The sequence below is a fragment of the Streptomyces sp. OZ13 genome (assembly GCF_052068155.1).
Lineage (GTDB): Bacteria > Actinomycetota > Actinomycetes > Streptomycetales > Streptomycetaceae > Streptomyces.
In genome coordinates this window covers 1-228039 of record NZ_JBQHCZ010000001.1, presented here as the reverse complement: position 1 = coordinate 228039, position 228039 = coordinate 1, and the positions used below count along the sequence as shown (strand labels likewise).

The 228039-nt window shown below is 71.7% G+C and carries 198 protein-coding genes and 5 pseudogenes (1 of these 203 only partly in view); 95 read left to right on the top strand and 108 right to left on the bottom strand.

Going from position 1 to position 228039, the window contains the following annotated elements; all coding sequences use genetic code 11:
- The 3 genes from ACTMTU_RS01015 to ACTMTU_RS01005 all read left to right on the top strand — a co-directional run.
- Window positions 1-417, top strand: partial view of a carboxylesterase/lipase family protein gene (locus ACTMTU_RS01015; protein ID WP_441261480.1) — the final stretch only. 1095 nt of this gene lie to the left of the window's left edge; only the last 417 of its 1512 coding nucleotides appear in the window; its start codon lies beyond the left edge, outside the window; it ends in the stop codon at window positions 415-417.
- A gap of 326 nt (window positions 418-743) precedes the next feature.
- Entirely contained in the window at window positions 744-3326 is a 2583-nt protein-coding gene (locus tag ACTMTU_RS01010) for a DNA translocase FtsK (protein ID WP_441261479.1), read from the top strand.
- Window positions 3327-3545: 219 nt separating this feature from the next.
- Window positions 3546-4142, top strand: coding sequence for an NAD(P)H-dependent oxidoreductase (locus ACTMTU_RS01005; RefSeq protein ID WP_441261478.1), 597 nt, complete (start codon window positions 3546-3548; stop codon window positions 4140-4142).
- Window positions 4143-4211: 69 nt separating this feature from the next.
- Here the strand turns inward: ACTMTU_RS01005 and ACTMTU_RS01000 are convergent, their stop codons facing one another.
- On the bottom strand, window positions 4212-5063 hold the full coding sequence (locus ACTMTU_RS01000; RefSeq protein WP_441261477.1) for a hypothetical protein: 852 nt from the start codon (window positions 5061-5063) through the stop codon (window positions 4212-4214).
- A 67-nt stretch (window positions 5064-5130) separates the two neighbouring features.
- Complete coding sequence (locus ACTMTU_RS00995; RefSeq protein ID WP_441261476.1) at window positions 5131-7278, bottom strand: hypothetical protein; 2148 nt, start codon at window positions 7276-7278, stop codon at window positions 5131-5133.
- 139 nt (window positions 7279-7417) lie between these two features.
- Here ACTMTU_RS00995 and ACTMTU_RS00990 point away from each other — a divergent pair, with 139 nt between their 5' ends.
- The 3 genes from ACTMTU_RS00990 to ACTMTU_RS00980 all read left to right on the top strand — a co-directional run bounded on the left by ACTMTU_RS00990 (window position 7418) and on the right by ACTMTU_RS00980 (window position 10609).
- Window positions 7418-8020, top strand: coding sequence for a TIGR03086 family metal-binding protein (locus tag ACTMTU_RS00990; RefSeq protein WP_441261475.1), 603 nt, complete (start codon window positions 7418-7420; stop codon window positions 8018-8020).
- Between the two features lie 456 nt (window positions 8021-8476).
- Complete coding sequence (locus ACTMTU_RS00985; RefSeq protein WP_441261474.1) at window positions 8477-8884, top strand: BlaI/MecI/CopY family transcriptional regulator; 408 nt, start codon at window positions 8477-8479, stop codon at window positions 8882-8884.
- A gap of 150 nt (window positions 8885-9034) precedes the next feature.
- The gene (locus ACTMTU_RS00980; RefSeq protein WP_441261473.1) at window positions 9035-10609 is read left to right on the top strand and encodes an adenosine deaminase family protein; all 1575 of its coding nucleotides are present in this window, start codon (window positions 9035-9037) and stop codon (window positions 10607-10609) included.
- A gap of 248 nt (window positions 10610-10857) precedes the next feature.
- On the opposite strand, the gene ACTMTU_RS00975 is transcribed toward ACTMTU_RS00980, so the two are convergent.
- On the bottom strand, window positions 10858-11244 hold the full coding sequence (locus tag ACTMTU_RS00975; RefSeq protein ID WP_441261957.1) for a DoxX family protein: 387 nt from the start codon (window positions 11242-11244) through the stop codon (window positions 10858-10860).
- A 173-nt stretch (window positions 11245-11417) separates the two neighbouring features.
- Between ACTMTU_RS00975 and ACTMTU_RS00970 the strand changes: the two genes are divergently transcribed.
- The 5 genes from ACTMTU_RS00970 to ACTMTU_RS00950 all read left to right on the top strand — a co-directional run bounded on the left by ACTMTU_RS00970 (window position 11418) and on the right by ACTMTU_RS00950 (window position 17186).
- Window positions 11418-11891: a carboxymuconolactone decarboxylase family protein gene (locus tag ACTMTU_RS00970; RefSeq protein ID WP_441261472.1), complete on the top strand. Its 474-nt coding sequence runs from the start codon at window positions 11418-11420 to the stop codon at window positions 11889-11891.
- A 141-nt stretch (window positions 11892-12032) separates the two neighbouring features.
- Window positions 12033-12956, top strand: coding sequence for an RNA polymerase sigma-70 factor (locus tag ACTMTU_RS00965; RefSeq protein WP_441261471.1), 924 nt, complete (start codon window positions 12033-12035; stop codon window positions 12954-12956).
- 480 nt (window positions 12957-13436) lie between these two features.
- Window positions 13437-14864: a family 2B encapsulin nanocompartment shell protein gene (locus tag ACTMTU_RS00960; protein ID WP_441261470.1), complete on the top strand. Its 1428-nt coding sequence runs from the start codon at window positions 13437-13439 to the stop codon at window positions 14862-14864.
- Between the two features lie 90 nt (window positions 14865-14954).
- A complete protein-coding gene (locus tag ACTMTU_RS00955; protein WP_441261469.1) occupies window positions 14955-16295 on the top strand; it encodes a family 2 encapsulin nanocompartment cargo protein terpene cyclase in 1341 nt (446 codons plus the stop codon).
- A gap of 15 nt (window positions 16296-16310) precedes the next feature.
- On the top strand, window positions 16311-17186 hold the full coding sequence (locus ACTMTU_RS00950; protein WP_441261468.1) for a geranyl diphosphate 2-C-methyltransferase: 876 nt from the start codon (window positions 16311-16313) through the stop codon (window positions 17184-17186).
- A 304-nt stretch (window positions 17187-17490) separates the two neighbouring features.
- On the opposite strand, the gene ACTMTU_RS00945 is transcribed toward ACTMTU_RS00950, so the two are convergent.
- The 4 genes from ACTMTU_RS00945 to ACTMTU_RS00930 all read right to left on the bottom strand — a co-directional run bounded on the left by ACTMTU_RS00945 (window position 17491) and on the right by ACTMTU_RS00930 (window position 19737).
- Window positions 17491-17979 carry a nucleotidyltransferase domain-containing protein gene (locus ACTMTU_RS00945; protein WP_441261467.1) on the bottom strand — a complete coding sequence of 163 codons (489 nt, stop codon included), beginning with the start codon at window positions 17977-17979 and terminating at the stop codon, window positions 17491-17493.
- Window positions 17980-18166: 187 nt separating this feature from the next.
- Window positions 18167-18685, bottom strand: coding sequence for a GNAT family N-acetyltransferase (locus ACTMTU_RS00940; protein ID WP_441261466.1), 519 nt, complete (start codon window positions 18683-18685; stop codon window positions 18167-18169).
- Entirely contained in the window at window positions 18682-18825 is a 144-nt protein-coding gene (locus tag ACTMTU_RS00935) for a hypothetical protein (protein ID WP_441261465.1), read from the bottom strand. Before ACTMTU_RS00935 ends, ACTMTU_RS00940 begins: the two co-directional genes overlap by 4 nt.
- Window positions 18826-19011: 186 nt before the next feature.
- Entirely contained in the window at window positions 19012-19737 is a 726-nt protein-coding gene (locus ACTMTU_RS00930; RefSeq protein ID WP_441261464.1) for a class I SAM-dependent methyltransferase, read from the bottom strand.
- A 259-nt stretch (window positions 19738-19996) separates the two neighbouring features.
- Between ACTMTU_RS00930 and ACTMTU_RS00925 the strand changes: the two genes are divergently transcribed.
- Complete coding sequence (locus ACTMTU_RS00925; protein WP_441261463.1) at window positions 19997-21019, top strand: DUF11 domain-containing protein; 1023 nt, start codon at window positions 19997-19999, stop codon at window positions 21017-21019.
- A 195-nt stretch (window positions 21020-21214) separates the two neighbouring features.
- Window positions 21215-22255, top strand: a complete 1041-nt coding sequence (locus ACTMTU_RS00920) for a vWA domain-containing protein (protein ID WP_441261462.1) — start codon at window positions 21215-21217, stop codon at window positions 22253-22255.
- Between the two features lie 289 nt (window positions 22256-22544).
- Here ACTMTU_RS00920 and ACTMTU_RS00915 read toward each other — a convergent pair whose 3' ends face one another.
- The 3 genes from ACTMTU_RS00915 to ACTMTU_RS00905 form a co-directional block, all read right to left on the bottom strand.
- On the bottom strand, window positions 22545-23264 hold the full coding sequence (locus ACTMTU_RS00915; protein ID WP_441261461.1) for an SGNH/GDSL hydrolase family protein: 720 nt from the start codon (window positions 23262-23264) through the stop codon (window positions 22545-22547).
- Window positions 23261-23728 (bottom strand): cupin domain-containing protein, encoded by a 468-nt coding sequence (locus ACTMTU_RS00910; protein WP_441261460.1) that lies wholly within the window; start codon window positions 23726-23728, stop codon window positions 23261-23263. The genes ACTMTU_RS00915 and ACTMTU_RS00910 overlap by 4 nt, the downstream gene beginning before the upstream one ends.
- An 83-nt stretch (window positions 23729-23811) precedes the next feature.
- Window positions 23812-24639, bottom strand: a complete 828-nt coding sequence (locus ACTMTU_RS00905) for a helix-turn-helix domain-containing protein (protein ID WP_441261459.1) — start codon at window positions 24637-24639, stop codon at window positions 23812-23814.
- Window positions 24640-24875: 236 nt separating this feature from the next.
- Here ACTMTU_RS00905 and ACTMTU_RS00900 point away from each other — a divergent pair.
- Window positions 24876-24983: pseudogene (locus ACTMTU_RS00900) on the top strand (IS5/IS1182 family transposase); the annotation flags it as partial.
- A 284-nt stretch (window positions 24984-25267) separates the two neighbouring features.
- Here the strand turns inward: ACTMTU_RS00900 and ACTMTU_RS00895 are convergent.
- The 3 genes from ACTMTU_RS00895 to ACTMTU_RS00885 form a co-directional block, all read right to left on the bottom strand.
- Window positions 25268-27544, bottom strand: coding sequence for an FG-GAP repeat domain-containing protein (locus ACTMTU_RS00895; protein ID WP_441261458.1), 2277 nt, complete (start codon window positions 27542-27544; stop codon window positions 25268-25270).
- A gap of 600 nt (window positions 27545-28144) precedes the next feature.
- The gene (locus tag ACTMTU_RS00890) at window positions 28145-28873 is read right to left on the bottom strand and encodes a response regulator (protein WP_441261457.1); all 729 of its coding nucleotides are present in this window, start codon (window positions 28871-28873) and stop codon (window positions 28145-28147) included.
- A gap of 3 nt (window positions 28874-28876) precedes the next feature.
- Window positions 28877-30109, bottom strand: a complete 1233-nt coding sequence (locus ACTMTU_RS00885; protein WP_441261456.1) for a sensor histidine kinase — start codon at window positions 30107-30109, stop codon at window positions 28877-28879.
- Window positions 30110-30371: 262 nt separating this feature from the next.
- On the opposite strand from ACTMTU_RS00885, the gene ACTMTU_RS00880 reads away from it, so the two are divergent.
- The 6 genes from ACTMTU_RS00880 (at window position 30372) to ACTMTU_RS00855 (ending at window position 39923) form a co-directional block, all read left to right on the top strand.
- Window positions 30372-32609, top strand: a complete 2238-nt coding sequence (locus ACTMTU_RS00880) for an MMPL family transporter (protein WP_441261455.1) — start codon at window positions 30372-30374, stop codon at window positions 32607-32609.
- A 429-nt stretch (window positions 32610-33038) separates the two neighbouring features.
- Entirely contained in the window at window positions 33039-34400 is a 1362-nt protein-coding gene (locus tag ACTMTU_RS00875) for an erythromycin esterase family protein (RefSeq protein ID WP_441261454.1), read from the top strand.
- A gap of 594 nt (window positions 34401-34994) precedes the next feature.
- Window positions 34995-36329, top strand: coding sequence for a hemolysin family protein (locus ACTMTU_RS00870; RefSeq protein ID WP_441261453.1), 1335 nt, complete (start codon window positions 34995-34997; stop codon window positions 36327-36329).
- Complete coding sequence (locus ACTMTU_RS00865) at window positions 36326-37345, top strand: hemolysin family protein (RefSeq protein ID WP_441261452.1); 1020 nt, start codon at window positions 36326-36328, stop codon at window positions 37343-37345. The genes ACTMTU_RS00870 and ACTMTU_RS00865 overlap by 4 nt, the downstream gene beginning before the upstream one ends.
- Before the next feature lie 236 nt (window positions 37346-37581).
- A complete protein-coding gene (locus tag ACTMTU_RS00860; RefSeq protein WP_441261451.1) occupies window positions 37582-38904 on the top strand; it encodes a hemolysin family protein in 1323 nt (440 codons plus the stop codon).
- On the top strand, window positions 38901-39923 hold the full coding sequence (locus ACTMTU_RS00855; RefSeq protein ID WP_441261450.1) for a hemolysin family protein: 1023 nt from the start codon (window positions 38901-38903) through the stop codon (window positions 39921-39923). Before ACTMTU_RS00860 ends, ACTMTU_RS00855 begins: the two co-directional genes overlap by 4 nt.
- Before the next feature lie 12 nt (window positions 39924-39935).
- Here ACTMTU_RS00855 and ACTMTU_RS00850 read toward each other — a convergent pair whose 3' ends face one another.
- A complete protein-coding gene (locus ACTMTU_RS00850) occupies window positions 39936-40112 on the bottom strand; it encodes a hypothetical protein (RefSeq protein WP_441261449.1) in 177 nt (58 codons plus the stop codon).
- A 96-nt stretch (window positions 40113-40208) separates the two neighbouring features.
- Here ACTMTU_RS00850 and ACTMTU_RS00845 point away from each other — a divergent pair, with 96 nt between their 5' ends.
- The 4 genes from ACTMTU_RS00845 (at window position 40209) to ACTMTU_RS00830 (ending at window position 44003) form a co-directional block, all read left to right on the top strand.
- The gene (locus ACTMTU_RS00845; RefSeq protein WP_441261448.1) at window positions 40209-40805 is read left to right on the top strand and encodes an exonuclease; all 597 of its coding nucleotides are present in this window, start codon (window positions 40209-40211) and stop codon (window positions 40803-40805) included.
- A gap of 19 nt (window positions 40806-40824) precedes the next feature.
- Window positions 40825-41652, top strand: coding sequence for a chitosanase (locus ACTMTU_RS00840; RefSeq protein WP_441261447.1), 828 nt, complete (start codon window positions 40825-40827; stop codon window positions 41650-41652).
- Between the two features lie 170 nt (window positions 41653-41822).
- Complete coding sequence (locus ACTMTU_RS00835; protein ID WP_441261446.1) at window positions 41823-42923, top strand: catalase family protein; 1101 nt, start codon at window positions 41823-41825, stop codon at window positions 42921-42923.
- Window positions 42924-43166: 243 nt separating this feature from the next.
- Entirely contained in the window at window positions 43167-44003 is an 837-nt protein-coding gene (locus tag ACTMTU_RS00830) for an endonuclease I family protein (protein ID WP_441261445.1), read from the top strand.
- 230 nt (window positions 44004-44233) lie between these two features.
- On the opposite strand, the gene ACTMTU_RS00825 is transcribed toward ACTMTU_RS00830, so the two are convergent.
- A complete protein-coding gene (locus tag ACTMTU_RS00825) occupies window positions 44234-44776 on the bottom strand; it encodes a GNAT family N-acetyltransferase (RefSeq protein WP_441261444.1) in 543 nt (180 codons plus the stop codon).
- A 459-nt stretch (window positions 44777-45235) separates the two neighbouring features.
- On the opposite strand from ACTMTU_RS00825, the gene ACTMTU_RS00820 reads away from it, so the two are divergent.
- Window positions 45236-46117, top strand: coding sequence for a lysozyme (locus ACTMTU_RS00820; RefSeq protein WP_441261443.1), 882 nt, complete (start codon window positions 45236-45238; stop codon window positions 46115-46117).
- Window positions 46118-46195: 78 nt separating this feature from the next.
- Here ACTMTU_RS00820 and ACTMTU_RS00815 read toward each other — a convergent pair whose 3' ends face one another.
- From ACTMTU_RS00815 to uraD, 6 genes are all read right to left on the bottom strand, one after another.
- Window positions 46196-47602, bottom strand: coding sequence for a nucleobase:cation symporter-2 family protein (locus ACTMTU_RS00815; RefSeq protein WP_441261442.1), 1407 nt, complete (start codon window positions 47600-47602; stop codon window positions 46196-46198).
- A gap of 258 nt (window positions 47603-47860) precedes the next feature.
- Window positions 47861-49261, bottom strand: a complete 1401-nt coding sequence (locus ACTMTU_RS00810; RefSeq protein WP_441261441.1) for an 8-oxoguanine deaminase — start codon at window positions 49259-49261, stop codon at window positions 47861-47863.
- Between the two features lie 45 nt (window positions 49262-49306).
- Complete coding sequence (locus ACTMTU_RS00805) at window positions 49307-50698, bottom strand: nucleobase:cation symporter-2 family protein (RefSeq protein ID WP_441261440.1); 1392 nt, start codon at window positions 50696-50698, stop codon at window positions 49307-49309.
- A gap of 67 nt (window positions 50699-50765) precedes the next feature.
- Window positions 50766-51689, bottom strand: a complete 924-nt coding sequence (gene pucL, locus ACTMTU_RS00800; RefSeq protein ID WP_307709070.1) for a factor-independent urate hydroxylase — start codon at window positions 51687-51689, stop codon at window positions 50766-50768.
- A 5-nt stretch (window positions 51690-51694) separates the two neighbouring features.
- A complete protein-coding gene (uraH, locus tag ACTMTU_RS00795; RefSeq protein ID WP_441261439.1) occupies window positions 51695-52093 on the bottom strand; it encodes a hydroxyisourate hydrolase in 399 nt (132 codons plus the stop codon).
- Entirely contained in the window at window positions 52090-52602 is a 513-nt protein-coding gene (uraD, locus tag ACTMTU_RS00790) for a 2-oxo-4-hydroxy-4-carboxy-5-ureidoimidazoline decarboxylase (RefSeq protein WP_441261438.1), read from the bottom strand. The genes uraH and uraD overlap by 4 nt, the downstream gene beginning before the upstream one ends.
- 321 nt (window positions 52603-52923) lie before the next feature.
- Here uraD and ACTMTU_RS00785 point away from each other — a divergent pair, with 321 nt between their 5' ends.
- The gene (locus ACTMTU_RS00785) at window positions 52924-53577 is read left to right on the top strand and encodes a hypothetical protein (protein WP_441261437.1); all 654 of its coding nucleotides are present in this window, start codon (window positions 52924-52926) and stop codon (window positions 53575-53577) included.
- A 102-nt stretch (window positions 53578-53679) separates the two neighbouring features.
- Here the strand turns inward: ACTMTU_RS00785 and ACTMTU_RS00780 are convergent, their stop codons facing one another.
- Together ACTMTU_RS00780 and ACTMTU_RS00775 are read right to left on the bottom strand one after the other, a co-directional pair.
- Complete coding sequence (locus ACTMTU_RS00780) at window positions 53680-54054, bottom strand: helix-turn-helix domain-containing protein (protein ID WP_441261436.1); 375 nt, start codon at window positions 54052-54054, stop codon at window positions 53680-53682.
- On the bottom strand, window positions 54051-54299 hold the full coding sequence (locus ACTMTU_RS00775) for a hypothetical protein (RefSeq protein WP_159694908.1): 249 nt from the start codon (window positions 54297-54299) through the stop codon (window positions 54051-54053). The genes ACTMTU_RS00780 and ACTMTU_RS00775 overlap by 4 nt, the downstream gene beginning before the upstream one ends.
- 178 nt (window positions 54300-54477) lie before the next feature.
- Here ACTMTU_RS00775 and ACTMTU_RS00770 point away from each other — a divergent pair, with 178 nt between their 5' ends.
- The 16 genes from ACTMTU_RS00770 to ACTMTU_RS00695 all read left to right on the top strand — a co-directional run bounded on the left by ACTMTU_RS00770 (window position 54478) and on the right by ACTMTU_RS00695 (window position 72192).
- Complete coding sequence (locus ACTMTU_RS00770) at window positions 54478-55563, top strand: lytic transglycosylase domain-containing protein (protein ID WP_441261435.1); 1086 nt, start codon at window positions 54478-54480, stop codon at window positions 55561-55563.
- A gap of 54 nt (window positions 55564-55617) precedes the next feature.
- A complete protein-coding gene (locus tag ACTMTU_RS00765; RefSeq protein ID WP_441261434.1) occupies window positions 55618-56682 on the top strand; it encodes a sigma-70 family RNA polymerase sigma factor in 1065 nt (354 codons plus the stop codon).
- A 501-nt stretch (window positions 56683-57183) separates the two neighbouring features.
- Window positions 57184-58143, top strand: a complete 960-nt coding sequence (locus tag ACTMTU_RS00760) for an ABC transporter ATP-binding protein (RefSeq protein ID WP_441261433.1) — start codon at window positions 57184-57186, stop codon at window positions 58141-58143.
- Window positions 58140-58910 (top strand): MlaE family ABC transporter permease, encoded by a 771-nt coding sequence (locus ACTMTU_RS00755; protein ID WP_159685103.1) that lies wholly within the window; start codon window positions 58140-58142, stop codon window positions 58908-58910. The genes ACTMTU_RS00760 and ACTMTU_RS00755 overlap by 4 nt, the downstream gene beginning before the upstream one ends.
- A 3-nt stretch (window positions 58911-58913) precedes the next feature.
- Entirely contained in the window at window positions 58914-59732 is an 819-nt protein-coding gene (locus ACTMTU_RS00750; protein ID WP_307709063.1) for an MlaE family ABC transporter permease, read from the top strand.
- Window positions 59733-59738: 6 nt separating this feature from the next.
- Window positions 59739-61007, top strand: a complete 1269-nt coding sequence (locus ACTMTU_RS00745) for an MCE family protein (protein WP_441261432.1) — start codon at window positions 59739-59741, stop codon at window positions 61005-61007.
- Window positions 61004-62041 carry an MCE family protein gene (locus ACTMTU_RS00740; RefSeq protein WP_441261431.1) on the top strand — a complete coding sequence of 346 codons (1038 nt, stop codon included), beginning with the start codon at window positions 61004-61006 and terminating at the stop codon, window positions 62039-62041. The genes ACTMTU_RS00745 and ACTMTU_RS00740 overlap by 4 nt, the downstream gene beginning before the upstream one ends.
- Complete coding sequence (locus ACTMTU_RS00735) at window positions 62038-63039, top strand: MCE family protein (protein ID WP_441261430.1); 1002 nt, start codon at window positions 62038-62040, stop codon at window positions 63037-63039. Before ACTMTU_RS00740 ends, ACTMTU_RS00735 begins: the two co-directional genes overlap by 4 nt.
- Window positions 63036-64193, top strand: a complete 1158-nt coding sequence (locus tag ACTMTU_RS00730) for an MCE family protein (protein ID WP_441261429.1) — start codon at window positions 63036-63038, stop codon at window positions 64191-64193. The genes ACTMTU_RS00735 and ACTMTU_RS00730 overlap by 4 nt, the downstream gene beginning before the upstream one ends.
- Window positions 64190-65485: an MCE family protein gene (locus ACTMTU_RS00725; protein WP_441261428.1), complete on the top strand. Its 1296-nt coding sequence runs from the start codon at window positions 64190-64192 to the stop codon at window positions 65483-65485. Before ACTMTU_RS00730 ends, ACTMTU_RS00725 begins: the two co-directional genes overlap by 4 nt.
- Complete coding sequence (locus ACTMTU_RS00720; protein WP_441261427.1) at window positions 65482-66753, top strand: MCE family protein; 1272 nt, start codon at window positions 65482-65484, stop codon at window positions 66751-66753. The genes ACTMTU_RS00725 and ACTMTU_RS00720 overlap by 4 nt, the downstream gene beginning before the upstream one ends.
- Window positions 66750-67469 (top strand): hypothetical protein, encoded by a 720-nt coding sequence (locus tag ACTMTU_RS00715; protein WP_441261426.1) that lies wholly within the window; start codon window positions 66750-66752, stop codon window positions 67467-67469. Before ACTMTU_RS00720 ends, ACTMTU_RS00715 begins: the two co-directional genes overlap by 4 nt.
- A 58-nt stretch (window positions 67470-67527) precedes the next feature.
- Entirely contained in the window at window positions 67528-68298 is a 771-nt protein-coding gene (locus tag ACTMTU_RS00710; protein ID WP_441261425.1) for a hypothetical protein, read from the top strand.
- Window positions 68299-68500: 202 nt separating this feature from the next.
- Entirely contained in the window at window positions 68501-69340 is an 840-nt protein-coding gene (locus tag ACTMTU_RS00705; RefSeq protein WP_441261424.1) for a TIM barrel protein, read from the top strand.
- Between the two features lie 36 nt (window positions 69341-69376).
- Entirely contained in the window at window positions 69377-70291 is a 915-nt protein-coding gene (locus ACTMTU_RS00700; protein WP_441261423.1) for a 2-hydroxy-3-oxopropionate reductase, read from the top strand.
- Window positions 70292-70734: 443 nt separating this feature from the next.
- The gene (locus ACTMTU_RS00695) at window positions 70735-72192 is read left to right on the top strand and encodes a catalase (protein ID WP_441261422.1); all 1458 of its coding nucleotides are present in this window, start codon (window positions 70735-70737) and stop codon (window positions 72190-72192) included.
- Between the two features lie 461 nt (window positions 72193-72653).
- On the opposite strand, the gene ACTMTU_RS00690 is transcribed toward ACTMTU_RS00695, so the two are convergent.
- From ACTMTU_RS00690 to pqqA, 6 genes are read right to left on the bottom strand one after another with little or no spacing between them, the layout of a single operon-like run.
- Window positions 72654-73232 carry a YdeI/OmpD-associated family protein gene (locus ACTMTU_RS00690; RefSeq protein WP_441261421.1) on the bottom strand — a complete coding sequence of 193 codons (579 nt, stop codon included), beginning with the start codon at window positions 73230-73232 and terminating at the stop codon, window positions 72654-72656.
- A gap of 56 nt (window positions 73233-73288) precedes the next feature.
- A complete protein-coding gene (gene pqqE / locus ACTMTU_RS00685) occupies window positions 73289-74413 on the bottom strand; it encodes a pyrroloquinoline quinone biosynthesis protein PqqE (RefSeq protein ID WP_441261420.1) in 1125 nt (374 codons plus the stop codon).
- Window positions 74410-74694: a pyrroloquinoline quinone biosynthesis peptide chaperone PqqD gene (gene pqqD, locus ACTMTU_RS00680; protein WP_441261419.1), complete on the bottom strand. Its 285-nt coding sequence runs from the start codon at window positions 74692-74694 to the stop codon at window positions 74410-74412. Before pqqD ends, pqqE begins: the two co-directional genes overlap by 4 nt.
- Entirely contained in the window at window positions 74691-75407 is a 717-nt protein-coding gene (pqqC, locus tag ACTMTU_RS00675; RefSeq protein WP_441261418.1) for a pyrroloquinoline-quinone synthase PqqC, read from the bottom strand. Before pqqC ends, pqqD begins: the two co-directional genes overlap by 4 nt.
- Complete coding sequence (gene pqqB, locus ACTMTU_RS00670) at window positions 75404-76315, bottom strand: pyrroloquinoline quinone biosynthesis protein PqqB (protein ID WP_441261417.1); 912 nt, start codon at window positions 76313-76315, stop codon at window positions 75404-75406. The genes pqqC and pqqB overlap by 4 nt, the downstream gene beginning before the upstream one ends.
- 13 nt (window positions 76316-76328) lie before the next feature.
- Window positions 76329-76481 carry a pyrroloquinoline quinone precursor peptide PqqA gene (gene pqqA / locus ACTMTU_RS00665; RefSeq protein WP_441261416.1) on the bottom strand — a complete coding sequence of 51 codons (153 nt, stop codon included), beginning with the start codon at window positions 76479-76481 and terminating at the stop codon, window positions 76329-76331.
- A gap of 249 nt (window positions 76482-76730) precedes the next feature.
- Here pqqA and ACTMTU_RS00660 point away from each other — a divergent pair, with 249 nt between their 5' ends.
- A complete protein-coding gene (locus tag ACTMTU_RS00660; RefSeq protein WP_441261956.1) occupies window positions 76731-77786 on the top strand; it encodes a PQQ-dependent sugar dehydrogenase in 1056 nt (351 codons plus the stop codon).
- A 69-nt stretch (window positions 77787-77855) separates the two neighbouring features.
- Here ACTMTU_RS00660 and gcl read toward each other — a convergent pair whose 3' ends face one another.
- Complete coding sequence (gene gcl, locus ACTMTU_RS00655; protein WP_441261415.1) at window positions 77856-79643, bottom strand: glyoxylate carboligase; 1788 nt, start codon at window positions 79641-79643, stop codon at window positions 77856-77858.
- A 263-nt stretch (window positions 79644-79906) separates the two neighbouring features.
- Between gcl and ACTMTU_RS00650 the strand changes: the two genes are divergently transcribed.
- Window positions 79907-80638, top strand: coding sequence for a hypothetical protein (locus ACTMTU_RS00650; protein ID WP_441261414.1), 732 nt, complete (start codon window positions 79907-79909; stop codon window positions 80636-80638).
- Between the two features lie 79 nt (window positions 80639-80717).
- Here the strand turns inward: ACTMTU_RS00650 and ACTMTU_RS00645 are convergent, their stop codons facing one another.
- From ACTMTU_RS00645 to ACTMTU_RS00635, 3 genes are all read right to left on the bottom strand, one after another.
- Window positions 80718-81341 carry an NADPH-dependent F420 reductase gene (locus ACTMTU_RS00645; protein WP_441261413.1) on the bottom strand — a complete coding sequence of 208 codons (624 nt, stop codon included), beginning with the start codon at window positions 81339-81341 and terminating at the stop codon, window positions 80718-80720.
- A gap of 143 nt (window positions 81342-81484) precedes the next feature.
- Entirely contained in the window at window positions 81485-83092 is a 1608-nt protein-coding gene (locus tag ACTMTU_RS00640) for an AMP-binding protein (protein WP_441261412.1), read from the bottom strand.
- Window positions 83089-84765 carry an AMP-binding protein gene (locus ACTMTU_RS00635; protein ID WP_441261411.1) on the bottom strand — a complete coding sequence of 559 codons (1677 nt, stop codon included), beginning with the start codon at window positions 84763-84765 and terminating at the stop codon, window positions 83089-83091. Before ACTMTU_RS00635 ends, ACTMTU_RS00640 begins: the two co-directional genes overlap by 4 nt.
- A gap of 142 nt (window positions 84766-84907) precedes the next feature.
- Between ACTMTU_RS00635 and ACTMTU_RS00630 the strand changes: the two genes are divergently transcribed.
- Window positions 84908-85729, top strand: coding sequence for a response regulator transcription factor (locus ACTMTU_RS00630; protein WP_441261955.1), 822 nt, complete (start codon window positions 84908-84910; stop codon window positions 85727-85729).
- Window positions 85730-86140: 411 nt separating this feature from the next.
- Here ACTMTU_RS00630 and ACTMTU_RS00625 read toward each other — a convergent pair whose 3' ends face one another.
- On the bottom strand, window positions 86141-87268 hold the full coding sequence (locus ACTMTU_RS00625) for a winged helix DNA-binding domain-containing protein (protein ID WP_441261410.1): 1128 nt from the start codon (window positions 87266-87268) through the stop codon (window positions 86141-86143).
- 109 nt (window positions 87269-87377) lie between these two features.
- On the opposite strand from ACTMTU_RS00625, the gene ppk2 reads away from it, so the two are divergent.
- Window positions 87378-88358 (top strand): polyphosphate kinase 2, encoded by a 981-nt coding sequence (gene ppk2, locus ACTMTU_RS00620; RefSeq protein ID WP_441261409.1) that lies wholly within the window; start codon window positions 87378-87380, stop codon window positions 88356-88358.
- Between the two features lie 27 nt (window positions 88359-88385).
- On the opposite strand, the gene ACTMTU_RS00615 is transcribed toward ppk2, so the two are convergent.
- The 15 genes from ACTMTU_RS00615 to ACTMTU_RS00545 all read right to left on the bottom strand — a co-directional run bounded on the left by ACTMTU_RS00615 (window position 88386) and on the right by ACTMTU_RS00545 (window position 105966).
- Window positions 88386-89651 (bottom strand): arginine deiminase, encoded by a 1266-nt coding sequence (locus ACTMTU_RS00615; RefSeq protein WP_441261408.1) that lies wholly within the window; start codon window positions 89649-89651, stop codon window positions 88386-88388.
- Window positions 89652-89673: 22 nt separating this feature from the next.
- A complete protein-coding gene (locus ACTMTU_RS00610; protein ID WP_441261407.1) occupies window positions 89674-91122 on the bottom strand; it encodes a basic amino acid/polyamine antiporter in 1449 nt (482 codons plus the stop codon).
- A 131-nt stretch (window positions 91123-91253) separates the two neighbouring features.
- The gene (locus tag ACTMTU_RS00605; protein WP_441261406.1) at window positions 91254-92795 is read right to left on the bottom strand and encodes a pyridoxal phosphate-dependent aminotransferase; all 1542 of its coding nucleotides are present in this window, start codon (window positions 92793-92795) and stop codon (window positions 91254-91256) included.
- A gap of 175 nt (window positions 92796-92970) precedes the next feature.
- Window positions 92971-93432, bottom strand: coding sequence for a hypothetical protein (locus ACTMTU_RS00600; protein ID WP_441261405.1), 462 nt, complete (start codon window positions 93430-93432; stop codon window positions 92971-92973).
- A 311-nt stretch (window positions 93433-93743) separates the two neighbouring features.
- A complete protein-coding gene (locus ACTMTU_RS00595; RefSeq protein WP_441261404.1) occupies window positions 93744-94019 on the bottom strand; it encodes a hypothetical protein in 276 nt (91 codons plus the stop codon).
- Between the two features lie 125 nt (window positions 94020-94144).
- Window positions 94145-94981 (bottom strand): hypothetical protein, encoded by an 837-nt coding sequence (locus ACTMTU_RS00590; protein ID WP_441261403.1) that lies wholly within the window; start codon window positions 94979-94981, stop codon window positions 94145-94147.
- Window positions 94978-95604 (bottom strand): RNA polymerase sigma factor, encoded by a 627-nt coding sequence (locus tag ACTMTU_RS00585; protein WP_441261402.1) that lies wholly within the window; start codon window positions 95602-95604, stop codon window positions 94978-94980. The genes ACTMTU_RS00590 and ACTMTU_RS00585 overlap by 4 nt, the downstream gene beginning before the upstream one ends.
- 119 nt (window positions 95605-95723) lie before the next feature.
- Window positions 95724-97718, bottom strand: a complete 1995-nt coding sequence (locus ACTMTU_RS00580) for an ABC transporter permease (protein ID WP_441261401.1) — start codon at window positions 97716-97718, stop codon at window positions 95724-95726.
- Window positions 97719-97774: 56 nt separating this feature from the next.
- On the bottom strand, window positions 97775-98524 hold the full coding sequence (modA, locus tag ACTMTU_RS00575; protein WP_441261954.1) for a molybdate ABC transporter substrate-binding protein: 750 nt from the start codon (window positions 98522-98524) through the stop codon (window positions 97775-97777).
- 137 nt (window positions 98525-98661) lie between these two features.
- Window positions 98662-99057, bottom strand: a complete 396-nt coding sequence (locus ACTMTU_RS00570) for a TOBE domain-containing protein (RefSeq protein ID WP_053556799.1) — start codon at window positions 99055-99057, stop codon at window positions 98662-98664.
- Window positions 99058-99181: 124 nt separating this feature from the next.
- Entirely contained in the window at window positions 99182-100333 is a 1152-nt protein-coding gene (locus ACTMTU_RS00565; protein WP_441261400.1) for an XdhC family protein, read from the bottom strand.
- Between the two features lie 36 nt (window positions 100334-100369).
- On the bottom strand, window positions 100370-101851 hold the full coding sequence (locus ACTMTU_RS00560; protein WP_441261399.1) for an NCS2 family permease: 1482 nt from the start codon (window positions 101849-101851) through the stop codon (window positions 100370-100372).
- Window positions 101852-102095: 244 nt separating this feature from the next.
- Entirely contained in the window at window positions 102096-104471 is a 2376-nt protein-coding gene (locus ACTMTU_RS00555) for a xanthine dehydrogenase family protein molybdopterin-binding subunit (RefSeq protein WP_441261398.1), read from the bottom strand.
- Between the two features lie 2 nt (window positions 104472-104473).
- The gene (locus ACTMTU_RS00550; RefSeq protein WP_441261953.1) at window positions 104474-105073 is read right to left on the bottom strand and encodes a (2Fe-2S)-binding protein; all 600 of its coding nucleotides are present in this window, start codon (window positions 105071-105073) and stop codon (window positions 104474-104476) included.
- A gap of 2 nt (window positions 105074-105075) precedes the next feature.
- Window positions 105076-105966, bottom strand: a complete 891-nt coding sequence (locus ACTMTU_RS00545; RefSeq protein WP_441261397.1) for an FAD binding domain-containing protein — start codon at window positions 105964-105966, stop codon at window positions 105076-105078.
- Between the two features lie 294 nt (window positions 105967-106260).
- Between ACTMTU_RS00545 and ACTMTU_RS00540 the strand changes: the two genes are divergently transcribed.
- Window positions 106261-107949: a PucR family transcriptional regulator gene (locus ACTMTU_RS00540; RefSeq protein WP_441261396.1), complete on the top strand. Its 1689-nt coding sequence runs from the start codon at window positions 106261-106263 to the stop codon at window positions 107947-107949.
- Window positions 107950-108252: 303 nt separating this feature from the next.
- Here the strand turns inward: ACTMTU_RS00540 and ACTMTU_RS00535 are convergent, their stop codons facing one another.
- The 11 genes from ACTMTU_RS00535 to ACTMTU_RS00485 all read right to left on the bottom strand — a co-directional run bounded on the left by ACTMTU_RS00535 (window position 108253) and on the right by ACTMTU_RS00485 (window position 121223).
- On the bottom strand, window positions 108253-110022 hold the full coding sequence (locus tag ACTMTU_RS00535; RefSeq protein WP_441261395.1) for an ABC transporter ATP-binding protein: 1770 nt from the start codon (window positions 110020-110022) through the stop codon (window positions 108253-108255).
- Window positions 110019-111755 (bottom strand): ABC transporter ATP-binding protein/permease, encoded by a 1737-nt coding sequence (locus ACTMTU_RS00530; RefSeq protein WP_441261394.1) that lies wholly within the window; start codon window positions 111753-111755, stop codon window positions 110019-110021. The genes ACTMTU_RS00535 and ACTMTU_RS00530 overlap by 4 nt, the downstream gene beginning before the upstream one ends.
- Window positions 111752-113158 (bottom strand): nitroreductase, encoded by a 1407-nt coding sequence (locus ACTMTU_RS00525; RefSeq protein ID WP_441261393.1) that lies wholly within the window; start codon window positions 113156-113158, stop codon window positions 111752-111754. The genes ACTMTU_RS00530 and ACTMTU_RS00525 overlap by 4 nt, the downstream gene beginning before the upstream one ends.
- Before the next feature lie 28 nt (window positions 113159-113186).
- Window positions 113187-114554: a YcaO-like family protein gene (locus tag ACTMTU_RS00520; protein WP_441261392.1), complete on the bottom strand. Its 1368-nt coding sequence runs from the start codon at window positions 114552-114554 to the stop codon at window positions 113187-113189.
- Entirely contained in the window at window positions 114551-116110 is a 1560-nt protein-coding gene (locus ACTMTU_RS00515; RefSeq protein ID WP_441261391.1) for a CocE/NonD family hydrolase, read from the bottom strand. The genes ACTMTU_RS00520 and ACTMTU_RS00515 overlap by 4 nt, the downstream gene beginning before the upstream one ends.
- On the bottom strand, window positions 116107-116979 hold the full coding sequence (locus ACTMTU_RS00510) for a hypothetical protein (RefSeq protein ID WP_441261390.1): 873 nt from the start codon (window positions 116977-116979) through the stop codon (window positions 116107-116109). The genes ACTMTU_RS00515 and ACTMTU_RS00510 overlap by 4 nt, the downstream gene beginning before the upstream one ends.
- Window positions 116980-117064: 85 nt before the next feature.
- Window positions 117065-117202: a streptamidine family RiPP gene (gene amiA, locus ACTMTU_RS00505; protein ID WP_364597084.1), complete on the bottom strand. Its 138-nt coding sequence runs from the start codon at window positions 117200-117202 to the stop codon at window positions 117065-117067.
- An 83-nt stretch (window positions 117203-117285) separates the two neighbouring features.
- Entirely contained in the window at window positions 117286-118146 is an 861-nt protein-coding gene (locus ACTMTU_RS00500) for an ABC transporter ATP-binding protein (protein WP_441261389.1), read from the bottom strand.
- A 100-nt stretch (window positions 118147-118246) separates the two neighbouring features.
- Entirely contained in the window at window positions 118247-119278 is a 1032-nt protein-coding gene (locus ACTMTU_RS00495; RefSeq protein WP_441261388.1) for a FecCD family ABC transporter permease, read from the bottom strand.
- Window positions 119275-120246, bottom strand: a complete 972-nt coding sequence (locus ACTMTU_RS00490; RefSeq protein WP_441261387.1) for a FecCD family ABC transporter permease — start codon at window positions 120244-120246, stop codon at window positions 119275-119277. The genes ACTMTU_RS00495 and ACTMTU_RS00490 overlap by 4 nt, the downstream gene beginning before the upstream one ends.
- Entirely contained in the window at window positions 120243-121223 is a 981-nt protein-coding gene (locus ACTMTU_RS00485) for an ABC transporter substrate-binding protein (protein ID WP_441261386.1), read from the bottom strand. The genes ACTMTU_RS00490 and ACTMTU_RS00485 overlap by 4 nt, the downstream gene beginning before the upstream one ends.
- 53 nt (window positions 121224-121276) lie before the next feature.
- Between ACTMTU_RS00485 and ACTMTU_RS00480 the strand changes: the two genes are divergently transcribed.
- The 3 genes from ACTMTU_RS00480 to ACTMTU_RS00470 all read left to right on the top strand — a co-directional run bounded on the left by ACTMTU_RS00480 (window position 121277) and on the right by ACTMTU_RS00470 (window position 124025).
- Complete coding sequence (locus tag ACTMTU_RS00480; RefSeq protein WP_441261385.1) at window positions 121277-122596, top strand: hypothetical protein; 1320 nt, start codon at window positions 121277-121279, stop codon at window positions 122594-122596.
- Window positions 122597-122712: 116 nt separating this feature from the next.
- Window positions 122713-123510: a hypothetical protein gene (locus tag ACTMTU_RS00475; RefSeq protein WP_441261384.1), complete on the top strand. Its 798-nt coding sequence runs from the start codon at window positions 122713-122715 to the stop codon at window positions 123508-123510.
- Window positions 123507-124025, top strand: a complete 519-nt coding sequence (locus ACTMTU_RS00470; protein ID WP_441261383.1) for a protein-tyrosine phosphatase family protein — start codon at window positions 123507-123509, stop codon at window positions 124023-124025. Before ACTMTU_RS00475 ends, ACTMTU_RS00470 begins: the two co-directional genes overlap by 4 nt.
- Here the strand turns inward: ACTMTU_RS00470 and ACTMTU_RS00465 are convergent, their stop codons facing one another.
- The 5 genes from ACTMTU_RS00465 to ACTMTU_RS00445 all read right to left on the bottom strand — a co-directional run bounded on the left by ACTMTU_RS00465 (window position 124026) and on the right by ACTMTU_RS00445 (window position 129029).
- Window positions 124026-124394 carry a hypothetical protein gene (locus ACTMTU_RS00465; RefSeq protein ID WP_441261382.1) on the bottom strand — a complete coding sequence of 123 codons (369 nt, stop codon included), beginning with the start codon at window positions 124392-124394 and terminating at the stop codon, window positions 124026-124028. It lies immediately after the preceding gene.
- 205 nt (window positions 124395-124599) lie between these two features.
- Window positions 124600-125520: an RNA polymerase sigma-70 factor gene (locus tag ACTMTU_RS00460; RefSeq protein WP_441261381.1), complete on the bottom strand. Its 921-nt coding sequence runs from the start codon at window positions 125518-125520 to the stop codon at window positions 124600-124602.
- Window positions 125517-126722 (bottom strand): NAD(P)/FAD-dependent oxidoreductase, encoded by a 1206-nt coding sequence (locus ACTMTU_RS00455; protein ID WP_441261380.1) that lies wholly within the window; start codon window positions 126720-126722, stop codon window positions 125517-125519. Before ACTMTU_RS00455 ends, ACTMTU_RS00460 begins: the two co-directional genes overlap by 4 nt.
- Before the next feature lie 325 nt (window positions 126723-127047).
- Window positions 127048-128238, bottom strand: a complete 1191-nt coding sequence (locus tag ACTMTU_RS00450; protein ID WP_441261379.1) for a hypothetical protein — start codon at window positions 128236-128238, stop codon at window positions 127048-127050.
- Between the two features lie 29 nt (window positions 128239-128267).
- Window positions 128268-129029 (bottom strand): GntR family transcriptional regulator, encoded by a 762-nt coding sequence (locus tag ACTMTU_RS00445; RefSeq protein ID WP_441261378.1) that lies wholly within the window; start codon window positions 129027-129029, stop codon window positions 128268-128270.
- 150 nt (window positions 129030-129179) lie between these two features.
- Here ACTMTU_RS00445 and ACTMTU_RS00440 point away from each other — a divergent pair, with 150 nt between their 5' ends.
- Both ACTMTU_RS00440 and ACTMTU_RS00435 read left to right on the top strand, forming a co-directional pair.
- Window positions 129180-130025 (top strand): (2Fe-2S)-binding protein, encoded by an 846-nt coding sequence (locus ACTMTU_RS00440; RefSeq protein ID WP_441261377.1) that lies wholly within the window; start codon window positions 129180-129182, stop codon window positions 130023-130025.
- A 196-nt stretch (window positions 130026-130221) separates the two neighbouring features.
- Window positions 130222-131292, top strand: coding sequence for a DUF2637 domain-containing protein (locus tag ACTMTU_RS00435; protein ID WP_441261376.1), 1071 nt, complete (start codon window positions 130222-130224; stop codon window positions 131290-131292).
- A 127-nt stretch (window positions 131293-131419) separates the two neighbouring features.
- Here ACTMTU_RS00435 and ACTMTU_RS00430 read toward each other — a convergent pair whose 3' ends face one another.
- The 4 genes and pseudogenes from ACTMTU_RS00430 to ACTMTU_RS00415 all read right to left on the bottom strand — a co-directional run bounded on the left by ACTMTU_RS00430 (window position 131420) and on the right by ACTMTU_RS00415 (window position 140109).
- Window positions 131420-131851, bottom strand: coding sequence for an ATP-binding protein (locus ACTMTU_RS00430; protein ID WP_441261375.1), 432 nt, complete (start codon window positions 131849-131851; stop codon window positions 131420-131422).
- A 311-nt stretch (window positions 131852-132162) separates the two neighbouring features.
- Window positions 132163-133905 (bottom strand): pyruvate dehydrogenase, encoded by a 1743-nt coding sequence (locus tag ACTMTU_RS00425; protein ID WP_441261374.1) that lies wholly within the window; start codon window positions 133903-133905, stop codon window positions 132163-132165.
- 135 nt (window positions 133906-134040) lie between these two features.
- Window positions 134041-135030, bottom strand: a pseudogene (locus ACTMTU_RS00420) (protein phosphatase 2C domain-containing protein); the annotation flags it as partial.
- Window positions 135031-136365: 1335 nt separating this feature from the next.
- Entirely contained in the window at window positions 136366-140109 is a 3744-nt protein-coding gene (locus tag ACTMTU_RS00415) for a S8 family peptidase (protein ID WP_441261373.1), read from the bottom strand.
- A 186-nt stretch (window positions 140110-140295) separates the two neighbouring features.
- Here ACTMTU_RS00415 and ACTMTU_RS00410 point away from each other — a divergent pair, with 186 nt between their 5' ends.
- The gene (locus ACTMTU_RS00410; protein WP_441261372.1) at window positions 140296-141288 is read left to right on the top strand and encodes a helix-turn-helix domain-containing protein; all 993 of its coding nucleotides are present in this window, start codon (window positions 140296-140298) and stop codon (window positions 141286-141288) included.
- Window positions 141289-141305: 17 nt separating this feature from the next.
- A complete protein-coding gene (locus ACTMTU_RS00405) occupies window positions 141306-141791 on the top strand; it encodes a DUF456 domain-containing protein (RefSeq protein WP_441261371.1) in 486 nt (161 codons plus the stop codon).
- A gap of 980 nt (window positions 141792-142771) precedes the next feature.
- Here ACTMTU_RS00405 and rsgA read toward each other — a convergent pair.
- Window positions 142772-143890, bottom strand: coding sequence for a ribosome small subunit-dependent GTPase A (gene rsgA / locus ACTMTU_RS00400; RefSeq protein WP_441261370.1), 1119 nt, complete (start codon window positions 143888-143890; stop codon window positions 142772-142774).
- A 418-nt stretch (window positions 143891-144308) separates the two neighbouring features.
- On the opposite strand from rsgA, the gene ACTMTU_RS00395 reads away from it, so the two are divergent.
- Window positions 144309-144929: a LysE family transporter gene (locus tag ACTMTU_RS00395; protein WP_441261369.1), complete on the top strand. Its 621-nt coding sequence runs from the start codon at window positions 144309-144311 to the stop codon at window positions 144927-144929.
- Here ACTMTU_RS00395 and ACTMTU_RS00390 read toward each other — a convergent pair.
- Window positions 144919-145965, bottom strand: a complete 1047-nt coding sequence (locus tag ACTMTU_RS00390) for a PHP domain-containing protein (RefSeq protein ID WP_441261368.1) — start codon at window positions 145963-145965, stop codon at window positions 144919-144921. The two genes, ACTMTU_RS00395 and ACTMTU_RS00390, sit on opposite strands and share 11 nt — an antisense overlap.
- A gap of 334 nt (window positions 145966-146299) precedes the next feature.
- Here ACTMTU_RS00390 and ACTMTU_RS00385 point away from each other — a divergent pair, with 334 nt between their 5' ends.
- A complete protein-coding gene (locus ACTMTU_RS00385; protein WP_441261367.1) occupies window positions 146300-146737 on the top strand; it encodes a subtilase-type protease inhibitor in 438 nt (145 codons plus the stop codon).
- Window positions 146738-146781: 44 nt separating this feature from the next.
- Here the strand turns inward: ACTMTU_RS00385 and ACTMTU_RS00380 are convergent, their stop codons facing one another.
- The 3 genes from ACTMTU_RS00380 to ACTMTU_RS00370 all read right to left on the bottom strand — a co-directional run bounded on the left by ACTMTU_RS00380 (window position 146782) and on the right by ACTMTU_RS00370 (window position 150014).
- On the bottom strand, window positions 146782-147567 hold the full coding sequence (locus ACTMTU_RS00380) for a hypothetical protein (protein ID WP_441261366.1): 786 nt from the start codon (window positions 147565-147567) through the stop codon (window positions 146782-146784).
- Window positions 147567-148841: a VWA domain-containing protein gene (locus ACTMTU_RS00375; RefSeq protein WP_441261365.1), complete on the bottom strand. Its 1275-nt coding sequence runs from the start codon at window positions 148839-148841 to the stop codon at window positions 147567-147569. The genes ACTMTU_RS00380 and ACTMTU_RS00375 overlap by 1 nt, the downstream gene beginning before the upstream one ends.
- Window positions 148842-148997: 156 nt before the next feature.
- The gene (locus ACTMTU_RS00370) at window positions 148998-150014 is read right to left on the bottom strand and encodes a zinc-dependent alcohol dehydrogenase family protein (RefSeq protein WP_441261364.1); all 1017 of its coding nucleotides are present in this window, start codon (window positions 150012-150014) and stop codon (window positions 148998-149000) included.
- A gap of 263 nt (window positions 150015-150277) precedes the next feature.
- Between ACTMTU_RS00370 and ACTMTU_RS00365 the strand changes: the two genes are divergently transcribed.
- Window positions 150278-151168: a helix-turn-helix transcriptional regulator gene (locus ACTMTU_RS00365; RefSeq protein WP_441261363.1), complete on the top strand. Its 891-nt coding sequence runs from the start codon at window positions 150278-150280 to the stop codon at window positions 151166-151168.
- 119 nt (window positions 151169-151287) lie between these two features.
- Window positions 151288-152013 carry an SDR family NAD(P)-dependent oxidoreductase gene (locus ACTMTU_RS00360; RefSeq protein WP_441261362.1) on the top strand — a complete coding sequence of 242 codons (726 nt, stop codon included), beginning with the start codon at window positions 151288-151290 and terminating at the stop codon, window positions 152011-152013.
- Between the two features lie 184 nt (window positions 152014-152197).
- Here ACTMTU_RS00360 and ACTMTU_RS00355 read toward each other — a convergent pair whose 3' ends face one another.
- The 9 genes from ACTMTU_RS00355 to ACTMTU_RS00315 form a co-directional block, all read right to left on the bottom strand.
- Window positions 152198-153415 carry a cation:proton antiporter gene (locus ACTMTU_RS00355; RefSeq protein WP_441261361.1) on the bottom strand — a complete coding sequence of 406 codons (1218 nt, stop codon included), beginning with the start codon at window positions 153413-153415 and terminating at the stop codon, window positions 152198-152200.
- 6 nt (window positions 153416-153421) lie between these two features.
- Entirely contained in the window at window positions 153422-153907 is a 486-nt protein-coding gene (locus tag ACTMTU_RS00350; RefSeq protein ID WP_441261360.1) for a cation:proton antiporter regulatory subunit, read from the bottom strand.
- Window positions 153908-154504: 597 nt separating this feature from the next.
- Window positions 154505-156436 carry an NAD-binding protein gene (locus ACTMTU_RS00345; RefSeq protein WP_441261952.1) on the bottom strand — a complete coding sequence of 644 codons (1932 nt, stop codon included), beginning with the start codon at window positions 156434-156436 and terminating at the stop codon, window positions 154505-154507.
- Window positions 156437-156544: 108 nt separating this feature from the next.
- The gene (locus tag ACTMTU_RS00340) at window positions 156545-157534 is read right to left on the bottom strand and encodes a hypothetical protein (protein WP_441261359.1); all 990 of its coding nucleotides are present in this window, start codon (window positions 157532-157534) and stop codon (window positions 156545-156547) included.
- A gap of 191 nt (window positions 157535-157725) precedes the next feature.
- The gene (locus tag ACTMTU_RS00335; RefSeq protein WP_441261358.1) at window positions 157726-158778 is read right to left on the bottom strand and encodes a zinc-binding dehydrogenase; all 1053 of its coding nucleotides are present in this window, start codon (window positions 158776-158778) and stop codon (window positions 157726-157728) included.
- Window positions 158775-159824, bottom strand: coding sequence for an NADP-dependent oxidoreductase (locus ACTMTU_RS00330; RefSeq protein ID WP_441261357.1), 1050 nt, complete (start codon window positions 159822-159824; stop codon window positions 158775-158777). The genes ACTMTU_RS00335 and ACTMTU_RS00330 overlap by 4 nt, the downstream gene beginning before the upstream one ends.
- Before the next feature lie 234 nt (window positions 159825-160058).
- Window positions 160059-160928 (bottom strand): ABC transporter substrate-binding protein, encoded by an 870-nt coding sequence (locus ACTMTU_RS00325; RefSeq protein WP_441261356.1) that lies wholly within the window; start codon window positions 160926-160928, stop codon window positions 160059-160061.
- A 130-nt stretch (window positions 160929-161058) separates the two neighbouring features.
- Window positions 161059-162174: a sensor histidine kinase gene (locus ACTMTU_RS00320; protein ID WP_441261355.1), complete on the bottom strand. Its 1116-nt coding sequence runs from the start codon at window positions 162172-162174 to the stop codon at window positions 161059-161061.
- A 5-nt stretch (window positions 162175-162179) separates the two neighbouring features.
- Window positions 162180-162881 (bottom strand): response regulator transcription factor, encoded by a 702-nt coding sequence (locus tag ACTMTU_RS00315; RefSeq protein ID WP_441261354.1) that lies wholly within the window; start codon window positions 162879-162881, stop codon window positions 162180-162182.
- 111 nt (window positions 162882-162992) lie between these two features.
- Here ACTMTU_RS00315 and ACTMTU_RS00310 point away from each other — a divergent pair, with 111 nt between their 5' ends.
- On the top strand, window positions 162993-163385 hold the full coding sequence (locus tag ACTMTU_RS00310; protein ID WP_441261353.1) for a VOC family protein: 393 nt from the start codon (window positions 162993-162995) through the stop codon (window positions 163383-163385).
- On the opposite strand, the gene ACTMTU_RS00305 is transcribed toward ACTMTU_RS00310, so the two are convergent.
- Together ACTMTU_RS00305 and ACTMTU_RS00300 are read right to left on the bottom strand one after the other, a co-directional pair.
- Window positions 163325-164038 carry a helix-turn-helix domain-containing protein gene (locus ACTMTU_RS00305; protein ID WP_441261352.1) on the bottom strand — a complete coding sequence of 238 codons (714 nt, stop codon included), beginning with the start codon at window positions 164036-164038 and terminating at the stop codon, window positions 163325-163327. The two genes, ACTMTU_RS00310 and ACTMTU_RS00305, sit on opposite strands and share 61 nt — an antisense overlap.
- A gap of 376 nt (window positions 164039-164414) precedes the next feature.
- Window positions 164415-165563, bottom strand: a complete 1149-nt coding sequence (locus ACTMTU_RS00300) for a YihY/virulence factor BrkB family protein (protein WP_441261351.1) — start codon at window positions 165561-165563, stop codon at window positions 164415-164417.
- Window positions 165564-165580: 17 nt separating this feature from the next.
- Between ACTMTU_RS00300 and ACTMTU_RS00295 the strand changes: the two genes are divergently transcribed.
- The 16 genes from ACTMTU_RS00295 to ACTMTU_RS00220 all read left to right on the top strand — a co-directional run bounded on the left by ACTMTU_RS00295 (window position 165581) and on the right by ACTMTU_RS00220 (window position 180929).
- A complete protein-coding gene (locus ACTMTU_RS00295) occupies window positions 165581-167230 on the top strand; it encodes an acyl-CoA dehydrogenase family protein (protein ID WP_441261350.1) in 1650 nt (549 codons plus the stop codon).
- 294 nt (window positions 167231-167524) lie between these two features.
- Window positions 167525-168805: a GAF domain-containing protein gene (locus tag ACTMTU_RS00290; protein ID WP_441261349.1), complete on the top strand. Its 1281-nt coding sequence runs from the start codon at window positions 167525-167527 to the stop codon at window positions 168803-168805.
- A 13-nt stretch (window positions 168806-168818) separates the two neighbouring features.
- A complete protein-coding gene (locus ACTMTU_RS00285; RefSeq protein ID WP_441261348.1) occupies window positions 168819-169388 on the top strand; it encodes a GNAT family N-acetyltransferase in 570 nt (189 codons plus the stop codon).
- A 139-nt stretch (window positions 169389-169527) separates the two neighbouring features.
- Window positions 169528-169611, top strand: coding sequence for a putative leader peptide (locus tag ACTMTU_RS00280; RefSeq protein ID WP_310650533.1), 84 nt, complete (start codon window positions 169528-169530; stop codon window positions 169609-169611).
- A gap of 114 nt (window positions 169612-169725) precedes the next feature.
- Complete coding sequence (locus ACTMTU_RS00275) at window positions 169726-171423, top strand: nitrite/sulfite reductase (protein ID WP_441261347.1); 1698 nt, start codon at window positions 169726-169728, stop codon at window positions 171421-171423.
- Entirely contained in the window at window positions 171420-171599 is a 180-nt protein-coding gene (locus ACTMTU_RS00270; protein WP_078951228.1) for a hypothetical protein, read from the top strand. The genes ACTMTU_RS00275 and ACTMTU_RS00270 overlap by 4 nt, the downstream gene beginning before the upstream one ends.
- A complete protein-coding gene (locus ACTMTU_RS00265) occupies window positions 171596-172297 on the top strand; it encodes a phosphoadenylyl-sulfate reductase (RefSeq protein ID WP_441261346.1) in 702 nt (233 codons plus the stop codon). The genes ACTMTU_RS00270 and ACTMTU_RS00265 overlap by 4 nt, the downstream gene beginning before the upstream one ends.
- Window positions 172297-172863 carry an adenylyl-sulfate kinase gene (gene cysC / locus ACTMTU_RS00260; RefSeq protein ID WP_441261345.1) on the top strand — a complete coding sequence of 189 codons (567 nt, stop codon included), beginning with the start codon at window positions 172297-172299 and terminating at the stop codon, window positions 172861-172863. The genes ACTMTU_RS00265 and cysC overlap by 1 nt, the downstream gene beginning before the upstream one ends.
- Window positions 172864-172985: 122 nt before the next feature.
- Entirely contained in the window at window positions 172986-173921 is a 936-nt protein-coding gene (cysD, locus tag ACTMTU_RS00255; RefSeq protein ID WP_441261344.1) for a sulfate adenylyltransferase subunit CysD, read from the top strand.
- Between the two features lie 2 nt (window positions 173922-173923).
- On the top strand, window positions 173924-175264 hold the full coding sequence (locus ACTMTU_RS00250; protein WP_441261343.1) for a sulfate adenylyltransferase subunit 1: 1341 nt from the start codon (window positions 173924-173926) through the stop codon (window positions 175262-175264).
- A 218-nt stretch (window positions 175265-175482) separates the two neighbouring features.
- Window positions 175483-176589 carry an ABC transporter substrate-binding protein gene (locus ACTMTU_RS00245; RefSeq protein WP_441261342.1) on the top strand — a complete coding sequence of 369 codons (1107 nt, stop codon included), beginning with the start codon at window positions 175483-175485 and terminating at the stop codon, window positions 176587-176589.
- A gap of 37 nt (window positions 176590-176626) precedes the next feature.
- Window positions 176627-177421 (top strand): ABC transporter ATP-binding protein, encoded by a 795-nt coding sequence (locus tag ACTMTU_RS00240; RefSeq protein ID WP_441261341.1) that lies wholly within the window; start codon window positions 176627-176629, stop codon window positions 177419-177421.
- On the top strand, window positions 177408-178316 hold the full coding sequence (locus ACTMTU_RS00235; protein WP_441261340.1) for an ABC transporter permease: 909 nt from the start codon (window positions 177408-177410) through the stop codon (window positions 178314-178316). Before ACTMTU_RS00240 ends, ACTMTU_RS00235 begins: the two co-directional genes overlap by 14 nt.
- 6 nt (window positions 178317-178322) lie before the next feature.
- Window positions 178323-179060, top strand: coding sequence for a sirohydrochlorin chelatase (locus tag ACTMTU_RS00230; protein ID WP_441261339.1), 738 nt, complete (start codon window positions 178323-178325; stop codon window positions 179058-179060).
- A 91-nt stretch (window positions 179061-179151) separates the two neighbouring features.
- The gene (locus ACTMTU_RS00225; RefSeq protein WP_441261338.1) at window positions 179152-179640 is read left to right on the top strand and encodes a MarR family winged helix-turn-helix transcriptional regulator; all 489 of its coding nucleotides are present in this window, start codon (window positions 179152-179154) and stop codon (window positions 179638-179640) included.
- Entirely contained in the window at window positions 179637-180929 is a 1293-nt protein-coding gene (locus ACTMTU_RS00220) for an MFS transporter (RefSeq protein ID WP_441261337.1), read from the top strand. Before ACTMTU_RS00225 ends, ACTMTU_RS00220 begins: the two co-directional genes overlap by 4 nt.
- Window positions 180930-180978: 49 nt before the next feature.
- Here the strand turns inward: ACTMTU_RS00220 and ACTMTU_RS00215 are convergent, their stop codons facing one another.
- The 4 genes from ACTMTU_RS00215 to ACTMTU_RS00200 form a co-directional block, all read right to left on the bottom strand.
- The gene (locus tag ACTMTU_RS00215) at window positions 180979-182892 is read right to left on the bottom strand and encodes a multicopper oxidase family protein (RefSeq protein WP_441261336.1); all 1914 of its coding nucleotides are present in this window, start codon (window positions 182890-182892) and stop codon (window positions 180979-180981) included.
- 220 nt (window positions 182893-183112) lie between these two features.
- Window positions 183113-183898, bottom strand: coding sequence for a gamma-glutamylcyclotransferase family protein (locus tag ACTMTU_RS00210; protein WP_441261335.1), 786 nt, complete (start codon window positions 183896-183898; stop codon window positions 183113-183115).
- Between the two features lie 72 nt (window positions 183899-183970).
- Window positions 183971-184519: a DUF1697 domain-containing protein gene (locus ACTMTU_RS00205; protein ID WP_441261334.1), complete on the bottom strand. Its 549-nt coding sequence runs from the start codon at window positions 184517-184519 to the stop codon at window positions 183971-183973.
- Between the two features lie 77 nt (window positions 184520-184596).
- Window positions 184597-185796, bottom strand: a complete 1200-nt coding sequence (locus ACTMTU_RS00200; protein ID WP_441261333.1) for a S8 family peptidase — start codon at window positions 185794-185796, stop codon at window positions 184597-184599.
- Between the two features lie 462 nt (window positions 185797-186258).
- On the opposite strand from ACTMTU_RS00200, the gene ACTMTU_RS00195 reads away from it, so the two are divergent.
- The gene (locus tag ACTMTU_RS00195; protein ID WP_441261332.1) at window positions 186259-188517 is read left to right on the top strand and encodes an MMPL family transporter; all 2259 of its coding nucleotides are present in this window, start codon (window positions 186259-186261) and stop codon (window positions 188515-188517) included.
- Between the two features lie 244 nt (window positions 188518-188761).
- On the opposite strand, the pseudogene mgt reads toward ACTMTU_RS00195, so the two are convergent.
- A pseudogene (mgt, locus tag ACTMTU_RS00190) lies at window positions 188762-190037 on the bottom strand (macrolide-inactivating glycosyltransferase).
- A gap of 306 nt (window positions 190038-190343) precedes the next feature.
- Here mgt and ACTMTU_RS00185 point away from each other — a divergent pair.
- Window positions 190344-191702 (top strand): endo-1,4-beta-xylanase, encoded by a 1359-nt coding sequence (locus ACTMTU_RS00185; RefSeq protein WP_441261951.1) that lies wholly within the window; start codon window positions 190344-190346, stop codon window positions 191700-191702.
- A gap of 207 nt (window positions 191703-191909) precedes the next feature.
- Here the strand turns inward: ACTMTU_RS00185 and ACTMTU_RS00180 are convergent, their stop codons facing one another.
- The 3 genes from ACTMTU_RS00180 to ACTMTU_RS00170 are packed head-to-tail and all read right to left on the bottom strand — an operon-like array spanning window position 191910 to window position 194982.
- Window positions 191910-193214: an extracellular solute-binding protein gene (locus tag ACTMTU_RS00180; protein WP_441261331.1), complete on the bottom strand. Its 1305-nt coding sequence runs from the start codon at window positions 193212-193214 to the stop codon at window positions 191910-191912.
- Window positions 193214-194047, bottom strand: coding sequence for a carbohydrate ABC transporter permease (locus ACTMTU_RS00175; RefSeq protein WP_441261950.1), 834 nt, complete (start codon window positions 194045-194047; stop codon window positions 193214-193216). Before ACTMTU_RS00175 ends, ACTMTU_RS00180 begins: the two co-directional genes overlap by 1 nt.
- A gap of 5 nt (window positions 194048-194052) precedes the next feature.
- Window positions 194053-194982, bottom strand: a complete 930-nt coding sequence (locus ACTMTU_RS00170) for a carbohydrate ABC transporter permease (RefSeq protein ID WP_441261330.1) — start codon at window positions 194980-194982, stop codon at window positions 194053-194055.
- A gap of 146 nt (window positions 194983-195128) precedes the next feature.
- Here ACTMTU_RS00170 and ACTMTU_RS00165 point away from each other — a divergent pair, with 146 nt between their 5' ends.
- Window positions 195129-195980: a phosphotransferase enzyme family protein gene (locus tag ACTMTU_RS00165; RefSeq protein WP_441261329.1), complete on the top strand. Its 852-nt coding sequence runs from the start codon at window positions 195129-195131 to the stop codon at window positions 195978-195980.
- Here the strand turns inward: ACTMTU_RS00165 and ACTMTU_RS00160 are convergent.
- From ACTMTU_RS00160 to ACTMTU_RS00150, 3 genes are all read right to left on the bottom strand, one after another.
- The gene (locus ACTMTU_RS00160) at window positions 195977-196699 is read right to left on the bottom strand and encodes a 3'-5' exonuclease (protein WP_441261328.1); all 723 of its coding nucleotides are present in this window, start codon (window positions 196697-196699) and stop codon (window positions 195977-195979) included. The genes ACTMTU_RS00165 and ACTMTU_RS00160 overlap by 4 nt on opposite strands.
- A gap of 91 nt (window positions 196700-196790) precedes the next feature.
- A complete protein-coding gene (locus tag ACTMTU_RS00155; protein ID WP_441261327.1) occupies window positions 196791-198026 on the bottom strand; it encodes an SAV2148 family HEPN domain-containing protein in 1236 nt (411 codons plus the stop codon).
- A 190-nt stretch (window positions 198027-198216) separates the two neighbouring features.
- On the bottom strand, window positions 198217-198939 hold the full coding sequence (locus ACTMTU_RS00150; protein ID WP_441261326.1) for a transporter substrate-binding domain-containing protein: 723 nt from the start codon (window positions 198937-198939) through the stop codon (window positions 198217-198219).
- A 196-nt stretch (window positions 198940-199135) separates the two neighbouring features.
- Between ACTMTU_RS00150 and glgX the strand changes: the two genes are divergently transcribed.
- Together glgX and treY are read left to right on the top strand one after the other, a co-directional pair.
- Complete coding sequence (glgX, locus tag ACTMTU_RS00145) at window positions 199136-201259, top strand: glycogen debranching protein GlgX (protein ID WP_441261325.1); 2124 nt, start codon at window positions 199136-199138, stop codon at window positions 201257-201259.
- Window positions 201260-201472: 213 nt separating this feature from the next.
- The gene (gene treY, locus ACTMTU_RS00140; protein ID WP_441261324.1) at window positions 201473-203830 is read left to right on the top strand and encodes a malto-oligosyltrehalose synthase; all 2358 of its coding nucleotides are present in this window, start codon (window positions 201473-201475) and stop codon (window positions 203828-203830) included.
- Here treY and ACTMTU_RS00135 read toward each other — a convergent pair.
- Window positions 203781-204734, bottom strand: coding sequence for a LysR family transcriptional regulator (locus ACTMTU_RS00135; RefSeq protein WP_441261323.1), 954 nt, complete (start codon window positions 204732-204734; stop codon window positions 203781-203783). The genes treY and ACTMTU_RS00135 overlap by 50 nt on opposite strands.
- 130 nt (window positions 204735-204864) lie before the next feature.
- Here ACTMTU_RS00135 and lpdA point away from each other — a divergent pair, with 130 nt between their 5' ends.
- The gene (gene lpdA, locus ACTMTU_RS00130; RefSeq protein WP_441261322.1) at window positions 204865-206274 is read left to right on the top strand and encodes a dihydrolipoyl dehydrogenase; all 1410 of its coding nucleotides are present in this window, start codon (window positions 204865-204867) and stop codon (window positions 206272-206274) included.
- A gap of 22 nt (window positions 206275-206296) precedes the next feature.
- On the opposite strand, the gene ACTMTU_RS00125 is transcribed toward lpdA, so the two are convergent.
- Window positions 206297-206845: an FHA domain-containing protein gene (locus tag ACTMTU_RS00125; protein WP_441261321.1), complete on the bottom strand. Its 549-nt coding sequence runs from the start codon at window positions 206843-206845 to the stop codon at window positions 206297-206299.
- Window positions 206846-207141: 296 nt separating this feature from the next.
- On the opposite strand from ACTMTU_RS00125, the gene ACTMTU_RS00120 reads away from it, so the two are divergent.
- Window positions 207142-208038 (top strand): GNAT family N-acetyltransferase, encoded by an 897-nt coding sequence (locus tag ACTMTU_RS00120; protein ID WP_441261320.1) that lies wholly within the window; start codon window positions 207142-207144, stop codon window positions 208036-208038.
- Between the two features lie 48 nt (window positions 208039-208086).
- Here the strand turns inward: ACTMTU_RS00120 and ACTMTU_RS00115 are convergent, their stop codons facing one another.
- Window positions 208087-209472, bottom strand: coding sequence for a GH1 family beta-glucosidase (locus ACTMTU_RS00115; protein ID WP_441261319.1), 1386 nt, complete (start codon window positions 209470-209472; stop codon window positions 208087-208089).
- A gap of 108 nt (window positions 209473-209580) precedes the next feature.
- Here ACTMTU_RS00115 and treZ point away from each other — a divergent pair, with 108 nt between their 5' ends.
- On the top strand, window positions 209581-211326 hold the full coding sequence (treZ, locus tag ACTMTU_RS00110) for a malto-oligosyltrehalose trehalohydrolase (RefSeq protein WP_441261949.1): 1746 nt from the start codon (window positions 209581-209583) through the stop codon (window positions 211324-211326).
- A gap of 66 nt (window positions 211327-211392) precedes the next feature.
- Here treZ and ACTMTU_RS00105 read toward each other — a convergent pair whose 3' ends face one another.
- The 3 genes from ACTMTU_RS00105 to ACTMTU_RS00095 form a co-directional block, all read right to left on the bottom strand.
- A complete protein-coding gene (locus ACTMTU_RS00105; RefSeq protein WP_441261318.1) occupies window positions 211393-211905 on the bottom strand; it encodes a hypothetical protein in 513 nt (170 codons plus the stop codon).
- Window positions 211906-212000: 95 nt separating this feature from the next.
- Window positions 212001-212972 (bottom strand): hypothetical protein, encoded by a 972-nt coding sequence (locus tag ACTMTU_RS00100; protein ID WP_441261317.1) that lies wholly within the window; start codon window positions 212970-212972, stop codon window positions 212001-212003.
- Between the two features lie 76 nt (window positions 212973-213048).
- The gene (locus ACTMTU_RS00095; protein ID WP_441261316.1) at window positions 213049-213681 is read right to left on the bottom strand and encodes a nucleoside/nucleotide kinase family protein; all 633 of its coding nucleotides are present in this window, start codon (window positions 213679-213681) and stop codon (window positions 213049-213051) included.
- A gap of 30 nt (window positions 213682-213711) precedes the next feature.
- On the opposite strand from ACTMTU_RS00095, the gene ACTMTU_RS00090 reads away from it, so the two are divergent.
- A complete protein-coding gene (locus ACTMTU_RS00090; protein ID WP_441261315.1) occupies window positions 213712-214101 on the top strand; it encodes a VOC family protein in 390 nt (129 codons plus the stop codon).
- Between the two features lie 78 nt (window positions 214102-214179).
- On the opposite strand, the gene ACTMTU_RS00085 is transcribed toward ACTMTU_RS00090, so the two are convergent.
- From ACTMTU_RS00085 to ACTMTU_RS00075, 3 genes are read right to left on the bottom strand one after another with little or no spacing between them, the layout of a single operon-like run.
- Window positions 214180-215406, bottom strand: a complete 1227-nt coding sequence (locus ACTMTU_RS00085; protein ID WP_441261314.1) for a lactonase family protein — start codon at window positions 215404-215406, stop codon at window positions 214180-214182.
- A 28-nt stretch (window positions 215407-215434) separates the two neighbouring features.
- Window positions 215435-216529 (bottom strand): SRPBCC family protein, encoded by a 1095-nt coding sequence (locus ACTMTU_RS00080; protein WP_441261313.1) that lies wholly within the window; start codon window positions 216527-216529, stop codon window positions 215435-215437.
- Between the two features lie 4 nt (window positions 216530-216533).
- Complete coding sequence (locus tag ACTMTU_RS00075) at window positions 216534-217145, bottom strand: histone protein (RefSeq protein WP_441261312.1); 612 nt, start codon at window positions 217143-217145, stop codon at window positions 216534-216536.
- 197 nt (window positions 217146-217342) lie between these two features.
- Between ACTMTU_RS00075 and ACTMTU_RS00070 the strand changes: the two genes are divergently transcribed.
- The 8 genes and pseudogenes from ACTMTU_RS00070 to ACTMTU_RS00035 all read left to right on the top strand — a co-directional run bounded on the left by ACTMTU_RS00070 (window position 217343) and on the right by ACTMTU_RS00035 (window position 221707).
- Window positions 217343-217636 carry a gas vesicle protein GvpO gene (locus tag ACTMTU_RS00070; RefSeq protein ID WP_159685333.1) on the top strand — a complete coding sequence of 98 codons (294 nt, stop codon included), beginning with the start codon at window positions 217343-217345 and terminating at the stop codon, window positions 217634-217636.
- A gap of 47 nt (window positions 217637-217683) precedes the next feature.
- Window positions 217684-218166, top strand: coding sequence for a gas vesicle protein GvpJ (gene gvpJ, locus ACTMTU_RS00065; protein WP_441261311.1), 483 nt, complete (start codon window positions 217684-217686; stop codon window positions 218164-218166).
- A gap of 35 nt (window positions 218167-218201) precedes the next feature.
- Window positions 218202-218915 carry a GvpL/GvpF family gas vesicle protein gene (locus tag ACTMTU_RS00060; protein ID WP_441261310.1) on the top strand — a complete coding sequence of 238 codons (714 nt, stop codon included), beginning with the start codon at window positions 218202-218204 and terminating at the stop codon, window positions 218913-218915.
- Window positions 218916-218929: 14 nt separating this feature from the next.
- Window positions 218930-219181 (top strand): gas vesicle protein GvpG, encoded by a 252-nt coding sequence (locus ACTMTU_RS00055; protein WP_159685338.1) that lies wholly within the window; start codon window positions 218930-218932, stop codon window positions 219179-219181.
- 98 nt (window positions 219182-219279) lie between these two features.
- Window positions 219280-219630: pseudogene (locus tag ACTMTU_RS00050) on the top strand (gas vesicle protein); the annotation flags it as partial.
- Window positions 219631-219961: 331 nt separating this feature from the next.
- Window positions 219962-220957 carry a GvpL/GvpF family gas vesicle protein gene (locus ACTMTU_RS00045; protein ID WP_441261309.1) on the top strand — a complete coding sequence of 332 codons (996 nt, stop codon included), beginning with the start codon at window positions 219962-219964 and terminating at the stop codon, window positions 220955-220957.
- Complete coding sequence (locus ACTMTU_RS00040; RefSeq protein WP_441261308.1) at window positions 220954-221196, top strand: gas vesicle protein; 243 nt, start codon at window positions 220954-220956, stop codon at window positions 221194-221196. Before ACTMTU_RS00045 ends, ACTMTU_RS00040 begins: the two co-directional genes overlap by 4 nt.
- Entirely contained in the window at window positions 221186-221707 is a 522-nt protein-coding gene (locus tag ACTMTU_RS00035) for a gas vesicle protein K (RefSeq protein ID WP_441261307.1), read from the top strand. The genes ACTMTU_RS00040 and ACTMTU_RS00035 overlap by 11 nt, the downstream gene beginning before the upstream one ends.
- A 20-nt stretch (window positions 221708-221727) precedes the next feature.
- Here the strand turns inward: ACTMTU_RS00035 and ACTMTU_RS00030 are convergent, their stop codons facing one another.
- Window positions 221728-222183: an ATP-binding protein gene (locus ACTMTU_RS00030; protein WP_441261306.1), complete on the bottom strand. Its 456-nt coding sequence runs from the start codon at window positions 222181-222183 to the stop codon at window positions 221728-221730.
- 162 nt (window positions 222184-222345) lie between these two features.
- Here ACTMTU_RS00030 and ACTMTU_RS00025 point away from each other — a divergent pair.
- From ACTMTU_RS00025 to ACTMTU_RS00015, 3 genes and pseudogenes are all read left to right on the top strand, one after another.
- A pseudogene (locus ACTMTU_RS00025) lies at window positions 222346-223178 on the top strand (helix-turn-helix domain-containing protein).
- A complete protein-coding gene (locus ACTMTU_RS00020) occupies window positions 223175-223420 on the top strand; it encodes a DUF397 domain-containing protein (RefSeq protein WP_441261305.1) in 246 nt (81 codons plus the stop codon). Before ACTMTU_RS00025 ends, ACTMTU_RS00020 begins: the two are co-directional and overlap by 4 nt.
- A gap of 146 nt (window positions 223421-223566) precedes the next feature.
- Entirely contained in the window at window positions 223567-224811 is a 1245-nt protein-coding gene (locus tag ACTMTU_RS00015; RefSeq protein ID WP_441261304.1) for an SUKH-4 family immunity protein, read from the top strand.
- Between the two features lie 147 nt (window positions 224812-224958).
- Here the strand turns inward: ACTMTU_RS00015 and ACTMTU_RS00010 are convergent, their stop codons facing one another.
- Together ACTMTU_RS00010 and ACTMTU_RS00005 are read right to left on the bottom strand one after the other, a co-directional pair.
- On the bottom strand, window positions 224959-226785 hold the full coding sequence (locus tag ACTMTU_RS00010; RefSeq protein WP_441261303.1) for a vWA domain-containing protein: 1827 nt from the start codon (window positions 226783-226785) through the stop codon (window positions 224959-224961).
- Window positions 226782-227843 (bottom strand): ATP-binding protein, encoded by a 1062-nt coding sequence (locus ACTMTU_RS00005; protein ID WP_441261302.1) that lies wholly within the window; start codon window positions 227841-227843, stop codon window positions 226782-226784. Before ACTMTU_RS00005 ends, ACTMTU_RS00010 begins: the two co-directional genes overlap by 4 nt.
- Between the last annotated feature and the right edge of the window lie 196 nt (window positions 227844-228039).

The window sequence follows — 228039 nt, the reverse complement described above, 5'->3', positions numbered from 1 at the left end:
TCGGTCTTCGGCGACCTGCTGTTCGCCGAGTACAGCAGCAGGCTGGGCGAGGCGCACGCACGGGCGGGCGGCCGGGCGTTCGTGTCCCGCTTCGACCGGCGGCGCAGCGGCCCGCAGGGCGAGGTGCTCGCCTGGCACTGCGCCGATGTGCCCTTGGTGTTCGGCAACCACGGCCTGGCGGCGGTGGAGTTCCTCATCGGGGGCCCGCCCTCCCCGGCGGACGACCGCCTGTCGCGGCGCATGCTCTCGGCGTGGGCGGCGTTCGCGTCGACCGGCGATCCCGGGTGGCAGCCGCTCGATTCGTCAGGGTCCGGCCCGGCCCGGATCTGGGCGCCGGACGACGGCGAGGCCCGCACCCCGCTGCCCGATACCCGGCCGCTGTGGGGGGACTTCGAGTACCGGCCGCTGGAGCCGTGACCGGACGGTGGCGCATACCGCCCGTGAACCGCAGCCAATGGTGCAAAGAGCTACGCGCAGCCGTGACCACGTTGGCCCGGTCCCGGAAGGCAGGCATGGCCTCCGCCTACGTTCGCATCTGTACCCCGAACCGCATCGCCGCGACGGCATCGGACGTCGCGGCACTCGCGGGCGTAGCGCGACTTGACGACGCTTCTCCCTCTGTTCCACCACGGCCGGGGCCGTAGGATCGCCGAGGCGACCGGGCGCCGCGAGGGCATCACCAGAAGCGTGAGCGTGCGCGCCGCGTCCATGGTCACTTCGCTGCTGATGTCGGGGAGGGGACAATGCGGGCGACACGGATTGATGGCCGCTATCAGCTGATCGATCTCATTGGCACGGGCGGCATGGGCCAGGTCTGGCGTGCCTACGACGAGCGACTGGGCCGCGAGGTCGCGGTCAAGACGCTGACAGCTGGAGAGAGTGGGCCGGACCCCCGCGCCATGGCACGGTTCGATCGCGAGGCCCGAGTCGTCGCGCGCCTCGACAGCCAGCACGTCGTGACCGTGCACGACATCGGTGCGGCTGCGGTAGAGGGCCGTTCTCTGCTTTTCATCGTCATGGAGCTGCTCGGTGGGCAGCCCCTCGACCGCATCGTCCAGGAGGGGCCGCCACCCCTTGCCGATGTGGCCGGTTGGGGCAGCCAGGTGTGCGACGGTCTCGCAACGGCGCACGCCGCAGGGGTACTCCATCGCGACATCAAGCCCGCCAACATCATGGTCACGCCCCGCGGCGTCGCCAAGATCCTCGACTTCGGCATCGCCGCGTACCTGGACAACGCGTCTCCCGACACGAACCTGACAGCGACAGGGACGCTGTTGGGGACTCCCGCGTACATGTCTCCGGAACAGGCACAGGCGGTCCCGGTGGACCACCGGAGCGACCTGTACTCACTCGGTTGTGTTCTCTACACCCTCGTTACCGGTCAGCCCCCGTTCACCGCGGCCAGCGGGGTTGCCCTGCTCGTCAAGCACGTGGCCGAGGCTCCCACCCCTCCGAGTCGCCGTCGCCCGGGTCTGCCGAGCGGTTGGGATGAGCTGATTCTCGCGCTGCTGGAGAAGCGCACATCGCATCGGCCGCAGAGCGCAGTGGAGGTCCGGGAGCGCCTCCGTAGCATGGGTACCGCCCATCAGGGGCTGTTCGAGGGAACGGCGGTCAGGAGACTTACGCGACGCTTCCGCAGATCAGCTCCGACGATGAGTGTCCCCCCGTATCCCCCGTCACCTCCAGCACCCCCGCAACAGCAGTCGCCGGCCCACCGGCCGAGGGATGCCGTGAACCTGAACGACCTGCCGCACCAGTCGATCACCCTGCCCGTGCCTCCCCCGCCGCCCACGAAGATTCTGTCGGACGTGCAGCCGACGACGCTGCCCGGCGCAGAACACCTGCCGTCGGCCCGGGAGATCTTGTACACCCTGCCGCCGATGGATCTGCTGGAGCGTGGTGCTCCGGCAAAGTCACGCACCGCGGCCAACGACGCGATCGTCGCCTCTCTGACCAACGTCTTCGCCGAGTTCGAAGTCGACACTGCTGTCACCGGCTTCACCCGAGGACCGACGGTCACCCGCTACGAGCTCGAGCTCGGCCGGGCCGTGAAGGTCGAGCGGATCACCGCGCTGACCAAGAACATCGCGTATGCCGTGGCCAGCCCGGATGTGCGGATCATCCCGATCCCCGGCACGTCCGCGGTCGGCATCGAGATCCCGAACACCGACCGTGAGAAGGTCCACCTCGGTGACTGGCTGCGCTCGGTGGACGCGACGCGCGACGACCATCCGATGCTGGTGGCGCTCGGCAAGGATGTCGAGGGTGCCTGCGTGATGGCCAACCTGGCCAAAATGCCGCACATCCTCGTCGCCGGCGCCACCGGGTCCGGCAAGTCGTCCTGCATCAACTGCCTGATCACCTCGATCATGATGCGGGCCACCCCCGAGGACGTCCGTATGGTCCTCGTCGACACCGAGCGCGTCGAACTGACCGCCTACGAAGGCATTCCGCACCTCATCACGCCGGTCATCACCGACCCCGAGCGGGCCGCAGAGGCGCTCCAGTGGGTCGTACGCGAGATGGACCTGCGCTACGACGACCTCGCGGCGTACGGCTACCGGCACATCGACGACTTCAACGAGGCCGTGCGCAGCGGAAAGCTGCGTGCCCATGAGGGCAGCGAACGCGAGCTCCAGCCGCACCCCTACCTGCTGGTCGTCGTCGATGAGCTGGCCGACCTGATGACGGTCGCGCCGCGCGACGTCGAGGACGCCATCGTGCGGCTCGCTCAGCTCGCCCGAGCGGCCGGCATCCACCTCGTCCTCGCTACTCGGCGGCCCTCGACAGACGTCGTCACCCATCTGATCAGGGCCAACGTGCCCTCCAGGCTCGCTTTCGCCGCCTCCTCGCTCGCCGACAGCCGCGCCATCCTTGATCAGCCCGGTGCCGAGAAGCTGATCGGCAAGGGCGACGGGCTCTTGTTGCCGATGGGCACCAACAAGCCCATCCGCTTCCAAGGAGCCTTCGTCACCGCACAGGAGGTCGCCGGCATCGTCCGGCACTGCAAGCACCAGATGGCACCCGTCTTCCGCGACGACGTCACCCCCGACACCAGGCAGAACGAGGACATCGATCAAGTCATCGGTGACGACCTCGACCTGCTGTGTCGAGCCGCCGAACTGGTCGTCTCGACCCAGTTCGGCTCGACCTCGATGCTCCAGCGCAAGTTCCGGGTCGACTCCGCGAAGGCCAGTCGGCTCATGGACCTGATGGAGTCACGGAACATCGTCGGACCGAGAGAGGGCTCGAAGGCCCGGGACGTGCTCGTCAGGCCCGAGGACCTGAACCGAGTGCTCACCATGCTTCGTAGGACGGGCGCATGATGTGGCCGTGGCCCCGGCTCAGCCTCTGAGGCAACACCGCGTTCGCTACCCCCGGTTCAAGTGACGCGTCCATCTTGGGGCGACAACCGCATTCTGTCCGCTCCTCTATGACCGTCCGCCCAGCGGTGAACGCAGGACGAGGCCTAGGATCCGATTCCAAGGCAGGAACACGGCCGAGTGGCAGGCACCGGCCCGCTTCGATCCGGGGGGATCACGCACATGCGTATCGGGGTCTATCTCGCACATCCGCGACCGGGCAGCTTCAACCACGCCCTCTTCGACGCGGTCGTCGCCGAACTGCGGGCCCACGGGGCCGAAGTGCTCGCCCACGACCTGTGTGCCGAGGGCTTCCCGCCGGTGCTGAGCGCCGGCGAGACGGAGACGGTCCGGGCGTCGGACGAGGCACCCGATCCCCAAGTGGCCCTGCACCGAGCGGAAGTGGCCTCGCTCGACGCGCTGGTCTTCGTCCATCCCAACTGGTGGGGCATGCCGCCGGCCGTCCTCACCGGCTGGGTGCAGCGCGTGCTGGTGCCCGGTGTCGCGTACAAGCTCGGCAGCGCCGACGGCGAGCCCGTCGGCCTGCTGAGCGCGGGCAGGGCGCTCGTGCTGAACACCTCGGACACCCCGGCCGACCGGGAGGAGGGCGAGTTCGGGGACCCGTTGCAGCGCGTCTGGGCCGCGTGCGTGCTGCCGTACGTCGGTGTCGACGACGTACGGCGGGTGGTCTTCCGTACGGTCACCGACTCGACGGAGCGGCAGCGTGCGGACTGGCTGCGGCGTGCACGGCGCGAGGCCGCGGCGCTGGTGTCCGGCTGACCCTCCGGCTGCGTGCGTGCCGCCGGGCGGCCGGGAGCCCACAGCGCCCTCGACGGCGGATGGCCGGCGTCAGCGTGGCGGCGGCGCCGGCCGGTCCAGGAAGCGGTGCAGGGACTCCTTCATCGCGGTGACGAACGCGTCCCGCTCAGCCTCGGGCAGGAGATCGAGGGACAGGTACGGGTTGAGGTCCTCCAGCTCGACCAGGAGCAGTTCGCCCGTCCTCGTGCGGCAGGCGTCGACGCGCTGTATGCCGTGGTCGAGGGTGTTCCAGTCGACGAACCGCTTCGCGAAGCGCAGATCCGCCTCGGTGGGCGCGTACGGCTCGAGGACCCACCGCTGCCCGGGATCGGGGGCGTACAGCGCGTACTGGAAGGCGTCGTCGACGAAGTAGAAGGACACCTCGTACCGGAAGTCCACCCGGGGCTGGACGAGCAGGTCACCGCGTGCGGCGAGTTTGGCGAGGTCCTGGCGCGGGACGAAGTCGAGGCCTATGGAGTCGGCCCCAGCCTTCGGCTTCACCGCGTACTCGTCGGCCTCCGGTAGCCGCGCGAGGTGCTGCGGCCGGTCGACGGTGGGGATCACGGGGTGACCGGCCACCGTGAGGTCCAGCAGATACTGCTTGCCCGCCATGTCGCCCCGGCCGTCGAGCGGGTTGTACACGCGGATGCCCGTCGCAGTGGCCCGCTCGCGGAACGCCTCGTACTCCTTCTGGTAGTGGAGCACGGGGCCGCTGTTGCGGACGACGACCGCGTCGAAGGCGTCCATCAACTCCGCCGCGTCCAGCGGATGGCACAGCGCCGGACGGAAGTCCTCGCGCAGGCGGGACGTGAGAAAGATGTCCTCGTCGCAGTAGCGCCGTCCCCTTGCCGGATAGGCGAGGTCGGTCACGAACAGCAGGCGGGGGCGGGTGGACACGGGCATCTCCTCGGACGGTGGGCCTCCGGCCAACCTATCCACCGCGTCCGGGGCGTCCGCAGCCGGCCGGGAGTCAGCGCCGGCCGGACAGCGCGCGCTGCGCGGACTTCCGCGCACGGCCCGCCGCGGCCGCCACCGCACGTTCCGGGTGGTGGGTGTGCAGGCTGTCGAGGACGCGCAGCGAGGTGGCGGGATCGACGGCGGCCAGGGCCTCCACCAGGGCGGTGGCGCCGCCCGGCCAGGCGGCGGCCGCCGCGTCGAAGGCGGGGAGCAGGGTCGTGGGCGGGATGTCGGCCGGTCCCGGGATACCGCTGTCGCCGGAGTCGTCACGGCGCTTCACGTGGACGAGCATGTCGTCGATCCAGCGCTGGTCCAGCTCCTCGACGAGCACTGTGGCGCGTGCGTCGAGCGGGACCGCTTCCTCCGGGACGCTCTCGCCACGGGCCAGCAGCAGCCGTCGGGCGGCGGCGCCGGTCACCGGGTCGCCGAGCGCGGCGCGCAGGGCGGTGGTGGGGACGCCCGCGCGGTCGAGCTGCGCGAAGTACTCGGCCGTGCGCGCGGCGTTGGCGTCCTCGGACCTGGCCGCGGCGACCGCGTCGAGGAGTTCGCCCCAGGGCTGGTCCGTGCCCCCGTGCCGGTCCGCGAAAGCGGCGAGGGCGGAGGCGGCGAGTTGGGTGGGCCAGTGCCGGACCGCCGCGACGGTCTGTGCCGCGTCCCAGCCGGCGACGGTCTCCTGATCGGGGGCGGCCACATGGCCGACCGTGATCACGTGGCGCATGGCGGCCGCGCCGAGGGGGGTGAGCCCGTAGGTGTCGCCCGTGCGGAAGACGCAGCCGGTCAGGGCCAGTTGGTCGACCACGGCCGCCAGTCCCTTCGCGGGGGCGTCGATCTCGGCCCGGTCCTCCTCGGTGCGGCCGGGCATCCCGAGCAGCGCGGAGAGTTCCTCGGGCGACGGCGTCTCGTACGCGGCCGGGGCGCTGCCCGGGACGGGGGCGGGCGCGTCCTCCAGTTCGGGTGCCACACCGTCGTCCTTGGCGTCGCAGATCTTGCGGGCCACCGAGTCGGGGGTGCTGCCGCGTTCGTAGAGCGAGTAGAGGATGTGTGCGGCGTCGAACGAGTACGCGTCGTCGGGGCCCGTGACCGGCGGCAGTCGTTCGGCCTGCGCGGCCAGGATGTCGGCGGCGAGTTCGAGCAGTTCCTGAGGAGTGCCGCCGGTCCATACGTCGGAGGCGGGACCGGGGAGCCCGCAGCGCTCCGAGACCTCGCGCAGTTCCTCGTCGAAGTCTCCCGAGGCCAGGGCGGCGGGCAGGGCCGCGGCGTGCAGCAGGCCCTGGATCTCGTCCGGTGCGGGGACGGCGGCCGGGGGTGGCAGCGGGACGGCGGAGTCGCCGTAGTAGTCGAGGTGTTCGTCGAGCATGTGGTCGGCGAGGGACGCGTGCGGCACGGCCTCCGGGCCGGGCGCGAGGGAGGCGTGCGGCCCGGTCAGTGCCCCTTCCAGCCCGGCCGCGGTCCACCGGTCGGTCAACTCGGCCGCGATGTGGTCCAGTTCGCCGGTGAGCGCGTCGTCGGGACGTTCGGCATCGAGTGGAGGCGCGGGCAGCAGCGGGCCGGCCGGTGACGCCGCGCGGGTGTCGCGGGCGAAGGCCTCGAGCAGCGCCTCGGTGAGCCGGGCGCGTACGGAGAAGGTCCGGTCGGCGAGGTCCGAGCGGTGCAGCGGCTCGGGGAGGGCGGGCCGGTCCGCGTGTGGCGTGCTCTCGTGCGCGTCGAGCCAGGCCCGTACGGCGTCGGCGTCGTCGCGGTCCACGCCGTCGGCGGTCAGGAGCGACGCGTACCAGCGGGGCCAGGTCAGGTTCAGCGGGTCGGCCATGGCGCGGCGGAACTCGGGGACGGCCTCCTCGACGGCGGCGACCAGCTTCGCGTGGCGTTTGGCGTTGAGGCGGCCCGCGGCCCGTACGCGGTCGGCCAGGGCGGTGAGGACGACCGGCACGGCGTCCAGTTCCTCGTCGCCCGCGTAGAGCAGCTGCGGCAGATCCTCGTGCAGGACCTGCCGGACCAGCTGCGGCGTGGGCTCGGGCACGCCCGCCCTGCGTTCCGCGCCGCGCAGCGCGAGCATCGTCAGCACCGCGTCGGTGGTGCGCACGGGCAGCGCCGCGCCTCTTTCCCGGGACACCCAGGTGAGGAAGTCGTCGCGGCCGGTGTTCAAGGCGTTCGTACGAGTCACTTGTGGAGCGTATGAGGGCGGGCGGCGCCGGAGATCCTTCCGGGCCGGGTGTTAGCCCGATCGGGCGAGCGATCACCTCCGCAGGCGCGGGCTCCGCGGCCGGGCGATGAGTTCCGGCCGCGCGGACAGTCACCCCTGTATGAACACCTCAGACGCGACACCCATGCCCGACCTCACCCCCGCCGCCCGCGCCGTGGCCCGATTGCTCGACGCGATCGGTGACGAAGAGCTGGGCGCTCCGACGCCCTGCCCCGACTACTCGGTGCGCGAGCTGCTGGCCCACCTCGACGGCCTGTCGCTCGCGTTCCGCGACGCGGCGCGCAAGGACTTCGGCCCGACGACGGGCACCGATCCCGGCAGCTCGCTCCCGGTACTCGACGAGAAGTGGCGCACCGTGCTGCCCCAGCGGCTGGACGAGCTGGCGGAGGCCTGGCGGCAGCCGTCGGCGTGGGAGGGCATGACCCAGGCCGGCGGGGTGGACCTGCCGGGGGAGGTCGCCGGGCGCGTCGCCCTGAACGAGCTGGTGCTCCACGGCTGGGACCTCGCGCGGGCGACGGGTCAGGGGTACGACCCCGGTGAGGCGAGTGCGGCAGTCTCCTACGAGATGGTGAAGCCGTCGGGCGACGACTCCCTGCGCGACGGGATCTTCGGCCCGCCGGTCACTGTGCCGGACGACGCGCCGCTGCTGGACCGGGCCGTCGGCATGAGCGGGCGGCGACCGGACTGGCGGCCGGGCGACTGACGCCGAGGGGGCCGGCGGCCCTCCGCGACGGAACCGAACGGGGCGAGCAGCGAACTTCCGCCGATCCGCAGCCGCAGCCGCAGCCGAGGGCGCTGGAGTGACCGGTCGCGCTTTGCTCACGCCCCGTCGTGGGCGGTTGTCCGGTTCCGGTCGTGGGCGGTTGTCCGGGTGCGGATCGTTCATCAGCGGTCGGCTCCCCGGTTCTTGAGGTACGACTCGTCGTCCCTGCCAGGTACATGGACGGGTGCTCGGGCGGCTGGTTCGGGCGGCGCCATGTCGGCCTCTCGCAGAAGGGCGGATTCGCACCTGGGAGCATGAACGTGTGCCCGAGGAACCGAACCTGATGCCGAGCCTGTGGCCGCAGGGGAACGGCGGCCGACGGCGGATGTCCCTCGCTCAGTACGATGCCCGCTCCAGCGTCAGCTGCGCGGGCCGGACGGACGGGAGGGAGACGGCATGACGGGCCAGAACCGGAGCGGCACTCCTCGACAGCCGCCCCGCCGGCGGGGCCAGGGCAAGTTGGAGGCCCAGGTGCTGGCGGCGCTGCGCGAGGCGCCGGGGCCGGTGAACACCGCCTGGGTGCGGGAGCGGCTCGGGGGCGATCTCGCCTACACGACCGTCATCACCATCCTGACCCGGCTGCATGCGAAGGGCGCGGTCTCACGCGAGCGGGCGGGCCGGTCCTTCGAGTGGACGTCGACCGCCGACGAGGCGGGTCTCGCCGCCCTGCGCATGCGGAAGCTGCTGGACGCGGAAGCCGACAGGGAGGCAGTCCTCGCCAGTTTCGTGACGGCGCTCGCACCGGGCGACGAGCAGCTGCTGCGCGACCTGCTGGCCCGGGCCACGGACGAAGGAAAAGACTGACCGCTGGGGGAACTTCGTCCTTCTGCCGCTGGTACTGCCCTTGAGCGCAGAGTTCTCACCCGCGTCTGAGCCGGGCCATGTCGCTCGGACGGATGGTTTACGGGGCACAGTCCACGCTGTGCGAGGTGTCGAGAGCCGCTTCTCGTGATCATGCGTGACGTGATCGTGAAATCCGTACACAGCTCATCGCGCACCCGCTGGTTGTTGACGGCCGCAGGGCTCGCCGCGACCGCCCTCGCCACCTCGCTGCCCGCCACGCCGGCCGGCGCCGCCTCGGGCGTGCCGCCCACTCCCCGGCCGACGACCGGCGCCGAGAGCCGCACCGCCGCCTGGCTGGACGCACACCCGGACGCGGCCGAACGCTTCTTCCGGGATCTGCCCAAGGGAGGGGACCTGCACAATCACCTCTCCGGTGCGGTACGGACCGAGTACCTCATCCAGCTCGCCGCCGAAGACGGACTGTGCATCGACGCCACGATGACGGCCGTCGCGCCTCCGTGCGCCGCAGGCACACGGCCGGCCGCCGACGCCCTGACGGACACCGGCTTCCGGCAGGAGATCGTCAGAGCCTGGTCGATGCAGGACTTCCCGCAGGGCGAGTCGGGACACGACCACTTCTTCGCGACGTTCGGGAAGTTCGGCGCCGCGACGTCGCATCGCGGCAAGATGCTGGCCGACGTGGCGGGCACCGCGGCGGCGCAGAATCAGTCGTACCTGGAGACGATGGTCAGCCCCGCGTCCGCGGGGGCCAGGAAGCTGGCGGCCGAAGTCGGCTGGGACGCGGACCTGGCCGCCATGCACCGCAAGCTGCTCGCCGGTGGCCGGCTGGATCAGCTGATCACCGACGCCGAGCGGGAGGCGGACACGGCGGACGCGGAGTTCCGCGAGACCGCGCGCTGCGGGAGTGCACGGCCGGGCCCCGCCTGCCGCGTCACCGTCCGCTGGATCTCCCAGGTCTCACGCAACAGCGCCCCGGAACGGGTCTTCACCCAGATCGCGCTCGGGCTGCGCCTCGCCGAGCGGGACGAGCGCTTCGTCGCGGTGAACCTGGTCCAGCCGGAGGACGGCGAGATCTCCCTGCGGGACTACCGCCTGCACATGCGGATGCTGAACTACCTGCACGGTGTCTACCCGCGCGCCCACATCACCCTCCACGCCGGCGAGCTCGTCCCCGGCCTGGTGAAGCCGGAGGATCTCACCTTCCACATCGACGACGCCGTACGCACCGGACAGGCCGAACGCATCGGCCACGGCGTCGACCTCGTCCACGAGGACGACTGGCGACGTCTGGCCCGCGACATGGCACGCCGCCGGATCGCCGTCGAGGTGCCGCTCACCAGCAACGCGCAGATCCTCCAGGTCGAGGGGGACGAGCACCCGTTCCCGGTCTACCGGAAGTACGGCGTCCCGGTGGTGCTGTCCACCGACGACCCCGGGGTCTCGCGCGGTGACATCGGCCAGGAGTACAGCCGCGCGGCCCGCACCTACGGACTCGGCTACCCCGAGCTGAAGGACCTGGCCCGGGCCTCCCTGGAATACGCCTTCCTGCCGGGCCGCAGCCTGTGGCGTCCCGACCCTGCGCGAAAGGGTTTCCGACCGGTCGAGGAGTGCCGCGCCGCGTATTCGGCCCGCTGCGCCCGCCTGCTGGCAGCCAACCCGAAGGCCCGTCTGGAATGGCAGCAGGAACAGTCCTTCCGTGTCTTCGAGGCCCGGTACGCCGGCTGACCCCGCCCCGAGCAGCGGCGCGGTGCGCTTCACCGGTCGCCCCTGCCGGGCCGACCGGTGCAGCCGCGTTCGCCCGTGAAGTCCGGCTCGGCGTGGAACACGGTGATCCCCGGTGACCGCCGGGTACAGCCGGCGGGCCGGGTTCCCGGCCGGGTAGGCCCCGGCACGGCCGGGACGCCGACGACGACGCGGTGCTTCATGCGTCGCTCCTGCCGGTTCGCCCGCCCGGGTCGTGGACCGCTTCACGATCAGCCGGTGAAGGACTCGGGGCCGAAGCGGCCCCAGGCGACGAAGGCTGCCAGCACGAGGTAGACCAGATCGCCCGCGATCGTCGCTCTCTCGCCCCGGCGGAGCCGCACGGTGAGCGCGCCGATGAAGAGCAGGACGAGCCCGGTGGCGGCCAGCGGCACCAGGACCGGCGCGATGTCGAGCACCGCGGGCAGGATCAGCCCGATCGCGGCGAGGAGCTCGACGGCGCCGATGGCCTTGAGGGCGGTGGGGCTGACATCGTGGGCCCATTGAGTGGCTGCGCCGCCCAGGGCGGCCAGCTTCTCCTGTGCCACAAACATTTTGGCGCTGCCGGCCAGGCAGACAGCGGCCAGCAGACCGGCGGTGATCCACAGCGCGACGTTCATCATCGACTCCCTGATCGAGGTCCTTCCGCACCCGAGACGAGGCAGCAGCACGCCCTGTGACATCCCCGAGTGCGGCCGGTGGAGAGACGCGGGTCACATCCCGTCGTGTCACAGGGACGGGCACTGCCTCGTCTCGGGGGACGAAGCCACTGACGAGCACGGAGGAGCACACGATGGACGCGCGACTGAACTACTTCGCCGCCCCGGCCGCCGGCAAGGCCCTCAAGCACTTCATGGCGGCGGGCAAGGCGCTCAAGGAATCGCCGCTGCCCGCCGCCCTCCAGGAACTGGTGGCCCTGCGGGTGAGCCAGATCAACGGCTGCGCGGTCTGCCTCGACATGCACACCAAGGAGGCCGCGGCCGCCGGCGAGTCGGCGGTGCGGCTCGCCCTGGTCGCGGCCTGGCGCGAGGCGACGGTCTTCACCGGAGCCGAGCGAGCGGCGCTGGAGCTGGCCGAGCAAGCGACGCGGGTCGCGGACGGGGCCGGCGGGGTCAGCGACGAGGTGTGGGGGCGGGTCGCCGAACACTACGACGAGGAACAGCTCACCGCCCTTGTTCTCCTCGTCTCGTTCATGAACACGGTGAACCGGCTGAACATCATCACCCAGCAGCCCGCCGGCGACTACCGGGTCGGCCAGTTCCACTGAGCGCGCCCGTTCCAGGGACAGGGGCGGCCACAAGGCGCGGAGCGGGGGTTGCCCCGGTTCCGCGACCGACCCGATGATCACGACACGTTCCCCGCGTCGGCGACTCCGGCTCGGGGCGGGAAAGCACGAAAGGGACAACACGTGACCAAGGTCGAGGAGTTCGAGGAGCTCAGGCCGCTGCTGTTCTCGATCGCCTACCGGATCCTGGGCAGCGTCGCCGAGGCCGAGGACGCGGTGCAGGAGACCTGGCTGCGCTTCGACGCCTCGACAACCCGGCCGGTGTCGGTCAAGTCGTTCCTTTCGGCCACCGTGACCCGGATCGCGATCGACGTACTCCGCTCCGCCCGCGTACGACGGGAGAAGTACGTCGGACCGTGGCTGCCCGAGCCCCTGCTCCACGATCCGTACCAGGATCCGGCCCGGGCCGCGGAGCTGGCCGACTCCGTGTCGATGGCGGCGCTGCTGCTCCTTGAGCGGCTCAGCCCGCTGGAACGTTCGGTGTTCGTACTGCGCGAGGTGTTCGCCTTCGGCTTCGACGAGGTCGCCTCGGCGGTGGGACGCTCGGAGGCTGCCTGCCGGCAGCTGCTCGTACGGGCCCGGCGGCACATGGAGGCCGGCCGGCCTCGGTTCGAGGCCGGCCGGCAGGAGCGGCAGGCTCTGGCGGAGCGGTTCTTCGAAGCACTGTCGCAGGGCGACGTCGACGGGCTGCAGCGTCTGCTGTCCGCCGACGTCCAACTCGTCGGCGACGGCGGCGGCAAGGCCCCGCAGCTGGCCAAGGTTCTCGTCGGCGCAGAGAGCGTGGCCAGGCTCCTCGCCGGTGTCCACCCGCTCATGGCCCGGATCGACATCACCTTCGAACCGCACGAGGTCAACGGGCAGCCGGGCGCGGTCTTCCGCGACCGGGACGGCAGGATCCTCCACGCCCTGGCCCTCGACGTCCTCGACGGACAGATCCAGACCATCCGGTCCGTCATCAACCCCGACAAGCTCGGCCACCTCGGCCCGGTCGCCGACGCCTGGGCCGTCGACCGGGAAGTGAAGCGGACCCGCAGGCAGACGCGGTAACCCCGCGGCCGGCCCGACAGCAGTCGTGGACGTGCCGGAGCAGGTGCAGGCCGGCGGCCCCGGGGGGCGCCGGCCTGCACTGCCGTGTCACTACGCATCGGGTCAGGGCAGGAAGCCTCCCGCCGACCTGGTGAGCGACGCCGGGGATCCCGGCGGGGAGCCTCGCCGGCGGCAAGTTGGCCGGATCCCGTGCGACCCGACGGGTCGCGGGGCGTCACGAAACGGTGATCGGCCCTGCGCACCCCGCCGCGCTCCGGGCGAAGTGGCGCAATGTCGCTGATTGCACAGATAAACCGCTTTCAAATGATCATCACTGCTTCGAGGTAATGCGTCTGGGTTCTCCGGGCGACGCGGCCCGAGCGGTCGTTACGGTCCTCCGGGACCTGCACGGATCCCAGTGACTCTCTCCACTCCTCCTGTTCGCGGTCGGCGCACCGGTGTGCGCCGACCGCCACCCCTCACGAAGGAGAACCCGCCTCGATGACCGTCGACAGCACCCCGCAGACCCAGGCCGCACCAGCGGTGCCCCAGCAGTCCCTGAGCACCGCCGCCGCCCGCAACCTCGCCACCACCACCAAGTCCGCCCCGCAGATGCAGGAGATCACCTCCCGCTGGCTGCTGCGGATGCTCCCCTGGGTCGAGACGAAGGGCGGCGCCTACCGGGTCAACCGTCGGTTGCGCTACACCGTCGGCGACGGGCGCATCGACTTCGTCCAGGACGGCGCCACGGTCCGGGTCATCCCCGACGAACTCGGCGAACTCGCCCTGCTTCGAGGCTTCCCGGACTCCGAAGTCCTCAGCGCCCTCGCCGGGCGTTGTACGCAACGCGACTTCGCGGCGGGGGACGTCCTCGTCGAGCGCGGCGCCGAGGCCGACCGGATCCACATGATCGCCCACGGCCGTGTCCGGCAGACCTCCGAAGGCAAATACGGCGGGGAGCTCGCCATCGCGGTGCTCGCGGACGGCGACCACTTCGGAGAGAACGCCCTGCTGGACAGCGACGCCCGCTACGACTACACGGCCACCGCCGAGACGTCCGGCACTCTCCTCACCCTCTCCCGCGCCGACTTCGCCGCCGTACAGGCGTCCGCGCCGAGCCTCCAGTCCCACATCGAGGAGTTCAGCTCTCTCGGACAGCAACGGCAGAACAAGCACGGTGAGGCCGAGATCCGCATGTCGGCCGGCCATGTGGGCGAGGCCGAACTGCCGGGCGCGTTCGTCGACTACGAGTCGAAGCCACGCGAGTACGAACTCTCCGTCGCGCAGACCGTCCTGAGGGTCCACACCCGGGTCGCCGACCTCTACAACGGCCCGATGAACCAGACGGAGGAACAGCTCCGCCTCACCATCGAGGCGCTGCGCGAGCGCCAGGAACACGAACTCATCAACAACCGCGAGTTCGGCCTGCTGCACAACGCCGACTTCAAGCAGCGGATCCAGCCCCACTCCGGCCCGCCGACCCCGGACGACATGGACGAGCTGCTCTGCCGCCGCCGCGGCACCAAGCTGTTCCTCGCCCACCCGAGGACGATCGCCGCGATCGGGCGCGGCTTCAACGCCTGCGGTCTCTATCCGGACCATGTCGACCTCGGTGGCCAGTCCGTGCCGGCCTGGCGCGGGGTTCCGATCCTGCCCTGCAACAAGATCCCGATCAGCAAGGAGCAGACCAGCTCCATCATCGCCATGCGTCTGGGCGAGGAGAACCAGGGTGTCATCGGGCTGCGGCAGACCGGCCTGCCGGACGAGTACGAGCCGGGACTCTCCGTGCGGTTCATGGGCATCAGCGAGCAGGCGATCATCTCCTACCTCGTCACCACGTACTACTCCGCCGCGGTGCTCGTACCCGATGCGCTGGGCGTGATGGAGAACGTGCAGATCGCCCGCAGGGGCGACCGGGGAACCGGCTGACGCCCCGGCGCCGGCCGGGAACCGCCTTGTCCGGCGGACCCCTGCCCCAGGTCCGGAACGATCCCACCCACCGCAGCAAGGAGCCACGGAATGCCCGACCCTGGACCCTTCCCGCAGCAGTCGAGGCCGCACGACGCCGTGGCCCGCTCCGTCCCCGCTCTCGCGCACGCCCTCACCCGCTCCGGAGCACCCGTCCCGAAGGCCGAGCCTGTGGAGCCACCCGCGGCGACGGTTGCGGACATGCCCGCGCCGGTGGCCCCCGGCCGGCCGGCCGCGCAGCCTGCGCCGATCACCCCGTCGGAACCGGCGGCCGACTCCTCCGTTGCGGCCGTGCCTGTCGCGGACTCCGCCGTGCAGCGGGCCCTGCGCGGGCCGAGTGGTCTGGGTACGGCTTCGCTCTCCCTGGCCCGCCGCCCGGACCCGGCGCTCCCGGAACCCGAGCCGCCGGCCGAAGGCCGGGCCGTGCCGGGCCTCTACCACCACCCCGTACCGGAGCCCGATCCCGTACGGGTGGAGGAGGTCAGCCGTCGGATCAAGCGGTGGGCCGAGGACGAGGTCCAGCTCTACCCCGAGGACTGGGAAGGCGAGTTCGACGGGTTCTCCGTCGGGCGCTACATGGTCGCCTGCCACCCGGACGCCCCCCTCGTCGACCATCTGATGCTCGCCACCCGGCTGATGGTCGCGGAGAACGCCGTCGACGACTGCTACTGCGAGGACCACGGAGGCTCACCCGTCGGTCTCGGCGGACGCCTCCTCCTCGCGCACACCGCGCTCGACCGCCTCCACACCACCGCGGAGTACGAGCCGGCGTGGGAGGAGTCCCTCGGCACGGACGCCCCGCGGCGCGCGTACCGCAGCGCCATGGACTACTTCGTACGGGCCGCCACGCCCTCCCAGGCCGACCGCTACCGGCACGACATGGCCCGGCTGCACATGGGATACCTGGCCGAGGCCGCCTGGGCCGAGACCGATCACGTCCCACAGGTGTGGGAGTACCTGGCCATGCGCCAGTTCAACAACTTCCGCCCCTGTCCCACCATCACCGACACCGTGGGCGGTTACGAACTGCCGGCGGACCTGCATGCCCGGCCGGAGATGCAGCGGGTCATCGCACTCGCCGGGAATGCGACCACCATCGTCAACGACCTCTACTCCTACACCAAGGAGCTCGACAGCCCCGGCCGGCATCTGAACCTGCCGGTGGTGATCGCGGAGCGCGAGCAGCTTTCCGAGCGCGACGCGTACCTGAAGGCGGTCGAGGTCCACAACGAGCTCATGTACGCCTTCGAGGCAGCCGCGGCCGACCTGGCCGCCGCCTGCCCCCTGCCCGCCGTGCTGCGCTTCCTCAAGGGCGTGGCCGCGTGGGTCGACGGCAACCACTACTGGCACCGCACCAACACGTACCGATACAGCCTGCCCGACTTCTGGTAAGGAACGGACATCTCTGTGACCACCGAACTGAACCCCACCGCCTCCGCGATGATCCCGGCCCCGGCGACGCCCTACCAGCGGGACATCGCCCGTTACTGGAACAGCGAGGCGAGGCCGGTGAACCTGCGCCTCGGTGACGTGGACGGGCTCTACCACCACCACTACGGCATCGGCGCCGTCGACCACGACGCGCTCGGCGACCCCGAGGACAGCGAGTACGAGAAGAGGCTGATCGCCGAACTGCACCGCCTCGAGTCCGCGCAGACCGAGGTCCTCCTGGACCACCTCGGTCCCATCGGGGTCGACGACACACTCGTCGACGCCGGCTGCGGGCGCGGCGGGTCCATGGTCATGGCCCACCAGCGCTTCGGCTGCAAGGTCGAGGGTGTCACCCTCTCCACCTCACAGGCCGACTTCGGCAACGGGCGCGCGAGGGAGCTACGCATCCAGGACCGCGTCCGCGCACGCGTCTGCAACATGCTCGACACGCCGTTCGAGAACGGCAGCATCGCCGCCTCGTGGAACAACGAGTCGTCCATGTACGTCGACCTGCACGACCTTCTCGCCGAACATTCTCGCTTCCTCAAGGTCGGCGGCCGGTACGTGACGATCACCGGCTGCTGGAACCCCCGCTACGGCCAGCCGTCGAAGTGGGTCTCCCAGATCAACGCCCACTTCGAGTGCAACATCCACTCCCGCCGCGAATACCTGCGTGCCATGGCCGACAACCGGCTCGTGCCGCAGGCCGTCATCGACCTCACCCCCGACACGCTGCCCTACTGGGAGCTGCGGGCCACGTCCTCCCTGGTCACCGGGATCGAGGAAGCGTTCATCAAGGCGTACGGGGACGGTTCCTTCCAGTACGTCCTGATCGCGGCCGACCGCGTCTGACCTCGGTCACGCAGGCCGCGTCCGTCCGTGGCGGACCCGGCCTGCGCGTCTGTTGAGGGTCTTCCACCGCTTCTCCTGCCGGCCCGCTGCCCCGGTTGGAGCCGGCCGCGTGGCAGTGCCGATCCGCCTGCCGCATCCCCTCGCGGAGCACGAACCCTCGGTCCCGCCAAGGCTGTTCACCCTCCGAGCTCGGCCTGACACGGCTACGGGAGGCGGCGACATGGTGCCCGGGTGCCCAGCTCGGAGCCGGGACTCCGCCCTGGTCGACGGTTGGCGGAGCTTTCCACGTGTACGCCGGCGCCGATCACCCCATCGTCCAGCAGGCGGCGAGAAGGCCGGCGAGGATGCCTGCCGGGTCGTGCAGCAAACGAGCGCCATCAGTTACCACGCGACGGGTTCCAGGATCGACGGGATCAGTCCTTGCCCAGGCCGGAGAGCCGATGCCCATCTCGACTTCCAGGCCGGAGGCCGTGGAACAGCGTCGCTCCGTGATCGCTCCCCACGACTGAGCTCGGATCGGTTCTCCCAGCCCGAGCTCCATGGCCCACGCATCGTCGAGGAGATATCGGGGCTCGTCCGTCGTGAGCAGGACGAGGTCGATGTCGGAGTCGGGTCGCGCAGCGTTGCGAGCGCATGATCCGACGAGAAGCAGACCGACGACGTCTTCGCGACCCCTCGCCCAGCGGGTGACGCGACCGACGACCTCGTCGATCTCGGCGCTCCGCTCCGGCGACAGTGCGGCTCGAAAGCTTCTCTCCTGATCGTCACGAACCACCTTGCTGCCCCTGGCCATGGTCGGTGCCTGACTCCCCACCATGCCAGGGCGCTTGAGGACCTGGGGAATGCGGCGTGCCGGCACGCCGCCGGGTGTCGCGGCCGCGGTGACGTACCCTGCCCGCGCCGCGCCGTCTTCATCACCAGTGTGATCCTGCCCCTCGACGGTGGCCGCGAGGCATCAGCCGGCTATCCGGCCTGCGAAGTCATCGCGGGATGCTCAGGCGCCATCGGATCTCGCCTTCGTGCCATTCGTCGGTGCGCGTGAGCCCGGCGGCGGTGGCGACGGCGGCGGATGCCCGATGTCGGGGGTGGATGTGGGCGATGACGGTGTGCACCGGCTGCCGGCTGAGCCAGGCGACGAGTGCTCGGGCTGCTTCGCCGGCGATGCCCCGCCCCTGCCACGGGGTTCCCACCACCCAGGCGATCTCGGCGATGGGACCATGGCCGGAAGGGCTGACCGTCGCCTGGACGGTGCCCGTCAGGCAGGCCTCGTCACGGAGCCGGATCACCCAGTTCAGCCAGGAAACGTCCGGATCGGGAGAGCCCGCGGTCATGCGCCGGTAGCGCGAGCGCAGGGTCTGCGGGGTGTCCGGAGTGCCGCCGATGAAGGTGTGCAGGGCTGGATCGGACAGCACCGCGGCCATCTCCTCGGCGTGCTCGACGTGCAGCGGCAGCAGGTCCAGCCGCCCGGTGCCGATGGCCTGGGCCTCGAGGATGTTCACGCCACCACCGCCTCGGGGCGTTCGGCGAGGTGTCCGCGTTCGCAGCGGGCTTCGGCGCGGACCAGGACGTCGGTGGTCATCAGCCGGCCGAACCGCCCAACCGCGTCGGAGTGCCACAGGCAGACATTGACAGTCGGCACCGATACACACGAGTCCTTGGCATGCATGAGGACATCGTGGCAGGTCACGGGGTGTAGCCGGTCGAGACCCAGGGACGCGCTACCGCGTGCTCCTCACGAATGCGCACCCGCCAAGGTTCGGCGGCACACGCTCAACGCCCCCAGGTCCGGTGCCTTCGAAGTCTGAGTGGCGTGGACCGCTGAGCATCATGGACGTCGTGCCAGGAAGACGAACTCTCTTCCTGGTCGGTCAGGGGCATCGCGCATGCCTTCCACCACGTAGCCGTGAGCGACCAGGTCCCTCTCGATTTCCTCCCGCTCTCGGAAACGCAACGTCGAATCCGACGTCAGCACCTGTCCGTCCGCCGCGAAAACGTAGGTCCAGCGGAACGTCACCAGAGGCCGCCCCACCTCGATCAGCTGGACCCAGCTCTCGACGGAACCGACGCCCGGGATCTCCGTGACACGGTAGGAGTTCTCGCGGGTCCACTCTTCCCAGGCTCGTTTGGCCGGATCGCGGGTCTCGAAGACCAGGTGACCTCCGGGCCGCAGTGCTTCGTAGGCTCCCTGTAGCGTCTTTTGCCACGTGTGCGGATCAACGATGGCCTGGGCAACGTTCGCTGTCATCGTCGCGAGGTCGGCCTGCAGCGGCGGGAGGTCGGTCGCATCACCGCAGATCCAGCGCACTCGCTCACTGCCCGGTTTGGCCCGGGCGACGTTGATGGACGCCAGTGCGGGATCGACACCGACGACCTCGATCCCACGATCAGCCAGGAGAAGTGCGAACACCCCTGTGCCGCAGCCGATGTCCAGCACTCGGCATGCCCCGACCTCTTCTGCGATCCGGAGGTACGCGTCAAGATCACTGCGGTCGGGGTCGAGCGGATCGTAGATCGCGGCGAGCCGTGGATGCGCGAAGCAGTCGTCAGCCATGCGGCCGAACGTAGGCGGAGTCGGGCCCGAACGGCCAGTAGGTAACGCAGGCGAAGCGGCCCGGCTCCGTCCGGTCCCACAGCGCATCAGTGATCGCCCGACAGGCAGAGACGTCCGATCAACTGACCAGCCCACCAAAGCGACACGCTCTACGCGGTTCGAATGAAGTCGGCGGGTCGCATTGCGCTGCGCGCGTCCGCTCGAAGATCGCTGTGGTGCCATCCGGTTGCTCTCATCCATCACCGGACAGGAAGATCAAATGTCTCTTCGCAGACTGGCACGCTCCTTGGGCAGCCTGGCAGTGGCCCTGGGTGTCGCCTTCTCGCTGCCCGCGACCGCCGACGCGGCTTCCACGGTCCGCCAGGAGCCGCCACTGGTCATCGAGAAAACCGTCAACACGCCGACCCCGTTCTCCCAGGGACAGATCGTCACGTACACCCTCGTTGCGTCGAACTCCGAGTTCGCGACCCCATCGGGATCAGTGATCGTCGGCGACTCGCCGGCCGGCCCCGGGCTGTTCATCCTCGACTTGGAGGGAACGAACTGGGATTGCGGGGGCAGTTGCACCTACACGGGCCCCGCTCTGGAGGCGGGGGCCGACTACCCGCCGATCACCGTCACCGCCGAGGTGGCCGAGAGCGCGCCGAGCGAGGTGTGCAACACCGGCTTCGTCGGGACCGCCGGCGGTGGCGTCACCGACGAGGACACCGTCTGCAGCCCGGTCACGCAAGGTCCCCCGGCCGACCCGGCCGAGCTGTCCATCACCAAGGCCCACTCGGGCGGCTTCTCGCAGGGCGGCACCGGCACCTACACGCTCACGGTCTCCAACGCCTCCGGCGCCGGACCGACCGAGGGGACGGTGACCGTGACGGACACCCTGCCCGCTGGCGTCACCTACAGCAACGCCACCGGGAACGGGTGGTCGTGCAGCCAGGCCTCGGGCACCGTCACCTGCACCCGCAGTGACGAGCTGGAGCCCGGGGCGAGCTACCCGCCGATCACGCTGACGGTCAACGTCACGCCGAGCGCCGCGTGCAGCTTCACCAACTCCGCAACCGTCTCGGGCGGCGGCAGCCAGTCGGACACCGCGAGCGACGCGACGACGGTCAGCGGCGGCACCTGCAACGGCGGGAACGGCGGAAACGGCGGCGGGGGATCGATCCTGCCGATCAACCTCAACGGCATCTTCACCATGTTCAACAACATCAGCACCAGCAACAACATCAACAGCCCCGGAGCCGGCAACACCACCACCCAGAACTTCACGAACACCACCAACTGAGACAACACTCCGAACCGGGCCACCCCATTCCATGGCGGTGGCCCGGTCGGCTTCTCGTCCAGCAGGTTGAGCAGGCTCGTGATGGCCCGGGCCTCACCGGGTGGGCTCTTCAACCGGTCCGGGAGCCAAGATCGATTGTCAGTGGTGGATGAGACGGTAGGAGCATCGAGTCGGTCGGAATGAGGGGGAGCTGTCATGTCCGGAGCCCAGAACTACATCAACCACGTTGCTCTTGTGCTGGATGCCAGTTCGTCCATGTCGCACCTGCGCAGCAAGGTCGTCGAAGTCGCCGACCAGCAGATCGCGTATCTTGCCCGCCGGTCAAGGGAACTGGACCAGGAGACCCGCGTCACGGTGTACGTCTTCGCGGACAAGGTGGAGTGCGTCATCTACGACAAGGACGTGCTGCGGATGCCGTCGCTGAAGCAGCTGTACCGGGTCGGCGGTATGACGGCTCTGCTGGCGGCCGCACTGAAGTCCCAGCGGGAGCTGGCGCAGACAGCTCAACTGTACGGCGACCACAGCTTCCTGACGTTCGTACTCACCGACGGCCAGGAGAACGCAAGTCATCGCTGCCCGGACGCCCCTGCCAGGGATCCCCGCGAACTGGTGAACGCCGTGGCCGGGATGATCGAGACGCAGGAGGACAACTGGACGCTGGCCGTCCTTGTGCCGGACCAGATGGGCAGGCGCGAGGCCATGCAGTGCGGTTTCCCGAAGGAAAACATAGCCATCTGGGACGCCACGAGCACACAGGGTCTCGAGGAGGCCGGGCAGGTCATCCAGCAGGCCACCGAGAAGTTCATGGTGGGCCGTACCAAGGGCATCCGGGGATCGCGTGCGGTGTTCTCCACGGGTGCGGAGGCAGTCAACAAGGACACCATCAAGGCGGCCGGCCTCACCCCGGTGAAGCCGTCGGAGTACCAGCTGATCCCGGTGGCTCGTGACGCGGCGATTCGGGAGTGGGTCGTCGAAAGCGGGCACACCTACCGAACCGGTGGCGCGTTCTACCAGCTGAGCAAGTCGGAGAAGATCCAGGCGCGGAAGCAGATCGCCGTGCTGGAGAAGAAGACCGACCGGGTGTACGCGGGGCCCGAGGCCCGAGCCCTGCTCGGCCTGCCGGACAGCGAAGTTCGCATCAAGCCGGACCACAACGACGACTTCACGATCTTCGTGCAGAGCACCAGCGTGAACCGGAAGCTCGTACCGAACACGCGGCTCCTGCTCATGAACTGACACCTTGGCGCCCCGCTGCGCCCCGGACGACTTCCGACCGGCCGCGCACTGCCGTTGAACGTAGAGCCGATGCCGGTGGCCCGGTACCGAGCACCCGCCCACCGGTGAGGTCACCGGCGGGCGCGACCTCGCCCTGGCACCGAGCCGGGAACGCTCCTCGCGGCATTGGAGTCCCCGCCCGGGCGGGCGCGCCGGTGTCGGCGTGCTCGCCGCCGACACCCTCGTCCGGCTGGTACGCCATCTCCGCGTGCGGTGGATGGCATCCAACTGGCCGCAGCGGCGGAACCAGCTACGCGCTGCGGGTCAGCAGACCGGTGTCGATGACCTCAGCGATCAGGGTGGCGCCGCGGCTGTTCTGGTGGATGTGGTCGGTCGTGAGCACGAGACTTCGGCGCCGCGAGATCGTGTCGAGGCTGCGACGCAGCACGGCCTGCTGGACGAGGACGCCGACGCCCGCTGCGAGCGTCACCTCCCGGTACGGAATGGGCGGCGGGTCCGCTTGGCGCAGTTCCTCGATCTGGCGTTCGTGGAGCGGAAGGTAGGTCACCTCGTTGCCGGCGGCGACCTCGGCGATCATCCGGCTGTACGCCTGCGATGCCTGCGCCGCTGCACCGTCAAGTTGTTGGCCGAGAACCGGGAGCGACAGCAGACCGATCGTCGCGTCGGTCTCCGCTCGCAGCCGTTCGACTACGGCTCCCAGGCACTGTTGGAACCAGCCGGCTGACGGGCGCTCGGGGAGCTGTTTGCGCTTCATGGCCTGCTCGACGGGGTAGCCGGCAAGGCTCGCTCGGGCGTCGTTGCTCCCGATCAGTACGGTGATCACGTCGGGCGGGTCCGCGACGACAGCATCGAGGCGCTGCAAGAGGTTGTAGGCGAAGTCACCGTTGGCGCCGAAGCGGGCAAGCTGCACGTCACCGGGAGGGTGGCGTCGCCCGAGAAGGTCCAGGTAGTCGACGCTGAGCTGCGCGCGGGTGAGACTGTCGCCGAGGCAGGCGATGCGTGTCGTCACGGCGATTCCGGGCCGGGCGTGCCGACGCGTTCGGTCGGGCGGGTGTCGGTCCGAGGACGGTGTTCGGTGTCGAGGCCGGCGGTGACGGTCAGGATGGACGCCGGCCCCGCCATGTCGACCGCGTGCCATACCCCGGCGGGATTGATGGTGGCTTCGCCCGGCCCGAGCAGAACGCGGTCGGGCACCCCGTCGACGTCGCGGGTGACCGTCACTGATCCGCTGAGGCAAACGACGAGTTCGTCGCCGGCAGGGTGGTTCTCCCAATGGTCGCCGAGGCCGTCGCCGTCGAAGATCATCACCATCCGGCCCTCGGCGCCGTCTGCCGCGACAGCGGCGCTGTATGCCTTGAGCACCTCCGGGTCCCAGGCGAAGCCCTCGACGGGTCTCGCTCTTGATCCCAGCCCGAGGTGTACGGGGGTGGTCCGCAGGTCGATGGCGTTGGGTTCGTGGTTGACGAGTCTCATGCTGACGATCGTCACGCGACAGCGATCGGCTGGTCTTGAAGGAATGGGAACAGAAGCCGACGCGACGGGCAGTCGGTTGGCGACTACCCGGCCCCGAGGAGGACTTCGCTGCGACGCCAGGCCGTCGGCGATCGGCCCGTGAACTCGCGCCAGTCCCGGACGAGATGGGCCTGGTCGGCGTAGCCGGAGATGGTCGCCACATCGGCCCACGGGGGCGGGTGCTGCGCCGTCGCCAGTTCGTGCGCGTGCTCGAAGCGAAGAACTCGGGCGAGGGTCTTCGGCGACAGGCCCAGTTCACCGCGAAACCGCTCGGTGAGGTGCCGACGGCTCCAGCCGAGTTCCGCGGCGACCGCACCGACCTGGACGCAGCCCCGCGCGGCGACGAGGCGGCGCCAGGCCTCGGCCACCTCGGGGCGCACAGGGTCGCCTCCGGCGCCACGGCCGACAGCTCGGAGGAGCAATTCGTCCAGCGCGGTGAAGCGCGCCGTCCATGTCGTTGCCGCTCGGAGCCGGTCGACCAGCTCGACGCCGAGCGCTCCGAGAAGCTCGTCAAGCGGGACCAGTCGGTGGGCGAGCACAGCGGCGGGCATGCCGTAGACGGCCCGAGCCCCGAGCGGTGTCAGCGATACCTGCACACCTTGCTGGCGTCCGTCGTGGTGGATCGCGACGGACCGGCACATCAGACCGCCGGCCACGCTGCTGAATCGGGTGACCGGTGACCCGTCGTCAACGCCCGCCGCCATCTCGATGGGGTCTGACAGGCTGATCACCGCAGTGAGCACGCGGCTCGGCGGGCCGCAGTGCACCCCCGTCGGGAGCCCGCGGAGGTCGAAACCGACATACGAGTCGACGTACTGCCGCAAGGCGGGCGCCGGACGTGCACCGATCCCGGTGACCGTGTGATCCTCCACTCTTCTCAGTGTACGGAGCCGGCGAGCCGGGCAAGTCCGCCCGAGGCGTCAGTATCGGCGGGGTGGCCGTGGCGGCTCGCGGGGCAGATCCCGAAGCCGGGGTTCAGGCAGCGCCGTACGATCCGGCCGACTCGGCAATGGCGCGAGTCATCTCCGCCCGGGCCTCGGGCGGCTGAGACCTGGACGTCGGTGCCGAACTGCAGCGGGTGGCGGACCGCCGGCGTCGCCGGGACCGCAACCCATGGCTACGGCACCTCGCACCACAGTTCGGCGTCTCAAAGACCGCAGCCGACCGCATCATCGGCCACCTCGGCCCCCTTGAAGGGCGACGGCGTCCATCACGCGCACATCAAGCACTCATGCCCCCACAGGCGCGTGCCCGGGTCCGGCTTCGAGGTGCGGACAGAGCGGGGCGAGGACGGCCTCGTCCGGACGGGGTCTCGGACACGCGGGGCGACCGGGAGCCGATGCCCGTCCCTCACGGAACCCGGAGAGGGCGGATGCGGGCTGCTGCTCGTATCCGCCCTCACCGGCGCCTGGGCGCCAAGACCGCCGCGTCGAAAGGACCGTCCGGGCGACCGTGCCGACGTCCCGTCAGAACAGGGTCACCGGATGGAGGCCGACGTCGTCAGAAAACCGAGTTGACGGGTGCCGAATCCCAGAGCAGGTTGCCCGGGGCAGCGGGCTTGAACGGGGCCGCCGTGTCGCCGGTGCCCGCGTAGAACTTGGCGCCCGAGGTTCCGACCGCGTAGAGATCGGCCCGCCCGTCGCGGTCGGCGTCGCCGATGCCGACGAGGTGGGTGAAGACGCCCCAGCCCGCGCCGATCCTCGTGCGCGGGCCGTAGGTGCCGTCACCCTTGCCCTCGTACAGCCACAGGACACCGGCCTTGTCGCGGGCGACGAGGTCTCCGGCGGAGGTGCCGGTGATGTTGCCGGTGGCGGTGATCTGGTTGTAGATCCCCCAGCCCCAGCCGATCTTCCTGCGGGGTGCGAACGGCGCGCTCGTGCTGCCCGTGCCCTTGTAGAACCACAGGTCGCCGGCGGCGTCGGTGGCGAGGAGGTCGGACTTCCTGTCGTCGTCGAGGTCGCTGCCGCCGGTTATGTTGTTGTAGATCTGCCAGCCGCCGCCGATCTTCGTACGGCCGGCGAAGTTGCCGTTTCCGTTGCCCTGGTAGAGCCAGAGCACGCCGGCCTTGTCACGGGCGACAAGGTCGCCGGCCGGGCTGCCGGCGATGTTCCCGACGGCCTCCAACTGGTTGTAGATCTCCCAGCCGCCGCCGACCTTCACCCGACCCGTCGAGTACGGCTGCGGCGCGGACGCCACCTTGGCCGAGTCGTCGCGCCACAGCACGCCCGCGGCGTCACGGGAGAGCAGGTCCGGTGTGCTGTTGTCCGTGTAGTCGTGCAGGCCGGTCGTACGGTTGACCTTGAAGGTGCCGGTCTGCACGACGTCCGGACCGATGCCGTTGAGCGGGGAGGCGGTGAAGTCCCAGGCGTAGTCGCCGCTGGGCGCGAACTCCTTCATGCCGTCGGCGTTGGGGAGCATCCCGTCCCAGCGGAAGTCGACGGATCCCTTGTCCTCGTAGGTGGCCGCCTGCGCGAAGTCGTAGCGCACACTGCGGCCCGTGCCGACATGGCGCACCGTCACGGAGCCCTGGGCGTTGGTCCGGGAGAGCACCCAGCGGAGCAGGGCCTGACCGTTGTTCTTGTCGAGGTCGACGACAGGGGGAATGGCCGCGGTGTGCAGCGTGAGCACGGTCGGCTCGCCGGTGCTCGCGATGAGCGTGGCGGTGGGCTTGCCGTCCGCCCCGAGTGCGATCCGGTAGACCCCCTCGCCGTGGGCGACCGTACCGCCGCGCACCAGGAGCGCGCCGTCGGCGGTGGGCACGGTGGACGAGGCGTGGTCGAGGAGCTTGACCGTGGATCCGTCGACGAGGTTGACGGCACTGAGAGCGAAGCGCGGGGACGCTGCGGTCGCGGCGGCGCCGCCCGGAGCCGCGTACGTGACCCAGTCGCCCAGGACGCCGATGTGCGGGCGGACGGAGTTGCCCAGGTCGGCCGCTTCCACGGCCGGCGTGCTCCCCGAACCGTCGCGGGTGGCGTGCATGAGCTTGGCGTGCGCGGACGTCGGGGCGTCGACCCAGACCCAGCGGTCCCCGGAAAGGGCTGTGTCGGTGTCGTACGCGGACACGCCCACCTCACGCTTCTCGACGACGGAGGCGGTGGCGACGTCCACGACGGCGAGGTAGGAGCGGTCGGTGTCGGCATCCGCCGAGACGTACCGGACGAGCGCCGAGCTGTCCGACAGGGCCTCGACGCTCTGGACCCTCGAGTTCGGCGTGAGGCCGGTCACCTGCCGGTCGCTGCCCGCCTGGTTCCCCTCGCCGATCAGACGGAGCTGGCCCACGTTGCTCTGGCTGTCCCAGGACGAGAAGACGAGAGTCCTGCCGACCACGCCCTTCCAGTAGAGCCGGGTGTCGGTCTGGTTGACGACCGCGGGGTCGCTGCCCGGCGATGACATGTCATGGAGCAGGTACCGGGTCGTGCCGTCCTCCTTGGCGACGACGGTGTCGGAACCGCCGCCGCGGTACCCGCTGTACCACTCCGGGAGGCTTGTGGTGGTGCCGTCGACGGTGCTGGTCCAGCGGTAGTACGTGTGGTCCCATCGACGCTCCACCGACAGAAACCCGGTCGGGCCGACGCTGAGGATCTGGTCGGTGCGGGGGATGGAGATGACGCCGTCGACGGTCGCCTGCGCATCGGCGGGTCCGGCGTCCGCGGCGACGGCAGCGGTGGGCGTCGCGGCGATCGCGGGCGCCGTCGCGAGGCTCGCACCGACGGTCACGGCCAGAACGGTGGTGACGGCCGCGGCGAGCTGATGTCGGGCGGGACGAACATGGATCAAAGCGGGTTCCTCTCAAGCGACCGGGCGCGCACCCTGGGGCTGCGCGCCCGGTCAGACTCTTGATCGCGACAGAAGGTTGTGCTGGGTGGCGATGTCGTCAGGCCGACGGAGCCTTCGCTCAGGCGAAGTGGTCGTACCGGCGCTTTGTGCCGTCGAAGTACGCACCGACCTGCTCACGCGGGCGGAAGGGTATGCGCCGGTCGCCCGTGCCCTTGGAGAGGTACGCGTCGTGGGGGTTGGCAGCGTTTGACGGCGTACAGGTCGGGGCGCCCGTCGCGGTTGGCGTCGCCGACGCGGTGGGTGTACGTGTACCAGCCGCCCACCCGGATACGGGACGCGAGCGGGACATTCTCGCGCCGTTCGTCAACTGCCGAGCATGACCCGTCTCGCGCCAGACGCTCACGGCAACTGGCCGGACCTTCACCCCCGGCGACGGGGACACCCGAACCCGTACCGGTGAATGCGCTGACGGCAGGCAGGCGGGCCGTCATAAGTTCGGCTGCCGGATCGCGGTGCCGGGCTGACTCCGGCACCGTCGAATCCGGCCTGGGACGAGGCGATGACACGGCAGGTCGTCGTCCCGGTTCGGAATGGCTCGGTTCAGTCCGGGTCAGCGGCCTGTCGGGCTGCCACCAGGCCCGACTCGTAGGCCGCGATCACAGCCTGCGCCCGGTCACGGACGCCGAGTTTGTCAAAGATGCTGGTGATGTAGTTCTTGACGGTGGAGACGCTGATCTCCATGGTTCGTGCGATCTGGTTGTTGTCCAGGCCGGTAGCCACCAGGCGCCAGACCTCGACCTCGCGCGGGGTGAGACCGGGGGTGCTTTGTGCGGCGGGCCGTCGGCGGTTCGGGGGCGCCACCTGTTCGTTCCTGACATAGGCGGAGATCAGTCGGGTCAGCAGACGGGGCGCGACAGCGGCTTCGCCCGCACGGACGGTGCGGATCGCGGCCACGAGGTCCTCGGGCGAGCTGTCCTTGGGCAGGAAGCCGTATGCGCCGGCGCGCAGGGCGGCGACCACGTACTCGTCCATGTCGAAGGTGCTGAGGGCGAGCACCCGGCACTCGGGAAGGTCTCGAGCCAGTCGCTCGGTGGCGGCCACCCCGTCGAGGACGGGCATCCGGATGTCCATCACGACGACGTCGGGATGGTGCTCCCGGGCGAGCACAAGGGCCTGCTCGCCGTTCTCGGCCTCGGCAACCACGGTGATGGCCGGAGAGGGGCCGAGGATCAGGGCCAGTCCGCGCCGCACAAGCGGCTGGTCGTCCGCGATCAGTACCCGTATCACCCGCTCGCCCACGGCCTCGTTTTCGGCGCCTGTCCCGCTCACCGGTCAGTCCTCCTTTTCCTGGCCCGTCGGAGCTTCCAGCGGCAGGCTCGCCACGACCCGGAAGCCGGCCTCGGGCAGCGGACCGGCCTCCAGCGCGCCGCCGTGCAGGGCAACCCGTTCACGCATGCCGACCAGACCGTATCCAGCGCCGTATCTGATGCCGAGGGCTGGAGACTCTGCCGCGTTCATCGCGCCCTGGTCGGTGACGGACACACGGACGCGCTCGGGCAGACACGTGAGGCGGACCTTCACCGGGACGTTGGGCCCTGCATGCTTGCGGGCATTGGTCAGTGCCTCCTGGACGATCCGGTAGACAGTGAGACCGACCACCGGGGGCAGTCGTCCGGTCTCGCCATCCATGGTCAGCTCGGTGGGCTGTCCAGCCTGCCGAGATTCCTTGATCAGACGGTCGAGGTCGGCCAGGCCGGGCTGCGGCGCCTCTGGGGCGCCGTGCCGGTCGGTCGCCGTGTCCTCGTCGGTCCGCAAGACGTTGAGGAGCTGCCGCATCTCGCGCAGGGCCAGCCGCCCAGACTCCTCCAAGGTGACCAGGGCCTCGCGGGCGACACCGCGGTCGTGGTCGAGGTTGGCGCGGGCGCCGCCCGCCATCAGCTGCATGGTGGTGATGCGGTGGGCGACGACGTCATGCAGCTCCCTAGCGATGCGGCGGCGTTCCTCGGCCACCGCCCGGTCGGCGAGGAGTCGTCGGTTGGCCTCCGTCTCCTGCTGCCACCGGTTGACGGCGAGGCCGGTGGCGGCGATGAGGCAGGCGGCGAGGCAGGCACTGGTCACGTTCAGGTATCCGCGCGGGGCGGCGAGATCCGGGGTGAGCAGGGTGACGCCGATCGCCCCGGTCGTCAGGGCGGCCGTCGCCCACGGACGGCCGGTCCGGGCGGCCGAGTAGAGGGCGACCGCGAGGGTGGCGCCGAAGTGATGGCTTATGTACGTCGTCAGATTCAGCAGCGCGACGAGCACCAGGCTGACGGTCATGACGGTGAGCGGGAAACGGCGCCTCATGACCAGCGGCAGCGCGGAGACGGTCACCAGCAGGATGCCGGCAGTTGACACGGAGGCACTCTTGACCTGCGAAAACGCGGTATATCCGATGAGGTCCACGACGGCAGCGCCGACGGCCAGCAGGGCGTCGTTGCGGGTCCACGGCAACGTGTCGGCCTCCGGCGGGAAGAGGCGGCCGCGCAGTTCCCGGCGCGATGGCGGAACGCTGCGACGCGTCGCCATGTTGGCCCCCTTCCTCTCTGTTCTCCGCTGTGATGCCGGACGTCCCGCCCGGCATCGGTACCTGGCCCATGCCATTGTCCCTGCCTGCCGCGGCCCCGGCTCCGCCCCAGGGCCGAGATCGGACCAGGACCAGGGTCCCGGTCCGGTGGACGGACAGGTCCAGGGCCCCGTGCGGCTTCTCGTCCCGCACTCCGACGATCCACACGAATTCCGGTGATGTGCTGGAGGCACTGTCCGACATCGCCTACGAACGGAAATTCCCGTGATTCGCGCCCTGACCGGATTCTCCACGAGAAATCCATGGAAAGTCATCGCCTTCTGGGTACTGCTGGGAATTGGCCTGAGCATGGTGGGTCAGGCACTGATGCACAGGGTCACCGAGAGCCAGCTCGGTGACTTCCTGCCGGAGAAGTACGACTCGGCGGCGGCGCTGAAGGTCGCCGAGGACAAGTTCGGGATCAAGCCGGACGCCAATACGGTGACCATGCTGGTGAAACGGGCCGACGGAAAGCCGCTCGGCGCGACTGACCAGCAACGTGCGGAGGCAGCCGCAGCGGCTCTCGGCAGGCAGCGGGTGACCATGCCGAAGTCCGAGGACACTCCCGACTTCCTGGCCAAGAACCATTCCCAGACGCCGAAGGTGACGCCCGGCACTGTCGCACCCCACCGCACTTTCATTCTCTTTTCCGTCAGCCTTTCCGGTAATTCGACCGACCCCGGCCTGCAGAATGTATTCAAGGAATTCCGCAATTCCGCTTCCGGCAGGTACGCGGAGGACGGACTGCGCACCGGATTCACCGGCGGTCTGGCCGACCTCGCCGACAGCCACGATGCGGAGAAGACCACGAGCACAGTGGCCGGGGCACTCACCATCGGCCTGATCGTGCTGCTGAACGTGCTGGTGTTCCGCAGTGCCCTGGCGGCTCTCCTGCCGCTGCTGGCGGTCAGCCTCGTCGGCGGGACCGCCGCGGGTGCGGTGGTCGGCACGGCGCTGCTCACCGGGATCAAACTGGACCCGAGCACACCGCAGCTGATCAGCGTGGTGCTGCTGGGCATCGGGATCGACTACTTCCTTTTCCTCCTGTTCCGCTTCCGTGAGCGGCTGCGCGCACAGTCCGAGCGCGGCGCCCGCGAGATCGCAGGTGAGGTGACGGGGCGGGTGGGCTCCGCGATCACCTCGGCGGCACTCACCATCGTCGCCGCCTTCGCCACCCTCGGGCTCGCCAGCTTCGGGCAGTTCCGGGTGCTCGGCCCGGCCGTGGCGATCTCCGTCATGGTGATGCTGCTGGCCAGCCTGACCTTCATGCCCGCCCTGCTTGCGGTCAGCGGCCGCAGGATGTTCTGGCCCTCCCGCACCCTGAAGCACGCGCCGCGCGAGGGTTCGGCCGGACGCTTCGGCGACACCGTCGCCCGGCGACCGCTCGCCGTCACGGTCGGCGCGATCGTACTGCTCGGTGCGCTGGCCGCCGGGATGGCCGGCATGAAGATGGACTACAGCACCGGCAGCGGCGGCTCAGGCACATCGGCCGCGGCCACCGCCGCCGAAATCTCCCGCACCCTGCCCGCAGGGGTGTCCGACCCCACCGAGGTCTACGTCACCAGCGGCGACGGCGGCGCCCTCGACCGGCACGGCGCCGACGTCCTGGCCAAGGCGCTCGGCCGCACGCAAGGCGTGGGCCAGGTGACTCCGGTCGAATACAACAAGGCGGGCGATGCCGCCCGGATCGGCCTTTACCTGACCGCCGACCCACAGAGCCAGAAGGCACGTGACCTGGTTTCCGGGCCGGTGCGGGCGACCGTCGCACGGCACATGCCCACGGGCGCCGAGGTACACGTCGGCGGCACGGCGGCGATCTTCGCGGACATCTCCACCGCTGTCTCCGAGGACCTGGAGCTGGTCTTTCCCGTGGCCGCCGCGCTCATCGCGCTGATCCTGCTCGTCCTGCTGCGCAGCGTCCTGGCACCGGTGGTGCTCATGGTCTCCGTCGGGCTCGGCTTCGCCGCCACGCTCGGCGCCTCCGCCCTGGTGTTCCAGCATGTGCGCGGCGAAGCCGGCGTCAACTTCACCCTGCCGCTGGTGCTCTTCCTGTTCGTCGTCGCCCTGGGCACTGACTACAACATTCTGATGAGCGACCGCATCAGGGAGGAGATGGAGCGCCCAGGCCCGGCCCGCGCGGCGGTGGCCCGCGCCGTACGGCACACGGCACCGGCCGTGGCCACCGCCGGACTGGTGCTGGCCGGTTCCTTCGGCAGCCTCGCGGTGAACCCTGCTCCGTCCACCCAGCAGATCGGCTTCGCGACCGCCCTCGGCATCCTGCTGTCGGCGTTCGTTCTGTCCGTCGCGCTGGTCCCGGCGCTCGCCGCGCTGCTCGGCCGCTCGTTGTGGTGGCCCGTCCGGCCGCGCCGCACCGAGAGGCAGCCCCTGCCGTACGAGCCCGGGCGGCGGGCCGACGAGACGGGTCCCGCTGCGGTCCCGTACGACCGCGTCAGCACGAACTGATCGCCGCGCGCCGCCGCCTTCGCACTCCCGCACGACCACCACCGCAAGGAAGGCGCGGGCGAGCACCGCGAACGTGGCTGTCGGTACAAGCCCCACCATCGCCGCCTGCGGAGACCTCGGCTCCGAACGTGAATGCCACATCACTCAGGCGGCACTGCCCCGCGTGTGCGGGGTCGCGGCCTCGGCGTTGGACGCCGGTTCGACGAGGTCACCGCTGATGAACACCTCTGGGGAGGGCGTCCAACACCAGACCCCTTCTCTATCCATGCCCGATCAGGCGCTCGGACGGCCACGCGCAGCACCGGGTCTCTCGTCCGCCTTCTGGGCCGGCCCCGGAAGAGTGCGGCGGCTGCCCTCAGCGCGCGGCAACGGGACCCGGGCCTTCATTTCTCAGAAACCAAACGCAAGTTGATCGAAAGGTACAACCAGATGGCTACTCACAAGAAGCGGATCAGCCGCCCGCGGCTCCTCGTGGCGGTGGCGATCGCGGCGGGGGCGGTCCTTGCTCCCGTGGCGGTCAAGGCGGCCACCGTCGACGAGGCCCCCACGGCCGGCAGGAAGCAGAGCCTCGTCCACGTACTGGAGCGGGCCGCTCATCCGCTGCGTGCGACCGAGCCCGGCGGAGACTCGGCCGACCTGCGAGCCCTGTCCGCGATGATCGGTGACGCCAAGGTGGTCGGCCTCGGAGAGGCCACCCATGGCTCCCACGAGTTCTTCACCATGAAGGAGCGGGTCTTCCGCCACCTCGTCGAAAAGAAGGGCTTCACCACCTTCGCCCTGGAGCTGAGCTGGTCCGCGGGACTCCAGATCGACGACTACCTCCAAACCGGCAAGGGTGATGCCCGCAAAATCGCCGCACAGACGCTGGCCAATTCCCCCTGGGAACGCGAAGAATTCGTGAGTCTCATCGAGTGGATGCGCGACTACAACCGCAGCCACCCCGACCGCCCCGTGCACTTCATGGGCGACGACATCGGCGCCCCATCGTTGAATGACGCGTTCTTCGAACGAGTGACCGGCTATGTGGAGAGGAACCACCCCGAGGCGCTGCCGCGGCTCAACGAGCTCTACACCGGTCTGCGGCCCATCGACGACGCCTTCGCCTACCTGGCCAAGCCGCTCGCGGAGCGGCAGCAGCTCGCCGCCAAGGCGCAGCAGGCACTAGAACTGGTCAGCAGTCACAGGGGCTCCGGCGGAGACGCCTTCGACTGGGCCGAGCAGAACGCCCGCTCAATCGCCCAGACCGCCAAGTTCTTCACCTTGAACCCCGCCGACCGGGATTCTCTGAACAGCCTTCAACGCTTCCGCGACGAGGTGATGGCCCAGAACGTCACCTGGTGGCAGAAGCACACCGGCGACAAGATCCTGGTGTCGGCGCACAACAACCACGTCGGCTACGTCTCCGACAATCCCGAGCTGTACTCCAAGACGCAGGGCTCGTTCCTGCGCGACACCATGGGCAAGAATTACCTGCCTGTGGGCTTCACCTTCAACCAGGGTTCGTTCCTGTCGAAGGACGCCGCCCTCGGCGGCGACTGGAAGAAGTTCACCGTAGGCACCGCCGAGCCCGGCAGGAATGAGCACACCCTCGACCAGGTCGGCTACCGGGACTTCTACCTCGATGTCCGCAAGGCGCCGGCCGCCGCGCGCGCCTGGCTGAACGTCGCCCGGCCCACGCTCAATATCGGCACGCAGTTCCCCGAGAAGCCCCGTGACATCGCGATCGCCAAGTCCTTCGACATTCTCATCCACCTCCACGAAATCCGGGAGGCCGAAAAGCTGAAGCCGTGACGACCGCGCCGCGCCTGAAGGAGCCGCGAGAGCGGCCCGGCCGGCCGGCGCATTGGACGACTCCCGCGGCCCCAGCGCCGCAGCGCATCCGAAGGCCGGTTCGAAGGCCGACGCACCGTAGCGGGAGAGACCGGCACCGGCCCGGCGGGCGCTGACACGCCCGCCGGGCCGGTGCCCATCCTTGCTTCCGGGCATACCGCAAGTCCGGCCGGAGAAGGAGCCATCAGCCGCTCTCCGGCCCTCTCCGTGAGCCACGACCCCACATCGGAGGAGGTGCGCCACACTCTCTGTCGGCCCGGAGCAGGCCCTGGCACCGCGCAGCACGAGGGTGCCGTGCGTGGCCTCGGTGATGCGGAGGTTGCCCGTCATGGTGTCGGCGGCCCGCTCCGTTGCAGGCATGGCGGGGCTGTGGCGAAAAGTCGTGGCCCGCGCCGTGCCACGTTGTTTGCCATTCCTTTACAGTGGATGCAGAAGCGGCGCTTCTCCCTCCCCTGCACAAGAAGGAGCAACGGACCCCCCGATGGGTGAACCTCCCAGTACGAGCCGTGTCACCGCCTGCCGACGCCTGATGGGCCAGGGAGCGGAGGTGGCACGGTGATCGAGATACTGCTGCTCCTGCTGGCCCTGGCACTGACGCTGGCCTGTGCGCTGTTCGTCGCGGCCGAGTTCTCCCTGACCACCGTCGAGCGCGGCGAGCTGCAGCGTGCCGTCGACGCCGGCGAGCGCGGTGCCGACAGCGCCCTCAAGGCCGCGCGCAAGCTGACTTTCCAGCTTTCCGGTGCTCAGCTCGGCATCACCGTCACGTCGCTGGTGATCGGCATGCTGGCCGAGCCGTCGCTCGCCGCACTGCTGCGCGGCCCGCTCGAGGCCATCGGACTCGGAGCGGCGGCCTCCTCCGTCGCCACCGTGCTCGGTGTGGTCGTCTCGACCGTGGTGCTGATGGTGATCGGTGAGCTGGTGCCGAAGAACTGGGCCATCTCACGGCCGCTGGCCGTGGCCAAGGTGGTCGCCGCCCCGCAGCGGGGCTTCACCGCCGCCTTCGGGCCGTTCATCCGACATCTGAACAGCACGGCGAACCGGTTCGTGCGCCGCTTCGGCCTGGAGCCGGCCGAGGAGCTCGCCACCGCCCGCACCCCCGAGGAGCTCGTGGCACTGGCCCAGCACTCGGCGCTCGCGGGAGCGATCGAGCAGGACTCCGCGGAGCTGTTCGTCCGGACGCTCCACCTCGGCGAGCTGACCGCCGAGAACGTGATGACCCCGCGCGTGGACGTCATCGCCCTCGAAGCGCACGCCACGGCGGCCGACGCGGCCAACCTGACCCTCGCCACCGGTCTGTCCCGCTTCCCCGTCTACCGCGACAGCCTCGACGAGGTCGTCGGCACCGTCCACATCCGGGACGTCCTCGCGCTGCCTCCCGAGCAGCGTGCGACGGCCCCGGTGCTGTCACTGGCTACCGCGCCGCTGGTGGTGCCGGACAGTCTGCCGGCCGACCGGCTCCTGGAGAGGATGCGTGCCGAGCGCACGATGGCCGTGGTCATCGACGAATACGGCGGCACGGCCGGCATCGCGACGGTGGAGGACATCGTCGAGGAGGTCGTGGGCGAGGTGCGCGACGAGCACGACCCCCTGGAGACCCGCGACCTGCTGCCCGCGCCGCCGACCGACGACGGCTGCTCCTCCTGGGAGGCGGACGGCAGCGTCCGCACGGATCAGCTCCTCGGCATAGGGCTGCTCGCACCGGAGGGCCCGTACGAGACCGTGGCCGGTCTGATCGCCACGCGCCTGGCCCGGATCCCGGTCGAGGGCGATTCGCTCGAGGTGGCCGGCTGGCGTCTCGACGTCCTGGACGTCGAGCACCATCGGGCGGACCGGGTCCGGATCACCGCACCGGCCCGGCTCACGCGGCAGGACCTTCAGGAGACGCGATGACCACGTTGCAACTGTTCATCGGCGCCCTGACCCTGCTGACCAACGCCTTCTTCGTCGCCGCCGAGTTCTCCCTGATCTCCGTACGCAGGAGCCAGATCGAACCCGCCGCCCGCCAGGGCGACAAGCGGGCCCGGATCACGCTGTGGGGTCTGGAGCACATCTCCCAGATGATGGCCACCGCCCAGCTCGGCATCACCGCGTCGTCCCTGGTGCTCGGCGCGGTCGCCGAGCCTGCCATCGCTCATCTGCTGGAGCCGGCGTTCGAAGCCGTCCACATCCCGCACGTCCTGGTGCACCCGATCGCCTTCGTCATCGCGCTCACCGCGGCCACGTACGCGCACATGCTGATCGGCGAGATGGTCCCGAAGAACATCGCCGTGGCCGCACCGGCGAAGACGGCTCTGCTGCTCGGGCCGGTGCTGGTCGCTCTGACCCGCGCCCTGCGGCCGTTCGTGTTCTCCATCAACGCCTTCGCCAACGTCCTGCTACGCCTGATGAAGGTCGAGACGAAGGACGAGGTCGCGTCGGTGTTCACCGACGGTGAGCTGGCGCGCATGGTCGACGACTCCAGCGAGGCCGGGCTGCTCTCGCCCGCCGACGGCGAGCGGCTGCGGGACGCCCTGGAGCTGGGCACCCGGCCGGTCGGCGAGATCCTCGTGCCCGCCCGGCGCATGCACACCGTCGACCACACCATTACGCCCGCCGGCCTGGAACGCGTCGCGGCCGCGGCCAAGTTCTCCCGCTTCCCGGTCAAGGGCCCGAGCGGCGCCGTCCTCGGCTACCTGCACATCAAGGACACCCTCGGTGTCACCGACCGCGACAGGCCCTTCCCGCGCACCGCCCTGCACCCCGTCACCCGGGTCCGCATCGACACCCCGCTGGACGACACCCTGACCGCACTGCGCACGGACGGCGGCCACTTGGCCGCCGTCACCGGCGCGACGGGCGCGATCCTGGGTTACGTCACCATGGAGGACGTCCTCGGAGAGCTCGTCGGCCCTGCCGCCGCGGTGTGACCGTCGTGCCCCGAGCGGGTACACCGCCTCGGCGCACGGGTGCCCCGCCTGTGCCCGCCCCGGCCCGGGAGCCGGGCCGCACATCCCGCCCGGACCTGCCGATCCGTCCAGTACGCGCGATTCACTGATCCAAACCTTTCGAAGGAGCACTCCTTGTCCGCCAGACCGACGGACCCCGAGGGCCACAGTCCCCGACGTCTCGGCCCTGACCACGGCACGCGCCCGGGTGGTGCCCGGTGAACGCCGTTCTCGGCCTGCTGGCCGTACTCGTCCTGACCGCGGGCACCGGCTACTTCGTCGCCCAGGAGTTCGCCTACGTCGCCGCCGACCGCCTCGCACTCGCCCACGAGGCCGAGGCCGGGGACAAGCGCGCCGCGCGGGCCCTGAAGGTGCTGGAACGGCTCTCGTTCATGCTCTCGGGGGCGCAACTCGGCATCACCGTCACCGGCCTGGTCGTCGGCTTCCTCGCCGAGCCTTCCGTCTCCGCCCTGCTGAGGCCCGTGCTGGAAGGTATCGGCCTGTCCGGCGGGGCGGTCACCGCGGTCTCCGTCACGCTTGCCTTCGTCCTCGCCACCGTCGTGCAGATGGTGCTGGGCGAGCTGGCACCGAAGAACCTCGCGCTGGCCGTGCCCGAGCGGCTCGCCAAGTCACTCGCCCCGTCGACCCTCGTCTACCTGAAGATCGTCGGACCGCTCGTGCACGTCTTCGACGGTGCGGCGAACAGACTGCTGCGCAAGGTCGGCATCGAGCCGGTCGAGGAACTGCACCACGGAGCCACCCTCGAAGAGCTCAGCCACCTGATCGGCGAGTCCCACGAGCAGGGCCACCTCCCGGCCGACACGGCCGAGCTGCTCGACCATGCGGTCGAGTTCTCCGAGCGCACTCTCGGCGAGGTCATGGTGCCGCGCGCGGACGCCGTGTTCGTCCACAAGGACGCCACGGCGGCCGCGGCGGTGGAGCTCATCGCGAAGCACGGCCATTCCAACTACCCCGTGTTCGGCGACCACCCCGACGACGTCGCGGGGGTTCTCGGCGTGCGGGACCTGATGAGCCTGCCCGCAGACCGCTTCGACAGCACGTCGGCGGGCAGCGCGTCCCGCAGTCCGCTGCTGCTCCCGGACACGCTGCCACTGCCGGACGCGGTGGAGCGGATGCGTGAGCGGGACGACGAGTTCGCGGTCGTCCTGGACGAACACGGCGGAGTCGCCGGCGTCGTCACCTACGAGGACATCGCCGAGGAACTCGTCGGTGACATCGCCGACGAGAGCGACACGGTGGTCGAGCTCGCCGTCGCCGACGGGGACGGCTGGCTGGTCGACGCCGGGCGCCGCCTGGACGAGATCGAGGACGCGACAGGCGTCGACCTGCCCGAGGAGGAGGACTACGACACCGTTGCCGGCCTGATCATCGACCGCCTCGGCCGCTTCCCGGCCATCGGCGACAGGCTCACCGTCGACGGCGTGGACATCCACGTCCTCACCCTGGACCGGCACGTTCCCGACCGCGTACGCATCGAGCGCATCCAGCACGCCGAGACCGCCGAGGAGGCGCAGTCATGAGCTTCCCGATGGCCCTGTTCGTCACCGTCCTGCTGCTGATCGGCAGCGGCTTCTTCGTCGCCGCCGAATTCGCCCTCGTCGCCGCCAAACGCCACCGCATGGAGAAGGCCGCAGCCGACGGGCAGCGCGGCGCCAAGGCCGCCCTCGCCGGCATGCGCGAACTGTCGCTCATGCTCGCCGGCGCCCAGCTCGGCATCACGATCTGCACCCTGGGCCTGGGCTCGATCTCCAAGCCCGCCATCTCCCACCAGGTCGATCCGCTGCTGCACGGCCTGGGTCTGCCCAGCGGCCTCAGCTACGGCATCGCCTTCGCGTTCGCCATGATCGTCGTCGTCTTCCTGCACATGGTCCTCGGCGAAATGGCCCCCAAGTCCTGGGCCATCGCCCACCCCGAGCGCTCCGCCATGCTGCTGACCCCGCCTTTCCGTGCCGTGGTCACGGCGGTGCGGCCGCTGATCTGGCTGCTGAACAAGGTCAGCAACGCCCTGGTGCGCCTGTGCCGGGTCCAGCCGCGCGACGCACTGGCAGCCGTCCACAACCGCGAGCAGCTCACCCACCTCGTGGCGGAGTCGGAGCGCCTGGGTCTGATCAACAAGGTCGACTCCGAGCTGATCACCCGGTCGCTGACTGAACCGCAGACCGCGGTCTCGGAGCTCCTGACCCCGGCGGCCGCCATCGCGACCGTCCCCGCCGAGGCCGGCCTGGACGCGCTCCTCGCCCGGGCCACCGAGGCCGACCGCTCCCGGCTCGTCGTCGTGGACGGTGACACCGTTCTGGGCTCCGTCCATGCCCGTGACGGGCTCGTCGCCCGCACCCGCGGCCGGGTGGTCACCGCCCGCGAACTGGTCCGGCCCGTTCCGGAGCTGAGGGAGACCGACAGTGTCTCCTACGCGCTGGATCTGCTGCGCAGGAACCGGGCGTCGCTGGCCGTCGTCAGGGCGGACGACGGCCGGCTCACCGGACTGATCAGCCTGGACGATCTGATCGCCCGGCTGATGGGACTCCGGTCGGCGCAGTAGGGAGACGCTTCTTCACGCCGGCCGCGCGGGGCCGCTGTAACGAGACGGGTGCCGTCCCAGCGGCCGGCATTCGTCGGGGGCCGGAACGACGTGGCAGAGCGCTCCGCCGGACGCGATGGCGCCCAGGACCGGGTCGAGCAGGTCGAGGCGGTTCCCGCCGATCGTCGCCGCGGTGGTCGCGGCGGTCACGATGGCCGGTGCGGCGGTCGCCGATGGCCGGTGCGGCGGCCCGCCCCCGCCGGAAAGGTGATGAGCCGCGAGGGCCGCTGATGCGATGCTCCTGGCATGACACGCCGAGTGAAGCCCAGCCTCTACTTCTCCGTCGACGTCGAGGCCGACGGGCCGATCCCGGGTCCGTACTCGATGCTCAGCTTCGGCGCCGCAGTGGCCGGCCGCCAGGACGTCGACGGGTACGAGCCGGCCGATCCCGAGAAGGACACGTTCTACCGCGAACTCCAGCCCATCAGCGAGGACTTCGTGCCGGAGGCACTGGCCGTGAGCGGCCTGGACCGGGAGCGGCTGAGGGCCGAGGGCAGCGAACCGGCGGCGGCCATGGCCGCGTTCGGCGTCTGGGTGGGTGACGTGTGCAAGGCGTACGGCGGGGCGCAACCGGTGATGTGCGGCTATCCGGCCTCCTACGACTGGACGTTCCTGTACTGGTACCTGCTGCGGTTCACCGGGGCGAGCCCGTTCGGGCACTCCGGGTGCCTCGACATGAAGACGCTGTACGCGGTGAAGGCGCGGCTGCCGCTGCGGGCGGTGACGAAGTCTGCGATGCCGCGTGAGCTGCTGTCAGGGCGGCGGCACACCCACCATGCGCTGGACGACGCGATCGAGCAGGCGGAGCTGTTCAGTAATCTGATGGTATGGCCGGGGGTGTGACCCCGGGAGGGGGTCCACCGTGAAGTCCGTACTGCGCGCACTGCTCGCGTTCCTGATCGCGGTGGGGGCGTGCACCGCCTGCACCGGCGACGGCTCCGGGGACGGGGGCGGGCTGGAGGACCCGGCGAAGAAGGACATCGCGATGCGGATCGTCTCCAGCGCGGAGAACTCCACGCTGGACTGGAAGGCGCAGTACAAGTACATCGAGGACATCGGCGACGGCCGCGGCTACACCGCCGGCATCATCGGCTTCTGCTCGGGAACCGGCGACATGCTCGCGGTGGTCGAGCGCTACACGAAGGCGAGGCCGGGCAACGCCCTGGAGCGTTTCCTGCCCGCCCTGCGAGCGGTCGAGGGCAGCGACTCGCACAAGGGGCTGGGCAAGCCGTTCACCCGGGCGTGGGAGCGGGCCGCGACGTCCGACGAGGCGTTCCGGGCGGCCCAGGACGCCGAGCGGGACGAGACGTACCTGCTGCCCGCCGTGCGCCGGGCCGAGGACGACGGTCTCGGCGCGCTGGGGCAGTTGATCTACTTCGACGCGTACGTCATGCACGGTTCCGACGCCTCCGAGAGCTCCACGGGCTTTCGCGCACTGCGCGAGAAGGCCCTGGCCGGCGCGGAGTCGCCCGCCGAGGGCGGCGACGAGGAGGAGTACCTGAACGCCTTCCTGGACGCCCGCGTCGAGGCGATCCGCAAGGAGCCGTCGCACACCGACACGAGCCGGGTGGAGACGGCACAGCGGGTGTTCGTGCGGGAGCGGAACTTCGACCTCGAGCCGCCGCTGAACTGGCGGGTCTACGGCGACAGTTACCACATCGGCGCGATGGCGGCCCCGCCCGCGCGGTGAACAGCGTCCGCCCGGCACCGGGCGGGGCCGGATCCCTTTGACGGACGACGTGGGCACCATCACAAGCAGTTACATTGTGCACAACTGAATTGAGCACTACATTGAACGCATCGAGGCAGTGACGCGGCGAGCGGCGCGGCGCACCGCTTCGCGCGAGGAGGAGAATCTCCATGGAATTCGTCCGGTTCGAGACGTACCGGCCCGTCGAACGACCCAATTACCAACAGGATCTGGACGAAGTCGTCCAGCAGGTCGCGGACCGCACCCGGGAGTCCGTCGAGCGACAGAAGGCCGGCCGCGCCGTCAGGACGGCGCACGGCAAGACCTATGGACTGGTGCAGGCCACGGTCACGGTGAGTGAACTGGAGGCCCCGTACGCTCAAGGAATCTTCACCGAGCCGGTGACGTACGACGCCGTGGTCCGCTACTCCAACGGGCTCGGGCACCTGCGGGCCGACTCGCTGCTTGGCGCGGCGTGCGGCATGGGGATCAAGATGTTCGGCGTGCCCGGCACGTCACTGCTGAGCGACGAGTCCGAGGCGACCACGTTCGACCTCAACCTGATCAACAACAACGTCTTCTTCGCGAACACCGCGTACGACTACATGGTGATCGAGGAGCTGTTCTCCGAACTGCCGGACGCCCTGGTGAACCCGGCGCGGCGGAAGTCCTGGATGGGCGAGTTCCTCACCCGGCGCGGCACGCTGGACACGGCGGACGAGTGGCTGTGGGACGAGCTGTTCGCAATGTTGTCCTTCACCAGGGTCCAGCGGCAGAACCTGCTCTCGTACACCTACAACAGCATGGGCGCCTTCCGTTACGGCGACCACATCGCGAAGCTGCGCACGGTGCCCGTCACGCCGGTCGGCCATCTCGAGGTCGACGTCCGGGCGGACGGCGAGGCCTTCCGCAACACGCTGGTCGCGGAGGCGGCCGAGCGTGACCACGCCTTCGAGCTCCAGGTGCAGCTGAACACCGACCTGACCCGGATGCCGGTCGACAACACCTCGGTGGAGTGGCCCGAGCAGCTCTCCCCGTGGGTGAGCGTTGCCAGGATCGACATTCCGCGCCAGGACATCGGCGGCGCGGACAATCTCACCGCCGCGGACGGCACCTCGATCACCCCCTGGCGTGTACGCGAGGACCATCGGCCGATCGGTGAGATCCAGCGGGTGCGCGAGGAGGTCTACCGCCGCTCCTCTCTCGAGCGCCACCGCATCAACGGGCAGCCGCGGGTGGAGCCGCGGAGCAGCGCCGAGTTGCTGGGCTGAACCGAGGCAGGGATGCCGGCAAGGCCCGACCGAGGACGCTTCCGAGGGCGCTGAGCGCTGCGCACACAACAGGCGCTGACGGTATATCAGCTTTCACGCTCCCTTCGCGCAACCACTGCGCCTTCTTCATGCCTCGTTGCCCGACCACGGGCAGACTCTTCGCAACCGAATGAAGGTTCGGTCGTGCCGCCCGTGTTCTACGCGCGTTGCCGTGGGCGGTACAGGCCCGAGAAGAGGACGTACATGCCCCCCACACCAGTCACCCGCTGGAAGCATCTCGCCCTGGTCATAGGCGGCTTGTCGCTGGCGATCGCCGCGACCGGCCCGGCGACGGCGATCACCGCGCCCGCAGCCGACGGGACCGCCGACTCGGCCGCGTCCACGTCGGCGTACGACGACACCTACTACCAGGACGCGATCGGCAGGACGGGACAGGACCTCAAGGACTCCCTCCACACCATCATCAGCGACCAGACCAAGCTGTCCTACTCCCAGGTCTGGGACGCGCTCAAGGCCACCGACGAGGATCCGGCCAACTCCGCCAACGTGATCCTGCTCTACACCGGCCGTTCCCAGAGCAAGTCCTCCAACGGCGGCGACCCCGACCAGTGGAACCGTGAGCACACCTGGGCCAAGTCGCACGGCGACTTCGGCACCGCCACCGGCCCGGGTACGGACATCCACCACCTGCGGCCCACCGACGTGTCGGTGAACAGCACCCGCGGCAACAAGGACTTCGACGAGGGAGGCTCCGAGGTCGGTGAGGCCCCGGGCAACTACACCGACAGCGACTCGTTCGAGCCGCGCGACGCGGTCAAGGGCGATGTGGCCCGCATGATCTTCTACATGGCGGTGCGCTACGAGGGCGACGACGCCTTCGCCGACCTGGAGGTCAACGACCAAGTGAACAACGGGTCCATGCCGTACCACGGCCGGCTGTCCGTGCTGAAGCAGTGGAACGAGCAGGACCCGCCGGACGCCTTCGAGAAGAGGCGCAACCAGGTGATCTACGACGACTTCCAGCACAACCGGAACCCGTTCGTCGACCACCCCGAGTGGGTCACCGCGATCTGGGGCTGAAACGTTCCCCCTGCGGGGCCGGGGCGCCTGGCGTGACACCCCAGGCGCCTCGGCGCAGGCGTCACGCGGGCCCTGCGGATCAGTGCTGCCACTGCGATCGTGGGGAAGTGCCCGACGCCAGCAGGCCGTTCGCTCCTGTGCCCCGCGGTCACAGCGTGATCGTTTGTCTTCACGCGCCGATGATCAACGGTGGCCGCACCCTTGCCCGAACAGGCCCCCGAGCAGCAAGATCACAATCTGCCGCTGGGGCTCGGCCGCCATTCCGCTTCGAGGATGCTGAACATCTCGGAGTCCCGCCAGCCGTCCCGGATCAACGCGGTGTGCCGATGCCGCCCCTCGTACGTCATGCCGAGCTTGCCCAGCAACCGGGACGACGCGAGATTGCGGGGGTCACAGGTCGCGTAGATCCGGTGTAGTCCCAATTCCCCGAACGCGCGCGACAGAAGCTCTTGTCCGATCGCCGTGCCCACGCCACGCCCCCAGGCCCTCGGGTGCACGATGCAGGCGATTTCGCCCTGACGATGGCGACGGCTACGAATGCGCAGCTCACCCATGCCGACGAGTTCGTCCTCGAAGCGAGCAATGTAGACGAATCTCTGCTGGTGGGCCTGTGACCAGGCTTCGACGGCGGTTTGCACGAACGCGCGCGTCTGGTCCTCGGTGTTCGGCCCCCAAGGCTGGTAGCGACAAGCCTCCTCGAGGCCGGCCCAGGAGTGCACTACTTGCCAGTCGTTGAGCGCGAGCTTGCGCAAGGTCACCAGGGATTGGCTCACAAGCGGATCTTGCCAGATCTCGTCCGGGGCACGAGCCGGGTGCCGGCTGGACCGCATGATGGCCTTCTGGCGCGATTTCGACCGCACATTCCTCGCGCTGGGCCCGAAGGAACGGGAACGCTCTCGCAACGGCTTCCGCGGCCACAGCGCGGAGCTGCTCCCGCCCATGGGGGTGACCCCATGGGCTGCCCAGCCCAACGTGAAACGAAAGCCGCCGCCCAGCCGTCTTCCCCATGGCGACACCGCCCCCGCCGCTGAAACTTCCCACGCCGGAACGGGTGTTGCCCCAGGTCGGCCGAAGCGCCACAGGTCTGGGCCATAGGGACTTCGGACCGCCTCTTTACGCACGGGCGCCACAGTGACTTACTCGTGTGACGTGTCCATGACTTCCCGAAGGGCCCCGGGAAGTCATGCGCCTGACGCTCGTCCGCCGATCCCCCACCCTGCCAGGAGGCAGTCATGCCTGTGTCACGAGTTGGATTCGCGCGTCGCGGAAGATCGAGGACCGCCACCGTCATCGGCACCCTCGTCTCGGCCGGTGCCTTGCTCATGACCACCACCGGTACGGCAGCCGCCGCCCCGCCGCCCCCCGACAAGCCCGTCAAGCCCGGCGAGGCCTGGATGGGCTCGGGAACCCGTATCGAGCAGCCGCGCGCCGCCGAGGCGGGCAGCCCCGTCACGCCGATGGACACCAGCGGCGTCCAGGGGATCGACGTCTCCCACTGGCAGGGCGCGATCAACTGGGGCTCGGTCAAGAGCGCCGGAATCGACTTCGCCTACATGAAGGCCACCGAGGGCACCAGCTTCAAGGACTCGCGCTTCGGCGCGAACTACACCGGCTCCTACAACGCCGGCCTGGTCCGCGGGGCTTACCACTTCGCCCGGCCGAACTACTCGAACGGGGCGACCCAGGCGAACTTCTTCGCCTCCAACGGCGGCGCCTGGTCCCGCGACAACAGGACGCTGCCCGGTGTCCTCGACATCGAGCACAACCCGTCGGGCGCCATGTGCTACGGCCTGTCGACGACCCAGATGCGCACCTGGATCAACGACTTCTACAACACGTACAAGGCGCGCACGACACGCGACGTCGTCATCTACACGACCGCGAGCTGGTGGAACACCTGCACCGGGAACTGGACCGGCATGTCCACCAAGGCTCCCCTGTGGGTCGCCCACTGGGGCGTCAGCAGCCCCAACATCCCGAGCGGCTTCCCCACCTGGACCTTCTGGCAGTACACCGCGACCGGTCGGGTCAGCGGCGTCGCGGGGGACGTGGACCGCAACAAGTTCAACGGCTCGATGACGCGGCTGATCGCGCTCGCCAACAACACCGCCTGACCCGAGCCGTCCCCCGGCGCGGCGGAACGCCGCCGGGTTGAGCCGTGACGGTACGGCTCCACCCGGCGGCGACGCGGCTCAGTGCACGGCGGCCGGCTCCGCGACCGCGGTCCCCTGCTCCACCGACGAGGGGTCCTCCTCGGTCGCACTCCCCCGCTTGCCGAGGTGGTTGAACGCCAGGTTCAACACGATCGCCACGATGCAGCCCGTGGAGATGCCCGAGTCGAGCACCACGAGGGCGTCCTCGGGGAAGGCGTGGTAGAACTCCGGCGCGGCGATCGGGATCAGCCCGATGCCGACGGCCGCCGCGACGATCAGCGCGTTCTCGCCCTTCTCCAGTGCCGCCGTGGCCAGCGTCTGGATACCGCTCGCCGCGACGGAGCCGAAGAGCACGATGCCGGCGCCGCCGAGGACGGGCAGCGGCACGAGCGCGATGACGGACGCGGCGACCGGACAGAGTCCGAGCAGGATCAGGATGCCGCCGCCGGCGGCGACGACGAACCGGCTGCGGACCTTCGTCATGGCGACCAGGCCGATGTTCTGGGCGAAGGCGCTGCACATGAAGCCGTTGAACAGCGGGCTGATCGCGGAACCCAGAGTGTCGGCGCGCAGGCCGCCCTCGATGGTCCGCTCGTCCGCCGGGCGGTCCACGATCCGGCCCAGCGCGAGCATGTCGGCGGTGGACTCGGTCATGCAGACCAGCATCACGATGCACATGGACACGATCGCGGCGATCTCGAACTGCGGTGCGCCGAAGTGGAACGGGGTGGGGAAGCCGACGATCCCGGCGTCCTTGATGGCGTCGAGGTTGGTCATGTTCAGCGGTACGGCGATGACCGTGCCGGCGACGAGGCCCAGCAGGATGGCGATCTGCTGCATGAAGCCGCGCAGCAGTTTGCGCAGCGCCAGCACGATCACGAAGGTGAGCGCCGCCATGCCGATGTTCTTCATGGAGCCGTAGTCGTCCGCCGTGGAGTTGCCGCCCTGGGACCAGTTGAAGGCGACGGGCAGCAGCGACACACCGATCAGGGTGATGACCGTGCCGGTGACGACGGGCGGGAAGAAACGGACCAGTTTGGAGAAGTACGGGGTGAGCACGAAGCCCAGCACGCTGGCGACGATGATCGCGCCGAAGATGACGGCGATACCGTCGTAGCCCCGGTCCCTGCCGATGGCGACCATCGGCGTCACACCGGCGAAGGAGACACCGTTGACGAACGGCAGCCGGGCGCCGATGCGCCAGAAGCCGAGGGTCTGGAGCAGGGTGGCTATACCGGCGGTGAACAGGCTCGCGCCCATCAGGAACGCGGTGTCCTTGGCGCTGAGGCCCACTGCGGGCCCCACGATCATCGGCGGGGCGACGACTCCCGCGTACATGGCGGCCACATGCTGCAGGCCGCTGGTGAACATCTTGAAGGGGGGCAGAGTTTCGTCGACCGGATGCTTCCGGTCCTCTACTTCGGCGGTCGAGTTGTGCACGGCCACGGCGGTGCCTCCGGTCCGGGTTACACGTCGTCGGTGGACGTGTGGTGTCAAGGAGGTGGTGCAGGTGGTGCGGTTGTGCACGTACCGGGTCGCCCGAGCCGGTGTGCGGGCGGCGTCCCCGTGCCGGGTGGCAGGGGGCGCCACCACCGGGAGGCACGCACCTTTGTCGTACGCGCCTCCCGGCGACGGCCGCCGTGGACCCCGCTCGGGTCCACGGCCGCCGGTCGAGGGCCGTCCCCCTCGACCGGACTACCGGGTTCAGCCCTGTGCGGCGATCCGCGCCAGGCGCTGTGCCTCGTCCCGCGTGGAGCGGGCGATGGCGTCTTCGTCCACCGTGGTGAGGTGGTTGCCCTCGACGACGGTCCTGCCGTCGACGAGGGAGAGGGTGACCGGCGCGGCCGCGCCGAAGACGAGCGCGACGACCGGGTCGGCGATGGAGGAGTGGGCGAAGGTGTCCAGCTTCCACATCACCAGGTCGGCGAGCTTGCCGGGTTCGAGGGATCCGATCGCGTCCGCCCGGCCGAGGACCTGCGCGCCGCCGTAGGTGCCGAGGCGCAGTGCCTGGCGCGCGTTCAGTGCGGCCTCGCGGTGGGCGCCGAGCCGGTTGATCAGCAGCGCGTTGCGCAGTTCGGTGTGCAGCTCGCCGGACTCGTTGGAGGCGGTGCCGTCCACGCCGAGTCCCACCGGCACACCGGCCCGCAGCATTTCGGGGACGCGGGCGATGCCGGCCGCCAGACGCGCGTTGGAGGAGGGGCAGTGCGCGACGCCGGTGCCCGTGCGGGCGAAGGCCGCGATGTCGGAGTCGTTCATGTGGACGCAGTGCGCCATCCACACGTCGGAGCCCAGCCAGCCCGTCGACTCGAAGTAGTCGGTGGGGCCCATGCCGAAGAGCTCCTTGCAGAACTCCTCCTCCTCGACCGTCTCGGACCCGTGGGTGTGCAGCCTCACTCCCTTGCGCCGGGCCAGCTCGGCGCCCTGCCGGAGCAGTTCGGTGCTGACGGAGAACGGCGAGCAGGGCGCCACGGCGATCTGCGTCATCGCGTCGAACGAGGCGTCGTGGTGCTTGTCGACGGTCTCCTCGGTGCCGGCCAGCGCGCCTTCGAGGGACTCGACCGCGAAGTCCGGCGGCAGGCCGCCGTCCGACGTCCCGCGGTCCATGGAGCCGCGGGCGAGGGTGAACCGTACGCCCATCTCCCGGGCGGAGCCGATGATCGCACCGGACAGGTCGCCGGAGCCCCGCGGGTAGACGTAGTGGTGGTCCATGGCGGTGGTGACGCCGCCGCGGGCCATCATCGCGAGCGAGCCCTGCGCCGCGGCACGGACCATCGGCTCGTCGATGCGCGCCCAGGTCGGGTAGAGCGCCACCAGCCAGTTGAAGAGGTTGTGGTCGGTGGCGAGACCGCGCGTGATCCACTGGTAGAAGTGGTGGTGGGTGTTGACCAGGCCGGGGGTGACGAGGTGGCCGGTTCCGTCGATGCGGCGTACCACGTTCGCGAGGCCCTCGGGTGCCTTCCCTGCTCCGACGGACTCGATCCTGTTGCCCGCGACGACGACATGGCCGGAGGCGTACTCGCTGTCGTCGGCGTCCACGGTGGCGATCGCACAGTTCTCGATGACGATGCGCTCGACCGTTTCGGTCGGGGCTGCCGAAGGTGCCATGGTGCTTCCTTCTTCTGTGGGCGGCGAGGTGGGCACGGCAGGACCCTAGGATGATTTGAGTGCCACAGCCGGGCGGCTGCGGGTGCCGAGATGGTGGAAGAACAGGTTGAGCAGGACCGCGACGAGCGCTCCGGCGCTGATGCCGGAGCCGAGCACGGTCTGTGCCCAGGCCGGGAAGTCCGCGTAGAAAGTGGGCGCGGCCAGCGGGATGATGCCGGCGCCGAGCGCGACGGCCACCAGGATGATGTTGGAGCTGTCGTCGAGTCCGGCCTCGGAGAGGGTGCGGATGCCGCTGACGGCGATCGAGCCGAACAGAACGATTCCGGCGCCGCCGAGGACGGGCATCGGGACGAGTGAGACGACGGCGCCGAGGACGGGGAAGGCGCCGAGGACCAGCAGGGCGCCGCCGGCGACGGCGACGACGTAGCGGCTGCGGACCCGGGTGAGGGTCACCACGCCCACGTTCTGGGCGAACGCGGAGGTGGGGAAGCCGCCGAAGACGGGTCCGAGGAGCGTCGCGATGCCGTCGGTGCGCAGTCCGCGGGTGATCGTCCCGCCGTCGCTGCGGCGGTCGCAGATCTCACCGAGGGCGAGCATCCCGGCGCTGGACTCGGTCATGAGGACCAGCATCACGATGCACAGGGACAGGATCGCGGCGGGCTGGAAGTCGGGGGCGCCGAAGGCGAAGGGGCTCGGCAGCGCGGCGACAGGTGCCTCCCGCAGGGCGGAGAAGTCGGCCATGCCGAAGGGGATCGCGGCCAGCGTGCCGATGAACAGGCCGAGCAGCAGCGCCACTTGCTTGAGGAAGCCGTGGCCGAAGCGCTGGAAGAGCAGGATGACGGCGAGGGTGAACGCGGCCAGCGCCAGGTACTTCATGGCGCCGAAGTCGGCGGCGCCGGTGTCCCCTCCCTGTGCCCAGGTGACGGGCACGGGCATCAGAGTGACGCCGATGAGGGTGATGACCACGCCGGTGACGAGCGGCGGGAAGAAGCGCAGCAGCCGTCCGAAGAAGGGCCCGACGGCGAGGCAGAAGACTCCGGCGACCATCACCGCGCCGTAGATGGCGGGGAGTTGGCGGCCGGGGGCGCTGGTCTCCGCGATGGCGAGCATGGGCGCGATGCCGGCGGAGGAGGCGGCGTTGACGAACGGGAGCCGGTTCCCGACGAAGTTCGCGACACCGATGGTCTGCAGGAGGGTGGCGAGGCCGGCGATCAGCAGGCTCGCCGCGATCAGCCGGGTCAGGCCGACGGCGTCGAGGCCGACCGCCTGGCCGATGATCAGCGGAGGGGTGACCACGCCCGCGTACATGGCGGCGATGTGCTGGAGCGCGGCGGGAACGAGCCGCGCGAGGGGGAGCTTCTCGTCCACGGGATGGACGGGCGGTGCGGTGCCGGGGCCTTGTGCGGCTTGCGCCGGCTCCGTTGCAGGCTGTGCCATGGTTCTTCCCTCCGGTCCGGCCCGCCCCCGCCCGGCTGCGGGCGGGCGGGGGCGGGTCGGTCCCGCGTCAGAGGTTGGTCATGTCGACCGGGATCTTCGGCTCGACGCCGTCCCGCAGGATGGTGGCTTCGATCAGGCCGTACGGGCGGTCGGCCGCGAAGTACACCTCGTTGTCGTTCTTGAGGCCGAACGGCTCGAGGTCCACCAGGAAGTGGTGCTTGTTCGGGAGCGAGAAGCGGATCTCGTCTATCTCGCTGCGGCTGTTGATGATGCGCGAACCCATCTGGTACAGGGTCTGCTGCAGCGACAGCGAGTACGTCTCCGCGAAGGCCTCGAGCATGTGCTTCTTGGCCTGGTCGTAGGACTTGTCCCAGTTGGGCATCCGGTCCTCGTCCGAGGTCCAGTTGTAGCGCCACTGGGCGGCGACCTGGGTGGCCAGGATGCGGTCGTACGCCTCTTTGAGGGTCGTGTACCGGTCCTTGACGTAGCCCCAGAACTCGGAGTTGGTCGAGTTCATCACGGTCAGGTCCTTGAGGCCGGAGACGACCTCCCACTGCTCACCGTCGTAGGTGATCTGGGTGGTGCGGGTCTCCTGGCCCTTGCGGACGAAGGAGTGCTTGACCTCGTCGGCGCCGATGAACTTCGAGTTGCCGTCGGAGGTCGCGATGCGCTCCCAGGCGTACTCCTCGATGCGGATGCGTGCCCGGTGGATCGGTTCCTGGCTCGACACGAAGTGCCGGGCGAGGTGGATGCCGAACTGCTCCGCCGACTCGATGCCGTACTCCTTGGCGAACGCGTACACCGTGTTCTTGGTGGTGTCGGTCGGCAGGACGTTGGCGTTCGAGCCGGAGTAGTGGACGTCGTCCATGTCGCCGGAGAGGGCGACGGAGACGTTCAGGTCCTTGATGTGGTGGGTGTCGCCGTCCCGCGTGATCTTGACGACTCGGTTCTCTGCTTTGCCGTACTGGTTCTGGCCGAGAATCGTGGGCATGTCTGCTAGCTCCCTCGGTAAACGGAGTAGCCGAACGGGTTGAGCAGCAGCGGTACGTGGTAGTGCTCGCCCGGCACGACGGCGAACGTGATCGCCACCTCGGGGAAGAACACACCGGTGGCACCGCTGTCCCGATTCGCGGGGGCGTCCTGCTGCGCATCGGCTTGCTTGTTCTCGAAGTACGCCTCGGTCTCGAAGTCGAGACGTACGTGTGTCGTTCCTTCCGGCAGCGCCGGCAGGTCCTTGCAGCGCCCGTCCGCGTCGGTCTTCGATGCGCCGAGCGCCACCCACCGCGCTCCCGCGCCGCTACGGGACGACAGCGAGATGGCGACGCCCTCTGCGGGTCGTCCCACGCTGGTGTCCAGGATGTGCGTGGACACCGATGCGGTGGTTTCCGTGCTCATGCTTCTTCCTGCTCTACGAGACGGGTCAGGCGGATGCGGTTGATCTTGCCCAGCTCGGCGCGGACGATCTCCCGCTCCTGCTCGGGCGAGTTCTCGATCCGGTCGCGTACGGCGTCCCGCATCTGCTCGCCGGTGCGGCCGGTGGCACAGATCAGGAAGACATGACCGAACTTGTCCTGGTAGGCCAGGTTCAGTTCGAGCATCTCCGCCTTGAGCGCTTCGGACGCGCCTGCCATCCCGCTCTGTTCGCGGGACGACGTGGGGTCGCCCGGCTTGGGCCGGCCGATCGGTGGGTGGCCGGCCATCGCCTCGGCCAGATCCTCCGCGGTCAGTTCCGCCATGGCGGCGTCGCTGGCCTCGAAAAGAGCCTGGGTGGTGGCGTACGGTCGCTGGGCGAGCAGTTTGCTCCCCCACGCCGAACTGGCGCACACCTCGTGCAGTGCGGCCAGGGCCGCACTGTCCTCGGAGGCGTTGAACCGGGCAAGGCCCGGGTTCGGAAGTGAAGTCACGGGAGCCTCCGTGGCTTGTTCATCGCGGTGCGTCGGACGGGCTGCGGATAGCTAACGCCCTTCGGCAACGCGACGTCAACACTTTGTTGAAAACTTGGGGGTACAAATACGGCGCCCCGGCGGCGACCCCGCTCCGGCGCCCACCCGCGGCCGGACCGACCGCCCCGGGGCCTCGTATCGAGCCTTACACCGTTGCAGCAGCACACCGGGGCAGGCGCGCCCGACACGACCTAATGTCGGAAATGTCCTCAGTCGATCGGAGTACCGCCTCCGGTCGCACATAACGCCGACAACGATGTCGGAATCGCCAGGAGCATGCACATGAAAAGCGTTCGCCGCTTCGCCGCCTGTACGGCAGCAAGCGCCCTCCTCGGCCTGGGCGCGGTCGCCCTCGCCACCCCCGCGCAGGCCGGCACCGTACCGGCACGAACCGTGGCGGCCGACCCCGCCGGCGACATCGCGACGGCCGTCGACGACCTCCTCGGGAGTCTGCTCGGCACGGTCAGCGGCACCCTCGGCTCAGTGACCGGCCTCCTGAACGGCCTCCTGGGCGGCCTGCCGGGGCTCGGCGACGTCCCTGCGGCGGGCCTGCCCACGGAGAACCTCCCCGCGACCGGTGAGCTGCCCGCCACCAGTGAGCTGCCCGCGACCGGCCAGACTCCTGCCACCAGTGAGCTTCCGGCGACCGGCGAGGCTCCTGCGGCCGGCGAGGCTCCTGCGGCCGGTGAGCTGCCGGCGAGCGGGGAGCAGCCCACGGCCCAGCTTCCGGCCGGCGAGCTCCCGGCCATCGGCGCCCTCCCCGGCCTGGCCGACATCCCCGGGCTCGCGGACCTGCCCGCGCTCGGGGAAATGCCGGCGACCGGTGACGTCCCGGCGGCGGAGCCGCCCACGACCGACCCGGCCGCCGCGCAGCCGCCGGCCACCGACGAACTCCCCGTGGCCGCCGATGCCGCGGGCACGGCCGGCGACTCCTGACGGAGTGACCCCGGCACACCGCGGCGCCGCCCTCGACCAGCAGGCGAGGGCGGCGCCGTGGTCTGCCGGGCCTGGCCTTCCCCCGAGGCCGACGGAGCGGCGTCAACCGTCCGAAGGGCTCTTCTCGCGGTTCAGGTAGTTGTAGACGGTGAAGCGGCTGACGCCGAGCGCGCCGGCCACCGTCTCCACGCCGTGGCGCACCGAGAACGCGCCGCGCGCCTCCAGCGTCCTGACGATCGACTGCTTGCTCCTGCGGTCGAGTTCGGCGAGCGGCCGGCCGTGCTGCCGCTCCAGGGCCGCGAGGATGTGGTCCAGCGAGTCCGCGAGCTGCGGAAGCCGCACCGCGAGGACCTCCTCGCCCTCCCAGCTGAGGACGACGTCGTCCTCGGCTGCCTCGCCGGGCTCGATCAACACCCCGCCCATGGCGTCGACGAGAGGCTTCACCGCTTGGGCGAGCGCGTGGTCGAGCGCCGTCATCCCTGGCCCTCCACCACGTTGACCTGGAGGGAGACCCGGGTCGCGCCGTTCTCCAGCGCCTTGCGCAGCAACGCGTCGACGGCGCCGAGCACCTGCTCCGCGCCGCCCTCCGCGGTGTTGCCGAACGGTCCGACGTCCACCGCGTCCAGGTCCGCGCCCTGCACGACCTCGCGCACCGCCACGGCGTGCGGCGGTGGCTCGTCCAGGTCGAACGGCTCCGTCGTGAACTCCACTCTCAGTCGCACCATGCCTCCACGTTAGGGCCTGTCCCGTAGGCCTTGACCCGCTCCCCCTTCACCGGCGCCGGACGAGAACGCGCGCCACGACGCGACGGACCGGCGGCGGTCCCGCGTAGAGCAGACGACGAGAGCCACGCCGGTCCCGGTTCCGTCCGGACCGGTGGCACAGGGAGGGGTCTGCATCATGACAGGACGCGTAGGCAGAGGTGTCAAGGCGACGGCGGCCGCCGCCATGGCGGTCGCGGCGCTCACCGCCTCGCAAGGGCCCGGGACCGCCGTCCCGGCCGGGCAGCGGCAGCCGCTGCCGACGGGAGGGACCGTCTCCGGCGACAGCGTGTACCGCACCGAGCTGCCGCCGCTGCGGACGCCGGGGCCGGCGGACGTCCGGGCGCCGGGGGTCCACGCCGCACCGGCGGCCGGGGCGCTCCCCGCGACGGTGTTCGCCGCGTACCGGGCCGCCGAGGCCGCACTCGCGCGCAGCGCTCCGGGCTGCGGCCTGCGGCTGCAGCTCCTCGCGGCGATCGGCCAGGTCGAGTCCGGGCAGGCCCGAGGCGGACGTGTCCTCCCCGACGGCACCTCGCTCTCCCCGATCCTCGGCCCGCGGCTGGACGGCAACGGCTTCGCGCTCATCCGGGACAGCGACGGCGGGGCGTACGACGGGGACACGGTGTACGACCGTGCCGTGGGGCCCATGCAGTTCATCCCCTCCACCTGGGCGCACTGGGGCGCCGACGGCAACGGCGACGGCCGTGCCGACCCGGGGAACATCTTCGACGCGGCACTCGCGGCCGGGCGGTACCTGTGCGCGGGAGGGCGGGACCTGTCGGAGCGGGCGGGCCTCGAGCGCGCGGTCCTCGGCTACAACCACTCCGTGGCGTACCTGCGGACGGTGCTGGCCTGGTACGCGTACTACCTCGGCGGCCACCGGGTGGTGCCGGACGACCGCGGCCCGTCCACCGGGCCCGCCCGGTCCGTCCCGGCCGCTCCGGAGCCGCGGCGCACCGGTGGGCCGCGTCCCGCGGCGACACCGTCGCCCACGGAGGCGCCCGCCTCGCCCCGGCCGGCCGCCCGGCCCTCCTCCTCGCCCTCCCCACGCCCGAGCGGCACCGCGCCGGCCGGCGGCCAGGAACCGGCGGAGCCGTTGCTGCCCCTCCCCGACGTGCGACCGCCCGGCGACGGCCTGCTGCCGGACGGGCCCGGCGGACTGACCAGCAACGGAACGGACTCGATGGACGCAGGCCCCTCCACAATCCCGGATACCGGGCGGTAATGTCGCCACCCGCCGGACAGGGACGCGACCGGCGGTGCGAGCGAAGGGGCCCTCATGGCTACGGACATGCAGCCTGCCCAGCCCGACGGGCCGGGTCGGGAGTCCAAGGAACGCTGGCAGCGCGCCTGGAGCCACCGCGAGGACCTGCTCAAGGTGGCCCGCCGCCGGTCGGTCAGCGCAGAGGACGCCGAGGACGCCGTGCACGAGGCGATGCTGCGTGCCGCCGAGCACCCGGACCTCGACGACGAGCGGCTGGGCGCCTGGCTGACGACGGTGACGATGCGGCTGTGCGTGGACCGCCACCGTCAGGTCCACCGGGAGGCGCAGGTACGCAGCAGCCCGAGGCTGCATCCCCCGGGCCCGGTCCCCGTCGAGGAGGCGGTCTGCGACCGCGCGGAGGCGCGCTGGCTCGCGGTCCGAAGCTCGGAACTGCCCGCCCGGCAGGCGGAGGCGCTCTGGCTGAAGGCGGAGGACCTCGACGTCGGGCAGGTCGCCACCAAGATGGGCCTGAGCTACCGCACCGTCGAGTCCCTGCTGGCACGCGCCCGCCGCACCCTGCGCAACTCGCTGGCGGCGACGCTCGGGCTGGCGCTGTGGTTGTGCGGCCGGGGCAGGCCGGGCAGCGGGGGCAACGCCCAAGCGGTGGCGCTCGCCTCGACGGCGGTCACGCTCGCGGTGGCCGGCCTGGTCCTGCCGCACGTCCATGACGGCGACGCCCCCTCGCCGCGGCCGGCGACGCAGCCGGCGGCGACGGAGGCGGCCGGGTCCGGGGCGCCGGAACCCGACCGCACGGGTGCGCCGGGGAACGCCTCCCCGTCGCCCGCCCCCACCCCGGGGGCGTCGGGCGGGGCCCGCCCCGCCGGCGAGCGGGGCCTGCCGCTGCCGGAACTGCCCGGCGTGCCGCTGCCGGCGCTGCCGCTGTCGACGCCGCCGGTGTCGGGGCTGCCCGTGCCGGAGGCGGAGGATCTGGTGTCGTTGCTGCCAACGGTGCCGTCGGCGTCGGTCCCGACCGTGCGGCCGTCGGTTCCGGCCGTGCCGTCCTCGGTTCCGGCCTTGCCGGCCCCGTCGGCGTCGGTCCCGACCGTGCCGGTCCCGCCGGCGCTTCCGGCACAGCCGTAGCCGCTGCGCGGGGCGTTTTCCCCACCCCTCCCCCTTCGGCCTGGCGGCCGTGGGGGGACCCCCACTTCCCGAACCCGGGCTCCGCCCGGACCCGGCACCGCGCTGCGCGCGGTATTTCGGGGGCTCCTCCCCCTACGCCTGGCGGCGTGGGGGGACCCCCACCGCACCCCCGCGCCTCGAACGCCGGCGAGGCTGAAGTTGTCAGGCAACTCGAGCCCGCCCGGGGGCACCTCCCACGGCCGCCAGGCCGTAGGGGGAGCTTGAGGGCACCGCGCGAAGCGCGGTGCGGGGTCCGGGGCCTGCCCCGCCACGCGGCGGAGCCGCACATCGGTACAGCGGGAAGGGGCGGGTAGGGGACACGCACGCCGCATGCGGCACCCGCCCCCGTCCCGACACCCCCGCGAAACCCCGTCGAAAAAATCTTCGCCCCGTCGCGACGGACGCCCCTCCCCTCCCCGTAGAGCAGTTGTCGGACCGCTCCACGGCTGAAGGGTGTACCGGATGGGTGTCGAGATCTGCGTGGAAGGGCTCACCAAGTCCTTCGGGCGCCAGGTCATCTGGCAGGACGTCTCCCTGACCCTGCCCGCCGGGGAGGTCTCCGTCATGCTGGGGCCCTCCGGGACCGGCAAGTCCGTGTTCCTGAAGACGCTCGTGGGGCTGCTGAAACCCGAGCGCGGGTCCATCCGGATCGCCGGGCAGGACATCACGACGCTGCGGGAGCACGAGCTCTACGAGGTGCGGAAGCTGTTCGGCGTGCTGTTCCAGGACGGCGCGCTGTTCGGTTCGATGAACCTCTACGACAACATCGCCTTCCCGCTGCGCGAGCACACCCGCAAGCCGGAGGGCGAGATCCGCCGGATCGTGCTCGAGAAGATGGACATGGTCGGCCTGATCGGCGCCGAGGACAAACTGCCCGGCGAGATATCCGGCGGTATGCGCAAGCGGGCCGGACTGGCGCGGGCCCTGGTGCTCGACCCGGAGATCATCCTGTTCGACGAGCCGGACTCGGGTCTCGATCCGGTGCGCGTGGCGTATCTCAACCAGCTGATCGTCGATCTCAACGCGCAGATCGACGCCACGTTCCTCATTGTCACCCACGACATCGCCTCGGCCCGCCAGGTCCCCGACAACATCGGGCTGTTGTTCCGCCGCGAGCTGGTGATGTTCGGACCGCGGGAGCAGTTGCTGACCAGCGAAGAGCCCGTGGTTCGGCAGTTCCTCAACGGGCGGATGCAGGGACCGATCGGCATGGCGGAGGAGAAGGACGCCGCCCAGGTCGAGCAGGAGCTCGCGCAGCTCGGTGAGGCGGCGGACGCCGCCGTACCGGGCGTGCTCGAGCTGACACCGCGGCTGCTGCCGACCGAGGGCATCGAACGGCCGCCCCGCTGGGCGGAGATCGCGGACCGTGAGGCGCTGCGGCGGCTGCGGGCGTCGGTGCGCGGAAGGGCGGGCGAGGCATGAGCCTGTCGCCCGTCGGGGCGCTGCGGCAGTCGGGCAGCCTGTTCGCCATGGGGCTGGACGTGCTGCGCACGATCCCCAAGCGGCCCTTCCAGGTCAGGGAGTTCATCCAGCAGGCGTGGTTCGTCGCGAGTGTGACGATCCTGCCGACGGCGCTGGTGTCGATCCCGTTCGGAGCGGTGATCGCGTTGCAGATCGGCTCTCTGACGAGGCAGCTGGGCGCGCAGTCGTTCTCGGGCGCCGCGTCGGTCCTCGCGGTGCTGCGGGAGGCGTCGCCGATCGTGACCGCGCTGCTGATCGCGGGCGCGGGCGGCACGGCGATCTGCGCGGATCTCGGGGCGCGGAAGATCCGCGAGGAGATCGACGCGATGCAGGTGCTGGGCATCGACCCGATCCACCGGCTGGTCGTGCCGCGGGTGCTGGCCACGATGCTGGTGGCGGTGCTGCTCAACGGCCTCGTGTCGGTGGTCGGGGTGGCGGGCGGCTACTTCTTCAACGTGGTGCTGCAGAACGGCACCCCTGGCGCCTATCTGGCCTCGTTCACCACGCTCGCCCAGCTTTCCGACCTGTGGGCGGCCGAACTCAAGGCCCTGGTGTTCGGGGCGATCGCGGCGATCGTCGCCTCGTACAAGGGGCTGACCGCGAAGGGCGGCCCCAAGGGCGTCGGCGACGCGGTGAACCAGTCGGTGGTGATCACCTTCATGTTGCTGTTCGTGACGAACTTCGTGATGACCGCCGTGTACTTCCAGATCGTTCCGCAGAGGGGCTGAGCGATGCCGCTGATGAATCGTCTGCTGCCGCCGCAGCTCGAGGAGCTGGGCAGGCAGCTGGTCTTCTACGGCCGTTCGCTGGCCTGGACCGGCCGGACACTGCGCCGCTACAAGAAGGAGATCCTCCGGCTGCTCGCGGAGGTGAGTTTCGGGCGCGGGGCGCTCGCCGTCGTCGGCGGGACCGTCGGGGTGATCGCGTTCCTGTCGTTCTTCACCGGCACCGAGGTCGGCCTCCAGGGCTACGCGGCGCTCAACCAGCTCGGCACGTCGAACTTCGTGGCGTTCCTCTCCGCGTACTTCAACACCCGGGAGATCGCGCCGCTGGTGGCGGGCCTGGCGCTGTCCGCGACGGTCGGCGCCGGGTTCACCGCGCAGCTGGGCGCGATGCGGATCAGCGAGGAGACCGACGCGCTGGAGGTGATGGGCGTCCCGTCGCTGCCGTTCCTGGTGACGACGCGAATGATCGCCGGTTTCGTCGCGGTGATCCCGCTGTACGTGGTGGGGCTGCTGTCCTCGTACTTCGCGGCCCGCACGATCACCACCGGCTACTACGGGCAGTCGGCCGGCACCTACGACCACTACTTCCAGCAGTACCTGCCGCCGGTCGACGTCCTGTGGTCCTTCGGAAAGGTGATCGTCTTCGCCGTCGTGATCATCCTGGTGCACTGCTACTACGGCTACTACGCGAGCGGCGGCCCGGCCGGTGTCGGGGTCGCCGTGGGCCGCGCCGTGCGCACCTCGATCGTGGCGATCAACATTCTCGACTTCTTCCTCAGCCTGGCGATCTGGGGCGCCAACACGACCGTACGGATAGCGGGGTAAGGGCCGATGAGCAGAGAGGGAAGCGCCGCGGCGCACGCCGGCCGACTGCGGCTGTACGGGCTGGTGTTCGTCGCCGTCATCGCGCTGCTGCTGTCGCTGGCGGTGGCCACGTACCAGCAGGTGTTCACCTCGGTCGTGCGCGTCACGCTGGAGGCGGACACGCTGGGGAACCAGCTCGACCCGAGGGCCGACGTCAAGCTGCGCGGACTGCTCGTCGGTGAGGTGCGCGAGGTGCGGGCCGACGGGGAGAAGGCGACGCTCGACATCGCGCTGAAGCCGGAGCACGTGTCGCGCATCCCGGCCGATGTGCACGCCCGGCTGCTGCCGAAGACGCTGTTCGGCGAGAAGTTCGTCGACCTGGTGGTGCCGGGCGGCTCCTCGGGCCGGCACATCCGGGCCGGCGACGTCATCACCCAGGACCGCACCCGGGCGGGCATCGAGGTGCAGCATCTGATGAACGACCTGCTGCCGCTGCTGCGCACCGTGCGGCCCGCGGATCTCAACGCCACGCTGCACGCGTTCTCCACCGCGCTGGAGGGGCGTGGCGACCGCATCGGCGACAACCTCGTACGGCTGGAGCGCTATCTGCGTGAGCTCAACCCCCATATGCCCTCCCTCCAGGAGGACATCTCCCGCTTCGCCGATGTCGCCGAGGTCTACGGCGACGCGGCGCCGGACCTGATGAACATCCTGCGCGACTCCGTCACCACGAGCCGCACGATCGTGGAGAAGCGCGAGCAGCTGGCCGCAGCCCTGACGGGAACGGCGAAGGTCGCCGGCACGGCGGAGAAGTTCTTCGACGACAACGGCGAGCGGCTGATCACCCTGGGCCGTGTCTCCCGCCCGACGCTCGACCTGTTCGCCCGCTACTCACCCGAGTACCCGTGCCTGCTGGAAGGCCTCGAGCGCCAGAGCAGGGAGTCGGAGAAGGCGTTCGCGGGCGGCGAGATGCGCATCACCCTCGAATTCGTCCATCCGCGACCCGCGTACCGACCCGGTGAGGAACCGCGCTATGCCGAGCGCTCCGGCCCGAACTGCCGAGGCATCCCTGGCCCTTCCGTGCCGGCGGGGCACACCAAGCTCGACGACGGTACGAAGGACGTCGCTGCCGGCGGCCCGCCAGGAGCCGGCCCGGTCTCCGCGACGGCGGCCGAGCAGCGGGCCGTGGGCTCGCTGGTCGCGCCGGTCCTGGGGGTGCCCGCCGACCGGGTTCCCGCGGTGGCGACGCTGCTGTTCGGGCCCATGGCACGCGGGACGGCGGTGAGTGTGGCATGAAGGCGTCACGAGCGACCGCGACCGCGGCACCGCTGGTCAAGTTCCTTCTCTTCGCCGCGGTGACGGTCCTGGCGACGACGCTGCTCGCGGCGACGATCGTCAACATCTCCTTCACCCCGGAGCACACCTACCGTGCCGTGTTCAGCGATGTCACCAGCCTCGAGGAGGGCGACGACATCCGCGTCGCCGGAGTGCGCGTCGGCGAGGTCGAGGCCATCCGCATCAAGGACCGCACGCTGGCGGAGGTGACGTTCACCGTCACCCGCGACCGGCCGCTGCTGACCAGCACCGGAGCGGTCATCCGCTACCGGAGCCTGGTCGGACAGCGCTACGTCGCCCTGACGGAGGGCGCGGGCGACGGCACCCGGATGAAGCCCGGCGACACGATCCCGCTGGCCCGGACCCAGCCGGCGCTCGACCTGAACGCCCTGCTCGGCGGCTTCAAGCCGCTGTTCGCCGCGCTCAGTCCGAAGGACGTCAACCAGCTCGCCACCGAGATCATCAAGACGTTGCAGGGCGAGGGCGGAACGGTCGACAGCCTCCTCGCGCACACCGCGTCCCTGACCACGACCCTCGCCGACCGGGACGAGCTGATCGGGTCGGTGATCGACAACCTCAACACCACGCTCCAGACCCTCGACAAGCGAGGCGCCCGGTTCTCCGGACTGCTCAAGCAGCTCCAGCGGCTGATCTCCGGCCTGTCCGCCGACCGCAAGCCGATCGGCTCCTCGCTGGAGAACATCGGCGCGCTGACCGAGGCGACCTCCGGTCTGCTCGAGGACGCACGGCCGCCGCTGCGGGGCGACATCGCCGAGCTGAGGGACCTGACCAAGACGCTGAACGACAACGAGAAGACCGTGGAGGGCGTGCTGAAGCGGCTGCCGAACAAGCTCGACAAGCTGACGGGGACCGCCTCGTACGGTTCCTGGTTCAACTTCTACCTCTGTGACTTCGACGGCCGGATCGTGCTGCCGAAGACCCGAGAGGTGATCACTCCGGAGCTGCACGTGGCGCGGGCGAGGTGCGGCGGATGAAGATACGTCTCCTTCCCCGCACACCGTTCCGTGACCGCAACCCGGTCGTGATCGGCGCGGTCGGCATCACCACGCTCGCGCTGCTGACGACCGCCGCGTTCAACGCCGACAGCCTGCCGGTGATCGGCAACGGCGAGACGTACAGCGCGGCCTTCTCGGAGGCCGGCGGCCTCAAGCCGGGTGACGAGGTGCGCATCGCCGGGGTCAAGGTCGGCAAGGTCGACGCGGTCGACCTCGACGGCGACCATGTGAAGGTCACCTTCAAGATCAAGGGCGAGCCGGAGTTCGGCACGAGGACCGGCGCCGCCATCCGGATCAAGACGATCCTGGGCGCGAAGTACCTTGCCCTGCAGCCGAAAGGGTCGGGACAGCTGCGGCCCGGCAGCGAGATCCCGCTGGAGCGCACCACCCCGGCCTACGACGTCGTCCAGGCCTTCAGCGATCTGACGACGACCAGCGAAAAGGTCGACACGGAGCAGTTGGCGAAGGCTCTGGACACCATCTCGACGACCTTCGAGGACTCGCCCGAAGAGGTACGCGCCTCCATCAAGGGCCTGTCGAGGATCTCGAAGACGGTGGCCTCGCGTGACGAGGACCTGCGCGAGCTGCTGAAGCACGCCGACTCGGTCACCAAGATCCTCTCCGAACGGTCCGGTGAGTTCACCACCCTGGTCAAGGACGGCGACGCGCTGTTCAAGGAGATCACACGGCGCCGGGCGGCGATCCACGCGCTGCTCAAGAGCTCCGCCGCACTCGGCATCCAGCTCTCCGGCCTGGTCGCGGACAACGAGAAGGAGATCGGCCCGGCGCTGAGCGGGCTGAACCAGGTGGTGCGGATGCTGGAGCGCAACCAGGCGAGCCTCGACCGCAGCGTCGCGCTGCTCGCCCCGTACGTGCGGGTCTTCACCAACACCCTCGGCAACGGCCGCTGGTTCGACAGCTACATCCAGAACATGGTCGCCGCTCCGGTGGTCCCCCGGACAGGAGGCTCGCGATGAAGGGCCGTATCCGCTTCGATCCGAAGGGCCGTACGGCCCGGCTGACGGCCGCCGCCGCCGTCGCGGCGCTGCTGGTCTGCGCCGCGGTCGTGCTGTGGCCGCGCGAGGAACCGGTCCGCGTCACCGCGTACTTCCCGCGCACCGTGGGCATCTACCCGGGCTCCGACGTGCGGGTGCTCGGCGTACGCGTCGGTGAGGTCACCGAGATCGTTCCCGAGGGCGGCCGGGTGCGCGTGCAGCTCGAGTACGAGCCCGGGCGCAAGATCCCCGCCGACGCCCAGGCCGCCATCATCAACTCCTCGGTGGTCAGCGACCGTTACGTGCAGATGCTGCCGGTGTACCGGGGCGGGCCCGTGATGCGCGACGGCGCGGTGATCCCTCAGAGCCGCACGGCCGTGCCGGTGGAGCTGGACCGGGTCTTCGACAGCCTGCACACGACGGCCGAGGCGCTCGGTCCGAAGGGCGCCAACGAGGACGGCTCGCTCGCGCGGCTGCTGGGGGTGAGCGCCGCCAATCTCGACGGCCAGGGCGAACAGATGCACCGGACGGTGGAGGACCTGTCCCTCGCCGTCACCACGCTGTCGGACGGCCGGGACGACCTGTTCGGGACCGTACGCAATCTTCAGGTGTTCACCGCGGCGCTCGCCGCCGACGACAAGAGCGTGCGGTCGTTCAACGACAGTCTCGCCGCGGTCGCCGATCAGCTCGCCGGGGAGCGCAAGGACCTCGCGGCGGCCCTCAGGCATCTGGGGGCGGCGCTCGGCGACGTGTCCAGGTTCGTGAAGAACAACAAGAAGGCGCTGACCGAGGACGTGAAGGGACTCAGCAAGGTCACCAAGGTGCTGGTGACCCAACGGGCGGCGCTGGCGGAGCTGCTGGAGGTCGCGCCCACCGGCCTGTCCAACCTCCAGAACGCCTACAACCCGTCGTCAGGCACCCTCGACACCCGCAACAACCCCGACCATCCGCAGGATCCGGCGGCGCTGTTGTGCTCGCTGCTGAGGACGATGGGCGATGCCGGGGGCAAGAACCCCGACTGCGCGGAGCTGGACGAGCTGTTCGACTCGCTGCCCGAGGTGCCGCACGCCGGCGCGGTGCCGGGCTCCGGCCAGGTCGACCGGACGCTCGGCGGAATCCTGGAGGCACGCGCATGAGTGCACCCCGCAGGCACCGGGCCGTGGCCCTGGCCACCGCCATGGGCTCCGTACTGCTCACCGGCTGCGACTTCAACGGCCTGTACGACGTGGACCTGCCCGGCGGCGCCGCCGCCGACGGCAACGCCTACCACGTGACGGCCGACTTCAGGGACGTCCTGGACCTGGTCCCGCAGTCGGCGGTGAAGGTCAACAACGTCACCGTGGGCGCGGTCGAGAAGGTGGAACTGGTCGGCTGGCACGCCCGGGTACGCCTGCGTATCGCGGACGACGTGAAGCTGCCCGGCAACGCCTTCGCCGAGCTGCGGCAGACCAGCATGCTCGGCGAGAAGTACGTGGCCCTGTCCCCGCCGGTCGGCATCGAGGCCAGTGGGCGGCTCACCGACGGTGCGCGCATCCCGCTGTCGCGCACCGGACGCAACCCCGAGATCGAGGAGGTGCTCTCCGCCCTTTCCGCGCTGCTGAACGGCGGCGGCGTGGCGCAACTCAAAACGATCACCGTGGAGTTGAACAAGGCGCTGGAGGGCCGGGAGAACCGGGTCAAGGACCTGCTCGGCGAGCTGGACACGTTCATCGGCGGGCTCGACAAGCAGCGCAAGGAGATCGTCCGGGCGCTCAAGGGCATCGACCGGCTGGCGAAGCGGCTGGCCGCCGAGAAGAAGACGATCGCGCAGGCCGTGGACACGGTGCCCGGCGCGCTGAAGGTCCTGGCCGACCAGCGCAGCGACCTGACGGCGATGCTGACCTCGCTCTCCGAGCTGGGGAAGACGGGCACCAAGGTGATCAACACCTCCCGCGCGGACACGGTGGCCAACCTCAGGAGCCTCCAGCCGATCCTGCAGCAGCTGAACAAGGCCGGCAGCGATCTCCCCAACTCGCTGGAACTCCTGACGACCTATCCGTTCCCCCGGAACGTGACCGGCGCCATCAAGGGCGACTACGTCAACCTCAAGATCACCGCGGATCTGGACCTCGCGAGCGTCTACGGCAACCTCGCGGAGGAACCGCCGGGCCCGGGCGGTCCGGGGACACCGGAGCCGCCGCAGGTTCCCGGGACGCCCGACCTGCCCGAGGTGCCCGGCCTGCCGCAAGCGCCCCTGCCGACCGCGCCCCCCGAGGTTCCCGGCGCACCGACGCCGGGCGCACCGCCGCCCCCCGGCGGCGACGGGCCGCTGTGTCCGCCGGTGTGCACCGGCAGCCAGGTCGCCCACCGGGACGGCGACGGACGGCGGCTGCCCGCGGGGATCGACCTGGCGCTGGCCGAACTGATGCTGAAGGGGATGCAGCCGTGATCACACGTACGGTCAGGGCCCAGCTGATCGCCTTCGCCGCGGTCACCGCGGTGGGGTGCTCGTACGTCGGCGCCCGCTACACCGGCCTGGTGGACAGCGTGCTGGACCGCGGCTACACCGTGCGGGCCGACTTCGCCGACTCCGGTGGCATCTTCCAGGGCGCCGAGGTCACCTACCGGGGCGTTCCGGTGGGCCGGGTCGGGGAGCTGCGGCTCGCCGGCACGGACGGTGTCTCCGTGGCGCTGGACATCGAGGACGGGACCCGGATACCGGCGGACACGCTGGCCGTGGTGGCGAACCGTTCCGCGGTCGGCGAGCAGTACGTCGACCTCCAGCCGCGCCGCTCCGGCGGCCCGTATCTGGACGAGGGCAGCAAGATCCCGCGCGCCGACACCAGGGTCCCGCTGCCCACGACGGCGCTCGTCCTCAGCCTGGACCGGCTGGTCAACTCGGTCGGCAAGGACGATCTGCGGGTCACGGTCGACGAACTCGGCAAGGCGTTCGCCGGCACCGGGCCGCATCTGAGCAGGCTGGTCGACTCCGGGAACCTGCTGGTGGAGTCGGCCTCCGAGAACCTTCCGGAGACGACTTCGCTCATCGAGGACTCACGGGTGGTGCTGAAGACCCAGAGCGACAAGGGGTCGGCCATCAAGTCGTTCTCCCGCGACCTGGCCGCGCTGACCGCGGAACTCAAGGCACGCGACGGCGATCTGCGGCGGCTGGTCGGCAACACCGCCCCGGCGGCGCAGGAGGTCGACTCACTGCTGAAGTCCAACGAGACGCATCTGCCGGTGCTGCTCTCCAACCTGATCAGCGGCGGCCAGGTCACGGTGGCGCGCCTGCCCGGTGTGGAGCAGGCGCTGGTGACGTTCCCGGTGATCGTCGCCGGCAGCTACACCGTGATCCCCGGCGACGGCACCACCCACTTCGGCATGGTCGTGAACGCCGACGACCCGCCGCCGTGCCGCCAGGGGTACGGCACTCAGCGGCGCGACCCGGCGGACACCTCTCAGCGGCCCGCCGACACCGGGGCGCGCTGCACCGAGCCGCGCGGCAGCGGCACGTCCGTGCGCGGCGCGCAGAACGCGCCGGGCCCTTCGCGGTCCGGCGGCGCGCGGCAGGCGGCGCACGTCACCCCGTACGACCCGGAGACCGGCACCCTCGCCGGGCCGGGCGGCACGCTCCTCGAGATCGGCTCGACGGGCGGAGAACAGAGCACGTTCGGAAAGGACTCGTGGCAATGGCTGCTCGTGGGACCGATGGCATGAGCGCGGACGACGCACGCGAGGACACCGCGCCCGTGGACGCGGCACGCGACGACGGCGCGGCGGAGGAAGCCGCCGGCGAGGGCAGCGCGCCGAAGGGCGCGGCGTCCGAGGGCACGCCCGAGGAGAGCGCCCCCGGGGACATCGCGGGCGAGGACGACACCCCCGAAGGGGGGACGCGGCGGCCCGGGCTCGTGGCGGCGCTGCGGCGGATCGGCGGCAGGACGGCCGCGGCCGCGCGGCGCGGCAGGGCACTGCCGGCCGCGCTCGCCGTGGCGACCGTAGCGGTCACGGCCCTCAGCGGCCGGCTGTGCGTCGAGGTGTACGAGCAGCGCGCGCAGGCGCAGCGGCACCAGGACATCCTGGCCGCCGCCCGCCAGTCGGCGCTGAACTTCACGTCGCTGGACTACCGGCACTACGAGCGGGACAGCGCGAACGTCCTGAAGGGCGCGACGGGCGACTTCAAGGAGCAGTTCGCCGCGCAGACAGGCGAGTTGACCAAGCTGGTCGCCGCCAACAGGTCCGTCTCGGAGGGGCAGGTGCTCGAGGCGGGCATAGCGCGGGCCGACGAGCGCTCGGCGCGGGTGCTGGTCGTCGCCGACAGCAAGGTGACGAACAAGGCCGCGCCGGAGGGGCAGTCCCGTACCTACCGGCTGCAACTCGATCTCGTGCTCGAGAAGGGCCGCTGGCTGACGTCCGATGTCGAGTTCGTCGGCTGACCCGGCGGGCGGCACACCCGAGCGCACACCCGTACCACCAGCAGTGAGGAGCAAGACCGTGGCGAACCCGACCATCCGGGGCCGTGGCTCCACCTCTCCCGGCCGTCGTGCCATGTCGGCGGCCGCGCGTGCGGCCGCCAAGCGGTCGGACCGGGTCCGGCCGGGCCCGGGCGGTTCCACCGTGCTCGATACGCCGCGCGCCCCGGCTCCCCGGCGGCTCGAGGCCCCCGACGACGCGTCGCAGGCCCGCCGGGACGAGAACCAGCATGTGGGGCCTGTCGTACTGGCGGAGGAGGCCGCGCTCCTGCCCGAGCGTCGCCGACGCCGGCGGCGGGCGCGGCTCTGCGCCCTGCTGGCCGTCCTGGTGGTCCTCGGGCTGACCGCGGTGGGCGTGCTGGGGTGGGAGTACGCCGAGGGGCGGCGTACCGACGCGGCCCGGACCGAGGCGGTCGCGGCGGCCCGGAAGGCGGCGCCGGTGGTGCTGTCGTACGACCACCGCAGGCTGGAGGCGGACTTCGCCGCGGCGCGCGGCCATCTGACCGGCGCCTTCGAGGAGGAGTACGGCAGGACAACGAGCAAGGTGGTGGGGCCCACCGCGAAGAAGTACCGCGGGGTCGTCAAGGCGAGTGTGGCCGCGCCCCCGGACGGCGGCGCGCCCGCCGCTTCGGTGGTGTCCGTGTCGCCCGACCGGGCCGTGGTGCTGCTGTTCGTCAACCAGGTCACCACCAGCACGCAGGTCACCGGTTCGCGGGTCGACCTGAACCGGGTCCGGATGACCATGACCCGTACGTCCGGCGGCTGGAAGGTGAGTGCCGTCGACGCGCTCTGAGGACCATCCCCAGGACGCGGGGGGACGCCCCCGACCCCCCGCACGCCTCCCGAGCAGGAACTGAAGAAGGCCTGACCCGCCTTCCGACGGCCCGCTCGGGAGGCGCTTTTTTGTGGTCGCTCTTGACAGCCGTCACCCCGCCCGGAGATTATTCCGTCAGACAGAAAGAGACTTCCGCAATACGGAAGGGGCGCACAACCCCATGGGATACAGCGACCACCGCTACGACGTGAACCTCTCGATCCTCTTCACGGAACTCCCGCTGCTGGAGCGCCCGGCGGCCGCCGCCGCGGCCGGCTTCACCGCGGTCGAGCTGTGGTGGCCGTGGATCGAGACCCCCACCCCGCCGCAGGCCGAACTCGACGCCTTGAAGAAGGCACTCGACGACGCCGGCACCCAGCTGGTGGGACTGAACTTCTACGCCGGGCAGCTGCCCGGCCCCGACCGCGGCGCGCTCTCCGTGCCCGGCGACGAGTCCGACCGCTTCCGCGCCAACATCGAGGTGGCGGCCGACTTCGCGGCGTCCGTGGGCTGCAAGGCCCTCAACGCCCTCTACGGCAACCGCGTCGACGGCGCCGACCCGCAGGTCCAGGACGCCCTCGCCCTGGAGAACCTGGTGCTCGCCGCCCGCGCCGCCGACCGCGTCGGGGCGATCCTGCTGGTCGAGACGCTCAACAAGCCCGAGTCGCCGCTGTACCCGCTGGTCAGCGCCCCGGCGGCGATCGATGTGATCGACAAGGTCAACGCCGCGACCGGTCTCGGCAACGCCAAGTTCCTCCTGGACATCTACCACCTGTCCATGAACGGCGAGGACGTCGCCCGGGTCATCGACGACTACGCCGAGAAGACCGGCCACGTCCAGATCGCCGACAACCCGGGTCGCGGCGCCCCCGGCACCGGCTCGCTCCCGCTGGAGCAGCTCCTCGACGGCCTCAAGAAGGCCGGTTACGAGGGCTGGGTCGGCCTGGAGTACAAGGCCGGCGACCGCCCGAGCGCCGAGTCCTTCGACTGGCTGCCGGCCGGGGCGCGCGCCGCCCGCTGACTTCCCTTGCACGCTTTTTTCAGAGAGGTACCCCCGATGAGCACCCTCACAGATTCCTCCCGACCCACCCGCCCGGCGATTGCGTGGATCGGACTCGGCATCATGGGCTCCCCCATGTCCGAGAACCTGCTGAAGGCGGGCTACTCCGTCACCGGCTACACCCTCGAGCAGGACAAGCTGGACCGCCTCGCGGCGGCGGGCGGCACGGCCGCCGGCTCGATCGCCGAGGCCGTCAAGGACGCCGACGTCGTCATCACGATGGTCCCGGCCTCCCCGCAGGTCGAGGCCATCGCCTACGGCCCCGACGGCATCCTCGAGAACGCGCGCCAGGGCGCGCTGCTGATCGACATGTCCTCGATCACCCCGCAGACCTCCGTCGACCTGGCGAAGAACGCGGCCGACAAGGGCATCCGCGTCCTCGACGCCCCCGTCTCCGGCGGCGAGGCCGGCGCGATCGAGGCCGTACTCTCGATCATGGTCGGCGGCGAGCAGGCCGACTTCGACACCGCCAGGCCGATCCTGGAAGCGCTCGGCAAGACCATCGTGCTCTGCGGTCCGCACGGCTCCGGCCAGACGGTGAAGGCCGCCAACCAGCTGATCGTCGCCGTCAACATCCAGGCGTGCGCGGAGGCCGTGGTCTTCCTGGAGAAGTCCGGCGTCAACCTCTCGGCGGCGCTCGACGTCCTGGGCGGCGGCCTGGCCGGCTCGACCGTCCTGACCCGCAAGAAGGACAACTTCCTGAACCGGGACTTCAAGCCGGGCTTCCGGATCGACCTGCACCACAAGGACATGGGCATCGTCACCGACGCCGCCCGCAACGTCGGCGCGGCGCTGCCCGTCGGCGCGGTCGTGGCCCAGCTGGTCGCGTCGCTGCGCGCCCAGGGCGACGGCGGCCTGGACCACTCGGCCCTGCTGCGCGCGGTGGAGCGCCTCTCGGGCTCGCAGGCCTGACCCCGCCCGCGCCCGGCCGACCCCGGGGGTGACGGCCGGCCGATGACGGGCCGGCCCACCCCGGGCGGCGGCCCACGCCATGGCCGTCCCCCACCGGGCCGTGACCGGCCCACACAGAGCGGCCCCCGTGCTCGGCCGCATCCGGCCTACCCGGCCGACCCCTGGCGGCGGCCCACCCCGTGATCAGCCCCCACCGGACAGCGACCATCCAGGGCCCCTGCCCAGGCTGAGCACGACCGGGTTCACAGGAGGCCCCCCTCAGGCCAATCACGGCCCCACAAACTTCCGGTCGGTGTCGGCGCTGACACCTGTCCTGTCGCGCCCAGGCGTCGGCACCGACCGGAACCTCTCCCTTCGTTTTCAACAAACTGTTGACGTTTCGTTCGGCTCGTATTTACGCTCCTCGAACCGTCCCCAGTGCAGCTCCCGTACGGAAGGTCACGATGTCGAAGCGCGTGCTTACGACCGAGTCCGGCGCCCCCGTCGCCGACAACCAGAACTCCGCCACCGCCGGCGTCGGTGGCCCCGTCCTCCTTCAGGACCAGCACCTGCTGGAGAAGCTCGCGCGCTTCAACCGTGAGCGCATCCCGGAGCGCGTGGTGCACGCCCGCGGCTCCGGCGCGTACGGGTACTTCGAGGTGACCGACGACGTCACCGGCTACACGAAGGCGGACTTCCTCTCCCAGGCCGGCAAGCGCACGGAGACGTTCCTGCGCTTCTCCACCGTCGCCGACTCCCTCGGCGGTGCGGACGCGGTCCGTGACCCCCGCGGCTTCGCCGTGAAGTTCTACACCGAAGAGGGCAACTACGACCTCGTCGGCAACAACACCCCGGTGTTCTTCATCAAGGACCCGATCAAGTTCCCCGACTTCATCCACTCCCAGAAGCGTGACCCGTTCACGGGCCGTCAGGAGCCGGACAACGTATGGGACTTCTGGGCGCACGCCCCCGAGGCGACGCACCAGGTGACCTGGCTGATGGGCGACCGTGGCATCCCCGCCTCGTACCGCCACATGAACGGCTACGGCTCCCACACCTACCAGTGGACCAACGAGGCGGGCGAGGCCTTCTTCGTGAAGTACCACTTCAAGACCAACCAGGGCGTGCGCTCGCTCTCCTCCGAGCAGGCCGCGGAACTGGTCGGCAAGGACGCCAACTCGCACCAGACGGACCTGCTCCAGGCCATCGAGCGCGGGGTGAACCCGTCCTGGACGCTGTACGTCCAGGTCATGCCGGCGGCGGAGGCGGCCGACTACCGCTTCAACCCGTTCGACCTCACCAAGGTGTGGCCGCACGCCGACTACCCGTTGCAGCGGGTCGGCCGTCTGGTCCTCGACCGCAACCCGGACAACGTCTTCGCGGAGGTCGAGCAGGCAGCCTTCTCCCCGAACAACTTCGTTCCCGGTATCGGCCCTTCGCCGGACAAGATGCTCCAGGGCCGGCTGTTCGCCTACGCCGACGCCCACCGCTACCGCCTCGGTGTCAACCACACCCAGCTGCCGGTGAACGCGCCGAAGGCGACGGTCGCGGACAACTACGGCCGTGACGGCCTCATGGCGACCCGCAACGGCTCGCGCCACGACAAGAACTACGAGCCCAACTCCTACTCCGGGCCCGCCCAGACGGACGCGGCGCTCTCCGCCCCGCTCGCCGTCCACGGCTGGACGGGCACCCACGAGGCGCCCGCGCACACCAAGGACGACGACTTCTTCCAGGCGGGCGAGCTGTACCGGCTGATGTCCGAGGAGGAGAAGGGCCGGCTCGTGGCCAACATCGCGGGCGGCCTCTCCCAGGTCACGCGCGACGACGTCATCGAGAAGAACCTGGCCCACTTCCACGCCGCCGACCCCGAGTACGGCAAGCGCGTGGAGGAGGCGGTCCGCGCCCTGCGCGAGGACTGACAGCGAGACCCGCGCCCAGGGACCGACGGGAGGTCGGCCCCCGGGCGTGAGCCCGCGGCACGGACCCGGATGAGGGGTGGTGCGTGCAGCGGGCTGAAGCGAGGACCGCGGCGGCGTGCGATGCCAGTGCGGTGGTGAAGGCTCCCGGACCCGTTCTGACCTGAAGAACGTTCTCCGCGGCAGCCGATCGCCCCGCCGCGGTCCCCTCTTCACCCTCCAGCAGGACCCCGCCGCGGCGCGAACGACCGATCCTTCACGCCGCATCGCGGCTTCGCCGCTTCGGGCGGCGACCCCACCAAGACCCCGCCCGGCGGCGCGAACGTCCTGTCGCGCCAGCCTCGCACCGTCGGGCGGCATCAACTTCACAGACAGGGTGCACGGTCCGGTACGGTCCCGTGCCGCGCGCCCGAGATCAGGGTCCGGCCATCGCACAGCGGCCGGGCCCTGGTCCGCGTTCCGGTTCAGCGCACTTTCTCGCCGGAGGCGAGCGTGGCGATCATCCGGTCCAGGCGGGCCGCCCGTGTCCGGGGGGTCGTGGCCTTCAGCAGGTTCAGGATCACCAGGTACTGGTCCGACCTGCCGAGGCCCTCGAAGGTCTTTCGCGCCGGGGTGTTCGCCTCGAGCGCGGCAGCCAGGTCCGCGGGCACCGTGGCGTCGCGCTGCGACGCGTAGGCGGCCTCCCAGCGGCCGTCCGCCTTGGCCGCCGCCACCTCCGCGAGGCCCGGCTCGCGCATCCGGCCGGCGGCCGTCAGCGACTCGACCCTGTTGATGTTCACCTGCGACCAGGTGCTCCGAGGCCGACGGCGGGTGATCTTCTGAAGGTAGTGCACGTCGTCGTACGAGCGCCGCAGACCGGTGATCCAGCCGAAGCAGAGCGCCGCGTCGTTGACCTCGTCGGCGGTCGGTGAGGGGACACCCGAGCCCTTCTTCGCGAGCTTCAGCCAGGCGCCCGGTGCCGTCCCGTGATGCTCGTCCAGCCAGGCCTCCAGCCCCTTCAGCTCGGCGAAGCCGAGCAGTGGCAGACCGTCCAGCGTTTCCATCGCCACCTCCTGACGGCCACGCTAAAGCACCGGAACACCGCACGTCCGGCGCTTGTTCAGGGCGCGTCAGGGATCCCCGATACGCGAAGACGGGTGAGGGCCGAAGCTCCCGGCGTCCGGTGGACCAGGTCGGGGGCTTCCTCCTCGGCCAGGGCAGCGGCCCTGATGAGGCCGTGGTCGGGTGACAGCCGGCACGCGGGGTCGGTACGGGCCGCGTCGCCGGTGATCGCGTAGGCCTGGCAGCGGCAGCCGCCGAAGTCCTCGTCGCGGCGCGGGCAGCTGCGGCAGGGGTCGCCCATCCAGTCGGTGCCCCGGTACCGGTTGAACGCGGCGGAATGCTCCCAGATCCAGGCGAGTGTCCGGTCGCCGACACGCGGCGGGTCCAGGCCGGGCAGCGTCGCGGCCGCCGGGCAGGGCAGCACGGTTCCGTCGGGTGCCACGGTGAGGGAGACGGCGCCCCAGCCGCCCATGCACGGTTTCGCGACGCCCTCGACGTGGTCCGGGACGACCCAGACCAGCTCGGTGCGCCCGGCCAGTCGCTCCCGCCACCGCCGGACCGCGTCCGACGCGCGGTCCAGCTGGGCGCGAGTGGGCATGAGGGCCACCCTGTTGTGCAGGGCCCAGCCGTAGAACTGGGTGTTCGCCAGTTCGATCCGGTCCGCGCCCCAGGCCACTCCCAGCTCCACGACGGCGTCGATGGCGTCGAGGTTCTCGCGGTGCAGAACGACGTTGACACCGAGCGGCAGTCCCGCGGCACGCACCAGCGCCGCGGCACGCTCCTTCGCCTCGAACGACCTGCGCCCGGCGATGCGTTCGGAGACCGAAGGGTCGGCGTGCTGGACCGACAGCTGGACGCTCCGCAGGCCGGCCTCCACGAGCCCCGCGAGCCGGGCCTCGTCGAGACCCAGCCCGCTGGTGACCAGCTGGGTGTGGACGCCCGCCGACTCCGCGGCGCGGACGACGGCCTCCAGGTCGGGCCGCAACAGCGGTTCTCCGCCGGACAGATGGGTCTGCACCACTCCCAGGTCCCCGGCCTGCCGCATGACGTCCTGCCACTGGGCCGTCGAAAGCTCGCGGGAGCGGCGGGTCAGCTCCATAGGGTTGGAGCAGTACGGGCAGCGCAGCGGGCAGGCGTGGGTCAGCTCGGCGAGGAGCGCCCACGGGGGCGGCACCGCACTCACCGCAGCCAGCCCTCGGCGCGCAGCCGCCGCAGGAACGCGGGAACGTCGGTGGCCACCGGACCGCCCGGGAAACGGGCCGCCAGGTCGTCGACGATCCGGCGGACCTCGCGCTCGCCGTCGCACAGTCGCAGGATCTCGCCGGCGTGACCGCGCAGGACGACGACGCGTTCCGGCATCACCAGCAGGTGGGTGGCACGTACCCGGTCGTACCGCAGCACGACGGCCGGGACGAGCGCCGGGCGCCATGTCGGCTCGATCTCCTGGTCCGGGGCCGCGGTCATCGGGGGTCCGCCGTCCCCGCGTGGTCCACCGCGTCGAGCAGCGACCAGAGCACGTCGCACTTGAACGCGAGTGCCGCGACCGCCCGCTCCTGTTCCGCCCTGCCCCGTGCCCGGCTCAGCACAAGGTCCATCGCCTCGCCACTGTCCCGTCGGCCCTGGCCGACACGTGCCCGGAAGTAGGCCAGCCCTTCGGCGTCGATCCACGGGTAGTGCCGTTCGAAGGCTTCGATCCGCCGCCTCATGAGGTCGGGGGCGGAGAGCTCGGTGAGCGACGCCGCGACCGCCTCGAGCGTCGACCGCAGCCGGCAGAAGTTGACGTAGCCCTCGACCGCCAGGCGGACACCCGGCAGCACGCCGCTGCCGGACAGGAGCCCGGCCCGGTCCAGGCCGGCCGCCTCACCCAGCCGCAGCCACCGCTCGATCCCGCCTTCGTCGCCCTCGCGTCCGTCGTGGTCCTGGATGCGGCGGATCCACATGCGCCGCAGTTCCGGTGTCCCGAGCTTGGCGGTGATCAAGGCGTCCTTGACGGGGATGTGCTGCTGGTAGTGGAAGCGGTTGGTGATCCAGCGCCGCACCTCCGCGGGGGTCAGTGTGCCCTCGTGCATCCGCACGTTGAAGGGATGGCGGTCGTGGTAGCGCTGCTCGGCCACTGCCCGCAGCTGGTCCTCGAACTCCTGCCGCCCCCAAGGCCGTTCCGTCTCCACGAGGGTCACAGCACGATCTCCATTCCGTCGGCGGCCACCTCGATGCCCAGCCGGGCCAGCACCTTGTGCTGCGGCGCGTCCGGGTCCACAAGTGGGTTGGTGTTGTTGAGGTGCGTGTACAGCCGGCGCGCGGTCAGGGCGGCGAGCCGTCGTGCGGTGCCGTCCGGCCCGTCGATCGGGAGATGGCCCATGGCCTTCGCGCCGCGGGTCGAGAAGGCGGCGCGCCGGGGCTCGTCGTCGTCCCAGAAGGTGCCGTCGAGGATGACGCAGTCGGCCTCGGCAACGGCGTCATCCAGCGCCTGCGGCCACGCGCCCAGCGCGGGTGCGTAGACGGCGGTGCGTCCGGTGGTGCGATCGGTGAGCCGGAGGGCAGTCACCCAGTCGCCGGCGTCGTCTGCTTCCGCGGGGTCCGCGGCCGCGTAGCGGGGCCGTTTCGTGGAGACGGGGACGGCGCCGATGTGGATCGCGGAGTCCGTGGCGAGCGGCTCGGCCCGGCCCGTGGAGGGGAGCTCCCGCCAGGTCAGTGAGGTGTAGGGGGCGAGCAGGGCACCGAGGTGCTGCCGGTCTCGTACCGCCTCGCGTACGGCGGCCGTGGCGATGACTTCGAGTTGTTCGGCTTCCCTGAGCCGGGCGATGCCGAGGGTGTGGTCGAGCTCGGCGTCGGTCAGCACGACTCCGACCACCGGTGTGTGGCGCTCCCTGGGGCCCGGATGCAGTTCGGGACAGTCCTCGATCTGGTCGCCGATGTCGGGGGTGGCGTTGACCAGGTACCAGCGGCCCTCTGCCGCCTTCACGGCGAGTGCGGCGTGGCGGCGGCGTCGCCGCGGATGTGTCCGTGCTCCGGCGCATTCCCGGCAGGCACAGTTCCATTGTGGTACGCCGCCGCCTGCCGCGGTGCCCAGCACCTTGAGCAGCATGTCCGGTGGGGCGTCAGCGGGTGGCGAGGGCGTAGGCGGTGACCTCGAGCGCGGTCTCCACGACCACGTATTCGGGCCGCTGCCAGGCCGGTTCCGGTACGTACGGCGCTGCTTCGCGGCCCGCCCGCTCGGGTCCGGTGGTCGCCTTCATGGGTGTGTCCGTCATGAGTCGTCCTGCCTTTCGGATGACGTTACGTCCCCCACCGCAGCATCGTCAGCCACCGGAGCTCGGGCAACCGGGGGCGGGCCGACCGGGTGACCCGCCGGAGCAGTCTGACGTGCCGTCAGCCGTGGCCGACCTACGCTCCCGGTGATCAGCCCCGAGCCTTCCTGGAGGATGCCCGTGTCCGCTCTTACGACGCGCAGAAGAACTTCGAGGGGACCGTCGCTCCGTTCGGGGAGCGTGGTCGCAATCATGGTCGGGGGCCTGCTGGTGGGGGTCGCCGGCACCGGCGCGCCGGCGCGCCCGGCCGAGAGCCATGCGCAGACGGAACCCGGCGAGGTCCGGACCGTCTCGACCGAGTGGACCACACCTTGGGGCCTGAGCTGGCTGCCGGACGGCTCCGCGCTGGTCGGCGAGCGCGAGACGTTCAAGATCTTCAAGCTCACCCAGGACGGAGAGAAGACACTCCTGGGCAGCGTCCCCGAATCGGTGACCACCGGGGCCGAGGACGGTGTGCTGGGCATCGCGGTGTCGCCCACCTGGGAGGAGGACCACTACCTCTACATCCTGCACACGACCGCGACGGACAACCGGGTCGCCCGGATGACGTACGACGGTTCGACGCTGGGCGCCTACACAACGCTGCTCACCGGGATCAGGAAGGACCGGATCCACAACGGCGGGCGCCTGAAGTTCGGCCCGGACGGCTACCTGTACGTCGCGGTGGGGGACGGCAACAAGAAGGCCCTGGCGCAGGACAAGGACTCCCTCAACGGGAAGATCCTTCGGATGACCTCCGAGGGCAGGCCGGCGCCCGGCAATCCGTTCGGCACCTACGTCTACTCCATGGGCCACCGCAATCCCGAGGGCCTGGCGTGGGATGCGGAGGGCCGGCTGTGGGCGTCCGAGCTCGGCTGGGACACGAGCGACGAGCTGAATCTCATCGAACCCGGCAAGAACTACGGCTGGCCGACGTGCGAAGGCCCCTGCGCCACCGAGGGGATGATCGGTCCCAAGGCCCACTGGCCGGTCAGGGAGGCCTCCCCCAGCGGCCTCGCCTACGCCGACGGCAACCTGTACATGGCCGCGATGCGCGGCAAGCGGCTGTGGCGCATTCCCGTCGACGGCACGGAGGCGGGCACCCCGGTGGCGTACTTCAAGGACACGTACGGCCGGCTGCGAACCGTCGAGAAGGTTCCCGGCAGGAACGCCCTGTGGGTGTCCACCACGAACACCGACCGCAACGGCGGGAAGCCCGACGGCACGGACCAGGTGCTCGAGGTGGAGCTGACGGTACCGGCCGGCTGAGCCCACGGCGCGGGTGCCGGGACACGACGGACGCCCGGTCCGGGGATGCGGACCGGGCGTCCGGCGCGGTCAGACCTTCAGCGGCCTGATCGCGGTCGGGGCGTGGCCCGGCTCGGTGGCGATCTCCTCGAACTCGGTGACGTCACTGATGTCCGCGGTCTTGCTCATCGCGATGTTGGTGACGCGCTCCAGGATCGCCTCGACGACGACCGGGACCCGGTACTCGGCGGCGATCTTCTTCGCCTCCTCGAAGGCCGGCAGCAGCTGGTCCGGCTCGGTGACGCGGATCGCCTTGCAGCCGAGACCTTCGACGACCTTGACGTGGTCGACGCCGTAGACGCCGATCTCCGGGGAGTTGATGTTCTCGAACTCCAGGTTGACCTGGAAGTTGATGTCGAGGCCGGCCTGCGCCTGACGGATCAGGCCCAGGTAGGAGTTGTTCACCAGGACATGGACGTACGGGATGCGGTGCTGCGCGCCGACGGCCAGTTCCTCCAGCATGAACTGGAAGTCGTAGTCACCGGACAGGGCGACGACGGAGGCCTCCGGGTCGGCCTTGGCCACACCGAGCGCGGCGGGGATCGTCCAGCCGAGCGGGCCGGCCTGGCCGCAGTTGATCCAGTGGCGCGGCCGGTAGACGTGCAGCATCTGGGCGCCCGCGATCTGCGAGAGACCGATGGTGGTGACGTACCGGGTCTCGGGCCCGAACGCGCGGTTCATCTCCTCGTACACGCGCTGCGGCTTGAGCGGCACGTTGTCGAAGTGCGTACGCCGCTGGAGCGTCGCCTTGCGCTCGTTGGTGGCGTCGACCCACTCCCTGCGGTCGGGCAGCCGGCCGGCGGCCTTCAGTCCCTTCGCGACCTCGACGAAGAGCTCCAGGGCGGCCTTCGCGTCGGAGGCGATGCCGTAGTCGGGGGCGAAGATCTTGCCGATCTGGGTGGGCTCGATGTCGACGTGGACGAACTTGCGGCCCTTGGTGTAGACGTCGAGCTTGTAGCCGGTGTGGCGGTTGGCCCAGCGGTTGCCGATGCCGAGGACGAAGTCCGACTCGAGGAAGTTCGCGTTGCCGTAGCGGTGCGCGGTCTGCACACCGACCATGCCGGCGTTCAGCTCGTGGTCGTCGGGGATGGTGCCCCAGCCCATGAGGGTCGGGACGACGGGGGTTCCGGTGAGCTCGGCGAACTCGACGAGCAGCTCGGAGGCGTCGGCGTTGATGATGCCGCCGCCGGCGACGATCAGCGGGCGCTCGGACTCCAGCAGGAAGCCGATCGCCTTCTCGATCTGGGCGCGGGTCGCGGCCGGCTTGTAGACCGGCAGCGGCTCGTACGTCTCCGGGTCGAATTCGATCTCGGTCTGCTGGACGTCGATGGGCAGGTCGATCAGGACCGGGCCCGGACGGCCGGAGCGCATCAGGTGGAAGGCCTGCTGGAAGACGCCGGGAACCTGCGCCGCCTCGAGGACCGTGGTCGCGGCCTTGGTGACCGGCGCGGCGATCGAAGCGATGTCGACGGCCTGGAAGTCCTCCGTGTGCAGCTTGGCGACCGGTGCCTGGCCGGTGATGCACAGGATCGGGATCGAGTCGGCGATCGCCGAGTAGAGGCCGGTGATCATGTCCGTGCCCGCGGGGCCGGAGGTGCCGATGCAGACGCCGATGTTGCCCGGGGCGGTCCGGGTGTAGCCCTCGGCCATGTGGGACGCGCCCTCGACGTGGCGGGCGAGCGTGTGGTCGATGCCGCCGCCGGCCTGGAGGGCCTTGTAGAAGGGGTTGATCGCTGCGCCCGGCACACCGAACGCGTGGGTGACGCCTTCACGCTTGAGGATCTCAACTGCCGCACGGGCGGCGGTCATTCGAGGCATGGGGTGCTCCTGCTTCGGCCTGTCGGATCTGGTCGGAACGGTCGGAACGGTCGGAACAGGCTCTGTCGCGCCACCTGAGAGCTGCTATTCCGTATTGTGGAAGTTCAGTTTTGCTATACGGAAGCAATGTAGGGCGCGCTCCGGGCCACGTCAAGGGACGCCCACCACGGCGGCCGACGGCCCGCGGAGTCGGCGAAGTGCCTCGCCAACGGGGCGCGGTTGATGGACGATGGGGGCAACCGAGGAGAGGGAGAGAGGCCGCGATGACCGAGAGCGTGCCGGTGCGCTGCCCGGTCTGCCGCCGCGACCACCTCTTCGCGGCACCCGTCTACCCGTGCCCGTGCGGCGCCCCGCTCGCGGCGCCCCTGCTGCGTGCCGCCCGGCCGGAGCCGATAACGCACCGCACCTGGACGGACGACTGGGTAACGGTCCGCTGCCCCGAGTGCGACCGCCAGGACCAGTGGCCCCAGCCCGAGCTGGGCTGCCCCTGCGGCACGGTCCTGCGGGTCCCGGTCCGGCCCGTCGGGACCCGGCCGGTGCCGGCCCCCGCCGAGGGGCCGAGCCGTCTCCGGCGCCCCTGGCACATACCGCTGCCGCGCACGGCCGTCGCCTCCCGGCCCTCATTCCGGCCGGTGACGATCCGCACCGCGCGCGACGCGGTCACCGCGGCGGCCCTCTACCTCAAGTGGCTGGGCTTCCGCGACGTGATCCAGTCCGAGGTCCGCCCCGTGTCCGGCATCGACCTCAGAGGCCCCGGCATCGTCGCCCAGGTCGACCCCACGACCAGGCCGGCGACCTTGCGCGCCGTCGAATGCCTGTGGCTGAACGGCCTCAGCTCGTCCTCCGCGAGCGTCTTCTTCTCCCTCGCGGGCTACGCGTACGACGCCCGCGCCCGCGCCGACCAGCTCGGCGTCCCCCTGTTCGTCATGGACCTCACCGGCTGCCCCCAGCCGGTCAACGCCCCTGCGGACGAGCTGATCTCCACGGGCGTGTGACGCCCTCGCCGGCGCTTCTCCCCCCGGCCCCCGCTCCCCCCTCGCCTCCCCCGTTCCGGTCAGCGACCGGAGCGCCTCACTACCGGGACGGCGTGACGACGTTGACGTTGAACGTGTGGCCGCCCACGCCGGCGGCGATCCCCATGAAGAGCAGCGCGAAGTGCTCCTGTCCCCGTGCGGTGGTGATGCCGCCGATGTCCATCAGCGACGAGGGCGGCCATCCGAGGTCGCCGAGGAGCCGACCGGTGAGCTCCTTGGCGGCGGTGCTCTCACCGGACAGGAAGACCGTGCTCGGACCGTCCAGGCCGTCGGGGTGCGCCATCACGGTGGAGTCCATGGTGCACAGCGTCTTGACCACCGCCGTCCCCGGGAAGGCGGCCTGGATCTGCTCGCCGAGACTGCTGTTGGGGTGGGAGAGTTCCGTGTAGTCGTCGGACAGTCCGACGCCGACGTCGATCAGCGTCCTGCCGGTCAGGGCCGGCTCCCCGATCGCGGCGAGCAGTTCCAGGGACACGGTCCCCGGTGTCGCGTTGACCACGACCTCCGCGTCGGCGACCGCCTCGCCGAGACCCACGACGGTGAAGCCCGGTTCGTTCCTGTCCTGTGGCCGGCGCGACCCGAGGACCACCTCGTGTCCCGCGCCGGACCAGCCGGCCGCCAGTGCTCGGGCAACGTTTCCTGTGCCAAGAATTCCGATTCGCATGGTGCGACGCTAACGGCGCCGCCGACCCGGCCGGATCGGGCTCAAGGCCCGGGCGTCGTGGGCCTCATGACGTAGGTCCGCCGCCCCGCCCGGCCGGGCCGTGCGCGCACCGGACCCGGCCGGGTCCGGTGCGCGACGCTGTCTCAGCCGTCCCCGAAGCGCCGCCGCAGTTCCACCTTGCGGACCTTGCCGCTCACCGTCATGGGGAAGTCCGTGAGGATCTCCAGGCGGCGCGGGATCTTGTAGTGGGCCAGCTGCTCGCGGCAGAACTCGGCGATCTCCTCCAGCGTCGGGGCGTCCGCCGGGTCGCGCGGGATCACGCAGGCGAGGATCTCCTCGCCGTAGCGCTCGTCCGGCACGCCGACCACCTGCACGTCGGCGATCTTCGGGTGCGCGTAGAGGAACTCCTCGATCTCCCGGGGGTACACGTTCTCGCCGCCCCTGATGATCATGTCCTTGATGCGGCCGACGATCTGGACGTAGCCGTCCTCGCGCATGACGGCGAGGTCGCCGGTGTGCATCCAGCGGCCCGCGTCGACCGACTCCGCGGTCTTCTCCGGCTCGTCCCAGTAGCCGAGCATCACGCTGTAGCCACGGGTGCACAGCTCGCCCGCCTCACCGCGCGGCAGGGTCACGCCGCTGACCGGGTCGACGACCTTGACCTCGACGTGCGGCATGACGCGGCCGACGGTGCCCGTGCGGCGCTCCAGGTCGTCGTCCCGCCGGGTCTGCGTGGAGACGGGGGACGTCTCCGTCATGCCGTAACAGATCGACACCTCGGCCATGTTCATCTCGGCGACGACCCGCTTCATCACCTCCACCGGGCACGGCGAGCCCGCCATGATGCCGGTGCGCAGGGTGGAGAGGTCGTAGGAGTCGAAGCCGGGCAGGTTCAGCTCGGCGATGAACATCGTCGGCACCCCGTACAGCGAGGTGCAGCGCTCCTGCTGCACGGCGCTCAGGGTGGCCGCCGGGTCGAAGGAGGGCGCCGGGATCACCATGCACGCGCCGTGGGAGGTGGCGGCGAGATTGCCCATGACCATGCCGAAGCAGTGGTAGAAGGGCACGGGGATGCAGACCCGGTCCTGCTCGGTGTAGGCGATCATCTCGCCGACGAAGTAACCGTTGTTGAGGATGTTGTGGTGCGAGAGGGTGGCGCCCTTGGGGAAACCGGTCGTGCCCGACGTGTACTGGATGTTGACCGGGTCGTCGCACGACAACTGCGCCTCCCGGGACCGCAGTTGCTCGTCGGTGACTCCTGAGGCCGCCTCCTGCAGCACGTCCCAGGAGCGGTCGCCGATGTAGTGGACGGCGCGCAGCCCGGGGCACTTGGGGCGCACCGCGTCGACCATGGCGCGGTAGTCGCTGGTCTTGTGCGTCTGCGAGGCGACCAGCAGCGTGACCCCGGCCTGGTTCAGTACGAACTCGAGCTCATGCGCCCGGTACGCCGGGTTGATGTTCACCATGATGGCGCCGATCCGGGCGGTGGCGTACTGGATCAGCACCCACTCCGCGCAGTTCACCGCCCAGATCCCGACCCGGTCGCCCTTGCCGATGCCCGAGCCGAGGAGTCCGCGCGCCAGCAGGGCGACGGCGGCGTCGAGTTCGGCGTAGGTCCAGCGGGCGCCGGCCGCCACGTCGACCAGCGCCTCCCGGTCGGGGTGCGCGGCGGCGGTACGCGCCAGGTTTCCGCCGATCGTCTCGCCGAGCAGCGGGGTACTGCTGACGCCGTGTGCGTACGAGAGTGTCATCGCAGGTCGCCTTCCGTGTACTCGGCGGCGGAGCCCTGCGCCGTGCGCTCCCTCAGCTCGATCCGGCGGATCTTCCCGGACACGGTCTTCGGCAGCTCGGCGAACTCCAGCCGGCGGATGCGCTTGTACGGGGCGAGCACCGCGCGCGAGTGCTCGAAGATCAGCTTGGCCGTGTCGGGCCCGGGCTCCCAGCCCTCCGCGAGGACGACGTACGCCTTGGGGACGGCGAGGCGGACCGGGTCGGGGGCGGGCACCACCGCGGCCTCCGCCACCGCCTCGTGCTCCAGCAGCGCGCTCTCCAGCTCGAACGGGCTGATCTTGTAGTCGGAGGCCTTGAAGACGTCGTCCGACCGGCCCACATAGGTGATGTAGCCGTCGGCGTCGCGGGAGCCGATGTCACCCGTGCGGTAGTGGCCGCCGGCCATCGCCTCAGCGGTGCGTTCCTCGTCGCCGTGGTACCCGGTCATCAGGCCCACCGGCCGGCCGGACAGGTCCAGGGCGATCTCGCCCTCCGTCGCGCCCGGTTCACCGGTGACCGGGTCGAGGAGGTCGACCTTGTAACCGGGGCTGGGCCGGCCCATCGAGCCTGTCTTGAGGACCTGGCCGGGGCTGTTGGAGACCTGCACGGCCGTCTCGGTCTGCCCGAACCCGTCGCGGATGGTCACGCCCCAGGCGCGCCGCACCGTCTCGATGACCTCGGGGTTGAGCGGCTCACCGGCCGCGACGACCTCCCGCGGCGGCTTCCGCAGCCGGCTCAGGTCCGCCTGGATGAGCATCCGCCAGACCGTCGGCGGGGCGCAGAAGCTGGTGATCCCCTCCCGGTCCATCTCGGCCATCAGCCGGCCCGGGTCGAAGCGCGTGTAGTTGTGGATGAAGACCGTCGCCTCCGCGTTCCACGGCGCGAACAGGTTGGACCAGGCGTGCTTGGCCCATCCGGGCGAGGAGATGTTCAGGTGCACGTCGCCGGGCTTCAGACCGATCCAGTACATGGTCGCGAGATGACCGACCGGGTACGACACATGGGTGTGCTCGACGAGCTTCGGGCGCGCGGTGGTGCCGGAGGTGAAGTACAGCATCAGCGTCTCGTCCGCGCGGGTGGGCCCGTCGGGCTCGAACTCCCGCGGGCTCTCGTAGGCGGCGCTGTAGGACAGCCAGCCGGGGCGCTCGCCGCCGACGACGATCCGGCTGTAGTCGCCGGGGACCTCGTCGAACTTGGCGGTGTCCTCCGGCCGCACCACGACATGCCGCACCCGGCCGCGCTCGATCCGGTCACGCAGGTCCGCAGGGCCGAGCAGCGGCGTCGCCGGGATCATCACGGCGCGCAGCTTCATCGCGGCGAGCGCGGTCTCCCACAGCTCGACCTGATTGCCGAGCATGACGAGGATCCGGTCACCGGCCCCGACGCCCTGGGCCCGCATCCAGTTCGCCGCCCGGTCGGACCGGTCGGACATCTCGGCGAACGAGAACCGGCTGCTCGTCCCGTCCTCCTCGACGATCCGCAGGGCGGGCGCGTCGTTGCCCTCCGCGATGACGTCGAACCAGTCCAGCGCCCAGTTGAAGTGCTCGAGGCGGGGCCACTCGAAGCCCTCGTACGCGCGTACGTAGTCCTCCCGGTGCTCCAGCAGGAAGTCCCGTGCGGCCCGGAACCTCTCCGTCGCGCTGCCAGACGTCATGTGTCCTCCTCGTTGCGGGACCGGCCGTCCACATCGTGTAATCGGTGACCCAGGTCTCACTACCCCCGTACGGGGGTGACGTCCCCGCCCGGGGGCCCGGAGGGAGGAAGCACGCGTGTCAGGAACCGGCGAAGCGGCCGAGATGCGGGCGGCGCTGCTCCGGCTGCGGCGGACGACAGGGCTCCCCGTCGCCTTCGGCGGGCTCCTCACCGACGGGCGGCAGCAGCAGCTGCGCATCGGGGAGCTGAACGGCGCGGCGACCGGGGCGCTGCGCGGGCTCGCCATCTGCGCCGGCAACGGCCTGGGCGGCAAGTCGATGGCCCTGTCCAGGCCCTGCGCGGTGACCGACTACCCCGCGGCGCGGCACATCAGCCACGAGTACGACGCGGCGGTGGCCTCCGAGGGGTTGCGGTCGGTGGTCGCCGTCCCCGTCGTGGTGCACCGCCGGGTGCGGGGCCTTCTGTACGGGGCGCTGCGCCGGCCGCTCGTGCTCGGCGACCGCGTCCTCGACGCGGCGGTGGCCGCGGCACGGGACGTCGAGCAGGCGCTGGTCGTCCGCGACGAGATGCAGCGGCTGCTCGCGCTGGCCCGCCCGCCGGCCACGGACGACGCCGTGGGTCCGCGCGACTGGGAGACCGTACGCGAGGTCCACGGCGAACTCCGCGCCCTTGCCCCCCGGATCACGGACCGGGCCCTGCGCGAGGAACTGCTCGCCGTCTGCGCGCGACTGGCCCCGGGCCCGCGTGCGCCGGCCGCCGCGACCGGCGAGGTGTCGCTGACGCCACGCGAACTGGACGTGCTCGGCTGCGTCGCCTCCGGCGCGACGAACGCGGCGGCGGCGGGGCGGTTGGGGCTGCGGCCGGAGACGGTGAAGGCGTATCTGCGGTCGGCGATGCGGAAGCTGGGGGCGCGGACGCGGCTGGAGGCGGTGGTGGCGGCCCGCCGGGCCGGCCTCCTCCCATGACGGGCGCCACCGGCTGCGCGGGGCCGTTCCCCTACCGTTCCTTCCCGCTGTACCGATGTGCGGCGCCCGCCGCGTGGCGGGGCGCCCCGGACCCCGTACCGCCCTGCGGACCCTGTACCGCCCTGCGGGCGGCGTACCGCGCGGAGCGCGGTGCCCTCAAACTCCCCCCTACGGCCTGGCGGCCGTGGGAGGTGCCCCCAGGCGGGCTGGATCTCGCTCCGCGAAATCAGCTCCGCCAGCGGCGGGGCAACTTCAGCCTCGCCGGCGTTTGAGGCGCGGGGGTCCGGGGGCAGAGCCCCCGAAACACCGCGCGGAGCGCGGTGACGGGTCCGGGCGGAGCCCCCACGCGGCGGAGCCGCACATCGGTACAGCGGGAAGGGGCGGGGAGGGGAAAACGCCCCGCCGCAGGCGCTACGCCCCCCGCACCGGCCCGAACCGCACCTCGTGCGCCGCCCCCGCCCGCATCCCCCGCAGCATCCGCTCCGCCTCCCCCGCCAGCTCCTCCCGCTGCGCCCTCGTCGGCGCGTCGAACGGCTCGAGCGTCACCGTCGCCGTGTCTGCCGTCTCCTCCAGCCGCCATGTCCCGGCGAGGAAGCCGTCGAGGAGGAACGTGCAGTACGCCTGGTTCCCCCGCCACGTGAGGCCCTTGTGCCCCGCGGACACCAGCCGTCGCCGGTCCGCGTGCGAGAGCAGGAGGTTGTCGAACTCGGGCAGCAGACGGGCCGGCGCCGGGGTGTCGGCGTCGGGCCGGGGCGCGTCGGGGAGGTCGAAGAGCTCCACGCCGTGTTCGTCCTGGAACACGGCGAGCCCCGGCCGCAGCCGTTCGAAGACCTCTCGGGTACGGGTCAGCCCGGACCAGGTCTGGAAGTCCTTGACGGAGGCGGGCCCGAAGGCGGCGAGATAACGCCGTACGGCGTCCTCGGCGTCCGGCGCGGACTCCGACGGCCGGCCGAACCACCGCTCCGCGGTGGTGAGCCGGACCTGGCCGCTCCTGCCCCACAGTCCCCGCGGGGTGACCTGCACCAGCGGCAGGGAGCACCGGGCGGCGACGGACAGCGCGAACGGATCGGCGTCCGGCCAGTGCGCGAGGAGCGCTTCCCGCAGCTCCTTCATGGTCCGCGGCTCCTCCTCGACGAGTTCGCGCGCGAGGGCGGCGAGCCGCTGGAGGTCGACGCCGACGAGCCCGGCGCGGAACTGCGCCAGCTCGCGGTCCCTGGCCGGCTGGACGAGGGGCCGCAGCCGCAGGCAGTCGTCGGCGGTGTGCGTGTGGATGGTGGACCGCATGGTCACCAGCCGCCCCACCTCGCGGGCCTCCATCAGCGTGGAGAGCTCCTGCGGATCGAACGCCTCCAGCCGGGCGTCGAGCGCGTAGTAGGGCGGCTTCACGTTCTGCGCCTGGAGCCCGACGAGGTGCGCGACGGCCGCCGCGACGGGCATCTCGGCCCGTGGCGCGCGCCGCAGCAGGAGCTGCCGGGCGAGGGTGGCGCGGTTGAGCGCGCGGGTGCCGAGCACGGGGTGGGTCGCGGTTTTCGAAGCCATGCCCGAACGCTACCGAGACTTGCGGACAGGTTCTGTCCGCAATGGCGAGAGCTGTCGGATGGGATCATGATGGATACGTGACGGCGTCGGGACCGGGCAGGTGACAGCCATGAGCAACGCGACGGAGCGGGACCCGGACGGGCAGGCGCTGCTCGACGGTATGACCGTGGACCAGAGCCAGCCGGAGCGCCCGGTGCTCCTGGACGGGGACGGCCGCCCGATCAAGACATGGCGGCAGAACTACCCGTACGACCGCAAGATCCGCAGAGCCCAGTACGAGCAGCAGAAGCGTGTGCTGCAGATCGAACTGCTGAAGCTGCAGCGCTGGGTCAAGGATTCCGGTCAGCGCCTCATCGTGATCTGCGAGGGACGCGACGCGGCCGGAAAGGGCGGCACGATCCAGCGGTTCACCGAGCGGCTGAATCCTCGCGGCGCCCGCGTGGTGGCGCTGGAGAAGCCGACGGAACGCGAGGCGACGCAGTGGTACTTCCAGCGTTACGCGGCCCATCTGCCGTCCGCCGGCGAGATCGTGTTCTTCGACCGCTCCTGGTACAACCGGGCCGGTGTGGAACGGGTCATGGGGTTCTGCACCAAGCCGCAGTACGACCTGTTCCTGCACCAGTGCCCGCAGTTCGAGCGGATGCTGGTCGAGGACGGGATCATTCTGGTCAAGTTCTGGTTCTCGGTCTCGCGTGCGGAACAGCGCACCCGCTTCGCGATCCGGCAGGTGGACCCGGTGCGCCAGTGGAAACTGTCCCCCACGGACGTGGCGTCGCTGGATCTGTGGGACGAGTACACGGCCGCCAAGGTGGACATGTTCCGGGCCACCGACACCGACCACGCCCCGTGGACGGTGGTCAAGAGCAATGACAAGCGCCGCGGTCGCCTGGAGGCCATGCGCAGTCTGCTGTGGCGCGTGGACTACGACAGCAAGGACCCTGAGGCCATCGGACGGCCGGATCCGCTGATCGTCGGGGCGGCCGACACGCTCCTGGAGCCGGGTGAGGAGAACGCCTCCCTGTCCCCGACCCCGCTCGCCGGTCATGCCGAGGGGCCGGGCGCGCACCCGGGCGGTGGGCCGGGCGCCTGAGCGGCCCGGCCGTCGCGGACCGGCGGCTCAGAAGTCGACCGGGTCACGGGCGATCGGACACGTCATGCAGTGGCCGCCGCCACGGCCCCGGCCCAGTTCCGCGCCGACGATGGTGATGACCTCCACGCCCGACTTGCGCAGCAGGGCGTTGGTCTGGGTGTTGCGGTCGTAGGTGAACACCACGCCCGGCTCGAGCGCGACGGCGTTGTTCCCGCTGTCCCACTGCTGACGTTCGGAGGCGTAGACGTCACCCGCGGTCTCGATGATCCGCAGCCCGGACAGGCCGAGGGCCCGGGCGACGACGTCGGTGAAGGCCGCCGACCCCTCGTCGGTGATCTCGACGCCGGGCGCGTTGTCGGACGGGCGGAGCGAGAAGGTGTGCACCGCGTCCATGATCTTCGGGTAGAGGGTGACGATGTCACGGTCGGCGAAGGTGAAGACGGTGTCGAGGTGCATCGCGGAGCGCAGTTTGGGCATGCCGGCGACGATGACGTGCCGGGCGGCGCCGTTCGCGAAGAGCGCTGCGGCGACCTGCGTGATGGCGTGGCGGGAGGTGCGTTCGCTCATGCCCATGAGGACGACGCCGCCGCCGACGGGCATGATGTCGCCGCCCTCGAACGTGGCCTGGCCCCAGTCGAGTTCCGGGTCGCCCCACCACACCCTCGAGCCGGCGAAGTCGGGGTGGAACTCGTAGATCGCCTTCATCAGCAGCGTCTCGCCGTGGCGGGCGGGCCAGTAGAGGGGGTTGAGGGTCAGGCCGCCGTAGAGCCAGCAGGTCGTGTCGCGGGTGTAGAGGGTGTTGGGCAGCGGTGGCATGAGGTACTCGCGTACGCCGGTCGATTCGCGGGCGAGGGCGACGTACCCGGGGCGGAATTCGTCGGGCAGGTCGGCGGTCGCCAGGCCGCCGATCAGGTACTCGGCGAGCTTGCGGGGCTCGAGCGTCTCGAGGAAGGCGCGGGTGGACTCGATGAGACCGATGCCGACCTCGTTGGCCGTGATCTTCCGGTCCAGGAGCCACGACCGGGCCTCGCCGATCGCCATGGTCTGCATGAGCAGGTCGTGCAACTCGACGACCTCGACGTCCCGTTCACGGAGCTTGTCGACGAAGTCGGCGTGGTCGCGCTGGGCGTTGTCCACCCACATCACGTCGTCGAAGAGCAGATCGTCCGAGTTGGTCGGGGTGAGCCGGCGGTGCGCGAGACCGGGGGCGCAGACCAGGACCTTGCGGAGTCTGCCGACCTCCGAGTGGACGCCGTGCGACGGGCGGGCGCTGCTGGTCGTGTCGGTCGTCATGAAAGCCTTCCTGGTCTCCGGGTCAAAGGGTGATCCAGCCGGCGGCCAGGGCGACGACGCCCAGCACGGCGCCGGCCACCGAGACGGCGCAGATGACGCTCTCGGCGGGCGAGAACAGCTTCTTGCCCTGCTCCCTGCGGGCCTTCGCGAAGAGGAACGTGGCGGGCGCGTAGACGATGAAGGAGACGAGGACGAATTTCGGCCCGGCCGCGTAGAGCAGGAACGCCGTGTAGAGGGTGGCGACGGCGGCGATCGTCAGCTCCCGGCCGGAACCGCGGCCGCCGACGGTCCGGTCGTCGGGCCTGAACCCGATCTTGAGCGCGAAGGCGGCGGCGAGGAGGAACGGGATGAGAGTGAGGGCGCTCGTCAGGTCGAGCGCGAAGTTGAAGGCGTCGTCGGAGAAGAGCGTGACGATCAGGACGACCTGGCTGAGGAGCGTCGTCATCACCAGCGCCGGTTCCGGCACGTCGGCGGCGGTCGACCGCTTCAGGAAGCGCGGCATGTCGTCGTCCTTCGCGGCGACGAACAGCACTTCCGCGGCCATCAGCGTCCAGGCCAGATAGGCGCCGAGGACGGAGACGATCAGGCCGACGCTGATGAACACCTGGCCCCAGGTGCCGACCGCCTCCTCCAGGACGCCGGCCATCGACGGCTGGCGGAGCTCGGCGATCTCGGCCATCGGCATGATCCCGTACGACACGATGGTGACGGAGGCGAAGACCGCGAAGACGCTGAGGAAGCCGAGCACGGTGGCACGCCCCACGTCGGCCCGGCGCCTGGCGTGCCGCGAGTACACGCTCGCGCCCTCGACACCGAGGAAGACGAACACCGTGGCGAGCATGGTCCCGCGGACCTGGTCGAAGAGGGAGCCCGCGTAGTCGGCGCCGCCGAAGTTGTCGGCGAAGACGTCCGCCTCGAAGTAGAACAGCGCGATGACGACGAAGACCAGGATCGGGACGACCTTGGCGACGGTGACGATCCGGTTGATCGCGGCGGCCTCCTTCACGCCGCGCCGGATGAGGAGGAAGAACCCCCACAGCCCGATCGAGGACAGCACGGCCGCGAGCAGGGTGTCGCCGTCGCCGAGCGCCGGCCAGACGGCTCCGATCGTCGACATGATGAGCACCCAGTACGTCACGTTGCCGACGCAGGCGCTGGCCCAGTAGCCGAAGGCGGCGAAGAAGCCGAGGTATTCGCCGAAGCCAGCCTTGGCGTAGGCGTAGACGCCTGAGTCGAGGTCGGGCCGGCGCACGGCCAGCGACTGGAAGACGAACGCGAGCATCAGCATGCCGGTGCCGGCGATGGTCCACGCGATGAGCGCGCCGGCGACGCCGGTCTCGTCGGCGAAGCGCCGCGGGAGGGAGAACACTCCGGCGCCCACCATGGATCCGACGACCATGGCGGTGAGCGTCATCAAGGACAGCTTGACGGCCGGCCGGGTCTCCGCGGTGGTTTCCCCCTGGGTCGTCATGTCTCCCCACTCCGTACGGCCGGCCGTCACCGATAGGGGAATCTATCGCCTGTCCGCCGGTTTTGTGACGAATGCCCGGTGCGGAGTGTCCGGGGCCCGGCCGCCCGCCGTCCGCACGCCCCCGGCGGCGCTCAGGCCTGGGAGATGAGGCGGTCCACCGCCGCCGTGCCCGACGTGTAGCCCGCGGCTGCCGCCACGCCGGGCCGGGCGGCCTGAGCGGGCGCCAGGCCCCGGGCGGCGAGCGGCTGCTGGGCAGGCTGAGTCCGCGTGAGGGCGAGCGGCGGGGCGTGCTGCGGCAACGGCTGGGGCCCGGGCGGCTGGGTCTGGGCGGGCGCCTGCGCCAGCATGGGGGCGGGGACCGGCTGCGGGGCCTGCGCCTGGGCAGGCATCGACGCCACGGCCGGCTGCTGGGCCTGCGCCTGTACCGCCTGCGCCTGCGTGTCGACCCGCGGCAACGGCTGGGACCGCGCGGGTATCTGCGCGAGCATCGGCTGCGGTGGCTCCGGCGCGGGCGGCGGGGCGGGCGCGGCCCGGATGTGCTCGCCGTACAGCACGAGCTCCATCGCGGAGACCAGCCGTGCCACGTCCGGCTCGGGGCGCACCACCAGCCGGACGAACCGGCTGGAGCTGCCGATCTTGTTACCGCACTCCCGCACCAGGACGCCGTGCTCCGCGAGCAGCCGGTCCCGGAGGATCGCGCCGTCGGCTCCTTCCGGCAGCCTCACGTACACGAAGTTGCCCTGCGAGGGATAGACGGTGAGACCGGGCAGCTGGGACAGCCGCCAGATCATGTCCTGCCGGTCGCGGCCCACCTGCGCGAGGCTCTCCGCGTACTCCTGGCGGTGCTGCTTGAGCATGAACACCACGGTCTCCGCGAAGGAGTTGATGTTCCACTTCGGCAGCGCGGCACGCACCTTCCCGGCGAGACCCGGGTTGGCGACGAGATAACCGAAACGCACCCCGTGCAGGCCGAAGTTCTTCCCGAGACTGCGCAGCACGATCACGTTCGTCCGCAGCACGGCCTCCGCCGCGACGCTGGTCTCCTGCCCGGCGTCGGCGAATTCGAGGAACGACTCGTCGACGACGACCAGGTCCAGGTCCTGGAGCTGGTCGAGCAGGGACAGCACCTGCTGCTTGGGGAGCAGCCCGCCGTCCGGGTTGTTGGGGTTGCAGACGACGGCGACGCGCGAGCCTCTGCTCCGTACGAACTGCACGAAGGACGCCGGGTCGAGGACGAAACCGCGCGCCTCGGGCAGCAGCAGCATGTCCACCCGCTTGCCGGTCTCCATCGGCTGGTCCGTCCAGCGGCCGAAGGTGGGCACGGGAACCGCCAGCGACTCGCGGACGAGCAGATGGTCGATCCAGGTGATCAGCTCGGTGGAGCCGTTGCCCATGGCGACCGTCTGGGGATTGAGGCCGAGCAGCTGGCAGAGCTCGGCGGTGATCGTCTCGGAGCCGCTCGGGTAGTAGGTCAGGATCTCCCTGAGCCTGCTGCCGAGCTCGTCGAACATGGCGGGGGTCGGGAAGTACGGGTTGCAGGGGATGCAGAAGTCCACGATCTCGCCGGCCGCGCCGCCGCCCGCCCGGTCCAGCGTGAAGTACGACGGGCTGTGCGCGGTGGACGCGCGGAAGAGCGCGGTGACGTTGCTGCCGTTGCCGTTGCTGCCGGCCAAGACGTGCCTCCCTGCCTTTTGGCGGCCCGTGCGGATCCACACGGGCCGCCAGAAGGTACGGGCGGAGGTCACGCGCCGTTCAACGCTCCCGTAGCGCCGGCGGCGGCTCAGTCACCGATGCCGACGGCCCGCTCCTTGTGCCGGGGCGCCCGTGTGGCGGGAGCCCGACCCCAGGTCATCGACCACAGGCCGCTTGCTGTGCCGCACCCCGGCGTACGCGCGGCGTTCGCCTTCCGTGCAGCAGCAGATAGAACTGTTCGACCGACTCTCCGGGGCCGTGCTCGAACCGCTTGACGACCTTGCCGAGCGGGTTCCACACCCGCCCGTCCGGCATGCGCACGCCGACCGGCTGGCCGAACATCTCGCGCTGTCCCGCGTCGAGGTCGACCCAGCACGCGCCCGCGCGTCTGACCATCACCTCGCCCGTGTAGGCGCCGAGCCCATGAAGGTAGCGGTCCACTCCCGTACGGACGGGTCTGTTGCGTCTGAGTCCGTCGACGACGACGTCGACCAGTCTCAGGCTCGTCACGCTGTAGTCGAGCGGCAGTCTGCTGCGCTCGCTCATCTCCGTGACGAACCGGGCGGTGTAGCTCCGCATGCCCCTGGCGTCCGGCAGTCCTGCTCCGTGATCGTCCACGGCACCCGCCTTTCCACAACGATGGCCTCACCGGACTCAGCGGAAACACGGGTGGGAGCATCACGGACGGCACGGGTGGCTGTTCTCACAAGAAAATCAGCATGCGGCGTACAACCCTCGGCCCGGCCGGAGCGTCTGACGGCAGCCATGCCCGGGGAGCGACCGCGCGGGCCGTGGTCGTGCAGGCCCGGTTCCGGCAGGTTGTGTCAGGACCCGCTGCGTCAGGGCAGGTCGCGTGCCGAGCAGGCCGTTGCCGGGCCCGTTGCGTCAGGGCCCGTTGCGTTCAGGGCAGGTCCCGCCGGCCGGCCGGTCTAGCCGCCGTACTCCCGGTCGTCGACCGGAGCGTCGGGCAACTGTGCCTGGAGGGACTCCCGGTAACGGACACAGCCGCGCATGAACCGCGGCCACGGCGGTACCGCCACCTCGGGCTCCACGCGCTCCGGCAGCAGTCCCCACAACCGCGGGTGGTGCCAGCACAGGTCGTGGCCCGAGCTGTCCCGGTGCGCACGGATACCCCGGCGCAGCGCTCTCACCTCGGCCACGAGTTCGTCGCGGCTCAGCCGGTTCAGATCCTCGTCCAGGTCCACAAGGGGCACCCTAGGCACGGGCGGCGGCGGACGGTCCCGGGCGCACCGCGTCGCACGGCCGCGTCCCTCTTACGGCGTCCCGCACCTCCTGGGCCCTGCGAAGTCGTGCACTCCTGCGTGTCGCCCTACTGCCGTGACGGCTTCTGCGTCGGGGCGCGCCACTTGTCCGGTCCGGCCTGGGGATCGACGGGGGACGGTGCGTCGGCGCCGGCCTTCTCGCCGGCCCCGGCGCCGTGCCCTCCGCCCGCCGGCCGGTCCGCCGCAAGGCGTGCGCAGTACGCCTCGACCTGGTCGGGCCCGCCGGCGGCTGCGGCGAGCCGCTCGCGGACGGCGTTTTCCTTGGCGTCGCCGTCGGTCCGCCGCTCGTCGGTCCTGCCGCCGTTCGCGTTCCCGCCCGGTTTCTCGTGGTTCCGGCCTGCCGCCGCTGCGGCCTCGTAGGCGCGGCAATGGGCCGTCAGGTCCTCGGCGGTGGGCGGGCGTTCGTCGGCTCCCGGGACGATGGCGGTCGGGACGGCGGGCACCGTGGCGGGCGGGGTCACGCCGGTGCTCCGCTCCCCCGCGCCGGAGGGGGTGACGCGGGGCGCCGGGCTCGGCTTCCCGGCGGGCGGGTCCGCGAACGGGGCGGGGATCGCGCCGGCCGCCATCGCGACACCGCCGAGCATGACGCCGGCGACGAATGTGCCGACACCGGCCCGGACCCAGGGGACACGGGTCCTCGCCTCCGCCGGCCGCCAGTCGTCCTCCGGGCGGGTGGGCAGCTCGAGCGCCCCGTCGTCACGGGCGGCGCGGAACGCCGCCAGGGCGTTCTCCTCGGCGTCGGGAACGACGGGCGCGGGGCGCGCGGCGGCAGCGAGCAGCTCGTCGAGCGTCGGCTGCCGCGACGTGCCGGGCAACTGCGGCCGCGGTGAGGACTGCGGCGGCGCGCCGGGGCCCACGGCGTCTCCGGATCGGTTTTCGGTCATCTCGCATCTCCCAGCGAAGGGGAGTCCGAATCTGTCACACCGCCGCGCGGCGGTGACGCCAGGAACCTCTCCAGCCGTCTGAGCCCCCGGTGCGTGGCCGAGCGCACGGCTCCCGGGCGTTTGCCCAGTACGCGCGCGGCGGCCGGCCCGTCGAGTCCGATGACGGTCTGGAGGAGCACCGCCTCCGCCTGCTGCCGGGGCAGTTGGGCGATGAGGGCAAGGGCCTGTTGGGTCGAGACGGTCTCGAAGGCCTCTGCCGCCGTGTCCCTCGGGGAGGGCAGTGCGGCGAGCTCGCTCTCGAGGACCGTACCGCGCGGGCGGCTCCGGATCCGGCGCAGGTGGTCCATGGCCCGGTGGCGGGCGATGGTCGCCGTCCAGGCTCTGAAGCCGGCGCCGTCGCCGCGGAAGCGCCCGAGGTCACGGGCTATTTCAAGCCAGGCGTCGGACGCGACGTCCTCCGCGTCGTCGCCCACGAGACCGCGCAGATATCCGAGCAGCGGGGGATGAACGAGTCGATAGGCCGCGGAGAAGGCGGCCTCGTCACCCCGTTGTGCCTGTGCCACCGCGTCGCCGAGCTCCTTGTCGTGCGTCTCCGCACGCCGGCTGCCCCGCCCCTTGCCCACTCGGTCCTCTTCGTTCCCGCCGGCACGGCGCACCCGTGCCCATGTCCCCCGTAGTGTCAGCGTCGCGGCCCACGGAAACGTCACAGCTCTCCGGCCGCGCGGCCGGCGCACGCGGAGAGCTACAGGCCGACCACGGTGACCTCGGTGGCCTTGACGCCCGTCCAGACCGACTCCCCTTCCGCGAGGCCCAGTTCGGCCGCCGCCTGCGGGGTGATCTCGGCGACCAGGTCCGGCGCGTGCGGCGAGGTGACGAGGACGCGCAGCCGGCTGCCCACGGTGGTGATCTCGCGTACGGTGCCGGGCCAGACGTTGCGCGGGCTGCCGCCGGGGCGTTCACGGTGCACGGACACCGCCTCCGGGGCGATGATCGCGAGGACGTCCGCGCCCGGGGTGAGAGGGTCGGCCACCACGAGCCGTCCGCCGCCGCCGAGTTCGATGCCGCCGGCCACGGCCGTGCCGGGCCAGGCGTTGCGGCCGAGCATCCGCGCGACCCACGGCGAGCGCGGATGGCGGGTGACCTCGGCGGGCGGCGCGTCCTGGACTGCACGGCCGTCGTCGAGGACGAGCACCCGGTCGGCCAGCGACACGGCCTCCACCGGGTCGTGGGTGACGATCAGGCAGACACCGCCGAAGCCGTCCAGATGGCGGCGCAGGGTGTGGCGTACATGGGCCCGGGTCGTCTGGTCGAGGGCGGCCAGCGGCTCGTCCAGCAGCAGCAGCCGCGGCCGGGCGGCCAGAGCGCGGGCGAGGGCCACGCGCTGGGCCTGGCCGCCGGAGAGCTGGGCGGGTCTGCGGGCGGCGAGATGACCGACGCCGAGCCGTTCGAGCCACTCCTGTGCGCTGCGGCGCGCCTCCGTACGGGAGACGCCCCGCGAGCGCAGCCCGTACGCGGTGTTGCCGAGGGCGCTCAGGTGCGGGAACAGCGCGCCGTCCTGGGGCACCCAGGCCACACCGCGGCGGTGGGGCGGCAGGGCGGACACGTCGGTGTCGCCGAGCCGCAGTGCGGCGTGGGCGCGCGGGGTCAGTCCGAGGAGGGCCCGCAACAGGGTCGTCTTGCCGGCGCCGTTGGGGCCGACGACGGCGATGGTGGTGCCGGGCGCGGCGTCGAGGGTGAGTTCGTCGAAGCCGCTGACCTCCGCGTGCAGCGGCCAGCGTCCGTCCGCCAACGGCGGTCCGGCCACCGGGGCCGCCGGGGCTCCGGGGGAGACCGGGCCGGGTTCCTCGGGCTCGGCGGCGGGCACGCGGCGGGCGGCGGCGAGCGGGGCCCCGCCCGTCCACCGGCCGCGCAGGGCGATCAGCACGGCCATGGCGATGACGAGCAGCAGGAGCGACAGCGACGTCGCCGCGTCCGGTTCTTCCTGGAGCAGCAGATACACCTGCAAGGGCAGCGTCTGCGTGGTGCCCGGCAGATTGCCGGCGAAGGTGATCGTCGCGCCGAACTCGCCGAGCGCACGGGCCCACGTCAGTGCCGCTCCGGCGACCAGCCCGGGGGCGACCATCGGCAGGGTGACGGTGAGGAAGACCCGGAGCGGGGAGGCGCCGAGCGAGGCGGCCGTCTCCTCGTAGCCCGGACGCAGACCGCCCAGGGCGCCCTCGAGGCTGATGACGAGGAACGGCATGGCGACGAAGGTGGCGGCGACGACGGCGCCGGAGGTGTGGAACGGCAGGGTGATGCCGAACGTGTCCTCCAGCCACGGCCCCAGGAGTCCGCGCCGACCGAAGGCGAGCAGCAGCGCCACTCCCCCGACGGTGGGCGGCAGCACCATGGGCAGCAGGACGAGGGAGCGGACGAGCGTCTTGCCCGGGAAGTCCGTCCGTGCCAGCACCCAGGCGAGCGGAACGCCGAGCAGCAGGGACAGTCCGAGCGCCCAGAAGGAGACGACGAGCGACAGCCGCAGCGCCTCGGTGACGCCGGGGTTGGTCAGATGGCCGCCGATGTCGCTCCACGCCGTCCGGCCGAGGATGCCGGCCAAGGGCAGCAGCAGGAACGCGACGGCGAACAGCGCGGGCACCGCCAGGACCACGGGCGTACGCGCTCCGACGCCCCCGCCGGGCCGGTCCCGCCCGCCCCTGCCCGGGAGGCGGGACGGGGGCGTGTCGCGTAGGCGCTTCATGGTGCGTCCTGGTGATCGAGCCGAGAGGGACGGGCGGCCACGGCCGCGGGGAGCGGTTACGGCTGCTGGAAGCCCGCGTCCCTGAGGATCTTCTGCGCCTCCGGGCCGGTCAACCAGGTCACGAAAGCCTCTGCCGCGTCGGCGTTCTTCGACGACTTCATCGTCGCGGCCGGGTAGGAGGCGACGGCGTTGTGGCCGTCGGGGATGTCGACGGCGTCGACCTTCTCGGCGGCGACGGCGGCGTCCGTGCGGTACACGATGCCCGCGTCGGCCTCGCCCATCTCCACCTTGCTGAGGACGGCCCGGACGTTCGGCTCCTCGGACACCGGCCGCACGTCGACGTTGCGGCCCTGGAGGATCTGCCTGCTGTAGCGGCCGACGGGGACCTCCGGCGCGGCGAGCACGACCTTGAGCTCGGTCCCGGCGAGGTCCTCGAGCGCACCGATCTTGTGCGGGTTCCCCTTGCCGGTGACGATGACCAGCCGGTTCTTGGCGATGACCACCGGGGAGCCGGTGTCGGCGGCGAGGCCGTCCATGGTCCTGCTGTCGGCGGTGACCAGGGCGTCGGCGGGAGCGCCCTGCCTGACCTGCGCGGCGAGTTCCTGCGAGCCGGCGAAGGAGAAGGCGATCTCCGTGCCGGGGTGCGACTTCTCGTAGGCGTCGCCCGCCGTTTCGAAGACGTCGGTGAGCGAGGACGCGGCGAGCACGGTCAGGCGGGCGTCGGACGGTTCGCCGGAGACGCTCTTCCCGCTCCCGGCGTCGCCGGTGCCGCAGGCGGCGAGCGGGGCGAGCAGGGCGGCCGTCATGATCGCGGCCGCGGCGCGGCGGCGTCCGGCAGCGGGAGTGCGGCGGCGTCCGCCGAGGCTGGGGAACACGGGACGGGACTCCTCTGTGCTGTGCGCCGTTCCGCGTGGACAGGTCCGACCGCGGGCCGGCGCCCGGGTCAGGCGCGGTCGATGTGCACGTTCGTGGACTTCACCCGGGCGGTGGCCTGCATGCCGACCTCCAGTCCGAGTTCCTCGACGGCTTCGCGGGTCAGCAGGGACACGAGCCGGTGCGGCCCGGCCTGGATCTCCACCTGCGCGGCTACGTCGCCGAGCTTGACGGCGGTGACGATGCCGGGGAACGCGTTGCGCGCCGAGGTGTAGGAGGTCTCCTCGTCGCCGACGCCGCCCTGGGCGACCTCGACGGAGAACGCGGCCAGGTCCCGGCCGTCGATGAGGCGCCGGCCGCTGTCGTCGCGATGGGTCGCGACCCGTCCGGCGTCGGCCCAGCGCCGCGCCGTGTCGGCGCTGACGCCGAGCAGCCGCGCGGCCTGACCGATGGTGTAGGACTGCATATGCGCCACAATAGGCGCCCCGGGATCGCAGGTACAGCCTTTTCGGCCGAATCTACATGGCAGATGCGACCCCGTTGGTCGATGCCACGGCGGGGCTTTCCGCCGTACGCGGCCCGCCGGACGCCTATGCCACCGACCCGATCCGCCCGGTGGGCGCGTCGGGGCCGTCGTGGTGGATGGGGGTGTGCGCGCCGGTCAGGGAGACACCGGTGCCGCCGCGGCGGTTTGCCACGATCTCCGCGCCGATGGACAGCGCGGTCTCCTCCGGCGTACTGGCGCCGAGGTCCAGGCCGATCGGTGAGCGCAGCCGGGCGAGTTCGAGGTCCGAGACGCCGACCTCGCGCAGCCGCCTGTTGCGGTCCTCGTGGGTGCGGCGGGAGCCCATCGCGCCCACGTAGGCGACCGGCAGCCTCAGGGCGAGCTCGAGCAGCGGTACGTCGAACTTGGCGTCGTGGGTCAGTACGCACAGCACCGTACGGCCGTCGACCTCTGTCGACTCCAGGTAGCGGTGCGGCCACTCGACGACCACCTCGTCGGCCTCCTTGAAGCGGCTCGTGGTCGCGAAGACGGGCCGCGCGTCGCAGACGGTGACGTGGTAGCCGAGGAACTTGCCGACGCGCACCAGGGCGGCGGCGAAGTCGATGGCTCCGAAGACGATCATTCTCGGTGCGGGGACGCTCGACTCGACGAGCAGTGTCAGCGGCCGGCCGCAGCGGGAGCCGTCCTCGCCGATGACGACGGTGCCTGTGCGTCCGGCGTCCAGCATCGCCCGGGCCTCGCGGGCCGCGGTGCGGTCCAGTTCGCGATGGCCGCCGAGGGTGCCGTCGTGCGTGCCGTCGGGCCGTACGAGCAGGGCGCGGCCCGCCAGGTCGGCGGGCCCGTCCGTGATCCGCGCGACCGCCGCCGCCTCCCCTCGGGCGGCGGTGGCCAGCGCGGCCGCGAACACCTCCCTGGCGGGCGCGTCCGCGTGGACCGGGGTGACGAGGATGTCGATGACGCCGCCGCAGGTCAGGCCGACCGCGAAGGCGTCCTCGTCGCTGTAGCCGAACTGCTCGAGGACGCTTTCGCCGTCCTCGAGGGCCTTCCGGCACAGCTCGTACACGGCGCCCTCCACGCACCCTCCGGAGACCGAGCCGATCGCCGTGCCCCCGCTGTCGACGGCGAGCGCGGCGCCCGGCTGCCTTGGCGCGCTGCCGCCGACGGCCACGACCGTGGCGACGGCGAAACTGCGGCCCTGCTCGACCCACCGGTGCAACTCTTCGGCGATGTCCAGCATGTCGGTCTCCTTCGCGTGTTCTGCCGAGGCGGGCGGTTACTTGACTCCGAGCCAGCCCTCGATGGGGTGCAGCGCGAAGTAGGCCAGGAAGACGACGGCCAGGACCCACATGAGCCAGCCCACCTCGCGTGCCCGGCCCTGGACGGCCTTGATCAGCACATGGGCGATGACTCCGGCCGCGATGCCGGCGGTGATGGAGTACGTGAACGGCATCAGCACCGTGGTCAGGAAGACCGGGATCGAGGTCGCGGAGTCGTTCCAGTCGATGTGCTTGGCGTTGGTCATCATCATCGAGCCGATGACGACGAGCGCGGCGGCCGCGACCTGGGTGGGGATGACCTGGGCGAGCGGCGTGAAGAACAGGCACAGCGTGAACGCGAGACCGGTGACGACGCTGGCGAGGCCGGTGCGCGCGCCGTCGCCGACACCGGCGGTCGACTCGACGAAGACGGTCTGGCCGGAGGCGCCCGCGACACCGCCGATCGCACCGCCCGCGCCGTCGATGGCCAGGGCCCGGTTGAGGCCCGGCATCTTGCCCTTGTCGTCGGCGAGACCCGCCTGCTGGCCGATGCCGATGATGGTTCCCATGGCGTCGAAGAAGCCGGCCAGCACCAGGGTGAAGACGATGACGCCGACGGTGATGCCGCCGACGCCGGCCATCCCGTCGAAGGAGACGGCGCCGAACAGCCCGAAGTCGGGGCTGGAGACGATGGAACCGGTGATCTCGGGTGCGTTGAGGCCGCCCCAGTCGGCCTTGTCGAGGCCGGCGAACTGGTGGACGGCGGCGGCGAACAGCGTGCCGCCGACGATGCCGATGAGGATGGCGCCGGGGACCTTGCGGACCTGGAGCATGAAGATCAGCAGGACGGTGACGGCGAAGCAGAGCACCGGCCAGCCGGTCAGCATGTCGCTGGTGCCGAGCTGGATCGGCTTGGCGCCGGCGATGCCTCCCTCGCCGGGCATGGAGGTCACGAACCCGGCCTGGACCAGGCCGATAAGACAGACGAACAGGCCGATCCCCATGGTGATGGCGTGCTTCAGCGCCAGCGGGATCGCGTTCATGATCAGTTCACGGAGACCGGTGACGACGAGCAGGACGATCACGGCGCCGTAGATGACGCACATGCCCATCGCGTTTTCCCAGGTCATCTCGGGCGCGACCTGGAAGGCCATGACGGCGGAGACACTGAGTCCCGCGGCCAGGGCGAGCGGCACATTGCCGATGAGGCCCATCACTATGGTGGTCGCCGCGGCGGCGAAGGCGGTCGCGGTGGTCAGCTGATCACCGTCGAGCCTGTTGCCGGCCACGTCGGGCACCGAAAGGATCACCGGGTTGAGCAGGATGATGTACGCCATCGCCATGAAGGTGGTGATGCCGCCACGCACCTCCCGGCCGAGCGTCGAGCCTCTCTTGGTGATGTGGAAATACCGGTCGAGCCAGGATCGTCCGGCGGGCTGGCGCGTACCCGCGCCGGCGTCCTCCGCCGTGGTCCGGGGCTCGGTGGACTGCTGGGTCATGGTGCCTACTCCCAAGGTTCACAGGGGCACCCGCCGTGGAGACTGGTGATGGCGGGATTTGGGATGGTGCTTGGCTGCACGACCCGGGGGACGGCCCGAGACGAACTCGCTCTTCGGGGTACTGCGGTGCTGCTGCGGCCGCGAGCGGTGCGGCACGTGTTCTCCCCGGGCGGCGCGGGCCGGTGGGGAACCGGCTGGTTCCTTGGAGGCATGGCGCGCACCGCCCGGAGAAGTGGGGAAGGGATCAGGTGCCGGTGAGGTGCTCGGGGCGCACCGGCGTCCTGTCCAGTTCCAGACCCGTCGCGTTCCGGATCGCCGCGAGCACGGCCGGAGTGGACGACAGGGTGGGGGCCTCGCCGATGCCGCGCAGCCCGTAGGGGGCGTTGTCGTCGGCGAGTTCGAGCACGTCGACCGGGATGGTCGGCGTGTCGAGGATGGTGGGGATCAGGTAGTCCGTGAAGGAAGGGTTCCTGACCTTCGCGGTCTTCGGGTCGACGATGATCTCCTCCATGACCGCGACGCCCAGGCCCTGGGTGGTGCCACCCTGGATCTGGCCGAGGACGGACAGCGGGTTGAGGGCCTTGCCGACGTCCTGGGCGCAGGCCAGCTCGATCACCTTCACCAGACCGAGCTCCGTGTCCACCTCCACCACCGCGCGGTGCGCGGCGAAGGAGTACTGGACGTGGCCGTTGCCCTGGCCGGTGCGCGGGTCAAACGGCTCCGTGGGGCGGTGGCGCCACTCGGCCTCGATCTCGACTGCCTCGTCCTCCAGCAGGTCCACCAGGTCGGCCAGTACCTCGCCGCCGTCGGTGACGACCTTGCCGCTCTCGAGCAGCAGCTCGGCGGTGGCCCAGGCCGGGTGGTAGCTGCCGAACTTGCGGCGGCCGATCTCGAGGACCTTCTCGCGGACCAGCTCGCACGAGTTCTTCACGGCGCCGCCGGTGACGTAGGTCTGCCGGGAGGCGGACGTGGAGCCGGCGGAGCCGACCTGCGTGTCGGCGGGGCTGATCGTGACCTGTGAGACGCCGAGCTCGGTGCGGGCGATCTGGGCGTGCACGGTGACACCGCCCTGGCCGACCTCCGCCATCGCGGTGTGCACGGTGGCGACGGGCTCTCCCGCGATGACCTCCATGCGCACCTTGGCGGTGGAGTAGTCGTCGAAGCCTTCGGAGAAGCCGACGTTCTTGATGCCGACCGCGTAGCCGACACCCCTCACGACGCCCTCGCCGTGCGTGGTGTTGGACAGGCCGCCGGGCAGCGAGCGGACGTCCGGGCCCTCGGTGGTCTCCCACTGGCGCTCGGGCGGCAGCGGGCGGGCCTTGACGCGGCGCAGCAGTTCGGCGACCGGGGCGGGCGAGTCGACCGGCTGGCCGGTCGGCAGCAGCGTGCCCTGCTCCATGGCGTTGAGCTGCCGGAACTCGACGGGGTCCATGTCGAGGGCCTTCGCCAGCTTGTCCATCTGCGCCTCGTAGGCGAAGCACGCCTGGACCGCTCCGAAGCCGCGCATGGCGCCGCACGGCGGGTTGTTGGTGTAGAGCGCGAGCGCCTCGATGTCGACGTCGTCGATGACGTACGGGCCCACCGAGAGCGAGGAGGCGTTGCCGACGACCGCCGGCGAGGCGGAGGCGTAGGCGCCGCCGTCCAGCACGATCCGGCACTTCATGTGCGTGATCCTGCCGTCGCGGGTGGCGCCGTGCTCGTACCGGAGCTTCGCCGGGTGGCGATGGACGTGCCCGAAGAAGGACTCGAACCGGTTGTAGACGATCTTGACGGGCTTGCCGGTGCGCAGGGCCAGCAGGCAGGCGTGGATCTGCATCGACAGGTCCTCGCGGCCGCCGAACGCGCCGCCGACGCCGGAGAGCGTCATCCGGACCTTGTCCTCGGGCAGGCCGAGGACCGGGGCGATCTGCCGCAGGTCGGAGTGGAGCCACTGGGTCGCGACGTACAGGTCCACGCCGCCGTCCTCCGCCGGCACGGCGAGACCGGACTCGGGCCCGAGGAACGCCTGGTCCTGCATGCCGAAGGTGTACTCGCCGGAGACGATGACGTCGGCCCGCTTCGCGGCCTCGTCGGCGTCGCCGCGCACGATCGGCTGGCGGTGCACGATGTTCGGATGCGGCACATGGCCGGCGTGGTGGTCGTCGCGGCCCGGATGCAGCAGCGGCGCGTCCGGCGCGGTCGCGGAGGCCTCGTCGGTGACGACGGGCAGCTCCTTGTACTCGACCTTGATCTTGGCGGCGGCGCGGCGCGCGGTCTCCGGGTGGTCGGCGGCGACCAGGGCCACGGGCTCGCCGTGGTGGCGTACGACGCCGTTGGCGAGGACCGGGGTGTCCTGGATCTCCAGACCGTAGTTCTTCACGTCGGTCGGCAGGTCGTCGTAGGTGAGGACCGCGTAGACGCCGGCCTGGGCGAGCGCTTCCGAGGTGTCGATGGAGACGATCTCGGCGTGCGCGACCGTGGAGCGCAGGATCTGGCCCCAAAGCATGTCCTCGTGCCACATGTCGGAGGAGTACGCGAACTCGCCGGTGACCTTGAGGATGCCGTCGGGCCGGAGCGTGGACTCGCCGATGCCGCCCTTGGTCTTCTGGGTGAGGTTCGTGGGTGTGCCGGTGGTGGCCATCGTCAGACCGTCGCTTCCTGGTTTCCCTGACGGGCGGCCGCGAGGCGAACAGCGTCGAGGATCTTCTCGTAGCCGGTGCAGCGGCAGAGGTTGCCGGAGAGCGCTTCGCGGATGTCCTCGTCGGTCGGCGACGGGTTGCTCTCGAGCATCTCGTCCGCGGCGACCAGCAGGCCCGGGGTGCAGAAACCGCACTGCACGGCGCCGGCGTCGATGAACGCCTGCTGGATCGGCGCGAGCTCCGTGCCCTTGCCGGTCTGCGAGTCGGTGACCCCGTCATCCGGCGCGGCGCTCCACCGCTGGGCGTCCTGGAGCGAGGTGCCGCAGGTTCCGCCGGCACAGGACTGCTCGCGCTGCTTGGCCAGGTCCGCCAGGCCCTCGACGGTGACGACCTCGCGGCCCTCGACCTGGCCGGCGGCGACCAGACAGGAGCAGACGGGAACGCCGTCGAGCCTGACCGTGCAGGAACCGCATTCGCCCTGCTCACAGGCGTTCTTCGAGCCGGGGAGGCCGAGGCGCTCGCGCAGCACGTAGAGCAGGCTCTCGCCCTCCCACACGTCGTCCGCTTCCTGCCGGCGTCCGTTGACGGTGAAATTGACGCGCATGGTCATGCAGCTCCTTCAAGCGTGCGGGCGGTGCCGCGGTACTGCTCCCAGGTCCAGCCGAGCGTGCGGCGGGCCATGATGCCGACGGCGTGACGGCGGTACTTGGCGGTGCCGCGCACGTCGTCGATGGGGTTGCAGGCGCCGGAGGCGAGCTCCGCGAACTGCTTGGCGACCGAAGGGGTGATGATGTCCCCGCTCTCCCAGAATCCGCCTTCTTCGAGCGCGGCGTTCAGGAAGTCCTCCGCGGCCTTGGCGCGGACCGGTGTGGGGGCGGCGGAGCCGATGCCGGTGCGCACGGTGCGGGACCCGGGGTGCAGGGCGAGACCGAAGGCGCAGACAGCGATCACCATCGCGTTGCGGGTGCCGACCTTCGAGAACTGCTGCGGGCCGTCGGCCTTCTTGATGTGGACGGCGCGGATGAGCTCGTCGGGGGCGAGCGCGTTGCGCTTGACGCCCGTGTAGAACTCGTCGATCGGGATCATGCGGGTGCCCCGTACCGACTCCGCCTCGACCTCGGCCCCGGCGGCGAGGAGCGCCGGGTGGGCGTCGCCGGCCGGGGACGCGGTGCCGAGGTTGCCGCCGACCCCGCCGCGGTTGCGGATCTGCGGGGAGGCGACCGTGTGGGACGCCAGCGCGAGCCCGGGCAGCTCGGCGCGCAGATTCTCCATGATCGCGGTGTACGGGACCGAGGCACCGAGCCGGACATTCTCGCCGCCGACCTCCCACTCGGTCAGCTCACCGATGCGGTTCAGGTCGAGGAGGTACTCCGGCCGGCGGTGGTCGAAGTTGATCTCGACCATCACGTCGGTACCACCCGCGATGGGGACAGCCGTGGGGTGCTCGGCCTTGGCGGCGAGCGCCTCCTCCCAGCTGGCGGGGCGAAGGAAGTCCATGGGTGGCTCTCTTCTCGGTCGGGGTCGTACGTCGCGGTGGGGCCCGGGACAGCCGGCCATCGACCTGTCATATGCGGTCGTTCATCTGCTGTTCACGCGGTGTGGTCCAGTACACAAGGCCCGATCCGGGCGGTGCAGTCACCGAAACCATGAAGGAGTTGGCTGGTCGCCTCCCTCGTCTTGTAGATTCGAACGAAAGGCGGAGATCAGCAACCTCACCGTTTCCCCATGGAAACGCCGGCGACAGATCTTTGGCCATGACCGGCAACAACGAGACAGATCGGCGGCGACGAGATGCGGCTGCGCGCACTGCTGGAGAACGACGCGCTGGGGCTGCGGCTGCTCGGCGGCGAGGACGAGCTCGACCGCGGGGTACGTGGCGTGATGACCACGGACCTGCGCGACCCCAGCCGGTACCTCTCCGGCGGCGAACTGGTGCTCACCGGGCTCGCCTGGCGGCACGGCGCGGCGGACTCGGAGCCGTTCGTCCGGATCCTGGCCGCCGCGCAGGTCGCGGGACTCGCCGCGGGCGAAGCGGAACTCGGTGACATCCCCGACGATCTGATCCAGGCGTGTTTGCGCCACCGGCTGCCGCTGTTCGCAGTGAACGAATCCGTCGCGTTCGCGACGATCACCGAGTACGTCGTACGGCAGGTCTCCGGCGAACGTGCCGGCGACCTCGCGGCAGTCGTCGACAGACACAGGCGCCTGATGACGTCCGGCCCGGCGGGCGGCGGCCCGGACGCCGTACTGGACCTGCTCGGCTCGGACCTGGACCTCCGTGCCTGGGTCCTGTCCCCCACCGGGCGGCAGATCGCCGGCGTCGGCGAAGGGCTGCCGGCGGAGGTCGGCGCGACACTCGCCGGCGAGCACCTCGCCGCCGTGCGCACCGGCCGGCGCGCCCCGCACCGGACCGTCGTACGCGGAGTGGCCTACTCGCTTTTCCCGATCCGGAACACCGGAAGGGGAGCCGCGCCGGCCGTCAGGGACGTACGGGAGGGCGTGCTCTCCGACTGGCTGCTGGCCGTGGAGGCGGACGCCGCCGACTGGCCGGAGGCACGGCTCGACCTGCTCCAGGGCGTCACCCAGCTGATCGCCGTGGAACGGGACCGGCGCGAGGCGGCCCGCACGGTAAGGCGTCGGCTCGCCCAGGAGGTCCTGGAACTCGTGCAGACGGGCGCGGCCCCCGCGGAGATCGCGGCACGGCTGAGGGTCGCCGCGCCCGTGCTGCTGCCGGGCCTCGGCGCGGCGCCGCACTGGCAGGTGATCGTCGCCCGCGTGGACTGGGGCGCCGACTCGGCCGTCGAGACCGGGCCGGTCGCCCAGTCGCTCCTCGAGGAGATCCTCGTCGACCCGTCGGCCGCCGGCGCCGAATCCGCCGACCGGATCGCCGTCGCCCACACCGGCGACGAGGCGATCGCCCTGGTGCCGCTGCCGGTCGTGGGCCTCGGCGGCCTCGAGGACCAGGAGCCGCCCCCGGTCGACGCCGGCCTGCACGCCGACGCCCTCCTCGAGTCCGTACGCCTCCCGCTGACCGCCGGCCTGGCCGACGACGGACGCCTCACGCTCGGCGTCAGCGCGGCCGTGCACTCGGCGGAAGCACTGCGCGGCGCCCTCGAGGAGGCCCGCCACGCCCGCCGCGTGGCCGCGGCACGACCCGGCCGGGTGTGCGCCGCAGGCCACCACGAGCTGGCCTCGCACGTCCTGCTGCTGCCGTTCGTCCCCGACGACGTCCGCCGCGCCTTCACGGCCCGCCTGCTCGACCCGCTGCGGGACTACGACCGCCGCCACCGCGCGGAGCTCATCCCCACGCTGGAGGCGTTCCTCGACTCCGACGGCTCCTGGACCCGGTGCGCGACGCGCCTGCATCTGCACGTGAACACGCTTCGGTACCGGGTGGGCCGCATCGAGCAGCTCACGGGGCGTGACCTGTCGCGCCTGGAGGACAAGCTGGACTTCTTCCTGGCGTTGCGGATGAGCTGAGGGGGCGGCGGGTCGGGGCCGCTGCGCGGGGCTGTTCCCCTCCCCGCCCCTTCCCGCTGTACCGATGTGCGGCTCCGCCGCGTGGGGGCTCCGCCCGGACCCGTCACCGCGCTGCGCGCGATGTTTCCGGGGGCTCTGCCCCCGGACCCCCGCGCCTCAAACGCCGGCGAGGCTGAAGTTGCCCGGCAACCTCAGCCCGCCCGGCGATTGAGGTACCGCCGAAGGCGGTACGGGGTCCGGGGCCTGCCCCGGTTCGGGAAGGGGCGGGGTGGGGAACAGGCCCCGCGCAGCGGCCACGCCCGCCTACGCCCCCCGCGCCAGCACCCTCGCGAACGCGCCGCCCTCCGCCGCCAACTCCGCCCACGTGCCCGTCTGCACGATCCGTCCCGACTCCAGTACCGCCACGCGGTCGGCGCGGCGGATCGTCGACGGGCGGTGGGCCACGACGACGGTCGTGCGCAGGGGCGCGCCGGCCGTCAGCGCCGACGCCACCGCCGCGTCGCCCTCGGTGTCGAGGTTGGCCGTCGTCTCGTCCAGGACCAGCACGCGCGGGCGCGTCAGCAGCGCGCGGGCCAGCGCGATGCGGGCGCGCTGGCCGCCGGACAGCGTCGTGCCGCGTTCGCCGACGCGCGTCTCGTACCCGTCGGGCAGTTCGGCGGCGATCCGGTCGACCCCGGCCACCCGTGCCGCCTCCGCGAAGGCCGTCGCGTCCGCGTCGGGTGCGGCGAGGCGGAGGTTCTCCGCCAGCGTCCCGTGGAACAGCGGCGCGTCCTGGCCGACGACGGACACGGCCCCGCGCAGGTCGGCTTCGGCGAGGTCGCGCAGGTCAAGGGGCGGCCCCGACTCAAGGACGAGTTCCACGGCACCGGACGACGGGTCCCAGAACCGGGCCAGCAGATGCGCGCACGTCGACTTGCCGGCGCCGGAGACGCCGACGAGGGCGAGTGTCTCGCCGGGCCGGACCGTCAGGTCGAGCCCGTCGAGCACGGCCCGGTCGCCGTAGTCGAAGCGCACATCCCTCAGCCGTACGCCGAGTGGCCCGCCGGGCAGCGGCCGGGGCGCCGCGGGCGGGGGTGCGCCCGCGGGGGCCCGTACGGCGGCGCCCACCCGCGACGCCGCGGCCCGCAGCCCGCCCGCCTGGCCGAGCGCGGCGGCCGAGTCGGCGACCGGTGCGAGCACGCCGAGCGCCAGGGCCATCGCCGCGGGCGCCCAGGCGCCGGCGACGGTGTGCGCGGCCGCCAGTACGACTCCGACGACGGCCACGACGACGAGCAGGTCCCGCACGGCGGCCGCGTCCGCTTCCCACGCCTGCTCCGACCGCTGGGCCTCCCCGAGGGCGCGGCCGTGGGCGCGCAGCCGGTCGCGCCGGGCGTCGAGCGCGCCGAAGGCGAGCAGTTCCCGGAGTCCGTCGACGGTCTCCACGGCCTCCGCCGAAAGGTCTGCCGCCGCCGCCCGGGTCCGGGCGCCGCGCACCGCGCGGCCGCGGGACTCCAGCAGCGGGCCGAGGGCGAGCAGCGCCGCGACGGGAAGCACGGGCAGCAGCAGCCACGGTTCGAGCAGCGCGAGCGCAACCGATCCTCCGCCGAACACCACTCCTGATGCGAGGAGTTGTGCCACGGCGTGGGCGTAGAAGAACTCCAGGGCCTCAACGTCACCGAGCGCGGCGGAGGCCAGGTCGCCGCTGCGTCGCCCTTGGATGCGGGCGGGTGCGCTGCGGGCGAGGCCGTCGAAGACCCGGACGCGCAGTTCCGCCAGGACGCGGTAGGCGAGGTCGTGCGAGAGGTCCATCTCGCGCCAGGTGGCGAGGGCGCGCACGGCGACGAGCACGAGGAGGGCGGTGACCGTCACGGGGCCGGGGGCCTGCCGTTCGACGACGGCCGTGCCGACGGTGTGGGCGGTGAGCGTGACCAGGGCGACGAGGGCCGCCTGGTCGGCGAGGGCAGCGGCGAATGTGCGGACGGTCATGGCCCGATGGGCGTCGAGCACCGGCAACAGGGCCCGAAGAGCGCCTCGTTCGGTCCCCTGTTCCGCCTTGTGCGTGGCCGTTCGCCCGACCTCTTGTCCGGTCTTCATGCGGCCCTTCCTTCTGTGGTGCGTCCGGCCGCGACGAGGCGGGCGTAGACGCCGTCCCCCGCGAGCAGGGCCGCGTGGTCACCGACGGCGTCGACACGTCCGCCGTCGAGGACGACGATGCGATCGGCGTCCCGTACGGAGTCGAGGCGGTGGGCGACGACGAGGCAGGTGCGGCCCCGGGCGGCCGACAGCAGTTCGCCGACGATGCGGGCCTCGCGGCGTTCGTCCACGGCGCTGGTCGCCTCGTCGAGCACGAGGACGGGCGCGTCGGCGAGCAACGCACGTGCCAGGGCCAGTCGTTGGCGCTGGCCGCCGGAGAGGGTGGCACCGCGTTCGCCGACCTGTGTCGCGTAACCGTCGGGCAGCCGGACGATCTCGTCGTGGATGCCGGCCGCCCGGGCGGCGTCGTGCAGGGCGGCGTCGGTGGCCCCGGGGGCGCCGAGGCGCAGGTTGTCGGCGACCGTGGCGTGGAAGAGGTACGTCTCCTGGGAGACGACCGCGATGCCGCGGCGCAGCGAGCCGAGCGTGTACGCGCCGGCGTCGAGGCCGTCGACTAGCACCCTGCCCCGGTCCGGGTCCGCTCGGCGGAGCAGCAGGCCCAGCAGCGTCGACTTGCCGGCGCCGGAGGGGCCGACGATCGCGGTGACACGGCCTGCGGGGGCGGTGAAGGTCACACCCTGGAGGGCGGGGCGTCCGCCGCCGGGATGTGTGAAGTCCACGTCCTCGAAGCGAACTTCGGGGGCGGCGGGCCATGCGGCGACGGTCCGTCCCGTGTCGGGTACGCCGCCCTCCGCGGTGCGCAGAGCGGCGATCCCGTCGGCGGCCGACACCCCGAGGTACCCGGAGTGCCATTCCCTGGACAGGTCCCGCACGGGGCGGAAGCACTCGGCCGCGAGCATCAGCACCAGATACGTGCTCGTGGAGGGCGCGTGCCCCGACACGGCGGCACCGCACGCGACGAGCGCGGCGGCGACCGTGCCGCCCTGCACGGCGAGGTCGGTGAGTCCCGTGTCGACGAGCGAGACGCGGAGTTTGGCGACCGTGGCACGGTGCAATTCCCGTGAACGCTCCTCCAGCCGCGCCCTGGTGCGTCCGACCGCGCCGGCCGCGCGCAGGGCGGGCATGCCCTGCAACGCCTCCAAGTAGTCGGCGGACAGGGCCTCGTACGCGCCCCAGTGCTGTTGCCCGCGGCGCTCCAGGAGCTTGTCCCACCAGCGGGGCGCGAACAGCGCGAGCACGAGGGCGGGGGCCAGCACGAGGACGGCCAACGGCTCCACGACGGCCACGGCGAGCAGGAGTGCCGGCGGCACGGCGCAGGTGATGAGCAGCTGGGGCAGGTAGCGGGAGACGTACGCGTCGACTCCCTCCACGCCGTCGACGAGAGTGGCGCGTACGGCTCCGGCACGCGCGTCGGCCTGTTGCGGCGGCCCGTTCCTGCCTAGGCGTACGAGCAGTTCGTCGCGCAGCCCGGTGCGCACGGCAGCTCCGGCGTTCACCGCGACGCGCCGCTGCGCGCGGCCGAGGACGGCGCGGGCGAGGACGGCCGCGAGCACCGCGCCGAGCAGCGGCGGGAGTCCGCCGGTGTCCCCGCGCGCGATACGGGCCAGGGCGACGGCGAGGAGGACGGCCTGCGCGAGATGGGTGACGGTGACGGCCGCGAGCAGCGCGGTGGCCGTGAGCAGGGGGCGCCGCGCGGTACGCGCGGCGCGCAGCAGATCCGGGTGGAGCATCATGACGGTTCGTCTCCTTGGTTCGTACGGCCTGTCGCACGGCCGGCGGCAGGACGGGCCGTACGGCCGGTGGTCGGTCCCGCCGCACCGCCCGCCGGCGGTCCTGCCGTACGGCCGGTGGTACGGCCCGACGGCGGTCCCGCCGCCCCGCGGTCGGCGGGGCTGCGGCCGAGGGCCAGGCCGTGGATCACCCAGTCCTGTCCCGGCGGTCCGCCGAGCGCGGCCCCGAGGTCCGCGCCCTGCCAGGAGCCGACGGGCCGTGACGGCACGCCGGCGGCGGTCGCCGCGGCCTGCGCGTGGCCGATGCCGTAGCCGGCCGCGAGGTGGTCGTGCCGGACCCGGGCGCCGGGTGCTCCCGCCGGGCAGCCGTACGCGAGGAGCACGGCCCCCGCCCGCGCGATCCAGCCCTGCCGGGCGGCCCAGTGGGCGAGTGTGGGCAACACGTCGCCGGAGGCGAATCGGTGGAGGGCGTCGGTCGCCCCTCGGCGCGGGACGAGGTCTCCGTGCACGGCCGGCTCGCCGGGGACTGCCCCGTCCGACGCGGCCGGCGGGCGGCTCGTCAGCAGGCCCGGTCGTGGCCCGCCGACCGCCAGGCACCAGCGTGGGCCCGTCGGTGACGCGGTCTCCGCGGCGGCGAGGATCCGCGCCAGCACGGCGTTCGACGGCGATCCGTGGAAGCCCGGGGACGCGCTGCGCCGCGTCAGCAGCACGGCGTCGTCCGGTCCTCGACCGGCGACCGTACGCCAACTGCCTCGGCTGCCTCCGGAGTCGGTGAGCTCACCGAGGACCCGCAGCGCCGTGCGCAGGCAGCCCGGCGGTTCCTGCGCCCACGGTGGTGACACGGCGCTGTTCCGGTCGCCTGCCCAGCGCGCGAGCGCGCCGTGATCCCCGGGAAGCAGCTGCACCGCGGCCAGGGCGACCGGCACGCCCCCGGCCGCCGCGGACAGCAGCCCGCCGTCCGCGTCCAGGCACACCGCGTGCGCGCCCGCCAGGGCGAGTGCGGCCGCCGCATGGCCGGCGTCGAGCAGCACCAGCGGCCAGGCCCGGTGGCCGTAGTGCGACACGGTACGGCGGGGGGTCACCCCCAGGACGGCGAAGGCGCCCGCCGGCGCCGGTTCCGGTGCCGGGCCGTGCCGGTGCAGACGGTGGCGCGCCGGGTCGTAGGCGTAGACGCCCGGCGGGAGCCCGCAGCCGGTGCCGAGCAGCAGAAAGGTGTCCACCGGGTGCAGGGCGCCGGCCGAGGGCGCGGGCCGCAGCCTGTCGCCCGCGAGCGAGAGCCGCAGGGTGCGGTCCAGTGGGGCGGGGACGGGCAGCGCCTCGCCGCGCATCGGCACGGCCGCGGGCCCCGCGGGGAGATCGGGGCCGGGGTCCGCCGTGGAACGGACCAGGGCAAGCGCTTCGGTCACTATGGGCGAATGCGGCACCGTCACCGCCTCACATGTGCGGGGGCGGCGTGAGCGTGAAGTCGCCGGGCCCGTTGGGTGCGCGGTCGCGCCAGCCGCGTCCGACCGCGGCCTCCGCGAACCGCGGACAGCCGAAGTAGCCGAACGCGGCGGGCGCGTTGGGCACGAGCCCGGAGACGAGCACGCGGGCCACCCGCAGCGGCGTCTCGGCGACGTCCTCCGTGGTCAGGTCCAGGGTGACGACCCGGTGCCCGCCGGCCGCGAGGCGCCCCTCCAGCGCGGACCGGTCGCCGTGCGCGATCTCGCTGACGGGAACGACGCCGAGGGCGGGCCGGGTGAAGCGGTCGGCCAGCGGCGCCGTCCGGGGGTCCAGCCACACCTGGACGTGTGCGCCGAGGTCGCGGACGGCACGGAAGTCGGGGCCGCAGTCGTCGAGGTAGCGGCGGTCGGCACGGTGGTCCAGGTACAGGCCGCGTGCCAGCATCCCGGCGTCGATCGCCCGGAAGACCCAGCCGTCGGCCTCCGTCGTGCCCTGGGTGAACACCCAGGTGTGCACGGCCTCCAGGACGGCCTTGCGGGCGGCTTCCGCCGGGTCGTAGCGGCAGGCGAAGCCGGCCGCGTGGATGGCGCGTGCGGGGTCGTGGACGAGGGCGGCCACGCACGGCGCGAACTCGGAGGGCATCTCCACGACGAAAACCTCGAGTCCGCAGCCGTCCAGGTCGCGGGCGAGGCCGGGGACGGAGCCGGGGTCGATGCCGCGGGTGGGGCCGTCCAGGTGCCACCACAGTTCGAGGGCGTCACGCTCGACGACCTCGAGGAGCCCCCGTTCGACGGCGTCGTCGAAGCCCTGGCCGGTGGCGATGCCCGCGTAGTTGAGGTGGTGGGTACGGGGCAGGTCACGCAAGTCGCCCTGCCGCCAGTTGAGGTGGGTCAGCGCGACGGGCGCCCAGCATTCCTCGCCGCGCTCCTGCGCGCGGGCCCACAGCGCGGGAGTGTCGGGGGTGAGGCGGCCGTACTCGAAACGGGGGCGTTCGTACTGCCAGTCGGCGTAGACGGGCAGGTCCCCGGGCCCGTAGAGGGTGCGGCCCTCGGAGAGGAGTTCCGCGGCCGTGGCCCGGCGGGGTGCGTCGGGGTGTCCGGCGGGGGGCAGCCGGTTGCCGCAGTAGCGCTCCACTGCCTCGGCGACCGCGGCGATCCGCGCGCCTTCGAGATCGCCGAACGTGGTGCCGAGCGACACCCGGTCGGCCGGCCACGCCCCGAAACGGCGTGCGTCGCCGACGTCCGCGGTCATGGCGGTGTAGCGGGGAGGTGCGCCCGCGGGGTGCGGTACGGGCTCCACGGCGCGTATCAGCCCGCAGACGGGGTCCACGAGCGCGTCGAGGGTCAGGGGGCTGGTCAACTGCATGTCTCCTGTACGGGGTCGATGGGCCGGCCGCCGCGTACGACGGGCAGCAGCAGGCTGCTGCCGTCCGGCCGCAGGCTCCTGCGCGAGGCGGTGAGACGGGTGGCGTGGACCGGGTCCTCGCCGGTGTGCGGGTTACGGGCGTGGGCGGGGAAGTGGTGTCCGGCCACCTCCACGCGCAGCCGCGTCCCCGCCGGCAGCCGGTGGGCCACGAGGCCGAGCGGCACCCGGAACCGGGCCACCTCGCCGGCCGGGTCCGACCTGCGGACGATGCCGGTGGCGAGCGGCCGGGCCCGGCCGTCCGGATCGAGGGCGACGAGGCGTACGGCCCAGTCGGCGGTGGGGGTGACGGCGGTCGCGCACAGCTCCGCTCCGGCCGCGCCGCACAGGTCGAGGGGGCGGGGCAGCGGCGGGGTGACGAGCAGTGCGCGGTCGGGGACGTCACGGCGTTCGACGCTCAAGTCGTCGGAGCGGACGGGCCGTTCCGGGTCGGCGACGAAGGTGTCGCCCTGGAGGAGCCGCAGTCCGCCGGGCACGCCGAACGGCCAGGCGGTCCGCCCGCCCGTGCCGTGCGGTGCCGGGTACCAGTGTTCGCTGCCGCCGAGGGCGACGGCGCCCCGGCGTTCGTGGCCCAGAGCGCCTTCGAGGGCTGCGCGTGCCCACCGTACGTACAGTGCGCCGAGCCGCAGCCGGTGCCCGGGGCGCGCCTCCGGGGCGGGCTCGGAGGTCAGGCCGTGGCCCCACGGTCCGACGAGCAGCCGTGCGGGACCGTGCCAGTCGCGCCACAGCCGCAGCGTGTCGTCGGCGAACGGGTCGCGGGTACCGCCCACGGCGAGGAGCGGGACCGGCGCGCGGGGCGCGGGCGCGGTCCGGTGGGACGCGGCCCAGAGCCCGGGCCAGGAGGGAAGCGGGCGCCCGAGCCGCTCAGGGAGACGGACGAGGGGCAGGTGCTCGAGGAGCCGGGGGTCGCGCACGAGGGCCTTGTCGAGGGCCGCCGTGTCGGAGTCGGGACGGTCGCCGTGCGCCGCCCACCAGCCCGCGCGGGCCGACAGCCGCTCCACGCCGCCGCTTTCGCGGGCCGTCTCCGCGAGACCGAGAGCGGGCACGGCGGCGATCACCGCGTCCGGCCTGCTCCGGGGGTCGCCGCCGGCGACGGCCGCGAGTGCGCAGTGGGCGGCGTACGAGGAGCCGGCGGCGACGACTCGTCCGTCCGACCAGGACCGGCCGCGGACCCAGCGGAGCGTGGCGGCGCTGTCGGCCTCCTCGTACCGGTAGGGCTGCCAGTCGCCGTCGGACGCGTGCCGGCCGCGTACGTCCTGGACCACGGCGGCGAAGCCCCTGGCGGCCCAGGCGCGCGCCTCGTCGCGGTGGCTGCGCAGGTCGTACGGGGTGCGCAGGACGACGGCCGGGAAGGGCCCGTCGCCGCCGGGCAGTTGCACGCTGGTGGCAAGACCCGCCCCGTCGACGGGCACGCGCACGCAGACGGGTCCGGGCAGGGGAACGGGTTCCGGCACCGGTACGGCCGGGCCTTCGTTCACGGGTCCGGCCGTCATCGCGTCAGGGGTGCGACGGCGGGGACCGGCAGCACGGTGTGCTCGTGGACGGTGAGGTCGCGCAGGTCGACGCGGCGCAGTCGGCGCGAGCCGCCCCGGCCCGCCGCCCACGCGATGAGGTCGGCGGTCAGCAGGGAGGCCGTGAGGGCGGCCGAGGCCGCGGTGTGGGCCGGTCCGGTGTCGTCGGTGCACGATCCGGCCCAGTAGGCGGCGAGTTCGCGGTGGGCGGGCGTCGCGGCGAGGCGTCGCAGCCGTACGTCGGCCGAGGTGACGTCCCCCGGGCCGGCCGCGAGTGGTTCGAGCCACGCCGTCGTGCCTTCGCGGTGACAGCGCAGCCAGCCGACCCCGCGGGCCGGCAGCCGGTCCGCCTCGTCCCACAGCCCGTGCGGCGCGGGCGAGTCGAGGCACCAGACGACAGCGCGGGGTGACGCCTCGTCGGGCAGGTCGGTGAGCCGCGTCGCGTGGCGCACTTCGCCGCCCTCTGCCCGTACGAACCGGGTCAGCGGCTCGGTCAGCACGTCGTCGCCGAGGACGACGACGGTGTGTCCGGCGAGCGGCCCGCGGACGCGGTCCCCGTCGCGGGCGAGGTAGCCCGCGTCGCCGAACGCGGTCACGAGGACCGCGAGTTCACTGTCGACGACGCCCGGGGCCGAGGGGCCGGAGCCCGTGGCGGCCGGGCCGTGGTGCGGGGAGCCGGGCGCGGTGTCCTCCGGCCGGCCGGGAGCGCGGGTCAGGTGCGCGACGACCGTGTCCGGTGCCGCCGTGCCGGTGTCGACGCGGAGGAACTCGCCGTCGGGCGTCCGGACGGCGAGGCCCTGTCCGGGGACGGTGACGAGGGCGACGCCGGGGGCGAGTCGCGCGGTGGCCACGGGTTCTCCTGGGGTTCGGGACGAGTGGTCGGGTGCGGGTCGGGCCCGCCCGGAACGGTGTTCCGGGCGGGCCCGATGGCGGGGGCTACTTGTCGCTGTCGGTCTCGACGGCGGCGGCGCTGTCCTCGAAGGGGTTCTCGACGAGGGCGTTGGAGTGGGTGGCGGACAGGTGGGCGAGCTGGCCCTGCTCGGCGATCGGGCTGAAGACCTTGTGCTGCTCCATGAGTTGCTCTCCATTCGTCGGTTCCTGGCTGCGCCGCCCGGACTGTGCGGCAGCGACACCCAGGACACTAATGAATATGATTTTCATTTCGCAAGGGGTTCGCCGAGAGGAAGTGGGTGATCCGGGTAACACACGGGCCAGCCGCCCTCCGGGTCGCGTCCCACGCGCCCCGCCACGCCGAGGACTTCGGCGAGCAGGCCGGGCGTGACGACCTCGGCGGGCGGGCCGTCGGCGGCCACGGCGCCCGCCCGCAGGGCCACGATCCGCTCGGCGAACCGCGCCGCGTGCCCGAGGTCGTGCAGCACCATCACGACGGTCAGTCCGCGCTCCTCCCGGAGCCGGACGACCGTCTGCATGACCTCGAGCTGGTGACGCAGGTCCAGGTAGGTCGTGGGTTCGTCGAGGAGCAGCACTCGGGTGTCCTGCGCCAGGGCCATCGCGAGCCGTACGCGCTGCCGTTCGCCGCCCGACAGGGAATCGACGGGCCGGTCCGCCCACTCACCGACACCCACGTCGGCCATGGCCCTCGCGCAGACGGCGTCGTCGCCGTCCCTGAGCATGCCCAGCGGGCCCCGGTCCGCGTAGCGGCCCTGCCGGACGAGTTGACGTACCGTCATGCCCGGTACGGCCGGGGCCGACTGGTGCAGCAGGGCGACCCTGCGGGCCGTGCTCCTGCGTGACAGCCGGGCGAGGTCGTCGCCGCCGAGGCGCACCCGGCCGGCCGCGGGTGTGAGCAGCCCCGCGCACAGCCGCAGCAGGGTGCTCTTGCCGCAGCCGTTGAGTCCGACCAGGGCGACGCTCTCGCCGGTCCCGATGTCGAGATCGACCCCGCTCAGCACCTCCCGCCGGCCGTATCCGAAGCGCAGTCCCTCGATGTTCAACGTCCCCTGCTGCTCCGGCCGGCGTGTTCCTGCACCGGCTTCCTGGCGGGTGACCGTGGTCATGGGTGTCCTCCCTGACGGGGCGGCCCTGGCCGCCGGGGTTCTGGCTGCCGCCCCGCCTGCGCGGTGCGGCGGGTGCGGCCGGGCGGCCGCGGGCACGGCATCACTCGGGGCCCGCCGAGCGCCGGGCGACCGCCAGCAGCAGGGCGGCCCCGACGCATGTCGTCAGCGCGCCCGTCGGTACGGACAGCCGGTCCATGTCCAGCGCCCCGGCCAGCGCGCGCGACAGCCACTGGGCGCCCGCGTCGGCTCCGGTCACGACCGCCGCTCCCAGCAGCGCCGCGCCGGGCAGGGCGCGGCGCAGGTCCGCGCCGAAGACGGCGAACGCCAGGTGGGGGACGAGGAGTCCGACGAAGCCGAGGGCTCCCACGGCGGAGACCGCGCCCGCCGTGAGCGCGACGGCGCAGCCGAGTGCCGTGGCGCGGGCCCGGCCGGTGGCGAGACCCGCCGCGGCGGCCTGTTCGTCGCCGCAGCGCAGCAGTGTCAGGGGCCCGGCCATGACCCAGGCGGCGATCGCCCAGACCGCCGCCCACGGCCACAGCAGGACCCAGTGCTCCCACACGCGGCCCTCGGTGGAGCCCACCAGCCACTGGACGACGCTGCCGAGTTCGCCGGGTGCGACGAGCAGGACCATCGCCGTGAGCCCGGAGAGGACCGCCGAGACGAGGACCCCGTGGACGGCCGTCCGCGCCGGGTCGGACTTCTCGCGGCCGGTCAGCAGCCACAGCAGCCCGGCGCCCGCGAATCCGCCGATGCAGGCGGCGACGACCACGGCCGCGGGTGAGCGCCACCCCGCCAGTCCGAGACCCGTCGCGGTCACGGCGCCGAGCACCGCGCCGGGGGTGACGCCGGTGACCTCCGGGCCGGCGAGCGGGTTGCGCAGGGCGGACTGGAGGACCATGCCCGCGAGTCCGAGGCTGGCGCCCGCGGCCAGCGCGACGAGGGTCCTGGGCAGTCTGAGCCGGAGCACGATGTGACGTGCCGCCGGGTCGCCGTCGCCGCCGAGCACCTGCCACACGTCCCTGGCGTCCAGCGAACGCCCGGCGACCAGGTCGGCGCAGCCCACGGCGAGGACGAGCAGCGCGGCCACGACGAGCGGCCCCCGCCGGACGGTGAGGGGTGCGAGTGCGCTCACGCCAGGGCCTCCTTCCTCTTCATGAGGGCGACCCCGGCCGGCACACCGAGGAGCGCCGTCCAGGCGCCGACGGGTGTCTCGACGGGTGCCAGCGCGAGCCGGGCGGGGAGGTCCGCGCAGGCGACGACGAGGGCGCCGCACACCGCCGACCAGGGCAGCCAACGCACGGCGTCGCCCCGCGGGTCGAGCCGCCGGGCCAGGTGGGGTGCGAGGAAGCCGACCCAGGCGACGGGTCCGCAGACGGCGACGACCGGCGCGATCAGCACGACGGCGATGGCCAGGGCGGCGAACCTGGCCCGCCGCACCCGCACGCCGAGCGCCCGGGCGTCGTCGTCGCCGAGCCGCAGCACCGACAGCACCGGCGCGCAGAGCACCAGCGCGGGGACGGCGGCCACGAGCCACGGCCAGAGACCGGTGACGTCCTGCCAGGTCCGCGCGGACAGACTGCCCAGCAGATAGCGGTAGATGAGCTGGAGGTCGAGCTGGTCGGCCAGCACCATCAGGACCAGCAGCGCCGCCTGGAGCGCCGCGGCGACCGCGGCGCCGGTGAGCAGGACCGCCGAGGGGCTGCGCCCGAGACCGGCGGCGATCAGGGTCAGTACGCCCCCGACCGCGGCTCCGCCGACGGCGAGCAGCGGCTGTACGGCCAGGGGCACGGAGAGGGCGAGGACGAGGGGCGCGGCGACGCCGAGTGCCGCGCCGGAGGAGACGCCGAGCATCTCGGGCACGGCGAGCGGATTGCGCAGCGCCTCCTGGAGGACCAGGCCGGCTGCGCCCAGGCAGGCTCCGGCGACGAGCGCCAGGACGAGCCGGGGCATCCGCAGTTCGGTGACGACGAGGCCGGCGAGCCCGTCGCCGCCGAGGGCGGCGGGCAGTCCGAGCAGCGGTACGTACGGCGTGCCGAGGGACAGCGCGCACAGCACCGCCGCCGTCAGCAGTCCGCCGGCGGCGGCGATCCGGCGCTTCACCGCAGCTTGGCCGTGGCCTCGTCGAGGACGATGCTCAGGGACCGGGTGCCGCGCCCCTTGGCCCACACCTCGGGATCGACCTCGTACACCTTGCCGTTCTTGACGGCGGGGATCTGCGACCAGAGCGGGTTCTCGGCGAGCCGGTCGGACAGCTTGCCCTCGGAGGGCCCGCCGAAGGACAGCGTCTCGACGAAGAGGACGTCGACGTCGCGCGCCAGGATCTCCTCCATGCTGTAGGAGCCTTCGACGCCACGGCTCTGCCACGGGTAGTGGGAGATGCCGGGGAACAGTCCGGCGGCGACGTCGGTGCCGGGGGTGGCGACGCCGAAGTTCTCGTCGCTCCCGAAGATGATCAGCGAGGTGCTGTCGCTCTTCGCGGTCCGTGCGTCGGCGAGTTTCTGCCGGAAGGCGAGCTCGGCCTTCTCGCCCTGCTCCGTACGTCCGGTCAGGGCCGCCAGGTCGCGCAGATATCCGACGCTGTCCTCCCACGCGCGGGGCTGCACGGGCCAGAAGACGGTGGCGCCCTTCAGCGCGGGGGCCAGCTTGCCGTGGGTGTCCTCGAGACCGATGACGAGATCCGGCTCGTGGGACAGGATCGCCTCCGCCTCGGGGCTGATGAACCCGCCGGGGACGACGGGGATCCCCGCGGCCTCCTTCTCGCCGAGGAACTCCTTACGGGCCAGCAGCTGCGAGTTGGTGGCCACGGGCCGCATGCCGAGTTCGGCGAGCATGTCGTCGCAGAGGGCCACGAGGCACACGACCCGCTCGGGCGGGGCGGGCGTCGTGACGGTGACGCCCGCGGCGTCGGTGATCTTCCGTGCCGGGGTGATGGGTTCGGCCCGTACGTCGACCGCCGGCGCCGTGCCGTCCGGCTTGTCGCCGGCCTCCTCGGCGGGTGCCCCGCAGCCCGCCAGCAGGGTTCCCAGGACAGCGGCGGCTGCCCATCGGCGGACGGTCCTCATCGCTCTGCGCGGCATCGCATCTCTTTCGTTTCGGCTCGGCCGGACGGGTGACCCGGCATCATTTCTACATGATAATCATTGCCAACAACACCGTCCGACCGCCGACCCCGGAGACCGCCGTGTCCGTGAACCCTGCCCCCGCCTCTCCGCGCCTGCTCGTCGCCGACCAGGTCGCTGGCGCCGTATACGTGTTGAGCCTTCCGGACGGGCGGGAGACCGGCCGCGTCGAAGGGCGCCACCTCGCCGAGCACGCCGGCTTCCTCGCCCTGCCCGGCGGCCGTACCGCGTTCGTCGACGACCTCGCGGGCGAGCTCGTCGTCCTCGACCCGTACGGCCCGGACACGGGGCGGCCGCTGACGGCGGCGACCGTGCCCGTGGCCGTTCCCGCCGAGCATCTCGCCGCCGATCCGACCGGGCGACTGCTCGCCGTCACCACCGGACTCGGCCGCAACTGGGAGGCGTGGAGCGACCTGCTGACAGCGGTGGACCTCGGCGCACCGGGCGGACCGCGATCGGTGCGGGTCCGCGCCCGTACGGGCGAGCCCGGCGTCACCGTCCTCGGCGGCCCCGCCGAGGAGGACGCGCTCGTCGTACTGCGCCACCGGGAACCGGGCTCGTTCACCGCCTACCGGCACGCCGACCTGATGAGCGCCGCGCCGGCCTGCCCGCCCGCCGTACCCGCGGCCGAACTGCCGCTCGCCGACGACGACGGGCACGGCGACGCCCAGGACCCCCTCTCCGGGCGGCTGTTCGCGGCCACCGGCTCCGGCGTCCGGCGCGCCCGCCGCGACGGCGGCGCCCTGGTGGCGGAGGAGCCGCTGCCGTGGGCCGGCGCGGGGCGCGGCTACTACCTGCGTCTCGATCCGGCGCGCCGGACGCTCTGGTCGTGCGTACGGGGCGGGCCCGCCGACCCGGGCCGCTGGCCGGAGTGGACCAACGACGCCTGGTGGCACTCGCTGGAGCACGACACCACCGGGCACATTCCGCTCGGCCCCGGGCTGGTCTTCCGTCTCGCCGTCGCCGCGCGCCGCACCGCGTACGCCCGGGTACACCCCGACGGCGACGAACTCGTCCTCGTCACGACGGACTCGGACTCCCCCGCCGTCGCCGCCCGGCTGCCGCTGCCGGCGATGGACGGCGCGCCCCGGCCCGGCGGCACACCGTGGGACGGGGTACAGCGCCGGGCGGTCGCCGCGTCACCCGGATCATCGCTCGTCGCCGTCACCCGTGGGGGTCATGGAGAGATCCACTTGGTTGACGCCGACGCGGCCCCTGGCACATCCCCCCTGGTGACGACCTTGAAGGTGCCCACACCGCTCAACGACGGGGGCCATCTCGCCCTGATCTCCCCCGGCGACGGCGCCCATGGCGACCCGGTCGGCCGCTGAAAGATTGTGAATTGATTCACCTGAACCCTTGGCCAGGCGTGCGGATCCGTGCTGAGATGCCGTCTGACTCAACAGCTCGATGGCGTGCTCGGGGAGGGCAAGTGGCGCATACCGCCATGTCTGGTTCCGGAACCACAGCAGGTGACGATCCACTCCAGACCGCGGTATGGCGGCTGCGTTCGCGCGGCTGTTGGACCGATGCGGCGGCGCTGCTCGCGCCCCGAGCCGCGGACCCCGCGGCGGCACTGGAGCGGGCCGGACTGCTCGTGGAGCGCTGCCTGTTCACCTGCGAGGGCTGGGCGGAGGCCGAGGACGCGCTGCGCACGGCGGAAGCCGTCGCCCGCGACGACGAGGAACGCGGCGGCGCCGCGAGCGAGCGCGGCCGGCTGGCCTACGCGGCGACCCGCCTCGGCGTACGGGACCGGGCCGACGAGGCCCGCTCCGCTCTCGGCAGGGCGACCGCGCTCCTCTCCCCCGCCTCACCGAGACGCCCGCTGCTCGACTTCCGGCGCGGCCTGGTCTCCGAGCACATCGCGGACGCGCCGCAGGCGGCCCTCGCCGCCTACCAGCGGGCCCACGCCGGCGCGAAGGCGCAGAACGACCCGCTGCTGCTGTCGTTCACCTGGCAGCAGCAGGCCGGACTCGCCCTCAGGGAGGGCGAGTTGACTCAGGCCCGGCACGGCTTCTCCGAGTGCCTGCGCATCCGGGAGGACCTCGGCTATCTGATCGGCACCGCGCCCGCCCTCGCCGGGCTCGCGGACTGCGAACCGGAGCCCGAGGCGGGCCGCCTGCGTTCCGAGGCGCGCAGGCTGTTCCGGCTGCTGGGCGGCGTGCCGGTGTGGCTGGGCGCGCAGTTGTCGCCCGTGGTGCCTCCGCAGCCCTCCGTGGCCGAGCCCGAGCCCGCGGGCCAGTGAGGACCCGCCGCAGGGAGGGCGACGTCCCCGAGCCGCGCAGCCGGTGGGACGAGATCACGACCGGCCTGTGGGTCGGCGGTCACGTCTGGGCGGACACCGCGGGCCGGCACCAGGACGTCGTGGTCGCCGACGAGTTCGACGTCGTGATCAGCCTCTACACCCGCGAGGGCCACGGCCCCGACGAGGGCGTGGAACATCATGTCGTCCCCATCCCCGACGACTGGCTGACCGCCGACGAGATCGACCGCGTGCGCCGGGTGGCACTGACGGCCGCCGACGCCGTACGGGCGGGACGCCGGGTGCTGGTGCGCTGCTACTCCGGCTACAACCGCGCCGGCCTGGTGGCCGCCCAGACCCTCATGGAACTGGGACACGACGCGGAGGGCGCCATCGACCGGGTCAGGCTGCGGCGTTCGCCGTGGGCACTGCACAACGCGGCGTTCGAGCAGTACCTGCTCACCGGACTGGACATCGCCTCGCTGCTGTCCGGACTGGAGCCACCGCCCGCGAGCTGATCACGTCACCCAGGCGAGGACCCGCTGCGGATTCATGGCGAGCAGCACCAGGACGACCACGACGCCCGCCCAGACGAATCCGCGCACCCTGCGGCGCGGCTTCACCGCCTGCGGCCGGCCGGGCCACTCCCGCCACCCGGCGGGCCGGGACTCCACGGGCTTCCCCCGGCGTGCCCAGCGCCGCAGCCGCCCCTGCCGCCGGGCGGCTTCCTCGTCGGCGCGCCGCAGCCGTTCGGTGACCATCCGTGCCCTGGCGGACGGCTCCTTGGGGGCGGCCAGCCGCGCGGGCCCCTCGCTCTCGAGCTGGAACCTCGCCCACTCCTCGTCGGATATGGACGACTCCGGCACCTCCGGAGATTCCGCGGTCATGTCGGCCCCCACCCTGTCGGACAACTCGAACGGACACACTAATACAGCCTGGCCGACGCTCAGTTGGGAGGATGCCCGGGGCTCGTGGAGCGTCCGTGCCGGATCGTGCGCCGAGCCTTCGCCGGCCCTGGTACGCGGCTGACGGGGCGCCGGCGGGCGGACGGTCCCAGCCGTCCCGCCCGGCGGCCGCATGCCGTGCCGGCGCTCACCGCGCTCCGAGGTCGTGAGCGGTGCCGTCGGCGACGGCCCGGAGCTTGTCCGGGTTGGCCACGTTGTGGATGGCGGTGATACGACCGTCGGCGTCGAAGTCGAAGGTGACGGTGGCGATCACGCGTCCCGGTCCGCTGAACACGATGCCCGGTCCACCGTTGATCCCGACGAGTTCGGCCTTCATGTCGGCAGGCGCGACGCCCTGGTAGGTGACGGTGCCGATGGCCGCGAACCAGGCGGCCACCGTGGCGGCGCCCACGACCGGGCGCAGGGCCTGACGGACCTTGCCGCCGCCGTCGGTCCACAGGGTGACGTCCGGGGAGAGCAGTTCCATCAGGGCGTTGACGTCCCCGCCGGTCGCGGCGGCGAAGAACCGCTCGGTGGCTTCGCGCTGCCGTGACCGGTCGGCGGCGAAGCGCGGCCGCCGGGCCCGCACGTGCTCGCGGGCCCGGTGCGCGGCCTGTCGCACCGCGGCTTCGGAACGCTCAACGGCCTCGGCGATCTCGGCGTGGCTGAAGTCGAAGACCTCCTTCAGCACGAACACCGCGCGTTCCAGCGGGCTGAGCGTCTCCAGCACCACCAGCATGGCCATCGACACCGACTCGGCGTCCGTGACGGCCTCGGCGGCATCCCCGCCGGTGAGGACGGGCTCCGGCAGCCACGGCCCCGCATAGGTCTCCCGCTTGTGCCGGGCGGAACGCAGCCGTTCCAGCGCCAGGTTGGAGACGATGCGCGTCAGGTACGCCTTGGGGTCGGCCACCTGCGAGCGGTCCCCGGCGGACCACTTGATCCAGGCGTCCTGGACCGCGTCCTCGGCATCGGCCGCGCTGCCGAGGAGGCGGTAGGCCACGGAGAACAGCAACCGCCGGTGCTCGTGGAACACCTGGTGGTCCGGATGGGCGGACACGTCTGTCACTTGGACCCCCGGACCCGGGTGAAGCGGCCCCCGCGGGGCCAGAACGCGCCCGAGGCGGGCAGCTTCTTCATACGGCCGTACGTCGGCCAGGGCGAGGCGGTCACCGTCTCCTTGTACCGGACGGCCAGGCGGCCCGTCAGGCAGATCCGGCGCGGGCTGTCGTCGGGCCGTGTGAACTGAACCACCGCGTCACCGCGGCCCAGGCTCACCGGCGTGTGGTAGTAGCCGAAACGGAACGACTTGGGCTGCTTCCCCCTGAGCACCCGGTCGATCGACAGTGCGGCGTGCACCCCGGTCGGCATGCCGCCCTGGCAGGTGCCGTGCATGACGCCGTACCCCTGGCGGATCGCGGCCGCGTCGCCGATCGCGTACACCTCGGGGTGGGACACCGACCGCAGCGCGGCGTCGGTGAGGATGCGCCCGTGCTCGTCGACGGCCAGCCCGGCGGCGGCCGCCAGGGGCGAGGTCCGCGTGCCGCTCGTCCACAGGACCGCGTCGGCCGTGATGCTCTCCCCGCCCGCCGACTCCACGGCGTCGGGCAGTACCTTCACCACCTCGACGCCGGCGCGCACCCGGACGCCCAGCCGGTCGAGCGCGGCGCGCAGATAGGCCCTCGCCCTCGGGTTCATGGCCGCACCGGGCTCCTGCCGCCCCAGCAGCACCACGCTCAGCCGCGGGTGCCGCTCGGCGATCTCCGCTGCCGCCTCGACGCCGGTCAGCCCGCTGCCCGCGACCACCACCGTGCCGCTGCCGAGCCGCGCCAGCCGGCCGGCCAGCAGCTCGGCGTCCTGGGCGCTGCTCAGGGTGTACGCGTGGTCCTCGGCCCCCGGCACCGCCGAGGTTTCGGCGACCCCGCCCAACCCGTACACCAGCGTGTCGTAGTGCAGGACCCGGTCGTCGTCGATCCGGACGGTCTTCGCTCCCGGGTCCACCGCCGTCACCCAGCCGCGCACGAACTGCGCACCTGTGCCCTCCAGCAGTTCGGGGATGCTCAGCTCCGCCGGCTGCTGCCCGGTCGCCGTCATGTGCAGCCGCATGCGCTCGGTGAACCGCTCCTGCGCGTTCACCAGGGTCACCCGTACGTCCTCGCGCCGCTTCACCCGGGCGGCGAGCTGGACGGCCGCGGCCGTCCCCGCGTATCCCGCCCCCAGGATCACCACGCGGTGCGCGGTCGCCGTTCCGATCTCCTGCCGTGCGCTCATCGTTCCGTCCTCCTCGGCTCGCTTGCTGACGCCCACCAGATGGGAGCAGGCGGGCAGGACGTGACATGGGCCGGATGTGATGCACGACACAGCCCGGAACGGGGGACCGCCGCACGGCGGTCGAAGGGGTCAGCGAAGCCGTCATGACGCGGGCCCCTCGGGCAACGGCCGCCAGGAAGTCTCCGGTCAAGCAGGCGACGGCCAGGACAGGTTCGGGACGTCACTCGTGCGCGCTGCCCGTCCTCCGAGTCCGTACGAGACGGCGCGCCGCGCGGGCTCGGCGCTCGGTCCGACAATGTCCCTCACCCGCTGCCCGCCGACGGGGTCAGCGGGGCCGAAGACGGATCAGGGTCTCTTCCGTGCCGACGCACAAGGCGCCTTCGGCGGTGACGGCGACGGCCCGGATCGCCGGACCCGGGCGGAACGTGAGCACGTCGCGCCTTCCCGGGCGGTGCAGTTCCGCCAGGCCGTCCGCCCAGGCGACCGCGAGGGCCGGCCCCTCGGGCGTCGGCCCCGTGTGCAGGGCGACGACCGGCGAGGGCCGCTGCGACACGGTCGAGCCGTGCCCGCTGCCCGCGGGCGACCAGGCGCGGACCGCGCCGTCCGTGCCGCCGGTCCGGACGGCGAGGGAGGGTGACGCGGTGGCCGCGAGAGCGGTGACACGGCCGGAGTGCAGGGCCGCCTGGTGGAGGCCGCCCGAGCCGAAGGCGTGGACCGAGCCCATGCGGTCGCCGACGAGCACGACATCCGCCGCCGCGGCGAGAGCCGTGCCCGGATGTCGGGCGAGGGTGGCGACGACGGCCTTCGTCAGCGCGGTCCCGGTCCCGCCGTGACGGTGGAGCCGGCCGCGTTCGTCCAGGAGCAGGACCGTGTCCTGCTCCAGCACGGCGGCGGCCTTGACGCGGGTGGCCGTCGACTGCTGCCGGACACCGTCGGGAAGGACGCGGACCCCACCGCCCGGATCGGCCACGACCAGCGCGCCCCCCGGCAGGACGGCCAGGGCGGCGACCGGGCCGGGCAGGGCCCGTTCCATGTACCAGGGCGCCGCCGCGGCGGACCGGGCAAGTGCCTGCCGTACCCGCGGGTCGGCGTCCGGCGGAAGGGCGGTCTGCAGGACCAGGGCGCGCCGTGCCGGGTCCTGGTCGCGGATCAGCGACTGGCCGGCCCGCAGCCAGGCACCGCGCAGGCCGCCGCACTCGTCGTCGGCCGACTCGTATGCGGCGGTCACCCGCACGGGGTCGGCCGCGCAGACCGCTTCCGCGTCGGCCGTGTCCACGGGTTCGTCGTCACCGGGCTTCCTGGCAGGGGCCTGATCGTCAGGACCTTCCACGACCACCCGTACGTGACCGAACTCCCGGAGCACGTCCGCCAGTTCCGCCACCTCGGCCGCATCGTGACCCGTGCCGCCGAGCCGCACCGTGCGCGGCGGCCCCGCCAGCAGTGCGGACAGCAGTTCGGCGGGGGTGCCCGCCACGACGCCCAGCTGGTTCGCCACCGCCCACACCGTGCCGCGCACGTCGTCGTCCCCTCGGGTCCGGGGCGCGCTCAGATGTCCGAGCCCGCGAAGTGCTCACGCACCAGCGCCTGGACCACCGGCAGGTCCTGGGCCGCCAGCGCTTCCAGCAGCGCCGTGTGTTCTGCCGCGTCGGCGACCAGGTCGGCGCGGCGGGTGGTGGGCGCGCCGCTGAGCGGCCACTGGGAACGCCGGTGGAGATCGTCCGCCACCGCCAGCAGTTGCTCGTTGCCCGCGAGGGCGAGGACCGCACGGTGGAACGCGCGGTCCGTCTCGGCGTAGCTCGCCCGGTCGCCGGTCGCGGCCGCGGCGGCCGTCGCCTCTGCCAGCGGGCGCAGCGCGCTCCAGCGGTCGGCCGGGACCGTGCGGGCCAGCCGCAGCATGACCGGGACCTCGATCAGCGCGCGGACCTCCGCCAGTTCGGCCAGTTCGCGGGCGGTGCGCCGGGCGACGCGGAAGCCGCGGTTCGGCACGACCTCGACGGCGCCCTCCATGACCAGCTGCTGCATCGCCTCGCGCACCGGGGTCGCGGACACGCCGTAGCGCTCGCCGAGGACCGGGGCCGAGTAGACCTCCCCGGGGACGAGGTCGCCGTCGACCAGGGCCGTGCGCAGGGCGTGGAGGATCTGACCGCGCACCGAGTGACGCTGGACGGGACGGGGTGCCGGGGGCTCACTGTGGGTGTGTTCGCCGCGGACCTGTTCCAGGGCCGCTCCCGGGGCACCCTGCGCGGGTACGCGAACGGAGGCGTACGACTGCGGAACGGCGAGGTCACGCGCTCTGGCCTGCTCCACTCGGGTCCTCCTCCGGCAGTCCGACCGGCCCGGCTCGCCGATGCGGGGCCCTGAGTGCACGATAGGCGGCCGGGCCCACAGTTCAAACATCGAGATCATCGGGTAAGGTAAGGCTAACCTGCTAATGATCGCGATTCGGTGGTCCCCAGCATGACCGTTCCCGCACTGATGCCCGGCCTCACCTCACCGGTGACGGACGCCTATGCGCGCCTCGCCGAGGTCTTCCCCGGGCTGCGCGTGAAGGAACTCACGGACGAGGGACGAACGCCCGACGGCGCCGGCTGGGTCCGGGCGGCCGACCTGGCGGCCGGCGGCGCCCCGCTCGACGCCTTCCTCGCCTGGGACAACGCGCAGGTGCTCCAGGACTACGGACAGCAGGCCCGTCCCGACGTCGTCGCCAGCTTCGGTCTGCACCGCTACGCCTGGCCCGCATGCCTCCTGGTCACCGTTCCCTGGTTCCTGGTGCGCAGGGTGCCGCGGGTCCCGGTCGAGGACGTCGCCTTCCAGCGTGCGCTGGGTCACATGACGGTACGCATCCGGGAGTTCGCCTGCCTCCCGGACGACCCCGCCGCACAGCTGCCCGGCGCCCGCGTCGTACCGGACGAAGAGGCGCTGCGCCACGAGGTGCGCGCGGCCGTCGCCGAGCACATCGGACCGGTCCTCGACGGCTTCGGAGCCCGGATGCGCCGCGGCAAGCGGGCCCTGTGGGGGATGGCGACCGACGAGATCGTCGAGGGCCTGTGGTACGTCGGCCACCTGCTCGGCGAGGAGCAGCGTGCGGTGGCGGAGCTCGAGCAGTTGCTGCCGGGTGCGACCAAGCCGTACGTGGGCACCGCCGGGTTCCGCGAGCTGACGGGTCCGAACGGCGAAGCGCTGCCGACCCGCGACCGGGCCAGCTGCTGCCTGTTCTACACGCTGCGGCCGGAGGACACCTGTGTCACCTGCCCGCGCACCTGCGACGCCGACCGGGTCGCCCGCCTTCAACAGACTGCGTGATTCCACGCCACCTTTTCGAGTGGCATGAATTCGAACGCAACTCCCCCTGTTCACGTGTCAGTTCGAGCAGATCGCACCTATTCGCGTACGGGACGGCCCCGTTGGCGTTCTCTTGCTCGGAAAGCCCCTGGGTGTCCCCCGCGTTCGGCCAATATGGCGGCCGAAACGCCCTACCGCGATGCAAGGGACACCGCACATGAGACTGACCGACATATCGCTGGACTGGCTGCTTCCGGGCGCCGTGATGATCCTGGGAGTCCTGGCGGCGGTGGCGGTGCTCGCGCGCGGCAAGCGCGCCGGTGACAAGGCCGCGGCCGATGACTCCTGGGAGCGCAGCGAGGAACGCCGCAGGCGCAAGGAGGCCGTCTACGGAACCGCCTCCTACGTCCTCCTCTTCTGCTGCGCCGCCGTCGCGGCGGCACTCTCCTTCCACGGACTGGTGGGCTTCGGCCGGCAGAACCTGAACCTGACCGGCGGCTGGGAGTACCTGGTGCCGTTCGGCCTCGACGGGGCGGCCATGTTCTGCTCCGTCCTCGCCGTGCGGGAGGCCAGCCACGGTGACGCCGCCCTGGGCTCCCGGCTCCTGGTGTGGACGTTCGCGGGCGCGGCGGCCTGGTTCAACTGGGTGCACGCGCCCAGGGGCCTCGACCACGCGGGCGCACCGCAGTTCTTCGCGGGCATGTCGTTGTCCGCCGCGGTCCTGTTCGACCGGGCTCTGAAGCAGACCCGCCGGGCCGCGCTGCGCGAGCAGGGGCTGGTGCCCCGGCCGCTGCCGCAGATCCGGATCGTTCGGTGGCTGCGGGCGCCCAGGGAGACCTTCGCGGCCTGGTCGCTGATGCTCCTCGAGGGCGTGCGGACCCTGGACGAGGCGGTCGACGAGGTGCGCGAGGACCGGCGGCAGAAGCAGCAGAACCGGATGCGCCGACGCGACCGGGAGAAGCTGGAGCGCGCCCAGATCAGGGCCCTCAACAGGCAGCACCGCAGCTGGGGGCTGGGCCGGGCGGACCGAGGGGCGCAACTGCCCGCCCTCGGTCCGGCCACGGGCGGCTCCCAGCAGCCGGGCAGCTCGTCCTCGTCCGTCGTGGAGCCTGTCATAGCGGAGCCCGGACAACTGCCTCTGCGGGCCCGGCCGTCGCTCCAGGCCCTGAAGCCGGCCGGTCCCGAACCGGTCACGGTCGACCTCACGGCCGAGGACGACACGCAGGCGCTGCCACGTCTCGACTCCCTGGAACGCAAACTCAAGCATCTGGAGCAGCAGTTCGGCTGACGCCGAGCCGGGAGCGGCCCCGCGGCGGACCCTGCCAGGGTCCTCGGCCGGGCGTTCGGCAGGACGTTCGGCCGGGGTGTGCAACGGGAAGCCGCCGGCCGGCGGCCTCTGATACAGGGGCCGCTGGTCAGGCCGCCCCCGCGTGCAGCTCGAACCAGATCACCTTGCCCACCCCTTTGGCCGTGCGCACGCCCCATGCGTCGGCCAGGCGCTCCACCAGGACCAGGCCCCTGCCGCCCGTACCGAGGTCGGCGGTCGGTACGTCCCGCACGGGCAGCCCTGCCATGAAGTCCTGGACCTCCACATGGAGTCGTGAGTCCTCGACGGTGGCCGTCACCACCGCTCCGTGGTCGGTGTGTATCAAGGCGTTGGTCACCAACTCGCTGGCGAGCAGCTCGGCCACGTCTGCCGCGTCCGCCGTGCCGCCCTCCGCCCGCTCCGGCCACTTGCCCAGCAGGTCGCGTAACGCGTGCCGCACTTCGGGCACGGCCGTGAGATCGCCGTTGCCGAGTCTGCGATGCAGCCGGCCCCGGACCGCGCCCCCGTGACGTCCAGTCATCTTCCCCCACCCACATCGGAACGTGCCATGGCTTCGTAGCGTCACCGGATGCATGCCCCGCCCGGGGGACACCACTCATGCCGATTTCGTCAGTTCCCCGCCGGGAGGCCGATGTGTGGGGCCGCGCATCGCGGGAAGGGCGGTCGCCGCGAGTCGTTCACCTGCCCGCTGAGCCGCACGGACGCCGCGCCGGCCGGCCCGCACGCCGCCGACGCCATGCCGATGGCCGGACAAGCACGCTCCACCCGTTCTCGTCCCGGCGACCGGCGGCGCTGGACGGGCGCTTGTCCGTGGCCACCGGCCTTGCGCCGTCAGGGCCTCGGCACGTTCCGCAGGTTCGAGCGGGCCATCTGCACCATCCGGCCCACCCCGCCGTCCAGCACGATCTTGCTGGCCGAAAGCGCGAATCCGGTCACCATCTCCGCGCTGATCTTCGGCGGGATGGAGAGCGCGTTCGGGTCGGTGACGACGTCGACCAGCGCCGGGCCCTTGTGCTTGAAGGCGTCCTTGAGCGCGCCCGCGAGCTGCTTGGGCTTCTCCACCCGTACCCCGTAGGCGCCGGCCGCGCGGGCGACCGCCGCGAAGTCCGGGTTGCGGTAGGACGTGCCGAAGGACGGCAGCCCCGCGACCAGCATCTCCAACTCCACCATCGACAGCGACGAGTTGTTGAACAGCACGATCTTCACCGGCAGGTCGTACTGGACCAGGGTGAGGAAGTCGCCCATCAGCATGGTGAACCCGCCGTCGCCCGACATGGCGACGACCTGCCGGTCACGGTCGACGAACTGGGCGCCGATGGCCTGCGGAAGGGCGTTCGCCATCGAGCCGTGGCTGAAGGAACCGATGATGCGGCGGCGGCCGTTGGGTGAGATGTAGCGGGCGGCCCACACGTTGCACATGCCGGTGTCCACGGTGAACACGGCGTCGTCGTCGGCCAGTTCGTCGAGGACGGCGGCGACGTACTCGGGATGGACGGGGACGTGCTTGTCGACCTTGCGGGTGTAGGCCTTGACCACGCCCTCCAGGGCGTCGGCGTGCTTCTTCAGCATTTTGTCCAGGAACCGGCGGTCCGTCTTGGCCCGGACCCTCGGAGTGAGACAGCGCAGGGTCTCGCGCACGTCGCCCCACACGGCGAGGTCCAGCTTGGAACGGCGGCCGAGATGCTCCGGCCTGACGTCGACCTGCGCGATCTTGACGTCGTCCGGGAGGAAGGCGTTGTACGGGAAGTCCGTGCCGAGCAGGAGCAGCAGATCGCACTCGTGGGTGGCCTCGTAGGCGGCGCCGTAGCCGAGCAGGCCGCTCATGCCCACGTCGTAGGGGTTGTCGTACTGGATCCACTCCTTGCCGCGGAGCGCATGACCGACGGGCGACTTGATGCGCTCCGCGAACTGCATGACCTCGGCGTGCGCGCCCGCCGTGCCGCTGCCGCAGAAGAGCGTGACGCGCTCGGCCTCGTCGATCATCCGGACCAGCTTGTCAATCTCCGCGTCGCCGGGGCGGGCGGTGGGGCGGGTCGTGACCAGCGCGTGCTCGATCGACTTCTCGGGCGCGGGGCGGTCCGCGATGTCGCCCGGCAGCGACACCACACTCACCCCGCCGCGGCCGACGGCGTGCTGGATCGCCGTCTGGAGCAGCCGGGGCATCTGCTGGGGACTCGAGATCAGTTCGCTGTAGTGGCTGCACTCGCGGAACAGCTGGTCGGGATGGGTCTCCTGGAAGTAGCCGAGTCCGATCTCGCTGGAGGGGATGTGCGAGGCGAGAGCGAGGACGGGCGCCATGGAGCGGTGCGCGTCGTACAGGCCGTTGATGAGGTGCAGGTTGCCGGGCCCGCAGGAGCCGGCGCAGGCGGCCAGCCTGCCGGTGATCTGGGCCTCCGCGCCTGCCGCGAACGCCGCGACCTCCTCGTGCCTGACCTGGATCCAGTCGATGCCCGCGGTGCGGCGGACGGCGTCGACGACGGGGTTGAGGCTGTCGCCGACGACGCCGTAGAGCCGCTGGATTCCGGCGCGGACGAGGATGTCGACGAACTGCTCCGCCACGTTCTTCCTGGCCATGGGGTGCGCGCCCTTTCTTCGTGGAGGTCCCGGACGTCTGCGGGACGTCCGCCCGGGCCTCTCCGTACGTCGGGGCCCGTCGCTCCATCAACCCATGGCCGGGCCGGTCGCGCCCGTGCGGTTACGCCTGCGCGGTCATGCCTCCCATACCGCCACGGCCGTCCGGTCGTCCGCGTAGCCCTTCACCCTGAGCTGTGTATCGGCGAGGAACTGGGCCATCCCGGGCGGCTGCGGACCGCGCCAGCGCTCGGCGAGCTCCTTCGCGAGCGCCGCCTCGCCGCGCACCGGGGCCGCGAGTCCCGGGCTGCAGAGCAGCAGCGTGTCGCCCGGGCGGGCCACCGAGGCACGGAAGCGGAACGGCTCGGCCACCGGGGGCGGCGGGGACTCGATGTACGGCGCCGGGCCCGTGGGGATGCCGAGGTCCATGGTGAGCCGGTCACCGTCGGGCGTGGCCTCCGGCACGGCGGATCCGAACCCGACGACGGGTGCGCCGGTGACGTCGGCCCGGTCCGGTACGGGCGGCTCGAGATCCTGCCAGGCGCCGTCACGCAGCCGGAAGAGTCCGCCGCCGCCGACGCCGAAGAAGACGCGGGTGCGGCAGCCGGGGTCGGCGGAGAGCAGCAGACACCGCAGTCCGGCCGTGTACGCCTCCGGCTCCACACCGAGTTCGGCGGCGCGGGCGCGGAGCCTGCCCAGGCTGCGGTCGGTGAGCCGGTGCAGTCCCGACTTGAGGTCCCCGCGCCGGCCGGCCCTTATGTCCTCGGCCAGCCGTGCGTGACTGCGGCCGACGGCACGGCCGATCCACCGGCAGGCGTCGGCGGCGGCGAGATGAGCGGTGTCCGAACCGCGGATCCCGCCGGCCACGGCGACGAGCACCAGCGCGGCGGGCCCGGTGCCGAACCGGGCGGTGAGCAGGGCGTCGCGGCGCGGCTCACCACGGAAGCGCGCGGAGTCGCCCCGCACGGAGGCGGCCCGCAGCGTGTACGTGCCGTACCTGGCGCCGTCGAGCACCGTGTCGGCGACGAGCTGGTCCAGCGTGTCCGCCTCGGCGGCGGGCAACGCGGTCGGCTCCGCGTCGTAGGTGGGCGGCCCGTCGCCGACGACGCCACCGCGGGGCGCCTGCGCGGGGACGGCGGCCCGCGGCGCGGGTGAGGCGGGACCGCGTGGCGGCGTCCCGGCGCGCGCACCGCCCTCCCGGGAAGGCAGGCCTCCGGCGGCGGGTGGCGTCGAGGCGGGACCGTCGCCCCCGGCGGAGGCCGGGCTGCCGGCAGCGCGGGTGTCGGACGCGGGACCGGCCGGTCCCGCGTCGTCTTCACGTGGATCGCTCCCGGCGGCCGGCCCGTCCGGCCGGGGCGGCGGCCCTCCGGCAGGACGGGTCCCGGCAGCGGACCCGGACGCCGCGGTCCCACCGGCCGACTGCGCCGGCCCCGCCCCGTCCGCACGGGACGGCGGACCTGCGGCGGAACGGTCGACGGCACCGGAACCGGATGCCCTTGGCGCACCCTCACGCGGATCGTCGCCCACGGCCGCCCGGGGCGTCCCGTCCGGACGGGGCGGCCGGCCTCCGGTGGAACGGTCCCCGGCGCCGGAACGCGGCGCCCCCGGCGCACTGTCTCGCGGATCGCCGCCCACAGGCGGCTGCGCCGGCCCGTCCGGCCGGGGCGGCGCGCCGGGCGGGGGCTGGGACGCCGGTGCGGCGCCCGCCCCGCGCGGGTCTCCAGCGGCCGGTGCGGCACCGGACCCGTTGTGCGCCGCGTCTGCGCCGGGGTCGGTCCGGCGCCTCGCGGGTGGCTCGTGGCGGACAGGCGGCATGGAGCCGCCGTCCCTCGCCGCCTCCCCGGGCGGGCCCGCCACGGGGGCAGGCGGGGCGAGGGCCGCACCTGGCGGCTCGTCACGCACGAAGCCGTCAGCGACCACGTCACCGGGCGGCCGCTCAGCCTGCGCAGGAGCCGCGCCGGGTAAGCGCGTCGCCGGGGCGGGGGGAGGGAGAGCCGTACCCTGCGGCTCGTCCCCCACGCCGGGTCCGCCCGGTGCGGGAGACGGCGGAGGGCCCGCCGGGCGGGCGGGGACCGGAGGGGCCCCGGCCGCGGGGCCGTCGCCACGGACGCCCCGCTCCCCCACGCGCCCCTCGGGCGGTGACGGCGGGCGGTCCCACCACGCGTGCGGACGCGCGGTCACCGTGCCCGATGCCGAGTCGAAGCGGTCGTCCAGAGAATCGGCGGACGCGGTCGGGCGGCCGGTGTCCGGGGCGGAGTCGTCGTACAGCCGGCTCCACCAGTCGTCTTCGGTGGTAGGCCTGTTGGGCCTGTCCCCCTGCTCACTCATGCCCTTATTGTCGACCGCACCCAGGGCCAGAAAACGGGCATTGACGAAAAGACACCCGCCAAAGGTCCGCCGGGCGGCCCAACCCCCCACGGGAAGGACGCCCGGCGGACCGGTCGTGATCGGCGCGTCTGCGCGTCAGCGCACCGCGTAGGCGTCGACCACGAGCTGGGTGACGGAATTGCCGTGGGCGTCCGTCAGTTCGGTTCTCAGGGTGACCGCCTTGCCGGACGCGCCCGCGTGGTTCACGGTCGCGTTCCAGGTGCCGTCGCCCTGTCGTCCGGTGGCCGCCTCGGTCCAGGTCTGCCCGCCGTCGTACGAGTACGACAGCTTGGCGCCGGTGAGCGCGCCGGGCCGGTAACCGGCGTGCCCCGTGGCGCTCAGGCCGATCCGCAGGCCGTCGCTCGCGGCGACGGTCTTGAGGCCGTCCTCGGGGAGTTCGTAGTCCGGGAAGAGGAGCGGGATGCCCTGGGAGTACACGTTCTCGTCGAGCTTCGAACGGAACTTCCAGGTCGTCTCCAGATGGGTGGACCGCTTCCAGACCGCGGCCGGCGAGCCGATCTTCATCGTCATCAGGGTCAGTTCGTAGGCGGCGTCGCCGGCGGGGACCTCGTAGACACCGAACGGGTACGGGGTCCGGCCGACCTCCTCGCCGTCGCGGAGCAGGCGGGTGTTGCCGATGTCGCCGAACGACCCGGCCGATCCCACATGTTCGCTGTCACGCCAGAACGCGGGGGCCACACCGATGAGGTTGCCCTGACGCTCGGCTGCGAGGCCCTGCCGGCCCGGCGCGTCGAGGGGCGCGGCCGGGGCGAGCACGCCGCCGTACCAGCTCTCCTCACGCCGTTCGCCGGGCTCGTACGTGCGGGCCGGGTCGGACATGAGCTCGCCCCAGGGGAAGCTGGAGGAGACGTGGTGTTCCCACCGCGTGTCACCGGGGGTGTAGAACTCGGCGCGCTCGCCGGGCGCCGGCACCAGGTCGATGCCGGAGAGGGACGCCTGGATGCCGCTGGGGCTGTACGCGACGACGACGTCCCGGTAGTCGGCGGCGACGCCCATCGCGCGGTACGTGGTGTCGTTCCTGGCAAGCTTCGTGTCGCGGACCCGGTAGGTGCGGTCGGAGGCGATGGGGCCGCGCTCGGGGAAGCTCAGGTTGTAGACGTACGGGCTCTTGGCGGTGGCCTTCCAGCGCAGGGAGACCGGGCCGTCTGCCAGCCGCTCGAGCAGGAGTCGCGCCTCCTCGGCCTCGATGCCGATGACCGGGCGCGGGGCGGTGCCGTAGCCGATGGAGGGCAGGTACATGCCGGGCGCGTCGCGGTGCACGACGACGGCGAGTGCGCCGGCCGCCTTGGCGTTGCGTGCCGCGGTGGCGGCGCCGATGCCACCGTCGGGGACGTGCACGAGGGCGAACTTGCCCTTGACGCCCGCCGCTTCGAGCTCCGCGGGCGTTCCGGTGCCCGCGTCGACGAGGCCCGCGGTGCCGGTGCCGTCGAGATTGACCGATCCGGTGCTCGCGGCGACGGCACGCAGTCGGGGGCCGCCCTCGACGGTGAGTTCGTCGATCAGCGGGGCGTAGGCGCGCCAGTAGCTGGCGAACTCGAAGTCGCCGTTCTTCGCACGGCCTTGGACGTCGGCGTAGAAGCCGGTGACCGTGCGGCCGCCGGTGATCGTGCCGGCGTGGAGCCAGGTGTCGTCCCAGCCGCGGGCGAAGCCGAGCGTGCCCATCCGGACCTCGGAGCCGCGGTCGGTCTCGATGCCGAGGCGGTGCGCCTTGCGCGCGTCGAGCACGACGGTCGTGTCCTTCGTCAGTTCGATCTCGGGGCGGCCGAGGTAACTGACGGTGCCGTCGCCGGACGTGACGAAGGAGGAGAGGAAGTACGAGCCGGGGCGGAGCCGGTAGACCTGGTCGGCGGCGCCGTCGTTGAAGCGGCGTTCACCGGTCGCGTCGTCGGTTCCGATGACGTCCAGCGAGGACGATCCGGCTGCGGGCTCGCCCTCGCGGTCGACGAGCTTGACGCGCAGGCTGACCGTTTCCGGCTGCACGTACAGCGAGAACGGCGTGGAGACGGTGACGCCGCCACCGGTGGCGACGACTCGGCCGGTGATGTCCCCGTACTGGGCGCGGTCGATGCGCGCCGACGGGTCCAGGGTCAGGGGGACCTTGACGGTCGCACCGGCGGGGACGGTCACGGCACGCGCGCCGAGCCCGGCGATCCCGGATCGCACGGGCGAGCCGTCGTTGCCGGTCACCTTCCGCACGGCCAGGTCGAGGCGCACGGGCTTGTCGCCGCTGTTGGTGTAGGGGATCTGGACGGTGGTCCGGTCGCTGTCGTCCTGGGGCCAGTTGAAGGTGCCGCCCTGGACGGCGGGCGCGCCGGTCACGGTCGTGTCGACTGCCGCCTTCACATCGAGCCGGCCGCCGCCGGTCTCGCGTACGTCGCCGGGGACGGACGACTTGGCGGAGGACACCAGCGCGGCCTTGATCTGCTGCGCGGTCCAGTCCGGGTGGCGCTGCTTGACGACCGCGGCGGCGCCGGCGACGTGCGGGGTGGCCATGGAGGTGCCGGACATCGACCGGTACGCGTACGGTCCCCGGCCGCCGGCCGCGGCGGCCGAGATGGCGACGCCGGGCGCGGCGATCTCGGGCTTCAGCGTGTGGGAGACGATCGCGGGTCCCCGGCTGGAGAACTGGGCCGTGCTGTCGTCGCGGTCGACGGCGCCGACCGTGAGGACGCCGGGCACGCAGCCGGGCGACGAGACGGTGTTGTGCGACGGGCCCGCGTTGCCGGCGGCGACGACGAACAACGTGCCCTCGGTGCGGGCGAGTTCCTCGGCCGCGGTGCTCATCGGGTCGGTGCAGTCGGTCGGCTGCGGGCTGCCGAGGCTCATGGAGACGACGTCGGCCTTCTGGTCGACCGCCCACTGCATGCCGGCGATGATCCAGGACTCCGCACCGTTGCCGTAGTCGTTCAGGACCTTGCCGCTGAGCAGCTCGGCACCGGGGGCGACGCCCTTGTTCCTGCCGCCGCTCGCGGCGCCGGAGCCGCCGACGGTGGAGAGCGTGTGGGTGCCGTGCCCATGGCTGTCGCCGGGGGTGTCGGAGTCGGTGAAGTTCTCCGCGGCGGTCACCCGGCCCTTGAGGTCGGGGTGTTCGGCGTCGACGCCGGTGTCGAGCACGGCGACCTTGGTGCCCTTGCCGTCGTATCCGGCGGCCCAGGCCAGATCGGCCGCGACCTGCTGTGTGGAGCGGTCGAGGGTGGCCTCGACCTTACGGTCCAGCCACAGCTTCTTCAGTCCGGCGGCCGCCCGGGAGCGGGTGTTCGTGACGTCCGCCCAGAAGTCGGCCGCCTGCTTCTTGTCCGCCTTGAGGGCGACCCCGCCGACGGCTTCCAGTACGAGCCCGCGCTTCGCGCCGCGCGGGACGGCCGGGGCCGAGCGGGCCACGTCGCCGCCGTAGGTGGCGATCAGCGGCAGTGCCGAGGTGTGCGCGTCGTCGTAGCCCTGGCGGACCAGCCCGGTGACGTTGAAAAGCTGCTCGTCGACGGTGCCGGCCGCCAGCGCGGCGGCGGCGCCCTCCGGGTAGACGTACAGGTCCTGACCCGAGCGGCGGGTCTGCGTCGTGGCCGTGGTGCCGTCGGGACGCGGCAGTACGGTGGCGGACGGCGCGCCTGAGGCGTCCCGGCCGACGAGGACACGGTCCCCGGTCACGAGCGTGACCGTGACCGGCCGCTCCCCCTGCCGTGCGGCGGCCTCGCTGCCGACCAGTGGTCTCTTCTCGGTCGCCCCGTCCTGCGGCCCTGCGGCCGCCGACGGTGCGATCGCCGTGACGGCCAGCACGGCGGCTGTTGCCGCCCCCAGTGCCGTACGCGATATCGGGCGCATCGCTCTCCCCATCTGAATCCGGCCACAAAAGGGCACAAAGGCCCCGCTGCCGGAGGCTGTTGGTGCTGCGGTGGCGGCCACATTGGCAGAGCGGCGGCCGATGCGGGGATGATGTCCGAGGCGGGTTCACGCCGTGGCCGATTTCCGCCACGGCGGCGGACAGGCGCACGTCCGGGGAGGGATTCCGTGCTGGGAGCGATAGGGCTCGACGAAAGACAGGAGTCGGCGTACCGCGCGCTGGTGGCGCTGGGGGCCGCCGAGATCTCCGATCTCGCACGCCGGCTTGCGATGCCGGAGCCGGACGCGGAGCGGGCCCTGCGCCGGCTGGAGCAGCAGGGGCTGGCCGCGCAGTCGTCCGCGCGCACCGGCCGCTGGGTGGCGGCGCCGCCCGGTGTGGCGCTCGGCGCCCTGCTGACGCAGCAGCGGCACGAACTGGAGCAGGCGGAACTGGCGGCGGCGCTGCTCGCCGAGGAGTACCGGGCGGAGTCCGACGAGCCGGCCGTCCACGACCTCGTCGAGGTGGTGACCGGGGCGAGTGCCGTGGTGCACCGCTTCGGACAGCTTCAGCTCGGCGCGACGGAGGAGGTCTGCGCGCTGGTCACCGGCAACCCCATAGCCGTCAGCGGCATGGACAACGACGCCGAGGAGAACGCCACGTCCAGGGGCGTCGCGTACCGGGTCGTCCTGGAACGCGAGGTGCTGACGAAGCCCGACGGCATCACCGAGCTGTCGGCGGCCCTGAGCCGTGACGAACAGGTCCGGGTGGTCGACCGGGTGCCGACGAAGCTCGTCATCGCCGACCGCACCCTCGCGATGGTGCCCCTGACCGGCCGCGGCGCCGAGCCCGCCGCGCTCGTCGTCCACGCCAGCGGGCTGCTGGAGTCGCTGATGGGCCTCTTCGAAGCGGTCTGGCGTGAGGCGCTCCCTCTGCGGCTGGGGGTGCGCGGGATCGAGGAGGACGTCTCCGGCCCGGACACCACGGACCTGGAGATCCTCTCGCTCCTCCTGGCCGGCATGACCGACGCGAGCGTCGCCAAGCAGCTGGACCTGGGGCTGCGGACCGTGCAGCGCCGGGTCAAGGGGCTGATGGAACTCACCGGCGTGACCACCCGCCTCCAGCTGGGCTGGCACGCCTACGCGAAGGGCTGGGTGGCGCGCGACCTGCACGACCGCCCCTGATCCTGCACGCTTGGCATGTGGGCGTATGGCAGCTCCTCATGGTCGGCGGGGTGATGCTGCTGGGTCTCCTCGGGGTGATCGTCCCGGGCGTCCCGGGGCCGTGGCTGGTGTGGGCCGCCGTGCTCTGGTGGTCCCTGCACGTACGGACGGGCCTGGCGTGGTGCCTGCTCGTCGGCGCGACGGCGGTCCTGCTCGTCAACCAGGTCATCGTCTGGCTGCTGCCGAACCGCCGACTACGCGGCCTCGGCATCACCCGCCGGATGGCCGCGTCGGCGGGCCTCGGCGCGCTGGCCGGATTCGTCCTGCTGCCCGTCATCGGCGCGGTGCCGGGCTTCGTGGGCGGCATCTACGGCTCGGAACGCCTCCGGCTGGGCGGCCACGGCCCTGCGACGGCCTCGACCCGCGCGGTGATGCGCGCGGCGGGCACGAGCGTGCTGGTGGAACTCATGGGGTGCTTGCTGGTGGTGGGTGCGTGGGTGGGCGCGGTGCTGGCCGGCGGCTAGCACCGGGCCGGCCCGGGCGCCCGCCCCTTCCCCACGGCGGGGGCCGGCGCGCTGCGCGGGGCCTTTCCCCACCCCGCCCCTTCCCCACGGCGGGGGCCGGCGCGCTGCGCGGGGCCTTTCCCCACCCCGCCCCTTCCCGAAACCGGGGCAGGCCCCGGACCCCGTGGGGGCTGAAGCCCCCAGCCCCCTCCCGTGGGGAGGGGAAGGGGTTTGTGGAGGCCGGCGCCCCCACACCCCATGACGGCAGCTTCGCGCCGCGCCAGGCCTCCCCCCGCCCCCGCAGCGTACGTGCCGGAACGGACACCGACCCGGCCCGGGCCCCGGACCCATGGGTGCTGACGCCCCCAGCCCCCTCCCGGGGAAAGGGAGAAGGTTTGGCGGGGCTGACGCTCCCACTACCCCCATCACGGCAGCTTCGCGCCGCGACAGGTCCCTGCCCGCCCGCCGATCGAAAAGCCACCGGCGCGGGGTCAGGGGCCGCGCCACTCGCGGTCCCGACGCCAGCCGCGCCGCCCCAAGTCAGGACCGCCGTCCTGACGGGCCAGCAGGCCGAAACGCGCCCCTGCGGACCACCGGCCGGAAGGGGCGGCACGGGCGGAAGGGGGGCGGGGTCGTAGGAGGGGGGTGTCCGGAAGTAAAGCGTCGCAACTCGCGCGAAGCGCGGTGAGGACAGCCATTCCGGGCACCCCCCTCCGGAGGCCCCGTCGCCCGCACCACCCACCACGGTGGCCACGCCCGCAAGGGCGCACCGCACCCGCACGGGACGGGCGCACGGGCGACACGCCCCCGTGCCGGCCACGCCCCGCGAGGCGCACCACCCCCAGGCCTGGCCACGCCCCGCGGGGGCAACACACGACCGGGCCGCGCCGGGCCGCGTGGCCCCACCCCGTGCCGGACTCCGCCCGCAGGGCGACACGGGCCACGGACATGGCCCACCGCCCCGCCAGGGGCGACACGCGCTGGGCCGGGCTTCGCCCGGGTCAGCGGAGGCGCCCCCGTTTGGCCTCCATCGCCGCCTTCCCCTGCGCGCCCTTCAGTTTCCAGTCGCGCCGGATCTCCGCCCGCAGCCTCGCGTCCGTCTTGGCCACGATCCGCTGGTTCTCCCGGATCAGCTTGCGGTAGCTGTCGAGCCGCCGTTCCGACAGCGTGCCGTCCTCGATCGCGCCGAGCACGGCGCAGCCGGGCTCCGCCTCGTGGGCGCAGTCGTGGAAGCGGCACTGCGCGGCGAGGTCCTCGATCTCGGAGAACACCTGGTGCACGCCGGCTTCGGCGTCCCAGAGTCCGACGCCCCGCAGCCCCGGCGTGTCGATGAGGACTCCGCCGTCGGGCAGGACGAGCAGGTTGCGGGTGGTGGTGGTGTGCCGGCCTTTGCCGTCGACGTCACGGGTGGCCTGGACGTCCATGACGTCCTCGCCGAGGAGCGCGTTGGCGAGGGTGGATTTGCCCGCTCCGGAGACGCCGAGCAGCACGCTGGTGCCGCCGGAGACGATGGCGGTGAGGACCTCGACGCCTTCGCCTGTGGTGGAGCTGACGGGGACGACCTGGACGCCGGGCGCGGTGGTCTCGACGTCCTGTACGAGGTAGGACAGCCCGGTGACGTCGGGGACGAGGTCGGCCTTGGTGAGGGCGATCAGCGGCTGCGCCCCGCTTTCCCACGCCAGGGCGAGGAAGCGTTCGATCCGGCCGAGGTCGAGTTCGACGGCGAGCGAGACGCAGATGACGATGTGGTCGATGTTGGTGGCGAGCACCTGGCCTTCCGACCGCTTGGACGACGTCGACCGCACGATGGCGGTGCGCCGCGGCAGGAGGGTCCGTACGAACCGGGGGTCGCCGTCGGGGTCGACGGCGACCCAGTCGCCGGTGCAGACGACCTGCATCGGGTCGCGGGGGGTGACGAATTCGGTGTCGGCGCGCAGCGGACCGCGCGGCGTGACGAGGTCGCACTGGCCGCGGTCGACGCGTACGACGCGGCCGGGCAGCAGGCCCTGGGCGGCGTACGGTGCGAATTCGGCTTCCCAGGCCGGGTCCCACCCGTACGGGGCGAGCGTGTCCTGGGCGGCAGAGGTGGTGGAAGACGTGTGGGGCTGGGTGTTGAACAAGGGGAACCCTTCGAAGGGCGGCCCCGGCAGCGCGCGCTCCGCGCGCGGACGTCGAGTGGGTGTCAGCCGGAGGCCACAGGGGTGGAAACGATGATGAACCTCTGAACGCGGGCGGCGCCCGTCACCGTGACAGTCATCAATGTCCTCACCTCCTGCTCGTCTTCTTCTCGACGAACCAACACCGTTCGGCCGGGTACGACGAACTGCCGCGGCCCGGAACGAGCAGAACGATAGCGGCGCCCCGGGGCGGTGCGCCAGCTATTTGTGCGACCCGTTCCGTGCGCCGGCTCACGGCGTCCGGCGGTCTCGGCTTCGAGGCCCGTCGGCCTCGTCGCGTGGGTCGGAAATCGCCTTGACCGGCCGTTCGGCCCGGCAGTTGGATCGGCGCAGTCGGAGTGCGCCCATCACGGGGGAAGTTGTGTACGACATCTTGATCTCGGGCGCGCTGGCCGGTCTCGGCATCGCCATGCCGGTCGGCGCGGTCACCGTCATGATCGTGACGCTTTCCGCGCAGACGTCGTTGCGTACGGGTCTCGCGGGCGCGATGGGGACGGCGACGGCCGACGGTCTGTACGCGCTGATCGCCGCGTTGACGGGCGCGGCGCTGGCCGGCCTGCTCCAGCCCGTCGCGCAGCCCATGCGGTGGACGGCGGCGGTCGTGCTGCTCGTCCTCGCGGCGAAGGGACTGGCGGACGCCGTCCGCCGCTCGCTCGATCCCGGGCCGGTCCAGCGGGTGGAGGAAAGGCGGCCGCTCCACGCGTACTTGCAGTTCCTGGGGCTCACTGTCCTCAACCCGCTGACCATCGTCTATTTCTCCGCCCTGGTGTTGGCGCTCCGCAACGACGACTGGCCTCCGATGGGCGGCCTGCTGTTCGTCGTCGCCGCGTTCGCCGCGTCGGCGGGCTGGCAGGCACTGCTGGCCGTCGGCGGGGCGCTGGTCGGTCGTGTCCTCACCAGCGACAAGGGGCGTCTGACCACAGCGCTGATCGGCAACGGGGTGATCGTCTTCCTGGCGGTCCGTCTGATGTTCAGCGGTTGACCCGGCCTGCGGCGGGCGGTCGCCTGGTCCGGGTCCACTCGAGGACCTCGTCCGCCGTCCAGGTGTTGATCACCCGCTCCACCGGCACCCCGCACTCCTCGGCGCGGGCGCAGCCGATGATCTGCCAGTCGAGCTGTCCGGGCGCGTGGGCGTCGGTGTCGACGGCGAAGAGGACGCCCGTCGCGACGGCGGAGCGGAGCAGCCGGCGCGGCGGGTCGCGCCGTTCGGGGCGGCTGTTGATCTCCAGGGCGGTGCCGTGCTCGGCGCAGGCGCCGAACACCTCGTCCGGGTCGAACTGCGACTCGGGCCGGGTGCCACGGCCGCCGGTGACGAGCCGTCCGGTGCAGTGGCCGAGGACGTCGGTGAGCGGGTTCTCGACGGCGCGGACCATCCGCCGGGTCATCGCGGCGGAGTCCATGCGGAGTTTGGAGTGGACGGACGCGACGACGAGGTCGAGGCGGTCCAGCAGTTCGGGATCCTGGTCGAGGCTGCCGTCGGGGAGGATGTCGCACTCGATGCCGGTGAGGAGCCTGAAGGGCGCCCATTCCTTGTTGAGTTCGGCCACGACGTCGAGTTGGGCGCGCAGCCGTTCCGCGGTGAGCCCTTTGGCGACGGTGAGGGTGGGCGAGTGGTCGGTGAGGACGGCCCATTCGTGGCCGATGGCGGCTGCCGCACGGCCCATCTCGTCGATGGGGCTGCCCCCGTCCGACCAGTCGGAGTGCAGGTGGCAGTCGCCGCGCAGCGCGGCGCGCAGGGCGCTGCCGCCGTCGGCGAGCGGCGCCCCGGCCTCTTCCTCGAGCCGCTGGAGATACGCGGGGGTTCCGCCGGCGAGGGCCTCCTCGATCACACGGGCGGTCTTGGGACCGATTCCCTTGATCTTGACGAGCGTTCCGGCCTCGGCATGGCCGGCGATCTCCTGCGCGTCGAGTTCGGCGAGGGCCGCGGCGGCGGTGCGGAAGGCGCGGACGCGATAGGTCTCCGCGAGTGAGCGTTCCAGGAGGAAGGCCACCCGGTTCAGGGCCTCGACCGGTTCCATCGTCACCTCCCTGGGCTCCTCAGCTCAGTGAACCCCGATGCCGACCGGTCGTCCAACGCGGGAGCAACACAGGCCTGAACATCGCCACACCTTTCAATCAACGGTTCAAGAATTCGTGAGCCTTATATTCAATTGCTCAACCACCTCGAACGTCTTTCTTCGGCCGATTCGGCAACCTACTGAACCGCTGGTCAGCATCGCCGACCCGGTCACCGCCTGCCCTCCGGGCATCACCGGGCGTGACCGAAACCGTGCACAGGGCCAAGCGTTCTTCACCGCGGTGAGTAAGACTCCCGTCCGATTTCCGAAACAACGACCCCAAGGAGTGTTCGAAATGCGGTACATCGCCAGAGGCCTCGCGCTCGCAGCCACCACCACGCTGGCTCTCGTCGCGGCGCCCGCCGTGGGGAGCGCGAACTCCGCGCAGCCCGGGCCGGAGAGGCTGTACCCGCCGTCGGCCCTCGTGCTGACCGTCACGACAGGGGAAGACGCGGCGGCCGGGACGGTGCTGCGCGCGGTGACGCTGAGCTGCACGCCCACGGCGACCGGCACCCATCCCGCCGCGAAGGCCGCCTGCGCCGAACTCCGCGCCGCGGAGGGCGCTTTCGACGCCATCACCACACGGGACCCGAGCGTCGTCTGCACCAAGCAGTGGGATCCGGTGACGGTGACCGTGGACGGCGTGTGGAACGGCACGCGCGTCGACTACGCCCACACCTTCGGCAACGCGTGCATCCGGAGCAGCGGCAGCGGCGTGCTCTTCGACTTCTGAGGCGGCCGGGCGGCCACGGCGGAACGCCGTGGCCGCCCGGGGACTCACACGCCCGGCGGCATCCGCGAGGGGCGGCCGGCACCCCGGGTGAGCACGTAACCGCCGACGCCCGCGAGCGCCGCGAGCAGACCGCCGGCGCCGGTCCAGATCCAGCGGTCGGACCACCGGCCGGACGACCAGTCCAGGACCGCCTGTTCCTCGTTGCGCCGTTCGTCGGCCGAGACGCCCGGCACCAGCGGCTCGGCGAGCGCACCGTCGACCGCGTACGCCCCGCCCGCGTCCTTGGACACCGCCTCGACCTCCGCGGCGACGGGGAGGCCGAGGTCCTCCTCCGGGAGACCGGTCACGGTCAGGCGTATGTAGTAACTGCCGGGCAGCGGGTCGTCGGCCCACGGCTCGGCCAGCGACCGGACGGTCCGCAGGGTGCACGACAGTTCCACCGACGTGGCGTCGGCGGCCGCCGTCCGGGCCTGCATGCCGTACGTGCAGGCCTGGCGGCGGCGCAGCCCGTCGTAGACGTCGATGCGCCACGTCGAGGCGCCGTGCCGTTCGGCCGACTCGGGCAGCGTGACCCGGGCCTTGACGGTGGGCTGCTGCTCCGCGTCCGCGGGGAACACCCAGTACAGGTAGTCGCCGCTCGACGCGTTCGCCGTGGCCTTCTGGTCCTGCTCGATCGGGGTGGCCGTACGGAAGCCGGTACCGGCCTCCGTGGGGGCCCGGTCGTCACCTTCGGGGCCGGGCGACGGGCTGTCCGCCAGGGCGGCGGCCGCCGGGCCGAACAGCGCGGCGGCGGTCAGTGCGCCGACCGTCAGTATGCGTGCGATACGCATCAGTTGGTCCTCCAGACGGCGATACGCCAGCGCGAGACCCAGCCCCAGAGCAGACCGGCCACGAAGCCGGCCAGTACCAGGACGCCCAGCAGCCACCAGCCGCGCCCGAGGCCGAACGCGGCCACGTCGGAGGCCGCTTCGGGTGCGTCGACCACGTCCACGGTGAGTTCCACAGGCAGTCCGGGCTCGGTCTTGACGGCGGGCGGCGCGGAGAAGGAGTTGCTCACCTGGAGGCACACGGTCTCCGCGGCGGGCTTGACGCCGTCGGCGTCCTCGAGCTCCGGCTTCGGGTAGCGAAGACCGGTCGAGATCAGATCGGTACGGCCGTCGCCGGCCTCGGAGCCGCGGACGATCTCACGGCCGTGGACGGTGACGGCGCGCAGCAGCACCCCGTAGTCCTTGTTGACCGCGCGGTCGGCGCCGACGCTCACGGAGGCGCGCAGCTCCTGGCCGGGCAGCACGTCCACCCGGTACCAGCGGTGCTCGCCGAACTTCTCCCGGTCCGTGTACAGACCCGGTTCGAGCTGGGGTGCGTCGCGGCACTGGCCGGCGCCCTGCGTGGCGACGGGCGTGACCACCGGGTCGGCGGCCCGGTCGACCAACTGGCTCACCCGGTCGGAGAGTTCGTCGGTGTGCTGGACCGACGTGTACGTACCGCCGGTGGCCTCCGCGATGCAGCTGAGCTGGGCGCGGGTCTTGGCGTCGGGCACCAGGCCGAGGGTGTCGATCACGAGGTGGATGCCCTTGGCCGCGATCTCCCGCGCGACCTCGCACGGATCGAGCGGTGCGCAGGTGTCCTCGCCGTCGGTGATGAGCACGATCCTTCGGGTCGCGTCACCGCCTTCCAGATCCTCCGCCGCACCCAGCAGCGCCGGGCCGATCGGTGTCCATCCGGTGGGCGCGAGGGTGGCGACGGCGGTCTTCGCCTCCGTCCGGTCGAGCGGCCCCACGGGGTAGAGCTGCCGGGTGTCCTTGCAACCGCGCTTGCGGTCGTCGCCCGGATAGTCGGCCCCGAGCGTGCGGATGCCGAGCCGCACGTCTTCCGGGACGGCGTCCAGCACCTCGTTGAAGGCCTGCTTCGCGGCGGCCATACGGCTCTTGCCGTCGATGTCGCGGGCACGCATCGATCCGCTGACGTCGAGCACGAGCTCGACCTTGGGGGATTCCTTCGCCACCGGTTCGTCGGCGGCGGCGATGCCTGTCGGGAACAGCCCGGCGACCAGGACTGCGAGGAGCACGCAGATCCGGGCCGCGGGCCGTCTTCTTATGATCATCAGCGGATCGTATTGACGATCTCCAAAGGAACCAAAACGAGACGGTGTTGAGGCCGGGTGCGCGCCGGGCCCGACCGCGGGGCGCACGGTCGGGCCGGCGGTTCGCGGGGTCGCGAGGGGGACGACGAGTGTCCCCGTGGGAGCCGCGGCCCGGCGTCAGGGCTTGAGGAGTGCCTTGATGGCACTGCGTTCGTCCATGGCCTTGTAGCCCTCGGCCACCTGCTCCAGCGGCAGGGTGAGGTCGAAGACCTTGCCCGGGTCGATCCGGCCGCTCAGGACGCGCTCGATCAGGTCGGGCAGGTAGCGGCGTACGGGGGCGGGGCCGCCGCGCAGACCGACGTGGGAGAAGAACAGCTCCTGGCCGTCGACGGCGACCTCGTGGGGCACGCCGACGAAGCCGACGTTGCCGCCGGGACGCGCGGAGTGCAGGGCCTGCTGCATGGCCTCGGCGGTGCCGACGCACTCCAGCACGCTGTCCGCTCCGATCCCGTCGGTGAGGTCCTTGATCCGGGCGATGCCCTCCTCGCCGCGCTCGGTGACGATGTCGGTGGCGCCGAACTCCAGGGCGAGCTCCTGACGGGAGGCGTGGCGGCTCATCGCGATGATCCGCTCCGCACCCATCTCCTTCGCGGCGATCACCGCGCACAGCCCGACCGCTCCGTCGCCGACCACCACGGCGGTGGAACCGGGCCGGACCTCGGCGGCGTCGGCCGCGTACCAGCCGGTGCCCATCACGTCGGAAACCGCCAGCAGGCCGGGCCAGAACTCCTCGCCCGGCACCCCGTCGGTGGCGACCAGGGTGCCCTGAGCGTTGGGGATACGCACGTACTCGGCCTGGCAGGTGCTCATGAATTCGCGCTTGAGGCAGTTGGACTGCCATCCGTTACGACAGTTGGCGCAGGTGTTGTCCGAGGTCGCGAACGAGCCGACCACGAACTGGCCCGGCCTGACCGCGGTGACCTCGGACCCGACCTCCTCGACGAAACCGACGTACTCGTGCCCCATCGGGTGCGCCTCGTCGGTGGCGTCCAGGCCCCGCCAGGGCCACAGGTCGGACCCGCACACACAGGTGACGGCCGTGCGGATGACCGCATCCGTCGGCTTCAGGATCATCGGGTCGTCCAGGGTCTCGAAGCGCACATCGCCGGGGGCGTGGATCACTGCTCCGCGCATGGGGAAGTCCTCACGTTCTTTGAAGGGTGGTCCGGGGAGGCCCTTCGGGCCGCCGCAACCGGTGCGGGTACGGACCGGGGGACGCGTAAGGGCCCCGTTGCCCTTCGCGTGCTGTGGGCCGGTTAACCCCTCGGGGCGGCTGCGCCGCTCCGGGAGTGCCCGCATTCCAGGTAACCGCTCGTCCCTGCGGTGAGCGAGATACCAGCGAGAGGTGTACCGCCAGTACATCCCTTCCGCGGCGGGCAGGCCGTACGGTCGAAGACATGGACAACCGTGAGGAGGTCCGCGAGTTCCTCACCTCGCGGCGGGCGAAGATCACCCCGGAGCAGGTCGACCTGCCGGCCGGTTCCCGACGGCGTGTGCCCGGGCTGCGCAGGAGCGAGGTCGCCGCGCTGGCCGACATGAGCGTCGAGTACTACGCGAAGCTGGAGCGCGGCAACCTGGCGGGCGCCTCCCCCGCCGTCCTGGAGGCCGTCGCCCGCGCCCTGCAACTGGACGACACCGAACGCGCCCACCTCCTGCACCTGGCCCGGGCCGCCGACGGCTCCGACGCCCTCACCCGCCCCCGGCGCCGCGCCGCCACCCGGCAGTGGACCCCGCACCGCAGCCTGCAGTGGACCCTCGACGCGATCACAGCCGGGCCCGCAGTCGTGACCAACGGCCGCATGGACGTCCTGGCGGCCAACCCCCTCGCCCGTGCTTTCTACACCGACCTGTTCGCCGACGGGGACAACCAGCGGAACCTGGCCCGCTTCAACTTCCTCGACCCGGCCTCCCGCCGGTTCTACCCCGACTGGGAGCTGTTCGCCGACATGGCGGTGGCCATCCTGCGCCGCGAAGCCGGCCGCGACCCCCACGACAAGGGCCTCCACGACCTCGTCGGGGAGCTGTCCACCCGCAGCAAGGACTTCCGCACCCGCTGGGGCGCCCACAACGTGCGCCGCCACGGCACCGGCACCAAGCGGTTCCGCCACCCCTCGGTCGGCGACCTCACCCTCGCCTACGAATCCCTGGACCTGGCCGCCGAACCGGGACTCGGCATGACCATCTACACGGCCGAACCCGGCTCCCCCTCGGAAGAGGGACTACGCCTGCTCGCCTCCCTCGCCGCCACCGAGAACACGGGCCCGGCAGCGCGGCACCCCACCGCCTGAAAGCACCCCACCGGCCCGCGCGGACGCCGTCATGCGCGGCACGTGCCGCCGCCGCACACGAGCAGAAGGAGACAAGCCGTGCAGAAAGCAGCCGAGCACGAATACGCGGCGGTGCGGCGGTGAGCCGCATCCTGGTGACCGGCTCCACGGACGGCCTGGGCCGGGCCACCGCGGAGGCACTGCTGACCGCCGGGCACCAAGTGGTGGTACACGCCCGCAACCCTCGGCGGGCAACCGCTCTGCGACCGCTGCTCGACCGCGGCGCGGAGGCCGTCACCGGCGACCTCACCGAGCGTGACGCCGTACGGCGGATCGCCGCCGCGCTGAATGACGCCGACCCGCTGGACGCGGTCGTCCACAACGCCGGTGTATGGAGCGGGCGGGCCGTCATGCCGGTCAACATCATCGCCCCCTACCTGCTCACAGCCCTGCTTCCGGCGCCGCGCCGACTGGTGTACCTGAGCAGCGGCTCCCATTTCAGCGGGCGCCCGGCCGTGCGGGGAGTCGACTGGGCCGGCGAGAGCGCGGGCTCCTACGCGGACAGCAAGCTGTTCGTCACCACGCTCGCCGCCGCGGTGGCCCGCCTGCGTCCCGATGTGCGGAGCAATGCGGTCGACCCGGGTTGGGTGCCGACCAGGATGGGCGGTCCGGGCGCTCCGGACGATCTCGAACTCGGGCATGTGACACAGGAGTGGCTCGTCACCAGCGACGACCCCGAGGCCCTGACCACGGGCGGCTACTGGTACCACCAGAAGCTCAGGCAGCCGCACCGCGCCGTCCATGACGAGGCGTTCCAGGACCAGCTCCTCGAGGCACTGGCCGAGGAGACCGGCACGGCGCTGTGAACGGGGGGCGGTGAGGACAGCCGTTCCGGGCACCCTCTCCGGACGCCCCCGCAGGAGTAACGACCCCGTGCCGGACGCGGCCCGGCCCGGAAGCACTACGCCCGGAAGGGGCGACGCCGTCCGGGCCGGGCCGGCCCGGACGAACCGGGTCACGCCCGGAGGGCGTCATTCCCCCGCGGCCCCGTCAGGTCGGGGTCGACGCCGTGTCGGCCGTTTCCAGTGGCACGGCCGGCTCCTTCGGCGCCGGCGCCGGCGTCCGCAGGAAGCGGCGCCCGATCGGCTCCGTCCACCGCGCCGTCAGCGGCCCGATGATCACAAGAATCAGGACGTACGCCGTGGCCAGCGGCCCGATCCGGGGCTCGACCCCGACCGCGAGGCCCGCGATGACGATGGAGAACTCACCGCGGGCGACCAGCGTGCCACCCGCTCGCAGCCGTCCGCGTGGCCCGATCCCCGCGCGACGGGCCGCGTACCAGCCGGTGGCGATCTTCGTGAGCGCGGTGACGACGGCCAGGATCAGCGCGGGGACGAGGACCGGCGGAATGTCCGCCGGGTCGGTCGACAGGCCGAAGAAGACGAAGAAGACCGCGGCGAACAGGTCCCGCAGCGGCGCGAGAAGGTTGTGCGCGCCCTCGGCGACCTCGCCGGACAGTGCGATTCCGACGAGGAACGCGCCGACGGCGGCGGACACCTGGAGTTCCTGCGCGATGCCGGCGACGAAAAGGGTCAGGCCCAGGACGACCAGCAGCAGCATCTCGGGGTTGTCGGAGGAGACGGCCCGGCTGATGAGCCGGCCGTGGCGCAGTGCGACGTAGAGGACGATGCTGACCGTGCCGAGCGAGATGAGCAGGGTGAGGCTGCCGCCGGCGAGGCTGAGGCCGGCGAGCAGGGCGGTCAGCAGCGGCAGGTAGACGGCCATCGCGAGGTCCTCGATGACGAGGACGCCGAGTATGACGGGCGTTTCACGGTTGCCCAGCCTGCCGAGGTCGCCGAGGACCTTGGCGATGACGCCGGACGACGATATCCAAGTGACACCGGCGAGCGCGACGGCGGCCACCGGTCCCCAGCCGAGGATCAGTGCGGCCACCGCGCCGGGGAGGGCGTTGAGGACGAAGTCGACGATGCCGGAGGGGTACTGGGTCTTGAGGTTGGTGACGAGCTCGGAGGCGCTGTACTCGAGGCCGAGGAGCAGCAGCAGGAGGATGACGCCTATCTCGGCGCCGGTGGCGATGAACTCCTCGCTGGCGTTCATGGGCAGCAGCCCGCCGTGGCCGAAGGCGAGTCCGGCGAGCAGGTAGAGCGGTATGGGTGAGAACCCGATGCGTCCGGCGAGCCTGCCGAGCAGGCCCAGGGCGAGGATGATCGACCCGAGTTCGATGAGCAGCGCGGTGGTGTCGTGCACGGGTGGCTATCCTCCGGTGATCAGTTCGGCAACGGCGTCGACGCCTTCGCGGGTTCCGACGACGACGAGCGTGTCGCCGATGGCGAAGCGGAAGTCGGGCGTGGGCGAGGGGAACGCCGCGGTGCGACGCAGTACGGCGACGATGGACGCTCCTGTGCGGGTGCGCGCCTGGGTGTCGGCGAGCAGCCGGCCGGCGTACGGGGAGCGTTTCGTGACCGGGATGTGCTCCGTCACGAGGTCGATCTCGATGTGCTGGTGCAGGTGGGCGACGGGGTCGGGGACGAGCAGTTTGGACAGCGCGGTCGCCTCGTGCGGCGCGAGCGCTGCGGCGTCCTTGCAGTTGTCGTCGTCCTCGGGATCGTGGAAGGCCAGGATGCGGCGGCCGTCCTGGTGCACGACGACGGACAGGTGCGCGCCGGCGTCGGTCTTGAGGTCGTACCTCGTGCCGACTCCGGGCAGGGGCGTTTTGCTGACGTGAGCGGTGGGTTCCATGGAGGGCTCCGTACGGGCGGTCGTCGGACTGTGTGCGGGCGGCTGTGCTGTCTGCTCCGGTGGTGCCGCTGGATGTCGCAGCGGCCACCGGAAGAGGATTCTGGCTCAACCGCCGTTCACCGGCGCCGACCGGCCGTGGACAGGGTCGGAGGGTCGGTCAGGTGAGTCGGGCGGACATGGTGGGGCCCGGCCGTCGGTCGCCAAGGGCGGGATCGGGAACGCCGTCCCGCGCACGCGTGTCGATGCGCACGCTTACGGTGCCGCGCGCGACGCCGTCGAGGCGCACGACGCCGGGGCGCGGCGAACCACCGAGGCGCGGCGAACCACCAAGACGCGGCGCACCACCAAGACGCGGCGCACCACCAGGACACGCCGCTCCCCCAAGGCTCGGCCTGCCACCGGGACGGCGGGCACGGCCGCTGCGCGCGTGCGCCATCTCGTACCCCTCCGCCCGGCCGGCACCGCAGGGCGCCGGCAAACCCTCCTGTCACTGAAGCCCATTGCGCCGCTCGAGGAGCATTGCAATGACCAGGTAAAGAATTCTACCGCAGAACAATCAGGCCGAATCAGGCATCTACCTACATATACAACGCATTTCTATCCGCCCGTGCGCAACTGCGGCCGCCGTCCCAGGAGTTCGGCGGCCCCGCGACGCGTCGCGGCGACGACGACCCGGTCCTGGGCCCGTAGCACGTAGCCGGGATGGAGGTCCCACACCAGCCCGGTCGGGTTGCCTTCCTGGTCGCGGCGGGCGTTCGCCAGGTCGGGCTGCCGTTCGCCGGGGTCCGTCGCGTCGAGGGCGACGATCCGCCAGGCACCGGGCCTGAACGCCTCCGCGACGGTGCGTCCCTCCAGTTGGGGGTGTCCTGCCACGTCGACGGCGGCGAAGAGCAGCACCTTGCGTTCCACGGGTACGGCGCCGAGGATCTGGCGCCCCATCATGGCGACGGCGAACGCGGGCGCGGCGAGCGTGGAGACGCTGCGGCTGCGGGTCAGGGCGTCGGGGTACGCGGCGCGCAGGCTGCGGTAGACGGCGGTCGCGAAGTCGTCGTCGTAGATGCGCAGCGCCACGCGGAGGTCGGGTTTGGCGGAACGGGCGTAGAGCGCGGCCTCGAGGTTCGTGGTGTCGACGCTGGTGAGGGCGAGCAGTGCGTGCGCCCGGTGGATCTTGGCGGCCTCCAGGACGCCCTCCTCGGTCACGTCGCCCATGACGGTGGGCACCCGCAGCCGGCGGACGAGGGCGATGCCGCGGGCCTCGGGGTCCTCCTCGACGCAGACGACGGGGATGCCCAGTTCGCGCAGGCGCATCAGGACCCGGGTGCCGATCTTTCCCAGTCCCAGCAGGACGACGTGCCCGGACAGGCCGCGCGGCGGGCGACGCAGGGCGGACGCGGTCCGGAAGGTGCCGAGCGCCTCCAGTGCCGCCGCGACCGTCAGCGGCAGCAGCATCAGGCCGGCGAGCCCGGTGAGGAGTTGCAGGATCTGCCGGTCGGCGTCGGCGCCGGCCGCGGGGTCGCCCATGGCGAACAGGTCCAGCAGCACGAGGTACGTGGCGTGCAGCGGGTCGTCGCCGGTGGTGATCCACGAGGCGACGGCCAGGGCGACGACGGCGGCGCCGAGCCCGGCCAGCGACCAGCGCAGCCGCCGGGAGAAGAGCCGGCCGAGGGGGACGCCCCGGCCGGCGAGGGGGCCCGGTTCGCCGCCCCCCGCCCGGTGGGAGATGGCTTCGAGCACGACGGTGCCGCGTCCGGTGGCCTCGGCGACGCTTCGGTCGTCGGGCAGCAGGCGCGGTCCTTCCTGTCCGCTCCGGTCGGAACCCTCCGCGCCTGCGGGGTCGTTGGTGGTGGACGACAGCAGGGCGAGCGTGCACAGGCCGGGGTCGGCCACCTCGCCGCGCGCGGGCGGGGTGCGTTCGACGGCCCTCAGCAGCAGACCGTCCGCCTGGACGATCTTGCTCGTGCCGGCGACGGCGGTCGCGGCCAGCGCGGGGGCCGCGGTGTCAGCGTCGGAGAGCACGGTGGTCGAGGCGTCGAGTGCCTGGCCGGCGAGGCCGGGGAGGGACAGCGCGGCGGCCTGGTCGAGGAGTTCGGCGAGGTGCTGGCCGAGCTTGCGGTTGTAGAGCCGGATCACCAGGCGCAGGTGGGGGTTGAGTCTGCGTGCGGCAAGGGCCGCGCGGATGTTCGTCTCGTCGTCGTCATGGACGAGGGCCAGCGCGGCGGCCCGTCCGACGCCGGCTTCGAGGAGTACGTCCTCGTCGAGCTCAAGGGTCTCGAGGACCCTGGGCAGATCGGGCGGCGGGGTGTCGCCGGGAGCGGTGGGGGCGGTGGGGGCGGTGGTGCCGACGGCCCTGGTCATGGCGGCGGACATCCGGCCGAACAGCGCAGAGGCCCTGACCCGCCCGGAAAGGGGCAGTTCGGGGCTTCTGGAAGGCTGGGCGGCCGGTACGACGAGGGTGACCCGCTCGCCGTACACCTCGCGGAGTTCCCCGGCCAGCCGGTGGACGAGGGCGTCGTCCCCGCACACGATCATGTGGCCCTGGACGGTGGGGTGTTGCGCCTGATGAGGGAGTGAGGAGGAGGACACACCTCATAGACTGCCCTGCTCCACCGCCCGGTTGCGCCTCGGGGGTCCTCCGGCCTACTCGTGCGAGTGCCCGTCCCCGATCCCGTTCCCGTCGTGGCTCTCCTGCGTGTTCCCCGGCGTGTCCTGCGTACCGGTCCCCTGGTCGGGGGCGTCCGCCGTGACCACGGTGAACGCGGCGGTGCGGACCTTGCCTTCGTGCTTGAAGTCGAGGAACAGCCGGTACGCGCCGGGGCTCGGGGCCGTGGCCGTGAAGGTCACTTCGGGGCCGGGGCGGGTCGTGCCGTCACCGGGCTCGCCACCGGGGTGGACATGGAGGTAGGCGAGGTCGCCGGAGCGCAGCGCCACCAGGTGCCCGTACGCCCCGAGGTAAGGCTCGAGGTCGGTGACGGGACGTCCGTCGCGGGAGACGCTCAGCTTCAGCTCGCCGGCTTTCTCGGGGTGCAGCGCGCCGTCGAGGGTGACCGTGTAGCCGTCGACCTTCGCCACCTCGGCGGCTGCGGGAAGCGGGGCGGGCCGGTAGGCGCCGGAGACGGCGAGGTCCGCGCCGAGGGTGAGGTTCTTCGCACCCTCGGCGGCGGGGGTGAAGTCGGCGAAGAGGCGGTAGTCCCCTGCCTTCGGCAGGTCCGCGGCGATGCTCCAGGTGCCGTCCGCGGCCCTGGCGGGGTGCAGATGGCGGTAGGTGCCGAGGTCGCGCGAGGCGAGGATGAGGTGGAGTTCCTTGTCGTGTTCGCGCTGGTATGCGGTGACGGGCCGGCCGTCGTCGTCGCGGACGGTGAAGCGCAGTTCACTGCTCCGCCCGGCGGGGACGCGCGGAGTGTCGAGGTCGAGGGTGTAGCCGCCTTCGGAGATCTGCAGCCCGCCGGCCGCGGAGGGGCCGTGGCCGCCCGGCTCCTCGGAGGCCCGTGCGTCCGCCGAGTGCTCGGAATGCGCGGCGGGCGGGGGTGCCGTGTCGACGGGCGCGACCACATTGCCGACTCCGTAGGCGGCTCCGAAGGAGGCGGCGAGCGCGGCGGCGAAGGCGGTGATCTTCATAGGGGTCTTCATGACGTCTCCTCGGGACGAATACCCGGCGGGGGTATGAGACCCACATTAACACATACCCAGGGGGGGTATCCAGCGGACAGAAAGAGAGGCGCCCGCCTGAGTCGGCGGGCGCCTCTTCGTGGGACGTCACCCCATGGGCAGCGACGCCGCCGCGGGGCCGTGGACGGCCGGCGCGGGGGCGTCGGGAGCGATCAACGGGACGGATCGAGAACGATCTTGTGTACCCCGTCGGCGCGGCTGCTGTACAGCTCGTACGCCGCGGGCCCCTCGGAGAGCGCGAAGCGGTGCGAGACCACGGCTTCCGGGGTGATCCGGCCTGCCTGGGTCAGGGACATCAGGACCGGCAGCTCGTAGTGGACCGAGCACAGGCCGATGGCGAACTCCAGCTCCTTGACCTGGGCCAGCCCCATGTGGAAGGGGAAGGCCTCGTTCTGGCTGACCCCGACGACGCTGACGCGTCCTGCCTGCCGCACCGACTTGAGAGCGAGTTGGATGGAGGCGTCCGAGCCCACGGCCTCCACCACGGCGTCCGGTCCCCGCCCCCCGGTCATATCGCGCACGGCCGCCCGGGCGTCCTCGTCCTCGACCGGCTCGACGCCCATCGTGGCGGCGAAGGCACGGCGCTCCGCGACCAGGTCCACGCCCAGGACCCGAGCGGCGCCCATGGCGAACGCGGACTGGGCGGCCATCAGGCCCACCGGGCCGAGGCCGATGACGAGCACCGTCTCGCCGGGGCCGATGCGGGCGCGTCGGCAGCCGTACCAGGCGGTGGGCGCGTTGTCGGTGAGGACCACGGCGGCCTCGTCGGAGATGTCCTCCGGCAGGCTCACCAGGTTGACGTCGGCGTAGGGCACCGCGAGGGCCTGGGCCTGGCTGCCCGGGAGCTGCGGGCTCACGCCGTAGCAGAGGTCGGTCATGCTCTTGGCGCGCTCGCACCGGGCGGTGAACCCGGCCGCGCAGGTCGGGCACAGGGTGCAGCCGACCGACGCGGGAAGCATGACCCGGTCACCGGGCCTGAAGCGGCTGACCTGGTCACCGGTCTCGACGACCACGCCGACGCACTCGTGTCCCGGGGTGTAGCCGACCTCCGGGCTGAACGGGTTGCCGCCGTAGATATGCAGATCGCTGCCGCAGATTCCGGCCGCGGTGACCTTGACGACCGCGTCCGTGGGGCTCGCCACGACCGGGTCGGGGACCTCCTCGTAGCGGATGTCATGACGGCCTTGGTAAGTCAGCGCCTTCACCGGCTCCCACCCTCCCCTATGGCTGTGCCTGTACCTTGCCCAGCTGCGACCTCGAGAACCAGCTTTCCGTGGTTCGCGCCGCGGAACAGCCGCATCAGGGTCTCCGGGAACGCCGCGACCCCTCCGGGCACCACGTCCTCCAGCGACGTGAGCCGGCCCTCCGCCCGCCACTCGGCGAGCTGCGCGACACCCTCCGCGTAGCGGTCGGCGTAGTCGAACACCACCATGCCCGTCATGGAGGCGCGGTTGACCAGCAGCGACATGTAGTTGGCGGGACCCTGCGGCCGGGTGCTGTTGTACTGGGAGACCGCACCGCAGATGACGACGCGGGCCCCGCGCGCCAGCCGGAGCAGCACGGCGTCCAGGATGTCGCCGCCGACGTTGTCGAAGTACACGTCGACGCCGTCGGGGGCGTGTTCGCGCAGCGCCTTGCGGACGTCCTCGCTCTGGTAGTCGATCGCGGCGTCGAACCCGAACTCGTCGACCACCATCCGGCACTTGCGCTCACCGCCGGCGATGCCGATGACCCGGCAGCCCAGGATCTTGGCGATCTGGCCGACGATGCTGCCGACGGCTCCGGCCGCACCGGAGACCACGACGGTCTGGCCCGGCTCGGGACGTCCGATGTCGATGAGGCCGAAGTAGGCCGTCAGACCCGACATGCCGAGCGTGCCGAGATAGGTCGGCAGGGGCGCCGCGGCCGGGTCGACCTTGGTGACGCCGCGCCCGTCGGAGAGGCAGTACTCCTGCACGCCGAACGTGCCGGACACATGGTCGCCGACGGCGAAGCCGGGATGCCGGGAGGCGGTCACCCGGCCCACCGCGCCGGCGCGCATCACCTCGCCGATCTCCACCGGGCGGATGTAGGACCGGCCGGCGTTCATCCAGCCGCGCATCGCCGGATCGATGGACAGGTACAGGACCTGCACCAGGAACTCCCCGTCGGCCGGCTCGCCCACGGGCTCCTCGACGTGCTGCCAGTCGGTGTCGCGCGGCTCGCCCGCGGGACGTGCGGCCAGGCGTACCTGGCGGTTGGCTGTGGTCATCTCCGGCTGCTCCTGCGTTCGGCTGGTGGATCGGGCCGGCGGGCACAGCCGGCAGGCTGTTCGTCGCCGCGTACGGACGCACCACCGGCGCATACCGGCTAGTCGGTACGTCGCCGTGAGCGTACGGCCCCGCCCCGCCGGGGGCAAGAGCCGCCGGGTGCGACGTACGCCGCAGCCGACGCCACCCGGCCGCCGGGGGCCGGGGCGGCACAGCCCGCCGAACGCCCGGGCCCGCTACGCCCCGAGGACGTCGGCGACCGCGTCGAAGAAGCGTGTGTGCGCCGGCGCGCTGGGCGGGATCTCCGGGTTCCACGGCAGGAGCCTGGCGCGGGCCCGCAGTGCGTCCCAGTCCGCCGCCCCCCGCAGCCGCTCGACGGGGAAGGCGTTGGCCCGCACGTCCACCAGGACCACGTCCGGTTCCAGCCGGGCGGCGGCGGCCCAGTCTGTGGTGGACCAGTTGACCCCGGCGCCCGCTTCCGGTTCTGCCAGGCCGACGCCGCACGCCGACAGGGCCCGCAGATCGGACCAGGCGCCGGGCCTGGCCAGATGGACGCTGTCCTGGCCCGCAGGCGACAGGGCCAGGACCCGCACCCCGGCCGCTTCGGCCGCGGCGGCGCCCAACCGCCCCCGCGCCGCTTCGAGTCCGGCCGCGGCCGACGGCTCGGGCGCCGCGCCGAGGGAGCGCGCCAGCGCGTCGAACCGCCCACGCACCTCGTCGAACGAACGCCCCTGGCCGATGTCGAGCACGACGACCGGGACGCGTTCCTCCAGGTACTTGGCCGTGTCCGGATCGAGGCCGTAGATCTGGTCGGAGCCGTACGTCACGGCCACCACCAGGTCGGGACCGGCCGCCAGCACGGCGTCCGCGTCGACACCCGGGCCGGACCCGAGGTAGCTCACGTCGGTCAGCGGCAGGTCACCCGCCTTGGCCGGGTCGGGGCCCGCGCCGTCGTGGGCGGAGCCGAACACGCCGGCCGGCAGGAGCCCGTGGTCGAACAGTGCGGCGCCCGCCTGTATATAGGTGACCGGCCGGACCGGGGTGCGTGGTGCGGACGCCAGCCGCCCGCGGTCGTCGAAGAATTCCCAGTGCGATTGTCGCGCCATGCGGCCAAGCCCCCCACGTCGAGCGGTCGTTCGGTGGTGTCGGTCCGGTCATCGACGTGTGACTGCCCCACCGCCCGCCGCCTCACGCCTCACGGGCGGCGCTGTTTCGCCCCCGGGGAGCCTGGCCGGGTCAGCGCGGCGCGGCGGCGGGCAGGGACACCTCGAAGCGGCAGCCACCGCTCACGTTGCTCACCTCCGCGTGGCCCGCGTGCGCCTCGACGATCCCGCGGACGATGGCCAGTCCGAGCCCCGCGCCGGCCGGCGGCGTACGGGCCTCGGAGCCGCGCCAGCCCGTGTCGAACACGCGGGGCAGATCCTCCTCGGGGATGCCTCCGCAGCCGTCGGTGACGGAGACGACCACCCGGTCCTCACGCCGTTCCGCGGCGACGGCGACCGTGCCATCGGCAGGGGTCCGGCGGATGGCGTTCACCAGCAGATTGGCGAGGACCCGCGTCATCTCCTTGCCGTCCACCTCGACCGGGACCGGTTCGACGCCGTCGCCGACCAGACGCACGCCGTGCTCACGGGCCAGCGGACCTGCGCCCGCGAGAGCCTCCCCGACCAGGTCGTAGAGCGACATGCGGGTCGGGGTCAGCGCGAGCGCGCCCGCGTGGATGCGGGACAGTTCGAAGAGGTCGCCGACCATCGAGTTGAGCCGGTCGACCTCGGTACGGATCTGGCGGAAGTAGCGGTCGGGATCCTGGACGACGCCGTCCTCCAACGCCTCCGACATGGCACGCAGACCGGCGAGCGGGGTGCGCAGGTCGTGGGAGATCCAGGCGACGAGCTCACGCCGGGACGTCTCGAGGGCGCGTTCCCGTTCCCGGGACTCGGCGAGCCGGTCGCTGGTGGCCGCCAGTTCCCTGCTGAGCGCCTCCAACTCGGCCGTGGAGGGGACGCCGGGCGCGGCGAAGGAACCGCCGTCCCCGAACGACCGGGCCGCGAGGGCCAGTTCACGGCTGCGTGCGACGACCCACCTGCCGAGCAGCAGGGCCGTCGCCAGGGAGACCACGGCCGCCATGGCCACGACCATGGTGACGACCGTCAGGTCGTGCGGTGACAGGAACATCGCCTGCGCGACCGCGAGGGTGCCCGCCAGCATGGCGGTGACGGTCACCGCCGCGACCACGGTCAGCGACACCGCGACGGAACGGTGCCGCAGCACCCGCAGCACGAGGGCGCCGACGATCCCGGCCGCCGCGGCGCCCATCAGGGCGTAGAACGCGATGAGCAGCATGTCCCGCACGGCGATCAGCCCTCTTCCGGCGAGTCGAAGCGGTAACCGACTCCCCATACCGTCTGGATCAGCTTCGGCCGGGCCGGGTCGTCCTCGATCTTGCCGCGCAGGCGGCGCACATGGACGGTCACGGTCGACAGGTCGCCGAACTCCCAGCCCCACACGTCCTGCATCAGCCGCTCACGGCCGATCGCCTTGCCCGGGTGCCGCATCAGATGGGCCAGCAGGTCGAACTCCCTCAGCGTCAGCGCCAGTTCACGCCCGTCCTTCGTCGCGCGCCGGGCACCCGGGTCGAGGACGATGCCCGCCGCCGCCAGCTCCGGCCCGGCCCGCCGCTCCCCCGCTCCCCCGCCGCCCCTGCGCAGCACCGACTCGACCCGGAGCACCAGCTCCCGCGGGCTGAACGGCTTGGTCACGTAGTCGTCCGCGCCCACCTCGAGGCCGAGGATGCGGTCGTCCTCGTCGCCGCGCGCCGTGAGCATGATCACCGGTACGGGCGCCTGTTCACCGGCCCGCAGCCGGCGGCACACCTCCAGCCCGTCCATGCCCGGCAGCATCAGGTCCAGCACGACCAGGTCGGGCCGCCGCCCGGTCGCGAGCCGCAGCGCCTGCGGCCCGTCGGCGGCACGGTCCACGGCGAAACCCGCCCGCTCCAGGTACCCGGTGACGACCTCCGCGACCGTCGGGTCGTCGTCCACGACCAGAATGCTCTGCATACAGCCAGTGTCCTCGCCCGCGGGGACCTCCCACGGCCGGGCCGCCTTACGAAACCGTGACGTCCGATTCGTTCAAGACCACCGGCCCCGCCCCGCCCTACGTTGGTCCGCATGACTCCACGTTTCGACGCGATCGGCCTGGTCGTCAGCGACATGGCCGCCTCACTCGCCTTCTACCGCCGCCTCGGTCTCGACATCCCCGCGGAGGCGGACTCCGCGCCGCACGCGGAGGCCGTACTGCCGGGGGGACTGCGCCTGATGTGGGACACCGAGGAGACGACGCGCTCCTTCGACCCGGACTGGACCCGCCCCACCGGCGGCGAACGCATGGCGCCGGCGTTCCTCTGCGACAGCCCCGCCGAGGTGGACGCCCTGTACGACGAACTCGTCGCCGCCGGCTACCGGGGCCACCTCAAGCCCTGGGACGCCGTCTGGGGCCAGCGTTACGCGGTCGTCCTCGACCCCGACGGGCTCGGCGTCTCGCTCTTCGCCAGCGCCTCGTAGGCGCCCAGTGTGGTCCCGGCCAGCGCGCGCATCTCCCGGGCGAGGTGCGCCTGGTCGGCGCAGCCGGCGCGGTGCGCGGCGTCCCCGTACGGGACGCCGCGGCGCACCAGCGCCAGGGCGCGTTGCAGCCGCAGGATCCGGGCCAGCGTCTTGGGGCCGTAGCCGAAGGCGTCCAGCGACCGCCGGTGCAGCTGCCGGGCGCCGAGCCCGGCCGCGTCGGCCGCGGCGGCGACCGTGCCGCCGGCGTCCAGGTGCCGTACGACGGCCCCGAGCAGCGGGTCCGTCGGTACGGCCCGCTCCAGGGCGATCGCCTCCAGCTCCGCCGCCTCGTCGCGGGCCTCGCCGATCCGCTCGGCGAGCCTGCGCGCGTCCGCGTCGCCCCACAGCTCCGCGAGCTCCACCCGCCGGTCCCGCAGCTCGTGCGCGGGCACCCCCAGCACGGCGGGCGCACTCCCGGGCGCGAACCGCACCCCCGCCCAGGCTCCGCCCCCGCCGGGGGCGTGCGCGTGCGTGTCGGGCCCGGCGACGAGCAGCCGCCCCTCCGACCAGAGCAGATCCATACAGCCGTCGGGCAGCACGGGGCCGGCCCCGGGACCGGCACTCCGCGTCCACACGACGGCGCCGGGGACGACCGAGGCGCGCTCCGCGTACATGTCTCCGAGGCTATGCCCCTGCGGGGTCGTGTCCCTCCCCCACGGGGCGACGTCCCCCTTCCCCGGGGCAGGGGCCGGCGCAGGCTGACGCCCCCACAGCCATTCCGGGCACCCCCTCCGGAGGCCCCGCCCCCCGCACCCACCACCCGCGCAGCCACGCCCCGCAAGGGGCGCAACGCACCCGCACGCGACGGACGCACGGGCGACACGCCCCGTGCCGGGCCCCGCCCCCAGGGCGACACGCCACTGGACCGAGCCACGCCCCAGGAGCGAACCCCTGGAGCGCCACGCCCCCGACCGGGCCACGCCCGCAGGGGCGACACCGGGCCGGCCCGGACAAGGCCCGGTCACGCCCGAGCGCGCAGCGCTCGAAGAACTACTCGCGGCCCTCCCGGCCGTTCTCCTTCGTCGTGTGCAGCCGTGCCCGCACGTCGTCCACCGGCAGGAACTTCGACCAGCGCTCCGGGAATTCGGACGGCATGTCCCCGCCGCCGTCCTCGTCGTCGGCGTCGTCCCCGTCGCCGTACATCTCCGCGGCCCGCGCCCGTGCCAGCAGCTGCGCCGCGTCGGCGGCGCGGGCCCGTTCGTTCGCGGCGCGGGCCGCGGCCGTGGCGACCGACGGCCAGACCCGGTCGATCGCGGCGTTGACGGCCGCGCCGACGAGGACGGCGAACGCGGAGATGCCGATCCACAGCAGGAAGGCGATGGGCGCGGCGAGGGAGCCGTAGATCGTGGGGCCTTCGACCTGGCTGGTGAGGTAGATGCGCAGCAGGAAGCTGCCGAGGATCCACATGCCGAGGGCCACGAGGGCGCCGGGGATGTCCTCGACCCAGGGGGACCGGACGGGCACGGACACGTGGTAGAGCGTGGTCAGGAAGGCGATGGAGAGCAGGATGACGACGGGCCAGTAGAGGAGCCGGACGACTTCCGTGCCCCAGGGCATGAACTCGACGACCCGGTCGGGGCCGACGACGGCGAGCGGCAGTACGACCGCGCCGATCAGCAGGGCGACGATGTACAGCAGGAACGCCAGCAGCCTGGTGGCGACGATGCCGCGGTGGCCGTCGAGCCCGTACATGACGGTGATGGTGTCGATGAAGACGTTGACGGCCCGCGACCCGGACCACAGGGCGATGGCGAAGCCGATGGAGATGAGGTCGGGCCGGCCGCCCTGGGTGACGTCCTCGAGGAGCGGTTTGGCGATGTCGTTGACGCCGCGGTCGGACAGGACGGTGCCGACGGCGGTGAGGATGTTCTCCTCGATGGAGGCGACGGTGGTGGTGTTGGTCCAGTCGTCGATGTAACCGAGGAGGCCGATCAGTCCGAGCATCAGCGGCGGGACGGACAGCAGTGTGAAGAACGCCGCTTCGGCCGCCAGGCCGAGGATGCGGTATTCGATGCACGAATTGACCGTGTCTTTCAGCAGCAGCCATGCCATCTTCCGCTTCGAGACGTTGCGGTAGAGGACTCGGGCCCGGTGGAGCCGGCCCGACGGCCGCTCGGGTGTTTCGTTTGCTGCCTGCACCTCCTTACCGTATCGGCATGGCAGCCAGCACCCACACAGTGACCAACCAGCCTCCGCCCCTGGTGGGGTACGACCTGTTCGCCGCCGACCGTGCCCTCGCGGAGGCGGTCGACCGGCATGTGGTGCCGGGGGCCGGTGAGGCGGCGCGCGAGGAGCTTTCGGGGCTCGGACGGGCGGCGGGCTCGGCCGAGGCCCAGGAGTGGGGGGCGCAGGCGGACGGGTTTCCGCCGAGGCTGCGGACGCATGACCGGTACGGGCACCGGATCGACGAGGTGGAGTTCCATCCGGCCTGGCACCGGCTGCTGGGCCGTGCCGTTTCCGCGGGTCTGGTGAATGCCTGGGGCAGGCCGGGCGGGCATGTCCGCCGGGCGGCCGGTTTCCTGGTGTGGACGCAGGTCGAGGCGGGCCACGGCTGCCCGGTGTCGATGACGCACGCCGCGGTGCCGGCGCTGCGTACCGATCCGGTGCTGGCCGCCGAGTGGGAGCCACGGCTGACGTCGGCCGTGTACGAGGAGGGTCTGCGTCCGGCGTCGTCGAAGCGCGGGGCCCTGTTCGGGATGGCCATGACGGAGAAGCAGGGCGGCAGTGACGTGCGGACGAACACGACGCGTGCCGAGCCGCTGGGGCAGGAGGGCGAGTACCTGCTGACGGGGCACAAGTGGTTCTGTTCGGCTCCGATGAGCGACGGTTTCCTGGTGCTGGCGCAGGTGTCGCCTGCCACGGGGCGGGGCGGGCCGACCTGTTTCCTGGTGCCCCGGGTGCTGGAGGACGGGAGCCGGAACGTCTTCCGGATCCAGCGGCTGAAGGACAAGCTCGGCAACCGGTCCAACGCCTCGGCCGAGGTCGAGTTCGAGGGGACGTGGGCGCGGCGGGTCGGCGAGGAGGGGCGGGGGGTGCGCACGATCATCGGGATGGTGGCGGCGACCCGTCTGGACTGTGTCCTCGGTTCGGCCGCGCTGATGCGGCAGGCGGTGGCGCAGGCGATCCATCACACGGCGTACCGGAGCGCGTTCGGCGGGCTGCTGATCGACAAGCCGCTGATGCGCAATGTGCTGGCCGATCTGGCTCTGGAGTCGGAGGCGGCGACGACGCTGGGGATGCGGCTGGCGGCGGCGTACGACGCGGACACGGAGCGGGAGCGGGCGTTCTTGCGGCTGGCGGTTCCCGCGGCGAAGTTCTGGGTGGCGAAGCGGTGCACGCCGGTGGTGGCGGAGGCGCTGGAGTGTCTGGGCGGCAACGGCTATGTGGAGGAGTCGGGCATGCCGCGGCTGCTACGGGAGTCGCCGTTGAACTCGATCTGGGAGGGGTCGGGCAATGTGCAGGCGCTCGATGTGCTTCGGGCACTGCAGAGGGAGCCGTCGGCGCTGAACGCCTTCCTCCAGGAGGTGGGCGAGGCGCGGGGCGCTGACCACCGGCTGGACGGGGCGATCAAGGGCCTGCTGACGGAGCTGGCGGATCTGGACGGCATCGAGGCACGGGCGCGCCGGCTGGTGGAGCGGATGGCGCTGGTGCTGCAGGGTTCGCTGCTGGTGCGGTGGGCCCCGCCGGAGGTGGCGGACGCGTTCTGCGCGTCGCGTCTGGGCGGCGACGGCGGTTCGGTGTTCGGCTCGCTTCCGCACACGCTGGATCTGGTTTCGATCGTGGAGCGTGCCCGCGCGGTGGTGTGATCTCCGGGCGCCCCGGGGACCGGGACGACCGCCGGCCCGAGACACCGAACGGGTGCGGGCCGCTGTGAGAGGGCCCGCACCCGTGACGGTTGACGGGTGGTGCTGCGCCGACACGGCACCACCCACACCGGCGAACCGGTGTTCCGTCACCTTCGTACACGCGCACGCCCCTTCGCGACGGTTGCAAAGGGTTGCATCCTTGTGTGGCATATCGCGGCGCGCGGCGGCCGGGCGGGTGGAGGATTGGGGCGGCCACCCCCGCACACCGGACGCCGGCGTCGCCGAGGAGGACCCGTGAAGAATGCATCGCTCGATCTGGCCGGACTCGCGGCCATGGACACCGCCGAGGCCCTGCGGCTGCTGAAGGGTGTGCGGGACGCCGCCCTGTCCGGCCGCCGGCCGATGGTGGGGCCCCGCGCTGACATCGACGAGTCGTGGCAGCGGATGCTGCGTCGTGGCCTGGACCCGGATCGGGACCGCAGGGCCGGGCTGCTTCCGCTGGAGGAGCTGGAGCGGCGCAGGCTCGCCTCGCCGTTGCTGGAGGTGCTGCCGGTGCTGCGCGAGGGGCTGGTCTCCATGGCGGAGGGCGCGCAGCACATCATGGTCGTCGCGGACGCCGAGGGCCGGCTGCTGTGGCGGGAGGGCAGCGCGGCCGTTCTCCGCAAGGGCGATTCGCACGGTTTCGTGGTGGGCGCCGACTGGAAGGAGGAGCTGGTCGGCACGAACGGTGTCGGTACTCCTCTGGTGTCCCGGCGTCCGGTGCAGGTGCACTCCGCCGAGCATTTCGTCTCCACGCACCACACGTGGACGTGCGCGGGCGCGCCGATCACGGATCCGCGGGACGGCAGGCTGATAGGGGTCGTCGACATCAGCGGTCCGCTGTCGACGATGCATCCGGCGACGCTGGCGCTGGTCACGTCGGTGGCCCGCCTCGCGGAGGCCGAGCTGCGCAATCGCCACCATGAGGCTCTCGACCGGCTGCGCAGTGTCGCTGCTCCGCTGCTGGGGCGGTTGGGCGGCCGTGCGGTGGCGGTGGACGCGAACGGCTGGCCGGCGGCGGTGACGGGCATGGCGCCGCCGGGCCGGCTGCCGCTGCCGAGTTCGGTGAGGGCAGGCCGGCTGTGGCTGCCGTCGCTCGGTCTGTGCACGCTCGAGCCGCTGCCGGGCGGCTGGCTGATACGTCTCGACGAGGCGTCTCCCGATGCCGCGGAGCCGGGCCGGGTGGTGCTGGACCTGAGCCGGCCGCGGCGGCCGTGTGTCACCGTCACGGGCGCCTCGGGGAGCTGGTCGCACGAGCTCAGCCCCCGCCATGCCGAGCTGCTGTACGTCCTGGCGCGGTTCCGTGACGGGCGGTCGGCGGCGCAGCTGGCGCAGGACCTCTTCGAGGATCCGACGCGGACGGTGACGGTGCGGGCGGAGATGTCCCGGCTGCGGCGGCATCTCGCGCAGGTCCTGGCCCACCGGCCGTACCGCTTCTCGGAGGAGGTGGAGGTGGAGCTGGTGCTGCCCGAGCGGCCTGTGGACCTGCTGCCGCACTCGAGCGCCCCGGCCGTGCGTCGGGGGCGGGTGGCGTGATTCCCTGTCGCGCATGAGCACCGTCACCGTGACCACCTGGTCCCTCGAACAGACCTCCCCCGACGACCAGCGGCCGTCGGCCGCCCCGGGGGAGGACATACGTGTCGTCCGCGCCGAGATCGCTTCGCCCGAGTTCAGCCGGTTCCTCTACACGGCGGTCGGCGGGGACGTCCGGTGGACGGACCGGCTGGGCAGGACGTACGCCGAGTGGCGGGAGCTGCTGGACCGCCCGGGGGTCGAGACGTGGGTCGCGTACGAGAAGGGGACGCCGGCCGGTTATGTGGAGCTCCAGGCACAGGACGACGGCGTGGTGGAGATCGTCTACTTCGGACTGATCCCTGCCTTCCGCGGCCGCCGGATCGGCGGTCATCTTCTGTCGGCCGGGGTGGCCCGTGCCTGGGACCTGGCGGAGCGGTGGCCGGGGATCGCGCCGACGAAGCGGGTGTGGCTGCACACCTGTTCCCTGGACGGTCCGCACGCGATGGACAACTACCTGCGGCGCGGGTTCCGTGTCTTCGACGAGAAGGTCACGCAGGAGGCGGAGGTCTCCGCTCCGGGCCCGTGGCCGGGTGCCGCGGTCTGAGCTGCCGAACGGTCCCGCCCGGGGGCGCGGCGTACGTTCTCCGGTGACCCATGACACACTGTCTCGCGATGCGGGACAGTGTTGTCCACATTTTGGATGAAGGTGGACTGGGTCCAAAGTCCCATGACACGCTTCCGTCATGTCCAGCACTGGAATTGCCTTGGTGAGTCGGCGGCACGTCGACCTCGGCCGCATGTCCAGCGCCATCTGTCCGGCCTGCTGAGAGTTCAGCACCGCCGCACTTCCGCATTTTCTTCACCCCGCCCTGCGCACCGTCGCGCTTCCCGCGAGTGTGCAGCTCAGAGCCGCCCTCCTGCAGTCTCGAAGGACTATCACCATGGCCGCCAGCCCTGAAAAGCCCGACTCCGTCACGCCCCGCCGCAAGGCCGGACGCCACCGTGGCGAGGGCCAGTGGGCCATGGGGCACCACACACCCCTGAACGGCAACGAGCAGACCAAGAAGGACGACGACGGTCTCAATGTGCGGACACGCATTGAGACGATCTACGCACACCGGGGCTTCGACTCGATCGACGGCGCCGATCTGCGCGGACGTATGCGCTGGTGGGGCCTCTACACCCAGCGCAAGCCCGGGATCGACGGCGGCAAGACCGCGATCCTGGAGCCGGAGGAGCTGGACGACGAGTTCTTCATGCTGCGCGTGCGTATCGACGGCGGGCGGCTGACGACCGAGCAGCTGCGGGTCATCGGCGAGATCTCGCAGGAGTTCGCCCGCGGCACCGCCGACCTCACCGACCGGCAGAACGTGCAGTACCACTGGATCCGGATCGAGGACGTCCCGGAGATCTGGCGGCGGCTCGAGGCCGTCGGCCTGTCGACGACCGAGGCCTGCGGTGACACGCCCCGCACCATCCTCGGCTCGCCGGTCGCCGGCATCGCCCAGGACGAGATCGTCGACGGCACCCCGGCCATCGAGGAGATCCACCGTCGGTTCATCGGCAACAAGGAATTCTCCAACCTGCCCCGCAAGTTCAAGACCGCGATCTCCGGATCGCCGCTGCTCGACGTGGCGCACGAGATCAACGACGTCGCCTTCGTCGGCGTCGAGCACCCCGAGCACGGCCCCGGCTTCGACCTCTGGGTCGGCGGCGGCCTTTCCACGAACCCCAAGCTCGGCGTCCGACTCGGCGCCTGGGTCCCGCTGGACGAGGTCCCCGACGCCTGGGAGGGCGTGGTCTCGATCTTCCGCGACTACGGCTACCGCCGGCTGCGCAACCGCGCCCGGCTGAAGTTCCTCGTCGCCGACTGGGGCCCCGAGAAGTTCCGCCAGGTCCTCGAGGACGAGTACTTGAAGCGCAAGCTCGTCGACGGTCCCGCCCCCGAGCAGCCCGCGCAGCAGTGGCGCGACCACATCGGCGTCCACCGCCAGCAGGACGGCCGCTTCTACGTCGGCTTCGCACCGCGCGTCGGCCGCGTCGACGGGGCGACCCTCAACAAGATCGCCGAGTTGGCGGAGAACCACGGCTCCGGCCGCGTGCGCACCACGGTCGAGCAGAAGATGATCGTGCTGGACGTGACGGAGGACCAGGTCGACTCGCTGGTCGCCGGCCTGGAGGCGCTGGACCTGCGGGTCACGCCCTCGCCTTTCCGGCGGGGCACGATGGCCTGCACCGGCATCGAGTTCTGCAAGCTGGCCATCGTCGAGACCAAGGGCCGCGGCTCCGCCCTCATCGACGAACTCGAGCGGCGGCTGCCCGAGTTCGAGGAGCCGCTCACCATCAACCTCAACGGCTGCCCCAACGCCTGCGCCCGGATCCAGACCGCGGACATCGGTCTCAAGGGCCAGCTCATGCTGGACGACGAGGGCAACCAGGTCGAGGGCTACCAGGTCCACCTCGGCGGCGCGCTGGGGCTCGACCCGGCGTTCGGCCGCAAGGTGCGCGGCCTGAAGGTCACCTCGGCCGAGCTTCCGGACTACGTGGAGCGGGTCCTCAGGCGCTTCGAGGCGGAGCGCGCGGACGGCGAGCGCTTCGCCACCTGGGCGGCCAGGGCCTCCGAGGAGGCCCTCTCATGAGCGAGCGTGCGGCACCGTTCTACTGCCCCTACTGCGGCGACGAGGATCTGCGCCCCAGCGAAGAAGGTCACGGCGCCTGGGAATGCGCGGCGTGCAACCGCGCATTCCAGTTGAAGTTCCTCGGTCTGCTGACGCGAGGGCTTCAGCGCAACGACGGTGGAGGGGAAGAGATATGACGACGGTTCAGGCCGGGCGGGATCTCAAGTCGCTGGCCGAACAGGCGGGCCGGGACCTCGAGGAGGCCTCCGCCCTGGAGATCCTCGAGTGGGCCGTGAAGACCTTCGGCCCGCGGTTCTGTGTCACCTCCTCGATGGAGGACGCGGTGGTCGCCCACCTCGCCTCCCGGGTGCTGCCCGGCGTGGATGTCGTCTTCCTCGACACCGGCTACCACTTCGAGGAGACCATCGGCACCCGCGACGCCGTGGACGCGGTGATGGACGTCAACGTCATCACGCTGACGCCCCGGCAGTCGGTGGCCGAGCAGGACGCCGAGTACGGCCCGAAGCTGCACGACCGCGACCCCGACCTGTGCTGCGCGCTGCGCAAGGTCAAGCCGCTCGAAGAGGGCCTGACCGCCTACGAAGCATGGGCCACGGGCCTGCGCCGCGACGAGTCCCCCACCCGGGCGAACACCCCGGTCGTCGGCTGGGACGAGAAGCGGCAGAAGGTCAAGGTCTCCCCGATCGCCCGCTGGACGCAGGACGACGTGGACGCCTACGTCGCCGAGCACGGCGTGCTCACCAACCCGCTGCTGACGGACGGCTACGCCTCCGTCGGCTGCGCGCCCTGCACCCGCCGGGTGCTCGAGGGCGAGGACGCGCGCGCCGGCCGCTGGGCCGGGCGGGGCAAGACCGAGTGCGGGCTGCACGGCTGATGACGTACACACCGGAGATTCAGGAGAAGGAAGTGACCGGAGCCACCATCTGGCTCACGGGTCTGCCGAGCGCCGGCAAGACCACCATCGCGTACGAGCTGGCGGGCCGGCTGCGCGCGGAGGGCCACCGTGTCGAGCTCCTCGACGGTGACGAGATCCGCGAGTTCCTCTCCGCGGGCCTCGGCTTCACCCGCGAGGACCGGCACACGAATGTCCAGCGGATCGGTTTCGTCGCCGAACTGCTGGCGTCCAACGGTGTGAAGGTCCTGGTGCCGGTCATCGCCCCGTACGCGGACAGCCGGGACGCGGTGCGTAAGCGCCACCTGAGCGAGGGCACGCCCTATCTGGAGGTGCACGTCGCCACTCCGGTCGAGGTCTGCTCGGTACGCGACGTGAAGGGCCTGTACGCGAAGCAGGCCGCGGGTGAGATCAGCGGACTGACCGGTGTCGACGACCCGTACGAGGAGCCCGAGTCGCCCGATCTGCGGATCGAGTCGCACGACCAGACCGTGCAGGAGTCCGCAGCGGCGCTCCACGCACTGCTCGGCGAGCGGGGCCTGCTGTGAGCGACGCAAGCGCGGGAGCCGGGCCGCAGCCGACCGCGATTCCCGCACCTTCGCGCCGTGCAGGCCGAGATGGGGGCACCTCCCAGGCGTCAGCACTGGGGGATCACGAAAGGGGTCACCGCATGACGACCGTCGCCACTGTTCACGAGGGCACCGACAGCCCGTACGCGCTCTCCCACCTGGACGCTCTCGAGTCGGAGGCCGTGCACATCTTCCGCGAGGTGGCGGGCGAGTTCGAGCGGCCGGTGATCCTCTTCTCCGGCGGCAAGGACTCGATCGTCATGCTGCACCTGGCGCTGAAGGCGTTCGCGCCGGCGCCGGTGCCGTTCTCGCTGCTGCACGTGGACACCGGTCACAACTTCCCCGAGGTGCTCGAGTACCGGGACCGCACCGTCGCCCGGCACGGGCTGCGGCTGCACGTCGCCTCGGTGCAGGAGTACATCGACGCCGGCAAGCTGCGCGAGCGGCCCGACGGCACCCGCAACCCGCTGCAGACCGTGCCGCTGACGGAGGCCATCCAGCAGCACCGTTTCGACGCGGTGTTCGGCGGCGGCCGGCGCGACGAGGAGAAGGCGCGCGCCAAGGAGCGGGTGTTCTCCCTGCGCGACGAGTTCTCGCAGTGGGACCCGCGCCGTCAGCGGCCGGAGCTGTGGCAGCTCTACAACGGCCGCCACGCGCCCGGCGAGCATGTGCGGGTCTTCCCGCTGTCCAACTGGACCGAGCTGGACGTGTGGCAGTACATCCAGCGGGAGAAGATCGAACTTCCCCAGATCTACTTCGCGCACGAGCGTGAGGTGTTCAAGCGGTCCGGCATGTGGCTGACCGCCGGCGAGTGGGGCGGCCCCAAGGACACGGAGACGCCGGAGAAGCGGCTGGTCCGCTACCGCACCGTCGGCGACATGTCCTGCACCGGCGCCGTCGACTCCGACGCCACCACGCTGGACGCCGTGATCGCCGAGATCGCCGCCTCCCGTCTCACCGAGCGGGGCGCGACCCGCGCCGACGACAAGCTGTCAGAGGCCGCGATGGAAGACCGCAAGCGCGAAGGGTACTTCTAAAGATGACCAGCCCCACCGAGCAGCTGGCCGAACAGCTCTCCGCCACCACCCTGCTGCGTTTCGCCACCGCCGGGTCCGTCGACGACGGCAAGTCCACCCTGGTCGGGCGGCTGCTGCACGACTCCAAGTCGGTCCTGGCCGACCAGCTCGAGGCCGTCGAGCACGCTTCCCGCAGCCGCGGCCAGGAGACCCCCGACCTGGCGCTGCTCACCGACGGCCTGCGGGCCGAGCGCGAGCAGGGCATCACCATCGACGTGGCGTACCGCTACTTCGCCACCCCGCGGCGGCGGTTCATCCTCGCCGACACCCCGGGCCATGTGCAGTACACCCGCAACATGGTCACCGGCGCGTCGACGGCGGAGCTCGCGGTCGTGCTGGTCGACGCCCGTAACGGCGTCGTCGAGCAGACCCGCCGCCACGCCGCGGTCGCCGCGCTGCTGCGCGTTCCGCATGTGGTGCTCGCCGTCAACAAGATGGACCTCGTGGACTACGCGGAGCCCGTCTTCGCGAAGATCGCCGAGGAGTTCACCGCGTACGCCGCCTCGCTGGGCGTCCCGGAGATCACCGCCATCCCGATCTCGGCGCTGGCAGGCGACAACGTGGTGGACCCGTCCGCGAACATGGACTGGTACGGCGGCCCGACCGTGCTCGAGCACCTCGAGACCGTCCCCGTCAGCCACGACCTGACGACCTGCCACGCCCGGCTGCCCGTGCAGTACGTGATCCGCCCGCAGACCGCCGAGCACCCCGACTACCGCGGCTACGCGGGGCAGATCGCCGCCGGCACCTTCCGCGTCGGTGAGTCGGTGACCGTGCTGCCCTCCGGCCGCACGTCGAAGATCTCCGGGATCGACCTGCTGGGCCGGTCCGTGGACGTGGCCTGGACGCCGCAGTCCGTCACGCTGCTGCTGGAGGACGACATCGACGTCTCCCGCGGCGACCTCATCGTCCCGAGCGACGACGCGCCCGCCACCACGCAGGACATCGAGGCGACCGTCTGCCATGTCGCGGACGAACCGCTCACCGTCGGCCAGCGGGTGCTGCTCAAGCACACCACCCGCACGGTCAAGGCGATCGTCAAGGAGATCCCCTCCAGGCTCACCCTCGACGACCTCTCCCAGCACCCTGAGCCCGGCCGGCTCGTCGCGAACGACATCGGCCGCGTCAAGGTCCGCACCGCGGAGCCGCTGGCCCTCGACTCGTACGCCCACTCCCGCCGCACCGGCTCGTTCCTGCTGATCGACCCGGCCGACGGCACCACACTCGCCGCCGGCATGGCCGGGGACGCGTTCGCCGCCGAGGACACGGCTCCCGCCGTGGACGACGAGGGCTGGGACTTCTGACGATGACCGACATCTTCTCGACCTTCGCCAAGGAGGGCGGCCGCGTCGGCAGCGGGGCGCTCGGCGCGGGCACGGGCGGGGTGGCGCGATGTGCGCGATGACGTACGCGCACCGCATGCGCGCCCGCACCCCGCACCGCCGAAGACCCCGCTTGTCCGCCGACGACCCGGCAGCGTCGCACATGACGTGAGACCGGGCCTACGAGAGGAAATCCTCCCGTGCCAGCCACCCGTACCTTCCTGAGGCGCGGCTTCGCCGCCGCCGCCGTGCCGCTCCTCGCCGTCGTCCTGACGGCCTGCGGCTACGGCTCCCAGGCCAAGGACGACTCGGTCGCTCCCGCAGCCAAGGGCGAGAAGACCGGCGGTCTCGACACCGTGAGGATCGGGTACTTCCCGAACCTCACCCACGCCACCGCCCTGGTCGGTGACCAGCAGGGCATCATCCAGAAGGAACTGGGCGGCACCAAGGTGTCGGCCTCGACCTTCAACGCCGGTCCCTCGGAGATCGAGGCCCTCAACGCCGGGTCCATCGACATCGGCTTCATCGGTCCCTCGCCGGCGATCAACGGCTATGTGAAGTCCAAGGGCGAAAGCCTGCGGATCATCGGCGGCTCCGCCTCCGGCGGGGTGAAGCTGGTGGTGAACCCGAAGAAGATCAAGAGCGTCGGGGACCTCAAGGGCAAGCGGATCGCCACCCCGCAGCTCGGCAACACCCAGGACGTCGCGTTCCTCAACTGGATCGCGGAGCAGGGCTGGAAGGTCGACGCGGAGACCGGCAAGGGCGACGTCTCCGTGGTCCGCACCGAGAACAAGGTCACTCCGAACGCCTATCTGTCCGGTTCGGTCGACGGCGCCTGGGTGCCGGAGCCGACCGCGTCGAAGCTGGTGAGCGACGGCGCGAAGGTGCTGCTGGACGAGTCGGACCTGTGGCCGGACAAGAAGTTCGTGATCACGAACATCATCGTGTCGCAGACGTTCCTCGCCGAGCACCCGGAGGTCGTCGAGGCGGTGCTGCGCGGCACGGTGAGGACGAACGCCTGGATCAACGCCAACCCCGACAAGGCGAAGGAAGCGGCGAACACGAAGCTCCAGGAGCTGACCGGCAAGCCGCTGCCGCCCGAGGTCATCGACCCGGCGTGGAAGTCGATCCGCTTCACCGACGACCCCCTGGCCGCCACCCTCGACGCGCAGGCGGACCACGCGGTGCGGACGGGCCTGCTCCAGCAGCCCGACCTCGCCGGGATCTACGACCTGAAGCCGTTGAACAAGGTCCTCGCGGCCGAAGGCCGGCCCGAGGTCGCCGACGCCGGACTCGGCGCCAAGTAACCCGTAAAACATCCGACTTCCCCAGGAGGTGACGACCATGGCCACTGCCATCGCCAAGGCCGAGGACCGCGTCGGTGTCGAGCACGAGTACGCGGCTCGCATCGGGCATGTCTCCAAGTCCTTCAACGGGCCCACCGGGCCGCAGCTCGTCCTGGACGACATCACGCTCGATGTCGCGCCGGGCGAGTTCGTCACCCTTCTGGGAGCCTCGGGCTGCGGCAAGTCGACGCTGCTGAACCTGGTCGCGGGACTCGACCGGCCGACCGTGGGGTCCATCGAGACCCCCGGCGGGCGGCCGGCCCTGATGTTCCAGGAGCACGCGCTGTTCCCGTGGCTGACCGCGGGCAAGAACATCGAGCTCGCGCTGCGGCTGCGCGGGGTGCCGAAGGGAGCCCGGCGCGAGGAGGCGGAGCGGCTGCTGGAGCTGGTGCGGCTCGGCGGCGCGTTCGGCAAGCGGGTGCACGAGCTGTCCGGCGGTATGCGGCAGCGGGTCGCGATGGCGCGGGCCCTGGCGCAGGACAGCCAACTGCTGCTGATGGACGAGCCGTTCGCGGCGCTCGACGCCATCACCCGCGATGTGCTGCACGACGAGCTCACCCGTATCTGGCGGGAGACGAACGTCTCGGTCCTGTTCGTCACGCACAACGTCCGCGAGGCGGTGCGCCTCGCCCAGCGGGTGGTGCTGCTGTCGTCGCGGCCGGGACGGGTGGCGCGGGAGTGGACCGTGGACATCGACCAGCCGCGACGTATCGAGGACCCCGCCGTGGCGGAGCTGTCCGTCGAGATCACCGAAGAACTGCGTGGGGAGATCCGCCGACATGGCCAGCACTGATACGACCGGGACGGCCACCGGGAAGGGCGCGGCGAGGTCCGACGATCTGGCGGGGCTCGAGGCGGGCCTCGACGCGCTCGACGCGGTGCAGGTGAACCGCACGCCGGTGCGCGAGGTGCTGCTGAAGAAGGTCCTGCCGCCGGTCACCGCCGTGGCGCTGGTGCTGGTGGCCTGGCAGGGGCTCGTGTGGGCGGAGGTCGCCCCGGACTACAAGCTGCCCGCGCCGTCCACGGTGTGGGACGGCCTGTCCGACATGTGGCTTCAGGGCACGTTGTTCGAGGTCATCTGGACCAGCGTCTCCCGCGGTCTGCTGGGCTTCCTGCTGGCGCTCGCCATCGGCACACCGCTCGGCCTGCTGGTGTCACGGGTGAGGTTCGTGCGCGCGGCGATCGGTCCGATCCTGTCCGGGCTCCAGTCGCTGCCGTCGGTCGCCTGGGTGCCGCCCGCCGTGATCTGGCTCGGCCTGAACGACTCGATGATGTTCGCCGTCATCCTTCTGGGCGCGGTCCCCTCGATCGCCAACGGCCTGGTCTCCGGCGTGGACCAGGTGCCGCCGCTGTTCCTCCGGGCGGGCCGCACGCTCGGCGCGACCGGGCTGCGGGGCACCTGGCACATCGTGATGCCGGCGGCGCTGCCGGGCTACGTGGCGGGGCTGAAGCAGGGCTGGGCGTTCTCCTGGCGGTCGCTGATGGCGGCGGAGATCATCGCCTCCTCGCCCGATCTGGGGCTCGGGCTCGGCCAGTTGCTGGAGAACGGCCGCAACAACGCCGACATGCCGGGCGTGTTCCTCGCCATCCTCCTGATCCTGATCGTCGGTATCGCGATCGACCTGCTGGTCTTCAGTCCGCTGGAGCGGTGGATCCTGCGCAGCCGCGGTCTTCTCGTCAGGAGCTGACCGCCGATGCACAGCCCTGTCCTCCTTGTCGTCGCGCACGGCAGCCGTGACCCGCGGCACGCGGCGACCGTCCACGCCCTGACCCGGCGGGTGTCCTCGCTGCGGCCGGGGCTGCGGGTGGAGACGGCGTTCCTCGACTTCAACGCCCCGGCGGTGCCGCAGGTCCTCGGCCGGCTGGCGGCCGAGGGGGTCCGGGACGTGGTGGCGCTGCCGCTGCTGCTGACCCGCGCCTTCCACGCCAAGGCCGACATCCCGGCGGTCCTGCGCCAGGCGCCTCCGGCGCTGCGGATCCGCCAGGCGGAGGTCCTCGGCCCGTCGCCACTGCTGCTGGCCTCCGTCCAGCGGCGGCTGTACGAGGCGGGTCTCACGCCGGCGGACATGAGCTCGACGGGCCTGGTGCTGGCCGCCGCGGGCTCCACAGACCCGGAGGCGATCGCAGTGATCGCTCAGACAGCGCGGGAGCTGCGGCACACCGGTTGGTGCGCCGTGCGGCCTGCGTTCGCCTCCGCATCCCTTCCCCGTACCGAGGGCGCGGTCCGCGCGCTGCGGGCCGACGGCTGCGCGCGGGTGGCCGTGGCCCCGTACGTGATCGCTCCCGGCCGGCTGCCCGACCGCATCGCGGCGGGCGCCGCGGAGGCGGACGTGGTGGCGGACGTGCTGGGCGACTCGCCGGAGCTGGCGCGGCTGCTGCTGCGCCGCTACGACGAGGCGGGGGTTCAGCACCTGCTGGCGGCCACCGCCTGACCGACCCGACGCCGGGCCTTCGCCGCTCCCCGAAGCGTGACAGCGCTGCTCGGTCGGGCCCAATTTATCACAGCACTGTTATATTAGCGCTGTGACATCTTCCGATCCCACGGCACTTCCCGATCCCTGGCACTCCCTGCACGAACTCCTGGCCGCCATGGACGCGGAGATCGAGCAGCTCTACGTCGAGCGCGGCATCGAGGGGGTGAGGCCCAGATTCGCCTATCCGCTGATCCGGCTCGCCCACACCGGACCACTGACCATTCGCGAGCTTGCGAAGTCCCTGAACCGCTCGCACTCCGCGATCAGCCAGACCGTCGCCGCCATGCGCAAGGAGGATCTCGTCACCTCCGAGCCGGGGCCCGACGCCCGCACCCGGCGAATCGACCTGACAGAGCGCGGCCGATCGCTGGTGCCGGTCCTGGAGGCGGAGTGGCGCGCCACCCACAAGACGGTCGCCGAGCTGGACAGCGAGATCCCGTACGCGATGACCACCGTTGTCGAGGAGGTACGGCGGGCACTGGAACACCGGTCGATGCGGCAGCGGATCCTCGACCACCTCGTCGAGCCACCGCGATGAAGGGATGTGTCCGTGTCCGGTTCCTCGACACCCGCCCGCTGCGTAGCAGTCAGTCGTTCCGCGACCTGTGGATCGGCACCTCCGCCTCGCAACTCGGCGGGCAGATGGCCAACGTGGCGGTGCTGGCCCAGGTCTGGGACCTGACCGGCAGCCCGGTGAGCACCGGCGCCATCGGCCTCGTCACCGGCCTGCCGATGGTGCTGTTCGGGCTGCTCGGCGGCACGTTGGCCGACACCTTCGACCGCCGTGCGGTGGTGCGGGCCACCACCGTGGGCCAACTGCTGGCCGCCGCGGGGCTGTGTGCCCTGGCCATGGCGGACAACCGCAACGTGCTGCCGCTGTTCGCCCTGGTGGCCGTGGGGACGAGCTGCAGCGCTCTCGGAGCTCCTGCCCGGCGCACCTTCCCGGTCCGGCTGCTGCCGGGCGACCAGGTCGCGGCCGGTCTTGCGCTGACCAACCTGTCCTTTCAGGCAGCGATGCTGATCGGTCCGGCGACGGCCGGGCTGATCATCGCTCGCTGGGACTTCGCTGCCGCATACGCGATCCAGGCCGTGGCCGTGGCCGTCTCGATGCTCGCGGTGATCCGCCTGCCGGCCATGCGGCCCGAAGGCGTCGACGCGGCAGGCGGCAGGCGCCGGCCGGAGCGTGGCGGTTGGCGGATCGTCCTGCGCCGCCCGACGCTGTGGGGCTCGATGGCCACCGACCTGTCCGCGACGCTGCTCGCCATGCCCATCGCGCTCTTCCCGCTGGTCAACGAGATCCGCTTCGGGGGAAACCCGCAGACCCTCGGTCTGTTCCTCTCGGCCGTCGCCGTCGGAGGGATCACGGCCGGTCTGCTCTCCGGGACGGTGACGCGTCGGCGCCGTGCCGGCCTGGTACAGCTCTCCGCAGCCGGTGTCTGGGGCCTGGCGCTGGCCTGTTTCGGCCTGGCGGGGCCGTTGTGGCTGGCGCTCGGCTGTCTGGCCGTGGCGGGCGCTGCCGACACCGTGTCCGTCGTCACCCGCGGTGCCCTGGTCCAATTGGAAACCCCGGACGCGTACCGGGGGCGGGTCTCCTCGGTGGAACACGTCATCGGTGTCGCGGGCCCCGAGCTCGGCAACTTCCGTGGTGGCCTGTTGGCGTCGGCCACCTCCGCCTCCTTCTCCCTGGTCTTCGGCGGGCTGTCCGCCGTCCTGGCGATCGCCGCCGTGTCCGCGACGAACGCGCCCCTTCGCGCCTACCGCACGCCGCCCGCTGCCGCGAAGCCGACTGCCCCTGGAGTCGCCGACGCGGCGGCGGCCGCTGGTTAGGTCCGGGCCCCTTGGACCCGGACCGGCACACGCGGGTCGCTGTATCCCGTCATTTGCTGTGGCCGCCGTCGTGGCCGCCGTCGTCGTCGTGGTCGCCATCGGGGCCGACGATCGTCCATGGGCGCATCAGGTCGTCGTCCTCGTGTTCGAGAATGTGGCAGTGGTGGATGTATGTCGCCGGCAATGTGGTGCCGCTGCCCGGAATGGACGCGATCGTACCCATCGGCGGGCTGAACTCCTGAGTGATGATTCTGGTCACCGTCTCCGGATAGGACTTGACCGTGTCCTTGTAGGACCGCGCTTCGTCCGGGTCCGGCGGAATCGGTGGGCCGGTGAGATAGTTCGCCAGCACCGGCCGGTCCTCCGGTCTGCGACCACCGTCAAGCCACTTCTCGTAATCCGCCTGGTAGCCGGCAGCGTCGATCGGCTGCCTGTTCAGCACCTGGAAGTTGATGAGGTGGACATGCATCGGGTGGGCGTCGTGGTTGGGATTGATGTACTCCCAGATCTCGGTCGAGCCCGCCTTGATGAAGTCCTGGGACGGCTCCATGAACGGCACGGCGTTGAACGTCATGGTGCCGAAGAGCTCGTGCTGGTACAGGACCCATTCCCGTCGGCGAATGTCCGGTTTCGGCTCGATGGGCGCTACTGCCGGCAGCTTCAGCTTCTGGGGCGGCGTCGTCCTGTCCGCGCCTCCTGACAGTGGTTTGGTGACCCGGAACTGCATGATTTCCGAGATTTCCGGTCCGCCCCCGCCGGGGAAGTGCACCGGCGCGTTGTAGTTCGTCAGGGTGACGTTCGTGCCCATGGGCATCTCACTGAAGTCGACGATCAGGTCGTAGCGCTCGGCCGACCCGATCAGGAAGTTCAGCATGCGCAACGGGGCACGGAAGCCGCCGTCCGTGCCGATCAGCCAGAACGGCAGTGTGGGCTGAGGCAGTACGTCCCTCGGAACGTCGAACCTGAGCCGCCAGAAGCGCTCGTTCGAAGCGTTGAGAATGCGCAGCCGGTAGCGTCGTGGCTCGACGGCCAGGAACGGGTACGCCTTCCCGTTGACGACCGGGGTGTCCTCGCCTTCCCGCTGGGTCATGGTGTAGGCGAGCGAGCCGTCCTTGTGGAAGGTGCGGTCCTGCAGGATGAGGGGGACCTCGAATTCGCCTTGCGGCAGTCCGAGACGCTCATCGGCGGGGTCACGAACGAGGTAGAGACCGGCGAGTCCGGCATAGACGTTGAGGCTGGTCATCCCCATGCCGTGATCGTGATACCAGAGCATGGAGGAGAGTTCGCGGTTGGTGTAGGCGCAGATCGCTTCGTTGCGTTCGACCCGGCTCGGGTCCAGGGTGGTGTACGACGCGGCGTGGACGCCGTCCGGGCTGAACGAATGCAGCGGCGCACCGTCGGACTGCGGTGCTGTGAAACCGCCGTGCTGGTGCACGACATTCCACACGTTGACATTCTTGGGAAAAGGAAGCTCGCTCTTGTAGGGAGGCGGAGCGACAGGGGTGAGCTGAGGGTCCCCGCCGCGAATGCCGTCGATCACGGACTGGAACAGGTGGGTGGTCGGCAGTTTGTTGCGCCACTTGACGACCGTCGGACGGTCCTTGGTCACGCTGATGGTCGGCCCGAGATAGCCCATGCCGATCGCCTTGCGGGGATCCTGGGGGTTCCTGGCCCAGTAACCCCACACGGTCGCCGGCCCGAGATCCCGGTGGAAGCGCCATGAGCCCTTCCGCATCGTGACCTCGTAGTAGTCGGCGCCCGGATAGGCGGAAGGATCCGGGACGGCTGTCACCGGCCTGGGCAGCGCGTCGACAAATTTCTTCAGCACAGGGGTCTGCGGGATGTCCGCAGTTCCTGACCCGTGACCGTGACCCGCCCCTGTCCCGTTACCCGTCGAGGATGCGCCCGTGCTGCCGGAACACCCCGTGGAAAGCATGGCTGCACCTCCCATGGCACCGGCCATGAGAAATTCCCTTCGCCCGACCATCGTCTCCGGCCTTCCCGTCGCCTCACGTGACGCTCAAGGCATACAGGGCTGTTCCGGAACGTTGGCGCAGAACACCGGCCCGGTCCGGCAAAGACACTCGTTGAGCCGATCTACGCAGCCATCGGACAGGCGCGGGAATGGGAATCAAGTTATTACTGCCGGTCTGAATACATGTAAACTTTCTGACCGGTCAGGTTCAACCACGGGGCAGCGTGATCCTGCCGAAGAGGTCCTCTCCGAGTTCGTCACGGATCAGTGTGTCGATGGCGTCGGCGCGAGGGACGTACACAAAGGGCCGCCAGGGGTGGATCCGGTCGTTGAACCATGGCGTCTGCCAGTCGGATGTGGTTCTGATGAATTCTGCGGCGAATCGAGCCTCTCGGGCTTCTGGATACCTGTCCTCGTTTTCCAGACACCCGTCCAGGCATACGTCCACATAGGACTGGACGATGGGGAAGCGCTCGCTCGGGAAACGCTGGGCGACGTTGGCGAAATACCACACAGTGCCCACCGGAGGGCTCTTACTGCCGTCCAGCATGGAAATGTCGCGTGACGGGATCCGCGTGATCCGGTACCCGGATTCACGTCGCGCGAAGGCCCTGAGTTCCTCTGGTGCGACGGGGAAGATGACGCCATTGCATGTGGCGCCTTCCTTGGGAACGGCCCCCAAGTACGTGGGACTCCAACTGGCCGTGTCCACCCGGTCGTACCAGCCGCGACCGATTCCCCGGACGACCGCCGGTACAGCTTCTTCCGCGTTGCGCCACGTCGAGGTTCGCGATTCACGCTGCACCAGGGACCCGTACCCGAAGATGTAGTTGCGCCCCGTGAGCGACGGCAAAGGTTCCGCTTCCGCCGCCGGTTCGGACTTCGTGGGACCCGTATCGCTACAGGCGCCCACGAACGCGCCGCCCACCCCGAGGGCAATGATCCCGCCCAGTTGAATCGCTCTGCGCCGTTCGACGGCACACTCAAGGTCCATGGTGTCTCCAGGCTGCACGGTACGAACCAGGGGTCTTGTCGGAGTCCGCCCGGCGCCGGCTCCGGCGCCGGGTCAGTCGCGGGTCATCTCCACCAGTTTGACGACGGTGTTCCAGTTGCGGCTGGTGGCGACGACGCCCTTGAGCAGCCCCGGCCTGGAGAGCGCCGCCGCGAGCTTGGAGCGGCCGAGGCCTTCCGGCGCGTACAGATACAGTGCGCGGTCGCCCAGCCGGAACTCCTCCGGCAGGTAGGCCGCGGCGTCGACGGGTGCGAACCGGTCGGGAGTGACCCGCTCGGAGAAGTACGTGACGTGGAGCTGCTTGCCCTGGAGCGAGGCGGCGGGGAACGGGCAGGCGTCGGCGACCGCCTTCAGATACCGCCCGTCGCGCACCAGCACGTCGACATGGAAGCCGAACGCCTCCTCGATCGCCTGCTCCAGGCCGGCGGCGAGCGCGTCCTCGTCCTTCTCCTGGCTGCTGAAGACGGCGTTGCCGCTCTGGAGATAGGTCGCGACATCGACGTGGCCCAAGTCGCCGATGAGCCCCCGCAGTCGCGCCATGGGGACCTGCTTGCCCGCACCCACGTTGATCCCGCGGAGCAGTGCCGCGTACGTCGTCGTCATGCTCGAACAATAGGGCGGTCGCCGTGCCCCGTGGGGGAGGGCACGGCGACCGCCGGTTCAGCGACGTGGGCCGTCGGTCACTCGACGACCTTCAGCAGCTTGTTGGGCGCGCCCGCGCCCGGGTTCGAGATCTTGTCCGCCGTGGCGCCCTCGGTGAGCGCCGTGGCGACCTGCTCCGGGGTCGCGTCCTGGTGACCCGCGAGGTAGACCGCCGCGGCGCCGACGACGTGCGGAGTCGCCATCGACGTGCCGGAGATGGTCTTGGTGCCCTCGTCGCTGTCGTTCCACGACGAGGTGATGTCGGAGCCGGGGGCGTAGATGTCCACGACCTCACCGAAGTTGGAGAAGTCCGACTGGGCGTCCTCCTTGGTGGAGGAGGCGACCGTGATGGCCTCCTGCACCCGCGACGGCGAGCCCTGGCCCGCGTCGGAGGACTCGTTGCCGGCCGCGACACCGAAGGTGACACCGGCGGCGATGGCCTTGCGGACCGCCTCGTCGAGGGCCTCGTCGGCGCCGCCGCCGAGGCTCATGTTGGCGACGGACGGGCCCTGGTGGTTCTGGGTGACCCAGTCGATGCCCGCGACGACCTGCTCGGTGGTGCCGGAGCCGTTGTCGTCGAGCACCCGGACGGCGACGATCTTCGCCTTCTTGGCGACACCGTGCGCCGCGCCGGCGATGGTGCCCGCCACGTGCGTGCCGTGGCCGTTGCCGTCGTCGGCGGAGTCGTCGTTGTCCACGGCGTCGAAGCCGTGGGCGGCGCGGCCCTCGAAGTCCTTGTGGGAGATCCGGACCCCGGTGTCGATGACGTACGCGGTCACGCCTTCACCGGCGCTGTCCGGGTAGTTGTACTTGGTGTCCCCGGCCGTGTCGGCCTGGTCGACCCGGTCGAGACCCCAGGACGGCGGGTTGTCCTGGGTGGCGTTGATGGTGAACTTCTTGTTCTGGACGACCTTGGCGACGGCCGGGTCGGCGGCGAGGCGCTTGGCCTCCGTCTCGGTCAGACCGCTGGCGGAGAAGCCGTTGATGGCGGAGCTGTAGTTGCGCTGCAGCTTGCCGCCGTACTCCTTGGCCAGGCTCTTCTTGTCGGTCTTCTCGTCCAGCATGACGATGTAGCTGCCGGCGACGGCGCCTTCGGCGTGCGCACCGTAGATCTTGCCCTCGGCCGGAGCGGCCGCCCCGGCGAAGGACGTGTTGAGAAGCGTGACGCCTGCTGCGGCGGCCACGGCGGTTATGGCGGCGGTGAGCTTGATCCTGCTCGCGCGCTTGTGAGTTGCCATGAAGAGGGGTCTCCTCGTCATCAATTTTTGTGGGGGGATCGCCCCGCGGACGGAAGATCTCCGGGGGCTGGCTCGAAACCCTGACCGATTGACGCGCCCAGATCAAGGCCTTCATGCAGCTGTGACTCAGTCAACAAGGTTTCGTAATAAGAAATCGGCCATGCCCTCCCAAGTCGGGCCGGACCTTCAAAGTGCCTTAGTTGTAAGGGGCTTCCATCGTCCTCGTCAGGGATGCGCACCGTCCCGGAGGAGGAGAAGGCGCCCGCCCCAACTCACCGTCCGGCAGGACGAGACGACCTGAAGACGCCCATAACTTCGAGTTGGGCGACGGGCCTTTGCGCAGATTCCTCACACACCCGCCTCACGCGCAGATCACGGATATGGGCATTCCCGCACGCCATTCACACATTCGCTCACATTCACCGGACGAACGCACCGGCACTACGAGGGGACTTGCCCGTCATGGGGAGAGCAGGAAGCGGGCCGCGCGGTATCGCCGCGCGGGCGGGGGGCTGGAGCGCGCGGCACCGCTGGGCCGCCGTGGGGATCTGGGTACTGTTCGTGCTGCTCGCCATGGTGGCGGGCTCGGCCGCGGGCACCGTCGAACTCAAGGACAGCGAGCAGCTGTCCGGCGAGACCACACAGGCCGCACGCATCACCGAGCAGGCCGGCATCGAGGAGCCCGCCTCGGAGAGCGTGCTCGTGCAGGCCGGGGACGGGGCGGCCAAGGCGGACGACCCCGCGTTCCGCGAGGCCGTCGCCGACGTCGTGCGGACGGTCGAGGGAACGGGTGAGGTCACGGCCGTGACGTCGCCCTACGAGACGAAGAGCATCTCGAGGGACGGCCGCAGCGCCCTGGTGCAGTTCGACGTGCGCGGCGACCCAGAGACCGCGAGCGAGCGGATCGACCCCGTGCTGAAGGCCGTCGCGGACGTCCAGGACCGGCACCCGGACCTGCGGGTCGAGGAACTCGGCAGCGCCAGCATGGGCAAGACGTTCGACGAGGCGTTCGGCGACGACTTCCGGCGGGCCGAGTTCTCCGCCGTGCCCGTCGCCCTGGGCATCCTGCTGATCGCGTTCGGAGCGCTCGTCGCCGCGCTGCTGCCGGTGCTGCTCGCCATCACCGCGATCATGGCGACGATGGGCCTGATGGGCGTCGTCAGCCATGTGATGCCGATGAGCGAGACAGCCAACTCCGTGATGCTGCTCGTCGGTCTCGCCGTCGGCGTCGACTACTGCCTGTTCTATCTGCGACGCGAACGCGAGGAGCGGGCCGCCGGCCGCGACGGTCGCACCGCCATCATGATCGCGGCGGCCACCAGTGGGCGGGCCGTCGTCGTGTCCGGTGTGACGGTGTGCGTCGCCATGGCGGGCATGCTCTTCACCGGCATCGGGGAGTTCGAGTCGATGGGACTCGCCTCGCTGATCGTGGTGGCGGTGGCGATGGTCGGCTCGGTCACCGTGCTGCCCGCGCTGCTGTCCCTGCTCGGCGAGCGGGTCGATAAGGGGCGGCTGCCCTTCCTCAACCGCCGCAAGCGGACCGCCGGTGCGCACAGCGGTGAGAGCCGGGTGTGGAGCCGCGTGCTCGGCGGTGTGCTGAGGCGCCCGCTGGTGTCCCTGATCGTCGCCGCCGGCGCGCTGGTCGCCGTCGCGCTGCCCGCCCTCGGCATGAAGACCCAGAACTTCACCCTGGACCAGGAGTTCGGCGACTCGGTGCCGATCGTGGCGACGTACGAGCGGATCAACGAGGCGTTCCCGGGCGGCGCCGACCCGGCGCAGGTCGTCGTCAAGGCGGACGACATCGACTCGCCGCAGGTACGGCAGGCCATCGCCGGCTTCCGGGAGCGGGCCGTCAGCTCCGGCGCGTCCGAGGGGCCGGTGGAGGTCGTCACCCACAAGGCGCAGAACGTCGCCTTCGTCTCCGTCCCGCTGGTCGGCGGATCCGACCAGGACCGGGCGGAGAAGAGCCTCGAGAGGCTGCGGGACGAGGTGCGGCCCGCGACCCTCGGCACGGTCGACGGCGTCGAGGCGCCGATCACCGGCCAGGTCGCCGGCTCCAAGGACTTCAACGACCAGCTGACCGGGGCGGTCGTGCCCGTGTTCGCCTTCGTCGTCCTCTTCGCCTTCGTCCTGATGCTGCTGTCGTTCCGCTCCCTGACGATCGCCGTCACCTCGATCGTCCTCAACCTGCTGTCGGTGGGCGCGGCGTACGGCATCCTGACCGCCGTCTTCCAGCACGGCTGGGGCGCTTCGCTGGTCGGCGCGGAGGGCGTCGGAGCGATCATCGCGTGGCTGCCGCTGTTCCTGTTCGTGATCCTTTTCGGGCTCTCGATGGACTACCACGTCTTCGTGGTGTCACGTATCCGTGAGGCGAGGGCCCGGGGCCGGAACACCCGCGACGCGATCACGCACGGCGTGGTGACGACGGCGGGCGTGGTGACGAGCGCGGCGGTCATCATGGTCGCGGTGTTCGCGATCTTCGGAACGCTGTCCATGCAGTCGATGAAGCAGATGGGCGTCGGCCTCGCGGCGGCGGTGCTGATCGACGCGACGGTCATCCGCGGGGTGCTGCTGCCCGCGATCATGGCGCTGCTGGGTGAGCGGAACTGGTACTTCCCGAAGTGGCTCCGCCGGCTTCCGGACATGACCCACGACGAGCCGCCGACGCCTGAACGGGGCCGGGCGGACGAGGCGCGGGGCGCGGACCCGGTCCACGTCTGAGGCGGGCGGGGGCGGGTTGCGCCTGCGGCGGGCTTCTCCCCTACCCGCCCCTTCCCGAAACCGGGCTCCGCCCGGACCCGTCCACCGCGCTGCGCGCGGTGGTTTCGGGGGCTCCGCCCCGGACCCCCGTGCCTCAATCGCCGGCGGGGCTGATTTCGCGCAGCGAAATCCAGCCCGCCCGGCGCTTGAGGGCACCGCGCGAAGCGCGGTACGGGTCCGGGCGGAGCCCGGTTCGGGACCCCGGCTACCCCACCGCCCCCGTCAGCTCCGCCTCGATCAGGTCCGCCGCACGGCGAGTACCGCCCTCCCCCGCCATCTCCGCCCGGATCGACGCGAGCCGGGCCGCGACCTCCGGGTCGGAGGCCAGCGACAGCACCGCCTCGCGCAGCTCCTCCGCGGGCGCCTCCGTCGCGACCCGTCGCGCCACTCCCAGTCCCACCAGCATGTCGGCGTTGCCGAACTGGTCGACGGCCTGCGGCACGGCCACCATCGGGGTGCCGGTGGCCAGGCCCTCCTGGCTGCCGCCCGCGCCGGCGTGGGTGATGAACGCGTCCGCCTGCCGCAGGACCGACAACTGCGGTACCCAGGAGTGGGCTTCCACGTTTCCGGGCAGCTCGCCGAGTTCGGCCTCGTCCACGTACCGTCCGATCTGGAGCACCATGTGCCAGCCGGGCAGGTCCCCGAAGGCCTTCACGCACTCGCGGTAGAAGGCGGGCTGCTTGGTGAAGGACGAGCCGAGGGAGACGAGGAGGACCTTCTCCGCGTCCGCGGGGCGCTTCCACTCCCCCTGGCTCGCCCGGTCGCCCTGGCACGCGCCGACGAAGGAGTACACCGACTCGTCCACGCGGTCGGCGTTCGGCTGGAGCACCCGGGGGATGAGGACGATGCTGCGGCGGGGCCGGCCGACGAACCGGTCGGGGTGCGTGGTGATCCCGTTCTCCGCGAGCCAGTCGGTGAAGCGCGCGTAGTACGCCTTGCCGCGCTCGGACGCCTTGAGCTCGGCGGTCATCGGTTCGGCGACCTCCTCCTCGTATCCCTCCCAGGCGACGAGGTTGGGCGAGAGGGAGACGGCGGGCACGCCCCAGCGGTGGGCGAGGACGATCGCCGGGTAGGAGGTGATGTCGTGGATGACGAGGTCCGGCTCGTCACCCTTGAACGCCTCGGCGAGCTGCGGCAGTACCTGGACGGCGTCGTTCAGGAAGGGCTCGATGTTGTCGATCAGTTCGGTGCCCCAGGCCTCGGGCTCCTCCTCGGTGGGGAGCGTGGAGCGGTAGACGACGGGCTTCGCCCCTGTTTCCGAGATCCGGTCGGCGTACGACTCCGGGATCGCGTAGCTGACGCGGTGGCCGCGGGCGACGAGTTCCCGGATCACTTCGAGACTCGGGTTCACATGCCCCGGGGCCGCGATGGAGAACATGGCGATGTGAGCACGCTGGGGTTCGGTCATACGGACCACAATAAGCGAGACGAGACGTCTCGTACAGCTCGGAATGGAATTGCGAAACATTCGAATGAGGAATCCCGGATCCGACCGAAACGCATACGATCCGGCCACGCTCACGCACCCCTTTTTCAGCAATGGCCAGCATCAATGCACCTCAGAGGCCACACCACGCCTTTTGAGCCAGTTGAATGTTTCGATAAGTTTCGAGAAATTTTCTGTTGACGGCGAATCAGGACCCTCGCATACTCTCCAGCGATCGCACCTCCCGCCGAGGCGGAATCAGCGCCTCGAGGCGGACGCAAGGCACCACGACAGGTCCATCCACCTTGCCCGGGCGGCATTCCCGTTCACCGCCCGGTCTCTGGCAGAAGAGGTCGCAGTGATCAGCAGATCCGCACGCCGACGTGCCCGCACGGCACTTGTGATGGGAGCGGCGGCCGTCATGGCCGCCGCCGGCACCGTCGCCATGGAGGGCACCGCGTACGCCGCCGGCACGCTCGGCGCGTCCGCGGCGGAGAAGGGCCGGTACTTCGGCACGGCCGTGGCCGCCAACCACCTGGGTGAGTCGCCCTACGTCTCCACCCTGAACACCGAGTTCAACTCGGTGACGCCGGAGAACGAAATGAAGTGGGACGCCCTGGAGAAGTCCCGCAATTCCTTCAGCTACGGACCGGCCGACCAGATCGTCAGCCACGCCCAGAGCCGGAACATGAAGGTCCGCGGCCACACGCTGGTCTGGCACTCCCAGCTGCCGAGCTGGGTGGGCTCGCTGAACGCGACCGAGCTGCGTTCCGCGATGAACAACCACATCACCCAGGTCATGCAGCACTACCGCGGCAAGATCCACTCATGGGACGTGGTGAACGAGGCGTTCCAGGACGGCAGCAGCGGCGCCCGGCGCAGTTCGCCCTTCCAGGACAAGCTGGGCAACGGCTTCATCGAGGAGGCGTTCCGCACGGCCCGCGCCGCCGACCCCGCGGCGAAGCTCTGCTACAACGACTACAACACCGACGGCCAGAACGCGAAGAGCAATGCCGTCTACAACATGGTCAAGGACTTCAAGCAGCGCGGCGTCCCGATCGACTGCGTCGGCTTCCAGTCCCACTTCAACAGCGCCTCCCCGGTGCCCAGTGACTACGAGGCCAATCTCAAGCGCTTCGCCGACCTCGGCGTCGACGTGCAGATAACCGAGCTGGACATCGAGGGCTCCGGTTCGTCGCAGGCCGACAGCTACAGCCGCGCCGTCAACGCCTGTCTGGCCGTCACCCGCTGCACCGGCATCACGGTGTGGGGCATCACCGACAAGTACTCGTGGCGCGCGAGCGGCACCCCGCTGCTCTTCGACGGCAACTACACCAAGAAGCCTGCGTACCACTCGGTGCTGGCGGCACTCGGCGGCTCGGGAGGCACTCCCGATCCCGGCAATCCTGGTGGCGCCACCTGCTCGGTCTCCTACCGGCAGACAGCCGCCTGGGGCGACCGCTTCAACGGTCAGGTCACGGTGACGGCCGGGAGTTCGCCGATCACCAACTGGTCCGTGAACGTGACCGTCGCCTCCGCCCAGGACATCGTCACCACCTGGAACGGCAGCCCGACCTGGGACAGCAGCGGCAACGTGATGACCATGAGGCCGAACGGCAACGGCAACCTGGCGGCCGGCAGCTCCACGAGCTTCGGCTTCACCGTCATGACCAACGGCAACTGGAACGCGCCCACCCTGGGCGCCTGCACCGCCTCCTGACCCTGCCCCTGCACCGCCCCCGTCCGGCGCGGCGACCATCTACCGGTCGCCGCGCCGTCCGTCGTGTACCGCGCCGTCGACCGGGACCGCGCCGAAAGCCGGCCGGCGCCGGTGCCGGGGGACGGGCCAGTCGGCCGTGCCGGAGCCGCCCGGCGGACGGAGCCGGTTGACCGGACCCATGTGCCGACGCGGCACGAGGCCCCGGCCTCAGCGCTGATACCGGGCCAGCACCAGGTTCCCGTCCCTCACCAGCCGCTCCTTCAGCTCCTTCTCGTCGATCGCACCGCTGTAGTACTCCTGGTACGCGGGTGTCGCCACCTTGTCCTTCCACTCCGGGTAGCCGCGCACCGACTGGGCCGGGGCCGACCGCAGATGCCGGGCCAGATCCGCGCCGGTCGCCCAGCCGTCCTTCTCGGTGTGCAGGGCCGGGTCACGAAGGGCCTGTGCGCCCGTCGGCAGCATCCAGTCGCCCCTGGCCAGCCGGACCATGTTCTGCGGGCGCAGCATGAAGTCGATGAACTGCGCCGCTTCCTTCTTGTGGGCGCTGTCCTGCGCGACGGAGAGCGTCTGCGGGCTGACCCCCTGGGCGGGCCCGCCCGGCCCCGCGGGCGCGGGCAGTACGGTCCACCGGAAGCCCTCCGGCGCCTGCTGGGCGATCTGCTGCCGGTACGAGAAGCCCAGCGGGACCATGGCGTACTTGCCGCCGAAGAAGCCGGGCAGGGTGTCCGACCCGCCCATGCCCAGCGTGCTGCGTGAGGCGCTTTTGTCGACGTTGACCTGATCGTGGATCGTGCCGGGCACGACGCCGTCGCCGTCCCTGAAGTCGATGGTGACCTTGCCGTCCTGCCCCCGGTGGAACAGCCTGCCGCCCGCAGAAAGACCCAGGTTGAGCGTGACGGACACGGGTTCCTTGAGCGGCCACGCGACGGCGTACTTCCCCTTGCCCATCTTCTGCGTCAGGTCCTTGGTGACCTGACGGAACTCCTCCCAGCTCCACGGCCTGTCGGCCGTGGGGACCCGGACCCCGGACGATTCGAGAATCTCGGTGTTGGCGATCAACACCCGCGGTTCCTGGAGGAACGGGACACCGTACACGCCGTCGCCGAAGGTCGTGGTCTCCCAGCTGTGCCGCGGAATGTCGGCCCTCAGGCGCTCGGGCAGCAGCTCTGTGAGGTCCGCGAGATAGCCCCCGTAGGCGAAGTCGGCGAGGTCGTCGGAGGCGTCGTGGATGATGTCGGGCGCCTCACCGCCCTCGAAGGAGGTGAGCAGCTGGTCGTGAACGCTGTCCCAGCTGCCCTGGACGTACTCGACCTGCACGTCGGGGTGGGCGGCGTTCCACTCCTGCACCAGTTCCTTGTTGGCGTCGACGGACTCCTTCTGCCAGGCGAGCGACTGGAAGCGGAGCCTGATCGTGCCGTCGTCGCGGACGGGGCCGTCCGAACAGCCCGTCATCAGCAGGGCGAACGCTGCGGCGGCCGCGAACAGCCGGCACCGTGTGCTGCGTGTGCGCATCAGCTCTTCACCGCCCCGGCCAGCATGCCGCCCGTGATCCGCTTCTGGATGATCGCGAAGATGACGAGTGAGGGGATCGTCGCGAGGAACGCGGCCGCGGCGAGCGGCCCCAGGTCTGCGACGCCCTCCGCGCCGAGGAAGTGGGTCAGCACGACCGGCAGGGTCTGCTTCTCCGGCGTCTTGAGCAGGACGAGCGCGAAGAAGAACTCGTTCCAGGCGGTGATGAACGCGAACAGCGCGGTGGCGACGATGCCCGGCGCCAGCAGCGGCGCGGTGACCGACACCAGCGTACGGAGCCGGCCCGCGCCGTCGACCGCCGCCGCCTCCTCCAACTCGCGTGGCACCGCCCGTACATAGCCGACGAGCATCCACAGCGCGAACGGCAGCGACCAGACGACGTACACCATGATCAGGCCGGACAGGGTGTTGATCAGCTGGAGGTTCTTCAGGACCAGGAACAGCGGAATGATCACCAGGACGAACGGGAAGGCCTGGCTGACCACGACCCAGCCTGTCGCCGCCGTCGTGAGCCTGCCCCGGCGGCGGGCCATCGTGTACGCCATGGGGGTCGCGATCACCACGGCGATCAGAGCGGCGGCGAGGGCCGCGACCAGACTGTTGCCGGCGGCCTGGAGCAGCGGCTGTTCGTCGAAGGCCTGCCGGAAGTTCGCCAGCGTCGGGTTCACCGGGATCCACGTCGGGTGCAGCGACCCCAGCTCGCGCGGCGGCTTGAACGCCGTGGAGATCAGCCACAGGAACGGGAAGGCGAGGAAGACCAGATAGCCGAGGAGCGCGGCGTACTGTCCGGCGCGCCCCGCCCTGCCGGTACGCAGAGCCGTCATGCGTCCTCGCCTCCCTTGAGCCGTCCCACCAGGTAGAAGGCGAGCATCACCGAGATGAGCGCGACCATGACGCAGCCCATCGCCGCCGCGTACCCGAACTGGCCGTAGCGGAAGGCCTGTTCGTAGGCGAACAGCATCGGCAGCCGGGTCCGGCCGCCCGGACCGCCGCTCGTGAGCACGTACACCAGCGCGAAGGCGTTGAAGTTCCAGATGAAGTTCAGGGCGGTGACGGCGAGCGCGACCGGTCTGATCGCCGGCCAGGTGACGGTACGGAACCGGCGCCAGGCACCCGCGCCGTCGAGGGCGGCCGCCTCGTGCAGTTCGTGCGGGGTGTTCTGCAGTCCGGCGAGCAGCGCGACGGTGGTCTGCGGCATGCCGGCCCAGATCCCGACGACGATCACCGCCGGCAGGGCGGTGGCGAGGCCGGTGAGCCAGTCGTGTCCGCCGCCCAGGCCCAGGTCCCGCAGAGTCTCGTTGAGGATGCCCGCGTCGGGGTTGTAGACGAGCCGCCACATGATGCCGACGACGACCTCGGGCATCGCCCACGGGACGATCGCCAGCGCCCGGGCGAGCCAGCGCAGCCGCAGCCGCTGGTCGAGCAGCAGGGCGAGGCCGAGCGCGAGCAGGAACTGCGGGACGGTCACCCCGACCGCCCACAGCAGACCGATCCTGAACGACTCCCAGAAGAGTGTGTCGTGGAGCAGGTCCTGGAAGTTGAGCGTGCCGATCCACTCGGTGGGTTCGGTGCGCCCGGCCTGGGCGTCGGTGAAGGCCAGCGAGATGCCGTAGAGCAGCGGTCCCACACTCAGCACCAGGATGGGGATCAGCGCGGGCAGTACGAGGAACCAGGCCCCGTGGTCCACCGCTCTCCCGGTGCTCCGGGCCGCCTTCCTCCCGGACCGCGCCGTTGCGGTCGCCGATATCACGTATTCGACTCCTTCGGGCGGCTGGTCACGGATTGTCCGGCCGCCCCGGCGGCCCCCGTCATCGTGCTGACGGGCCGTCGGTTCGTCAAGGCGACCTGCACGGATGCGAGACTTTGTCGGATTCACGACGGTGCTGGGAGAGGACGATGGACGAGACACGGGCACGCGAGGTGCTGACGGCAGCCGGTTTCCCGGCGGACGCGGCCTTGCTGGCGCTCGGCGAGAATGCCGTGTTCGCGGCGGACCGGACGGTGGTGAAGGTCGGCCGGGACGCCGAGACGCTGCCGCGGGCCGAGCGGGAACTAGCGGTCGCCGGCTGGCTGGAGAGCGCCGGGGTGCCGGCGGTACGGGCAGCCGAACCCGTGGCGCGGCTGGTCGACGGTCACCCGGTGACGGTGTGGCACCGGCTGCCCGACGCCGTACGGCCGGCGGGGCCGGCCGACCTCGCGGAACTGCTGCGCCTCTTCCACGCGCTCCCCGCCCCTCCCTTCGGGCTGCCCCGCCGGGAGCTGCTCGGCGGTGTCGAACGCTGGCTGCGGCTGGCGGGCGACGCGATCGATCCGGCCGACGCCGCGTATCTGCGGGAGCGTCGCGACGGGTTCGAAGCCGCCGCGGCCGGTCTCACCCCGCACCTCCTGCCGGGCCCGATCCACGGTGACGCGCTCCCCCGCAACGTCCTCGTGGGCCCGGACGGTCCGGTCCTGGTCGACCTGGAGACCGTCTCGTCGGACCTGCGCGAGCACGACCTGGTGGTCATGGCCCTGTCCCGCGACCGCTACGGCCTGCCCGCCGAGGCGTACGACGCGTTCGCCGGCGCCTACGGCTGGGACGTGCGGGAGTGGGAGGGCTGCGCCGTCCTGCGTGGCGCCCGCGAGACGGCCAGCTGCGCCTGGGTCGCCCAGCACGCACCGGCCGACCCCAAGGCACTGGCCGAATTCCGCCGCCGGGTGGCCTCCTTGCGCGACGACGACCCCGAGGTGCGCTGGTACCCCTTCTAGCCGACGACCGGCGCCGGCTCCCGCATCGGCCAGGAGGTGTCGATCACCGCGTCGGCGGTGCCCTTGCGGCGCAGGAAGCTCTGGAAGCCGACCGCCCACTCCGCGTACCAGTCGACCTGTCGTGCGTGCAGCTCCGCGACGGTGAGGGAGGCCACCGCGGCGTGCCGCTCGGCTATCGCGCAGGCCACCAGGACCGCGGCGCGGGCGTCGGCGTCGGCGTGGTGCGCGCTGCCGAGCACCACGCCGTATTCGACACAGACCGCTTCGAGGGTGCGCTTGCCCTTGCGGTAGCGGTCGACCGCCCGGTCGATCGTGTACGGGTCGATGACGGGGCCGATCGGTCGGCCGTCCAGCCGCTCGCCGAGCGAGGGCAGGCCGTGCCGCCGCAGCTCGGCCGCCAGCAGCGTGAGATCGAAGGCGGCGTTGTACGCGACGACCGGGACGCCCTGCCGCCAGTGGGCGGTCAGCGTGCCGGCGATCTCCTCGACCACCTCGCGCGCGGGCCGGCCCTCCGCGGACGCCCGCTCGTTGCTGATGCCGTGGATCGCGGACGCCTGCGCCGGAATGCTTATCCCCGGGTCGGCCATCCAGCCGTGGCTCCGCACCGGCTCGCCGGCCCGCAGCTCGACGACGGCCGCGGTGACGATGCGTGCGTCGAGCGGATCGGTCCCCGTCGTCTCCAGATCGAAGCCGACGAGCAGCTCGCGGTGCCAGGACATGGGTGCCCCCTTCTGTGTGGTGCGGTGGTGCTTCCCCCAGTTGACGACCACTCTCGCACGGGCCACTGACAGCCGGTTCGGACCGGGGCACTCAGGACACCGGACGCGAATCGGTCCAGACCGACTCGAACTCCTCGCGATATGTCTGGAAAAGCCCGGTCTCGGTGTCCTGTCCGGCACGCACGACCGAACGCCCGCCGCCCCGCAGCACCAGCACGGGGGCCTCCATGCCGCGGGCCCGGCGGAGGTAGGACTGGACGACGGCGAGGCCGTCCGGCCCGTCGCCGTCGACGAGGTAGGCGGTGAAGCGGGGGGTCTCGTCGAAGACCTGGATCTCGAAGGCGCCCGGGTCCCGCAGCCGGGACCGGACGCGCCGCATGTGGAGGATGTTCATCTCCACCGTGCGGCTCAGCTCGCCCTTCTTCAGGCCGAGTTCGCGCTCACGGCGCTTGACGGCGCTGCTCGCCGGGTTCAGGAAGAGCAGCCGGACCCGGCAGCCCGACTCGGCCAGCCGGACGAGCCTTCGGCCGGAGAAGTTCTGGACCAGCAGGTTCAGTCCTATGCCGATCGCGTCGAGGCGGCGCGCGCCGCCGAAGAGGTCCTCCGCGGGCAGCTGGCGCTGGAGCCTGACGCGGTCGGGATGGACGGAGACGACGTCCGCGTACCGGTCGCCGACCAGGTCCTCGACCGCGTCGACGCGGAGCCGCTCGGCGGAGGGGACCCCGGCGCCGTTGCCGAGTATCTCCAGCAGCCGGGACGAGGCGCGCTCGGCCTGGGCGAGCACGGCCTCGTTGAGCGCGCGGTTGCGGGAGACGACGTTCCTGGCGACCTCGAGTTCGTCGAGCGCCAGCTCGACATCGCGCCGGTCGTCGAAGTACGGCTCGAAGCAGGGCCAGTGCTGGACCATCAGCTCGCGCAGCTGCGGCAGCGTGAGGAAGGACAGCACGTTGTCGTCCGCCGGGTCCAGCAGATAGCCCTTGCGGCGGGAGACCTCCCGGACCGCGACGGCCCGCTGCACCCATTCCTGACCGGCCGGGCCGGCCGCGGCGACGACCCAGTCGTCGCCGTGCACCGGCTCGTAGATCGGACGCAGCACGGCGGCGACCACCGCCCGCAGCCGCTGTTCCACCAGATTCAGCCAGATGTAGGCGCGCCCGGCCCGCTGGGCACGTGTGCGTACCTCACTCCAGGCGTCCGCGCCCCAGTCCAGTTCCGCCCCGATCTCCATCGGCCGCGCGAGCGAGACCGCTCCTGGCGGGACCTCGGCGGAGTCTCCCCCCTCGTGACCCGTGTCACCGGGGGGTAGCTCCAGCCCTCCCGAGCTCACCCACGCACCGCCTTCCCTGCCCCCTTGAACGATCAAGGAAGCCTACTCCGGCCGCCGGAGCCGGTGCAGCCGGATCCGTCGGCAGATTCCCCAACTCACGTAACAATGCGCCTGGTTCCCTTCGAAGCCGGCTTCCCGGAGTGAGGGGATTCATAGCGTTGACGTTCACCGGCCCCTCACAGACCCGTGTCTACCCGGGTGGAGCGACCAGGTCGTCGGGCTGGTCGGCGCGCCTCAGTGCCTCGGCGACGAAGCCACCGGCCTTCAACTCCTCGACGACGTCCCGGAGGTAGCCGACGGTCTCCGGCCGGCGGTTCCTGGTGGTGCCGACCGCCTGCCCGATCTCCATGAACCTGCCGTCGACCAGCCGGAATCCGGGGTGGGCGGCGACGAATTCGGTCATCGGCTGCCTGATGCCGGCGGCGGCCTCCAGGCCCTGGGCGCGGAACTCGTCGATCCCGTCCTTCCCCCGGACGACGCTCGCGTGCCGGAGGGTGCGGGAGAGGAAGAGGTCGTAGGCGGATCCCTCCTTCACCCCGATCCGCACGCCGGGCCGGTCGACATCGGCGGCCGTGGTGAGCTCCGAGTCGCCGGGCACCGCAAACACACCTTCGATGAGTACATACGGTGCCGTGAAGGCGACCTCGGCCTCACGGGCGGGGTCGACGGCCAGGAAGCAGAGATCGGCGTGTCCCTCGGCCATGGCCCGGTACGACTTCCGGGCCGCGTCGAAGCAGAGCAGTTCCACCGGTACGCCGAGCCGGGCGCCGATCTCGCGTGCGAGGTCGACGGTGACTCCGGTCGGCCCGTCGGGCGTGCCCCTGGCCAGTACCGGGTTCCCCAGGTTGATGGAGGCCCGCAGTACGCCGCTCGGCGCGAGGTCCTGGACAACGGCAGCAGTCGCGGTCTTCATGGGCCGGAGTGTATTCCCGCCGCCGGCCGGGCCCGGCGGGGCCCCCGATCGGCTCATCTCCCCGCCTTTTTCGGTCCTTGTTCCGAGCGGTCACCCGGTAGGAGGGTACGAAGTCCTAGGAGCTTGCCCCACTTTGCGGGAGGATCTTGTCCGAGTAGCTCCCATTACCCGGATCAGAAATGGAAGAGTCGAATCTATGCAGGTCTGGCCGGGACAGGCGTATCCCCTCGGCGCGACGTACGACGGCGCCGGCACGAACTTCGCGGTGCACTCGGAGGCCGCACACCGGATCGAGCTGTGTCTGCTGCACGACGACGGTTCGGAGACGGCCGTCGAGCTGCGGGAGACCGATGCCTTTGTGCGGCACGCGTATCTCCCGGGCATCATGCCCGGCCAGCGCTACGGCTTCCGGGTCCACGGCCCGTACGAGCCGGCGCGCGGGCAGCGCTGCAACTCCGCGAAACTACTGCTCGATCCGTACGCGCGTGCGATCAGTGGCTCCATCGAGTGGAACGAGTCGGTCTACGGCTATCACTTCGGCCGGCCCGACTCGCGCAACGACCTCGACTCCGCACCGCACACCATGACGTCGGTGGTGGTCAACCCGTACTTCGACTGGGGTGACGACCGGCTGCCGCGCACCGACTACCACCGGACGGTGATCTACGAGGCCCATGTGAAGGGCCTGACCATGCTCCACCCCGAGCTGCCGCCCGAGCTCCGCGGCACCTACGCCGGGCTGGCGCACCCCGCCGTCATCTCGCATCTGACGGAACTGGGCGTCACCGCACTCGAGTTGATGCCGGTGCACCAGTTCGTGAACGACCACCGGCTGGTCGACGCCGGGCTGAACAACTACTGGGGCTACAACACCATCGGCTTCTTCGCCCCCCACAACTCCTACGCCTCCTGGGGCGACCGCGGCGAGCAGGTCCTCGAGTTCAAGCAGGCCGTGCGCGCCCTGCACCAGGCGGGCATCGAAGTCATCCTCGACGTGGTCTACAACCACACCGCGGAAGGCAACCACCTCGGCCCCACCCTCTCCTTCCGCGGCCTGGACAACGAGTCGTACTACCGGCTCATGGAGGACGACCGCCGGTACTACATGGACACCACCGGCACCGGGAACTCGCTGCTGATGCGCAGTCCCCATGTGCTCCAGCTGATCATGGACTCGCTGCGCTACTGGGTGACCGAGATGCACGTCGACGGGTTCCGCTTCGACCTCGCCGCGACGCTCGCCCGCCAGTTCCACGAGGTGGACCGGCTGTCGTCGTTCTTCGACCTGGTCCAGCAGGACCCGGTGGTCAGCCAGGTGAAGCTGATCGCGGAGCCTTGGGACGTGGGCGAGGGCGGCTACCAGGTCGGGAACTTCCCGCCGCTGTGGACCGAGTGGAACGGCAAGTACCGCGACTGCGTGCGCGACCTGTGGCGGGGCGAGCCGCGGACGCTCGCCGAGTTCGCGTCGCGGCTGACCGGCTCCTCCGACCTGTACCAGGACGACGGCCGGCGCCCGCTGGCCTCGATCAACTTCACCACCTGCCACGACGGCTTCACCCTGCACGACCTGGTCTCCTACAACGACAAGCACAACGAGGCCAACGGCGAGAACAACCGCGACGGCGAGAGCCACAACCGGTCGTGGAACTGCGGCGCGGAGGGCGAGACCGACGACGAGGGTGTGCTGGAGCTGCGCGAGCGGCAGATGCGCAACTTCATCGCGACGCTGATGCTGTCGCAGGGCGTGCCGATGCTCAGCCACGGCGACGAGTTCGGGCGCACCCAGGGCGGCAACAACAACGCCTACTGCCAGGACAACGAGATCGCCTGGGTCCACTGGCCGGAGCCGGGCGAGGACGAGGAGGGGTCGCTCCTGGCCTTCACCAAGACGATGGTGTGGCTGCGGCGCGACCACCCCGTCTTCCGGCGGCGCCGGTTCTTCCACGGCCGGCCGGTGGAGGGGACGCACGACGAGCTGACCGACATCGCCTGGTTCACCCCGCAGGGCGACGAGATGGTCGCCAGGGACTGGCAGGCAGCGCACGCCAAGGCGCTGTCCGTCTTCCTCAACGGCCACGCGATCTCCGAGCCGGGGCCGCGGGGCGAGCGGATCTCCGACGACTCGTTCCTGCTGATGTTCAACGCGAGCGCGGAGGAGCTGGACTTCACGGTGCCCGTGAGCCACGGCGAGGAGTGGCAGGTGGTCGTCGACACGGCGAGCAAGGTGGGGGTCCCGCCGGGCAACGGCCCGATGGTGTCCGCGGGCGACGAGCTGCGGCTGGTCGGCCGGAGCATGACGGTGCTGCGACGGCCCGCCTAGGCAGGGGTACGGCGGCGGGCGGGCACGACACACCCGCGCCGCCGCCGGCGCACCCGCCCGCGCCGCCGCCGGCGCACCCGCCCGCGTCGCCGAGCACGCCGCACGAGCGCCGGCCCGACGGCGCGCCCGCACAGGTCCGCAGTTCACCCGATCGGCCGACACCACCCCCGGGGCCGGGCGCAGGAACCCCTCCGGCCGGGTACGTATGTTCGCATGACGCCCACCGCCACGTACCGGCTCCAGCTCCAGCCCGGTTTCCCGTTCTCGGCCGCCGCCGCTGCCGTGCCGCACATAGCCGCGCTCGGCGTCTCCCATCTGCATCTGTCGCCGGTGCTGGAGGCGGTGCCCGGTTCGACGCACGGCTACGACGTGGTCGACCACAGCCGGATCCGCGAGGAGCTGGGCGGCGAGGCGGGCCTGCGGGCGCTGTCCCGTACGGCGAGGGAACACGGCCTCGGGATCGTCCTCGACATCGTCCCCAACCACATGGCCGCTGTGCCGCGCCACAACCGGGCGCTCTGGGAGGTGCTGCGCGAGGGGCCGAGGTCGCCGTTCGCGCGCTGGTTCGACATCGACTGGGAGGCGGGTGACGGGAAGATCCTGCTCCCGGTGCTCGCGGGGCGCGTCGGCGACGAGATGGACAAGATGCACGTCGAGGGCGAGGTCCTGCACTACGGCGAGCAGCGCTTCCCGCTGCGGGGGACGACCGGCCACCTGCCGCCGGCCGAACTGCTCGACGCCCAGTGGTACCGCCTGTGCTGGTGGCGGCTGGCCCGCACCGAGCTCAACTACCGCCGGTTCTTCACCGTCTCCGAGCTGATAGGCGTCCGCGTCGAGGACCCGGAGGTGTTCGACGCGACGCACGCCAAGATCGTGGAGCTGGTGCGGGACGGTGTGGTCGACGGCCTGCGGGTCGACCACCCGGACGGGGTCGCGGACCCGGAGGGATATCTGCGGCGGCTCGACGAGGCGACCGGCGGGGACTGCTGGATCGTCGTGGAGAAGATCCTCACCGGCGACGAACCGCTGCCGGCGGGCTGGGCCGTCGCCGGGACGACCGGGTACGACGCCCTGCGGAAGATCGACGGCGTGTTCACCGATCCGGTGGGCGCCGCCGAACTCGCCGCGGACCACCAGCAGTTCACCGAGGCGTCCGAGGAGCTCGGCGGCCGCTGGGAGGCGACGCAGCGGCACGCCGCGTACGAGGTCGTGACCCGTGAGCTGGCGGCGGAGACGGCGATACTCGTCCGCCTCGCCGGCCTGGTGTGCGCGGCCGGGCCCCGGCTGCGCGATCACGCGCCGTGGGCGCTGCGGAAGGCCGTCCGGGAGCTGCTCGTCCGCGTTCCCGTCTACCGCCCGTACGGCGTCGGGGACGAGGCGGCGCTGACGGAGGAGGCCGCGGCCGGCGCGAGGGAGACGTTCACCGTGCCGGAGGAGGCGGCGGCCGTGGACGTGGTCAGGGACCTGGCCCTCGGACGTCTCGGCTCGGGACCGGTCCATGAGGCGTTCCGCACCCGCTTCGCCCAGACGGCGTCGGCGCTGCGGGCGAAGTCCGTCGAGGACAAGGCGTTCTACCGGTACGGGCCGCTGCTCTCCGCGAACGAGGTCGGCGGTGACCCCGGCGATCCGGCGGTCGCTCCCGACGCCTTCCACGCGTACTGCGCGGGGCTCGTCCGCGACCGGCCCGCGACCGGCACCGTACTGACCACGCACGACACCAAGCGGAGCGCGGACGTCCGGGCGCGCGTCGCGGTGCTCTCCGAATGCCCGGAGCGCTGGGCCGACTTCCTCGCGCAGATCACCGAGGAGGCGGAGGGCCTGCCCGGCGGCACCGCGCCCGACCCGCTGGTGGCGTGGACGGTGTGGCAGACGGCGGTCGGCTTCACCGTTCCCGACGCCGGCCGCCTGGAGACGGCGCTCCTCAAGGCCGTGCGGGAGGCGGGGCTCCGGACCAGCTGGACGGAGCCGGACGCGGCGTACGAGAAGGCGGTCTCCGCGTTCGTCGACGCCGGTCCGGCGGGACAGGCGCAGCACTCCGTCGCCCGGTTCGTCCACGAGCTGGCCCCCTATGCGCGGGCGAACGTGCTCGGCGCGACGCTGCTGCATCTGACGATGCCGGGAGTGCCGGACGTCTACCAGGGCTCCGAGCGTGAGTTCCTGGCACTGGTCGACCCGGACAACCGCCGCCCGGTGGAGTTCGGCGGTCCGCCCCCTGACGGGCTCGACGCGGAGAAGATGGCGCTCACCACGGCGGCCCTGCGGCTGCGTCGCGCAGCTCCCGAGGTGTTCGGCGCGTCCGGGACGTACACCCCGCTCACGGCACAGGGGCCGGCGGCGGACCACTGTGTGGCGTTCTGCCGCTCGGGCGAGGTGGTCACGGCGGTGACGCGCCTGTCGCTGCGGCTGGAGCGCGAGGGCGGCTGGCGGGACACGGAACTGGCGCTGCCGGCGGGCCGGTGGGCGGACGTCCTGTCCCCGGAGCGGGAGTTCACCGGCGGCCCGGTCCGCGTGTCCGACCTGTTCACGCGCCGGCCGGTGGCCCTGCTGGTACGGGAAGGCGGCGTGCGGTAGCAGTCCGACGCGCGGGCCCGTCCCCCGCGGCGGGCCCGCCCGTCAGCAGGTCGACGAACGCCGCGGCCGCACCCGTCGGTTCCACCCGCGAGAACACCGTCAGTGCCCGCCGCCACGGCGGGTCCGCGGGGAGGACCACACAGTCCTCCCCCACCGCTCCGCGCACCACGTGCACCGGCGCGGCAGCGACCCCCACCCCGGCCGCCGCCATCCGTACCGCGGAGGAGGTGTGCTGGGTCCACACCGCCGTGCGGGGCCGGAAGCCGGCCTTTCCGCAGGCCCAGTCGAGGAACCGCATGCCCTCCACCTCCGGCTCCATCGCGCAGCGCACCCACGTGTGGTCCGCAAGTTCCTCGAGTCGGACGGAGGCGCGGCCCGCGAGGCCGTCGTCGAAGGGGACGACGAGCACGATCTCCTCCTCGTCGAACGGGACGACCGGGCCCGGCCAGTGCCGTGGCGCGGGCCCCACCGCGAGGTCGGCGGTGCCGCGTTCGATCTGCTCCTCCAGGGCCTCGGTCGTGCCGTATTCGTGGAGGACGAGCGCCACGCCGGGGTGTTCGCGCCGCCAGCGGGCGAACAGGTCGGGGAGCACGCCGACCGCGACCGCGTGGAGCGCGGCGATGTGCAGTTCGCCGCCCTCCGCCCCCGCCGCCGCCCTGGCCGCGCGTCGCGCCTGGGCGGCGCTGCGGACGGCGAGTTCGGCGTGCGGCAGGTAGGCCCGGCCCATCTGGGTCAGCCGGACTCCTCGTGGCAGCCGTTCCAGCAGCTCTCCGCCGACGGACCGTTCGAGCGCCTTGATCTGGTGCGACAGGGCGGGCTGCGTGACGTGCAGCAGTTCGGCGGCACGGGTGAAGGAGGACTCCTCGACGACGGTGAGGAAGTACTCCATCTGCCGAAGGCTCACGCCGTCCTCCATAGACGCTGTGAAACGGGCGCCGCACACAGCCCTCACGGTCTCCCATAGACGCTGTGCATCGATGTCACAAGAACATTGCCTTGGACTCATGGCAAGGGCGGAACGGACAGTGGGAGCCATGACACAGACCCGTGAGACCGACGTGATCGTGATCGGCGGAGGGACCGGCGGCTATTCGACCGCGCTGCGGGCGGCGGCCCTCGGTCTGGAGGTCGTGCTCGCGGAGCGCGACAAGGTGGGCGGCACCTGCCTGCACCGAGGCTGCATCCCCAGCAAGGCGATGCTGCACGCCGCCGAACTGGTCGACGGGATCGCGGAGGCCAGGGAACGCTGGGGCGTCAAGGCGAGTGTCGATTCCGTCGACTGGCAGGCTCTGGTGGCGACGAGGGACGACATCGTGTCCCGCAACCACCGTGGCGTGGCGGGCCATCTGTCACACGCCGGGGTCGAAGTGCTGTTCGGAGCCGCGCGGTTGACGGGCACGCGGAACGTGCGGGTGGAGGGGCACGGGGAGGTGACCGCGCGCCGCGGCCTCGTGCTCGCGACCGGCTCCAGGCCGCGTACCCTGCCCGGTCTCGCGCCGGACGGGCGGCGCGTGGTCACCAGCGACGACGCCCTGTTCGCACCGGGGCTGCCACGGTCGGTGCTGGTGCTCGGCGGCGGGGCGATCGGGGTCGAGTACGCGTCCTTCCACCGCTCCATGGGCGCGGCGGTGGTGCTCGTGGAGGCGGCGGAACGGCTGGTCCCGCTGGAGGACGCCGATGTGTCGCGCCATCTGACGCGTGGTCTGAAGAAGCGCGGCATCGATGTGCAGACCGGCGCCCGGCTGCTCGAGACGGCCGTGCTGGAGGACGGGGTACGGGCGACGGTACGGACCGCACGCGGCGAGACGCGCACGGTGGAGGCGGAGCGGCTGCTGGTCGCGGTGGGACGCGAGCCGGTGACTGACGGCCTCGGACTGGCCGGTGCCGGTCTGACGACGGACGCGCGCGGCCATGTCGCCCCTGCCGACTTCTCACGCCTGGAGACGGCGGTCCCGGGGATCCATGTGGTGGGCGACCTGCTGCCGCCGCCGTCGCCCGGTCTCGCGCACGCGTCGTTCGCGGAGGGCCTGTTGGTGGCTGAGGCGCTCGCCGGTCTCCCCACGCGGCCCGTGGACTACGCGGCCGTCCCCCGGGTCACGTACTCCTCGCCGCAGACGGCTTCCGTGGGACTGGGCGAGGCGGAGGCCCGGGCCGCCGGCTTCGAGGTGGACGTCAACACGATGCCGCTGACGGCGGTCGCCAAGGCCATGGTGCACGGGCAGGGCGGGATGGTGAAGATCGTCGCCGAGCGCGGCGGCCGGGTGCTCGGCGTCCATCTCGTGGGCCCGCACGTCTCCGAGATGATCGCCGAGAGCCAGCTGATCGTCGGCTGGGACGCGGAACCCTCCGACGTCGCCGCCCACATCCACCCGCATCCGACCCTGTCGGAGGCGGTCGGCGAGGCGTTCCTGACGCTCGCGGGCCGCGCACTGCACCAGCAGTAGGGCCGGTGGTGGGGCCGCGGGGTCAGCGGGCGGTGAGGCGGTAGCTGACGCTGCCGAAGCCCACCATGTCCCCGTCGTTGACGACGATCGAGCCGGTCACCCGGCGGCCGTTGACCGTGGTGCCGTTCGTCGAGCCGAGGTCGCGCAGAACCCACATGGTGCCCTGGTGGCTCAGTTCCGCGTGCAGGCGCGAGACGGTGTCGTGGCTGAGCCGCAGGCCGTTGGCCGGGTCACGGCCGATCCGGAGCGGATAGGGGCCGGGCTCGGGCAGGAGCAGCGGCGGCAGCTTCTCCGCCTGCCAGGCCCGGCGCAGCCGGACGGAGAACGCGGAGACCTTGCCGACCGCGCGGTAGAGCCGGCGCGACCAGCGGCCCTTGTCGACCAGGTCGGCGGTGAGGGCGTCCAGTTCCTCGGTGCGGCGTGCGGCGAAGGCCAGTTCCATGCGTTGCACGAACGTCTCGTGCGACAGCCTGCCCTGGGCCGCGCCCTCTCTCAGCACGTCGAGGACACGCTCACGCTCGGCATCGGAGAGCCGCGCGGGGTACGTGTTGGACTCGAAGGAGGACGTCACGTTCCAGATTGTCGGCCCGAAGGCCCCGAGGTGTCCAGACGAAGCGGTTTCCGAGCCCGCCCTGACCTGCACGGAAGCATCAATTCCGGCACAGTGGCGGCCGGTTCCGCCCCTGGCGCGTGCCGGAAAGAGCTGGACGGGCCGCCGGCCGGCCCCCTATTGTGACGATCACGCCACAAACGACGGAAGGAGGCGAGTGCCGTGTACACCACACCGTTCCCGCGCTCCCGCCCCGTCCGCCCGGCGTCCGCAGTCTGACCGGGAGCGCGCAAGCATCTCTTCCGGAGGACATCCTCATGACCGACACGGTCATCCGCGCGCTCGGTGAGAGCGACGCACATCTCTTCGACACCCTGCCCGACCCGCTCGGCGTGGGCCGGGCCCTCTCCCGCGCGACGCACCGCCCCGACTGGAAGCGGGTGGCACTGCGTGACGGCAAGGTGGTCGCCAGGGCCGCCTGGTGGGGCGGCCCCGACGACACGTCACCCGTCAACGTCAACTGGTTCGACGTCGCGGAGGGCGAGGAGGAGTCGGGCGCCGAACTGCTGCGCACCTCCCCCTTCCAGGTCGAGTACGAACTGATCCTCCCCGCCGGCTGGCGCGACGACGCGGCCGTCCGCGCGGCCGGTGAGGCCCGTATGAGGGCGGCGAAGGCCGCCGGCATGGAGGTGCTGGTCGAGCGGTACCAGTACCGGTGGACGCCCGGATGCGGGCTGCCGGAGCGGCCCGGGCGGCTGGTGTTCCGCCCGGAGCCGGACGACGCCGTGTTCTTCGACGCGCTGCGCCGCATCCACTCCGTGACGCTGGACGCCCACGCGCTGCGGGCGGTCGCGGAAGGCGGCCTCGACAAGGCCGCGCGGGAGGAGATGGACTTCTTCAACTGGTGCCCGTCCCCCCGTGAATGGTGGCAGGTCGCCCACACCCCGGACGGCGACCTGGTGGGCATCCACATCCCCGCACGCAATCCGTCGGGGCCGTGCGTCGGCTTCATCGGGGTGGTACCGGAGCACCGCGGCCACGGATACGCGTACGACCTGCTGGCGGAGTGCACGCACTTCCTCGCGGAACAGGGCGCCGAGTTCATCGCCGGTGCCACCGACCAGGGGAACTTCCCCATGGCCGCGAACTTCACCAAGGCCGGCCACCCGGTCGTCCAGGAACGGGTGCACTTCGTGCCCGCGCCCCGGAACTGACCACGCGCCGCAGGGGTGTCCGCGTCGCGGGCGCCCCTGCGGGGACGGTCAGTGGTCCGGCTCGCCCTTCTGCGCGGCGATCATGTCCCGGTACCAGTGGTAGGACGCCTTCGGCGTGCGCCGCAGCGTCTCGTAGTCGATGTGGACGAGACCGAAGCGCCGGGACGCACCCTCGACCCACTCGATGTTGTCGGTGAGCGACCAGGTGAAGTAGCCGCGGACATCGGCCCCCTCGCCCATGGCCCGGTGCAGGGAGCGCAGGTGGGCGTCGAGGAAGGCGATGCGGCGCCGGTCGTCGAGGCCGTCGTAGGAGCAGCCGTTCTCCGTGATGATCACGGGCGGCAGCCGGTCGCCGTAGCGTCCGCCGAGTGACCCGAGCAGTTCCCGCAGTCCGTCGGGGACGACGGGCCAGCCGAAGTCGGTGCGTTCCTCGCAGTCGATGTCCCGCAGCCCGAAGGGGAGTCCGGCGGGCATGCCCACTCCCGCGAAGCCGCCCGGGGCGTCGTCGGCGGGGGCGCCGACGAGCATCGGGTGGTAGTAGTTCACGCCGTAGAAGTCGAGCGGCTGGGCGATGACGGTGAGATCGTCGGCGACCGGACCGGGCATCAGTGACGCGAAGTTCTCGTCGGGATAGGCGCCGGTGAGGAGCGGATCGGCGAACAGCCGGTTGGTGATCGTGTCGTACAGCTCGGCGGCGAATCGGTCCTCCTCGGTGTCCCCGGCCGTCCACACCGGCGAGTGGGAGACGGCGAGCCCGACGCTCCGCGCTCCGGCGGCCCGCAGGGCCGTCACGGCGAGCCCGTGGGCGAGCAGTTGGTGGTGGGCGGCCGGCAGCGCGTCGAAGAGCAGTTGCTTCCCGGGGGCGTGCTCGCCGAGCGCGTAACCGAGGAGGGTGACCTCGGCCGGTTCGTTCAGGGTCATCCACAAGGGGACGCGATCGGCGAGCCGCTGTGCGACGGCCGAGGCGTAGTCGGCGAACCGCAGGGCCGTGTCCCGCCGGAGCCAGCCGCCGGCCTCCTCGAGCGGGAGCGGGGTGTCCCAGTGGTAGAGGGTGGGTGCCGGGGTGATGCCGTGGGCGCAGAGTTCGTCGACGAGCCGGTCGTAGAAGTCGAGGCCCCGCGCGTTGACCGGACCGCTGCCGCCGGGCACGACCCGCGGCCAGCTCACCGAGAAGCGGAACGCGTCCGCTCCCAGCCCGGCGAGCAGGGCGACGTCCTCGCGGTAGCGCTCGTGGAAGCCGGTGCCGCGGGCGGCGTCGGAGCCGTCCTTGATACGGCCCCGGGCGGCGAAGGCGTCCCAGCCGGACGGTCCCTTGCCGTCGGCGTCGGCCGCGCCTTCGGTCTGGAAGGCGGACGCCGAGGCTCCCCACAGGAAGCCGGGCGGAAAGGCGGGCATCGGCTCCATCGGCTCCATCGGTTCCTGCGGCATCGACATGGTTCGTGACCTTAATGGCCCAAGCACACCGCCTGAAGACCTTGGTCTTGCCAGGATGTGGGGACGGAACATGGGTCGATGGCCATCGACGACGAGGGGACGCCAGTGCTGCTGTTCGAGGTGTGGGCGCCGAACGCCGAGGAGCGGGTCACTCTGTGGCTGGAGGGTGCCGAGCACCCGATGGAGCGCGCGCAGGGGCGGGACGGATGGTGGGTCGCGGAGGCGCCGGCGGAGGACGGGGCGCGCTACGGCTTCTCGCTGGACGGGGGCCCCGTACGGCCGGACCCCCGCTCCCGCCGCCAGCCCGACGGCCCGGACGGCCCCAGCGCGGTCTTCGACCAGGACCGGTACGGCTGGCGGCGGGACTGGCCGGGGCGCGGACTGGAGGGCGCGGTCCTGTACGAGCTGCACATCGGCACGTACACCACAGAGGGGACGCTCGACGCCGCCGCGGAGAAGCTGGGCGAGCTGGCCGAGCTGGGCGTCACGCATGTGGAACTGATGCCGCTGTGCTCCTTCCCCGGTGTCCACGGCTGGGGTTACGACGGGGTGTCGCCCTGGGCGGTCCACGAGCCCTACGGCGGGCCGGAGGCGCTCAAGCGCTTCGTCGACGCCGCACACGGGCACGGTCTCGGCGTGGTCCTCGACGTGGTGCACAACCACCTGGGCCCGTCCGGCAATCATCTGCCCGCGTTCGGCCCGTACTTCACCGACACCCACCACACTCCGTGGGGTTCCGCGGTCAATCTGGACGCACCCGGCTCGGACGAGGTGCGCGCCTATCTGCTGGGCAGCGCCCTGGCCTGGCTGCGCGACTACCGTCTCGACGGGCTGCGGCTGGACGCGGTGCACGCGCTGGCCGACGACCGGGCGCTGACGTTCCTCGAGGAGCTGTCCGCCGCCGTCGACGGGCTCGCCGGGGACCTCGGCCGCCCGCTGTTCCTGATCGCCGAGTCGGACCGGTGCGACCCGCGGACGACGACGCCGCGCACGCAGGGCGGCATCGGGCTGCACGCCCAGTGGAACGACGACTTCCACCACGCCCTGCACACCGCTCTGACGGGCGAGTCGCAGGGCTACTACGCGGACTTCGCCCGTGCGCCGATGGCCGCGCTGGCGAAGACACTGACCCGCGGCTTCTTCCACGACGGCACGTACTCGGCCTTCCGCGGCCGGACGCACGGGCGCCCGGTCGACGTGGTCAATACGCCCGCGCACCGTTTCCTCGGATACGCGCAGACGCACGACCAGATCGGCAACAGGGCTCTCGGCGACCGCCTTTCCGCCACCCTCTCCCCCGGCCTGCTGGCCTGCGCGGCGGTACTGGTGCTCACGGGCCCGTACACGCCCATGCTCTTCATGGGCGAGGAGTGGGGCGCCTCGACGCCCTGGCAGTACTTCACCGACCACACCGACCCGGAGCTCGCGGAGGCCGTACGGGCGGGCAGGCGGAGGGAGTTCGCGGCGCACGGCTGGTCGGCCGAGCAGGTGCCGGACCCGCAGGACCCGGCCACCCGGGAGCGTTCGTGCCTGGACCGGTCGGAGCGGGAGCGGGAGCCGCACGTCCGGCTCCTGGAGTGGTACCGCGAACTGATCGCCATGCGCCGCGCGCTGCCGGATCTGTCGGACCCGGACCTGGCGGCGGTGAAGGTGGCCTTCGACGAGCAGGCCCGATGGCTGGCGTACCGGCGGGGCGATCTGCGGGTGGCGGTCAATTTCGCCAAGGAGACCGCCGCCATCCCGCTGGGCGGCGGCGGCCGGATCGCGGCGGCGTGGGGCGACGTCGTCCCGCCGGAGGGGGACGGGGTGCTGCACCTGCCGCCGCAGAGCTGTGCGGTACTCGCCGACTCCTGAAGGCCGTCGCGCTCGACCGTGCCGGGCCGCCGGGGTCCATCCGTGCGGCAGCGGCAAGCGGCACCGTCAGCGCCGGCCGGAGCCGTACGAGCTGCGGCACAGGGCGGTGACATCGGCGTGCGTCACCCCGTCGGAGGCCTCGCACAGGCTGCGCATGTCGTAGCTCGTGCGGGGCCGCGGCGGCCGGGGACGGGGCGCCGGGCGCTGCGTCCGCCGCTCGGGTGCGGCGGCGCGGCGCTCGGGCCGCACGGGGACGGCACGCGCGGGGCCCGCGGCGGGGCGCCGCGGCCGCAACCGCCGGACGGGCTCCTCCGCCGCCTTCCTGCCCTCCCCCTGAGCCTTCGGACCGCCCCGCTCCTTCGCCTTGCCCTTCGGGCGCTCCTCCGGACCGGTGGAGGCCAGTGCCTCGCGCGCCGACGGCTGGACGACGCGGCCCGGCACGACGGGCGCCGGCGACCGGTCGCCGGCCGGGGCCAGGCTCGGCGCCGGTGCGGGCCGTGGGGCCGTCGGCACGGCCACGCAGCCGGTCACACCGAGCAGGAGAAGAGCGAGGGAGGCCAGGATCCGGGGAGTGCGCATCCGCCAACCCTGCCGGAGAACACGCCTGTGACCTGCGCGGGCGCCCCTGGAATCACCGACATGAGTGACCCGGTCGCCGGCGTGGCCGGCCCGGCTCAGTTCTCGTCGCCGGGGGGCCGTTCCTCCTTGGCGACGAGCCGCTCGAGCAGTTCCTGGAACTCCTCGCCGATCATGATCTGCAGACCCTCGCCGTCCTCGTCGCGGTCGCTCAGCTGGGTGAGCGTGCCGCCGTGCCACCAGTAGACGTAGGGGCTGATGGCGCCGGGCGTGTCCTCGTACCCCGTGGCTGCGAAGGCGGCCATCGCGTTGAGGGCGGGGAGCAGGCCGGTGTCGTGGATGGCGTGGAAGGCAAGCTGGTGCCGGAAGGGCATGGCCACCAGGGCGCCGTCCGCGGTCAGCTCCTCCCCGGTGACCTGCCGTACCAGCGTCTCCAGGGTCAGGACCCGGCTCGCCGTGTAGAAGGAGTCACCGAGCACGACCTCGAAGCGCATGCCCTCGGAGTCCTTGACGGTCTCGTGCGCCTCGACGGGCAGTCCACGGAGGTTGTAAAGCGCCTGGTCGCGCAGATAGGGCAGGTCGCCGAGGGGTTCGAGCGCCTCGTCGGTGAGCATCATGACGCTCTCGGGGAGGTCGAGCGCGAGGATCTCGTACAGGCCGGGGGCGACGGTGCGGGCGTACGCGAAGCTCCGCGGGTCGAGTCCCTCGGCGCCGACGACACGGGGGTAGAGCTGGGCGCGGATCTGTTCGGCGGGCAGGGTCTCCAGCGCGGACGGCGCGTCCATGGTGCGCAGCACCATGCCGACGTGCTGGTGAATCAGTTCGGGCCACACGCGGGGTCCGCGTTCGTCGTTGTGGCACACGGCGGCGAGGTTGCCGAGGCCGAACTGCCGGCCGGCGCTGTCGGACACCATGTCGGTGTAGACGGTCACCTCGAGGCCCTGCTCGGCGAACGCCTCGCGGACCTGGGCGCGGAACCTCGCCCCCTCGTCGGCGGAGAAGAAGGAGAACTCGGGGTCCCGGGGCGCATCGCGTCCGTCACGCTTCGGCCCTCGCCGGAACAACCCCACGTCAACCGCCCTCCGCTCGCCTGTCACTGATTCGAGCGTACCGACCCCGGGTGAACTGCGGGGCTCCCCCTTTCGATCACTTCATCGGCACGACGAGATCGGCCCGGTCACGGCCGTGGCCGATCAGTCGTGCGTTGGGTTCGTCGGAGTCGTGGACCCAGCGCTCGGCGAACGGGCGTTCCTTCCCGAAGCGCACATGCCGGTCGACCAGCCGGCGCAGCCGCTCCTCCTGGTCGAGCTCGAGGAACCACACCTCGTCGAGGAGGGGCCGGACCCGTGCCCAGGGCCCTTCGTCGTGCAGCAGGTAGTTGCCTTCGGTGACGACGAGCGGCACCGCCGGGGCCACGGGGATGCTCGCGGCCACCGGTTCCTCCAGTGTCCGGTCGAAGGCGGGCGCGTAGACGACGGCGTCCGGGTCGGGGGCGCGCAGCCTGCCGAGCAGTGCGGCGTACCCGGCGGCGTCGAAGGTGTCGGGGGCGCCTTTGCGGTGTTCGCGGCCGAGACGCCGCAGTTCTTGCTGGGCGAGGTGGAAGCCGTCCATGGGGACGAGGACGGCGAGGCCGTCGAGCGCTTCGACGATCCGGCCGGCGAGGGTGGATTTCCCGGCGCCGGGCGCCCCTGCGATCCCGAGGAGGCGCCGGCGTCCCGGTACGGCGAGGGAGCGGGCGCGCTCGACGAGGTGGTGCGGCAGGGCGGGCATGCCGCCCATTGTGGCCAGTCATACGTATAACCTTGACGCATGCCGAACATCGCCCTGATCACGCTCGTCGTCCGCGACTACGACGAGGCCATCGCCTTCTACACCGACGCACTGGGATTCCACCTGGTCGAGGACACCGACCGGGGGGACGGCAGCCGCTGGGTGGTGGTCCGCCCGGCGGGTTCCGGGACCGGCACGGGCCTCCTGCTGGCCCGCGCCGGCGACGAGGGGCAGCGCGCGAGCGTCGGGGCGCAGACCGGCGGTCGGGTGGGCTTCTTCCTGCACACGGACGACTTCGCGCGCGACCACGCCCGGATGACGGCGGCGGGTGTGCGCTTCCTCGAGGAACCGCGGCACGAGGCGTACGGCTCGGTGGCCGTCTTCGAGGACCTCTACGGCAACAAGTGGGACCTGCTCCAGCCCCGGTGACCTGGAGCCGGGCGGCAGCGCCCGCCGCGGCCCGCGGCGGGGTCGGCCCCTCGGCCGCCCCGCCCCGCCCGTACGCCGCTAAAGCGGCAGCGCGTACACCGCGACCGGCGACCTGAACGCCGGTCCGGCCGGGCGGAGTCCGCCCGTGCTCCGGTCGACATGAAAGGCCGTCACAGTGCTCGAGCGCTGGTTCGCCGCAAACAGCAGCCCGCCGGACGGCGAGAGGGCGATGTGCCGGGGGAAGTCGCCTCCGACGGGCACGGTGTCGAGCAGGCGCAGGCGCGACCCGCCGGCCTCGACGGCGTACCGGGTCAGGCTGTTGTGCCCCCTGTTGGCGAGGTACGCGTACCCGCCGTCGCCGGTCACCGCGAACTGGGCGGGGTAGTTGGTGCCGGAGCCGGTGCCGGTGGGCTGCGGCGCACCCGGCCGGAGCCTGCCGGTCCGCGGGTCGTAGGCGCAGACCACGACGGTGTTGTCGAGCTCGTTCGCCACGTAGGCGTACCGGCCCGAGGGGTGGAAGGTGAGGTGCCGTGGACCCGCGCCGGGCCGCAGCGTCGTCCGCGACACCTCGGTGAGCGTGCCCGCCCGGGTGTCGAGGCGGTAGGTGTAGACGGTGTCGGTCCCCAGGTCGACGGCGAGCACGTGCCCGCCGTCGGGGCTGGTGACGATCTGGTGTGCGTGCGGCCCTTGTTGACCGGGGCCGGGCGGCGGATCGGCGTGGGTGACCAGGTCCGTACGCTCACCCGGCGCGCCGGAGGCGGCGAGCGGATGGACGGCGACGCTGCCGGAGCCGTAGTCGGCGCTGAGCAGCCACCGTCCGGACGGGTGCACGGACAGCTGGCAGGGCCCGGGCCCGCCGGTGGAGCGGCTGCCGATCACCTGGTGGGCGCCGCCCTCATCGAGCCGCACGGCGGTCACGGCGCCGGGATCGCGTTCGTTCACCGCGTACAGGGTGCGGCCGGAGGGGTGGACGGCGAGGTACGAGGGGTCGCCGACGCCTTCGACGACTCCGGTCCCGCTGATCTTGCCGCTCGTCTCGTCGTACGTGGCCGTCGCGATCCCTGAGCCGCCCCCTTCCGCGGACGTGTACGTGCCGATGAACAAGGGGCGGGCCTTGCGGGGCCGGTCCGAGGCGGTGGTGGCCACCCGCGATCTGGCCCGCGGTGCCGACTCCTCCGCCTGCGAGCACGCCGCGAGCGCGCCGCCGGCGGCCAGCGCGCCCAGTCCGCCGAGGAAACGGCGCCGCCCTGCGTGCGCGGCGCCGTCGGTCCGGTGGTCCCTGCCCGTGCCGGTGCTGATGCCCATGACAGGCAGGGTAGGGCCTGCGGCCGGTTCAGCGGCGCTGTCCGGCCCTTGCTCCTGCCCGTGCCCGGTCCTTCTCCTCGTAGTCCTCGCCGTCCTCTTCCTCTTCGTCGTCCTCCCGGTCCTCGTACGCCTCGTCCTCGTCCTCGCCGTCGTCCTCGTCGCGCCGGGGGCCACCCTCCTCGTCTTCGTACTCGTCGTCGTTTTCCTCGTCCCCCTCCTCCTCCTCGGCTTCGCCCCGGTCCTCGGCTTCGTCCTCGTAGTCGTAGTCGCGGTCGCCGCGCTCGTCGTCGCCCTCGTCGCCCTCGTGCTCCTCGCGCTCCGCCTCTTCGCGCTCGAGTGCGTCTTCGTGGCTGACGACGACCTCACCGTCACGCACCTCGCCGCGCCAGCCCTCGGCCTCTTCGTCCGTGAGGGTCACATGGCGTTGGAAGTGCTTGAAGTCGAGCCGCAGGCGGCGTCCTTGGACCCGCCACAGGTTGCCCGTCTTCTCGAAGAACCCCGAGGGGTAGTACTCCACGACGAGCACGATGCGGGTCAGGGAAGGGGCCAGCTCGTGGAAGCTCACGCATCCGCGGGTGCTCCCCTTGGCGCCCTCGGACGTCCACACGATCCGGTCGTCCGGTATCTGCTCCTGGACCGTCGCCGACCAGCCGCGGGTGGACGGCCCCACCTTGACCTTCCAGTCGGAGCTGACCTCGTCCTTCTGGGAGACGCTGCGCACGCCCTTGGTGAAGCCACTGAACGCCTCGTACTTGGTCCAGTGGTCGTACGCCGTGCGTAGGGGCACGCCCACGTCGATGGTCTCGACGATGTTCATGACCTTGGTGTCGCCGGACTTGCGCCCGCCCTTGCCGCCTCCGAGCTTTTCCTTCACTTTGCCCACGATGTTGTCCTTGGTGCTCTTGAGCTTGGCGCTGATCAGGGACTTCATCACTCCGCCGACGGGCAACTTTCCTCCGTTCTCGGCGACGTCGAGAAGCTTGTCCGAGAGGCCTGACACCTTGTCGCCTGCTGTGTCGGCGAGCCGTCCCGCGCGGGCGCCGACGTAGCCGGTGAGCTCCTCGCGCAGCTGGTCCAGGCCGCTACCGGCCTCAGGTGTGGATCGCTGATCCGTGCTGGTCATGGCCCTACCTCCGCCGTGTGCCGGACCCGGACGTCGCGTCCGTGCCAGGGGGAACTCGCTTCGCGGACGCCTTGCCGGTCGTGGCGGCCTTCTTGGCGGCGGCCCTGGCGGTGGCCTTCTTCTCGGTGGAGGTCCCGGCGGAGGCCTTCTTCGCCGTCTTTCCGGCAGCGGCACCGCGGGACCGGAGCTCGCCCCGCGCCCCCTTTTGCTGCTTCTCGGGCTTCTGCTCCTCCTGCTCCTCCTCGGGCTCGTCCGCCCGGTCCGTCTCCGTCTCGCGCTGCTCCTTGTCGTCCCCCTCGTCCCGGTCCTCGAGACGCAGCGTGCGCTCGTGCAGCGCGTCGGCCAGCCCGGCCATCTTGCGGTCGGCGGTCGCCGCCAGCGCCTGGCGGCCGGCTTCCATGAGCTCGCCCCGCAGCTGGTCGCCCAGTCCCGCGAGCTGCGGGGCGTCCTTGAGCGTCTTCACGCCCTGGGTCAGCATTTTCTGCGGGTCGAGACCGGCGCGCCGCCCGGCGAGATACGTCCCCACCGCGATGGCCATGCGGCCCTTTTTCGTACGGCCCAGGACATAGCCGCCTGCCACGGCGGCCGCGAGAGCCATCCGGTTGATGTCCTTCATGAGCTGCTCCCTGTGACAGTCCGTGCCCGGCTGCTCTCCCCCCTGCTCGTGCCTCTCAACGTCCATGCCGGTACGGGCCTGTTGGGGCCGGGAGAGCCGGTAGGTCCACGAGTTCCACAGCGAACCCCGAGTATGCCTATATGCTGAAATTGTACGTTTCTGTATGACGAACGGTCCTGCCGTGATGGGAAGGGGCGATGACTTCCTCAGATCCCGCCGGACGGCGTCCCAAGATCAAGGCGGCGAGCGTGATGCGCTCCGCGGCGGACCAGCTCGCGGAGCTGCTCGGCCGCCCGCCCGAATCGGTATCGGCGCTCAGACACACCGAGGACGGCTGGGAGGCCGACGTGGAGGTGCTGGAGGTGGAACGGATCCCCGACACCACGAGCGTGCTGGCCAGCTACCGAGTGACGCTCGACGAGGAGGGCGACCTGGTGGAGTACCGGCGCACCCGGCGCTACACCCGCGGTCAGATCGACCGACCGAACTGAACGACCTTCGAAGGCCCGTCGCGGGCCTTGCGACGAAGGGAGACACCATGACGGTGGTACCGCAAGGCGGAGACGGCGTCGCCAGGGGCGGCGGCGGTGGCTCCGGAACCCTGTACGACGTCCTCGACCTCATTCTCGACCGCGGACTGGTCATCGACGTCTTCGTGCGCGTGTCCCTGGTCGGCATCGAGATCCTGAAGATCGACGCCCGTGTCGTCGTGGCCAGCGTCGACACGTACCTGCGCTTCGCCGAGGCCTGCAACCGGCTCGATCTCGAGTCCGGAAGAAAGGCGCCCGCCCAGCTGACCGACGTCGTCGGCGACACACTCGAGAGCGGAGCGAAGGGGAAGTCGAAGGGGGCGCTCGGTGGCGCGATGGAGGCCGTGGCCGATTCCCTGACGGGCGGCGGCAAGAAGCGGCAGGCCGACGACCGCGCCGAGCTCGAGGAGGGGACGGACGTCGAGGAACGGGAACCCGTGGAAGAGCGCAGGCCCTCCCGGCGGGCCTCCCGGCGGGAACGGGAAAGGTAAGGCGGGCGGGAGTGATCCCGCAGTGAGGAGCGACCATGGCCGTGTACGTCTACTCGATCACCGCCGAGGATCATCCGGTCCGTCTCGACGGCGTCGAGGGAGTCGGAGAGCCGCCGGCCGACCTGCGAAAGGTGGTCGCCGGGTCGCTGTGCGCCGTCGTCAGCGACGCGCCGGACGGTCTGCGTCCCAAGCGCCGCGACGTCATGGCGCACCAGGCCGTCCAGGAACGCCTCATGGCCGACGGCACGGTGCTGCCCCTGCGCTTCGGGCTGACGGCACCCGACGACGACGCGGTGCGGGACGCGCTGGAGCAGGAATCGGCGAAGTACACACGGCGCATCGAGGCAGTTCGGGGCTGCGCCGAGTACAACCTGAAGGCGTCGCAGGACGAGGAGACGATCCTCCGCGAGATCCTGCTCGAGTCGGAGACGGCCCGGGAGCTCAACGAACGGATCCGCGGTGGCGACGCGACGCCCGATCTGCCGGTACGGCTGGGCGAGTTGGTGGCCGGGGAGATTCAGGCGAGGCAGGAGGCACTGGCCTCCGGAGTCATCGAGGCACTGCGTCCGCACAGCCGCGAGGTGAGCACCGCGCAGCCGACGGGTGAGGACTTCCTCAACGTGTCGTTCTTGGTCGCCGAAGACCAGGAGGAGTTGTTCCTCACCACCCAGCTCAGTGTCACCAACCAGTTGGGCGAGGGTTACACGTTCCGGCTCAACGGACCGCTCCCTCCGTACAGCTTCGTCTGAAGGGTTGATGCGCCATGGGTCTGTTCACCCAGATCGTCACTCTGCCGTTGGCGCCGGTGCGGGGGGTCGTGTGGGTCGTCGACCGGGTGCGGGAGGCGGCGGAGGAGGAGTACTACGACCCGGCGCCCGTGCATCGCGCGCTGGCAGAGCTGGAGGCCCAGCTCACTTCGGGGGAGATCGACGAGGAGACGTTCGACCGGAGGGAGGACGAGCTGCTGGACCGCCTCGAAGAAATCATGGCGTACCGGGCCGACATCGGGCGGTGACGGCCGGTCGTGCCCTCGGTCGGGCTTCTGGCCCCGATCCCGGCCTGGCCGGGACCACGCCGTGCACCGCACGCACCGCGAAACGTGAGGTTCCGATCGTGACCGAACCACTCGCCAACACCGGCTCCTACCCCTCCCGGGCGGCGCCGGCGTACGCCCAAGGCTCGTCCTCGACGAATCTCGCCGACATCCTGGAACGGGTCCTCGACAAGGGCATCGTGATCGCCGGCGACATCCGCATCAACCTCCTCGACATCGAGTTGCTGACCGTCAAACTGCGCCTGCTGGTCGCGTCCGTGGACAAGGCGAAGGAGATGGGGATCGACTGGTGGGAGCACGACCCCTCCCTGTCGTCCCGCGCCTCGCAGGACGGCTCGGAACGCTCCCTCGCGGCGGAGAACCGGCGCCTGCGCGAGGAGATCGAGGCGCTGCGGCGCGAAAGCTCGCTGCCCGGCAGGGCCGAGGAACCCCTGGAGGCGTCACGCCCCGTCGTGGAGGGCCGGGTGCTCGCGGAAGGCCGGGCCGGCCGGGAGTCCGAGGAGCGCCTGGAGGACAGGGACAGCCGCCTGGAGGACAGGGACAGCAAGGAAGACAACCAAGTCAGGGACCGCGGCGAGGCGCAGGAGCGCAGGGAACGCCGACAACGGCCGGACCGCGCGGCACGCTCGGAGCGTTCGGAGCGCTCCGAACGCGAAGACCGCCCTGCCACCCGCACACGCCGCGAGAACCGCGAACGTCCAGAACGCCCCGAACGCCCCGAACGCCGAGGAACCCGCGCCGATGACCGCTGAGGAAACGACTCCTGAGGGGACGACCGCCGCCGAGGGCCTCGCGGACGGCGGCGATGCCGTCACCTACGTCTACGCCGTCGCCCGTGACTCGGAGGCGCTGCGGGAGTCCGCGGCGGAGCTGGTGGGCGTGGGAGGCGCCGCGGTGCGTGTCGTCGCGGGAACGGACGGCGACCGCTCCGCAGCCGGCTCCGGCTCCGGCTCCGGAACCGCCGGGCACGGGGAGGTGGCGTTCGTCGCGAGTTCGGTGAGCGCGTGGGACTTCGACGAGGACGCCCTGCGGCGTCACCTGGAGGACCTCGAGTGGCTGGAGGCGGTCGCGCGCGCCCATCACGCGGTGATCGAGACGCTCGCCGGGGCGACGACGGTGCTGCCGCTGCGGCTCGCGACGGTCTACCTCGACGACGACCGCGCCCGGGAGGCACTGGACGCCGGCCGCGCCGGATTCGTCCAGCTGCTGGCCCGGCTCGAAGGGCATGTCGAATGGGGCGTCAAGATCTACCTGGACGCCCCCTCGGAGTCCCCCGGCCCGGACGCCGCTGCCGCCGCCCCGGCCCCGGGGACCGCCGACGCCGGTCTCGGCCCGGGGCGCTCGTACCTCCGCACCCGCAGGGCGCAGCGGAGCAGCCGCGAACGGGCGCACGAGGCGGCACGGACGGCGGCGGAACGGATCGAGGCCGCGGGCCACGCGTACGCCACCGACCGGGCACGCCACCGGGTCCAGCAGGGTGAACTGGCCGGCTCCGGCGGCGAGAACGTCGTGAACGACGCCTATCTGCTGCGGGAGGACCGTTCGCACGCGTTCCGCACGGAGGTGGCGCGGGCGGCGGAGGACCTGCCGGGCGTACGGGTCGAGATCACCGGCCCATGGGTGCCCTACTCCTTCACCACGCCGCCCGACGGAATGCCCGGCGCATCGGGCACGTCCGATGCGTCCGACGCCTCGGGCACGTCCGGCCCGTCGAGCGCCGGGGGCCGACCGCCGTGACCGGGCCCGTGACCCCCCGTTACGACGACCCGCTCCCGCAGCGGCAGGTCGCCCTCATCGATCTGCTGGACCGGCTGCTCAGCGGCGGGGTGGTGATCACCGGTGACGTGCTGCTCTCCGTCGCCGACATCGACCTCGTGCGCGTCTCGCTGCGCGCGCTGATCGTGTCCGTCGACGCGGAGACCCGGCCCCTGTGGGTGGGACCTGCACCGGAGGGCGGCCTTCCGGATGTCCGATGACGCCCGCCCCGACCGGGCCGACCTCCCCGACGGGACCGAGCGGGCCGAGCGGGCCGAGCGGGCCGAGCGGGCCGAGCGGGCCGAGCGCCGGGGCGGCGCTCCCCCGCCCGCCCGGCAGCGGCTCGACGAGGTCGCGGACGCGGCTTCCCGCGCCTTCCGGCTGCTTCCGGCGGCCCCACAGGACGTGCCGGCGACCGCGAACCGGCCGTCCGCGCCGGCCCGGCGGATCCGTACCGACCCGGACACCGTCGAACGCGACCTGATGAAGCTCGTCCTCACCCTCGTCGAGCTGCTGCGTCAGCTCATGGAGCGGCAGGCACTGCACCGGGTCGACCAGGGCGATCTCACGGAGGAGGAGGAAGAGCGGCTGGGGTCGACGCTGCTCCTGCTGCACGACCGCATGACCGGTCTGTGCGCCCAGTACGGGCTGACCATGGACGACCTCAACCTCGATCTCGGCCCCCTCGGAACGCTGCTGCCGCCCGGCGACTCCGCACGCCCGCCCGACTGACCGACCGGCACCGGCGCGGGTCACGGGGTCGTCACCGCCCCTGGCAGGTCGAGCTCCACCCGCACGGTCTTCCCCACCGGTACGCGGTCCAGCACCTGCCACCGGTCCGCGAGCGCCGCGACGAGCACCAGCCCGCGCCCGGAGTCCGCCAGGTCCGGCGGCGCGGTGACGTGACGCGGCGGCCGGCGTTCGCCGCGCGTGTCGGACACCTCGATCCGCAGAGCGCCGGGGGTGCGGGTGAGCCTCAACTCGAAGTCCCGGCCCGGCACGCGGCCGTGCGTCACGGCGTTCGCCGCCAGTTCCGCGACGACGAGCGCGGCCGCGTCGGACGCCTCCGAGCCGTGCGGGACGTCCCAGGCCTGGAGCTGGTGCAGGGCGAGGTGCCGGGCGAGCCGCGCGCCGAGCGGCGTGGAACTGAAGCGCTGGGTGAACACACGTACGGTGCCCACCTGTTGAGGCGTGATGGGTGGCTGCATACGGCCAACTTCGCGTCCACGACCGGCGTTTCCCCAGATCAGACCCTCGTACGCTGAGTCGCCGTACGGGTACGGAGGGTGGACAGTACGGGTAACGGACCGTGACGATGGCCGCGTTGCGGAGTTGAACGCACGGCACACGTACGCGGGAGGTGGCCGCACATGACGGAGACGGCGGGCGGGGCGGGCGGATCGAACGGGTCCGCGGCGGAACCGGAGGTGTCCGACAGCCTGAAGGCGTTCGGCGAGGTGGTCAAGGCGTTCCGGAAGCGGGCGCGCCTGACGCAGGAGGAGTTCGCGCCACGGGTGCGGTACTCGCTCCCCACGGTGGCCTCCATCGAACAGGGCAGGCGCTTCCCGCCGACGGACTTCGTGGACCGCGCGGAGGAGGTGCTCGACGCCTTCGGGACGCTGAGGGGCGCGGCACGGCACCTGTCGCGCCGGCCGGGACTGGCGAGCTGGTTCCGGCAGTGGGCGGGGCTGGAGGCGGAGGCGGTGAGCCTCGATACCTACGAATGCCGTCTCGTACCAGGCCTGCTCCAGTCCGAGCTGTACGCCCGGACGGTGTTCGCGCAAAGTGTGCCGCCTCTGACCGACGAACAGTTGGAGGCACAGGTAATCTGTTCCGCGAGAAGCCCAACGTGCCGTTCAGTTTCATCATCGAGGAAGCGGTGATCACCCGTGGTTTGGGCGGGAACGAAGTGACCCGCAGTCTGCTCGAACACATGCTGGATCACGCCCGTCTGCGTAATGTCGAGATCCAAGTAATGCCTGCCCAGCAGTCCCAACACGCAGGGCTCGATGGCCCGATGCAACTCCTCGAGACTCCGGACCACAAGTGGCTCGCCTACTCGGAGGGGCAACAGTCGGGCCAGCTCATCGCAGACCCGAAACAGGTCAGCATCCTGCTTCAGCGGTATGCAAAACTGCGCTCGCAGGCTCTCACCCCCGCACATTCCGTAGGCCTGCTGGAGCGAATGCGAGGAGCGGTATGAGCACCCCCGAGCTGGCCTGGTTCAAGAGCAGTTACAGCGGCACCCAGGGCGACTCCTGCGTCGAAGTCGCCCTGTCCTGGCACAAGTCCACCTACAGTGGCGGCGACGGCGACTCCTGCGTCGAGGTCGCCGCCTGCCCCACCACTGTCCACGTCCGGGACTCCAAGGTCACCGACGGCCCCCGGCTCGCACTCTCCCCCGGCTGCTGGACGGGCTTCGTCGCGTTCGCCGCCCGGGACTGACCCCGCTGCCGGATACCGCTGCCCAGCAGGACGTCAGTCAGTGGCAGAGCCACGGCCACCGGAACCCGAGTATCAGCATCAATGTCAGTGGTGCCTCCTATCGTGGTGGTCGTAGGGAGATCACGGCACAGCACCACGGGGGAACCATGTCCGCGACCACCAGCGTCAGCGTGCCCGCGCACGCGCTCCATCCGTCCGTCACGCACGAGGCGACCCGACTCCGGCTGACCGGCCCCGGTCTGCCCGCGGACCACGGGCTGATGCGCTTCACCCCGCCGGCCGGGGCCGGGGCGGTGCCCGTGCCGGATCTGCTGGCCGACGGGGCGGACCGGGCGGAGCTCGACCCCTACATCGCGGGCCTTGTGCTGATCGGTCACCTCCGATGCGAGGACTACGACGCCCAGGAGATCGTCCTCGACGGCGCCACCGGGCGGGTCTTCACCATGTATCTCTTCGAGGACTCCCCCCGTCTGATCGACGTGATCCCGCTCGCGCCGTCCGTCGACGCACTGGTGCGATTCCTCGCGCAGGTGGACGACTTCCGGGCGTTGCGAGGCCGGTTCGCCGTTCTCGCCGGCCGGACCGGGCCCGAAGTGGTGGCGGAGGCCGAGCGGTTGCTGACGGCCGTTTTCGCCGAGGAGGACTGGGACGACGGCGACTGGGGCAGCGCGGGACCGCGATCGGGCTGGGAACACGGGATCCCGGCGGTGTGGCGCATCGCCTCGACGATACGGCCGTTGGCTCTGGTCGCCGGGCCGGGACAGGGCCTGCTGCTGGACCTGCCGGACGGACTGCTGGACGAGGAGTTCGGGGCGGAGGAGATGGCCCGCGTCGATGCTGCCGACCTGCCCGATGCCCTGACCCACGAGCCGACGCGCCGGTTCCTCACCGAGGTGGGGCTCCCGAAGGTGGAGCTCATGTTCGGCCTGTGGGGCGAAGACGACCTGCTGCGCATACTGGCCGAGAGGGAGGCGGAGACCGGGGCAGAAGCCCGGACCGGTACGGAACACACGTCGCCCGCAGACGACGCACGCTCCCGCCTGCCGGCCGACGCGGACAGACTGATCACCCTGGGCGGTCTCGTCCACGACTTCGAGGTCCTGATCGACGGCCGCACCGGCCTGCTCTCGTACCGCGAGTACGGCGACGACACGACGACTCCGGTGAACGCCGACATATCGACGCTGGCGTTCACGATGTGGATGTACAACCGGGAGCAACGGCTCGACCAGGAGCACGACTTCACCCAGGACTTCTACCACCAGCTCGCCGACACCATGGCCGAGGTCCTCGCATCGGTCGACCCGGTGGCTTGCCTGCCGGCGAAGGACGCCGACGACTACCGCTACTGGCCGGAGGTGTTCCACGACGAGGCGGGCGGCGTCCTCTGACATCGCCTCCCGCCGGGAGGTGATGAGCGCCCACCGGCCGCCCGCGCCTGCTCCCGCCCACGCGTCCCCGCACCCCACGCATCCGCGCGCCGGCCCCACCCGGTTCTCCGTCGCCCCGGCGAACGGCCTTCCCGCCACCGGGACTCCTCATGTCAGGCGGAAGACCGGCCCCCTGGGCGTGAACGGCAACGAGGCCCCCTGCGGGATCAGGAACGCGTGCTCGCGGCGGATACGCAGTGTGTCGCACCAACCGTCGGTGATGACCAGCACCGGCGCGTTCGCCGGGAAGTCGCCGGCCCGGTGGAGCAGGTCGATGCCCGGCTGGAGCACCGTCCCGCCGCGTCCGCGGACCCGTACCCGTCCGGCGATCTCCACCGGCGGCACGTATCCGGCGTCGTACGCCGCCGCGTCGCAGAAGACGACGCGGGCGGCCGGCACGTCGCGGGCCTCCGCGTACGAGGCGATGGCGCCGAGCGCCTTGCCGAGCAGCGCGCTGTTCATCGAGCCGGAGGTGTCGAGGACGACGCCGAAGGTGCAGCGGGGGACCTCTTCCTGCGGGAAGTACCGCCCGGCGCGCGGGATGTCGGGGGTGGAGGCCTGCCGTCGTGCCGGGCGGGCGTAGGAGCGCACCGGCTCCGGCCGGGGAACGTACTCGTCGAACCAGCGGGCGAGCCGCGCGTCCCAGGGCACGGGCGGATGGGCCAGCGCGCGGATCTCCTGGACCAGCCCGGCGGGCAGCAGACCGCGCTCGCCGTACTGGTGCAGGTCGAAGCCCTGCACCAGACCGCGCCGGTAGAAGTCGTCCAGGTCGGCGTAGGGGCGGGAGGCCGCGTGCGGCAACGGGTCGCCGAGGATGTCGCCCACGCCCTTGCCCCGCAGGGTCGCGAGCCTGCGGCGGCGGCGCAGGTCGGTGGCGATGCGGTCGTAGACCTCCTCCACCGACAGGTCCTTCAGCTCCGGGTCGTACAGCAGCCCCTCGGGCATCTCGCCGACGCGCATCTCCACCAGCCAGCCGTTGACGACGAAGTCGGCGGCGACGTTGAAGAGCAACGGGTCGCGCATGCCCCGGCGTTCACCGTGCCGCAGGGCGGCGTGCAGCATCTCGTGGGCGAGGATGAACCGCCACTGCTCGTCGGTGAAGGTCCGCAGCGGATTGATGTAGATCTCGCCCGCGGCGGAGCTCACGGCGGCGATGGAGATGTCCTGGGCACGGGCGAGTTCGGCGTCCGCGACGACGGTCAGGCCGGCCGCGATCCCGCCGAGCAGCGGATAGGAGGAGACGAACCAGTTCAGCGCCCGGTCCCAGGGCCGCTGCGGCAGGCGCTCGCCGGTGACCCGGTCGCGCCGGCCGCCCGCCACGTCCATGGCGGCGGAGACGCTGCGGGTGAGCGCGTGAGCGAAGGCGGTCTCCCAGTCGGGCACGGCGGTGTTGTCCCATGCCCGCCAGGTGGTGAGGACCTGGTCGGGGTGCTCGCCCGCGGTGCCGCAGTGCCGGTAGGCGGCGGGGATGCCGTCGCGGCGCCAGCGTGCCGCGAGCAGTTCCTCGTCACCGCCCGGGTACGTCTCGGGGACGTCGCCGGGAGGGCTGCCCACCGGGAAGGTGAGCAGGAAGCGATTGACGACCGTGCAGCGGGCCGCCAGGTCGTACCGGTCGGGCTGCTCGCGCAGCCTGTCCTTGGCCGCCGGCACATGGCCGAAGCCCAGGTGCAGCAGACAGTGCGCGAGCGTCCAGGCCCACTCCTCGGGACGCGCCCGCTTGGTGGGATGGACGTGGACGACGCCGTTCGAGTCGACGGCCGCCAGCCCGCCGGCCGGGGTGGCGGCGCACTTGCCCTGCCGGCAGAAGTCGGCCTCGACGGCGGCGAATGCAGGGTTGCGCTTGACCATGGCGAGCCCCGCCGCGAACGCCTCGGTGGCCGGGTCGGGCTTGTCGCCCTTCTTCCCCGCGGCACCCTTGTTCGCGGCGGCCTTCATCGCCGGGCCTCGACCAGCCGCGGCATGTCGCGTGCGGCCTCGACGAGGAACCAGGCGGGCAGCACCGGCTGCCCGTCGGCGTCGTCGGCGATGACGGTCTGGGCGACCTCGACGGAGATCTCCGCGAGCTGCACCAGCAGCGACTTGGCGCGGTAGGCGGTCTGCCGCAGCGAGGGAGACACATGCTCCTTCTGCCGGGGGAGTTCCTTCACCAGCCGCCCCCGGAACGCCTCGGCCAGGTAGTAGAGCAGGTCCCTGTCCTCGAGCCGCGCGGGCCATGAGGCGTCGCCCTTGAGGATGGCCTCGATGCCGAAGGTGTGGCGCACGATCTTCGCGTAGCCGCAGAAGGAGACGGCGTGCGCGGGCGTGAGGGTGCCGTGGACGACGACCTTGAGGGTGTTCTCGTCGATGCCCGGTCCGAAGGAGTGCAGCGCGTCGGACAGCATGTGCCAGGAGCGGGGCGTGGAGAACGGCTCCTCCGTCTTCGGCGGTGCCGACCAGAGGTGGTCGGGCCGGTCGGTGAGATAGTCGGTGACCCACGGGTGGATGCCGTGCTCGCCGGCCCACACCAGCCAGTCCGCCGCCGACGCCTGGAGATGGACGTGCGTGAGGCGGTTCACCAGCGCGGACGCGATCGGCCTCGCCAGCGCGTTGTCCGTGGCCCGGTTGCCGGCCCCGATGACGATGGACCCGGCGGGCAGCTCGTACGACCCGATCCGGCGGTCCAGGATCAGCGAGTAGAAGGCCTTCTGCACGTCGGGGCTCGCGGCGTTGAGTTCGTCGAGGAACAGGCAGTACGGCTCGTCCCGTGCGATGGCCTCCGGCGGGCAGAACACGGATCGCCCGTCGCGGATCTGCGGCACCCCGATCAGGTCCTCCGGGGCGAGCTGCGTCCCGAGCAGGCTCACGCACTCCAGCCCCAGCGAGTCGGCGAACCGCCGCACCAGCGACGACTTGCCGATCCCGGGCGCTCCCCAGAGGAACACGGGCCGCACGGTGGCGAGCCCGAGCAGCAGTTCGGGTATCTGGGCGGGGGTGACGGTGACGGCTGCCTGCACGCGGAGGTGTTCCTTCGGAACTCGGAAGATCGGGGCCCGCCCAGTGTGAGCGGCCGGACGCCTCGCCGCAGCCCAATTTCCGCTGTCTCACCTTGGGAACATGGCGCTCGGGCCAGTGCGTCAGGGGTTCACCCAGGCGCTGGGGGGCTTGGTCAAGTCCGATACATCGGCGGGGAGTCGGGCCGATGCGACATCG

What these genes read in the sequence shown, in the direction of transcription:
- ACTMTU_RS00970 (WP_441261472.1), top strand. Translation starts at nt 11,418, where the DNA reads ATGGACGCGCGACTGAACTACTTCGCCGCCCCGGCCGCCGGCAAGGCC.
- ACTMTU_RS00580 (WP_441261401.1), bottom strand. Translation starts at nt 97,718, where the DNA reads ATGAAGCGCCTACGCGACACGCCCCCGTCCCGCCTCCCGGGCAGGGGC.
- ACTMTU_RS00645 (WP_441261413.1), bottom strand. Translation starts at nt 81,341, where the DNA reads ATGCGAATCGGAATTCTTGGCACAGGAAACGTTGCCCGAGCACTGGCG.
- ACTMTU_RS00615 (WP_441261408.1), bottom strand. Translation starts at nt 89,651, where the DNA reads ATGACGACCGACACGACCAGCAGCGCCCGCCCGTCGCACGGCGTCCAC.
- amiA (WP_364597084.1), bottom strand. Translation starts at nt 117,202, where the DNA reads ATGGAGCAGCACAAGGTCTTCAGCCCGATCGCCGAGCAGGGCCAGCTC.
- ACTMTU_RS00205 (WP_441261334.1), bottom strand. Translation starts at nt 184,519, where the DNA reads ATGACGACGACGTACGCGGCACTGCTCCGCGGGATCAACGTGGGTGCG.
- lpdA (WP_441261322.1), top strand. Translation starts at nt 204,865, where the DNA reads ATGACACAGACCCGTGAGACCGACGTGATCGTGATCGGCGGAGGGACC.
- ACTMTU_RS01005 (WP_441261478.1), top strand. Translation starts at nt 3,546, where the DNA reads ATGCGTATCGGGGTCTATCTCGCACATCCGCGACCGGGCAGCTTCAAC.
- ACTMTU_RS00545 (WP_441261397.1), bottom strand. Translation starts at nt 105,966, where the DNA reads ATGGACTTCCTTCGCCCCGCCAGCTGGGAGGAGGCGCTCGCCGCCAAG.
- ACTMTU_RS00735 (WP_441261430.1), top strand. Translation starts at nt 62,038, where the DNA reads ATGAAGATACGTCTCCTTCCCCGCACACCGTTCCGTGACCGCAACCCG.
- ACTMTU_RS00280 (WP_310650533.1), top strand. Translation starts at nt 169,528, where the DNA reads ATGTCCAGCACTGGAATTGCCTTGGTGAGTCGGCGGCACGTCGACCTC.
- ACTMTU_RS00925 (WP_441261463.1), top strand. Translation starts at nt 19,997, where the DNA reads ATGTCTCTTCGCAGACTGGCACGCTCCTTGGGCAGCCTGGCAGTGGCC.
- ACTMTU_RS00305 (WP_441261352.1), bottom strand. Translation starts at nt 164,038, where the DNA reads ATGTACGCGGAGCGCGCCTCGGTCGTCCCCGGCGCCGTCGTGTGGACG.
- ACTMTU_RS00515 (WP_441261391.1), bottom strand. Translation starts at nt 116,110, where the DNA reads ATGACGGCCGGACCCGTGAACGAAGGCCCGGCCGTACCGGTGCCGGAA.
- ACTMTU_RS00725 (WP_441261428.1), top strand. Translation starts at nt 64,190, where the DNA reads ATGAGTGCACCCCGCAGGCACCGGGCCGTGGCCCTGGCCACCGCCATG.
- ACTMTU_RS00060 (WP_441261310.1), top strand. Translation starts at nt 218,202, where the DNA reads ATGGCCGTGTACGTCTACTCGATCACCGCCGAGGATCATCCGGTCCGT.
- ACTMTU_RS00055 (WP_159685338.1), top strand. Translation starts at nt 218,930, where the DNA reads ATGGGTCTGTTCACCCAGATCGTCACTCTGCCGTTGGCGCCGGTGCGG.
- ACTMTU_RS00485 (WP_441261386.1), bottom strand. Translation starts at nt 121,223, where the DNA reads ATGCCGCGCAGAGCGATGAGGACCGTCCGCCGATGGGCAGCCGCCGCT.
- modA (WP_441261954.1), bottom strand. Translation starts at nt 98,524, where the DNA reads ATGACGGCCGCCCTGCTCGCCCCGCTCGCCGCCTGCGGCACCGGCGAC.
- ACTMTU_RS00315 (WP_441261354.1), bottom strand. Translation starts at nt 162,881, where the DNA reads ATGCAGAGCATTCTGGTCGTGGACGACGACCCGACGGTCGCGGAGGTC.
- ACTMTU_RS00115 (WP_441261319.1), bottom strand. Translation starts at nt 209,472, where the DNA reads ATGTCGATGCCGCAGGAACCGATGGAGCCGATGGAGCCGATGCCCGCC.
- ACTMTU_RS00700 (WP_441261423.1), top strand. Translation starts at nt 69,377, where the DNA reads ATGAGCACCCTCACAGATTCCTCCCGACCCACCCGCCCGGCGATTGCG.
- ACTMTU_RS00730 (WP_441261429.1), top strand. Translation starts at nt 63,036, where the DNA reads ATGAAGGGCCGTATCCGCTTCGATCCGAAGGGCCGTACGGCCCGGCTG.
- ACTMTU_RS00475 (WP_441261384.1), top strand. Translation starts at nt 122,713, where the DNA reads ATGTCTGGTTCCGGAACCACAGCAGGTGACGATCCACTCCAGACCGCG.
- ACTMTU_RS00325 (WP_441261356.1), bottom strand. Translation starts at nt 160,928, where the DNA reads ATGGCGCGACAATCGCACTGGGAATTCTTCGACGACCGCGGGCGGCTG.
- ACTMTU_RS00345 (WP_441261952.1), bottom strand. Translation starts at nt 156,436, where the DNA reads ATGATCGTGTGCGGGGACGACGCCCTCGTCCACCGGCTGGCCGGGGAA.
- ACTMTU_RS00020 (WP_441261305.1), top strand. Translation starts at nt 223,175, where the DNA reads ATGAGCACCCCCGAGCTGGCCTGGTTCAAGAGCAGTTACAGCGGCACC.
- ACTMTU_RS00765 (WP_441261434.1), top strand. Translation starts at nt 55,618, where the DNA reads ATGGCTACGGACATGCAGCCTGCCCAGCCCGACGGGCCGGGTCGGGAG.
- ACTMTU_RS00740 (WP_441261431.1), top strand. Translation starts at nt 61,004, where the DNA reads ATGAAGGCGTCACGAGCGACCGCGACCGCGGCACCGCTGGTCAAGTTC.
- ACTMTU_RS00635 (WP_441261411.1), bottom strand. Translation starts at nt 84,765, where the DNA reads ATGACGTCTGGCAGCGCGACGGAGAGGTTCCGGGCCGCACGGGACTTC.
- pqqB (WP_441261417.1), bottom strand. Translation starts at nt 76,315, where the DNA reads ATGCTGCTCAAGGTGCTGGGCACCGCGGCAGGCGGCGGCGTACCACAA.
- ACTMTU_RS00090 (WP_441261315.1), top strand. Translation starts at nt 213,712, where the DNA reads ATGCCGAACATCGCCCTGATCACGCTCGTCGTCCGCGACTACGACGAG.
- ACTMTU_RS00330 (WP_441261357.1), bottom strand. Translation starts at nt 159,824, where the DNA reads ATGACCACAGCCAACCGCCAGGTACGCCTGGCCGCACGTCCCGCGGGC.
- ACTMTU_RS00625 (WP_441261410.1), bottom strand. Translation starts at nt 87,268, where the DNA reads ATGGCTTCGAAAACCGCGACCCACCCCGTGCTCGGCACCCGCGCGCTC.
- ACTMTU_RS00540 (WP_441261396.1), top strand. Translation starts at nt 106,261, where the DNA reads ATGCGGCTGCGCGCACTGCTGGAGAACGACGCGCTGGGGCTGCGGCTG.
- glgX (WP_441261325.1), top strand. Translation starts at nt 199,136, where the DNA reads ATGCAGGTCTGGCCGGGACAGGCGTATCCCCTCGGCGCGACGTACGAC.
- ACTMTU_RS00365 (WP_441261363.1), top strand. Translation starts at nt 150,278, where the DNA reads ATGGACAACCGTGAGGAGGTCCGCGAGTTCCTCACCTCGCGGCGGGCG.
- ACTMTU_RS00555 (WP_441261398.1), bottom strand. Translation starts at nt 104,471, where the DNA reads ATGGCCACCACCGGCACACCCACGAACCTCACCCAGAAGACCAAGGGC.
- ACTMTU_RS00570 (WP_053556799.1), bottom strand. Translation starts at nt 99,057, where the DNA reads ATGCAGTCCTACACCATCGGTCAGGCCGCGCGGCTGCTCGGCGTCAGC.
- ACTMTU_RS00340 (WP_441261359.1), bottom strand. Translation starts at nt 157,534, where the DNA reads ATGAAGACCCCTATGAAGATCACCGCCTTCGCCGCCGCGCTCGCCGCC.
- ACTMTU_RS00375 (WP_441261365.1), bottom strand. Translation starts at nt 148,841, where the DNA reads ATGATCATAAGAAGACGGCCCGCGGCCCGGATCTGCGTGCTCCTCGCA.
- ACTMTU_RS00755 (WP_159685103.1), top strand. Translation starts at nt 58,140, where the DNA reads ATGAGCCTGTCGCCCGTCGGGGCGCTGCGGCAGTCGGGCAGCCTGTTC.
- ACTMTU_RS00150 (WP_441261326.1), bottom strand. Translation starts at nt 198,939, where the DNA reads ATGAAGACCGCGACTGCTGCCGTTGTCCAGGACCTCGCGCCGAGCGGC.
- ACTMTU_RS00235 (WP_441261340.1), top strand. Translation starts at nt 177,408, where the DNA reads ATGGCCAGCACTGATACGACCGGGACGGCCACCGGGAAGGGCGCGGCG.
- ACTMTU_RS00920 (WP_441261462.1), top strand. Translation starts at nt 21,215, where the DNA reads ATGTCCGGAGCCCAGAACTACATCAACCACGTTGCTCTTGTGCTGGAT.
- ACTMTU_RS00440 (WP_441261377.1), top strand. Translation starts at nt 129,180, where the DNA reads ATGACCGTTCCCGCACTGATGCCCGGCCTCACCTCACCGGTGACGGAC.
- ACTMTU_RS01010 (WP_441261479.1), top strand. Translation starts at nt 744, where the DNA reads ATGCGGGCGACACGGATTGATGGCCGCTATCAGCTGATCGATCTCATT.
- ACTMTU_RS00120 (WP_441261320.1), top strand. Translation starts at nt 207,142, where the DNA reads ATGACCGACACGGTCATCCGCGCGCTCGGTGAGAGCGACGCACATCTC.
- treY (WP_441261324.1), top strand. Translation starts at nt 201,473, where the DNA reads ATGACGCCCACCGCCACGTACCGGCTCCAGCTCCAGCCCGGTTTCCCG.
- ACTMTU_RS00385 (WP_441261367.1), top strand. Translation starts at nt 146,300, where the DNA reads ATGCGGTACATCGCCAGAGGCCTCGCGCTCGCAGCCACCACCACGCTG.
- ACTMTU_RS00455 (WP_441261380.1), bottom strand. Translation starts at nt 126,722, where the DNA reads ATGAGCGCACGGCAGGAGATCGGAACGGCGACCGCGCACCGCGTGGTG.
- ACTMTU_RS00785 (WP_441261437.1), top strand. Translation starts at nt 52,924, where the DNA reads ATGAAAAGCGTTCGCCGCTTCGCCGCCTGTACGGCAGCAAGCGCCCTC.
- ACTMTU_RS00650 (WP_441261414.1), top strand. Translation starts at nt 79,907, where the DNA reads ATGACCGAGAGCGTGCCGGTGCGCTGCCCGGTCTGCCGCCGCGACCAC.
- ACTMTU_RS00195 (WP_441261332.1), top strand. Translation starts at nt 186,259, where the DNA reads ATGGGGAGAGCAGGAAGCGGGCCGCGCGGTATCGCCGCGCGGGCGGGG.
- ACTMTU_RS00030 (WP_441261306.1), bottom strand. Translation starts at nt 222,183, where the DNA reads ATGCAGCCACCCATCACGCCTCAACAGGTGGGCACCGTACGTGTGTTC.
- ACTMTU_RS00810 (WP_441261441.1), bottom strand. Translation starts at nt 49,261, where the DNA reads ATGGCACCTTCGGCAGCCCCGACCGAAACGGTCGAGCGCATCGTCATC.
- cysC (WP_441261345.1), top strand. Translation starts at nt 172,297, where the DNA reads ATGACGTACACACCGGAGATTCAGGAGAAGGAAGTGACCGGAGCCACC.
- ACTMTU_RS00390 (WP_441261368.1), bottom strand. Translation starts at nt 145,965, where the DNA reads ATGGAACCGGTCGAGGCCCTGAACCGGGTGGCCTTCCTCCTGGAACGC.
- ACTMTU_RS00660 (WP_441261956.1), top strand. Translation starts at nt 76,731, where the DNA reads ATGGTCGGGGGCCTGCTGGTGGGGGTCGCCGGCACCGGCGCGCCGGCG.
- ACTMTU_RS00830 (WP_441261445.1), top strand. Translation starts at nt 43,167, where the DNA reads ATGCCCCCCACACCAGTCACCCGCTGGAAGCATCTCGCCCTGGTCATA.
- ACTMTU_RS00070 (WP_159685333.1), top strand. Translation starts at nt 217,343, where the DNA reads ATGACTTCCTCAGATCCCGCCGGACGGCGTCCCAAGATCAAGGCGGCG.
- ACTMTU_RS00480 (WP_441261385.1), top strand. Translation starts at nt 121,277, where the DNA reads ATGATAATCATTGCCAACAACACCGTCCGACCGCCGACCCCGGAGACC.
- gvpJ (WP_441261311.1), top strand. Translation starts at nt 217,684, where the DNA reads ATGACGGTGGTACCGCAAGGCGGAGACGGCGTCGCCAGGGGCGGCGGC.
- ACTMTU_RS00425 (WP_441261374.1), bottom strand. Translation starts at nt 133,905, where the DNA reads ATGGCCAGGAAGAACGTGGCGGAGCAGTTCGTCGACATCCTCGTCCGC.
- ACTMTU_RS00220 (WP_441261337.1), top strand. Translation starts at nt 179,637, where the DNA reads ATGAAGGGATGTGTCCGTGTCCGGTTCCTCGACACCCGCCCGCTGCGT.
- ACTMTU_RS00045 (WP_441261309.1), top strand. Translation starts at nt 219,962, where the DNA reads ATGACCGCTGAGGAAACGACTCCTGAGGGGACGACCGCCGCCGAGGGC.
- ACTMTU_RS00550 (WP_441261953.1), bottom strand. Translation starts at nt 105,073, where the DNA reads ATGCGCGTCAATTTCACCGTCAACGGACGCCGGCAGGAAGCGGACGAC.
- ACTMTU_RS00500 (WP_441261389.1), bottom strand. Translation starts at nt 118,146, where the DNA reads ATGACCACGGTCACCCGCCAGGAAGCCGGTGCAGGAACACGCCGGCCG.
- ACTMTU_RS00640 (WP_441261412.1), bottom strand. Translation starts at nt 83,092, where the DNA reads ATGACACTCTCGTACGCACACGGCGTCAGCAGTACCCCGCTGCTCGGC.
- ACTMTU_RS00270 (WP_078951228.1), top strand. Translation starts at nt 171,420, where the DNA reads ATGAGCGAGCGTGCGGCACCGTTCTACTGCCCCTACTGCGGCGACGAG.
- ACTMTU_RS00610 (WP_441261407.1), bottom strand. Translation starts at nt 91,122, where the DNA reads ATGACGACCCAGGGGGAAACCACCGCGGAGACCCGGCCGGCCGTCAAG.
- ACTMTU_RS01000 (WP_441261477.1), bottom strand. Translation starts at nt 5,063, where the DNA reads ATGCCCGTGTCCACCCGCCCCCGCCTGCTGTTCGTGACCGACCTCGCC.
- ACTMTU_RS00350 (WP_441261360.1), bottom strand. Translation starts at nt 153,907, where the DNA reads ATGGAACCCACCGCTCACGTCAGCAAAACGCCCCTGCCCGGAGTCGGC.
- ACTMTU_RS00430 (WP_441261375.1), bottom strand. Translation starts at nt 131,851, where the DNA reads ATGACTGGACGTCACGGGGGCGCGGTCCGGGGCCGGCTGCATCGCAGA.
- ACTMTU_RS00240 (WP_441261341.1), top strand. Translation starts at nt 176,627, where the DNA reads ATGGCCACTGCCATCGCCAAGGCCGAGGACCGCGTCGGTGTCGAGCAC.
- ACTMTU_RS00165 (WP_441261329.1), top strand. Translation starts at nt 195,129, where the DNA reads ATGGACGAGACACGGGCACGCGAGGTGCTGACGGCAGCCGGTTTCCCG.
- ACTMTU_RS00960 (WP_441261470.1), top strand. Translation starts at nt 13,437, where the DNA reads ATGACCGTCGACAGCACCCCGCAGACCCAGGCCGCACCAGCGGTGCCC.
- ACTMTU_RS00820 (WP_441261443.1), top strand. Translation starts at nt 45,236, where the DNA reads ATGCCTGTGTCACGAGTTGGATTCGCGCGTCGCGGAAGATCGAGGACC.
- ACTMTU_RS00770 (WP_441261435.1), top strand. Translation starts at nt 54,478, where the DNA reads ATGACAGGACGCGTAGGCAGAGGTGTCAAGGCGACGGCGGCCGCCGCC.
- ACTMTU_RS00535 (WP_441261395.1), bottom strand. Translation starts at nt 110,022, where the DNA reads ATGAAGACCGGACAAGAGGTCGGGCGAACGGCCACGCACAAGGCGGAA.
- ACTMTU_RS00760 (WP_441261433.1), top strand. Translation starts at nt 57,184, where the DNA reads ATGGGTGTCGAGATCTGCGTGGAAGGGCTCACCAAGTCCTTCGGGCGC.
- ACTMTU_RS00265 (WP_441261346.1), top strand. Translation starts at nt 171,596, where the DNA reads ATGACGACGGTTCAGGCCGGGCGGGATCTCAAGTCGCTGGCCGAACAG.
- ACTMTU_RS00875 (WP_441261454.1), top strand. Translation starts at nt 33,039, where the DNA reads ATGGCTACTCACAAGAAGCGGATCAGCCGCCCGCGGCTCCTCGTGGCG.
- ACTMTU_RS00835 (WP_441261446.1), top strand. Translation starts at nt 41,823, where the DNA reads ATGGAATTCGTCCGGTTCGAGACGTACCGGCCCGTCGAACGACCCAAT.
- ACTMTU_RS00080 (WP_441261313.1), bottom strand. Translation starts at nt 216,529, where the DNA reads ATGACCAGCACGGATCAGCGATCCACACCTGAGGCCGGTAGCGGCCTG.
- ACTMTU_RS00105 (WP_441261318.1), bottom strand. Translation starts at nt 211,905, where the DNA reads ATGCGCACTCCCCGGATCCTGGCCTCCCTCGCTCTTCTCCTGCTCGGT.
- ACTMTU_RS00200 (WP_441261333.1), bottom strand. Translation starts at nt 185,796, where the DNA reads ATGGCAACTCACAAGCGCGCGAGCAGGATCAAGCTCACCGCCGCCATA.
- ACTMTU_RS00465 (WP_441261382.1), bottom strand. Translation starts at nt 124,394, where the DNA reads ATGACCGCGGAATCTCCGGAGGTGCCGGAGTCGTCCATATCCGACGAG.
- ACTMTU_RS00705 (WP_441261424.1), top strand. Translation starts at nt 68,501, where the DNA reads ATGGGATACAGCGACCACCGCTACGACGTGAACCTCTCGATCCTCTTC.
- ACTMTU_RS00075 (WP_441261312.1), bottom strand. Translation starts at nt 217,145, where the DNA reads ATGAAGGACATCAACCGGATGGCTCTCGCGGCCGCCGTGGCAGGCGGC.
- ACTMTU_RS00945 (WP_441261467.1), bottom strand. Translation starts at nt 17,979, where the DNA reads ATGGCCAGGGGCAGCAAGGTGGTTCGTGACGATCAGGAGAGAAGCTTT.
- ACTMTU_RS00985 (WP_441261474.1), top strand. Translation starts at nt 8,477, where the DNA reads ATGACGGGCCAGAACCGGAGCGGCACTCCTCGACAGCCGCCCCGCCGG.
- ACTMTU_RS00845 (WP_441261448.1), top strand. Translation starts at nt 40,209, where the DNA reads ATGACACGCCGAGTGAAGCCCAGCCTCTACTTCTCCGTCGACGTCGAG.
- ACTMTU_RS00885 (WP_441261456.1), bottom strand. Translation starts at nt 30,109, where the DNA reads ATGGCGACGCGTCGCAGCGTTCCGCCATCGCGCCGGGAACTGCGCGGC.
- ACTMTU_RS00285 (WP_441261348.1), top strand. Translation starts at nt 168,819, where the DNA reads ATGAGCACCGTCACCGTGACCACCTGGTCCCTCGAACAGACCTCCCCC.
- ACTMTU_RS00180 (WP_441261331.1), bottom strand. Translation starts at nt 193,214, where the DNA reads ATGCGCACACGCAGCACACGGTGCCGGCTGTTCGCGGCCGCCGCAGCG.
- ACTMTU_RS00530 (WP_441261394.1), bottom strand. Translation starts at nt 111,755, where the DNA reads ATGATGCTCCACCCGGATCTGCTGCGCGCCGCGCGTACCGCGCGGCGC.
- ACTMTU_RS00380 (WP_441261366.1), bottom strand. Translation starts at nt 147,567, where the DNA reads ATGCGTATCGCACGCATACTGACGGTCGGCGCACTGACCGCCGCCGCG.
- ACTMTU_RS00750 (WP_307709063.1), top strand. Translation starts at nt 58,914, where the DNA reads ATGCCGCTGATGAATCGTCTGCTGCCGCCGCAGCTCGAGGAGCTGGGC.
- cysD (WP_441261344.1), top strand. Translation starts at nt 172,986, where the DNA reads ATGACGACCGTCGCCACTGTTCACGAGGGCACCGACAGCCCGTACGCG.
- ACTMTU_RS00955 (WP_441261469.1), top strand. Translation starts at nt 14,955, where the DNA reads ATGCCCGACCCTGGACCCTTCCCGCAGCAGTCGAGGCCGCACGACGCC.
- ACTMTU_RS00910 (WP_441261460.1), bottom strand. Translation starts at nt 23,728, where the DNA reads ATGAGACTCGTCAACCACGAACCCAACGCCATCGACCTGCGGACCACC.
- ACTMTU_RS00010 (WP_441261303.1), bottom strand. Translation starts at nt 226,785, where the DNA reads ATGAAGGCCGCCGCGAACAAGGGTGCCGCGGGGAAGAAGGGCGACAAG.
- ACTMTU_RS00855 (WP_441261450.1), top strand. Translation starts at nt 38,901, where the DNA reads ATGAGCTTCCCGATGGCCCTGTTCGTCACCGTCCTGCTGCTGATCGGC.
- ACTMTU_RS00590 (WP_441261403.1), bottom strand. Translation starts at nt 94,981, where the DNA reads ATGACCGAAAACCGATCCGGAGACGCCGTGGGCCCCGGCGCGCCGCCG.
- ACTMTU_RS00415 (WP_441261373.1), bottom strand. Translation starts at nt 140,109, where the DNA reads ATGCGCCCGATATCGCGTACGGCACTGGGGGCGGCAACAGCCGCCGTG.
- ACTMTU_RS00930 (WP_441261464.1), bottom strand. Translation starts at nt 19,737, where the DNA reads ATGGCTGACGACTGCTTCGCGCATCCACGGCTCGCCGCGATCTACGAT.
- ACTMTU_RS00565 (WP_441261400.1), bottom strand. Translation starts at nt 100,333, where the DNA reads ATGCTGGACATCGCCGAAGAGTTGCACCGGTGGGTCGAGCAGGGCCGC.
- ACTMTU_RS00095 (WP_441261316.1), bottom strand. Translation starts at nt 213,681, where the DNA reads ATGGGCGGCATGCCCGCCCTGCCGCACCACCTCGTCGAGCGCGCCCGC.
- ACTMTU_RS00310 (WP_441261353.1), top strand. Translation starts at nt 162,993, where the DNA reads ATGACTCCACGTTTCGACGCGATCGGCCTGGTCGTCAGCGACATGGCC.
- ACTMTU_RS00865 (WP_441261452.1), top strand. Translation starts at nt 36,326, where the DNA reads ATGACCACGTTGCAACTGTTCATCGGCGCCCTGACCCTGCTGACCAAC.
- ACTMTU_RS00745 (WP_441261432.1), top strand. Translation starts at nt 59,739, where the DNA reads ATGAGCAGAGAGGGAAGCGCCGCGGCGCACGCCGGCCGACTGCGGCTG.
- ACTMTU_RS00160 (WP_441261328.1), bottom strand. Translation starts at nt 196,699, where the DNA reads ATGTCCTGGCACCGCGAGCTGCTCGTCGGCTTCGATCTGGAGACGACG.
- gcl (WP_441261415.1), bottom strand. Translation starts at nt 79,643, where the DNA reads ATGCCTCGAATGACCGCCGCCCGTGCGGCAGTTGAGATCCTCAAGCGT.
- ACTMTU_RS00370 (WP_441261364.1), bottom strand. Translation starts at nt 150,014, where the DNA reads ATGCGCGGAGCAGTGATCCACGCCCCCGGCGATGTGCGCTTCGAGACC.
- ACTMTU_RS00690 (WP_441261421.1), bottom strand. Translation starts at nt 73,232, where the DNA reads ATGGAAACGCTGGACGGTCTGCCACTGCTCGGCTTCGCCGAGCTGAAG.
- ACTMTU_RS00695 (WP_441261422.1), top strand. Translation starts at nt 70,735, where the DNA reads ATGTCGAAGCGCGTGCTTACGACCGAGTCCGGCGCCCCCGTCGCCGAC.
- ACTMTU_RS00980 (WP_441261473.1), top strand. Translation starts at nt 9,035, where the DNA reads ATGCGTGACGTGATCGTGAAATCCGTACACAGCTCATCGCGCACCCGC.
- ACTMTU_RS00035 (WP_441261307.1), top strand. Translation starts at nt 221,186, where the DNA reads ATGTCCGATGACGCCCGCCCCGACCGGGCCGACCTCCCCGACGGGACC.
- ACTMTU_RS00210 (WP_441261335.1), bottom strand. Translation starts at nt 183,898, where the DNA reads ATGGACCTTGAGTGTGCCGTCGAACGGCGCAGAGCGATTCAACTGGGC.
- uraH (WP_441261439.1), bottom strand. Translation starts at nt 52,093, where the DNA reads ATGAGCACGGAAACCACCGCATCGGTGTCCACGCACATCCTGGACACC.
- pqqA (WP_441261416.1), bottom strand. Translation starts at nt 76,481, where the DNA reads ATGACGGACACACCCATGAAGGCGACCACCGGACCCGAGCGGGCGGGC.
- ACTMTU_RS00435 (WP_441261376.1), top strand. Translation starts at nt 130,222, where the DNA reads ATGAGACTGACCGACATATCGCTGGACTGGCTGCTTCCGGGCGCCGTG.
- ACTMTU_RS00630 (WP_441261955.1), top strand. Translation starts at nt 84,908, where the DNA reads ATGCGGGCGGCGCTGCTCCGGCTGCGGCGGACGACAGGGCTCCCCGTC.
- ACTMTU_RS00230 (WP_441261339.1), top strand. Translation starts at nt 178,323, where the DNA reads ATGCACAGCCCTGTCCTCCTTGTCGTCGCGCACGGCAGCCGTGACCCG.
- ACTMTU_RS00975 (WP_441261957.1), bottom strand. Translation starts at nt 11,244, where the DNA reads ATGAACGTCGCGCTGTGGATCACCGCCGGTCTGCTGGCCGCTGTCTGC.
- ppk2 (WP_441261409.1), top strand. Translation starts at nt 87,378, where the DNA reads ATGAGCAACGCGACGGAGCGGGACCCGGACGGGCAGGCGCTGCTCGAC.
- ACTMTU_RS00805 (WP_441261440.1), bottom strand. Translation starts at nt 50,698, where the DNA reads ATGGCACAGCCTGCAACGGAGCCGGCGCAAGCCGCACAAGGCCCCGGC.
- ACTMTU_RS00780 (WP_441261436.1), bottom strand. Translation starts at nt 54,054, where the DNA reads ATGACGGCGCTCGACCACGCGCTCGCCCAAGCGGTGAAGCCTCTCGTC.
- ACTMTU_RS00295 (WP_441261350.1), top strand. Translation starts at nt 165,581, where the DNA reads ATGGCAGCCAGCACCCACACAGTGACCAACCAGCCTCCGCCCCTGGTG.
- ACTMTU_RS00015 (WP_441261304.1), top strand. Translation starts at nt 223,567, where the DNA reads ATGTCCGCGACCACCAGCGTCAGCGTGCCCGCGCACGCGCTCCATCCG.
- ACTMTU_RS00275 (WP_441261347.1), top strand. Translation starts at nt 169,726, where the DNA reads ATGGCCGCCAGCCCTGAAAAGCCCGACTCCGTCACGCCCCGCCGCAAG.
- ACTMTU_RS00560 (WP_441261399.1), bottom strand. Translation starts at nt 101,851, where the DNA reads ATGACCCAGCAGTCCACCGAGCCCCGGACCACGGCGGAGGACGCCGGC.
- ACTMTU_RS00250 (WP_441261343.1), top strand. Translation starts at nt 173,924, where the DNA reads ATGACCAGCCCCACCGAGCAGCTGGCCGAACAGCTCTCCGCCACCACC.
- ACTMTU_RS00715 (WP_441261426.1), top strand. Translation starts at nt 66,750, where the DNA reads ATGAGCGCGGACGACGCACGCGAGGACACCGCGCCCGTGGACGCGGCA.
- ACTMTU_RS00085 (WP_441261314.1), bottom strand. Translation starts at nt 215,406, where the DNA reads ATGGGCATCAGCACCGGCACGGGCAGGGACCACCGGACCGACGGCGCC.
- pucL (WP_307709070.1), bottom strand. Translation starts at nt 51,689, where the DNA reads ATGCCCACGATTCTCGGCCAGAACCAGTACGGCAAAGCAGAGAACCGA.
- ACTMTU_RS00990 (WP_441261475.1), top strand. Translation starts at nt 7,418, where the DNA reads ATGAACACCTCAGACGCGACACCCATGCCCGACCTCACCCCCGCCGCC.
- pqqD (WP_441261419.1), bottom strand. Translation starts at nt 74,694, where the DNA reads ATGACCGCGGCCCCGGACCAGGAGATCGAGCCGACATGGCGCCCGGCG.
- ACTMTU_RS00215 (WP_441261336.1), bottom strand. Translation starts at nt 182,892, where the DNA reads ATGGCCGGTGCCATGGGAGGTGCAGCCATGCTTTCCACGGGGTGTTCC.